Annotated in this window: 230 protein-coding genes and 3 pseudogenes (2 of these 233 running past the window's edge); 114 read left to right on the forward strand and 119 right to left on the reverse strand. The window is 71.0% G+C overall.

The window, feature by feature from the left end:
* From BJK06_RS19050 to BJK06_RS10835, 11 genes are all read left to right on the forward strand, one after another.
* Positions 1-413: the final stretch of a hypothetical protein gene (locus tag BJK06_RS19050; RefSeq protein WP_070417890.1), read on the forward strand. The gene continues 919 nt to the left of window position 1, outside the view; only the last 413 of its 1,332 coding nucleotides appear in the window; the start codon falls outside the window, past its left edge; it ends in the stop codon at positions 411-413.
* Entirely contained in the window at positions 356-1,096 is a 741-nt protein-coding gene (locus BJK06_RS10790; RefSeq protein WP_070417891.1) for a hypothetical protein, read from the forward strand. Before BJK06_RS19050 ends, BJK06_RS10790 begins: the two co-directional genes overlap by 58 nt.
* 1 nt (position 1,097) lies before the next feature.
* A complete protein-coding gene (locus BJK06_RS10795) occupies positions 1,098-2,099 on the forward strand; it encodes an HAD-IIA family hydrolase (protein WP_070417892.1) in 1,002 nt (333 codons plus the stop codon).
* 10 nt (positions 2,100-2,109) lie between these two features.
* Positions 2,110-2,319, forward strand: coding sequence for a hypothetical protein (locus BJK06_RS10800; protein WP_139199341.1), 210 nt, complete (start codon positions 2,110-2,112; stop codon positions 2,317-2,319).
* Entirely contained in the window at positions 2,312-3,157 is an 846-nt protein-coding gene (locus BJK06_RS10805; RefSeq protein ID WP_258027620.1) for a TlyA family RNA methyltransferase, read from the forward strand. The genes BJK06_RS10800 and BJK06_RS10805 overlap by 8 nt, the downstream gene beginning before the upstream one ends.
* A complete protein-coding gene (locus tag BJK06_RS10810) occupies positions 3,154-4,080 on the forward strand; it encodes an NAD kinase (protein ID WP_070417894.1) in 927 nt (308 codons plus the stop codon). Before BJK06_RS10805 ends, BJK06_RS10810 begins: the two co-directional genes overlap by 4 nt.
* Positions 4,077-5,771, forward strand: coding sequence for a DNA repair protein RecN (gene recN, locus BJK06_RS10815; protein ID WP_070417895.1), 1,695 nt, complete (start codon positions 4,077-4,079; stop codon positions 5,769-5,771). The genes BJK06_RS10810 and recN overlap by 4 nt, the downstream gene beginning before the upstream one ends.
* 173 nt (positions 5,772-5,944) lie before the next feature.
* Positions 5,945-7,660: a CTP synthase gene (locus BJK06_RS10820; protein ID WP_070417896.1), complete on the forward strand. Its 1,716-nt coding sequence runs from the start codon at positions 5,945-5,947 to the stop codon at positions 7,658-7,660.
* 67 nt (positions 7,661-7,727) lie between these two features.
* A complete protein-coding gene (locus BJK06_RS10825; RefSeq protein WP_070417897.1) occupies positions 7,728-8,303 on the forward strand; it encodes an NUDIX hydrolase in 576 nt (191 codons plus the stop codon).
* Entirely contained in the window at positions 8,300-8,881 is a 582-nt protein-coding gene (locus tag BJK06_RS10830) for a DUF1349 domain-containing protein (protein ID WP_070417898.1), read from the forward strand. The genes BJK06_RS10825 and BJK06_RS10830 overlap by 4 nt, the downstream gene beginning before the upstream one ends.
* 32 nt (positions 8,882-8,913) lie before the next feature.
* Positions 8,914-9,927 carry a site-specific tyrosine recombinase XerD gene (locus BJK06_RS10835; protein WP_070419383.1) on the forward strand — a complete coding sequence of 338 codons (1,014 nt, stop codon included), beginning with the start codon at positions 8,914-8,916 and terminating at the stop codon, positions 9,925-9,927.
* Between the two features lie 51 nt (positions 9,928-9,978).
* On the opposite strand, the gene BJK06_RS10840 is transcribed toward BJK06_RS10835, so the two are convergent.
* Positions 9,979-10,458, reverse strand: a complete 480-nt coding sequence (locus BJK06_RS10840) for a DUF2510 domain-containing protein (protein WP_181015089.1) — start codon at positions 10,456-10,458, stop codon at positions 9,979-9,981.
* A 91-nt stretch (positions 10,459-10,549) separates the two neighbouring features.
* Between BJK06_RS10840 and BJK06_RS10845 the strand changes: the two genes are divergently transcribed.
* On the forward strand, positions 10,550-11,068 hold the full coding sequence (locus BJK06_RS10845; protein WP_070417900.1) for an ASCH domain-containing protein: 519 nt from the start codon (positions 10,550-10,552) through the stop codon (positions 11,066-11,068).
* Between the two features lie 7 nt (positions 11,069-11,075).
* Here the strand turns inward: BJK06_RS10845 and BJK06_RS10850 are convergent, their stop codons facing one another.
* Positions 11,076-12,107 carry an LLM class flavin-dependent oxidoreductase gene (locus tag BJK06_RS10850; RefSeq protein WP_374930682.1) on the reverse strand — a complete coding sequence of 344 codons (1,032 nt, stop codon included), beginning with the start codon at positions 12,105-12,107 and terminating at the stop codon, positions 11,076-11,078.
* 56 nt (positions 12,108-12,163) lie between these two features.
* Here BJK06_RS10850 and BJK06_RS10855 point away from each other — a divergent pair, with 56 nt between their 5' ends.
* A complete protein-coding gene (locus BJK06_RS10855; RefSeq protein WP_070417902.1) occupies positions 12,164-12,496 on the forward strand; it encodes a TraR/DksA C4-type zinc finger protein in 333 nt (110 codons plus the stop codon).
* 130 nt (positions 12,497-12,626) lie between these two features.
* Complete coding sequence (locus BJK06_RS10860) at positions 12,627-13,070, forward strand: TIGR02611 family protein (protein ID WP_070417903.1); 444 nt, start codon at positions 12,627-12,629, stop codon at positions 13,068-13,070.
* A gap of 18 nt (positions 13,071-13,088) precedes the next feature.
* Here the strand turns inward: BJK06_RS10860 and BJK06_RS10865 are convergent, their stop codons facing one another.
* Positions 13,089-14,345: an MFS transporter gene (locus BJK06_RS10865; protein ID WP_070417904.1), complete on the reverse strand. Its 1,257-nt coding sequence runs from the start codon at positions 14,343-14,345 to the stop codon at positions 13,089-13,091.
* Positions 14,346-14,456: 111 nt separating this feature from the next.
* Between BJK06_RS10865 and BJK06_RS10870 the strand changes: the two genes are divergently transcribed.
* Entirely contained in the window at positions 14,457-14,831 is a 375-nt protein-coding gene (locus BJK06_RS10870; RefSeq protein WP_070417905.1) for a helix-turn-helix transcriptional regulator, read from the forward strand.
* On the forward strand, positions 14,828-16,501 hold the full coding sequence (locus BJK06_RS10875) for a methyltransferase (protein ID WP_083295192.1): 1,674 nt from the start codon (positions 14,828-14,830) through the stop codon (positions 16,499-16,501). The genes BJK06_RS10870 and BJK06_RS10875 overlap by 4 nt, the downstream gene beginning before the upstream one ends.
* Positions 16,502-16,504: 3 nt before the next feature.
* Here BJK06_RS10875 and BJK06_RS10880 read toward each other — a convergent pair whose 3' ends face one another.
* A complete protein-coding gene (locus BJK06_RS10880) occupies positions 16,505-17,368 on the reverse strand; it encodes an NAD(P)-dependent oxidoreductase (RefSeq protein ID WP_070419385.1) in 864 nt (287 codons plus the stop codon).
* Between the two features lie 103 nt (positions 17,369-17,471).
* Positions 17,472-18,062, reverse strand: a complete 591-nt coding sequence (locus BJK06_RS10885) for a TetR/AcrR family transcriptional regulator (protein WP_083295193.1) — start codon at positions 18,060-18,062, stop codon at positions 17,472-17,474.
* Positions 18,063-18,195: 133 nt separating this feature from the next.
* Between BJK06_RS10885 and BJK06_RS10890 the strand changes: the two genes are divergently transcribed.
* Positions 18,196-19,464, forward strand: coding sequence for an MFS transporter (locus tag BJK06_RS10890; RefSeq protein WP_258027621.1), 1,269 nt, complete (start codon positions 18,196-18,198; stop codon positions 19,462-19,464).
* A 46-nt stretch (positions 19,465-19,510) separates the two neighbouring features.
* Positions 19,511-21,970, forward strand: a complete 2,460-nt coding sequence (locus tag BJK06_RS10895; RefSeq protein WP_258027622.1) for a glycoside hydrolase family 3 protein — start codon at positions 19,511-19,513, stop codon at positions 21,968-21,970.
* 420 nt (positions 21,971-22,390) lie between these two features.
* Here BJK06_RS10895 and BJK06_RS10900 read toward each other — a convergent pair whose 3' ends face one another.
* Positions 22,391-23,407: an LLM class flavin-dependent oxidoreductase gene (locus BJK06_RS10900; RefSeq protein WP_070417906.1), complete on the reverse strand. Its 1,017-nt coding sequence runs from the start codon at positions 23,405-23,407 to the stop codon at positions 22,391-22,393.
* Between the two features lie 110 nt (positions 23,408-23,517).
* On the opposite strand from BJK06_RS10900, the gene BJK06_RS10905 reads away from it, so the two are divergent.
* The gene (locus BJK06_RS10905; RefSeq protein ID WP_070417907.1) at positions 23,518-26,115 is read left to right on the forward strand and encodes an RNA helicase; all 2,598 of its coding nucleotides are present in this window, start codon (positions 23,518-23,520) and stop codon (positions 26,113-26,115) included.
* Between the two features lie 5 nt (positions 26,116-26,120).
* Complete coding sequence (locus BJK06_RS10910) at positions 26,121-26,693, forward strand: N-acetyltransferase (RefSeq protein ID WP_258027623.1); 573 nt, start codon at positions 26,121-26,123, stop codon at positions 26,691-26,693.
* 3 nt (positions 26,694-26,696) lie between these two features.
* Here the strand turns inward: BJK06_RS10910 and BJK06_RS10915 are convergent, their stop codons facing one another.
* Positions 26,697-27,218 (reverse strand): ribonuclease H, encoded by a 522-nt coding sequence (locus tag BJK06_RS10915; protein ID WP_070417909.1) that lies wholly within the window; start codon positions 27,216-27,218, stop codon positions 26,697-26,699.
* 63 nt (positions 27,219-27,281) lie between these two features.
* Positions 27,282-28,109 (reverse strand): hypothetical protein, encoded by an 828-nt coding sequence (locus BJK06_RS10920; RefSeq protein ID WP_156794834.1) that lies wholly within the window; start codon positions 28,107-28,109, stop codon positions 27,282-27,284.
* A 203-nt stretch (positions 28,110-28,312) separates the two neighbouring features.
* On the opposite strand from BJK06_RS10920, the gene BJK06_RS10925 reads away from it, so the two are divergent.
* The 3 genes from BJK06_RS10925 to BJK06_RS10935 are packed head-to-tail and all read left to right on the forward strand — an operon-like array spanning position 28,313 to position 29,153.
* The gene (locus BJK06_RS10925) at positions 28,313-28,651 is read left to right on the forward strand and encodes a hypothetical protein (protein WP_070417911.1); all 339 of its coding nucleotides are present in this window, start codon (positions 28,313-28,315) and stop codon (positions 28,649-28,651) included.
* 47 nt (positions 28,652-28,698) lie between these two features.
* Positions 28,699-28,935, forward strand: a complete 237-nt coding sequence (locus tag BJK06_RS10930; protein ID WP_156794835.1) for a hypothetical protein — start codon at positions 28,699-28,701, stop codon at positions 28,933-28,935.
* Entirely contained in the window at positions 28,932-29,153 is a 222-nt protein-coding gene (locus BJK06_RS10935) for a hypothetical protein (protein ID WP_070417913.1), read from the forward strand. Before BJK06_RS10930 ends, BJK06_RS10935 begins: the two co-directional genes overlap by 4 nt.
* Positions 29,154-29,158: 5 nt before the next feature.
* Here the strand turns inward: BJK06_RS10935 and BJK06_RS10940 are convergent, their stop codons facing one another.
* Entirely contained in the window at positions 29,159-29,977 is an 819-nt protein-coding gene (locus BJK06_RS10940) for an aldo/keto reductase (RefSeq protein ID WP_070417914.1), read from the reverse strand.
* A gap of 122 nt (positions 29,978-30,099) precedes the next feature.
* Positions 30,100-31,305 carry an MFS transporter gene (locus BJK06_RS10945; protein WP_070417915.1) on the reverse strand — a complete coding sequence of 402 codons (1,206 nt, stop codon included), beginning with the start codon at positions 31,303-31,305 and terminating at the stop codon, positions 30,100-30,102.
* 356 nt (positions 31,306-31,661) lie between these two features.
* On the opposite strand from BJK06_RS10945, the gene nrdH reads away from it, so the two are divergent.
* From nrdH to nrdF, 4 genes are all read left to right on the forward strand, one after another.
* Positions 31,662-31,895 (forward strand): glutaredoxin-like protein NrdH, encoded by a 234-nt coding sequence (nrdH, locus tag BJK06_RS10950; protein ID WP_022904483.1) that lies wholly within the window; start codon positions 31,662-31,664, stop codon positions 31,893-31,895.
* Between the two features lie 108 nt (positions 31,896-32,003).
* Positions 32,004-32,420, forward strand: coding sequence for a class Ib ribonucleoside-diphosphate reductase assembly flavoprotein NrdI (nrdI, locus tag BJK06_RS10955; RefSeq protein ID WP_022906556.1), 417 nt, complete (start codon positions 32,004-32,006; stop codon positions 32,418-32,420).
* A gap of 17 nt (positions 32,421-32,437) precedes the next feature.
* Complete coding sequence (gene nrdE / locus BJK06_RS10960; RefSeq protein ID WP_083295195.1) at positions 32,438-34,543, forward strand: class 1b ribonucleoside-diphosphate reductase subunit alpha; 2,106 nt, start codon at positions 32,438-32,440, stop codon at positions 34,541-34,543.
* A gap of 91 nt (positions 34,544-34,634) precedes the next feature.
* Positions 34,635-35,609 (forward strand): class 1b ribonucleoside-diphosphate reductase subunit beta, encoded by a 975-nt coding sequence (nrdF, locus tag BJK06_RS10965; protein ID WP_070417917.1) that lies wholly within the window; start codon positions 34,635-34,637, stop codon positions 35,607-35,609.
* Between the two features lie 544 nt (positions 35,610-36,153).
* Here the strand turns inward: nrdF and BJK06_RS10970 are convergent.
* The 7 genes from BJK06_RS10970 to BJK06_RS11000 all read right to left on the reverse strand — a co-directional run bounded on the left by BJK06_RS10970 (position 36,154) and on the right by BJK06_RS11000 (position 42,893).
* Positions 36,154-36,597, reverse strand: a complete 444-nt coding sequence (locus BJK06_RS10970; RefSeq protein ID WP_070417918.1) for a hypothetical protein — start codon at positions 36,595-36,597, stop codon at positions 36,154-36,156.
* Between the two features lie 26 nt (positions 36,598-36,623).
* Entirely contained in the window at positions 36,624-37,379 is a 756-nt protein-coding gene (locus BJK06_RS10975; protein WP_070417919.1) for an SDR family oxidoreductase, read from the reverse strand.
* A gap of 105 nt (positions 37,380-37,484) precedes the next feature.
* The gene (locus tag BJK06_RS10980; RefSeq protein WP_219810636.1) at positions 37,485-38,264 is read right to left on the reverse strand and encodes an SDR family oxidoreductase; all 780 of its coding nucleotides are present in this window, start codon (positions 38,262-38,264) and stop codon (positions 37,485-37,487) included.
* 29 nt (positions 38,265-38,293) lie between these two features.
* Positions 38,294-39,241 (reverse strand): RNA polymerase sigma factor SigJ, encoded by a 948-nt coding sequence (sigJ, locus tag BJK06_RS10985; protein ID WP_070417921.1) that lies wholly within the window; start codon positions 39,239-39,241, stop codon positions 38,294-38,296.
* Positions 39,242-39,358: 117 nt separating this feature from the next.
* Positions 39,359-39,799 (reverse strand): carboxymuconolactone decarboxylase family protein, encoded by a 441-nt coding sequence (locus BJK06_RS10990; RefSeq protein WP_070417922.1) that lies wholly within the window; start codon positions 39,797-39,799, stop codon positions 39,359-39,361.
* 129 nt (positions 39,800-39,928) lie between these two features.
* Positions 39,929-41,512: a cytochrome b N-terminal domain-containing protein gene (locus BJK06_RS10995; RefSeq protein WP_070417923.1), complete on the reverse strand. Its 1,584-nt coding sequence runs from the start codon at positions 41,510-41,512 to the stop codon at positions 39,929-39,931.
* A 37-nt stretch (positions 41,513-41,549) separates the two neighbouring features.
* On the reverse strand, positions 41,550-42,893 hold the full coding sequence (locus BJK06_RS11000) for an NAD(P)/FAD-dependent oxidoreductase (RefSeq protein ID WP_070417924.1): 1,344 nt from the start codon (positions 42,891-42,893) through the stop codon (positions 41,550-41,552).
* A 144-nt stretch (positions 42,894-43,037) separates the two neighbouring features.
* Between BJK06_RS11000 and BJK06_RS11005 the strand changes: the two genes are divergently transcribed.
* Positions 43,038-43,814 (forward strand): arylamine N-acetyltransferase, encoded by a 777-nt coding sequence (locus tag BJK06_RS11005; protein ID WP_070417925.1) that lies wholly within the window; start codon positions 43,038-43,040, stop codon positions 43,812-43,814.
* A gap of 17 nt (positions 43,815-43,831) precedes the next feature.
* Here the strand turns inward: BJK06_RS11005 and BJK06_RS11010 are convergent, their stop codons facing one another.
* The 4 genes from BJK06_RS11010 to BJK06_RS11025 form a co-directional block, all read right to left on the reverse strand.
* Complete coding sequence (locus BJK06_RS11010) at positions 43,832-44,278, reverse strand: GNAT family N-acetyltransferase (protein WP_070417926.1); 447 nt, start codon at positions 44,276-44,278, stop codon at positions 43,832-43,834.
* A gap of 33 nt (positions 44,279-44,311) precedes the next feature.
* Positions 44,312-45,292 (reverse strand): aldo/keto reductase, encoded by a 981-nt coding sequence (locus BJK06_RS11015; protein ID WP_070417927.1) that lies wholly within the window; start codon positions 45,290-45,292, stop codon positions 44,312-44,314.
* Positions 45,270-45,710, reverse strand: coding sequence for a MerR family transcriptional regulator (locus tag BJK06_RS11020; RefSeq protein ID WP_070417928.1), 441 nt, complete (start codon positions 45,708-45,710; stop codon positions 45,270-45,272). The genes BJK06_RS11015 and BJK06_RS11020 overlap by 23 nt, the downstream gene beginning before the upstream one ends.
* A 74-nt stretch (positions 45,711-45,784) precedes the next feature.
* Positions 45,785-46,348, reverse strand: coding sequence for a TetR/AcrR family transcriptional regulator (locus tag BJK06_RS11025; protein WP_070419389.1), 564 nt, complete (start codon positions 46,346-46,348; stop codon positions 45,785-45,787).
* Between the two features lie 90 nt (positions 46,349-46,438).
* Here BJK06_RS11025 and BJK06_RS11030 point away from each other — a divergent pair, with 90 nt between their 5' ends.
* Positions 46,439-47,458 (forward strand): aldehyde reductase, encoded by a 1,020-nt coding sequence (locus BJK06_RS11030; protein ID WP_070417929.1) that lies wholly within the window; start codon positions 46,439-46,441, stop codon positions 47,456-47,458.
* Between the two features lie 179 nt (positions 47,459-47,637).
* A complete protein-coding gene (locus BJK06_RS11035) occupies positions 47,638-48,375 on the forward strand; it encodes an SDR family oxidoreductase (RefSeq protein ID WP_070417930.1) in 738 nt (245 codons plus the stop codon).
* Positions 48,376-48,508: 133 nt separating this feature from the next.
* On the opposite strand, the gene BJK06_RS11040 is transcribed toward BJK06_RS11035, so the two are convergent.
* Complete coding sequence (locus tag BJK06_RS11040) at positions 48,509-49,492, reverse strand: aldo/keto reductase (protein WP_070417931.1); 984 nt, start codon at positions 49,490-49,492, stop codon at positions 48,509-48,511.
* Positions 49,493-49,581: 89 nt separating this feature from the next.
* Here BJK06_RS11040 and BJK06_RS11045 point away from each other — a divergent pair, with 89 nt between their 5' ends.
* Positions 49,582-49,986, forward strand: coding sequence for a MerR family transcriptional regulator (locus tag BJK06_RS11045; RefSeq protein WP_070417932.1), 405 nt, complete (start codon positions 49,582-49,584; stop codon positions 49,984-49,986).
* 48 nt (positions 49,987-50,034) lie between these two features.
* Here BJK06_RS11045 and BJK06_RS11050 read toward each other — a convergent pair whose 3' ends face one another.
* On the reverse strand, positions 50,035-50,286 hold the full coding sequence (locus BJK06_RS11050) for a hypothetical protein (protein WP_070417933.1): 252 nt from the start codon (positions 50,284-50,286) through the stop codon (positions 50,035-50,037).
* Positions 50,287-50,556: 270 nt separating this feature from the next.
* On the opposite strand from BJK06_RS11050, the gene BJK06_RS11055 reads away from it, so the two are divergent.
* Positions 50,557-50,883 carry a hypothetical protein gene (locus BJK06_RS11055; RefSeq protein ID WP_070417934.1) on the forward strand — a complete coding sequence of 109 codons (327 nt, stop codon included), beginning with the start codon at positions 50,557-50,559 and terminating at the stop codon, positions 50,881-50,883.
* Positions 50,884-51,030: 147 nt separating this feature from the next.
* On the opposite strand, the gene BJK06_RS11060 is transcribed toward BJK06_RS11055, so the two are convergent.
* Positions 51,031-52,014: an aldo/keto reductase gene (locus tag BJK06_RS11060; RefSeq protein WP_070417935.1), complete on the reverse strand. Its 984-nt coding sequence runs from the start codon at positions 52,012-52,014 to the stop codon at positions 51,031-51,033.
* An 89-nt stretch (positions 52,015-52,103) separates the two neighbouring features.
* Here BJK06_RS11060 and BJK06_RS11065 point away from each other — a divergent pair, with 89 nt between their 5' ends.
* Positions 52,104-52,523, forward strand: coding sequence for a MerR family transcriptional regulator (locus BJK06_RS11065; protein WP_070419390.1), 420 nt, complete (start codon positions 52,104-52,106; stop codon positions 52,521-52,523).
* Between the two features lie 126 nt (positions 52,524-52,649).
* Here the strand turns inward: BJK06_RS11065 and BJK06_RS18605 are convergent, their stop codons facing one another.
* From BJK06_RS18605 to BJK06_RS11115, 11 genes are all read right to left on the reverse strand, one after another.
* Positions 52,650-52,850 carry a hypothetical protein gene (locus tag BJK06_RS18605; RefSeq protein ID WP_156794836.1) on the reverse strand — a complete coding sequence of 67 codons (201 nt, stop codon included), beginning with the start codon at positions 52,848-52,850 and terminating at the stop codon, positions 52,650-52,652.
* A gap of 158 nt (positions 52,851-53,008) precedes the next feature.
* A complete protein-coding gene (locus BJK06_RS18250; RefSeq protein ID WP_083295199.1) occupies positions 53,009-53,593 on the reverse strand; it encodes a recombinase family protein in 585 nt (194 codons plus the stop codon).
* Positions 53,594-53,729: 136 nt separating this feature from the next.
* Positions 53,730-54,587: an aldo/keto reductase gene (locus tag BJK06_RS11075; protein WP_070417937.1), complete on the reverse strand. Its 858-nt coding sequence runs from the start codon at positions 54,585-54,587 to the stop codon at positions 53,730-53,732.
* Positions 54,584-55,018 (reverse strand): cupin domain-containing protein, encoded by a 435-nt coding sequence (locus tag BJK06_RS11080; protein ID WP_070417938.1) that lies wholly within the window; start codon positions 55,016-55,018, stop codon positions 54,584-54,586. The genes BJK06_RS11075 and BJK06_RS11080 overlap by 4 nt, the downstream gene beginning before the upstream one ends.
* 319 nt (positions 55,019-55,337) lie before the next feature.
* Positions 55,338-56,360 carry a zinc-dependent alcohol dehydrogenase family protein gene (locus tag BJK06_RS11085; RefSeq protein ID WP_070417939.1) on the reverse strand — a complete coding sequence of 341 codons (1,023 nt, stop codon included), beginning with the start codon at positions 56,358-56,360 and terminating at the stop codon, positions 55,338-55,340.
* A gap of 67 nt (positions 56,361-56,427) precedes the next feature.
* A complete protein-coding gene (locus tag BJK06_RS18610; protein ID WP_070417940.1) occupies positions 56,428-56,634 on the reverse strand; it encodes a hypothetical protein in 207 nt (68 codons plus the stop codon).
* Positions 56,631-57,551, reverse strand: coding sequence for a helix-turn-helix transcriptional regulator (locus BJK06_RS11095; RefSeq protein WP_070419391.1), 921 nt, complete (start codon positions 57,549-57,551; stop codon positions 56,631-56,633). The genes BJK06_RS18610 and BJK06_RS11095 overlap by 4 nt, the downstream gene beginning before the upstream one ends.
* Positions 57,552-57,613: 62 nt before the next feature.
* Positions 57,614-58,567, reverse strand: coding sequence for a S1C family serine protease (locus tag BJK06_RS11100; protein WP_083295200.1), 954 nt, complete (start codon positions 58,565-58,567; stop codon positions 57,614-57,616).
* Between the two features lie 20 nt (positions 58,568-58,587).
* The gene (locus BJK06_RS11105; RefSeq protein WP_070417941.1) at positions 58,588-59,583 is read right to left on the reverse strand and encodes a VWA domain-containing protein; all 996 of its coding nucleotides are present in this window, start codon (positions 59,581-59,583) and stop codon (positions 58,588-58,590) included.
* Positions 59,580-60,506 (reverse strand): DUF58 domain-containing protein, encoded by a 927-nt coding sequence (locus BJK06_RS11110; RefSeq protein ID WP_070417942.1) that lies wholly within the window; start codon positions 60,504-60,506, stop codon positions 59,580-59,582. Before BJK06_RS11110 ends, BJK06_RS11105 begins: the two co-directional genes overlap by 4 nt.
* Positions 60,503-61,609, reverse strand: a complete 1,107-nt coding sequence (locus tag BJK06_RS11115) for a MoxR family ATPase (protein ID WP_083295201.1) — start codon at positions 61,607-61,609, stop codon at positions 60,503-60,505. Before BJK06_RS11115 ends, BJK06_RS11110 begins: the two co-directional genes overlap by 4 nt.
* Before the next feature lie 115 nt (positions 61,610-61,724).
* Here BJK06_RS11115 and BJK06_RS11120 point away from each other — a divergent pair, with 115 nt between their 5' ends.
* The 3 genes from BJK06_RS11120 to BJK06_RS11130 all read left to right on the forward strand — a co-directional run bounded on the left by BJK06_RS11120 (position 61,725) and on the right by BJK06_RS11130 (position 64,461).
* Positions 61,725-62,447, forward strand: a complete 723-nt coding sequence (locus BJK06_RS11120) for a response regulator transcription factor (RefSeq protein ID WP_070417943.1) — start codon at positions 61,725-61,727, stop codon at positions 62,445-62,447.
* A gap of 62 nt (positions 62,448-62,509) precedes the next feature.
* On the forward strand, positions 62,510-63,733 hold the full coding sequence (locus tag BJK06_RS11125) for a cell wall metabolism sensor histidine kinase WalK (RefSeq protein WP_070419393.1): 1,224 nt from the start codon (positions 62,510-62,512) through the stop codon (positions 63,731-63,733).
* A complete protein-coding gene (locus tag BJK06_RS11130) occupies positions 63,730-64,461 on the forward strand; it encodes an SDR family NAD(P)-dependent oxidoreductase (RefSeq protein ID WP_070417944.1) in 732 nt (243 codons plus the stop codon). The genes BJK06_RS11125 and BJK06_RS11130 overlap by 4 nt, the downstream gene beginning before the upstream one ends.
* 78 nt (positions 64,462-64,539) lie before the next feature.
* Here the strand turns inward: BJK06_RS11130 and BJK06_RS11135 are convergent, their stop codons facing one another.
* The 5 genes from BJK06_RS11135 to BJK06_RS11155 form a co-directional block, all read right to left on the reverse strand.
* A complete protein-coding gene (locus tag BJK06_RS11135) occupies positions 64,540-65,427 on the reverse strand; it encodes an aldo/keto reductase (RefSeq protein ID WP_070417945.1) in 888 nt (295 codons plus the stop codon).
* Positions 65,428-65,444: 17 nt separating this feature from the next.
* Positions 65,445-66,332: a helix-turn-helix domain-containing protein gene (locus BJK06_RS11140; protein WP_070417946.1), complete on the reverse strand. Its 888-nt coding sequence runs from the start codon at positions 66,330-66,332 to the stop codon at positions 65,445-65,447.
* A 1-nt stretch (position 66,333) separates the two neighbouring features.
* The gene (locus BJK06_RS11145) at positions 66,334-67,182 is read right to left on the reverse strand and encodes an aldo/keto reductase (RefSeq protein ID WP_070419394.1); all 849 of its coding nucleotides are present in this window, start codon (positions 67,180-67,182) and stop codon (positions 66,334-66,336) included.
* Positions 67,183-67,309: 127 nt separating this feature from the next.
* On the reverse strand, positions 67,310-67,861 hold the full coding sequence (locus BJK06_RS11150; RefSeq protein WP_070417947.1) for a cyclophilin-like fold protein: 552 nt from the start codon (positions 67,859-67,861) through the stop codon (positions 67,310-67,312).
* Between the two features lie 60 nt (positions 67,862-67,921).
* Positions 67,922-69,124 (reverse strand): MFS transporter, encoded by a 1,203-nt coding sequence (locus BJK06_RS11155; protein ID WP_070417948.1) that lies wholly within the window; start codon positions 69,122-69,124, stop codon positions 67,922-67,924.
* A 117-nt stretch (positions 69,125-69,241) separates the two neighbouring features.
* On the opposite strand from BJK06_RS11155, the gene BJK06_RS11160 reads away from it, so the two are divergent.
* From BJK06_RS11160 to BJK06_RS11175, 4 genes are all read left to right on the forward strand, one after another.
* Complete coding sequence (locus BJK06_RS11160; RefSeq protein WP_070417949.1) at positions 69,242-70,132, forward strand: helix-turn-helix transcriptional regulator; 891 nt, start codon at positions 69,242-69,244, stop codon at positions 70,130-70,132.
* Between the two features lie 104 nt (positions 70,133-70,236).
* On the forward strand, positions 70,237-71,001 hold the full coding sequence (locus BJK06_RS11165) for a carboxymuconolactone decarboxylase family protein (protein WP_070417950.1): 765 nt from the start codon (positions 70,237-70,239) through the stop codon (positions 70,999-71,001).
* A 60-nt stretch (positions 71,002-71,061) separates the two neighbouring features.
* On the forward strand, positions 71,062-72,048 hold the full coding sequence (locus tag BJK06_RS11170) for an aldo/keto reductase (protein WP_070417951.1): 987 nt from the start codon (positions 71,062-71,064) through the stop codon (positions 72,046-72,048).
* Between the two features lie 48 nt (positions 72,049-72,096).
* The gene (locus BJK06_RS11175; RefSeq protein WP_070417952.1) at positions 72,097-73,044 is read left to right on the forward strand and encodes an alcohol dehydrogenase catalytic domain-containing protein; all 948 of its coding nucleotides are present in this window, start codon (positions 72,097-72,099) and stop codon (positions 73,042-73,044) included.
* A 435-nt stretch (positions 73,045-73,479) separates the two neighbouring features.
* Here the strand turns inward: BJK06_RS11175 and BJK06_RS11180 are convergent, their stop codons facing one another.
* Positions 73,480-74,337: a helix-turn-helix transcriptional regulator gene (locus tag BJK06_RS11180; RefSeq protein WP_070417953.1), complete on the reverse strand. Its 858-nt coding sequence runs from the start codon at positions 74,335-74,337 to the stop codon at positions 73,480-73,482.
* Between the two features lie 86 nt (positions 74,338-74,423).
* Here BJK06_RS11180 and BJK06_RS11185 point away from each other — a divergent pair, with 86 nt between their 5' ends.
* The 8 genes and pseudogenes from BJK06_RS11185 to BJK06_RS18255 form a co-directional block, all read left to right on the forward strand.
* Positions 74,424-75,209: an SDR family NAD(P)-dependent oxidoreductase gene (locus BJK06_RS11185; RefSeq protein ID WP_070417954.1), complete on the forward strand. Its 786-nt coding sequence runs from the start codon at positions 74,424-74,426 to the stop codon at positions 75,207-75,209.
* Between the two features lie 16 nt (positions 75,210-75,225).
* Positions 75,226-76,029: an SDR family oxidoreductase gene (locus BJK06_RS11190; RefSeq protein WP_070417955.1), complete on the forward strand. Its 804-nt coding sequence runs from the start codon at positions 75,226-75,228 to the stop codon at positions 76,027-76,029.
* A gap of 373 nt (positions 76,030-76,402) precedes the next feature.
* On the forward strand, positions 76,403-76,609 hold the full coding sequence (locus tag BJK06_RS11195; RefSeq protein WP_070417956.1) for a hypothetical protein: 207 nt from the start codon (positions 76,403-76,405) through the stop codon (positions 76,607-76,609).
* A gap of 2 nt (positions 76,610-76,611) precedes the next feature.
* Positions 76,612-77,049 carry a hypothetical protein gene (locus BJK06_RS11200; protein ID WP_070417957.1) on the forward strand — a complete coding sequence of 146 codons (438 nt, stop codon included), beginning with the start codon at positions 76,612-76,614 and terminating at the stop codon, positions 77,047-77,049.
* An 83-nt stretch (positions 77,050-77,132) separates the two neighbouring features.
* Complete coding sequence (locus BJK06_RS11205; RefSeq protein WP_070417958.1) at positions 77,133-77,384, forward strand: hypothetical protein; 252 nt, start codon at positions 77,133-77,135, stop codon at positions 77,382-77,384.
* Positions 77,385-77,434: 50 nt separating this feature from the next.
* The gene (locus tag BJK06_RS11210; RefSeq protein ID WP_070417959.1) at positions 77,435-77,914 is read left to right on the forward strand and encodes a hypothetical protein; all 480 of its coding nucleotides are present in this window, start codon (positions 77,435-77,437) and stop codon (positions 77,912-77,914) included.
* A gap of 473 nt (positions 77,915-78,387) precedes the next feature.
* Positions 78,388-78,801, forward strand: a complete 414-nt coding sequence (locus BJK06_RS11215) for a hypothetical protein (protein ID WP_070417960.1) — start codon at positions 78,388-78,390, stop codon at positions 78,799-78,801.
* A gap of 42 nt (positions 78,802-78,843) precedes the next feature.
* Positions 78,844-78,966, forward strand: a pseudogene (locus tag BJK06_RS18255) (helix-turn-helix domain-containing protein); the annotation flags it as partial.
* A 156-nt stretch (positions 78,967-79,122) separates the two neighbouring features.
* Here BJK06_RS18255 and BJK06_RS11220 read toward each other — a convergent pair.
* Entirely contained in the window at positions 79,123-79,548 is a 426-nt protein-coding gene (locus BJK06_RS11220) for a hypothetical protein (protein ID WP_070417961.1), read from the reverse strand.
* Positions 79,549-79,668: 120 nt separating this feature from the next.
* Here BJK06_RS11220 and BJK06_RS11225 point away from each other — a divergent pair, with 120 nt between their 5' ends.
* A complete protein-coding gene (locus BJK06_RS11225; protein ID WP_070417962.1) occupies positions 79,669-80,055 on the forward strand; it encodes a hypothetical protein in 387 nt (128 codons plus the stop codon).
* A gap of 62 nt (positions 80,056-80,117) precedes the next feature.
* Here the strand turns inward: BJK06_RS11225 and BJK06_RS11230 are convergent, their stop codons facing one another.
* Positions 80,118-80,459 (reverse strand): SdpI family protein, encoded by a 342-nt coding sequence (locus BJK06_RS11230; protein ID WP_070417963.1) that lies wholly within the window; start codon positions 80,457-80,459, stop codon positions 80,118-80,120.
* 96 nt (positions 80,460-80,555) lie between these two features.
* On the opposite strand from BJK06_RS11230, the gene BJK06_RS11235 reads away from it, so the two are divergent.
* Both BJK06_RS11235 and BJK06_RS11240 read left to right on the forward strand, forming a co-directional pair.
* Positions 80,556-80,849, forward strand: coding sequence for a PLDc N-terminal domain-containing protein (locus BJK06_RS11235; protein WP_070417964.1), 294 nt, complete (start codon positions 80,556-80,558; stop codon positions 80,847-80,849).
* A complete protein-coding gene (locus BJK06_RS11240; protein ID WP_083295203.1) occupies positions 80,833-81,678 on the forward strand; it encodes a serine hydrolase in 846 nt (281 codons plus the stop codon). Before BJK06_RS11235 ends, BJK06_RS11240 begins: the two co-directional genes overlap by 17 nt.
* Before the next feature lie 90 nt (positions 81,679-81,768).
* Here the strand turns inward: BJK06_RS11240 and BJK06_RS11245 are convergent, their stop codons facing one another.
* The 8 genes from BJK06_RS11245 to BJK06_RS11275 all read right to left on the reverse strand — a co-directional run bounded on the left by BJK06_RS11245 (position 81,769) and on the right by BJK06_RS11275 (position 88,047).
* On the reverse strand, positions 81,769-82,734 hold the full coding sequence (locus BJK06_RS11245; RefSeq protein ID WP_083295204.1) for a CPBP family intramembrane glutamic endopeptidase: 966 nt from the start codon (positions 82,732-82,734) through the stop codon (positions 81,769-81,771).
* Entirely contained in the window at positions 82,731-83,159 is a 429-nt protein-coding gene (locus tag BJK06_RS19170) for a DUF1648 domain-containing protein (RefSeq protein ID WP_156794837.1), read from the reverse strand. The genes BJK06_RS11245 and BJK06_RS19170 overlap by 4 nt, the downstream gene beginning before the upstream one ends.
* Complete coding sequence (locus tag BJK06_RS11250) at positions 83,156-84,118, reverse strand: sporulation-delaying protein SdpB family protein (protein WP_070417966.1); 963 nt, start codon at positions 84,116-84,118, stop codon at positions 83,156-83,158. Before BJK06_RS11250 ends, BJK06_RS19170 begins: the two co-directional genes overlap by 4 nt.
* Complete coding sequence (locus BJK06_RS11255; protein ID WP_083295205.1) at positions 84,109-84,663, reverse strand: SdpA family antimicrobial peptide system protein; 555 nt, start codon at positions 84,661-84,663, stop codon at positions 84,109-84,111. The genes BJK06_RS11250 and BJK06_RS11255 overlap by 10 nt, the downstream gene beginning before the upstream one ends.
* Entirely contained in the window at positions 84,663-85,208 is a 546-nt protein-coding gene (locus BJK06_RS11260; protein ID WP_070417968.1) for a hypothetical protein, read from the reverse strand. Before BJK06_RS11260 ends, BJK06_RS11255 begins: the two co-directional genes overlap by 1 nt.
* A 27-nt stretch (positions 85,209-85,235) precedes the next feature.
* On the reverse strand, positions 85,236-85,790 hold the full coding sequence (locus tag BJK06_RS11265; RefSeq protein ID WP_156794838.1) for a hypothetical protein: 555 nt from the start codon (positions 85,788-85,790) through the stop codon (positions 85,236-85,238).
* Positions 85,791-86,017: 227 nt separating this feature from the next.
* Positions 86,018-87,067 carry a methionine synthase gene (locus tag BJK06_RS11270; protein ID WP_070417970.1) on the reverse strand — a complete coding sequence of 350 codons (1,050 nt, stop codon included), beginning with the start codon at positions 87,065-87,067 and terminating at the stop codon, positions 86,018-86,020.
* 20 nt (positions 87,068-87,087) lie between these two features.
* Positions 87,088-88,047 (reverse strand): putative oxygenase MesX, encoded by a 960-nt coding sequence (locus BJK06_RS11275; protein ID WP_070417971.1) that lies wholly within the window; start codon positions 88,045-88,047, stop codon positions 87,088-87,090.
* A 75-nt stretch (positions 88,048-88,122) separates the two neighbouring features.
* Here BJK06_RS11275 and BJK06_RS11280 point away from each other — a divergent pair, with 75 nt between their 5' ends.
* From BJK06_RS11280 to BJK06_RS11300, 5 genes are all read left to right on the forward strand, one after another.
* Positions 88,123-89,067: a LysR family transcriptional regulator gene (locus tag BJK06_RS11280; protein ID WP_070417972.1), complete on the forward strand. Its 945-nt coding sequence runs from the start codon at positions 88,123-88,125 to the stop codon at positions 89,065-89,067.
* Between the two features lie 133 nt (positions 89,068-89,200).
* Positions 89,201-91,102 carry an ABC transporter ATP-binding protein gene (locus tag BJK06_RS11285; protein WP_070417973.1) on the forward strand — a complete coding sequence of 634 codons (1,902 nt, stop codon included), beginning with the start codon at positions 89,201-89,203 and terminating at the stop codon, positions 91,100-91,102.
* 75 nt (positions 91,103-91,177) lie between these two features.
* The gene (locus tag BJK06_RS11290; protein WP_229085493.1) at positions 91,178-91,750 is read left to right on the forward strand and encodes a DUF2510 domain-containing protein; all 573 of its coding nucleotides are present in this window, start codon (positions 91,178-91,180) and stop codon (positions 91,748-91,750) included.
* A 23-nt stretch (positions 91,751-91,773) separates the two neighbouring features.
* On the forward strand, positions 91,774-92,265 hold the full coding sequence (locus BJK06_RS11295) for a GNAT family N-acetyltransferase (RefSeq protein WP_070417974.1): 492 nt from the start codon (positions 91,774-91,776) through the stop codon (positions 92,263-92,265).
* A 112-nt stretch (positions 92,266-92,377) separates the two neighbouring features.
* On the forward strand, positions 92,378-93,499 hold the full coding sequence (locus BJK06_RS11300; protein ID WP_070417975.1) for a GDSL-type esterase/lipase family protein: 1,122 nt from the start codon (positions 92,378-92,380) through the stop codon (positions 93,497-93,499).
* Between the two features lie 59 nt (positions 93,500-93,558).
* Here BJK06_RS11300 and BJK06_RS11305 read toward each other — a convergent pair whose 3' ends face one another.
* A complete protein-coding gene (locus BJK06_RS11305; RefSeq protein WP_070417976.1) occupies positions 93,559-95,031 on the reverse strand; it encodes a glycoside hydrolase family 32 protein in 1,473 nt (490 codons plus the stop codon).
* Positions 95,028-96,098 (reverse strand): LacI family DNA-binding transcriptional regulator, encoded by a 1,071-nt coding sequence (locus BJK06_RS11310; protein ID WP_070417977.1) that lies wholly within the window; start codon positions 96,096-96,098, stop codon positions 95,028-95,030. The genes BJK06_RS11305 and BJK06_RS11310 overlap by 4 nt, the downstream gene beginning before the upstream one ends.
* Positions 96,099-96,235: 137 nt before the next feature.
* On the opposite strand from BJK06_RS11310, the gene BJK06_RS11315 reads away from it, so the two are divergent.
* From BJK06_RS11315 to BJK06_RS11345, 7 genes are all read left to right on the forward strand, one after another.
* The gene (locus BJK06_RS11315) at positions 96,236-97,642 is read left to right on the forward strand and encodes a sugar ABC transporter substrate-binding protein (protein ID WP_070417978.1); all 1,407 of its coding nucleotides are present in this window, start codon (positions 96,236-96,238) and stop codon (positions 97,640-97,642) included.
* Entirely contained in the window at positions 97,642-98,589 is a 948-nt protein-coding gene (locus tag BJK06_RS11320) for a carbohydrate ABC transporter permease (RefSeq protein WP_070417979.1), read from the forward strand. The genes BJK06_RS11315 and BJK06_RS11320 overlap by 1 nt, the downstream gene beginning before the upstream one ends.
* Positions 98,586-99,494: a carbohydrate ABC transporter permease gene (locus tag BJK06_RS11325; RefSeq protein ID WP_083295207.1), complete on the forward strand. Its 909-nt coding sequence runs from the start codon at positions 98,586-98,588 to the stop codon at positions 99,492-99,494. Before BJK06_RS11320 ends, BJK06_RS11325 begins: the two co-directional genes overlap by 4 nt.
* Positions 99,491-100,966: a glycoside hydrolase family 32 protein gene (locus BJK06_RS11330; protein WP_070417980.1), complete on the forward strand. Its 1,476-nt coding sequence runs from the start codon at positions 99,491-99,493 to the stop codon at positions 100,964-100,966. Before BJK06_RS11325 ends, BJK06_RS11330 begins: the two co-directional genes overlap by 4 nt.
* 52 nt (positions 100,967-101,018) lie before the next feature.
* Positions 101,019-101,948: a carbohydrate kinase gene (locus BJK06_RS11335; RefSeq protein WP_070419398.1), complete on the forward strand. Its 930-nt coding sequence runs from the start codon at positions 101,019-101,021 to the stop codon at positions 101,946-101,948.
* 63 nt (positions 101,949-102,011) lie between these two features.
* Positions 102,012-102,224, forward strand: a complete 213-nt coding sequence (gene tatA / locus BJK06_RS19130; RefSeq protein WP_070417981.1) for a twin-arginine translocase TatA/TatE family subunit — start codon at positions 102,012-102,014, stop codon at positions 102,222-102,224.
* A gap of 31 nt (positions 102,225-102,255) precedes the next feature.
* Positions 102,256-102,558, forward strand: a complete 303-nt coding sequence (locus tag BJK06_RS11345) for a hypothetical protein (protein WP_070417982.1) — start codon at positions 102,256-102,258, stop codon at positions 102,556-102,558.
* Positions 102,559-102,636: 78 nt separating this feature from the next.
* Here the strand turns inward: BJK06_RS11345 and BJK06_RS11350 are convergent, their stop codons facing one another.
* Positions 102,637-103,137, reverse strand: a complete 501-nt coding sequence (locus BJK06_RS11350; protein WP_070417983.1) for a hypothetical protein — start codon at positions 103,135-103,137, stop codon at positions 102,637-102,639.
* Between the two features lie 333 nt (positions 103,138-103,470).
* Here BJK06_RS11350 and BJK06_RS11355 point away from each other — a divergent pair, with 333 nt between their 5' ends.
* The 5 genes from BJK06_RS11355 to BJK06_RS11375 all read left to right on the forward strand — a co-directional run bounded on the left by BJK06_RS11355 (position 103,471) and on the right by BJK06_RS11375 (position 110,035).
* Positions 103,471-104,532 (forward strand): LacI family DNA-binding transcriptional regulator, encoded by a 1,062-nt coding sequence (locus tag BJK06_RS11355; RefSeq protein WP_219810637.1) that lies wholly within the window; start codon positions 103,471-103,473, stop codon positions 104,530-104,532.
* A gap of 105 nt (positions 104,533-104,637) precedes the next feature.
* Positions 104,638-106,029, forward strand: coding sequence for an ABC transporter substrate-binding protein (locus tag BJK06_RS11360; protein WP_219810638.1), 1,392 nt, complete (start codon positions 104,638-104,640; stop codon positions 106,027-106,029).
* A gap of 11 nt (positions 106,030-106,040) precedes the next feature.
* Positions 106,041-106,985 carry a carbohydrate ABC transporter permease gene (locus tag BJK06_RS11365; RefSeq protein ID WP_229085480.1) on the forward strand — a complete coding sequence of 315 codons (945 nt, stop codon included), beginning with the start codon at positions 106,041-106,043 and terminating at the stop codon, positions 106,983-106,985.
* Complete coding sequence (locus tag BJK06_RS11370) at positions 106,982-107,890, forward strand: carbohydrate ABC transporter permease (RefSeq protein ID WP_070417984.1); 909 nt, start codon at positions 106,982-106,984, stop codon at positions 107,888-107,890. Before BJK06_RS11365 ends, BJK06_RS11370 begins: the two co-directional genes overlap by 4 nt.
* Before the next feature lie 3 nt (positions 107,891-107,893).
* Positions 107,894-110,035 carry a beta-galactosidase gene (locus tag BJK06_RS11375; RefSeq protein WP_258027625.1) on the forward strand — a complete coding sequence of 714 codons (2,142 nt, stop codon included), beginning with the start codon at positions 107,894-107,896 and terminating at the stop codon, positions 110,033-110,035.
* Positions 110,036-110,098: 63 nt separating this feature from the next.
* On the opposite strand, the gene BJK06_RS11380 is transcribed toward BJK06_RS11375, so the two are convergent.
* Positions 110,099-110,620, reverse strand: coding sequence for an RNA polymerase sigma factor (locus tag BJK06_RS11380; RefSeq protein WP_156794840.1), 522 nt, complete (start codon positions 110,618-110,620; stop codon positions 110,099-110,101).
* A 381-nt stretch (positions 110,621-111,001) separates the two neighbouring features.
* Between BJK06_RS11380 and hisD the strand changes: the two genes are divergently transcribed.
* From hisD to BJK06_RS18620, 3 genes are all read left to right on the forward strand, one after another.
* Positions 111,002-112,342: a histidinol dehydrogenase gene (hisD, locus tag BJK06_RS11385; protein ID WP_070417987.1), complete on the forward strand. Its 1,341-nt coding sequence runs from the start codon at positions 111,002-111,004 to the stop codon at positions 112,340-112,342.
* A gap of 65 nt (positions 112,343-112,407) precedes the next feature.
* Complete coding sequence (locus tag BJK06_RS11390; RefSeq protein WP_070417988.1) at positions 112,408-113,946, forward strand: APC family permease; 1,539 nt, start codon at positions 112,408-112,410, stop codon at positions 113,944-113,946.
* Positions 113,943-114,773 carry a nitrilase-related carbon-nitrogen hydrolase gene (locus tag BJK06_RS18620; RefSeq protein WP_070417989.1) on the forward strand — a complete coding sequence of 277 codons (831 nt, stop codon included), beginning with the start codon at positions 113,943-113,945 and terminating at the stop codon, positions 114,771-114,773. Before BJK06_RS11390 ends, BJK06_RS18620 begins: the two co-directional genes overlap by 4 nt.
* A gap of 9 nt (positions 114,774-114,782) precedes the next feature.
* Here BJK06_RS18620 and BJK06_RS18625 read toward each other — a convergent pair whose 3' ends face one another.
* Entirely contained in the window at positions 114,783-115,676 is an 894-nt protein-coding gene (locus tag BJK06_RS18625) for a LysR family transcriptional regulator (protein ID WP_070417990.1), read from the reverse strand.
* Positions 115,677-115,717: 41 nt separating this feature from the next.
* On the reverse strand, positions 115,718-115,846 hold the full coding sequence (locus BJK06_RS19060; protein WP_308447478.1) for an SDR family oxidoreductase: 129 nt from the start codon (positions 115,844-115,846) through the stop codon (positions 115,718-115,720).
* A 34-nt stretch (positions 115,847-115,880) separates the two neighbouring features.
* Here BJK06_RS19060 and BJK06_RS11405 point away from each other — a divergent pair, with 34 nt between their 5' ends.
* Positions 115,881-116,411 carry a GNAT family N-acetyltransferase gene (locus tag BJK06_RS11405; protein WP_070417991.1) on the forward strand — a complete coding sequence of 177 codons (531 nt, stop codon included), beginning with the start codon at positions 115,881-115,883 and terminating at the stop codon, positions 116,409-116,411.
* A gap of 63 nt (positions 116,412-116,474) precedes the next feature.
* Here BJK06_RS11405 and BJK06_RS11410 read toward each other — a convergent pair whose 3' ends face one another.
* Genes BJK06_RS11410 through BJK06_RS11420 form a run of 3 tightly spaced genes read right to left on the reverse strand, consistent with a single transcriptional unit; the run spans position 116,475 to position 119,681 of the window.
* Positions 116,475-117,548 (reverse strand): low specificity L-threonine aldolase, encoded by a 1,074-nt coding sequence (locus tag BJK06_RS11410; protein ID WP_070417992.1) that lies wholly within the window; start codon positions 117,546-117,548, stop codon positions 116,475-116,477.
* Positions 117,549-117,552: 4 nt separating this feature from the next.
* Positions 117,553-118,236, reverse strand: a complete 684-nt coding sequence (locus BJK06_RS11415; RefSeq protein WP_070417993.1) for an SDR family oxidoreductase — start codon at positions 118,234-118,236, stop codon at positions 117,553-117,555.
* Positions 118,233-119,681, reverse strand: a complete 1,449-nt coding sequence (locus BJK06_RS11420) for a DUF6421 family protein (RefSeq protein WP_070417994.1) — start codon at positions 119,679-119,681, stop codon at positions 118,233-118,235. The genes BJK06_RS11415 and BJK06_RS11420 overlap by 4 nt, the downstream gene beginning before the upstream one ends.
* Positions 119,682-119,899: 218 nt before the next feature.
* On the opposite strand from BJK06_RS11420, the gene BJK06_RS11425 reads away from it, so the two are divergent.
* Complete coding sequence (locus BJK06_RS11425) at positions 119,900-120,409, forward strand: GNAT family N-acetyltransferase (RefSeq protein WP_219810641.1); 510 nt, start codon at positions 119,900-119,902, stop codon at positions 120,407-120,409.
* Between the two features lie 169 nt (positions 120,410-120,578).
* Here BJK06_RS11425 and BJK06_RS11430 read toward each other — a convergent pair whose 3' ends face one another.
* Positions 120,579-120,812, reverse strand: a complete 234-nt coding sequence (locus BJK06_RS11430) for a PLDc N-terminal domain-containing protein (protein ID WP_022907408.1) — start codon at positions 120,810-120,812, stop codon at positions 120,579-120,581.
* Positions 120,813-121,033: 221 nt separating this feature from the next.
* Between BJK06_RS11430 and BJK06_RS11435 the strand changes: the two genes are divergently transcribed.
* Genes BJK06_RS11435 through BJK06_RS11445 form a run of 4 tightly spaced genes read left to right on the forward strand, consistent with a single transcriptional unit; the run spans position 121,034 to position 123,434 of the window.
* Positions 121,034-121,564: a WxL domain-containing protein gene (locus BJK06_RS11435; RefSeq protein ID WP_070417995.1), complete on the forward strand. Its 531-nt coding sequence runs from the start codon at positions 121,034-121,036 to the stop codon at positions 121,562-121,564.
* Complete coding sequence (locus BJK06_RS11440; RefSeq protein WP_070417996.1) at positions 121,561-122,613, forward strand: hypothetical protein; 1,053 nt, start codon at positions 121,561-121,563, stop codon at positions 122,611-122,613. Before BJK06_RS11435 ends, BJK06_RS11440 begins: the two co-directional genes overlap by 4 nt.
* Positions 122,600-122,755: a hypothetical protein gene (locus tag BJK06_RS18630; RefSeq protein WP_156794841.1), complete on the forward strand. Its 156-nt coding sequence runs from the start codon at positions 122,600-122,602 to the stop codon at positions 122,753-122,755. The genes BJK06_RS11440 and BJK06_RS18630 overlap by 14 nt, the downstream gene beginning before the upstream one ends.
* Before the next feature lie 40 nt (positions 122,756-122,795).
* Positions 122,796-123,434 carry a TetR/AcrR family transcriptional regulator gene (locus tag BJK06_RS11445; protein WP_070417997.1) on the forward strand — a complete coding sequence of 213 codons (639 nt, stop codon included), beginning with the start codon at positions 122,796-122,798 and terminating at the stop codon, positions 123,432-123,434.
* Between the two features lie 57 nt (positions 123,435-123,491).
* Here the strand turns inward: BJK06_RS11445 and BJK06_RS11450 are convergent, their stop codons facing one another.
* The 3 genes from BJK06_RS11450 to BJK06_RS11460 all read right to left on the reverse strand — a co-directional run bounded on the left by BJK06_RS11450 (position 123,492) and on the right by BJK06_RS11460 (position 126,291).
* Complete coding sequence (locus tag BJK06_RS11450; RefSeq protein WP_070417998.1) at positions 123,492-123,926, reverse strand: hypothetical protein; 435 nt, start codon at positions 123,924-123,926, stop codon at positions 123,492-123,494.
* Positions 123,927-124,006: 80 nt separating this feature from the next.
* Entirely contained in the window at positions 124,007-125,635 is a 1,629-nt protein-coding gene (locus tag BJK06_RS11455) for a phospholipase D-like domain-containing protein (protein WP_139199334.1), read from the reverse strand.
* 26 nt (positions 125,636-125,661) lie between these two features.
* A complete protein-coding gene (locus BJK06_RS11460) occupies positions 125,662-126,291 on the reverse strand; it encodes a CoA pyrophosphatase (RefSeq protein ID WP_083295441.1) in 630 nt (209 codons plus the stop codon).
* Positions 126,292-126,500: 209 nt separating this feature from the next.
* Between BJK06_RS11460 and BJK06_RS18850 the strand changes: the two genes are divergently transcribed.
* Both BJK06_RS18850 and BJK06_RS11465 read left to right on the forward strand, forming a co-directional pair.
* Positions 126,501-126,668, forward strand: a complete 168-nt coding sequence (locus tag BJK06_RS18850) for a hypothetical protein (RefSeq protein WP_175473708.1) — start codon at positions 126,501-126,503, stop codon at positions 126,666-126,668.
* Positions 126,669-126,738: 70 nt separating this feature from the next.
* Complete coding sequence (locus BJK06_RS11465; RefSeq protein ID WP_139199333.1) at positions 126,739-127,119, forward strand: hypothetical protein; 381 nt, start codon at positions 126,739-126,741, stop codon at positions 127,117-127,119.
* Between the two features lie 41 nt (positions 127,120-127,160).
* On the opposite strand, the gene BJK06_RS11470 is transcribed toward BJK06_RS11465, so the two are convergent.
* Positions 127,161-127,745 (reverse strand): TetR/AcrR family transcriptional regulator, encoded by a 585-nt coding sequence (locus BJK06_RS11470; protein WP_254790859.1) that lies wholly within the window; start codon positions 127,743-127,745, stop codon positions 127,161-127,163.
* Positions 127,746-127,904: 159 nt separating this feature from the next.
* On the opposite strand from BJK06_RS11470, the gene BJK06_RS11475 reads away from it, so the two are divergent.
* The 3 genes from BJK06_RS11475 (at position 127,905) to BJK06_RS11485 (ending at position 131,352) form a co-directional block, all read left to right on the forward strand.
* The gene (locus BJK06_RS11475; RefSeq protein WP_070418002.1) at positions 127,905-129,269 is read left to right on the forward strand and encodes an MFS transporter; all 1,365 of its coding nucleotides are present in this window, start codon (positions 127,905-127,907) and stop codon (positions 129,267-129,269) included.
* A gap of 107 nt (positions 129,270-129,376) precedes the next feature.
* Complete coding sequence (locus BJK06_RS11480; protein WP_070418003.1) at positions 129,377-130,198, forward strand: sugar phosphate isomerase/epimerase; 822 nt, start codon at positions 129,377-129,379, stop codon at positions 130,196-130,198.
* Positions 130,195-131,352, forward strand: a complete 1,158-nt coding sequence (locus tag BJK06_RS11485) for a Gfo/Idh/MocA family protein (protein WP_070419404.1) — start codon at positions 130,195-130,197, stop codon at positions 131,350-131,352. Before BJK06_RS11480 ends, BJK06_RS11485 begins: the two co-directional genes overlap by 4 nt.
* Before the next feature lie 82 nt (positions 131,353-131,434).
* Here the strand turns inward: BJK06_RS11485 and BJK06_RS11490 are convergent, their stop codons facing one another.
* Positions 131,435-132,157, reverse strand: coding sequence for an SDR family oxidoreductase (locus tag BJK06_RS11490; RefSeq protein ID WP_070418004.1), 723 nt, complete (start codon positions 132,155-132,157; stop codon positions 131,435-131,437).
* 95 nt (positions 132,158-132,252) lie between these two features.
* Here BJK06_RS11490 and BJK06_RS11495 point away from each other — a divergent pair, with 95 nt between their 5' ends.
* Entirely contained in the window at positions 132,253-133,119 is an 867-nt protein-coding gene (locus tag BJK06_RS11495; protein ID WP_070418005.1) for a LysR family transcriptional regulator, read from the forward strand.
* A 47-nt stretch (positions 133,120-133,166) separates the two neighbouring features.
* Here BJK06_RS11495 and BJK06_RS19065 read toward each other — a convergent pair.
* The 3 genes and pseudogenes from BJK06_RS19065 to BJK06_RS11505 all read right to left on the reverse strand — a co-directional run.
* Positions 133,167-133,280, reverse strand: a pseudogene (locus tag BJK06_RS19065) (DivIVA domain-containing protein); the annotation flags it as partial.
* 78 nt (positions 133,281-133,358) lie between these two features.
* Positions 133,359-133,421, reverse strand: a pseudogene (locus tag BJK06_RS19070) (hypothetical protein); the annotation flags it as partial.
* A gap of 57 nt (positions 133,422-133,478) precedes the next feature.
* Entirely contained in the window at positions 133,479-134,816 is a 1,338-nt protein-coding gene (locus tag BJK06_RS11505; RefSeq protein WP_070418007.1) for an NAD(P)/FAD-dependent oxidoreductase, read from the reverse strand.
* A gap of 147 nt (positions 134,817-134,963) precedes the next feature.
* On the opposite strand from BJK06_RS11505, the gene BJK06_RS11510 reads away from it, so the two are divergent.
* Positions 134,964-136,679: an APC family permease gene (locus BJK06_RS11510; RefSeq protein ID WP_083295442.1), complete on the forward strand. Its 1,716-nt coding sequence runs from the start codon at positions 134,964-134,966 to the stop codon at positions 136,677-136,679.
* Positions 136,680-136,739: 60 nt separating this feature from the next.
* Here the strand turns inward: BJK06_RS11510 and BJK06_RS11515 are convergent, their stop codons facing one another.
* Together BJK06_RS11515 and BJK06_RS11520 are read right to left on the reverse strand one after the other, a co-directional pair.
* Complete coding sequence (locus BJK06_RS11515) at positions 136,740-137,384, reverse strand: hypothetical protein (protein WP_070418008.1); 645 nt, start codon at positions 137,382-137,384, stop codon at positions 136,740-136,742.
* Positions 137,385-137,417: 33 nt separating this feature from the next.
* Positions 137,418-137,768, reverse strand: coding sequence for a hypothetical protein (locus BJK06_RS11520; protein WP_070418009.1), 351 nt, complete (start codon positions 137,766-137,768; stop codon positions 137,418-137,420).
* Between the two features lie 143 nt (positions 137,769-137,911).
* Here BJK06_RS11520 and BJK06_RS19135 point away from each other — a divergent pair, with 143 nt between their 5' ends.
* Complete coding sequence (locus BJK06_RS19135; protein WP_156794842.1) at positions 137,912-138,496, forward strand: LppP/LprE family lipoprotein; 585 nt, start codon at positions 137,912-137,914, stop codon at positions 138,494-138,496.
* Between the two features lie 63 nt (positions 138,497-138,559).
* Positions 138,560-139,624 (forward strand): YeiH family protein, encoded by a 1,065-nt coding sequence (locus tag BJK06_RS11530; protein ID WP_070419406.1) that lies wholly within the window; start codon positions 138,560-138,562, stop codon positions 139,622-139,624.
* 12 nt (positions 139,625-139,636) lie between these two features.
* Here the strand turns inward: BJK06_RS11530 and BJK06_RS11535 are convergent, their stop codons facing one another.
* The 10 genes from BJK06_RS11535 to BJK06_RS11580 form a co-directional block, all read right to left on the reverse strand.
* Positions 139,637-140,470 (reverse strand): GntR family transcriptional regulator, encoded by an 834-nt coding sequence (locus BJK06_RS11535; RefSeq protein WP_070418011.1) that lies wholly within the window; start codon positions 140,468-140,470, stop codon positions 139,637-139,639.
* Positions 140,467-141,087, reverse strand: a complete 621-nt coding sequence (locus BJK06_RS11540; RefSeq protein WP_070418012.1) for a TetR-like C-terminal domain-containing protein — start codon at positions 141,085-141,087, stop codon at positions 140,467-140,469. The genes BJK06_RS11535 and BJK06_RS11540 overlap by 4 nt, the downstream gene beginning before the upstream one ends.
* A complete protein-coding gene (locus BJK06_RS11545; RefSeq protein WP_070418013.1) occupies positions 141,084-141,707 on the reverse strand; it encodes an isochorismatase family protein in 624 nt (207 codons plus the stop codon). Before BJK06_RS11545 ends, BJK06_RS11540 begins: the two co-directional genes overlap by 4 nt.
* A 112-nt stretch (positions 141,708-141,819) precedes the next feature.
* On the reverse strand, positions 141,820-143,277 hold the full coding sequence (locus BJK06_RS11550; protein WP_070418014.1) for an MFS transporter: 1,458 nt from the start codon (positions 143,275-143,277) through the stop codon (positions 141,820-141,822).
* Between the two features lie 43 nt (positions 143,278-143,320).
* A complete protein-coding gene (locus BJK06_RS11555) occupies positions 143,321-144,973 on the reverse strand; it encodes an amidase (protein WP_070418015.1) in 1,653 nt (550 codons plus the stop codon).
* Positions 144,970-145,878: a carbon-nitrogen hydrolase family protein gene (locus BJK06_RS11560; RefSeq protein WP_070418016.1), complete on the reverse strand. Its 909-nt coding sequence runs from the start codon at positions 145,876-145,878 to the stop codon at positions 144,970-144,972. The genes BJK06_RS11555 and BJK06_RS11560 overlap by 4 nt, the downstream gene beginning before the upstream one ends.
* Positions 145,875-146,987 (reverse strand): pyrimidine utilization protein A, encoded by a 1,113-nt coding sequence (gene rutA, locus BJK06_RS11565; protein WP_070418017.1) that lies wholly within the window; start codon positions 146,985-146,987, stop codon positions 145,875-145,877. Before rutA ends, BJK06_RS11560 begins: the two co-directional genes overlap by 4 nt.
* A 31-nt stretch (positions 146,988-147,018) precedes the next feature.
* Positions 147,019-148,056, reverse strand: a complete 1,038-nt coding sequence (locus BJK06_RS11570) for an ABC transporter permease (RefSeq protein WP_070418018.1) — start codon at positions 148,054-148,056, stop codon at positions 147,019-147,021.
* Positions 148,056-149,687 carry a sugar ABC transporter ATP-binding protein gene (locus tag BJK06_RS11575; RefSeq protein ID WP_070418019.1) on the reverse strand — a complete coding sequence of 544 codons (1,632 nt, stop codon included), beginning with the start codon at positions 149,685-149,687 and terminating at the stop codon, positions 148,056-148,058. Before BJK06_RS11575 ends, BJK06_RS11570 begins: the two co-directional genes overlap by 1 nt.
* Positions 149,684-150,865, reverse strand: a complete 1,182-nt coding sequence (locus BJK06_RS11580) for a sugar ABC transporter substrate-binding protein (protein ID WP_070418020.1) — start codon at positions 150,863-150,865, stop codon at positions 149,684-149,686. The genes BJK06_RS11575 and BJK06_RS11580 overlap by 4 nt, the downstream gene beginning before the upstream one ends.
* A 641-nt stretch (positions 150,866-151,506) precedes the next feature.
* Here BJK06_RS11580 and BJK06_RS11585 point away from each other — a divergent pair.
* On the forward strand, positions 151,507-152,022 hold the full coding sequence (locus BJK06_RS11585; protein ID WP_070418021.1) for an NADPH-dependent FMN reductase: 516 nt from the start codon (positions 151,507-151,509) through the stop codon (positions 152,020-152,022).
* Positions 152,019-152,522 carry a flavin reductase family protein gene (locus BJK06_RS11590; RefSeq protein ID WP_070418022.1) on the forward strand — a complete coding sequence of 168 codons (504 nt, stop codon included), beginning with the start codon at positions 152,019-152,021 and terminating at the stop codon, positions 152,520-152,522. The genes BJK06_RS11585 and BJK06_RS11590 overlap by 4 nt, the downstream gene beginning before the upstream one ends.
* A gap of 84 nt (positions 152,523-152,606) precedes the next feature.
* On the opposite strand, the gene BJK06_RS11595 is transcribed toward BJK06_RS11590, so the two are convergent.
* The 4 genes from BJK06_RS11595 to BJK06_RS11610 form a co-directional block, all read right to left on the reverse strand.
* On the reverse strand, positions 152,607-153,683 hold the full coding sequence (locus BJK06_RS11595) for an ABC transporter permease (RefSeq protein ID WP_070418023.1): 1,077 nt from the start codon (positions 153,681-153,683) through the stop codon (positions 152,607-152,609).
* Positions 153,680-154,561: an ABC transporter ATP-binding protein gene (locus BJK06_RS11600; protein WP_070418024.1), complete on the reverse strand. Its 882-nt coding sequence runs from the start codon at positions 154,559-154,561 to the stop codon at positions 153,680-153,682. The genes BJK06_RS11595 and BJK06_RS11600 overlap by 4 nt, the downstream gene beginning before the upstream one ends.
* Positions 154,562-154,698: 137 nt before the next feature.
* Positions 154,699-155,379 carry a response regulator transcription factor gene (locus BJK06_RS11605; RefSeq protein ID WP_070418025.1) on the reverse strand — a complete coding sequence of 227 codons (681 nt, stop codon included), beginning with the start codon at positions 155,377-155,379 and terminating at the stop codon, positions 154,699-154,701.
* The gene (locus BJK06_RS11610) at positions 155,361-156,626 is read right to left on the reverse strand and encodes a sensor histidine kinase (RefSeq protein WP_070418026.1); all 1,266 of its coding nucleotides are present in this window, start codon (positions 156,624-156,626) and stop codon (positions 155,361-155,363) included. Before BJK06_RS11610 ends, BJK06_RS11605 begins: the two co-directional genes overlap by 19 nt.
* Before the next feature lie 64 nt (positions 156,627-156,690).
* Here BJK06_RS11610 and BJK06_RS11615 point away from each other — a divergent pair, with 64 nt between their 5' ends.
* A complete protein-coding gene (locus BJK06_RS11615) occupies positions 156,691-157,029 on the forward strand; it encodes a YciI family protein (RefSeq protein ID WP_070418027.1) in 339 nt (112 codons plus the stop codon).
* Here BJK06_RS11615 and BJK06_RS11620 read toward each other — a convergent pair.
* Positions 156,935-158,146: an MFS transporter gene (locus BJK06_RS11620; RefSeq protein ID WP_070418028.1), complete on the reverse strand. Its 1,212-nt coding sequence runs from the start codon at positions 158,144-158,146 to the stop codon at positions 156,935-156,937. The genes BJK06_RS11615 and BJK06_RS11620 overlap by 95 nt on opposite strands.
* Positions 158,147-158,199: 53 nt before the next feature.
* On the opposite strand from BJK06_RS11620, the gene BJK06_RS11625 reads away from it, so the two are divergent.
* Both BJK06_RS11625 and BJK06_RS11630 read left to right on the forward strand, forming a co-directional pair.
* Positions 158,200-158,790 carry a TetR/AcrR family transcriptional regulator gene (locus tag BJK06_RS11625; protein ID WP_070418029.1) on the forward strand — a complete coding sequence of 197 codons (591 nt, stop codon included), beginning with the start codon at positions 158,200-158,202 and terminating at the stop codon, positions 158,788-158,790.
* A gap of 117 nt (positions 158,791-158,907) precedes the next feature.
* Positions 158,908-159,801, forward strand: coding sequence for an alpha/beta hydrolase family protein (locus BJK06_RS11630; protein WP_070418030.1), 894 nt, complete (start codon positions 158,908-158,910; stop codon positions 159,799-159,801).
* A gap of 212 nt (positions 159,802-160,013) precedes the next feature.
* Here the strand turns inward: BJK06_RS11630 and BJK06_RS11635 are convergent, their stop codons facing one another.
* Positions 160,014-160,496 carry a RimK/LysX family protein gene (locus BJK06_RS11635; RefSeq protein ID WP_070418031.1) on the reverse strand — a complete coding sequence of 161 codons (483 nt, stop codon included), beginning with the start codon at positions 160,494-160,496 and terminating at the stop codon, positions 160,014-160,016.
* A gap of 64 nt (positions 160,497-160,560) precedes the next feature.
* Here BJK06_RS11635 and rimK point away from each other — a divergent pair, with 64 nt between their 5' ends.
* The 4 genes from rimK to BJK06_RS11655 all read left to right on the forward strand — a co-directional run bounded on the left by rimK (position 160,561) and on the right by BJK06_RS11655 (position 166,611).
* Entirely contained in the window at positions 160,561-161,754 is a 1,194-nt protein-coding gene (gene rimK / locus BJK06_RS11640) for a 30S ribosomal protein S6--L-glutamate ligase (RefSeq protein ID WP_070418032.1), read from the forward strand.
* A gap of 89 nt (positions 161,755-161,843) precedes the next feature.
* Positions 161,844-162,917, forward strand: coding sequence for a 3-oxoacyl-ACP synthase III (locus tag BJK06_RS11645; RefSeq protein ID WP_070419407.1), 1,074 nt, complete (start codon positions 161,844-161,846; stop codon positions 162,915-162,917).
* Complete coding sequence (locus tag BJK06_RS11650; protein WP_070418033.1) at positions 162,914-165,628, forward strand: alpha/beta fold hydrolase; 2,715 nt, start codon at positions 162,914-162,916, stop codon at positions 165,626-165,628. The genes BJK06_RS11645 and BJK06_RS11650 overlap by 4 nt, the downstream gene beginning before the upstream one ends.
* Positions 165,625-166,611, forward strand: a complete 987-nt coding sequence (locus BJK06_RS11655) for an NAD(P)-dependent oxidoreductase (RefSeq protein WP_070419409.1) — start codon at positions 165,625-165,627, stop codon at positions 166,609-166,611. The genes BJK06_RS11650 and BJK06_RS11655 overlap by 4 nt, the downstream gene beginning before the upstream one ends.
* On the opposite strand, the gene BJK06_RS19085 is transcribed toward BJK06_RS11655, so the two are convergent.
* From BJK06_RS19085 to BJK06_RS11710, 11 genes are all read right to left on the reverse strand, one after another.
* Complete coding sequence (locus BJK06_RS19085; protein ID WP_258027626.1) at positions 166,587-167,234, reverse strand: gamma-glutamylcyclotransferase family protein; 648 nt, start codon at positions 167,232-167,234, stop codon at positions 166,587-166,589. The genes BJK06_RS11655 and BJK06_RS19085 overlap by 25 nt on opposite strands.
* A gap of 75 nt (positions 167,235-167,309) precedes the next feature.
* Positions 167,310-167,495, reverse strand: coding sequence for a hypothetical protein (locus BJK06_RS11665; RefSeq protein ID WP_070418034.1), 186 nt, complete (start codon positions 167,493-167,495; stop codon positions 167,310-167,312).
* Between the two features lie 38 nt (positions 167,496-167,533).
* A complete protein-coding gene (locus tag BJK06_RS11670; RefSeq protein WP_070418035.1) occupies positions 167,534-167,950 on the reverse strand; it encodes an MFS transporter permease in 417 nt (138 codons plus the stop codon).
* Positions 167,947-169,050 (reverse strand): Asp23/Gls24 family envelope stress response protein, encoded by a 1,104-nt coding sequence (locus tag BJK06_RS11675; protein ID WP_070418036.1) that lies wholly within the window; start codon positions 169,048-169,050, stop codon positions 167,947-167,949. The genes BJK06_RS11670 and BJK06_RS11675 overlap by 4 nt, the downstream gene beginning before the upstream one ends.
* A gap of 75 nt (positions 169,051-169,125) precedes the next feature.
* A complete protein-coding gene (locus tag BJK06_RS11680) occupies positions 169,126-169,299 on the reverse strand; it encodes a CsbD family protein (RefSeq protein WP_070418037.1) in 174 nt (57 codons plus the stop codon).
* A gap of 87 nt (positions 169,300-169,386) precedes the next feature.
* The gene (locus BJK06_RS18635) at positions 169,387-169,950 is read right to left on the reverse strand and encodes an ABC transporter permease (RefSeq protein ID WP_070418038.1); all 564 of its coding nucleotides are present in this window, start codon (positions 169,948-169,950) and stop codon (positions 169,387-169,389) included.
* A complete protein-coding gene (locus BJK06_RS11690; protein ID WP_070418039.1) occupies positions 169,947-170,522 on the reverse strand; it encodes a DUF6286 domain-containing protein in 576 nt (191 codons plus the stop codon). The genes BJK06_RS18635 and BJK06_RS11690 overlap by 4 nt, the downstream gene beginning before the upstream one ends.
* Positions 170,523-170,531: 9 nt before the next feature.
* Positions 170,532-170,846 (reverse strand): hypothetical protein, encoded by a 315-nt coding sequence (locus BJK06_RS11695; RefSeq protein ID WP_070418040.1) that lies wholly within the window; start codon positions 170,844-170,846, stop codon positions 170,532-170,534.
* A complete protein-coding gene (locus BJK06_RS11700) occupies positions 170,843-171,034 on the reverse strand; it encodes a DUF2273 domain-containing protein (protein ID WP_070418041.1) in 192 nt (63 codons plus the stop codon). The genes BJK06_RS11695 and BJK06_RS11700 overlap by 4 nt, the downstream gene beginning before the upstream one ends.
* Positions 171,031-171,501 carry an Asp23/Gls24 family envelope stress response protein gene (locus tag BJK06_RS11705; protein ID WP_070418042.1) on the reverse strand — a complete coding sequence of 157 codons (471 nt, stop codon included), beginning with the start codon at positions 171,499-171,501 and terminating at the stop codon, positions 171,031-171,033. The genes BJK06_RS11700 and BJK06_RS11705 overlap by 4 nt, the downstream gene beginning before the upstream one ends.
* 160 nt (positions 171,502-171,661) lie before the next feature.
* Positions 171,662-172,849, reverse strand: a complete 1,188-nt coding sequence (locus tag BJK06_RS11710; RefSeq protein ID WP_070418043.1) for an AraC family transcriptional regulator — start codon at positions 172,847-172,849, stop codon at positions 171,662-171,664.
* A gap of 66 nt (positions 172,850-172,915) precedes the next feature.
* Between BJK06_RS11710 and BJK06_RS11715 the strand changes: the two genes are divergently transcribed.
* The 5 genes from BJK06_RS11715 (at position 172,916) to pgi (ending at position 179,327) form a co-directional block, all read left to right on the forward strand.
* Positions 172,916-173,221, forward strand: coding sequence for a metal-sensitive transcriptional regulator (locus tag BJK06_RS11715; RefSeq protein ID WP_156794843.1), 306 nt, complete (start codon positions 172,916-172,918; stop codon positions 173,219-173,221).
* 11 nt (positions 173,222-173,232) lie between these two features.
* The gene (locus BJK06_RS11720; protein WP_070418044.1) at positions 173,233-173,451 is read left to right on the forward strand and encodes a heavy-metal-associated domain-containing protein; all 219 of its coding nucleotides are present in this window, start codon (positions 173,233-173,235) and stop codon (positions 173,449-173,451) included.
* Complete coding sequence (locus tag BJK06_RS11725) at positions 173,448-175,670, forward strand: cation-translocating P-type ATPase (RefSeq protein WP_070418045.1); 2,223 nt, start codon at positions 173,448-173,450, stop codon at positions 175,668-175,670. Before BJK06_RS11720 ends, BJK06_RS11725 begins: the two co-directional genes overlap by 4 nt.
* A gap of 791 nt (positions 175,671-176,461) precedes the next feature.
* Entirely contained in the window at positions 176,462-177,472 is a 1,011-nt protein-coding gene (locus BJK06_RS11730; RefSeq protein WP_070418046.1) for a nitronate monooxygenase, read from the forward strand.
* Between the two features lie 145 nt (positions 177,473-177,617).
* Positions 177,618-179,327, forward strand: coding sequence for a glucose-6-phosphate isomerase (gene pgi, locus BJK06_RS11735; protein ID WP_070418047.1), 1,710 nt, complete (start codon positions 177,618-177,620; stop codon positions 179,325-179,327).
* Between the two features lie 165 nt (positions 179,328-179,492).
* Here pgi and BJK06_RS11740 read toward each other — a convergent pair whose 3' ends face one another.
* Positions 179,493-180,050, reverse strand: a complete 558-nt coding sequence (locus BJK06_RS11740) for a DUF937 domain-containing protein (protein ID WP_070418048.1) — start codon at positions 180,048-180,050, stop codon at positions 179,493-179,495.
* A 137-nt stretch (positions 180,051-180,187) separates the two neighbouring features.
* On the opposite strand from BJK06_RS11740, the gene BJK06_RS11745 reads away from it, so the two are divergent.
* Complete coding sequence (locus BJK06_RS11745; protein ID WP_070418049.1) at positions 180,188-180,715, forward strand: hypothetical protein; 528 nt, start codon at positions 180,188-180,190, stop codon at positions 180,713-180,715.
* A gap of 129 nt (positions 180,716-180,844) precedes the next feature.
* Positions 180,845-182,302: a sugar porter family MFS transporter gene (locus tag BJK06_RS11750; protein ID WP_070418050.1), complete on the forward strand. Its 1,458-nt coding sequence runs from the start codon at positions 180,845-180,847 to the stop codon at positions 182,300-182,302.
* Positions 182,303-182,374: 72 nt separating this feature from the next.
* Here BJK06_RS11750 and BJK06_RS11755 read toward each other — a convergent pair whose 3' ends face one another.
* The 4 genes from BJK06_RS11755 to BJK06_RS11770 all read right to left on the reverse strand — a co-directional run bounded on the left by BJK06_RS11755 (position 182,375) and on the right by BJK06_RS11770 (position 186,167).
* Positions 182,375-183,349: a zinc-binding dehydrogenase gene (locus tag BJK06_RS11755; protein ID WP_070419411.1), complete on the reverse strand. Its 975-nt coding sequence runs from the start codon at positions 183,347-183,349 to the stop codon at positions 182,375-182,377.
* A 24-nt stretch (positions 183,350-183,373) separates the two neighbouring features.
* On the reverse strand, positions 183,374-183,796 hold the full coding sequence (locus BJK06_RS11760; protein ID WP_070418051.1) for an organic hydroperoxide resistance protein: 423 nt from the start codon (positions 183,794-183,796) through the stop codon (positions 183,374-183,376).
* Positions 183,797-183,817: 21 nt separating this feature from the next.
* A complete protein-coding gene (locus tag BJK06_RS11765; RefSeq protein ID WP_175473692.1) occupies positions 183,818-184,273 on the reverse strand; it encodes a MarR family winged helix-turn-helix transcriptional regulator in 456 nt (151 codons plus the stop codon).
* 265 nt (positions 184,274-184,538) lie between these two features.
* A complete protein-coding gene (locus BJK06_RS11770) occupies positions 184,539-186,167 on the reverse strand; it encodes a DHA2 family efflux MFS transporter permease subunit (protein ID WP_070418052.1) in 1,629 nt (542 codons plus the stop codon).
* 140 nt (positions 186,168-186,307) lie between these two features.
* On the opposite strand from BJK06_RS11770, the gene mvk reads away from it, so the two are divergent.
* Genes mvk through BJK06_RS11795 form a run of 5 tightly spaced genes read left to right on the forward strand, consistent with a single transcriptional unit; the run spans position 186,308 to position 191,606 of the window.
* A complete protein-coding gene (gene mvk / locus BJK06_RS11775; RefSeq protein ID WP_083295215.1) occupies positions 186,308-187,297 on the forward strand; it encodes a mevalonate kinase in 990 nt (329 codons plus the stop codon).
* The gene (gene mvaD / locus BJK06_RS11780; protein WP_070418053.1) at positions 187,297-188,316 is read left to right on the forward strand and encodes a diphosphomevalonate decarboxylase; all 1,020 of its coding nucleotides are present in this window, start codon (positions 187,297-187,299) and stop codon (positions 188,314-188,316) included. Before mvk ends, mvaD begins: the two co-directional genes overlap by 1 nt.
* The gene (locus BJK06_RS11785) at positions 188,313-189,395 is read left to right on the forward strand and encodes a phosphomevalonate kinase (RefSeq protein WP_070418054.1); all 1,083 of its coding nucleotides are present in this window, start codon (positions 188,313-188,315) and stop codon (positions 189,393-189,395) included. The genes mvaD and BJK06_RS11785 overlap by 4 nt, the downstream gene beginning before the upstream one ends.
* A complete protein-coding gene (locus BJK06_RS11790; RefSeq protein WP_070418055.1) occupies positions 189,388-190,452 on the forward strand; it encodes a hydroxymethylglutaryl-CoA reductase in 1,065 nt (354 codons plus the stop codon). The genes BJK06_RS11785 and BJK06_RS11790 overlap by 8 nt, the downstream gene beginning before the upstream one ends.
* Positions 190,449-191,606: a hydroxymethylglutaryl-CoA synthase gene (locus BJK06_RS11795; RefSeq protein ID WP_070418056.1), complete on the forward strand. Its 1,158-nt coding sequence runs from the start codon at positions 190,449-190,451 to the stop codon at positions 191,604-191,606. Before BJK06_RS11790 ends, BJK06_RS11795 begins: the two co-directional genes overlap by 4 nt.
* Positions 191,607-191,689: 83 nt before the next feature.
* On the opposite strand, the gene BJK06_RS11800 is transcribed toward BJK06_RS11795, so the two are convergent.
* Together BJK06_RS11800 and BJK06_RS11805 are read right to left on the reverse strand one after the other, a co-directional pair.
* Positions 191,690-192,676 (reverse strand): SRPBCC family protein, encoded by a 987-nt coding sequence (locus tag BJK06_RS11800; RefSeq protein WP_070418057.1) that lies wholly within the window; start codon positions 192,674-192,676, stop codon positions 191,690-191,692.
* Positions 192,676-193,050, reverse strand: coding sequence for a helix-turn-helix transcriptional regulator (locus BJK06_RS11805; protein WP_070418058.1), 375 nt, complete (start codon positions 193,048-193,050; stop codon positions 192,676-192,678). Before BJK06_RS11805 ends, BJK06_RS11800 begins: the two co-directional genes overlap by 1 nt.
* A 59-nt stretch (positions 193,051-193,109) precedes the next feature.
* Here BJK06_RS11805 and BJK06_RS11810 point away from each other — a divergent pair, with 59 nt between their 5' ends.
* Positions 193,110-193,496, forward strand: a complete 387-nt coding sequence (locus BJK06_RS11810) for an ATP-dependent DNA ligase (protein ID WP_070418059.1) — start codon at positions 193,110-193,112, stop codon at positions 193,494-193,496.
* Between the two features lie 255 nt (positions 193,497-193,751).
* On the opposite strand, the gene BJK06_RS11815 is transcribed toward BJK06_RS11810, so the two are convergent.
* From BJK06_RS11815 to BJK06_RS11860, 10 genes are all read right to left on the reverse strand, one after another.
* On the reverse strand, positions 193,752-195,536 hold the full coding sequence (locus BJK06_RS11815) for a sulfite reductase subunit alpha (RefSeq protein WP_070418060.1): 1,785 nt from the start codon (positions 195,534-195,536) through the stop codon (positions 193,752-193,754).
* Entirely contained in the window at positions 195,533-201,103 is a 5,571-nt protein-coding gene (locus BJK06_RS11820; RefSeq protein ID WP_070418061.1) for a glutamate synthase-related protein, read from the reverse strand. The genes BJK06_RS11815 and BJK06_RS11820 overlap by 4 nt, the downstream gene beginning before the upstream one ends.
* 357 nt (positions 201,104-201,460) lie before the next feature.
* Positions 201,461-202,744 (reverse strand): bifunctional glycosyltransferase family 2/GtrA family protein, encoded by a 1,284-nt coding sequence (locus tag BJK06_RS11825; protein WP_070418062.1) that lies wholly within the window; start codon positions 202,742-202,744, stop codon positions 201,461-201,463.
* Between the two features lie 205 nt (positions 202,745-202,949).
* Entirely contained in the window at positions 202,950-203,219 is a 270-nt protein-coding gene (locus tag BJK06_RS11830) for a hypothetical protein (protein ID WP_156794844.1), read from the reverse strand.
* Positions 203,220-203,342: 123 nt separating this feature from the next.
* On the reverse strand, positions 203,343-204,791 hold the full coding sequence (locus BJK06_RS11835) for a glycosyltransferase family 39 protein (protein WP_156794845.1): 1,449 nt from the start codon (positions 204,789-204,791) through the stop codon (positions 203,343-203,345).
* 45 nt (positions 204,792-204,836) lie between these two features.
* The gene (locus BJK06_RS11840) at positions 204,837-206,369 is read right to left on the reverse strand and encodes a cell wall metabolism sensor histidine kinase WalK (RefSeq protein WP_083295216.1); all 1,533 of its coding nucleotides are present in this window, start codon (positions 206,367-206,369) and stop codon (positions 204,837-204,839) included.
* The gene (locus BJK06_RS11845; RefSeq protein WP_083295444.1) at positions 206,366-207,088 is read right to left on the reverse strand and encodes a response regulator transcription factor; all 723 of its coding nucleotides are present in this window, start codon (positions 207,086-207,088) and stop codon (positions 206,366-206,368) included. Before BJK06_RS11845 ends, BJK06_RS11840 begins: the two co-directional genes overlap by 4 nt.
* Positions 207,089-207,123: 35 nt before the next feature.
* Positions 207,124-209,286 (reverse strand): glycosyltransferase family 39 protein, encoded by a 2,163-nt coding sequence (locus BJK06_RS11850; protein ID WP_258027627.1) that lies wholly within the window; start codon positions 209,284-209,286, stop codon positions 207,124-207,126.
* Between the two features lie 98 nt (positions 209,287-209,384).
* A complete protein-coding gene (locus tag BJK06_RS11855) occupies positions 209,385-210,212 on the reverse strand; it encodes a fructosamine kinase family protein (RefSeq protein WP_070418065.1) in 828 nt (275 codons plus the stop codon).
* 34 nt (positions 210,213-210,246) lie between these two features.
* The gene (locus tag BJK06_RS11860) at positions 210,247-211,095 is read right to left on the reverse strand and encodes a LysR family transcriptional regulator (RefSeq protein WP_070418066.1); all 849 of its coding nucleotides are present in this window, start codon (positions 211,093-211,095) and stop codon (positions 210,247-210,249) included.
* Between the two features lie 70 nt (positions 211,096-211,165).
* Here BJK06_RS11860 and BJK06_RS11865 point away from each other — a divergent pair, with 70 nt between their 5' ends.
* The 4 genes from BJK06_RS11865 to BJK06_RS11880 all read left to right on the forward strand — a co-directional run bounded on the left by BJK06_RS11865 (position 211,166) and on the right by BJK06_RS11880 (position 215,514).
* The gene (locus BJK06_RS11865; protein WP_083295217.1) at positions 211,166-212,071 is read left to right on the forward strand and encodes a DMT family transporter; all 906 of its coding nucleotides are present in this window, start codon (positions 211,166-211,168) and stop codon (positions 212,069-212,071) included.
* Positions 212,072-212,158: 87 nt separating this feature from the next.
* Complete coding sequence (locus tag BJK06_RS11870) at positions 212,159-213,724, forward strand: long-chain fatty acid--CoA ligase (protein WP_070418068.1); 1,566 nt, start codon at positions 212,159-212,161, stop codon at positions 213,722-213,724.
* A gap of 19 nt (positions 213,725-213,743) precedes the next feature.
* On the forward strand, positions 213,744-214,604 hold the full coding sequence (locus BJK06_RS11875; RefSeq protein ID WP_258027628.1) for an N-acetyltransferase: 861 nt from the start codon (positions 213,744-213,746) through the stop codon (positions 214,602-214,604).
* 40 nt (positions 214,605-214,644) lie between these two features.
* A complete protein-coding gene (locus BJK06_RS11880; RefSeq protein ID WP_070418069.1) occupies positions 214,645-215,514 on the forward strand; it encodes a UbiA family prenyltransferase in 870 nt (289 codons plus the stop codon).
* A 28-nt stretch (positions 215,515-215,542) separates the two neighbouring features.
* Here the strand turns inward: BJK06_RS11880 and BJK06_RS11885 are convergent, their stop codons facing one another.
* Complete coding sequence (locus BJK06_RS11885; protein WP_070418070.1) at positions 215,543-216,709, reverse strand: NAD(P)/FAD-dependent oxidoreductase; 1,167 nt, start codon at positions 216,707-216,709, stop codon at positions 215,543-215,545.
* A 108-nt stretch (positions 216,710-216,817) separates the two neighbouring features.
* On the opposite strand from BJK06_RS11885, the gene BJK06_RS11890 reads away from it, so the two are divergent.
* A complete protein-coding gene (locus BJK06_RS11890; protein ID WP_070418071.1) occupies positions 216,818-217,570 on the forward strand; it encodes a DUF4184 family protein in 753 nt (250 codons plus the stop codon).
* A gap of 156 nt (positions 217,571-217,726) precedes the next feature.
* Here the strand turns inward: BJK06_RS11890 and BJK06_RS11895 are convergent, their stop codons facing one another.
* The gene (locus BJK06_RS11895; RefSeq protein ID WP_070418072.1) at positions 217,727-218,938 is read right to left on the reverse strand and encodes an acyltransferase; all 1,212 of its coding nucleotides are present in this window, start codon (positions 218,936-218,938) and stop codon (positions 217,727-217,729) included.
* 92 nt (positions 218,939-219,030) lie between these two features.
* On the reverse strand, positions 219,031-219,603 hold the full coding sequence (locus BJK06_RS11900) for a TetR/AcrR family transcriptional regulator (protein ID WP_070418073.1): 573 nt from the start codon (positions 219,601-219,603) through the stop codon (positions 219,031-219,033).
* 95 nt (positions 219,604-219,698) lie between these two features.
* Between BJK06_RS11900 and BJK06_RS11905 the strand changes: the two genes are divergently transcribed.
* Entirely contained in the window at positions 219,699-220,604 is a 906-nt protein-coding gene (locus BJK06_RS11905) for an SDR family oxidoreductase (protein WP_070418074.1), read from the forward strand.
* Between the two features lie 196 nt (positions 220,605-220,800).
* On the opposite strand, the gene BJK06_RS11910 is transcribed toward BJK06_RS11905, so the two are convergent.
* Positions 220,801-221,473, reverse strand: the 3' portion of a protein-coding gene (locus BJK06_RS11910) for an NAD(P)/FAD-dependent oxidoreductase (protein ID WP_229086779.1). The gene runs 662 nt beyond the window's last position; the window shows 673 of its 1,335 coding nt (coding positions 663-1,335); the start codon falls outside the window, past its right edge; it ends in the stop codon at positions 220,801-220,803.

Consider the following 221,473-nt stretch of genomic DNA (forward strand, 5'->3'; position numbering starts at 1 on the left):
CCGACCGCGTCGTGTTGGTGACCGCCCGTTCCGCTCGGACCGTCCCGCCCGTGACGGCGACCGACCCCGTCGTGACGGGGACCGTTCGTTCCGCGGCGGCCAGGACCGTGACCGCGGCGGCCGCGACGATCGTCAGCGCTTCGGCGACGGCAGCCGTCACGCCGGTGCGCGGTTCGGCGAGGCCTCGCGGGACGACTGGGAGGACCGCGACCCCTACGGCACCAAGTCGATCCGCCCCCGCCACGAGGACCCGGAGATCCCCGAGGACATCCAGGCACGCGATCTCGACAAGGTCGCCCGGGCGGAGCTCAAGACGCTCAGCAAGGACAACGCCGACTGGGTCGCCCGTCACCTCGTGGCCGCGGCACTCCTGGTCGACGAGGACCCCGAGACCGCGAACCAGCACGCACTGAGCGCGGCTCGTCGAGCCGGCCGGGTCGGCGTCGTCCGTGAGACGGCGGCCATCACGGCGTACCGCCTCGGTGACTTCGCGACGGCGCTGCGAGAGCTCCGGACCTACCGACGCATCTCCGGCCGGAACGACCAGCTGCCGATGATGGTCGACTGCGAGCGTGGGCTCGGCCGTCCCGAGCGGGCGCTCGAACTCGGCCGGTCGGTCGACCGCGCGGCGCTGGACACGGCCGTGCAGGTCGAGCTCGCCATCGCCATGTCCGGTGCGCGCCTCGACCTCGGGAATCCCACAGCCGCACTCGGCGAGCTGGAGATTCCACAGCTCGACCCGTCCACTGCCTACAGCTGGTCCCCGGCGCTCTACAGTGCTTACGCGGCCACGCTCGAGGAGCTCGGCCGTCAGGACGAGGCCGACGAGTGGTGGGCCCGTGTCGATCGTGCGGCAGCGGCCCTGGCCGAGGTCGCGGACGAGAACGCTTGGGAGACAGTTGATGTGGTCGAGGAAACGCTCGAAGTCGAAGGACCCGCAGACGAGCTCGCCGGAGCCGTCGACGACGAGCCCGACGCCGAGCTCGCCGACGAGCCCCTCGGTGACGAGCCCGACGACGACGAGCCGGCCGGAGACGAGCCCGGCGAGATCGACGACGACAACCCCTCCGACGTCGACGGGTCCGCAGCCGACTGACGTGCCGAAGCCGCCGACGGACGGTGTGGACGTCGTCCTCACCGACCTCGACGGCGTCGTGTACCGCGGCCGCAACGCGATCCCGCATGCGGTCGAGGCGCTGACCCGCGCCTCGCTGACCGCCCGCGTCGGCTACATCACGAACAACGCATCGCGCCGACCGGTCGACGTCGCGGAGCACCTCGAGCGGTACGGGCTCGAAGTGTCCGAGGACGACGTGGTGACCTCGTCGCAGGCGGGCGTCCGGCTGCTCGAGACGCTCGTCCCCGCGGGTGCGACGGTGCTCGTCACGGGTGGTCTGGGGCTGACGAGCATCGTCGAGGCAGCGGGCTTCACCGTGACGTCCAGCGCCGAGGATTCGCCGGCCGCGGTCATCCAGGGGTTCTCCCCGGACCTCGGGTGGACGCACCTCGCCGAGGCGTCCTTCGCCCTGGCCGACCCGGACGTGCCGTGGGTCGCGACGAACATGGACTGGTCGATCCCGGTCGAGCGCGGCATCGCGCCCGGCAACGGCACGCTCGTGTCCGCCGTGCACCAGGCCGTCGGTCGGATGCCCGTGGTCGCCGGCAAGCCCGAGCGGCCGATCTTCGACGCAGCCCTCGCGCGCTTCGGTGGTGAGCACCCGTTGTTCATCGGCGACCGCCTCGACACGGACATCAAGGGCGCGAACGACGCCGGGATCCCCAGCGTCCTCGTCCTCACCGGGATCGACAAGGCCAAGCAGGTGCTCGCGGCCGACCAGCGTTCGCGTCCCACGTACATCCTCGGCGACCTCCGTGGCCTGTCCGAGCCCTACCCGGTGACCATCCGGCGGGAAGACCCGGACGGTACCCGCTACGCCACGGTCGGTGCCGTCACGGTGGCGATGCGCGGCCACGTCGTGCGGGTGCTCGACGGCGGCGACGCGATCGACCTTCTCCGCGCCGGGACCGCCCTCATCTGGGAGTCTGGGCTCGCGATCTACGGGCTCGACGTCGACCCGAAGCTGTACGGCGGCGAGTAGCGTGACCGAGGTGTCGAACGACGAGCGGGACCCCGAGCGTGACGCCCGCCCGGGCGATCCGGACCAGGTGCGGACGGACGACCATGCCGTGACGGACGACTTCGGGCAGCGCACCGCCGCGGCCGAATCGCTGCCGCTGGCCGAGCGCGCCGATGCGTTCTCCGCGCTGCACGACGAACTGCGCACCCGTCTCGAGAGCGGCGGCAGCACGAGTGCCTGACGAGCACGGCAACGGCGACGAGACACTGCAGGACGAACGGCCCGTCCGGCTCGATGCCCTCCTCGCTTCCCGCGGGCTCGCGAAGTCCCGCACGGCAGCGTCGAAACTGATCCAGGACGGCCGCGTGACCGTCGCCGGCACCGCGATCGTCAAGCCGTCGGCGCCGGTGCGGCCATCGGCCCCGATCCACGTCGCGGGTTCGGACGAATGGGTGTCGCGTGCTGCGCTGAAGCTGCTCGGCGCGCTCGACACGTTCGGCGTCGATCCGTCGGACCGTGTCGCGCTCGACGTCGGTGCGAGCACCGGAGGGTTCACCCAGGTGCTCCTGAGCCGCGGCGCACGACGCGTGGTGGCGCTCGACGTCGGGCACGGGCAGCTCGACCCCCTGGTGGCGCTCGACTCCCGTGTCGCCGTCGTCGAGGGTACGAACGCGCGCAACCTCACGGCCGAGTCCTACCTCGCGCTCGACCCCGCCGCGGCCGAGACGAGCCTCGTGGTGGGGGACCTGTCGTTCATCTCGCTCCGGCTCGTCCTTCCGGCGCTGGTCGAGTCCGTCCCCGCCGACGACTTCGTCCTGCTCGTGAAGCCGCAGTTCGAGGTCGGCCGCGGTGGTGTCCGTGAGGGCATCGTCCGTGACCCGGCGCTCCGGAACGACGCGCTCATGAACGTCCTCTGGGCAGCGTGGGACCTCGGTCTGGGCACCTCGGGGCTCGCGGCGTCGCCGATCGTCGGCACGCACGGCAACCACGAGTACCTGGCGCGTTTCCAGCGGGATGTCGGTACCAATCCGACAGAATGGATCGTCCGGGCGACCGAACTGACGGAAGGGACGGCATGAGCGACGACCGGCACATCCTCCTGGTGTCCCACACGGGCCGCCGCGACTCGATCGACGCTGCGGTCGAGGTCTGCGACCTCCTGCACGCCGCCGGTCTCGTCCCGGTCATGCCGTTCGACGAGTACGCCGACATCCGCCGCGCCGAAGCCTCGGTCGGGCAGGTCGACATCCTCGGCGTCGACGTCCAGGCCGACCAGCTCGAGATCGTCATCGTGCTCGGTGGCGACGGCACGATCCTCCGCGCGGCCGAGCTCGTGCGCGGGACGGGCGCCCCGATCGTCGGCGTCAACCTCGGACACGTCGGGTTCCTCGCCGAGAGCGAGCGGGACGGGCTCCGGGCGACCGTCGAACGAGCCCTGTCCGGCGAGTACCACGTCGAGGAACGCGTCACCCTGCAGGTGGACGTCGTCGTCGGCAACGAGGTCGTCTACTCGTCCTGGGCGCTGAACGAGGCGACCATCGAGAAGGCCTCCCGGGAACGCATGCTCGAGGTCGTGACCGAGGTCGACGGCCGCCCGCTGTCGTCGTTCGGCTGCGACGGTGTGGTCGTGTCGACCCCGACCGGCTCCACGGCCTACTCGTTCTCCGGGGGCGGGCCGATCGTCTGGCCCGACGTCGACGCGCTCCTCATGGTGCCGCTGAGTGCCCACGCCCTCTTCGCGCGGCCGATCGTGGTCGGCCCGGACTGCACCCTCGCGATCGAGGTGCTGCGTCGCACGAGCGGTGTCGGCGTCCTGTGGTGCGACGGTCGACGCACGCACGACCTCCCTCCGGGTGCCCGTGTCGAGGTCCGGCGCTCGCCGGACCCGGTGCGTGTGGCCCGCCTCAAGGACGCCCCGTTCACCGATCGGCTCGTGGCGAAGTTCCAGCTCCCGGTCGCCGGGTGGCGCGGCCCGCAGCAGGACGACGAGGACACCCTGTGATCGAGGAGATCTCCATCTCCGACCTCGGGGTCATCGGCGAGACCACCCTCGAGCTCGGCCCCGGCTTCACCGTGGTGACCGGTGAGACCGGTGCGGGCAAGACGATGATCGTGACCGCGCTCGGGCTGCTCCTCGGCGCCCGTGCCGACGCGGGGTCCGTCCGCCGCGGCGCGTCGACCGCCGTGGTCGAGGGGCACTGGCACGTGCCCGAGCACGACGCCGTCGCCGAACGTGTCGAGGACGCCGGTGGCACCGTCGAGGACGGCGAGCTCATCCTGACGCGCACGGTCTCCGCCGAAGGTCGCAGCCGCGCGACCGTCGGCGGCCGCAGCGCTCCCGTCGCGGTGCTCGGCGAGCTCGCGGACCAGCTGGTCACCGTGCACGGACAGTCGGACCAGATCCGGCTGACCTCGGCGACCGCGCAGCGTGCCGCACTCGACGGCTTCGGCGGTCCGGCGCTCGAGAAGGTCCTCGCGGCGTACGTGCGGGCCTACGACACCTGGCAGCAGCACACCGGCGAGCTCGAGACCCTCACCCGTGACCGTGACGACCGGGTGGCCGAGGCCGAACGCATCCGCGCGGCGTGCGACGAGATCGAAGCGGCGGATCCGCAGCCCGGCGAAGACGTCGAGCTGGCCGACCGTGCCGAGCGCTTGGGGAACCTCGAAGAACTCCGGCTGTCCGCGGGCCTCGCGCACGAAGCCCTCTCGAGCGAGTCGCTGGACGGCGTGCAGGACGTCGTGGGCCTCGTCGAGTCCGCTCGCCGGGCGATCGAGCGGGTCGCGGCGTCCGACGCCGAACTGCAGCCCGTGCTCGAGCAGCTCACGGAGCTCGGCATCCAGGCGTCCGAGGCCTCTGCGAGCCTGTCGAGCTACCTCGGCTCGCTCGAACCCGACGCCGGCCACGACCTCGAACTCATCAACGAGCGGCGTGCCCTGCTCGCCGGCCTCACGCGCAAGTACGGCGAGACCGTCGACGACGTGATCGCCTACGGGCAGCGCGCGAGTGATCGGCTGCTCGAACTGGACGGCGACGACGACCGCATCGTGGCGCTGCAGCAGGCGGTCGAGCAGGACGAGCAGACGCTCGCCGGCGCCGCCGCGGCCCTGACGACGGCACGGACCAAGGCGGCGAAGGACCTCGCCAAGCGCGTCACCGCCGAGCTGAAGTCCCTCGCGATGGCCGGGGCGACCCTCGTGGTCGAGGTCTCGGACGCCGGCGACTACCGGAGCCACGGCCGCGACCAGGTGTCGATCCTGCTGCAGCCGCACTCCGGCACCGACCCCCGGCCGATCGGCAAGGGCGCGTCCGGTGGCGAGCTCTCCCGCGTCATGCTGGCGATCGAGGTGGTCATGGCGGGCAGCACGACGGTGCCGACGTTCGTCTTCGACGAGGTCGACGCCGGTGTCGGCGGTGCGGCGGCCATCGAGATCGGTCGTCGTCTGGCGAAGCTCGCGGAACGCACGCAGGTCATCGTCGTGACGCACCTGGCGCAGGTGGCGGCGTTCGCGAACAACCACCTCAACGTCGTCAAGGACGCCAGTGGGGCAGTCACGTCGTCGAGCGTCCGTCGCCTCGAGGGCGAGGACCGTCTGCAGGAGATGGCGCGGCTCCTCTCCGGGCTCGGGGACAGCGCCAGCGGCATGGAGCACGCGCGCGAGCTGCTCGACGTCGCCGGCCAGCAGGCCTGATCGCGTCGCCGCACGCCGATCCAGGAGGCGCGGCTCGCGCCCGCCTCGCACCGGGCGGCGGACCCGGCCGCACGGCGCGACCACGGCCCGGAGACCCGGCCACACGCCCGACGCAACGCCCACGGCGAACCGAGGTCGCGCCTCCTGGCAGTTCTGACGTACGATGGAATCCCGTGGCGGACACTCTCAGCGGCGGAACCAATTCTTCGAACGCGACCCCGAAGGTGACGAAGCAGATCTTCGTGACCGGCGGGGTCGTCTCGTCCCTCGGCAAGGGCCTGACGGCGGCCAGCCTCGGCAACCTCCTCACGGCTCGCGGCCTCAAGGTCGTCATGCAGAAGCTCGACCCGTACCTCAACGTGGACCCGGGCACCATGAACCCGTTCCAGCACGGCGAGGTCTTCGTGACCGACGACGGCGCGGAGACGGACCTCGACATCGGGCACTACGAGCGCTTCCTCGACATCAACCTGTCGCAGTCCGCGAACGTCACGACCGGCCAGGTCTACTCGACGGTGATCGCGAAGGAGCGTCGGGGCGAGTACCTCGGCGACACCGTGCAGGTCATCCCGCACATCACCGACGAGATCAAGCGCCGGATGCGCGAGCAGGCGCAGAACGACCCGCAGCCCGACGTCATCATCACCGAGGTCGGCGGCACGGTCGGCGACATCGAGTCCCAGCCCTTCATCGAGTCGGCGCGGCAGGTCCGCCACGAGCTCGGCCGCAACAACGTGTTCTTCGTGCACGTGTCGCTCGTCCCGTTCATGAACGCCTCGGGTGAGCAGAAGACGAAGCCGACGCAGCACTCGGTGGCCGCACTCCGCTCGATCGGCATCCAGCCGGACGCGCTGGTCCTGCGGAGCGACCGTCCGGTGTCGGATTCGAACAAGAAGAAGATCGCGCTCATGTGCGACGTCGACGAGGACGCCGTGGTGAACGCGGTCGACGTGCCGTCGATCTACGACCTCCCGACGCTGCTGAACAACCAGGGCCTCGACCAGGTCATCGTCGACGCGCTCGGGCTCGCGGCGGGTCCGGTCGACTGGACTTCGTGGACCCCGGTCCTGCGTGCCGTGCACGAGCCGAAGAAGGACGTCACGATCGCCCTGGTCGGCAAGTACATCGACCTGCCGGACGCGTACCTGTCGGTCACCGAGGCGCTCCGTGCGGGTGGCTTCGCGCACGACGCGAAGGTCACGCTGAAGTGGGTCGTGTCCGACGACTGCACCACGCCCGAGGGTGCGGCGAAGCAGCTCGGCGACGTCGACGGCATCTGCATCCCCGGCGGGTTCGGCGTGCGCGGCATCGAGGGCAAGCTCGGCGCACTGCGGTTCGCGCGTGAGCAGGGCATCCCGACGCTCGGCCTGTGCCTCGGCCTGCAGTGCATGGTCATCGAGTACGCCCGGCACGAGGTCGGTCTGACCGACGCGTCGAGCACCGAGTTCGACCCGGAGACCTCGACGCCGGTCATCGCGACCATGGCGGAGCAGGTGGACATCATCGCGGGCGGCGACCTCGGCGGGACCATGCGCCTCGGCCTCTACCCGGCGACGTTCACCGAGGGGTCGCTCGCGGCGTCGCTGTACGGGGCTCCCGAGGCGTCCGAGCGGCACCGTCACCGCTACGAGGTGAACAACAAGTACCGCGAGCAGATCGCGGACGCCGGCCTGGTGTTCTCGGGCACGTCGCCCGACGGCACGCTGGTGGAGTACGTCGAGCTGCCGCGCGAGGTGCACCCGTTCTACATCGCCACGCAGGCGCACCCCGAGCTGCGCTCGCGTCCGACGGACGCGCACCCGCTGTTCGCGGGGCTCGTCGGTGCCGCGATCGAGCGGCACGAGGCGTCGAGCCTCTTCGACCCGCAGGAAGAGGAGCAGGTCGCGTAACGCGAGTGGTCTCTGACTGGAGGCGCGGTGCCAGCTGGCACCGCGCCTCCAGTGCCAGGATGGTCGCGTGACTGACGCACCCATCGCTGACGAACCCGCCTCGTTCGAGGTCACCGAGTCCACCGTCGTGTACGAGGGCGCCGTCTGGGACGTGCGCCGCGACAGCATCGCGTACCACGACGAGACGATGGTCCGGGAGTACATCGACCACACCGGTGCCGTCGCGGTCTACGCCGAGGACGACGAGGGCCGCGTGCTCGTCATCCAGCAGTACCGGCACCCGGTGCGGATGCGCGACTGGGAGCTGCCGGCGGGGCTGCTCGACATGGCGGGCGAGGACCACCTGACCGCGGCGCAGCGCGAGCTGGCGGAGGAGGCCGACCTCGAGGCCGACGACTGGGAGCCCCTCGTCACCTACAACACCTCGTCGGGCGGCAGCGACGAGTTCCTGCAGATCTACCGCGCCCGTGGGGTGCGCGCGACCGCGACGGCGTTCGACCGCGAAGCCGAAGAGGCCGACATCGTGAAGCGGTGGGTGCCCCGGGCCGAGCTGGTGGAGGCGATCCTCGACGGTCGGCTGCACAACTCCGGGCTCGTCGTGGCCGTGCTCGCGGTGGACGCGCTCGAGCGGGGTGCCGCATGAGCCTCGCGGCGCTGCTCGACCAGGGGCAGTGGACGCACGAGCCCGCCGCGGCCATGCTCGACGGCAAGGTCCTGCGGGTGACGGCTGTCGAGGGCAGTGACGCCTGGCGCACCACCTCGTACGGGTTCGTGCACGACTCCGAGCACGCGCTGCTCCGCCCGGTCGACGGGGCGTTCTCGGTCGAGGTGTCGTTCGTGCTCGACTACACGGAGCAGTTCGACCAGGCGGGGGTGTTCCTGCGGGTCGACGAGCGGAACTGGATCAAGGCCGGCGTCGAGTTCGCCGACGGGACGCCCCAGGTCGGAGCCGTCGTCACGCGCGATGCGTCGGACTGGTCGGTGGCCCCCGTGCCGGAGTGGACCGGTCGGGTCGTCACGGTCCGGGCCAGCCGCGACGGCGATGCCGTGACGATCCGGGCGTGGGCGGACGACGAGCCGCCGCGGCTCGTGCGGGTGGCGTACCTCGACCCCGACGCCCACGTGTCGGCGGGGCTGCTCTGCGCGGCACCGTCCCGCGCGGGACTGACCGTCGCCTTCACCGGGTTCCGCGTGGGGGAGCCGGACGGGTCGCTGCACTGACGCTCCCCGAGCGGCGCTAGCCTCGTGGAGTGATCCCGTTCGAGCGTGCCACGGAGACGTACCTGCGGCACATCGCGATCGAGCGGGGCCTCTCGCAGCACACGCTGTCGGCCTACCGGCGGGACCTGCTGACGTTCGCGGAATGGCTCGCGTCCGCTCCGATCGTGGAGTCGGACGGCGCCGACCGTGCCGGGGGACCGGCCGTGCTCGACGACGTCGGGAGGATCGCGCGCGCGGACCTCGCGGGGTTCGTCGAGCACCTCGCGACCCGAACGTCCGGGCCGCTCGCGCCGAGGTCGGTGGCACGCATGCTCAGCTCGGTGCGGTCGTTCACCGCGTTCGCCGCCGGCGAGGGGTGGCTCCAGCTCGACCCCGGCGCATCCGTGCGGCCCCCGAAGGCTCCGATGCGACTGCCGAAGGCGATCTCCGTGCACGACATGGAGCGGTTGCTCGGGGCCGCGTCCGCCGGGTCGCCCGACGGTGTCGCCGACGACCTCGTGGGGCTGCGGGACCGGGCGTTGCTCGAACTCCTCTACGCCACGGGAGCGCGCATCTCGGAGGCCGTCGGGCTCTCGGTCGACGACGTGACGACGCTGTCGGACGGCTCCGGTGACCTCGACGACGGGCTGTCCGTCGTCAAGGTCACCGGCAAGGGCAACAAGCAGCGGGTGGTGCCGCTCGGCAGTTTCGCGCGGGCGGCGATCGACGCGTACCTCGTGCGGGCGCGGCCGGTGTTCGCGGCACGGGGAGCGTCGACGCCGGCACTGTTCCTCGGCGCCCGGGGCGCACGGCTGTCACGGCAGAGTGCGTGGCTCGTGATCCAGGCGGCAGCGGAGCGTGCGGAGCTCTCCGAGCACGTGTCGCCGCACACGTTCCGGCACTCGTTCGCGACGCACCTGCTCGAGGGGGGAGCGGACGTGCGGGTCGTGCAGGAGCTGCTCGGGCACGCGAGCGTGGCGACGACGCAGATCTACACGATGGTGACGGCGGACATGCTGCGGGACGTGTACCAGACGGCGCACCCGCGGGCGCGGCGTACTTCGTGAGCAGGAACGGTCGGGTCGCCTGAGGGCACCCGACCGTTCCTGCTCACGAAGTCAGAACACGTGGAACTGCGCGGACGCCGCCACGGCAGCCGTCGCCACCGCGAGGACCAGGGCGCTCGCCGAAGCACTCCGCGCCAGCACCCGCCAGCCCCCGGTCGCTCCGGGCCACACGACGCCGAGCAGCCCCGCCACGATCGCCGCCGCGCTGCTCGCTCCCCAGGGGTTCACCACCACGGAGGCCACCGCGAGCAGCACCGCCAGGGTCGAGAACGCACTGAACCGGTGGACCCCGGAGCCCCCGGACGCCCAGGAACGCGTCCGGATCGCCGCCGGCTGCACCGAGAAGGACGGTCCGACGGGTGCGACGACCACCGGGACGATCGGCTCGGTCCGGCTCGGCAGCACCCGTGTCGCCGCTCCCCAGGCGCGCCCGTCCCACCAGCGCAGGCGGCTCGCGTCCTGCGGATCGGGGAACCAGCCGGCGGCCGGCAGCGTCACGGGGTGCTCCTCGGGGTGCGTGGGAAGGTGCACGTCGACGCTACGGGAATGCGGGAAGCGGCCACAGTCCCAGCCCGGGTGTCGGCAGGAAGGGGGACCACCCGCGTGCAGTAGCGTCGAGCGGGTGACCTCGACGTTCGACGACTTCTGGCGTGACCGGCGCGACGAGCGACCGGAGTTGCCGACGGCCCTGCCGGAGGCGTGGTCGTTCGGCGCGACGCCGGCGCAGGCGGACGATCTGCTCGACCTCGTGCTGCGCGGGGTGAAGGACGGGACGGCGTCGTCGTTCTGGGACTACGAGGCGTCCGGGGACCGCGTGCCGGAGGTCGGGGACATCGGCATCGTCACGGACTCCGCCGGGGCACCGCGGGCCGTCGTCGAGACGACGAGCGTCCGGATCGCCCCCTTCGACGAGGTCGATGCGGACCACGCCCGGGCCGAGGGGGAGGGCGACCGGACGCTCGCGCACTGGCGTCGGGTGCACGAGGCGTACTGGCGCGCGCACTCGGAGGACCCGCGCGGGTTCGATCCGCGGATGCCGGTCGTGTGCGAACGCTTCCGGCTCGTCTGGCCCGCACCGGCGACGACCCCGCCCGCACCGGCGACGACCCGGCCGGCACCGGACCCGACCGCCGTCGCCTGACCGCCCGTCAGGCCGGGACGGGCGCCGCGTCCACCTCGCGCATGACGTCCTTCACCGAGGCGAGCAGCCGGGCGTTGAACTCGACGCCGAGCTGGTTCGGCACCGTGACGAGCACGGTGTCGGCAGCCCGCACGGCCTGGTCCGCCGCGAGTTCGGCCACCAGGTCCTCCGGGGATCCGATGTACGACCGGCCGAACCGTGCGAGCCCGCCGTCGAGGTGCCCGACCTGGTCCTGGCCCTCGACCTGTGCCCGGACACCGAAGTAGTGCCGCGACTCGTCGTCGATGATCGGGATGATGCTGCGGGACACCGAGACCCGAGGGGTCCGCTCCCAGCCGGACTCGGCCCAGACCCGACGGAAGCGTTCGATCTGCTCGGCCTGGAGCTCGTCGAACGGCACACCGGTGTCCTCGGTCAGCAGGGTCGACGACATGAGGTTCATGCCCTGCTCGGCCGTCCACTCCGCGGTCGCCCGGGTGCCGGCGCCCCACCAGATGCGGTCGCCGAGCGAGTCGGAGAGCGGCGAGATCGGCAGGGACCCGACCGAGCCGGTCATCTGCGGGTTCGCGTTCGCCATCGGTTCTCCGGCGATCGCCCGTCGGAACACCGACGTGTGCGCACGGGCCATGTCCCCGCCGTTCTCGTCGGAGGCGTCCGGCACGTAGCCGAACTGCTGGTAACCGGCGAGGGCGGTCTCGGGTGAGCCCCGGGAGACGCCGAGCTGCAGCCGACCGCCGGAGATGAGGTCGGTCGCAGCCGCCTCCTCCGCCATGTACAGCGGGTTCTCGTAGCGCATGTCGATGACGCCGGTGCCGATCTCGATGCGGCTGGTCTTCGCTGCGATCGCGGAGAGCGACGGGAAGGGCGCCGCCTGCTGGGGCGCGAAGTGGTGGACGCGGAAGTACGCGCCGTCGACGCCCGCCTCCTCGGCGGCGACCGCGAGGTCGATCGCCTGGACCAGGGCCTCACGACCGCTGCGCACCTTCGACCCCGGCACGTCGCGCCAGTGTCCGAACGACAGGAACCCGATCTTCGTCATGTCGATACGAACGCATCCGACAGCACGGCCATTCCGGGCCGACTACGGTGTCCGGCATGGACGACCCTCGCCAGGCACTGGTCGCGCAGCGGGCACGCAACGAGCGGCTCCTCGCGGACGTCGAGCGGAGCATGCGGGACGTCAGCGACGCCCGGCAGGACGCCAACTCCGACGACGAGCACGACCCCGAGGGCGCGACCCTCGCCTGGGAGCGCGGCTCGCTCGGCGCCGTGCGGGACGACGCCCGTGAGCGGATCCGGTTGGTGGACGCCGCGCTCGCGCGGCTCGACGCCGGGACCTACGGCCGCTGTGCGGTCGGTGGGGAACCGATCCCGGAGGCGCGCCTCGCCGCGGTCCCGTGGGCCGCGACGTGCGTGGCGCACGCCTGACGCGCCTCCTGGCCCGCACCGTCTGACGGGAGGCGCGGGTCGGCCCCGCCACGCGCCTCCCGTCACGGACGCACCGCACGTCCACCGCGCGCGCCGCGGTTTCCCAGCCGCGCGCCCTACATTGCGGCACATGGAAGGCGACCCGAACGACCGGACCGACGCGGTCGAACGTGCCGAGACGCCGCACCGGCGGTTCCAGTGGTTCCACGACGTCCGCGCCTGGATCCACGCGCGTCCCCACCTGCACCTCTTCTACAAGGTGCTCGTCGGGATCGTCGGCGGGCTCGTCGTCGTGATCGGGCTGATCCTCGTGCCGCTGCCCGGGCCGGGGTGGCTGGTGGTCTTCATCGGGCTGACGATCCTCGCGAGCGAGTTCCACTTCTTCCACCGGATCATCACGTGGCTCCGTGCCCAGCTGCACCGCTTCTGGGACTGGGCGAAGGCGCACGGGCCGCAGTGGCTCCGGAACGCCGCCGACCGCGGCAAGGCGGACGTCGACGCGGCGCACACCGGTGCTGCCCGGACGGTCGGGGTGCGCGGGCGCGGCGCGAAGCGGGCGCGGCCCGGGCACTGAACCGCGCGCGTGTCGCGCCTACTCGGCGGGGGACACCCGGACCGAGCCGGTGCAGGTGCGCTCGAGCACCTCGGTGGCCTGCTCCTCGACGGCGGCGGCGTCCCGCGACACGAGCTGCAGCACGAGGGCGACGACCGCGGCGAGGACGATGAACGCCCCGTACCCGGCGATGACCGGCACGAGCCCGACGGTCGGCTCGAGCAGCCCTCCGACGACGGCCGGCACGCCGAACGCCAGGTAGCTCACGACGTAGATCGTGGAGAGCAGCCCTGCACGGTGCGTCGGTGCCGCAGTGGCGAGCAGCATCCGAAGCGGTGCCTGGAACCCGGCGCCGAAGCCCACACCGGCGATCGCACTGCCCACGACGAGGCCGGGCAGGGAGTGCGCCATCACGAACGCCACCGTGACGATCGGTCCGAGCACGAGGGCGACCAGGCCGATCAGGACCGCACGACGGGCGTCCATCCGCTGCGTCGCGAGGCCGGTCAGCGCGCCGACCCCGGTGACGACGGCGATCAGGGCACCGGCGGCGAAGTGGTTCGTGATGCCGAAGACCGCGCCGAGCGCCGAGGGGACGAGCGACAGGAACATCCCGCCGAGGGCCCAGCTCGCGATGAGCGATCCGGCGACGCTGCGGAACAGCCGCCGCGAGGACCGGGGCACGCTGATCCGGGGGACGAGGGAGCGGAGGGCACCCGGTCGCGGGGTGACCCGCTCGGGGACGACGACGAGTGCGATCACCATGAGGACGAGCAGCGCGCCGAAGAGCAGGTACACGAGCTGCTCCGGCGCGGGACCCCACTGCACGAGGGCGCCGCTCGACATGGCACCGGTCGCGAGGGCGATCGGCGGGATGACACCGTTCAGCACCCCGGCGAGGGTGGGGAAGCGCTCGAGCGAGTTGTCGATGAGCGCCGCTCCGAGGGCGCCGATGAGCAGTCCGACGGAGACGCCCTGCACGATGCGGTCCACGATCAGGGCGCCGACACCGTCCGCGACCGCGAAGAGCCCGAGGGACAGTGCGACGCCGAGGCCGCCGACGACGAGCACGGGCTTGCGGCCGACGTGGTCGGACAGGCGCCCGGCGACGAGCAGGCTGGCCAGCAGCCCCGCGACGTAGATGGCGAACACGCCGGTGAGCATGAGCGGGGTGAGGTGCCACTCCGCGGCGTACACGGGGTAGATCGGCGAGGGGACCGCCGACGAGGCGACGGACACGAGGAGCATCGCCGCGAGGATCCAGAACCCGGCGACCGAGCGAGCTGACTGCGCCATGTGCGCCACCTTCCGTTGCGAGCGGGACAGTACGAAGAGAGTCGTACAGTATCGAGTCGTGCTGTACGACGCAAGTCGTACTACGAGCGGAACGGTGGTAGCGTCCCGTCCATGCCCGCGACCGTGGATGCTCCCGAACACCTGCCGCAGCCGACCGTGGCCGAGATGGACCTGCCGGTCGTGATGGACGCCCTGAGCGACCCGATCCGGCTCGCGATCCTGCACCGCTACCTCGTCGACGCCGCCGGTGGCATCCGCAGCTGCGGCTGGGTCGGCATCGACCGGCCGAAGTCCACGCTGACCCACCACTTCCGCGTCCTGCGCGAGGCCGGGCTCCTCGAGCAGCACCAGGAGGGGCTCACCCGGTCGAGCCGCGTCCGCATCGAGGACGTCGAGCAGCGGTTCCCCGGGCTCCTCGACCTCGTGTTCGCGTGGGAGGTCCCCGCGGCCCTCATGCGCACGGACCTCGCCGAGGGCGCCGCGTGAACGCCGCCGCCGACTCCGCCGACTTCGCCGCGTCCACCGGGACCCCGCACACGCTCCCGACGATCGGCGCCGACGCCGCCGTCACCGACGCGCTGCGCCAGGACCTGACCGACGCCGGGTTCACGGTCGAGCGGGTCGACGCCCTGTGGGGCGCCGAGGCCGCCGCGTCGCTCCACCGCGGTTCGCGCGTCGCAGCGCTCCGGGCGCTCGCCGCCCGCGACACGACACCGCTCGGCACCCTCGCGACGCTCTTCGTGCTCGGGCTCCCGGTCCGCCGCGGCGATGCGGACGCCGCGTTCCCGTCCGCCGGCGTGCAGTCCGTCGAAGCGAGCGGTCTGGTCCGTGTCGACGCCGACTCCGTCGCTCCCGCCGTGGACCTCCGCCCCTACGCCTTCGTCGACGACCTCGGTGCCGGCAGCTGGTGGATCGTCTCGGACCTCGGCGAACTCGCACTCGGTACGGCCCTCGGCGAGGAGCACGTCCTCGGCATCGGCGGTGCCACCACGACGCTCTCCGGCCTGCAGGTCCCCGTGCCCGTCCGTCGCGTGCTCGACCTCGGCACCGGCTGCGGCATCCAGGCGATGCACGCCCGACGCTTCGCCGACGAGGTCGTCGCCACCGACATCTCGCGCCGGGCCCTCGACATCGCCCGGTTCAACGCGCAGCTCAACGGCATCGACGGCATCGAGTTCCGCTTCGGCTCCCTGTTCGAGCCGGTCGCGGGAGAGCGCTTCGACCGCATCGTCTCGAACCCGCCGTTCGTCATCACGCCCCGCAGCGAGGGCGTCCCCGCCTACGAGTACCGCGACGGCGGCATGGTCGGCGACGCCCTCGTCGAGACCGTCCTGACCGGACTCGGCGAGCACCTCGAACCCGGCGGGACCGCGCAGCTGCTCGGCAACTGGGAGTACCACTGGGGCACGGACGGCCTCGACCGCGTGCGGTCCTGGTTCGAGCGCGCCGACACCGACGGACTCGGGCTCGACGCCTGGGTCATCGAGCGGGAACGGCAGGACCCGACCGCCTACGCCGAGACGTGGATCCGGGACGGCGGGACGAAGCCCGGGACGCCCGAGTTCGACCGGCTGGTCGGCGCGTGGCTGGACGACTTCGCCGACCGTCGGGTGACCGGCGTCGGCTTCGGGTACGTCGTGGTCCGGAAGCCCCGGCCGGGGCCCACGCGGGCCGGTTCCGGCGCGTCGCGGAGCCTGCGGAGCGACGTGGCGGCCGAGCCCGTGGGGAGAGGCGCGGTGCACCTCCGCCGCTTCGAGCGCGTCCCCGAGACGCTCGGCTCCAACCCCGCGGGTCTCGGCGCGACGGTGGCGCGGGTCCTCGACGCGGCCGCGTGGCTCGCCGCGCACGACGACGTCGCGCTCGCCGCCGCCCACCTCGCGGTCGCCGGCGACGTCACCGAGGAGCGCTTCTACTGGCCGGGCAACGACGACCCGACCGTGATGACGCTCGTGCAGGGCGGCGGACTCGGACGCCGTGTGGACGCCGACACCGCGCTCGCCGCGTTCGTCGGGGCCTGCGACGGGGAGCTGTCGGTGGCGGCGATCGTCGGCGCCCTCGCGCAGATCACCGGGGTGGACGAGCAGGTGCTCGCCGCCGACCTGCTGCCGGCGGCGCGCGACCTGGTGCTCGACGGCCTGCTCGTCCCGGCCGCCTGACGATCAGGCGCGGTGGTCGCGCCAGCTGTGCTCGGGGGCGTAGCCGAGCAGCTCGCGGGCCTTCTCCGACGAGAGCAGCGAGCTGACGCCGTCGATGTCCGCGCGGCGCTCGATGTCCGGCACGTAGCGCTCGACGAGCTCGATCGTCGGGGTGTCCATGACGGTGTCCGGGCTCGCGATCACGAACGCCTCGAACCCGGTGAGCTCGGCCTCGAGGGCCTTGCGCACGGCCTGGGCGCCGTCGCGGGAGTCGATGTACGACCAGAGGTTGAACGTCTTCGCCTCGGGGGTGGCGTCCCACGGGAACGCCGGGTAGTCGGTCTCGTCCATCACGTTCGAGAACCGCAGGCCGATCATCTTCAGCTCCGGGTCCCAGCGGGTGAAGTGGCGGGCCATCTCCTCCTCCACCGCCTTGCCGAGCGAGTACGACGACTGCGGGCGCACCGCGAACTCCTCGTCCACGGGCAGGTACGGCGGGTGGTGCTCACCCATCGGGATGCCGAGCAGGGTCTCGCTCGACGCCCACACCAGGTTCTTGATCTTCGCGGCACGAGCGGCGTGGAAGACGTTGATCGACGACGTCACGTTGTTCGTGATGAGCGCGACGTCCGGCACCTGCCCGGGAGCGGGGACCGCGGCGAGGTGCACCACGGCGTCGACGTGGTCGTACCGGTCGTCGACGCCGAGCAGGACGTTGAGCACCTGGCCGTGGTCGGTGAGGTCGGTGCGGACGAACTGCACCCGTTCGGGCTTGTCGGGGAAGGGCACACGGTCGACCAGGACCACGTCGTACCCGTGCGCATCGAGGTCGCGGACCACCGCTCGCCCGAGCTTCCCACTGCCGCCGGTCACCACTACACGCGTCATCGCGTCACTCCACATCGTCGTCGGGTCGCCCTCGCGGGCTGGCTCCATCCTGCCCGGCGCGACCTGACCCGACCAGGCCCTGTCCGTACCCCGTTGCCCGGGGTCAGGCGGTGGGGGCGACCTGGGCGATCGCGAGCCGTGCGACGAGCTCGACGTGCTGCGCCATGTCGCGCGACGGGTCGAACAGCCACTGGATCTGCATGCCGTCCGAGACCGCGAGCAGCACGCTCGTCAGTTCCTCGACGTCGACGTCCACGCGGAGTCGTCCGTCCTCCTGCATGGCGCGGAAGTCGGACGACAGGTCGCGGCGGCTGCGCTCGTAGCGCTCGCGGAAGTACTCGTGCGCCGGGTGCTCCGGGTCGGTCGCGGCCGCGGCGGAGAGGTTGACGAACATCTGCACGAGGCCGGGGACCTCGGCGTTGTGCCGCACGATCGCGGCGAGCAGCGCTGCCGGGTCCGGGGCGTGCCAGTCGTGCTGCAGGTCGATCTCGTCGCGGCGCCGCAGGATCTCGACCCAGAGCTCGTCCTTCGAGTCGAAGTAGTGCAGCAACCCGGCCTGCGTCAGCCCGACGGCATCGGCGATGTCCTTGATGCTCGTGCGACGGAAGCCCTGCGACGCGACGAGGTCGAGCGCCGTCGTGAGGATCTCCTCGCGCTTCGCGATGCCCTTCGCGTACGAACCCCGTCGTGCCATGGCAGGACTGTACCGCTCTCGGCGACCGCCCAGAAAACCTAGCCCTGGTTGGTTTTGGTGTTACGGTGGCACGAGCCGCCGACGAAGGCGTGCGAGTCGCCGACGCAGGCGGCGTCCCCGAGAAGAGGTTGCAGTGGCCAACGATGCCCTGACCGTCAACGACACCCCGACCGCCGTCGCCCCCACGCGCGGCCGGGGGAATCCGCTCATGTACACGCTCGGCATGCCGATCGCGATGCTCGGCCTGTACATCGCGCTGCTGCCGCCGGTGCTCGTCGCCATGGCGCTGAAGGTCGCCGAGATCGCGCCGGACGACCAGGCGGGCGTGCTCGGCCTGGCACTCGGTGTGGGCGCGTTCGCCGCGATGGTCGCCAACCCCCTTGCCGGTCGCTTCAGCGATCGGACTGCCGGGAGGCTCGGCATGCGTCGTCCGTGGATCATCGGTGGCACCGTGGTCGGCTTCGCGGGCCTCGTGGTCGTCGCAACGACCACCTCGACCGTCGTGCTGGTCCTCGCGTGGGGCGTCACGCAGATCGCCTACAACGCCACGATCGCGGCGCTGACCGCCGTCATGCCGGACCACGTCACGCGCTCCCAGCGCGGCCGGGTCGCGGCGCTGCTCGGGCTCTCCCAGAACCTCGCGCTCGTCGGCGGCACGTTCCTCGTGCAGCTCTTCTCGACCTCGGCGACGCAGATGATCATCCCCGGCGCGATCGGGTCGATCGTCGTCGTGCTCTACGCGCTCGTGTTCCGCGACCGCGTGCTCACCAACCGGCCGACGTCGAAGCTCAGCGTCGGGCAGGTCTTCGGGTCGTTCGTGTTCAACCCGGTGAAGCACCCGGACCTCGGCTGGGCCTGGCTGACCCGCTTCCTCATGGTCGCCGCGCAGTACACCGCGGTGAGCTACCTGACCTACTTCCTGCGCGACGACATCGGCGTCGAGTCCGACCACGTCGCGAACGCGGTGTTCCAGGGCACGCTGTGGAACGTCGTGGGGATCGTCCTCACGTCGCTCGTCGCCGGGTGGCTGTCCGACAAGCTCGGCCGCCGCAAGCTCTTCGTCGCCGTTGCCGGTGTCGTCGGCGTGGTGGGACTCGTGCTCATCGCGCTCGCGCCGTCGCTCGGCATGGTGCTCGTCGGGGAGTTCGTGATGGGCGCCGGCATGGGTGTCTTCTACGCCGTCGACCTCGCCCTCATCACCGACGTGCTCCCCTCCGACGAGGACAACGCGAAGGACCTCGGCGTGGTGAACATCGCGCAGGCCCTGCCGCAGTCGATCGTCCCCGCCTCCGCCCCCGGCGTGATCGCCCTCACCGGCGGGTACAGCGGCTTCTTCATCACCGGCGCCGTCGTCGGACTGCTCGGCATCGCCTCGGTGTCCCGCATCCGCGGCGTGCGCTGACCACCTGTTCTGGCTCTGAACGAAAGGACCGACCACCGTGACTACCGTGGACGACGTGACCACTGCCTCCAGTACGGCCGAGCGCATCGAGGCGCTCGTCGGCCAGCTGACCACCGACGAGAAGGTGCAGCTCCTGACGGGGCGCGACTTCTGGACCACCTGGCCGATCGAGAAGATCGGGCTGCGCCGCATCCTCATGTCGGACGGCCCGTCCGGCGTCCGCGGTGAGGTCTGGGACGAGCGCGACCCGTCGCTGAACCTGCCGTCCGCGACGGCGCTGAGCGCCTCGTGGGACCGCGCGATCGCGAAGCGCTACGGCGCCGCAGCGGCCGTCGAGGCCCGCCGCAAGGGCGTCGACGTCGTCCTCGGCCCGACCATCAACCTGCACCGCTCGCCCCTCGGCGGCCGGCACTTCGAGGCGTTCAGCGAGGACCCGGTGCTCACCGGCGACCTGGCGGCGTCGTACGTCGAGGGCGTGCAGGAGAACGGCGTCGCCGCGACCCCGAAGCACTACATCGCGAACGACTACGAGACCGACCGCTTCACCGCGTCGACCGAGGTCTCCGACCGTGCCCTGCGGGAGCTCTACCTGCTCGCGTTCGAGAAGGCCGTGACCGAGGCGCACGCCTGGGCGATCATGTCGTCGTACAACTCGATCAACGGCGTCACCGCGTCCGAGAACGAGCTGCTCGAGACCCCGCTGAACTCCGAGTGGGGCTTCGACGGCATCGTCGTCTCCGACTGGACCGGTGTCCGCTCGGTCGACTCGGCGAAGGCGTCCCAGGACGTCGCGATGCCCGGGCCGAACCAGTGGTGGAGCGAGGGGCCGCTGCTCGCCGCCGTGCAGTCCGGCGACGTGCCGATCGAGGCGATCGACCGGAAGGTCCGCCGCATCCTCATCCTCGCCGCCCGCGTCGGCGCACTCGAGGGCTTCGAGCCCGTGGCCGCCCAGCCCGTGCACGTCGAGGACGGCGTCGCGTTCGTCCGCGAGGCCGAGGCCGAGGGCACCGTCCTCGTCCGCAACACGGGCGTGCTGCCGCTCGACGCGCCCGCCGTCTCCCGCATCGCCGTGATCGGCCACAACGCCGACCAGGCCCGCACGCAGGGCGGTGGCTCGGCCACGGTCGTGCCGTCGCAGGTCGTCTCGCCGCTCGACGGGATCCGTTCGGCCTTCCCGGGTGCCACGGTGGACTACGCGATCGGTGCCGTCGTGCAGGAGGGCATCGCGGAGTTCCCGCTGTCCACCATCACCAACCCCGGCACCGGCGAGCCCGGCGCCCGGGTCGCGTTCGTGCGCGACGGGACCGAGCTGTACGTCGAGGACCGCCGTGCCACCGCGCTGTTCTGGTTCGGCGGCGACGCCCCCACGCGCGAGGCCGACCGGCTCGACATCACCACGACCTACACCGCGCCGTCCACCGGCACGGTCCGGATCGGCATCGGTGCAGCGGGCCGCTCGCGCATGTGGATCGACGGCGAGCTCGTGCTCGACGAGGACGTCCCGTTCGAGGGCGACCAGCTCGGCGCCGCGTTCCTCAACCCGCCGGCACGCTCGGTGCCCGTGTCGGTGACGGCCGGCCAGGACGTCGCGATCCGCATCGAGTACGACGTCATCCAGGACGAGACCCTCGGCGGCGTGCTCGCGTACCAGTTCGGCACCGAGCCGTCCGACGAGGACCCGTCGGTGCTCATCGATGCCGCAGTCGAGGCTGCCCGCACGGCAGACGTCGCCGTGGTGGTCGTCGGCACGAACTCGAAGGTCGAGTCCGAGGGGTACGACCGCTCGTCGCTCGCGCTGCCCGGGCACCAGGACGACCTGGTGCGTGCGGTCGTGGCGGCGAACCCGAACACGGTCGTCGTCGTGAACGCCGGCTCGCCGGTCGAGATGCCGTGGCGGAACGACGTCGCCGCGGTCCTGCTCACGTGGTTCGGCGGACAGGAGTACGGCAACGCGCTCGCCGACGTCCTCACCGGCGCTCGCGAGCCGGGCGGCCGTCTGCCCACCACCTGGCCGGTCGCGATGGCGGACGTGCCCGTGCTGGACGTCACCCCGGTCGACGGCAAGGTGTCCTACGACGAGGGCGTGCACATCGGCTACCGGGCTTGGCTCCGCGCGGGCACCGAGCCGGCCTACCCGTTCGGCCACGGACTCGGCTACACGACCTGGACGATCGACGGCGTCACCGCGACGCCGACCGTCCGCGAGGGCGACGCGGTCATCGTCACCGCGACCGTCGCGAACACGGGCGACCGGGCCGGCAAGCACGTCGTGCAGGTCTACGCCTCGCGGGAGTCCTCGGCGGTCGACCGTCCGGTCCGCTGGCTCGTCGGCTTCGCGCCCGTGCGGCTCGACGCGGGGGAGTCCACCGAGGTCTCGATCGAGGTCCCGGCCCGGGCGTTCGCGCACTGGGACGGTGCATGGGCCCACGAGTCCGGCACCTTCACGCTGCACGTCGGCGCATCGGTGTCGGACGAATCCGGCACCGTGACGGTCCAATCCGCGTGAAGTCGTCCGGTTTCCGCGCTGACGCCGTGATCATTCAGTAACATCGATCTGCGCCAGGCGGCTGGTTACCGTCGGCGCGCGCACCGAGAACTGGGTCGCCATGCGTGCGACACGGTCTCCTGATCCGGCCGATGGAGCCCTGGTGGCCCTGGTGCGTCCAGAATGCGTCCCCGCGTCCGCGCGGGGGCGCATTCGCTTGTACGGGGCAGGTGCCAACCGGTTGACTTCCGCCAGTCTGGGAGAAACCAGTGAACGAACGTCACTTTTTCGGTCCACGAACCGCAATCCGGTGTGACAAACCACTCGGTAGGTGGAACGATGGGTGCACCATCCCGTGCGGATCAGGGACGAGATGGTCATCCGGCCGGGCTCCCGGGGAGCCTCACCACCACCTGGTGCGGGCCCGCCGGATGCCCTGCATCACCGGGCTCGGACGGCCGGTGCGACGTTCTCGGCGACGATGCGCAGGATCCGCTCGTGCGACGCGGCGTCACCGTTCGCGGGCAGGGTGATCACGAGTTCGTCGGTCGACCGCACGGCCGGGTCGGCGAGCAGCGCGTCGACGATGGCCGACGGCTCGCCGGAGACGACCTTGCTGAAGCGGAACGGCGGGTTCCCGGAGAGCGGGCGCCCCTCGTCGTCCATGCCGCTCGCGTACCCGGTGAGGAACTCCTCGTGCACGGCGCGGTCGTGGTCGTCGAGCAGCGGGACCACGATCCGGCCGACGGCGACCTTCGGGGTGCGGTCGGGGTGCAGCTGGGCGAAGCGCTCGCGGTACGCGGCGATCTGGTCCGCCTGCGCCTCGGCGAACGGCGCACCGGTGTCCTCGGTGTTCAGGGTCGAACAGTGCAGCAGCAGACCCTTCTCGGCCGTCCGCACCGCGGTGCCCATGCTGCCGCCGCCCCACCACACGCGGTCGCGGAGTCCGGGGCTGAGGGGCTGCAGCGTGAGGTCGGCGTCGGCCGGGATGCTCTCGTAGCCCGTGCCGGCGGTGCCGAGCGGCTCGCCCTGCAGCACCTCGAGCAGGCGGGACGCGCGCGCCTCGGCCTCGTCGCGGAAGCTGCGGTCGGACGCGCCGAACACCGGGTCGAGGATCGGGCCGTAGCCCGCGATGCCGGTCGAGATGCCGAGCTGCACGCGGCCGTCGCTGAGGAGGTCGACCGTGCTGGCGTCCTCGGCGAGGCGGATCGGGTCCTCGTAGCGCATGCCGAGGACCGCGGTGCCGAAGCCGATCGTGCTGGTGCGCTGGGCGGCGGCCGCGAAGAAGGTCATCGGGCTGGTCAGGAACGGCTCGAAGTGGCGGCCCCGGACCCACCCGGTGCCGTAGCCGAGCGACTCGGCGGTCTCGAAGAGGCGCAGGCCGTCCTCGAGGGCAGCGGCGGCGCCGGCCGTGCCGCCGTGGTTCGGGACGAAGGAGAGGAAGCCGAGTTCGCGCACGACGTGAGTCTATGCGGACGCATCCATGCGTGGTCCAGGAGGCGCGGTGCCGGCCCGCACCGCGCCTCCAGTCCGTCTCGTCGTCACCACCCACCTGGGAGGATGGTGCCATGACCGACGTCACCACCCAGCCCCCGCTCGTCGCCGCCCTGCCGGCGGCGGTCGACGGTGTCGTCGACCCGGACGCCGTGTACGAGGCGTTCGCGGCCTGGGCGGCCGAGGGCGGGCGCCCGCTCTACCCGGCGCAGGACGAAGCCGTGATCGAGCTCGTCTCCGGCGCCAACGTCGTGCTCTCGACGCCCACCGGCACCGGCAAGTCACTCGTGGCCGCGGGTGCGCACTTCGCCGCGCTCGCCGAGGGCAAGCGGAGCTACTACACGGCGCCGATCAAGGCACTCGTCTCCGAGAAGTTCTTCCAGCTCGTCGAGCTGTTCGGCGCCCAGAACGTCGGCATGGTCACGGGCGACTCGAGCGTCAACGCCGATGCCCCGATCGTGTGCTGCACGGCGGAGATCCTCGCGAACCTCGCGCTCCGGCAGGGACCGGACGCCGACGTCGACGTCGTCGTGATGGACGAGTTCCACTACTACGGCGACCCCGACCGCGGATGGGCGTGGCAGGTGCCGCTGCTCGTCCTCGAACGGGCGCAGTTCCTGCTCATGTCCGCGACGCTCGGCGACGTCACGACCATCGCGGACGACCTCTCGCGCCGGACCGGACGGCCGACCGCGCGGGTCACCGGGGTCTCGCGTCCGGTGCCGCTCGAGTACGAGTACGTGATGACGCCCGTGCAGGAGACGGTCGAACGGCTGCTCGAGGAGGGCAAGGCGCCGGTCTACATCGTCCACTTCGCCCAGGCCGCCGCACTCGAACGGGCGCAGGCGCTCATGTCGGCGCGCGTCGCGTCACGCGAACGCCGAGACCAGATCGCCGAGGCCATCGCCGGGTTCCGCTTCAGCGCCGGGTTCGGGCAGACCCTGTCCCGACTCATCCGGGCGGGCATCGGCGTCCACCACGCCGGCATGCTGCCGAAGTACCGACGGCTCGTCGAGCAGCTCGCCCAGCGCGGGCTGTTGCCGGTGATCTGCGGCACCGACACGCTCGGCGTCGGCATCAACGTGCCGATCCGCTCGGTGCTGCTCACCGGGCTGACGAAGTTCGACGGCACGAAGATGCGGCAGCTGTCCGCTCGCGAGTTCCACCAGATCGCCGGTCGTGCCGGTCGTGCCGGGTACGACACCGAGGGCGACGTCGTGGCCGAGGCGCCGGAGCACGACATCGAGAACGCCCGGGCGGTCGCGAAGGCCGGTGACGACCCGAAGAAGAAGAACAAGATCAAGCGGAAGAAGGCGCCGGACGGCTTCGTGTCGTGGGGCCAGGCGTCGTTCGAGCGGCTCATCGCGGCCGAGCCCGAGCCGATGGTCTCGCGGATGCGGATCACGCACGCGATGGTGCTCTCCGTCGTCGCGCGCGGCGGTTCGGCGTTCGAGTCCGTCCGGTCGCTGGTCTTCGACAACCACGAACCCCGGTCGCGGCAGCTCGCGATGGCCCGGCGGGCACTGACCATCGCACGGACGCTCATCAACGCGCGGGTGATCGAGAAGGTCGACGGGGAGTACCGGCTGACCGTCGACATCGCGCCGAACTTCGCGCTCAACCAGCCGCTCTCGCCGTTCGCGCTCGCGGCGTTCGAGCTGCTCGATCCTTCGTCTCCCAGCTACGCGCTCGACATGGTGTCCATCGTCGAGGCCACCCTCGACGACCCGCGGGCGATCCTCTCGCAGCAGCAGTTCAAGGAGCGCGGCGAGGCCGTCGCCCGGATGAAGCAGGAGGGGATCGAGTACGACGAGCGGATGGAGCTGCTCGAGGAGGTCACGTGGCCCAAGCCGCTGGACGAGCTGCTGACGGCCGCCTACGAGGCCTACGCCGCCGAGCAGCCGTGGGTCCTCGACTTCGCGCTCTCGCCCAAGGCCGTCGTGCGTGACATGTACGAGCGGGCGATGACCTTCGGCGACTTCGTGCGGTTCTACCAGCTCACCCGCTCCGAGGGGCTCGTGCTCCGGTACCTCTCCGACGCGTACCGGACGATGCGGCAGACGATCGCCGACGAGCAGCGCACCCCCGAGCTCGACGACCTGATCGAGTGGCTCGGCGAGGTCGTCAAGCAGACCGACTCCTCGCTCGTCGACGAGTGGGAGGCCCTGCTGAACGGTGACGTCCTGCTCGCGTCGGAGGAACACGAGGAGATCGCGCCGCCGCAGCCCTCGCGGCTCACCGGGAACCCGCGGGCGTTCCGGGTGCTCGTGCGCAACGCCCTGTTCCAGCGGGTGCTGCTCGCCGCCGCCGACGACGTCGCCGGACTCGCGGCGCTGGACGGTGCGGCGGGCTTCGGCGAGGACGCGTGGGACGCCGTGCTCGAGGAGTACTACGAGGCGCACGACGAGATCGGGACGGGTGCCGACGCCCGGTCCATGCAGTACCTGGTGCTCGACGAGGCCGGGGCCACCGGGGTGTCCGGGGCGGCGGGCGCGTCGGGCTCGGCACGCGTCTGGCGTGCGCGGCAGATCTTCGCCGATCCCGCCGGTGACAAGGACTTCGGGTTCTCCGCCACGATCGACCTCGACGCGTCGGACGAGGCGGGCGAGGCCGTGGTGCGGGTCACCGAGATCGGGCGCTTCGACGGCTGGTCGGACGTGGACGTCGACTGATGTCGGTGGTGCGCGAGCTCGGCGGCTCCTCGGCCGACGGTGACGTCGCCGCGCTGCAGGACCTGCTCGAGTCGGTGCCGGACTACGCGTTGCGGATCACCGGGTACCCGCCGGGGCCGTCCGACGGGCTGAGCGCGCTGCTGTCGGTGCCGGACGGGTTCGATCCGGCGGGGAAGGTCGGGCTCGGGCTGTGGGAGGGGGAGCGGCTGGTGGCGTTCGCGGACGTGCTGCTCGGGTACCCGTCGCCCTCCGTCGCGTACATCGGGCTGCTGGTCGTCCGAGGGGGCGAGCAGGGTCGGGGGCTCGGGCGGGCGATGCACGACGCGGTCGTCGAGCGGGTCAGGGCGGCGTCCGGGCGCTCGGGCGTGGGGCGCTCGGGCGTGGAGCGCTCGCGCCTGGAGCGTTTGCGTGTGGAGCGCTTGCGCCTCGGGATCGTCGCGTCGAACGCGTCGGTGGCGGAGCCGTTCTGGCGGGCGCTCGGGTACGAGCCGACGGGGGAGGAGAAGCCGTACCGGTACGACCACCTCGTCAGCACGGTCGCGCTCTGGGAGCGGCCGCTCTCGGACCGGCCGCTCTGACGGTCAGAACAGGGTCGCGGGCGGGGTCGCCTCGGGCAGCGCGGCCGGCTCGGTGACCTCGACCCCGGGCCACCCCGGCCCGTGCGGCACCTCGGTGCCCTGCTGGTAAGCGGTCGCAGCACCGCGGGCGCGGACGTCCGCCGCCTCGTTCATCTCGTGCCCGACGTGGCCGCGGACCCACTCGAACGTGACCTTGCGGCCCTGCAGCTCGGCGTCGAGCTCCTTGATGATCTCGACGTTCAGCACGGGCTTGCCGTCGGCCTTCCGCCAGCCCTTCCGCTTCCAGCCCGCCAGCCACTCGGTGCACGCCTTGATCGCGTACTGGCTGTCGCAGAGGATGTGCAGCGGCTCGCCGGTGTCCTTCGTGGCGCGGAGCAGCTGGAGGACGGCTGTCAGCTCGCCCTGGTTGTTCGTGGCGTTCGGCCACCCGCCGGCGGCCCAGCGGTCGTCATCGACGTACCAGGCCCAGCCGGCCGGGCCGGGGTTGCCGAGGGCTGAGCCGTCTGCTGCGGCGACGATCGTCACGGTGGGACCTCCTGCGTGTGGCGAGTGCTGGTCAACCGTAACGGACCGGACCGACCCCCGGCGTCAGCGGTTCGCGGGGGAGATGTTGAGGGTGGCGTCCTCGTTGAGCCACTTGTCGCCGCGGAGCTCGAGGTAGGGGTTCATCCACTCGAACTGCGCCGGGGTGACGCCGAAGCGCTTCGACACCGTGGTGAGGTCGTCCCCGTGCGACACCATGTACCAGGTGGGCGTGCCGTCGACGTCCTTCACGTACCCGTACGCCCCCGGGCGGGCCTTCCCCACGGTGACGTGAAGGTCCGGGTAGGGGTTCGGGATCTTCCACGTCAGCGTGCCGACCGCGAGCACGGAGCCGACCCACGGACGGTCCGCGTCGCTGGTGCCGTCGCCGGACGACATCGGCACCAGGACGGCGCTCGCGAGGTAGTCGGGCCGTGCGCCGGCGTCGAGCGTGTACGAGTCGGGCGGTCCGGACGCGCGGTCCCACTGCACGAACCCACGGGCGACCGCGTCGTAGCCGTCCTGGAACCCGGCGACGCGGTGGCGGAACTGGATCGACATCGGCTGCGGGTTCGTCGTCCGGTAGTCCGAGAGGTGCACCGTGAACACGCCGTCGGCATCGGCGGTGACCCGCACGTGGATCGACGTGTCCCCGGTCTTCGACACGACGTCGGTCTCGGCGGCGACGGTCCCGGCGGGGAGGACCTGCTCGGGGGTGGGGGAGGCGGAGGGCGTCGGTCGCTCGGTGGCGTCCGGTCCCTGCACGGCCAGCCGGGTCGGACTCGGCACCGGATCGGGTCCGCTGAACACCGAGCAGCCGGTCAGTCCGATGGCTGCGACCGCCGACAGCAGCACCACCGCAGTCGTCCGTCCCCTGGTCACCGCTCGGCGCATGATCCCCCTCGTCCCCGGCCGGCGTCGGATCTCGCCTGGCCCGCGGCGATCGTAGCGTGGGGTCGGGGCGTGTTCCGGGCCCGTGACCGGATCGGTACCGATGCTGCGGGATCGAGCGGTCGCCCTCGGGCGGACCACCGGTCGGGTGCGTCGATCGGACTGCCGGGGACGTCGCTCGGGCAGCGAGGCCTACGGTCGGCGCCATGAGCGACAGCATCCCCGACGTCCCGGGCCCCGAGGACTCCGACGACCGCGCACGCACCGACGCCCTGCGCGAGGCCGCACACCACGAGGGCGCGGACGGCGTCGGCGAGCGTGAGCAGCGCGCGGCCGACACCTCGTACAGCCCGTCGAGCGAGCGGGAGACCGAGGCCTCGCAGACGTCGCAGCGTGATCGCGCCGACCTCGAGGCGGACGGCATCGACCCGTCGAGGATCGTCGCCGCTCCGGGCACGGGTGGTGCCGACGACGCGGGAGACGTGGAGCCGGAGCCCGGCGACCTGCACCTGCCGTGGCAGTCCGAGGAGGACCGTCGGGGCTGAGGTTCCGGGGTACGGATCGCCCAGCCCGCCGGCGTAGCGTCCCGCGCATGCCGGTTCCGTGGATGGAGCGCACTGGTCGGACCCCAGGCGGGGTCGTCGGTGCGTGGTTCAACGTCGTCGTCTGTGCGGCGCTCGTCATCGGATTGCCGCTGAGCGTGCTGAGCCGTGGGCACGACCTCGCGCACATCGTCTTCGCGATCGTCCTGACGGCGATCGCGGTCACCCTGGAGGTCTTGTTCGTCCGGAACCTCCGGCAGCAGATCGAGCGGAGGCGGGGGCGGTGACCGGGGCGACCTGGTTCGGCATCGGCGCGGTCGTCGCGGCGCTGTGGGGTGTCACGATCGCGGTGTTCAACCGGTGGGCGCAGTCCATCGGTGGCGATGAGCTCATGAACGGGAGGCCACTCACCCCGCGGTTCGTCCGGGTGATCGGCATCTTCCTCGCAGTCGTGGGGACAGGGATCGCCGTGGTCGCCTTCAGTGGGCTGCTCCCGACCGGCTGAGCGCGTCAGGACACCGAGTCCGGGTGGGACCCCGTGCGCTGCCCCGACTCGAGCGACGCGATCGCCGCCAGGTCGTCGTCGCTCAGCACGAACCCGTCGACGTCGAGGTTCGACCGGATCCGCGACGGCGTCACCGACTTCGGCAGCACCACCACCCCCTGCTGCACGTTCCACCGCACGAGCACCTGCGCCACGCTCACCCCGTGGGCGTCCGCGATGCCGGTGAGCACCGGCTCGTCGATGAGTCGCCCGCGTCCGAGCGGTGACCAGGCCTCGGTCACGATCCCGTGCTGTGCGTGGAATGCCGTGAGCTCACGCTGCGGCAGCCACGGGTGCCGTTCGACCTGGTTCACCGCCGGGACCTCGCCCGTCTCGTCGATGAGTCGTTCGAGGTGGGGCGCCTGGAAGTTCGACACCCCGACGCTGCGCGCGCGCCCCGACTTGCGCAGCTCGACGAGGGCGCGCCAGGTGTCGACGTAGCGGTCGTTCGCCGCGGCCGGCCAGTGGATCAGGTAGAGGTCGACGGTGTCGAGCCCGAGTCGCTCGAGGCTCGCGTCGAACGCCCGCAGGGTCGCGTCGCGCCCCTGGTGGTCGTTCCACACCTTGGTCGTCACGAAGACGTCGTCACGGTCGAGCCCGGAGGCGCGGATCGCCTTCCCGACGCCGGTCTCGTTGCCGTACATCTCGGCGGTGTCGACGTGCCGGTAGCCGGCGTCGAGCGCGAGACCGACCGCCGTCTCGGCCTCGGTGTCGTCGACCTTGTAGACGCCGAAGCCGATGGCGGGGATCGATGCGCCGTCGCGGAGGGGGACTGAGGTGACCATGCACCCATCCTGCCGATCGTGGCGGGGGTGCGCCGCGCCTCCAGGCCGGGCGTCGCGCCACGTCATCGACGTGACACCCGTCGATCGACGCACGGGACGTCGAAACACGCGTGTTTCGCGACCTAGGTGGGGATGTTGACCGGCTCGGTGTCGGGGATGGGGCTCGCGTCGCGACCACGCAGGTCGGGCAGCCAGCGCCGCGTGACGAGCGGCAGGACGACGCCGACCGCGGCCATCACGGCACCGACCATCATCCCGCCGGTCGCTCCCTGGCTGTCGATGAGGAAGCCGGCGACCGCGGAACCGCCCGCTGCACCGATGAGCTGGCCGGTGCCCATCCAGCCGTAGGCCTCGGCCGTGTCGGAGAACTTCACCGTCGCCGAGACCGAGCCGAACATGACCGCGAGGGCCGGAGCGATGCCGGCGCCGGCGATGACCAGGGCGAGGCAGAGCCACCAGAAGTTCGTGCCGCCGACGGCCAGGGCGAGTCCGACGAACACGATCGACATGCGCGTCCACAGGGTGTTGCGCGAGATCGGCAGGTGGCCCAGCGTGAGGCCGCCGATGAGCGACCCGACCGCGAACACGGCGAGGACGATGCCGGCGTTCGGGCTGCCCTCGCCGAAGACGCTCGTGACGCTCGCCTCGACCGCGGCGCACGCCCCGATGAGGAGGAGGCCGGTGAGGGTGGCGACGACGACCGACGGCCGCTTCAGGACGACGCCGAACGCGCGCTTCGACCGCGGGATGCGGACCCGGCCGAGCTCCGGTGACGCGATGAACCACGTGCCGCCGACCACCAGGAACACCATCGCGACGACGATCGCCTGGACCGTGCCGATCTGCGTCGCGACGAACGTCGTGATGACCGGGCCGGCGACCCAGATGAGCTCCTGCGCGCTCGCGTCGAGGGAGAAGAGGGGCGTGAGCTGCGACGAGGTCACCATCTTGGGGTAGATGGTGCGCACCGCCGGCTGCACGGGCGGGACGGCGAGGCCGCCCAGGAACCCGACGACCACGTAGGCCCACAGCGGCATGACGAAGAACGCGATGACGGCCATGCTCACGAGCGCGACGAGGCTCGTCAGGATGAGCACCGGCCGCATGCCCCAGCTGCCCATCCAGCGGCTGGTGAGCGGACCCGCGATCGCCTGCCCGATGCTCGTGGTCGCGAGCACGAGACCGGCGGCGCCGTACGAGTCGAAGACGTGCTCGACGTGCAGCAGGTAGGCCAGCGACAGCATGCCGAAGGGGAACCGTGCGGTGAGCTGCGCGGCGATGACGCGACCCACGCCGGGAGTCTTGAGGAGGGGGCCGTACGTGCTCACGAGACGAGTGTACGGACCGGACGGACGGCCCTGTCACCCGTCCGGGGGAGGTGTGGACGGCGAGCTGACCGCGACACGCCGACACGCTGATTCCACACATGTGGATCGATGCTGTCCACGGGTGTGGGGAAGTGTCGGTGGTCCGCTGGAGAATGGCGGAATCACGGGCCTCTCCGAGCTGTTCACACTGTGGAGGAGCTTGTGGAGAACTACACGGCTGTAACACTTCCTCTTGTGGTCGGTGACTCCGCCAGCCACTAGATGTAGTGTGGAGGCATCGCAGCGGCCCCTCCCGGAACCTGCTGCACACAGGCATCAAGACAACCACCACAGCAACAGCAGAACCAGGGGAGATCATGGCCGTCACCGTCTACACCAAGCCGTCCTGCGTCCAGTGCACCGCGACGTACCGCGCGCTCGACAACAAGGGCATCCAGTACGAAGTGCACGACGTCTCCACCGACGAAGCCGCGCTCGAGCACGTCAAGAGCCTCGGCTACCTGCAGGCGCCCGTCGTCGTCACGGACGACGACCACTGGTCGGGCTTCCGTCCCGACAAGATCGCGACGCTCAGCGCCGAACTCGCGTAGTTCGACCCACGTCCGCGGGTGGTGACCCGAGCTCGTTCAGGAGGCTCGGATCACCACCGCAGGACACCCACGGTCCGTCTGTCCGCACCTTCTCATCGGAGGGGCACCATGAGCCGACTGGTCTACTTCTCGAGCGTGTCCGGGTACACCGCACGCTTCGTCGAGAAGCTCGGCCGTGACGCGGACCGGATCCCGCTCTACCCGAACGACCCGTTCCTCCACGTGGACGAGCCGTACGTGTTGGTGCTGCCCACCTACGGTGGCGGCAACGGGCAGGGAGCGGTCCCCAAGCAGGTCATCAAGTTCCTCAACGACGAACGCAACCGCTCGCTCATCCGCGGTGTGATCGTCGGGGGCAACACGAACTTCGGCGAGGCCTACGGTCTCGCGGGGGACGTCATCGCACGCAAGTGCAACGTCCCCGTCCTCTACAGATTCGAACTCTTCGGGACTCCTGACGACGTGTCAGCGGTCAACACAGGATTGGATGCATTTTGGACGCAGCAGTTGCAGACGTCGATCTGACGTCGCCGCAGACGGGGATGGACTACCACTCCCTCAACGCGATGCTCAACCTCTACGACGCGGACGGGAACATCCAGTTCGACAAGGACCGTGAAGCCGCGAAGCAGTTCTTCCTGCAGCACGTCAACCAGAACACCGTCTTCTTCCACAACCTGAAGGAGCGGCTCGACTACCTGGTCGAGAACGAGTACTACGAGCGCGAGACGATCGACATGTACTCGCTGGACTTCATCCAGAAGCTCAACGACCTGGCGTACTCGAAGAAGTTCCGGTTCCAGACGTTCCTCGGTGCGTTCAAGTACTACACGAGCTACACGCTCAAGACGTTCGACGGCAAGCGCTACCTCGAGCGCTTCGAGGACCGCGTCGTGATGACCGCCCTCGGCCTCGCACAGGGCAACGAGCAGCTCGCGATCGACCTCGTCGAGGAGATCATCGCCGGCCGCTTCCAGCCCGCGACCCCGACGTTCCTCAACACCGCGAAGGCCCAGCGCGGCGAGCTCGTCTCCTGCTTCCTCCTCCGCATCGAGGACAACATGGAGTCGATCTCGCGCGGCATCAACTCCTCGCTGCAGCTCTCGAAGCGCGGCGGCGGCGTGGCCCTGCTCCTCTCCAACATCCGCGAGGCCGGCGCCCCGATCAAGCAGATCGAGAACCAGTCCTCGGGCATCATCCCCGTGATGAAGCTGCTGGAAGACTCCTTCTCCTACGCGAACCAGCTCGGTGCGCGTCAGGGTGCCGGCGCGGTCTACCTCAGCGCCCACCACCCGGACATCATGCGGTTCCTCGACACCAAGCGTGAGAACGCCGACGAGAAGATCCGTATCAAGACGCTGTCCCTCGGTGTCGTCGTGCCGGACATCACGTTCGAGCTCGCGAAGAACAACGAGGACATGTACCTCTTCTCGCCGTACGACGTCGAGAAGGTCTACGGCATCCCGTTCGGCGACGTCCCGATCTCCGAGAAGTACCGCGAGATGGTCGACGACTCGCGCATCAAGAAGACGAAGATCAAGGCGCGTGACTTCTTCACCACGATCGCCGAGATCCAGTTCGAGTCGGGCTACCCGTACATCGTGTTCGAGGACACGGTGAACAAGGCCAACCCGATCAAGGGTCGGATCAACATGTCCAACCTGTGCTCGGAGATCCTGCAGGTCAACACCCCGACGACGTTCAACGAGGACCTCTCGTACAACGAGATCGGCAAGGACATCTCCTGCAACCTCGGCTCGCTGAACATCGCGCTGACGATGGACTCGCCGGACTTCGGTCGCACCATCGAGACCGCCATCCGCGGCCTCACCTCGGTGTCGCAGATGTCGCACATCACGTCGGTCCGCTCCGTCGAGGACGGCAACGACAAGTCGCACGCCATCGGCCTCGGCCAGATGAACCTGCACGGCTACCTCGCTCGTGAGCGCGTGTACTACGGCTCCGAAGAGGGCATCGACTTCACGAACATCTACTTCTACACGGTGCTGTTCCACGCCCTTCGTGCGTCGAACAAGATCGCGATCGAGACCGGCGAGACCTTCGACGGCTTCCGCGACTCGAAGTACGCGTCGGGCGAGTTCTTCGACAAGTACACCGACCAGGCGTGGACCCCCGCCACGGCTCGCGTCGCCTCGCTCTTCGACAACGCGAACATCACGATCCCGACGCAGGACGACTGGAAGGCGCTGAAGGCGTCCATCCAGGAGCACGGCATCTACAACCAGAACCTGCAGGCCGTCCCGCCGACCGGTTCGATCTCGTACATCAACCACTCGACGTCGTCGATCCACCCGATCGCGTCGAAGATCGAGATCCGCAAGGAAGGCAAGCTCGGTCGCGTCTACTACCCGGCGCCGTTCATGACGAACGACAACCTGGACTACTACCAGGACGCGTACGAGATCGGTGCCGAGAAGATCATCGACACGTACGCCGCGGCGACGCAGCACGTGGACCAGGGCCTGTCCCTGACGCTGTTCTTCAAGGACACCGCCACCACGCGCGACATCAACAAGGCGCAGATCTACGCATGGCGCAAGGGCATCAAGACGATCTACTACATCCGTCTCCGCCAGCTCGCGCTCGAGGGCACCGAGGTCGAGGGCTGCGTCAGCTGCATGCTGTAGAGCCTGCCGCTCTGCATTCTGGAGGCGCGGTGCCAGCCCGCACCGCGCCTCCAGTCCCGTAATCATCACCATCTCTTGAAGGAAACGTGCGTTGGTCGAGAAGCTGAAGCTCATTGATCGGGTCCAGGCCATCAACTGGAACCGCATCCAGGACGACAAGGACGTCGAGGTCTGGAACCGCCTCGTCAACAACTTCTGGCTGCCCGAGAAGGTGCCGCTGTCGAACGACGTGCAGTCGTGGAACACGCTGACGCCGGCCGAGCAGAAGCTGACCATGCGCGTCTTCACGGGCCTGACGCTCCTGGACACCATCCAGGGCACCGTCGGCGCCGTGTCGCTCATCCCCGACGCGATCACCCCGCACGAAGAAGCCGTCTACACGAACATCGCGTTCATGGAGTCGGTGCACGCCAAGAGCTACTCGTCGATCTTCTCGACCCTCGCGTCGACGCCCGAGATCGACGAAGCCTTCCGCTGGTCCGAGGAGAACCCGAACCTGCAGAAGAAGGCCCAGATCGTCATGGACTACTACCAGGGCGACCAGCCGCTGAAGCGCAAGGTCGCTTCGACGCTGCTCGAGTCGTTCCTGTTCTACTCCGGGTTCTACCTGCCGATGCACTGGTCGTCGCGGGCGAAACTGACGAACACCGCCGACCTCATCCGCCTGATCATCCGTGACGAAGCCGTTCACGGGTACTACATCGGGTACAAGTACCAGAAGGGGCTCGAGCAGCTCACGCAGCCCGAGCGTGACGAGTTGAAGGACTACACGTTCTCGCTCCTGTTCGAGCTGTACGAGAACGAGGTGCAGTACACGCAGGACCTCTACGACGAGGTCGGGCTGACCGAGGACGTCAAGAAGTTCCTGCACTATAACGCCAACAAGGCGCTGATGAACCTGGGCTACGAGCCGATGTTCCCGAAGAACATCACGGACGTGAACCCGGCCATCCTGTCCGCCCTGTCGCCGAACGCTGACGAGAACCACGACTTCTTCTCGGGGTCGGGGTCGTCGTACGTGATCGGCAAGGCTGTGAACACTGAGGACGAGGACTGGGACTTCTGAGTCTGGTCTGAATCGTGGGGGCGCCCCGTTGGCTTCGGCTGGCGGGGCGTTCTTCGTTCGCGAGCACGGTCGCGCATCCGGCCGGATAGGGGGCGCTCATCGAGATTCGTTCCGGACGAGCTATGTGAGACGTGAAGGCCGTGGAGCGCGTGCCGCGGGAGGCGGTGTCCGATGGAGGATCGGTTATCGAGACGGCTTCAGGCGTGACATTTTTGAAGGAGAGCGCGGCCCCCATCGGGGTCCCGGTGGGAGCCGCGTGCCGGTCGGTGCGTCATTCCGGTGTGTAGACGTAGAACTGGTCGCCGGGCGCTCCTTCGACGGCGGGAGTCGCAGCGACCCAGTTCCGTCTGCTGGTGGTGCTCAACACCTCGCTAGGAATCTTCTGGCTCGGCTTCCGGATCTGGATGTGGCGTTTCGGACTCCGCAAGTCGAAGGGCGACCGGTAGCGGATCAGTCAGAGAAGTGAGATGTCCGTAGGCATCTGGCCCGCGGTCTCGCCAGTTGAGCTTTCGGGCGATCCTGGGTCTCCGTGACCGGCGCTGTCTCAGTTGCGTGAAGTTCCGTGTCGCTCCGGTATGGCGATCGCAATTCCGAGAAGCGCTGCGACCGCCAGGACTATTAGCTGAGCCACGGCATCCTGAGCGGTCATGTGTCCGAGGTGCGTCGCGTGGTATGCGAAGTGGAGCACGCCAAAGCTGCCCCACGCGATGCCGAGGACGCGGTATAGGGGCTGTGATCGCCAGAACAACGCTGCGATGCTGCCGGCGCCGAGGGCGAGGTACTGCGCCCCGTGGTCGCGGATGAGGTGCTCGTTGAACGGCCCGTCCTGGGAGATCCACTCGCCGAGCAGCGAGGGGAAGTGGTCGTAGAACTCTCGCGGCAGCACGTAGGCCCAGATGCCGACAGCGACGGCGACGATGATCGTGCCCACGAGGCCGACGGTCTGCAGGGGGCCGATGCGGTCTCGCGAGGGTCGTTCGTGCTCCAATGGAGTCTCCTTGCTCGTCGGGTTGTTCAGCTGCGGTGGTCTGCGGAGCGGAGCCACTGGTCGAACGTCGTGCCGGTCACGCGCTGTGGCTCGGCCCCGCCTCGCAGGGCACCGGAAGCGAGGCCCCTGCCGTACGCGCCTGGGAGACGGACGTCGAGAACGCGGCGCCGGACGTTGTCGTGTTCGTACATCCGTCGGATCATCTCGGCGAGGGTGTCCTCCTCCGGGCCGACCAGATCGGGACCTCGACCCGCGGGGGCGGATTCGGCGACGCGGACGAGGTGCTCCGCGACGTCCCGTGCTGCGACGGGCCGAGACAGGGTGCGCGGCACTACTGTGACCGGTCCGATGGAGGTCTGTGCTGCGACCTGTTCCGAGAATTCGTGGAACTGCGCGGTCCGAGCCACGGTGTGCGGGACGTTCGAGGCGCGGACGAGACGTTCCTGCGCGAGCTTGCCGGCGTAGTAGGACGTGTCGATTCCGTCGATACCGACGATCGACAGGACGACGTGGTGCGCTGTGCCGACTCGTGTCTCCGCCGCGAGGAGGTTCGAGGTAGCGGTCGAGAAGAAAGCTCTGGCCGCTTTGGTGGAGAGCGTCGTGGTGTTGAGCACATCGATGACCGCGTCAGCGTCTTCGATCGAACCGGCGATACCGACATTGCCGAGCACGTCGACGCCGTGCTGTTTCGAGAGGACGACGACGTCGTGCCCTCGTTCAAGTGCTGCATGGACGACGTGGCGTCCGACGGTGCCGGTGCCGCCGGCGATCGCGATCTTCATGTGGTCTCCCGGTTCGGCGCGTCAAGCCGCGCTCTTGCTCACACTGACGAGGTCGGGGCGCAGAGTGTGAGGGCGCGCTTCAGTTGGAGTGGGGGCGAGCGCTGGCTACGGCTGCGTCGTGGGCACGTCGACGGGGTAGCGGCGGGTGCCGGTGCGGTGTGCGCCGAGCGGTACGAGGGAGTCGGGAGCGTCGGCGCCGAGCGCAACGCCGGGCGCTGTCGCGACCTGACGGCTGTCCGCGGCTGCCGAGAGGGTTGCGCGGAGGATTTCGTCGAGCCGGTAGCGGTCTGGTCCGGCGAGGTCGACGGTGTCGTTCACGGGCTGCCTGGTTGCGGTCTCGGCCAGGAGGTCCACGACGTCGTCGACGTCGACAGGCTGGAGCAGCATGCCAGGTGCGCGGACGACGCCGTCGTCTGTGAGCCAGTCGGCGATCGTGGGGATGAAGTCGTGGAACTGCGTTGCGCGGACGATGGTGAAGGGTATGCCGCCGTCACGGACCGCTTCTTCCTGGGCGACCTTGCCGACGTAGTAGCCGTTGGCGAGTGCGCGGTCCGCGCCGACGACCGAGAGCAGCACGTGATGGCGGACGCCGGTGGTGTGCTCGGCCGCGAGGACCCGTTCGGTGGATCCGCGGAAGAAGGCGGTTGCGGCTGCAGGATCCATGTCGACGGTGTTCAGCACGTCGACGACGACGTCGACGTCGGCCATGGCGATGCCGAGGCCGGCCCCGGTGACGGCGTCGACTCCGTTCGTGCGTGATGCGACGATGGTGTCGTGTCCGAGCTCGTTGAGGCGGAGCGTGAGGCGGGTGCCGACGTGGCCGTTGCCGCCGAGGATGAGGATCTTCATTTGTGTCCCTTTCCGGGGGCTTCTGCCGCCGCCCATGTGACGACGCTGGGCGGCAGGGTGTGAGGTCAGCTGATGGACCAGGAGGTCAGTTTCTCCGGGTTGACCTGCATCCACACGTCGGTGATGCGCCCGTCACGCACCTTGACGTTGACGATGGCGAGCAGCTGATCCCCCTCCATGGCGGCGAGCGCGACACCGTCACCGGTCAACTGTTCGCGGAATGCGAGGGAGGGCCGCTTGCGAGCGGTGCCGAGCATGAACCGAGCGACGTTGGAGACACCGAGGACCGCGCGTCGAGCGGCGTTGACGACGCCTCCGCCGTCGGAGCGGAGTGTGACTGAGGGGTCTAGGAGCGCCGTCAGCGCGGCGAGATCTCCGCTGCTAATCGCGGCCGCGAAGGCGAGCATGACGTCATCGTGCTGCTTCCGGTTGCGTGGGTGCATGTCGTGATCTCGCACGCGGCGTCGGGCTGACGTCGCGAGCTGCCGGACGGCTGTGGAGGTTCGACCGACGATGATGGCAATCTCGTCGAACGGCACGGCGAATACGTCGTGCAGGACGAACGCGACGCGCTCCGCCGGTGTCATGCTCTCCATGACGATCAGCAGCGCCGTGCTGACCTCGTCGTCGAGCGTCACGCGGTCCAATGGGTCGGCGGTTGCTGTCCGGTCGCTGGCGCTGCCGGTGAAGAGGTTGGCAGGTACCGGTTCGGGGAGCCATTCCCCGACGTATCGCTCACGGCGTGCCCGTGCGGACCCGAGGACATCGAGGCACACCCTGCTCATCACCCGCGTGAGCCACCCCTGTGGGTTCGTGATCGCGGCTCGTTCGGCATCCGTCATTCGGTACCAGCGGACGTAGGTTTCCTGCACTGCGTCCTCGGCTTCGGCGAGGGTGCCGAGCATGCGGTAGCCGATCGAGATCAACCGTCGGCGTTCGTCGAAGACGTCTGGGAGCTGCTCGCTGGCGCGGGCAGCGTCCGTTCCGGGCTTCTGTGGCTCGCTGTCGGTCATCGTCGCTCCTGTTCGTGCTGTGATCATCATGACGACGGCGGGTGCCGGAATGTGAGGCGATACGGCGGGGAAGGCCGGGGCGAAGGAGTTGCACCCGGCCTTCCTCTTGGTGTCAGGTCAGGGGGCTACCGGGTAGTGGCTGGTGATCGCGACCCGGTTCCAGGCGTTGATGACGATCGCAACCCAGGTGATAGCGGATACCTGCTCGTCGGATAGCGGTGCCACCTCCGGCCGGCGCGTCACGTGCTGGTCGCCGATGCCGGTGATCTGCTCCGCGATCAGGAGCGCGGCCTGCTCCTCGGGGGAGAAGTACTGCGATTCCCACCAGGCCGCGACGACGGCAAGCCGATCGGCGGTCTCGCCGGCGGCGATGGCGTCGCGGACGTGCATCCGGAGGCAGAACGCGCACCCGTTCAGCTGCGAGGCGCGGATCTTCACCAGCTCCACGAGCTTCTTGTCCAGTCCCGCGTCGGCGGCATCGTGTTCGGCCTGGCCCGTCAAAGCCATGAGCGTTTCGTAGTTCTTCGGCGCGTGCTTGCCGATGTTCACGTGCTGCATCCTTGTGCTCCTTTGATTGTCGAACGACGCCGCACAGCGACGCCCCGAGATCCGTCGCTGTGCGGGTGTCTGTTGCTGTGACGACGTGCGTCTACTCGGTGTGAGGTTGTGCTGGGGAAGTGAGCATCGTCATGCTTTGACGACCGGAGCTTGCGTGGCGTCACCGGCGGCGACAGGCGCGGCGTGTTCTGCATCGACTGGGGGTAGCGGCGCGAGGCGGTCCGTGAAGAAGAAGTGGTTCAACTGAGTACGGATTCGCATCGCGGTGGTGGTGCGGCCGTCTGCTCTGGGCTGCAGGATGACCGGTTCGGGCCGTTCGGCGGCGAGGATGCGCCATTGCTCTTCGGCGCTGATCGATGCGTGGACTTCGATGTGGTCGCCGTCGGGGAGTCGGACGATGCGTCCCGTTTCGTAGCCGTGGAGGAGCGCTTCGCGATCCTTGCGCTGGAGTGCGAGCGCGGTCCGGCGGGCGAGCGCGAATGCGATGAGCGGTCCGACGATCAGCAGCGTCTGCTCGGTGTGGATGACGGTCTCGAGTGCCAGTTGGAATTGGTGCGCGAGAACGTCCGCGCTGCCGGCTGCCCAGAGGATGCCGTAGAAGGTCATGCCGGCAGCGCCGATGGCCGTGCGTGTCGGGGTGTCGCGTGGTCGCTGCACCAGGTGGTGATCGCGCGCGTCGGCCGCGACCCACTGCTCGAGGAATGGGTACAGCAGTACGAGGACCATGAAGGCGCCGATCGCGAGCAACGGGACGACGACGGCGAGTGTCACGGTTCGTCCGAGGATGACGATCTCCCATCCGGGTGGCACGAGGCGAAGGGCACCGTCAAGGAAGGCCGTGTACCAGTCCGGTTGCGACCCCGCGGTTGCGTTGCCGGGGTCGGACGGGCCGTACTCCCACACCGGATTGATCGTCACCGTCGTCGCGATGACGACCAGGATCCCCACCACAATGATGAAGAAGCCGCCGAGCCGGATCAGCCCGTTGGGCCAGAGCGCCACCCCCGTCGTCGTCGCTTCCGACCTGCCGGGAGCGGGGAACTGAGCTGGTGGTTCCGCGAGGGCGACGACGGCTTGGACAGTGAGCAGCAGGGCCATGGCGATCGGGACGACGCCGAAGTGGATGACGGCGAGTGTCTCGATGATTCGGCCGGGGAACGGGCCCCCGAATAGGAGCCCGGCGACGTCCGTTCCGATCAGTGGGATGCCAAGAGCGACGCCTTCGACGATGCGGAGTCCGCTGCCGGAGAGCATGTCGTCCGGTAGCCCGTAACCGCTCCATCCGCCGGCGAGGGCGACGACGTACAGGAGGAACAGCAGAACCCAGCGCGTGCGGCGCGGCTTGCGGAACCCGCCGGTGAAGAAGGTGACGAGCATCTGCATGATGATCGTCGCCGGGAGGAGCTGCATCGACCAGTGGTGCAGTTGGCGCAGCAGCATACCGCCATGCACGTCGAAGGCCAGCCGCAGCTCCGACGCGTACGCCGCGGAGACACTGTGACCGTCGAGGGGTGCGTACAACCCGTGGTAGACGACTTCTTCGGTGGACGCATTGAACAGGAACCCCATGACGAATCCTGTGCCGAGATAGACCATTGCGATCGCTGCGGTCGCGACGCCGAACAAGCTGGTCCAATGCAGCGGTACCGGGCGGTGCCGCATCCAGATGAGGGCCGCGGCGGACAGCCGTCCGAGCGTGGTGTCCGCGACCACGGCCGCTAGGGACCGGCGGGATGGTCGGGTTCGACGATCAACGGGCATCGGTCGCTCCCGGGACGGTGTCGGGGACACCACCGGTCACGAACGCTCGGCGAGGCTCGGTGATGGAGCCGAGGGAGGCGATGTCGCGGCCCGCGAAGACAGCGCTGATCCAGACCAGAAGGACACGGAACTTCCGCTCCCATGTCGGAACGGCGAGCACGTGGTAACCGCGGTGCATGACCCACGCGGGAAAGCCCGTGATGACGATGCGCTTGTACTGGAAGATCCCGTGTCCGAGGCCAAGAGTCGCGACGACACCCAGGTTGTGGTGCACGTAGTCACGGGGTGCTTCGCCGCGGAGCGTTGCGACGAGGTTCTTCGCGAGCCGCTTGCCCTGTCGGACGGCGTGCTGAGCGTTCGGGACCGTGAGTGCCCCCGGCTTCGGGGCGGCAAGGTCCGGTACGGCTGCGTCATCGCCCGCGGCCCATGCGTCCGGAACGATCCCGTCGTCGCCCTCCACGCGCAGGTCTGCACGAACGCGGACCGACCCGCGGGCGGTCAGTGGCAGGTCAGTATGGCGCTCCACGACGGGGTTCGCTGCGTTACCGGCAACCCAGACGATGAGGCCGGAGTCGTACTCCTCGCCGGTCGAGAGGACCACGCGGCCGCCGACGGCGGAGAGCATCTGCGTGTTCAGGTGAACGTGACCGCCTCGTCGTTCGAGGTGTCGGACGACCCACCTGCCGGGTTCGTCGGTGACCTCGGGCAGGATCCGTCCCTGCGCTTCGACGAGGTGGAACGAGATGTCGGCCATGCTCAGCTCCGGGTACGACTTCAGCAGCGCGGTCGCGAGGGCGAGGGTTTCGCCGAAGCCTTCCACGCCGGAGAAGCCACCTCCAACGAACGTCACGGTGAGCAGCTTCTGCCGCTCGGGCCCCGGGGGGAGGACCGAGGCGCGGTCGAAGGCGGTGAGGATGTGGTCGCGGATCGCGACGGCTTCCTCGACCTGCTTCATCCCGATTGCTTCATCGACGAGCCCGGGGATGGGGAACTTCCGCGTGACTGCCCCGGCGGTCACGACGATGGTGTCGTATCGCACCGGGAACGGCTCGCCGTCCTTCGGTGTCACGGTGACGGTCCGGGCGGCGTGATCGATGTTCGTTACCGCGCCGGCGATCAGTCGGGTCCTGCGGAGGTGGCTACGGAGGGAAACGGCGACGTGGCGCGCTTCGACGGAGCCGGCAGTCACCTCGGGGAGGAACGGCTGGTACGTCATGTAGGGACGTGGATCGATGACGGTGACGCGCGCTTCGCCGCGGCGGAGCTTCTTCTCCAGCTTCCACGCGGTGTAGAACCCGGCGTACCCGCCGCCGACGATGACGATGTCCTTCACGGTGCGACCTTCTTCCTGTCCAGTCAAAGGTCTGACGGCGCAGCTCACGCTTATGTGAGTCATCACCGGAATCGCCGCTCGGCCATCACGCTCACCGTGCTGGCGTCGTCACAGAGGGGAGACCATCAGACAGGAGCGAACCCGATGGACACGCCCACAACGGTCGTCGACGACTACCTCCACAGGCTCGCCATTGACTACGTCCCCTTCGCGGACCTCAGGAGCCTCCAGACACTGCACCGCACACACCTCGCGACGGTTCCGCTCGAGGAACTCGGCGGATGCGAGGACGCAGCCGGCTCCTTGCCCGGGCTCCTCGACCGCATCACCCAGCAGCGGCGCGGTGCACCCGCGACGCAACTGAACCTGGCGTTCGCGATGCTGCTGGTCGGCCTCGGCTTCACCGTCACCCCGCTCACCGTCACCCCGAACCGACTCCCCAGCGCCCGCGGGATTCCCCGATTGGCTCTCACCGTGCGCCTCGGGGCGGACCCGTACCTGGTAGATGTGTCCGGAGCCGGCGCCGACGAACCACTGCGCCTCCAGGACAGGCAACAGCAGAGAGGTTCGATCGACGGCTTTGAGATCCACATGCTCAATGGCGAGCTCGGCGTCCGAGGATCGGACGGTCCTCGCTACACGGTGGCATCCGCTCGAGGTCTTGACGACACCCTCCGCTTCGACGCTCTTGTCCGTTCCGACACGCTCGGCCGGCGGGTTGGCGCCGATGCACCTGTCTTCTCAATTCGTCGGCAACGCGGACGGACGACCCTCATCGGCGATCACCTCATCGAGACGAACGGGACGGCGCGCACGGATGTGCTGCTCGCGCCGGGCCAAGCCCCGCAAGCGATACGCGAGCGATTCGGTGTCGTGCCCTCCGCTCGGGAAGAGCGGTGTTTGTGCGGTCGATCTCGTTGACTCGGCGTGCTGCTTGATCAGCTGGTGAGGCTGCGTTCGAAAAGGCGGTACGCACCGTCCGATCCGATGTGGCGAAACCCGTGGGACGTGTAGAGCCGTTCAGCGCGAGTATTCGACTCGTGGACGCCGAGCGCGGCCGTCGGTGCACCGCCAGCGGTCGCTGCACTGACGAACCCTTCCAAGAGGCGGCCGCCGACACCGGCGCCCCGCCGCTCGGGCACCACGTGCACGGCGACGAGTGTCGCGACGGCGGGCTGCAGTTGCCAGACGGCCAAACCGGTGACCATGCCATCCGCGTCCGTGATCGCGCCGCTGGTGGGCAAGCAATCGATCCACAGCTCGAGATTCCGGTCCAAAGCATTCGTCCATCCGGCGACACTGTCCGGCTCAACCTCCTGCATGTACGCCCGTTCCAGACGGAACAGCAGCGGGAGATCCTCGGGACGGATTGTGCGGTAGCTCATGGGCCGATCATGCCGTTCGGGAGAATGTTCACGTCAGCGGTCGATGCCGATTGGCGCGTCGACACCGTCCCGTGAACCGATGACGTCCTCGGCCGGGATCGCGTCGACGAGCGCGCTTCGCTGTGCGTCGGTGAGCCGAATACCTGCGGCTGCCGCGTTCTCGTCGAGGCGGGAGCGGCGACGTGTTCCAGGGATGGGTACAGCGCCCTCGGCGAGGAGCCACGCGAGGGCCACCTGCGCGGTCGTCGCACCGATCTCGCTGGCTACCCGCTCGACGCGTGCGACGAGCCGCCGGTTTGCAGCGAACGCTGCGGGCTGGAAGCGCGGGAGACCTCGCCGGGCGTCGTCCGGCGCCAGATCGTCCAGGCTGCGGACGCCCTCGGTGAGGACCCCGCGTCCGAGCGGGGAGAAGGCCACGAAGCCGATGCCGAGTTCGTCAGCGGTCGCCTTCTCCTCGTTGTGCAGCACGTCCCGGGAGAACAGGGAGAACTCCGATTGCACTGCAGCAATCGGGTGAACGCTGTGAGCGCGGCGGAGCGTGGACGCGGCGACTTCTGAGAGGCCGATGTGTCGCACCTTCCCCGCTGCGACCAGGTCCGCCATCGCACCGACGCTGTCCTCGATCGGTACCGCAGGGTCGGCGCGGTGGAGGTAGTACAGATCGATGGTGTCCATGCCAAGGTGCCGGAGGGACCGGTCGCAGGCGCGTCGGATGTACTCGGGGCTGCCGTTGCGGCCGTGGACGGTGCCGTCGTCGTCGGTCTCCGCTGATGCCTTCGTCGCGATCGTGATCTCGTCGCGACGAGACCCCAGGGCGCGGCCGATCAGCTGCTCGTTCGTGAACGGTCCGTACGCCTCGGCGGTGTCGATGAACGTGACACCGATCTCGACCGCGTGCTGCAGCGTCGCGATCGACTCCTGCTCATCGCTCGGGCCGTAGAAGGCGTTCATGCCCATCGCGCCGAGACCGATCGTGGAGACGGTCAGTCCGTCACCGAGCTGTCGTGTCTGCATTTGCAGGGGTTCCTTTCTCGACGATCGCCCGGTAGGTGGCAATTTTCTGTTCGATCGCGGCGAGGTGCCGCTGCGTCCGTGCGAGGTCTTCGAGGACGTGCTGCCGGTGGTCCTCGAAGAACCGGAGCCGGTCCTCTTCCGTGCCGGGCCGTCGACTGAGTTCAGCGATCCCGCGGATGTCGGCGATCGACATGCCGGTCTCGCGCAGCATCACCAACCCGCCGACCCAGTCGAGGTCGGGTTGGTGGTACCGGCGCTGCCCGGACGGTGTCCGCGGCGTCGGGTCGAGCATCAGGCCAGCCCGGTCGTAGTACCGCAGGGTCTCCATCGGGAGACCCAGCGCGGCCGCGGCCTGCCCGATGCTCAGCCCGTCCGGTGGGACGGCTGCATCGACTTCGGGGAGGGGAACTTCGCGCATGGCCTCATGCTCACACCCGGAGTGCGCTCCAGGTCAAGCGCTCGTCACGGTCCGCCCGCTCACCGGCGGACGACCTACGCCACCACAGCGGCGACGACGAGATCCAGTACACGATCACGCTGCCGGCGGTCCGTGCCGCTCGTCTCCGAAGCCACCGCTGTCCCTGCCACCAACAGCAGCACGTCGTCCGAGGCCACACCGTCACGCAGCCGTTCGGCTCGTTCCAGCGCAGCCAGCAGCACCTGCAGCGCATCGTTCAGACGGCCGCGGCTGTGCTCAAACGGCTGGGCGCCGCCCGCAATCGCAGCCGTCAACGCCGAGCTCAGACCGGCTTTCGTAGCCAAGTAGTCGACAAACCGGTCCAACCACTCACGAAGGGCAGTCGCCGGTTCCTCGTTCGCTGCGAGGTGCGCAGCAGCATCGCAGACAGCGTCGAGCTCATTCCGGTACACAGCTTCGACCAGGGCGATGCGCGAGGGGAAGTGCCGGTAGACGGTCCCGACACCGACGCCCGCCGCGGCTGCGATCGCGGTGAACGGCACGTCCGCGCCTTGCATGGATACCAACTGCACTGCTGCATCGAGCACGCGCGCCCGGTTGCGCACGGCATCCGCGCGAAGGCCGTTCCGATCGCTCATCCCCACCCCTTCCAAACGGAACGCTTTCCGTTTACGCTGTTCCGGAACGCGTTCCGCTTACCACTGTACTTCCACGAGAACGGATCGAACATGACGACCAACCCAGACGCCACCGTGCTGGTCACCGGCGCGAACGGCTACCTCGGCGCGCACATCACCGCGGCGCTACTCGACCAGGGCTACAGCGTTCGCGCCACCGTCCGCAGCGCAGCCCGAGGAGCGGCGCTGCGCGAGGATCTCGACCGTGCAGGGGTGCTGTCTGCCGACAGGCTCGATCTCGCGTACGCCGACTTGAGCTCCGACAACGGTTGGACCGAGGCCATGTCCGGGGCGCGGTACGTGATGCACGTCGCTTCTCCCTTCCCCGGCGACACCCCGCAGCACGAGGATGACGTGATCGTGCCGGCACGAGACGGAGCACTCCGCGTCCTCGCGGCTGCTCGCGATGCCAGCGTTGAGCGAGTCGTGATGACGTCCTCGTTCGCAGCCGTCGGGTACTCACACAAAGCTGTTCCGAGCTTCACTGAAAGCGACTGGACCAACCCCGAGGATGACCTGCAGCCCTACATCAAGTCGAAGGTCGTCGCCGAGCGAGCCGCGTGGGACTTCGTTGCTCAGCAAGGGGAGGGGCTGGAGCTCTCGGTCGTGAACCCCGTGGGCATCTTTGGCCCGACGCTGAGCACGAAGCTGTCGACGTCAGTCGCGTTCATCAAGGCGATGCTTGACGGTTCGATGGAGAGCCTGCCGGCACAGTCGTTCGGCGTTGTTGATGTGCGCGACGCTGCTGTGCTCCACCTTGCAGCGATGACGCGCTCAGAAGGGGCGGGGGAGCGGTTCCTGGCAGTCGCGGACGGACCATCCGTGAGCTTCCGCGATGTCGCTGTCCTGCTCCACGAGGAGCTCGGCTCCCTCGCCTCACACGTTCCATTGACCGAAGCAGCCGCCAGCAGCGACGGATCGGACAGCTCGGTTGCGCCCGTCATCAGCAACACCAAAGCCAAGAACGTCCTCGGCTGGGAGCCGCGCCCCGTGCGCGAGACGCTGCTCGACACTGCGATGTCCCTCGTGGAACTCGGCCTCGTCGGCAAGGACGAGCCAAGTCGTCGATGACGCTCACGCGGTCCTAGAAGGGCGCCTGCCGTAACTCGATGTGGCGGGCTCGCACTGGTCTCACGCGGTGGCGGTGCCAGGACCGTCAGCGGCGCGAGGCATTTGGTCGCCTCACAAGTCGGTGCTGTCCGTCGTCAAGCCCTCGGCGAGATCTCGTCAAAGACAGAAGAAGGGTGAACATGAGGGTCTTCATCGCGGGCGGTCGTGGCCAGGTGGGAGCGGAAGTCGCTGGGGTGCTGAAGGAGGAGGGCGTTGAGGTAGTCATCGGCAGTCGCGCCAATGGCGTGGACGCGACGACGGGCGACGGGCTGGACGCCGCGCTGGTCGGAGTGGACACGATCGTGAACACGCTCAACATCGCGCGCTTCGACGACGAGGCGACGGCGTTCTTCGAGACGACGACCCGGAACCTGGTGCGTGCCGGGAACCGGGCAGGGGTTCGGCATCATGTCCTGCTGTCGATCGTCGGTGTCGGTGAGGAGGACGGACCGGACAACGGGTACTGGCGCGGCAAGGTCGCCCAGGAGCGGTTGTTGAAGTCAGCAACGGTACCCGCGACGATCGTCCGTACGACCCAGTTCCACTCCTGGGTCCCGGTGCTGGCAGACCAGCACACCGTCGACGGACGGGTGATCGCGGAGCGCTCACTCATCCAGCCAGTCGACCTCTCCGAGGTTGTGGACCTCCTCGCGACGACCGCGCACGACCCGGAACCGTCTGATCGTGAGATCGACCTGGCTGGACCGGAGCGCTACTTCTTCGACGAACTTCTTCGCGGAACGCTGGCCGCAGCAGGCGACGATCGTGAAGTCGTGACCGTCCCGCGCACCGGGCCGATTGACCTGATGGTTCCGCGCGGCCGGCATCAAGTCGGGAACAAGAAGTACCCAGTCCCCAACATCCCACTCGCTCACTGAGGGCAAATCGCGACCTGGCTTACTCTCGTCCGGAAGCGGAGCACTGGATGCTGCACGTCCGGTGAAGGATCGGATATCGGACGCGATGGACGCCCCGTTGGACCTGCTGGTGCTGCGGGGCGTTCCGTTCAGCTCAGCCGCGGTCGCGTGCCATTCCTGCTTCGGTGTTGCGAGTACCGACTGCGACGCCGTGCGGGGATGCAGCTTCGATCCGGGCGAGGTCGCTCGTGGTGAGGACGACGTCGGCGGCGGCGACGTTTTCCTCGATCCTGTACGCCTTCGTGGTGCCGGGGATCGGGACGGTGCCGACCTGCATCAGCCACGCGAGCGCCAGCTGCGCGGTCGTGACTCCCTTCTCGTCAGCGATGACCTTCAGTGCCGAAACGACGCGGAGGTTCGCGTTGATCGCCTCGTCTGAGAACCGGGGGAGGTTTCGCCGTGCGTCGCCCTCGGGGAGGTCGTCCTTGCGGGTGAGGGTGCCGGAGAGGAACCCGCGGCCCAGCGGCGAGAAGGACACGAACCCGATGCCGAGCTCGCGGGCAGTGTCGAGGACGCCGTTGTGTTCGGCGTCGCGCTCGAACAGGCTGTACTCGGACTGGATCGCCGTGATCGGGAACGTCGCGTGCGCACGGCGCAGGGTCTCGGCCGAGGTCTCGGAGACCCCGATGTAGCGCGCTTTTCCGGCGGTCACGGCTTCAGCCATCGCGCCGATGGTGTCCTCGATCGGGACGGTCGGGTCTGCCCGGTGCAGGTACCAGAGGTCGACGTGGTCGGTGCCGAGGTGGCTGAGGGACCGGTCGATCGCGCGGCGTGCATGTCCCGGGGAGCCGTCGAGGCCGATTGGTGTGCCGTCGTCGGTGAAGTCCGTGGCGAACTTCGAAGCGATGACTACTTGTTCCCGGTCGGCACCGAGGACCCGGCCGAGCAGTTTCTCGTTCTCGAACGGTCCGTACGCTTCTGCGGTGTCGAACAGGGTGATCCCGAGGTCGAGGGCTCGTCGGATGGTCTCGACGGAGCCGGTCTCGGTGGCGCCGCCGTAGAAGGCACTCATGCCCATGCACCCGAGACCGAGGGCGGACGTGACGAGGCCCTGGGAGCCGAGAGGGATCTGCTGCATGCGTGTTCTCCGTTCGTCGCCGGGATCACCCGGACGATGACGACCCTCCACCCTGGTGCGCACACCATGTCAGGTGGGAGACTCGACCCATGCTGCTCCCGGAGGTCCACGTCGATGAGCCGGTCACGATCAGCGCTGCGGCAGAGTTGCTCGGCATCACCGTCGACACGATCCGTTACTACGAGAAGGAAGGCATCGCGCCGGCTCCTGATCGTGGGCAGCACGGGTGGCGCCGTTACGACACGGCTGCGCTGAGCTGGCTCGCCGGGACGGTGATGCTCCGCGGGACCGGGATGAGCGTGCAGGAGATGCGCGAGTACGCGTCCGCGTACAGGGCTGGCGCTGATGATGTCGCACGGCTCGCGCTCCTCGAGCAGCATCATGCGACCGTCCTCGCTCGGCAGGCGGAGGTGCAGCTGCACCTCGCGGCGCTGGAACGGAAGATCGAGGCGTACCGCGAGACCATTGCCGCGACCGGCCGATCGGCGGCATGACCTCTGCCCGGTCGACCATCGGCTCCCGGACGCGGCATAGACGTGGAATCAGTGGGCAGCGGTGTCGGCTTCGGCTGTCGGAGCTCGCCCGTGCTCCTGCTTGCGGGCGTAGTAGGCGGCACTGAGTTGGACGATGGCGAGAACTGACCACGTGATCGCCATGAACGTGTGGAATCCGGACGGGTCGACGATGGCCAGAACGATCCAAATCACAGCCAGAGCGGCCCAGGTCCACGCAAGCCACGGGAGGGGCTTCCCAACGATTCGTTCGAGGATGCTGCGCCGCTTCATCTCGGTCATGTACGTGACCCTATGGGATGGGTTCTAGCTGTCAGACGATGTCCGGTAGCCGATCGGCTATTGAGACGCCTATCAGAGACCCGTCGTCGAGCTTCGATAGTGCCGCGCAACTTTTCGAAGCTCGAACTCACTTCTTGGCACGCGCCGATCTGCCGATAGCCCACCCTCGTCACTTCCACACCTCAGCTGACCTGGGCCCGTAAGGGAGCGGTCAACCCCCTACGCGACACCAGCAGACGTGTTTACGTTGAGGTCTGCCTAGGAGGGCGCTTGCTCGTCACAAAAATTCGTATCGACGGTCAGATATTTTTTCTCGATCCCGGCCAAGACGTTGACGCCCTCAAGGCGGCAATCCAGGATGCAGCTCGAACGGCGCCGACGTTCGTCGAGTTCGACACAGTCGGCCATGGGCTTGTCTCCGTGCTCGTCACCCCGACCGCGCCCGCGCGCTTCGAAACTGTCAATCGCTCCGACGACGAGTACGAGAGCATGGTCGAGCACCCAGAACCTGTCGATATAGAGCTGCTTGCCCTCGACACGTACATGGACCCGCATATCCCCGAGTCAAGACCAGGGCGCCCTAACGCACAGGACTGAGACCTGCGTCTGATCCGGTGCTGACGCACCGGCCACGACAGGTGGCACGGCCGCATCCCTAGCCGTTGGTGCACCAGCAGCTGATCGGCTATCGGACGCGAAAGTCCCTCCGCTGCCGAGCTGGTGCTGCGGGGCGTTCCGTTCGGGTCAGCCGCGGTCGCGGGCCATGCCTGCTTCGGTGTTGCGGGTTCCGACGGCCACGCCGTGAGGCGAGGCCGCTGCGATGCGTTCGAGATCGCCGGTCGTGAGGACGACGTCGACAGCGGCGGCGTTCTCCTCGACCCGGGACGGCTTCGTGGTCCCGGGGATCGGGACGGTGCCAGCCTGAACCAGCCACGCGAGCGCGAGCTGCGCAGTCGTGACGCCTTTCTCGTCAGCGATGACCTTGAGGGCGTCGACGACGCGGAGGTTCGCATCGATCGCCTCGTCGGAGAACCGGGGCAGGTTCCGCCGGGCGTCCCCCTCGGGGAGGTCGTCCTTGCGGGTGACGGTGCCGGAGAGGAACCCGCGGCCGAGCGGCGAGAAGGGCACGAACCCGATCCCGAGCTCTGAAGCGGTGGCGAGGACGCCGTTGTGCTCGGCGTCGCGCTCGAAGAGGCTGTACTCGGACTGGATCGCCGTGATCGGGAACGTCGCGTGCGCCCGGCGCAGGGTCTCGGCTGACGTCTCGGAGACGCCGATGTAGCGGGCCTTACCAGCGGTCACGGCTTCAGCCATCGCGCCGACGGTGTCCTCGATCGGGACGTTCGGGTCCGCCCGGTGGAGGTACCAGAGGTCGACGTGGTCGGTGCCGAGGTGGCTGAGAGACCGGTCGATGGCCCGTCGTGCGTGCTCTGGGGAGCCGTCGAGACCGATTGGCTGGCCGTCGTCGGTGAAGTCGGTGGCGAACTTCGACGCCACCACTACACGGTCTCGATCGGAGCCGAGCACCTGGCCGAGGAGCTTCTCGTTCTCGAACGGCCCATATGCCTCCGCGGTGTCGAAGAGGGTGATGCCGAGGTCGAGCGCGCGACGGATGGTCGCGGCGGAGCCGGCTTCGGTCGCACCGCCGTAGAACGCGCTCATGCCCATGCATCCGAGCCCGAGTGCGGACGTGACGAGGCCTTGGGAGCCGAGAGGGATCTTCTGCATGCGTGTTCTCCGTTCGTCACCGGGATGACCCGGACGATGACGACCTTCCACCCTGGTGTGCGCACCATGTCAAGTGGGAGACTCGGATCATGCTGCTTCCCGAGGTCCACGTCCGCGAGCCGATTACGATCAGCGCTGCGGCGAAGCTGCTCGGCATCACGGTCGACACGATCCGCTACTACGAGAAGGAAGGCATCGCACCAGCACCAGCACGAAGCTCGGACGGGTGGCGACGCTACGACACGTCGGCACTGAGCTGGCTCGCTGGAACGGTGATGCTTCGCGGCACGGGAATGAACGTCCAGGAAATGCGCGAGTATGCGGCCGCGTACCGGGCCGGCGCTGACGACACCGAACGGCTCGCGCTCCTCGAAGAGCACCACGCTGTCGTTCTTCAGCGGCAGACAGAGCTTCAGCGACACCTGGCCGCGTTGGAACGGAAGATCGACGCATATCGCCAGACCATCGCCGCGAGAGGTGCGAGCGGGAAGGCTCGATCGGCCGCCTGATGACGCTGTCCGTTTGCCCATCGCCTATTGGGCCGTATGACGATGGTCGTCCGATACGTGGATGCGACGTCGACGTTAGAGCTGACCGGCCCTGAGCAGCAGCCGGATGCTCCCGGCCGCTTCGACTCAATCACGATCTCGAGCTCGGCCAATCAGTGCGTCGACCCATAAGCCCACGCCGCCGGCGAGAAGGAAAATGCCGAGGATCCATGTCGGGAAGCCGTGTGTCGTGGTCACGGTCCGCATCGGCGTCAGTAGGCACACCAGACCCAGCACGAGGAAGGCGGTTGCGACGCTCGCCGGACGCCAGAACTTGGGCTTCCTCATGAGACGAACATAGCCAGCATCAGACGGCGAGGTCTTGATTACAGCCCGTCCGATAGCCGGTCGTGCTTGCTCGAAGCCCCAAGCGGGACCCTCGATGGTTTTGATCCCGGGTGGGGCTCCGCTCTCGGACGCCCGCGTCTGAGAGCGGAGCTGAGGATTTAGCGGTTGGGGTGCGCTTGTCGGTTGACGCAGCGGTAGACGGTTGCGCGTCCGATGCCGAACAGCTCGGCGAGTTCGGCGACCGAGTGCGTGCCAGCTTCGTGGACCTCGAGGAGGTGGCGTTGTTGCGCGGGGCTGAGTTTGGGTTGCCGGCCGCGGAGGTGGCCTTTCGCTTTCGCGATCTGCATTCCTTCGCGCGTTCGGGCGCGGATGAGGTCGGACTCGAACTCGGCCACCATCGCGAGGACGTTGAACAGCAGCCGGCCAATGGGGTCGTTCGGGTCGTGGACGGAGCCGCCGATGTTGAGCTTGACGTTCTTGGCGGTGAGTTCGTCGACGATGTCCTTCGCGTCGCGGAGGCTTCGTGCGAGCCGGTCGAGCTTGGCGATGACGAGTGTGTCCCCGTCACGACAGGAAGCAAGCGCTTCGCGCAGCCCCGGTCGTGATCTGTTCGTGCCAGTCAGGCCATGATCGGTGTGGATGTTGGGCGGGAGGACTCCAAGCCGTTCCAGCGCGACGCGTTGAGCGGTGAGGTCCTGTTCGTAGGTTGAGACGCGGGCGTACCCGATGAGTAGAGCGTTCATGGCGCGAGGATCCGCCGACTTCCCGAGTCCGCCTCGTCTCGCACCGCGATCGCTCAACGGACGGCAGCTGCGGCCTCCGGGAACGCACGTGTCTCGCACGAATGACTGTCGGCGCGGGGCACGCGGGAGCGAATGGCTAGCTGCCGCTGTAAACGGGGAATTCGCTGGAGTCGCCGTAGTCGCGTTCGTGCAGCTGCTGCAACACGGCCATGTCCTCGTCGGAGATGATGAAGTCGACCTCGGCGTTCGAGCGCATATGCTCAACGTTTGCGGTCTTCGGCAGGGCGACGGTGCCGAGCTGCACGACGTAGCGGACGCACAGCTGCGCGACAGACACGTCGTACTTGCCGGCCATCGCCTTCAGGTCGGCGTTGTCGAGGATCTCGCCGTGCGCGATGGGCGAATACGCCTCGACATGGATGCCCTTGTCCGCGCAGAACGTGAGCAGATCTGTGGGAGTGTTCCCGGCGTGGACGAGGAGCTGGTTCACGTGTGGGGTGATGGTGCCGCCGTCGAGGATGTTCTGCACGTCCTGTTCGAGGAAGTTCGAGACACCGATCGCGCGGATCTTGCCGGCCTGGTGTGCCTCTTCGAGGGCTCGCCATGCGGCGCGGTTGCCCTCGGCGTAGTTGCCGCCGCGGAAGTCGTCCCACGGCTGGGGTGCGTGGATGAGCATCAGGTCGATGTAGCCGATGTCGAGCTTCGCCAGGGACTCGTCGATTGCCTTGACGGCGGCGGCGTGGTCCTTGATCTCGGCGGCGAGCTTGGAGGACACGAACAGGTCCTCGCGGGCGCCGCCGGAGGCGCGGACGCCCTTGCCGACGCCGTGCTCGTTGCCGTATGCCTGCGCGGTGTCAATGTTGCGGTAGCCGACGCCGATGGCGTCGCGGACAGCCTGCTCGGCCTCGTCGTCGTCCATCATCCAGGTACCGAGACCGATCTTTGGGATCTCGACGCCGTTGGAGAGGGTGTAGGTGTCGGTGAGAGTGCTCATGCTGCGTTTCCGTTCTTCGGCAGGGCGTCGTACACCTCGTCGGTGACGGGCTCGAGCCATTCATTGCTGACGTCCTCGCCGGGCGTGATGAACGCCAGGTGCGAGAACCAGGAATCGCCCTTCGCGCCGTGCCAGTGCTTGGTGCCGGCGGGCACGCGAACGGCTGTGCCAGGGGTGAGGCTGATCGGCTCGGAGCCTTCTGCCTGATACCAGCCGGACCCAGCGGTGCAGATCAGTACCTGGTCGCCGCCGCCGTTGGTGCCGTGGTGGATGTGCCAGTTGTTGCGGCAGGCAGGCTCGAAGGTGATGTTGTTCACTGGAACGCCGCCATCGACGACGGGCGCGTTGAAGCTCTGCCCCGTGAAGTACTGCGCGAACGCGTCGTTCGGATCGCCGGTCGGGAAAGGTTGCTCGAAGCTGACTTCAGTCACGGGGTGCTCCGTTTCTTGTGGTGATGCGATTCAGTTCTTGTTGGCGGGGCGCTCTAGTCGGCGGGGTCGCGTAGGAGGACCTCGATGGTGGCGGGCTCGGGCCAGCGGCGATCACGGAAGGGAGATGGGGCCTGCACCAGGTCTCGACGACCGTCAAGAGTCCCCCATCGAATCCGTGCAGACCGCTGGTGTTGCCGTAGGAGAGCTCACGGCCTCAGGGAAGCGGCAAGCCCACTCCACACCCTTTCCTCGTCCGGCCAACGCGCGGAACGGGCCATCTGACGACGCAACGTTTGTCCGGCTGTCTTCATCGGAGGACTCATGGGCGCAACAGGGCCTTGATCGCGCGGCGCTCGTCCATCGCCCGGTAGCCCTCCGCTGCCTGTTCGAGCGGGAGGTCGAGGTCGAACACCTTGCCGGGGTCGATCCGGTTCGTCCAGATGAGGTCGATCAGTTCCGGGAGGTACTGCCGCACCGGGGCAGCACCGCCGTGGACGTGGACGCCGGCGCCGAAGAGCGCGTCACCGGCGATCTCGACGTCGTGCGAGACGCCGACGAACCCGACGTGGCCGCCCGGCCGCGTGGCGTCGATCGCCTGCATCATCGACTCCTGCGTGCCCACTGCCTCGACGACCGAGTGGGCACCCAGGCCGTCGGTGAGCTCCTTGATGCGTGCCACCCCCGCGTCACCGCGTTCCTCGACGACGTCCGTGGCGCCGAACTCGCGGGCGAGCGCCTGACGGGACGCGTGACGCGACATCGCGATGATCCGCTCCGCGCCCATCTGCTTCGCGGCGAGGACGGCGAGCAGGCCGACGGCACCGTCGCCGACCACCGCGACGGTCTTCCCCGGGCCGGCCTCGGCCGCGACGGCGGCGAACCAGCCGGTGCCGAGGACGTCGGACGCCGCGAGGAGCGACGGGATCTTGTCCGCGGCCGGGTACTCCGGCGTCGCGACGAGCGTGCCGTCCGCGAGCGGGATCCGCGCGTACTCCGCCTGGGTGCCGATCGTGCCCATCAGCACGCGGTGCACGCAGTAGGACTGGTAGCCCGACCGGCAGATCTCGCACGTGTTGTCCGAGGCCCAGAACGACCCGACGACGAAGTCGCCGACCGCGACCGAGTGGACGTCGTCGCCGATCTCCTCGACGACGCCGACGTACTCGTGCCCCATCGGCGTCTGCTCGGTGACGGCGTCGGTGCCGCGGTACGGCCAGAGGTCCGACCCGCACACGCAGGCGGCGACGACCTTGATCACGGCGTCGGTGGGCTGTTCGATGGTCGGCCGGGGACGGTCGACGACCTCGACCGTGCCGGGTGCGGTGATGACTGCTCCTCGCATGGGAGTGCTCCTTCTCGTCGTCCCGACGGCGTGCTCGCCATCGGTGGTCCGGGTGGTCCGGGCGGGATCAGCGGCGGAATAGGTCCGCGATGCCGCCGGGGTTCGGGGCGAGCCGGACGGCGGCCTCGGCGCGGACGCGACGTTCACGCTCGTGGTCGCGGGTGAGGTCGGTGATCTCGGCAGTCGTCTGCCACCACATCAGGATCCGCCCGCGCAGGGTCGGTCGCCGGTGGGTCGGGGAACTCGCCGTCGGCGCGCTGCTGGTGCCGTTCACCGGGTCCCCCGCTGGGTGGCGCCGTCGACCCGGGTCGGGTCCGACGACCCGGCCCGCACCGACTGCAGTTCCTGGGTCGCGGTCCAGCTCGCCAGGAGCCGGAGCGATTCCTCGCTGGGCGAACCGGGCTCGGCCGAGTACGCCAGGAAGTTCAGCCCCTGGTCGCTCATCGGCTCCATGGCCTCGTAGACCATGTGCAGGTCGCCGACGACCGGGTGGGTGAAGAACTTGTTGCCGTTCGCGTGGTGCCGGACGTCGTGGGCGCCCCAGCGCGTCCGGAACTCGTCGCTCTTCGTGGAGAGTTCGCCGATCAGGTCCTGCAGGGCACGGTCGTCCGGGTTCCGCCCGGCCTCGGTCCGGAGGATCCCGACGTTGATGTCGGCCGCCGCGGACCAGTTCCGGTAGAACGCCTCCGACAGGTCGCGGTGGAGGTAGGTGAAGCGAGCGAGGTTCACCGGGCGCTCCGGCAGGGCGTACAGGTCCCAGTAGAGGCCCCGGAACAGCTGGTTCTCGGCGAGGACGTCGAGTCGGCCGTTCCGGATGAACGCCGGGCCGGCCGTGAAGCCGTCGAGCACCCACTGCATGCCCGGGCGGACGGTCGCGGCCGGGGTCCGGCTGCTCCGCCGGATCGGCGACGCGCTCGCGACGCGAGCCAGGTCGAACAGGTGCGCGCGCTCGGCGTCGTCCAGCAGCAGGGCATCGGCGATCGCCGTGAGCACCGACTCCGACGCCCCGACGAGGTTGCCCCGCTCGAGCTTCGCGTAGTACTCGACGCTCACGCCGGCGAGCATCGCGACCTCGGTGCGCCGGAGCCCCGGCACGCGGCGGTTCGTCCCTCCGGGCAGTTCGACCTGCTCCGGAGAGACCTTCGCGCGACGTGAGGTCAGGAAGTCCTTGACCTCGTCCTTGTTCTGCATGCCGTCCACGCTACGACCGGCGCCGGACCCGGAGGACGCTCTGCTGGTACACCCTTCCCCGGTCACCCCCGGATGATGTCCGCAGCGATCCGGGCGGCGTCGTCGATCGGCACCGCGAACCCGATGCCGATGTTCCCGGAGCCCTGGCCGACGGTCGCGATCGAGCTGTTCACGCCGACGACGCGTCCGCCGGCGTCGACCAGCGGGCCGCCGGAATTGCCCGGGTTGATCGAGGCGTCGGTCTGCACGAGGCGCTGCGCGTCCGCCGCCGTCGCGCGGTCCACCGCGCTGACGATGCCGGACGTGACCGTGCCGTTCAGGCCGAGGGGCGATCCGACGGCGATCACCTGCTGCCCGATCCGCAGGTCGGCGCTGGTCCCGAGCACGGCCGGGCCCGGGAGACCGGAGGCCTCGATCACCGCGATGTCGCTCTGCTCGTCGCTCCCGACGACACGTCCGCCCACGGAGGTGCCGTCCGGCAGGACCAGGCGGACCCACGACGAGCCGTCGACGACGTGGTGGTTCGTCAGCACGTGTCCGGATGCGTCGATGACGAAGCCGGATCCGCTCCCGGCCGCGGTCCGGACCTGGACGACACTCTGCAGGATGGAGCGCGCGGCGGTCTCGACGTCCGTGGTCGGAGCCCCCGGACCGCCTCGCTGCTGCTGCTGCAGGACGGTCGGCGCGTCCGTCCGGTCCGGCACCACGAGGAGGGCCCCGGTCACGCCGGCGGTGCCGCCGAGCACCACCGCCACGACGAGCGTGGCGACGGCGGCGGCCCGGCCTGGTCGGCGCGGTCGCCGCTCGGGCGTCGGCCAGACGGGTACCGGCGCGGACGGGCCCACGGGGGTGCTCCCGTCGGGGACGGCGGACGGGAGGCGCGGTGCGGGCTGCGGGGGCGCCTCCCGTCCGGCGCCGGGTCGCGTTCCGGCCACGGTCGCCGGGCTCGGCGCCGCTCCGGTCGTCCACTCCTGGGGGCCGGCCGGTCGGCCGACACCGTTCGCGCGTGCGTCCATGGTGGTGGGTTCCTTGTCGGTCAGGGGAGGCGGGAGGACCAGCGCAGCGAGAACGCGCCGGCGACGAGGGCGAGGAGCATGCCGAGCAGGGCGGCGTAGGGCGTGACGTCGACGGGTTCGACGTGCCAGCCGATCGACGAACCGATGTCCTGGTAGACCTCGCGCAGCTCGCCGGTGCTGGCCGCGCGGTAGAAGCGGCCGTCGGTCTCGTCCGCGAGCTGGCGGAGACTCGACTCGTCGACGGGGACGGGCTGTCGCCCTCCCCACAGGTTCGCCTCACCGTCAGCGGTGCCGTACGCGATCGTGGACACGGGCATCCCGGCGGCGCGGGCGGCCTCGGCGGCGGCGGACGGCTCCCGACCGGTGGTGTTCGCGCCGTCGGAGAGGAGCACGAGGCGAGCCGGGATCGTCTCCTTGTCGGTGGCGCCCCGGCCGGGGGTGGGCGACGGCGTCGTCCCGCTGCTCGCGTCGTCGCTCAGGCGGTCGACCTCACCGACGGCCTCGAAGACGGCTTCACCGATGGCGGTCCCGCCACCGCCGTCGCCCATCGCGGCGATGGCCTCGCGCACGGCGTCGTGGTCCTCCGTGGCACGGGCGATGACCTGGGCGCCACCGGCGAAGCTGATCGCCCCGACGTTGAAGCCGTAGGGCATCTCGTCGACGAAGTCCTCAGCCGCCGCCTTCGCGGCTTCCAGCCGGTTCGGTCGGACGTCGTCGGCCTGCATGGACCCCGAGGAGTCGATCGCGACGATCACGGTCGCCCGCTCGTACGGGACACGGACGTCGATCACGGGTTGCGCTGCGGCGAGGCCGAGGCTGGCGAGCCCGAGCAGCACGAGCGCCGCCGGGAGGTGCCGTCGCCACCGCGGCCGCTCCGGGACGAGCTTGTCGAGCATCGGCAGGGTGGCGAACCGCACGGCGTACCGCTGCCGGCGCCGTTGGACGAGCACGTAGGCGACGGCCAGCGCGGCGACGGGGACCAGGGCGAGGAGCAGCCAGGGGGTGGTGAGGGTCATTGGTTCCTCCCGGTGGAACGGGACGGTGCACGGTGTCGACGGTGCACGAAGCGGGTGAGGACGCGGACGAGGTCGTCGTCGGTCCGGAGCACGAGGTGGTCGGCACCGCTGGCGCGGACGGCGGCAGCGGTCGCGGCGCGGTGGGTAGCGGCACCCTCGGCGTAGGCCTTGCGGAGCCGACGGTCGGACGTCGACACGTCGCGCTGCACCCCGGACTCGGGGTCGACGAACACGACGTCGCCGACGTCGGGGAGCTCGAGTTCCCGCGGGTCGACGACCTCGATGACGACGACGTCGTTCCGGGCGGCGAGCTTCCGGAGCGGCTGCTCCCAGCCGAACGGCCCGGTCACGTCGCCGTCGGGGTCGAGCAGGTCGGACACGACCACGCGCAGCCCACGGCGGGGGGCCTGCGTGGAGAGGCGGGTGAGCGCGCCGGCGAGGTCGGCCACCGGGACGCCATCACGGTCGCCGGACGGCGCACGGAGCACCCGGCGTGCCGCGAGCCGCCCGGGACCCGGGGGGATCCACCGCACGGTCTCGGTGCCCAGCAGACCGATGCCGACCCGGTCCCCGCCACCCTGCGTGACGAGTCCGATCGCGGCGGCGGCCCATGCGGCGACGTCGGCCTTCTCGAGTTCGGTCGTCCCGAACGCCATGCTCGGCGAGCGGTCGACGAGCACCCAGGTCTCGAGGGCGTGCTCGGCACGGGTGAGCCACACGTACGGTTCGCCCGCGCGGGCGCTGGCGTTCCAGTCGATGCGACGGACGTCGTGTCCCGGCTGGTAGCGCACGAGTTCCTCGGGGTCGCTGCCGGAGCCGAGCGCGAGCCCGGGGTGGTCGCCCTGGACGACACCGTCGATGCGTCGGCGGACGGTGAGCTCCAGGCGGCGGAGGGCGGCGTCGGTCGTCGGCGCCGGACTCATCGGCGGCCGTCGTGCTCGGCGCCCTGGCCGGTGGGAGCGGCCGCGGTGGGGGGCTGCGCAGCTGGGGGGTACTGCGCGCCGTCACCCACCGCGACCGCGTTCGGGTCCTCGGCCGACGCGATGCGGGGCTGCGGGACGACCTGCAGCACCGCCTCGACGGCGGTCCGGGGATCGACGCCGTCGGCGACGGCGTCGAAGGTCAGCACCAGGCGGTGCGCGAGGACGTCGGACGCGACGTCCGCGACGTCACACGGGAGGACGTAGTCGCGACCGCGGATGAGGGCGAGCGCCCGTGCAGCGGCGACGAGGCCGAGGGACCCACGGGCACTGACGCCGTACTCGAGCACGCCGTCGAGGGTGTGGATCCCGTAGCGGTGCGGGTGCCTGGTCGCCATCACCAGCTGCACCGCGTACAGCGCGACGGCGTGGTGCACGAAGACCTGCTCGGCCTCGGCCTGCAGGCGGACGACCTCCTGCACGGTCAGGATCGGCTGCACCGTGGGACGGCCGGCGCTCATCCGCTGCACGATCGTGAGTTCCTCGAGCTCGTCGGCGTGGTCGACGTCGACCTTCAGGAGGAAGCGGTCGCGCTGGGCCTCGGGCAGCTGGTAGACGCCGTCGTTCTCGATCGGGTTCTGGGTCGCGAGGACCAGGAACGGGTCCGGCAGCCGGTGGGTCCGACCGCCGATGGACACCTGCTGCTCGGCCATCGCCTCGAGGAGCGCCGACTGCACCTTCGCCGGAGCGCGGTTGATCTCGTCCGCGAGCACCAGGTTCGCGAAGACCGGTCCCCGCTCGACGTCGAACGTCTCGGTCGAGGGTCGCCAGACGCGGGTGCCGACGATGTCCGACGGCATGAGGTCCGGCGTGAACTGGAGTCGGACGAAGTCGCCGCCGACGACGGTGGCGAGGGTGCGGACGGCGAGGGTCTTCGCGACTCCGGGGACTCCCTCGAGGAGGACGTGCCCGCGGGCGAGCAGTCCGATCATCATCCGTTCGACCATCGCGTCCTGGCCGACGACGACGTGCTTGACCTCGAACAGTGCCCGTTCGAGGACGGCCGCTGCGGAGGGGTACGGGGCTGCGTGTGCTGCTTCGGTCATGCGACGAGTCCACCCGGCAGGGGCGAAAACGAGCGGAAGCCCGAGCGAAACCGGACCGAAAGGGGTGTCCTGACGGTACCTGTCCCAGCGCGGGCGGCACGGTTACCGTGCTCCCATGCGGGTGCTGCTGGTGGAGGACGAGGCGGGTCTCGTCAGCGCGCTCCGCGTCGCGCTGCAACGCGAGGGCTACGCCGTCGACACCGCGGGCCGGGTGGCCGAGGCGCAGGAGAAGCTCGCCGTCACCACCTACGACATCGTGCTGCTCGACGTGAACCTCCCCGACGGGGACGGGTTCGAGCTCGCGGCGTCGATCCGGTCGCGCGGTGCGACACCGACGCGGATCCTGATGCTCACGGCACGCGGACAGCTGCGTGACCGGGTCCGCGGACTCGACCTCGGCGCCGACGACTACCTCGTGAAGCCCTTCGCGCTCGTCGAGTTGACGGCACGGATGCGCGCGCTCACCCGGCGGGACGGAGACCCCTCCGCCGCGGTGCTCGTCGACGGTCCGATCCTCCTCGACACCGCACGGCAGCTCGCCCGCCGTGGCGACCGGGAACTCTCCCTGACGCTCAAGGAGTTCGGGGTGCTGCGGTACCTGCTCCGTCGCATCGGGTACGTCGTGTCCGCCGAGGAGCTCCTCGAGCACGTCTGGGACGAGAACGCCGACCCCTTCACGCAGACCGTCCGGGTCACGGTCGGCACCCTGCGCCGGAAACTCTCGGTGGACGGTGAGGAAGCGGCGATCGAGACCGTCGTCGGCCGTGGCTACCGGCTGCGGGAGCTGGCCGACGAACCAGCGCTCTTCGGGACGACCGCGGACGAGGTGACCACGTGAGCGCACTGGACCGTGTCCGACGGGAGCTAACGGGCGGGGCCGCACCGCGCCTCCCGGCCTGGATGCGCACCGTCCGGATGCGGCTGACGCTGACGTACAGCGCGGTGCTGTTCGGCATCAGCGCGCTCGCGCTGACCGCGGTCTACGTGGCGCTGTCGAAGACCGTGTCCGCGGAACCGTTGAACCCCGTGACCGTGAAGAAGTTCTACACGGCGGCCGACGGGACGATCGTGTACAAGCCGGGCGAACAGTTCCAGGTCGCGGACCTCGCCAGTGTGCAGCGAGCGGTGAACTACGCGTCGCTGCAGACCCTGCAGCAGGCCTCGATCGTCGCGATCGCCGTGATGTTCGTCCTGAGCCTCGGGATCGGCTGGTGGGTCGCCGGCCGGGCGCTCCGACCGATCGGGGCGATCACCCGCGCGACACAGGAGATCACCGCGACCGACCTGACCAGACGGATCGACGCGAGCGGTCCGCGCGACGAGCTGCGCACCCTCGCCGACACGGTCGACGGCATGCTCGACCGACTCGACCGGGCCTTCCGCGCCGAGCGGATGCTGGTCGAGGACGTCTCCCACGAGCTCCGGAACCCCGTCGCGGTCGTGCAGTCGAACGTGGAGGCGGTACTCGCCTCCGACGACGTCACCCCGGCCGAACGTCGTGCCGCGTCCGAGGTCGTGCTGCAGTCCACCCGCCGGATGACCCGACTGCTCGAGGACCTGCTCGCCACCGCTCGGACCCGCTCCGAGGCGTTCACCGACCGGGACGTCGACCTCGCCGCCCTCGGACGCTCCGTCGCCGCCGAGTACCGGGTGCTCGCCGCGCAGCGGGACCTCACCGTCACCGAGCGCATGCACGGCGGACCGGTGGTCTTCGCGGATCCGGACGCCCTCGCGCGGGCCGTCGGCAACCTGCTGTCCAACGCCGTCCGGCTCGCACCGGTCGGATCGGACGTCACCGCCGCGGTCGGCAGCGTCCGCGGCTGGGCGTGGGTCGCCGTCGCCGACGAGGGGCCCGGGATCCCCGAGGACGAGCGGGCTCGAGTGTTCGACCGCTTCCACCGCGGCGACCCCGACCGGGCCGGGCACGGCTCCGGGCTCGGCCTCGCCATCGCACGGCAGATCGTCGAGAGCCACGAGGGTCGGATCCGGCTCGAGCCGCACGCTGCGGGCGGTTCCGCGTTCGTCCTGTGGTTGCCCGAGCGGGCGGTCGAGGGCGCCCCCGAGCGGACCGCGGAACCGCCGTCGGGCAGTCCGCTCGTCGGCCCTGGGAGGATGGGCGCATGACTAGGATCCTCGTCACCGGCTCGACCGACGGGCTCGGCAGGGCGACGGCGGCGTCCCTCCTCGACGCCGGCCACGACGTCGTCGTCCACGCCCGCTCGTCGACGCGTGCCCGAGCAGTGGCCGACCTCGTCGACCGTGGCGCCGCGCTGGTCGTGTGCGACCTCGCCGACCGGGACGAGGTGGTGGCCACCGCGACCTCCCTCGACGGCGGACCGGCGATCGACGCCGTCGTGCACAACGCCGGCGTCCTCTCCGGGCCATCCGTGGTGCCCGTCAACGTGGTGGCGCCGTACCTGTTCACCGCGCTGCTCGGCACGCCGACCCGCCACGTGTACCTCAGCAGTGGCATGCACCGCGGTGGGCACCCGGACCTGGACGGCATCGAGTGGGCCGGACGGACCGCGTCGCGGAGCTACTCCGACAGCAAGCTCCTCGTGACGCAGCTCGCCGCCGCGGTCGCCGAGCATTGGCCGGACGTCTGCTCGAACGCCGTCGACCCGGGCTGGGTGGCGACCAAGATGGGCGGTGCCGGTGCACCCGACGACTTCGACCTCGGCCACGAGACGCAGGAGTGGCTCGCCACCGCGCCGGATGCGGGCACGTCCGGCGGGTACTGGTTCCACCGGCAGCAGCAGGAGCCGCACCCGGCCGTCCGGGATCGGCGGCTCCAGCGTGGCCTGGTGGACGCACTCGCTGCGGCGACCGGGGTCCGGCTCCCCGAGCGGTGACCGCCCGGGGCCACGGGGTCCGGTGGGGCGCCTGGTCCGGTCAGGGGCTCCCGGGTCCGGTCAGGCGCCCGGGTCCGGTCAGGCGTCGGGGATGGTCACGTCCCACGTCGAGGGGTCGACCTCGTCCGGGTCCGGGCCGCCACGCACCCCGCGGTCGAGGGCGTCGATCGCCCGGAGCTCGTCGTCGCTCAGCACGAAGCCGCTGATGTCGAGGTTCTGCGCGATCCGAGCCGGGTTCGTCGACTTCGGGATCGCGGAGCGCCCCTGCTGCACGTGCCACCGGAGCATCAGCTGCGCCGGGGTGACCCCGTGCTCGTCGGCGAGCCGACCGATCGTCTCGTCCTCGAGCACGCTCCGACGGCCCTCTCCCCAGCCGGGGTAGAAGGTGATGCCGCCGATGGGTGACCAGGCCTGCGTCAGGATGCCCCGCTCGGCGTTCGCCTCCTGCACCGCCCGCTGGGTGAAGTACGGGTGCAGCTCGACCTGGTTGAGCGCCGGCACCACCTCGGTGCGTTCGGCGAGGGCAGCGAGGTGGTGCGGCATGAAGTTGCTCACACCGATTGCCCTGACGCGCCCCTCGGCGAGCAGCGACTCGAGCGCCCGGTAGGCGTCCACCGTCCGCTCGAAGTGCTGCGGCATCGGCTGGTGCAGGATCAGGACGTCGATGACGTCGACCCCGAGCTTCGCGGCACTCGTGTCGAAGGCGTGCCGGGTCTCGTCGAAGCCGTAGTCGGACACCCAGACCTTGGTCTCGAGCACGACCTCCTCGCGGTCGAGGCCGGAACGACGCACCGCCTCACCGACCTCGCGCTCGTTGCCGTACCCGGCGGCGGTGTCGATGTGCCGGTAGCCAGCGGCGAGGGCTGTCTGGACGGCGGTCGTCGTCTCCTCCGGTTCGCTCTGGAAGACGCCGAAGCCGATAGTGGGCAGCTGGACGCCGTTGTTGAGGGTGAGGGTGTCGTTCACAGGGGTCTCCGTTCGGATCAGTGGTCGTCGGTGGCGGCGGCTGCGCTCGTCGCCGCGGCGGGCAAAGCGGACAGGGCGCCGAGGATCGCGAGCCGCTCGGCCGTCGGGGAGTTCGGCTCGACGGTGTAGACGAGCATCGTCGAGCCCGGATCGGTGGTGAGCTCGAACGACTCGTACCCGAACACCAGCTCGCCGACGTCGGGGTGGCGGTAGTGCTTGGCACCGCGCAGGAACCGGATGACGTCGTGGGTCGCCCAGAGCGTCCGGAACCGTTCGCTCCGGGTCGACAACGCTCCGATGAGTCGCTGGAGCTCGTCGTCGTGCGGATCGCGACCTGCCGCCTGGTGCAGCAGCGCGACGACGTTCCGCGCGGCCTGGTCGGCGTCCACGAAGAACTCCGCCGCCCGGGGATCGAGGAACTGGAACCGAGCGCTGTTGAACGGCGCCTCGGCCGTGCGCGGATCCGGCATGCCGTACAGCGCGGCACCGAGTCGGTTCGCGCCGATGACGTCGAGTCGGCGGTTCTGCACGATCGCGGGTGTCGACAGGGCGTCGAGGACCGCCTGCGTGCCGGCGTCGACGGTCACGCGGGTCGACGGACGGCGACGCCGGCGCGCGGGCCCCGAGGTGCCCGCCGCGAGGTGCAGCAGGTGCTCGGTCTCGGTGTCGTCCAGGTGCAGGGCACGGGCGATGGCCTCGAGGACCTCGCGGGACGCACCCTTCGCGTTCCCTCGTTCGAGCTGCGCGTAGTAGTCGGTGCTCACGCCCGCGAGGTGCGCGACCTCCTCGCGTCGGAGGCCCGGGACGCGGCGGCGACCACCGAACGGCTGGACGCCCGCTGCGTCCGGGGTGATCCGGGCGCGACGGGACCGGAGGAACCCGCTGATCTCTGCTCCCGCGGACATGTCAGGCGGGATCGATCGTCAGGTCGATGACCTCGGGCGTCACGATCGCCGGGTCGACGGCTCCGCGCTGCCCGGTGTCCAGCGCCGCGATGGCATGCAGGTCGCCGTCGGTCAGCGCGAAGTCGAACACGTCCAGGTTCTCGACGATGCGCGCGGGCGTGACCGACTTCGGGATGGCGCTCCGGCCCTGCTGCAGGTGCCACCGGAGGATCACCTGCGCCGGGGTCTTCCCGTGCGCCGCTGCGATCTCGGCGATGACCTCGTTCCGCAGCGGCGGCACGGCGCCGTTCTCACCGGCCCACCCGTAGACACCGCCGATCGGCGACCAGGCCTGCGTCACGATCCCGGCCTCGCGGTCGGCCGCGACGAGACCCGGCTGCTGGAAGTTGGGGTGCAGTTCGATCTGATTCACCGCCGGCACGACGTCGGTCTCCGCCGCGAGGGCCCGGAGGTCGTCCTCGGACGAGTTCGCCACGCCGATCGCGCGCACCCGTCCATCGGCCAGGAGGCGCTCCGCAGCCCGGTACGCGCTGACCGTCCGCGCACGGTCGGCTGGCCACGGCCAGTGCAGCAGGTACAGGTCTACCTGGTCGACGCCGAGCTTCGCGGCGCTCGTGTCGAAGGCGCGCAGGGCGCTGTCGAACCCGTAGTCGGTCATCCAGAGCTTCGTGGTGAGGAACACGTCCTCGCGGGGCACGCCGGACTCGCGGAGTCCGCGGCCCACCTCCCGCTCGTTGCCGTAGGCGGCCGCGGTGTCGATGAGTCGGTACCCGGCCCGGAGTGCCGTCGTCACCGCCGCCACCGCCTCGTCGCCGGTGCTCTGCAGGACGCCGAGGCCCAGCGCGGGCATCTCGACGCCGTTGTTCAGCCGGATGCTGGTGCGCGTCACGTCGCACTCCTTTCTCGTATGGTCCAGCCTGCGCCCCGGAACGGCCCCGTGCGAGGCGGTGTCGGACCGTGGACTGCCGGCCCACCCCTCACTGGACGACAGTGACCTCGACGCGCCCCTCGAGCCCGGCCAGCTCCTGCGGGGTCGCGTCGTAGGTCCCGAGGTGGATCGTGTCGTCCGAGTACTCGATCCCCGAGGCGTCGTAGTAGAACCCGAGGTTGCCCCACGGGACGTAGTAGATGAGGTCGCCGTCCTCCGGATCGGACCCCGGGGATCCCTCGGTCGTCAGGGGGGTCGGCGGGTCGCCGATCTTCTCGCGGCGGCTCAGGTCACGCAGGGTGGTCGTGAAGGGGACCTGGGCGACGAGGGCGCGTGCCGTCGGGTTGTCGCCGTCGATTCGGACGTCGACCGTGGTGGACCCGCGGATGAACCGCAGTGTCGTCCGCCCGTCAGCGGGCTCGGCACCGTCGGCGCCGCCGCTGGATCCGGTGGTGGCCGTGGCGGAGGGCGTACTCGGTGCGTCGGCTCCGGTGCCCTCGCTGCCGGGCGAGCCCGACGACCGGGCGGGATCGGCGCTCGTGCAGGCCGTCAGGGCGAGGACGCCGAGCAGCGGCAGGGCGAGTCGGACGGAGGCGTGCATGCGGAGTCCCTTCGGTGGTGGTGGGCGGGCGGTGGCGGCCGGACGAGCTGGGCCGGCGGGTCAGGTCGCCGGGCGGAACGCCGTCCGCCGACCGACCACGGTGAGCAGCAGTGCCACGGCACCGAGGACCACGAGCACCGCCATCGGCGCGAAGCCGCCGCCCACCGCAAGGACGCCCGCGCCGACGATCCCCGCCGCGAAGATGGCGACGTTGAACGCGACGGGCAGGAAGGAGTTGGCGACGTCCGCGTCGGGACCACCCGCGATGGTGAGGGCGGACTGCATCTGGGCGGGCGCGCCTCCGAAGGCGATGCCCCACAGCGCGACCGCTGCAAAGACCGCGACGTCGGAGCCGTGGGCTAGGAGCAGCACGAGACCGGCGACCACGAACACGGCGACCGTGCCGTGCAGGAGCAGACGCGGGTACCGGTCGAGCAGCGCTCCGGTGATCGCGATGCCGGCGATCGACGCGACACCGAAGGTGACGAGGACCACGTCGACGCTCGCGCCCGTCCCGGCGGCACGCAGGAACGGCGCGATGTAGGTGTACGCGGTGCTGTGCCCGAGCATCCAGAAGGCGATCACGGCGAGGACAATGCCGACGCCGGGGATGCGGATCACGGCGCGGAGCGGCTTCCGCTCGTCCGGCGCCTGACCGGGCAGGTTCGGGACCACCAGCACGACGAGGACGATGACGGCGGCGGCGATCACGCTCAGGCCGCCGAACGCCCAACGCCAGTCGAACGTCGTCCCCAGCCACGAACCGAGCGGCGTGCCGAACGCGATCCCGACGGGGGCGCCGGTGGAGACGATCGCGAGGGAGCGGCCGGCGGACTCGGACGGACTGATGCGTCGACCGTACGAGGCGAGCATCCCCCAGAGCACGCCCGAGAACGCGCCGGTGAGGAACCGCATCGCGAGGGACAGTGCCACCGAGTCGGAGAACGCGGTGACCGTGTTGGTCAGGAGCAGTCCCGCGACGGCCACGAGCAGCAGCGGCTTCCGGTCGAACCCGCGGGTCAGGGTGATCGCGGGCACCGTGACGACCACGGTGCCGAGGGCGTACGCGCTGACGAGGAGACCGACGGTCCCCTCGGACGTCGACAGACCCGACGCGATCTCCGGGAGGAGTCCTGCGGGCATCGTCTCCGCACCGATCAGGACGAACCCGGTCGCCGCGAGCACGAGCAGGGCTGCCAGGGGGAAGCGGGTCGGCTGCTGGGCCGGTCGCCGGGGTACCGGGATGGTGCCGGTCGTGGTCATGGTGTCCTCTCACTCGGTCCGTCAGCAACCCTGCCCCCGTCCGGCCGCCGTCGGAAGCGCTGGGACGTGCCCTGACGAGGCACGTCCCAGCAGGGTCCGCTGACGTAGCGTCGGGGCATGGACAGCAAGCAGGAGGCGTCGGAGTTCCTGTCCTCTCGACGTGCGAAGGTCACCCCGGAGCTGGTCGGCCTGCCCGCCGGCTCGAACCGCCGCGTGCCCGGGCTCAAGCGCGCCGAAGTGGCGTTCCTCGCCGACATGAGCTCCGAGTACTACGCGCGGATCGAGCGCGGCAACCTCGTCGGCGTCTCCGAGCCGGTCCTCGCCGGGATCGCTAGGGCACTCCTGCTTGACGACGCCGAGCGGGAACACCTCTTCAACCTCGCCCGGGCCGCGGGAGCGTCACCGGTGCGTGCCGCTCGGTCGAAGCGGCCGGACACGCAACCCCGGGTCGGACTCCAACGCACCCTCGACGCGATCGAGCGCGCACCAGCGATCGTCCGGAACGGCCGTATGGACCTCGTGGCGGCGAACGCCATGGGGTGGGCGCTGTACTCGGAGGTCGAGCCGGTCGACGGACGGCACCCGAACTTCGCCCGCTTCACGTTCCTCGAACAGGATCGGGCCGAACGCTTCTACCCGGACTGGGAGGGCGCTGCCGACATCGCCGTGGCGATCCTCCGCATCGAGGCGGGCCGTGACCCGCACGACCGCGAACTGCAGGACCTGGTCGGCGAGCTCTCCACCCGGAGCGTCGCGTTCCGCACCAGGTGGGGGCGGCACGACGTCCGGAACCACTCCGAAGGCGTCAAGCGCTTCCGGCACCCCGTCGTCGGTGAGCTCAGCCTGACCTACGAGACCGCCGACCTCAGCATCGATCGCCGTCTGAACCTCTGCATCTACACCGCGGAGCCCGGCTCGGACACCGCGCAGTCGCTCGGGCTGCTCGGCTCGTGGTGGGCCACCCAGCGGCAGGCGACGGGCGTCGACATCGGCGGGGCGCAGGCCTGACACGTACCGATGAGGGGTGGTCCCGCAGAGCATCCCTCGGCCGTTCGCCCGCGCCTACCGTCGCAGTGGCCGCCCATGCAGCCACCGTCGGAAGGATGCACACCATGACCACCAGTGACCGAGCCCGGCAGGAGCTCGCACAGCTCTTCCCGGACGGGCCGTCCTCACTCGCGACCACGGACCCGGAGTACCTGTCGCTCTACCAGGACTTCGCGTTCGACGAGGTGCTCGCCCGCACGTCGCTCTCCCGAGTCGACCGACTCACCGTCCAGCTCGGCGCGATCATCGCCGTGGGCGGGCAGACCGAGTTCCGGGCGATGGCCACCGCCGCACTGAACGGCGGGGTCAGCGCGATCGTCGCCAAGGAGGTCGTGTACCAGGCGACCGCGTACGTCGGCATGGCCAGGGCGATCGACTTCCTCGTCGTCCTCAACGAACTCCTCACCGACCGCGGTGTCGCGCTCCCCCTCGAGGGGCAGTCGACCACGACGCCTGCGGACCGGCTCGAGGCCGGCCGTGCGGCGCAGAGCGCGATCGTCGGCACCGCTGCCGTCGACCGGATGTACGAGCAGGCTCCGGCCGACGCCGTGCACTTCCAGGAGTTCCTCTCCGCCAACTGCTTCGGCGACCACTACACGCGCACCGGCCTCGACGTGCAGCGCCGTGAGCTGCTGACCTTCGCGATCCTGGTCGGCCTCGGCGGCGCCGACGCACAGGTCGCCGGCCACGTGGCGATGAACCTGCACGTCGGCAACACCCGCCAGCACCTGCTCGACGTCCTCACCGTCCTGGTGCCGTACGTCGGGTACCCCCGGACGCTCAACGGCCTCGGCGCGGTGAACGACGGCGCGCCCGCCGACCACGACTGAGTCCCGGAACGCGCTGGACGCCCACCCCCTTCCCTTCTCATCCTCGACAGGAGCACCACCATGCACACTCGACACCTCGGACAAGGACTGGAAGTGTCCGCGCTCGGACTCGGAGCGATGGGCATGTCCCAGGGCTACGGACCGAATCCCGGCGATCGTGACGAGATGATCGACGTCCTCCGCGGCGCCGTCGACATCGGCGTGACCTTCTTCGACACGGCGGAGGTGTACGGCCCCTACGCGAACGAGGAACTCGTCGGCGAGGCACTGGAGACGGTGCGCGACCAGGTCGTCACCGCGACGAAGTTCGGCTGGGACATCCGGGACGGGGCGAGTGTCGGCCTGAACAGCCGGCCGGAGCAGATCCGCGCGGTCGCCGACGCGTCGCTCGCACGGCTGCGGACCGAGACGATCGACCTCTTCTACCAGCACCGAGTCGACCCGGACGTCCCGATCGAGGACGTCGCCGGGGCGGTCGGCGAACTGGTCGCCGCAGGCAAGGTGCGGCACTTCGGTCTCTCCGAAGCCTCCGCCGGCACCATCCGACGTGCGCACGCGACCTTCCCGGTGACCGCCGTCCAGAGCGAGTACTCGCTCTGGACGCGGGACCCCGAGGAGGAGGTCCTCCCCACCCTCCGCGAGCTCGGGATCGGGTTCGTCCCCTTCAGCCCGTTGGGCAAGGGCTTCTTCACCGGCACGGTCGGCACGGACACCGCCTTCGCCGACGGCGACATCCGAGGGAAGATCCCCCGGTTCGACCCGGAGAACCGCTCGGCCAACCAGGTCCTGGTCGACCACGTGGCCGAACTGGCCGGACGACGCGGCGTGACCCCGGGGCAGATCGCGCTCGCCTGGCTCCTCGCGCAGGAGCCGTCGATCGTGCCGATCCCCGGGACCCGGAGGCTGTCCCGGGTCCTCGAGAACGCCGCTGCGACCGCGGTGGCGCTCTCCGCGGACGACGTCGCCGACCTCGACGCCCTCACCCGGCGGCTCGGGGTCCAGGGGAACCGCTACAACGACGTGCACATGGGCTACGTCGGCCGCTGAGCCCGGACCGGCTCCCACACTCGACCGCACTGCACCAGGAGGAGAACCATGCGCGTGATCGGACTCGAACGTTTCGGTGGCCCGGAGGTACTCGAGTCCATCGAGCTCCCCGACCCCCGTCCGGCCTCCGGTGAGGTACGCGTCCGCGTGCGGGCAGCCGCCGTGAACCCCGTCGACACCATCATTCGTTCCGGCCACTTCGCAGGCAACGACGACCTCGACGCCGGTCCCGTCGTGCCCGGCACCGACATCGTCGGCACGATCGACGAGATCGGTCCGGATCAACCTGCCGGCACCGACTTCACCGTCGGTGACGACGTGATCGCGTTCGTCGCTCCGCACGGGGCCCACGGCGGGTACAGCGAACTCGTGACGGTTCCGGCGCTGTCCGCCGCCCGGAGGCCAGCGACCATGGCGGTCGAACACGCAGCGTCGTTCCTCTCGAACGCGCTGACCGCTGCCGTCGCCCTCGAGGCACTCGCGCTCCGACCCGGCGACACGCTCGCCGTGACCGGCGCAACAGGAGCCGTGGGCGGGTACCTCGTGGAGCTCGCTGCCCGGCAACGGGTGACGGTCGTCGCGGCAGCAGCCGCGGACGAGGTCGACCTCGTCCGCGGCTTCGGCGCTGCACACGTCCTCCATCGGGACGGCGACTTCGTCGACGGGGTCCTGGCGTTCACGGACGGGCGCGGAGTCGACGCACTCGCAGACCCCGCGGTCCTCACCGATCGCGTGGTCGGGGCCGTCCGGGACGGCGGACAGATCGCCTTCTTCCTCCCGAACGACAGCCACCCCGGCCGGGGCATCACCGTCTTCCGGTCCTACGTGATGCACTCGACGGCTCGGCACGACCTCATCACCGAACTCGTCGAGCTCGCGGCGTCGGGAGCGATCACGACCCGGGTCGCAGGCGTCGTCCCGGCGGCAGAAGCTGCGTCGGCCCATGCTCGGCACGAACAAGGAGGCACTCGGGGGCGCTTCATCCTCGCGTTCTGATCGTTCTCGATCCATAGGCCCGTTCCGCCCGATCATCGGGCGCGAACGCCCGGATGGCCTGTACCGCGGTCTCGTGGGAGCAAGGGCGGGACAGGGTGAGCGTTTTTGTCGCCGACATCGGCGGCCACGAGAGATGCTCTCGCTCGGGCAGGCAGCCACGAACAACGCCGACGGCCTTCTCGACGAGATTGTGCCCGGCGACTAGCTACGCACTGTCCGTTAGACGATCCCCTTACGGAACGACTGGGATCACATCGGCGCACGCCCGATCGCTGGACGAGATGGGTACGAGATCTCTCGAGTGGATGTCAGTTTTCGAGGTCAACAAGCATCTCGCTTGTTGCGCCGCCACCGCGTATCGAGATCATCGCGCGCGCACACTTCTGGGTCGGGTCGTGCCGTTAACTTCAGCAGCACTTGCGATGGGTTCGTTCTTCAGAGGTCACGCCGGGCGGTGAGTGGCTCGGAGCCGATGACCTCCAGCAAGGCGAGGTTCTCGGCGTCGCGTGAGCCTGCCGGCGCGGTGTAGAGCACGAGGTGCTGGTCGCGTTCGGTGATGGCGAGGGAGTCGCAGTTGACGGTGATCGCCCCCACCGGTGTACGGCGAAACGTCTTCCGCAGGGGTGGCGGCGTCTGGACGTCGTGCCGTTTCCAGAGCCGTGCGAACTCGGCGCTGCCGGTCTGGAGGTCGTCGATGAGTTCCGCGACGATGGGGTCTGAGGGGTACATGGCGTGAGCGTTGCGGAGCTGCGTGACGACGCCCTCCTGGAATTCGATCTCGTCCGAGATTCCGTAGATCGTCTCCGGTGGTTGCTCTGCGGCGAGGAAGGTCTTCCTCGCGAGGTTGCGGTCGCGCGGCGGCAACAACGAGAAGTCCTCCATGAGGGCTGCTGCGAGATCGTTCCACGCGAGCACCTCGAAGGTGGCGGACAAGACGATGCCGGCGGTATGCGGGAGTCGTTCGAGGAGCGCGAGAACGCTCGGTCGAACGTCGCGACGGTGCAAGCCCGACGGGGTCGGAGCGGTGCCGGCGAGCCGGTGCAGGTGGTCGGACTCCTCGGACGTAAGACGGAGAGCACCTGCGATACCACCGAGGACGACGTCCGAGGGTCGAGGAGCGCGGCCCTGTTCGAGACGGGCGTAGTACTCGGTGGAGATGTGCGCGAGAACGGCGATCTCCTCCCGGCGCAGTCCCGGTGTTCTGCGGCGTGGTCCCGACGGTAATCCGACGTCCTCCGGCCGAAGACGCTCTCGGCGACTTCGGAGGAACGCTGCGAGCTCACCCTTGTCCATGCTCCCAAGTGTGCGCCTGAGCCGGCGATGGATCCTCGTACCGTTTGTGCCTGGATGCGGATTCTGCGGGCGGCGACGGTGTTCGTATGACACACACCAACGAATCCACACCGGTCGGCCTGCTGACCGGCAAAGTCATCTTCATCACCGGAGCCAGCCGTGGCATCGGCGCCACAGCGGCTCGCCTCTTCGCTGGCGAGGGTGCCGCTGTCGTGCTGGCGGCCCGCAACACGAAAGCGCTCGGCTCGATCGTCGACGAGATCCGCGGTCAGGGCGGCACGGCTGATGCCGTTGCCATGGACCTCGCTGACCGGGCGAGTATCCGCGCCGCCGTGGACTACGTCGAGGAGCTCCACGGACGCCTCGACGGCGCCTTCAACAACGGCGGCGTGAACCAGCAGAACGTCGGTCCCCTCGACACCACTTCCGACGACGACATCGACGAGCAGTTCGCGGTGAACTTCCGTGCTCACTGGGTCGCGATGGTCGCCGAAGCAGCCCTCATGCGGAAGTCCGGAGGAGGTGCGATCGTCAACACCTCCAGCATCGGCAGCCGCCGCGCGGTTCCGCCCCTGCCCGCCTACGGGGCGATGAAGCGAGCACTGAACAGCATCACCGAGACCGCGGCGGTGACCTGGGCCGGGGAAGGCATCCGCGTCAACGGGATCACGCCAGGTGGAACCGCAACGGAGATGATGGACGAGTGGGAGACGAAGACGCCGGGCATCATCGACGCGAATAACGCAGCTAGCCCCATCGGCCGCATGGCGACCGCCCTCGAAGTCGCCGAAGTCGCCGGTTTCCTCCTGAGCGACCGCGCCTCGGCCGTGACGGGCGCCATCGTGCCCGTCGACGGCGGCGCCGGCGCCTGAGGCAGGGGGAACGCACATGACCGACACAACCACCGACAACGGCTCGACCCGCGGTAGCGGACCCTCTTGGACGGACCTCAGCAGCCAGGTCGCGGTCGTCACCGGGGCCAGCCGAGGGATCGGGCAAGCGATTGCCATCCGACTCGGCCTCCTCGGCGCCAGCGTCGTCGTGAACTACTCACGCGACGCAGCAGGAGCAGCAGACACCGTCGCCGCCATCACGGCAGCCGGCTCCAACGCCGTGGCCGTCCAGGCCGACGTGTCAGATCCGACGCAGGTCGAATCGCTGTTCAACTCAGCGCGAGCGCAGTTCGGAGGTGTCGACGTCGTCGTGGCGAACGCCGGTATCGATGAAACCGGCGGACCGATCGTCGACGTCACCGAAGCGGACTACGACCTGATGTTCGGCGTCAACGCCAAGGGTGCGTTCTTCACGCTCCAGCAGGCAGCACGCACCGTGAACCGGGGCGGAACGATCCTCTACATCGGATCGAGTTCCGCACTGCGACCCATCGCAGGGTTCGGGCTCTACGCGTCCAGCAAGCTGGTCGGCGGGTACCTCACCGGGGTGCTTGCTCAGGAGGTCGGGGGGCGTGGCGTGACCGTCAACACCATCATCGCCAGCGCGACGGACGGCGCCGGGTACTTCGCCGCCGCGTCCGATGATGACCCGCTCCGCACGCAGGTGCAGACCGCCAGCCCCCTCGGATCAAGGATGGGCTCGGTCGATGACGTAGCCGACGCGGTCGAGTTCTTCGTCGGCCCGCTCGCACGCTGGGTCAGCGGCGGTGAACTCCTCGTCAGCGGCGGACAGAACTAAAGGCGGCACAGCTGATCACGACCCCGCTCGAGCGTCATGCCCGAGCGGGGTCTCCAACACTCGATTCCTGATCGTCCTCAGCCGTCGCTCGAGAGGCCCCCGAGTGCCATCCCTATGCCTGTTGTGCAGATGACCTCGAGCATCTGAATCCTCACGGTCGTCTGCACAGGTGCCTCGACGTCGCGATCAGTTGTGCAGGCGATCATGAGACACGACAGGCTTGTGAGCAGCTTCGTTCGGTGTCGTCGTTTTCGCACCGATCCGTGTCGTGATCACGTCCGATAGCCGATCGGCTACCGAGACAATCGCTCTATGGCTGCGAATTGCCAAGGAAGGCACACCGCCGCGTGTGCGACGGAAGTAGCGTCAGCGCATGGCTGACCGGTGGAATGAGATCTATGTGGGCGGCGTGCTCCTGGACGACGTGGTGTCGGGAGACGTCAGCGCCCTCGAGCAACAGTTGCGGGAGGCGATCGAAAACGGTGACGAGTGGGTGAGCGTCACTACAGGCCCCACAACCCACTACAACCTCCATGTCAGTCCCGCTACTGACATCGTGGTCCGATACCGACAGGGCTAGACATGAGCGCAGATACCGACGTGATCGTCTTCTACCCAAGCCTCGGGCACGCGGGCGACGGCGACTTGAACCTCCGGTTCCCCATCGAATACGGCGATGAAATCCGAGCACTTCTGGACGAGCAGGGGATCGACCACGGCGGAATCCTCGAACACTCCGCGGGTCATGAGCTCGCGATCGAGGCCGTGCACGTCCTCACGAACGCGGGATCCCTAGCCAGCCTGGCGCTGGTCTTCAAGGCGTTCTTCCACCGGCACGATGGGAAGAAGGTGGTCACAAAAGACGGAGAGGAGATCTCCGGGTACTCGCGGAAGCAAGTCGAGGAGATGCTGGAGACGTTGCGCAAGGATCAGGAGTTGAGGGATGCCGAGACCCGGCGCGTGCTTGGCCGTCCACCTGTCGACGACGTCGCCGAAGATCGGACCAGTTCAGGGAGCTAAGAGACTGCAGGAATGATTGTCTCCAACCCTAACCGGCAACGGATCGGCTATCGCGACAGCATGCGCGGCCGTAGACTGCCCGCATGGATGACATTCTCTCGCTTATCAACAAGCTCCCAGGCGTCGAAGAGGCGTGGGAGGAGCGGCGCTTCACGGTCTACCGGAAACGCCGTGCTTTGTCGGTCACCGTTTCTGATCAGGGTCCTGTCGGTGGCTCGCATCGGTACTCCGCCACTGCAGAGGCGAACGACGACCCGACGGCGGTCAGCCACGGTAACGCTGAGGCGACCATCGAGGACGCCCTCGACGCCGTGCACTGGTGGGAATTCGACTGAACGCAGCACACTTCCTCTCGTTGCTGGGTGAGTTGTGGTGCCGAGGGGACATGCTGAAGGACATGAAGGAACGCAGGCTCCGAAAGGAACTCAACAGGAATCGCCTCCTGGTTGAGGCCCTTGCCCGCGAGGTCGACCTGCGCCGAACATTCGTGGCGGAGCGGCACACAGCCATGACCACTAAAGCATCCATCTTGGTTGCGTCAGCGAGCCTGATGACCGCCCTGCAGTCCGCTGGACTACATGGCGACCTGATCGGGTGGGCGATCGGCTTGTCTGCGGCAGCTGCGGTCTTCGGCGTAGGAGTTCTTGTCCCGCGGATCGGTCGAGAGCCCGGTTTGGTCTCCATGGAGGAAAACTTCTGGGAAGACGGCGAAGTGGCCGCCATCCGCAACATGACAGCGGACAAAAACCGGGTATTAGAGCAAGACGAGCGGGCGCTGTTCTGGCGAGCAGGAGTCGTGATGCTAGGTTTCGCTTCGCTGGCTGCATCGCTTGTGATCGCCGCAATAGCGTTCGCTTCTCAGTGAACCACCACGATTGGATTTGTTTTGGCAGACAAGAGTCCCAAGAAGCCACCGCCCGTTAAGCCGCCGAGTCAGACGCAGAGGGTCATCAAAAACAACCCCTCGACGTTCGGCAACAACCCTCCGCCGCAGCGTCCTGCGCCGAAGCAGGACAAGAGCTGATCGATCAGGGTTCGAGCGTTGCTTGCGCTGCGCTGCAGTTCGGGCACCAGTCGACGTCGTCTACTGAGCAGTCCCACCCGTACGATCTCGCATGCCCTCGAGTGCCGTCGTAGCTGACAGCGTTGGGGCCGATCAGGGCGAGTTTTCGCTGCACTGCCCGACTCGGTGTCTGGCCGTTTTGGGCGCAGGGGAAGCAATCTGAGGCGTAGCAGATCGCCCACCCAACGGGGCACGGTGCTTCCGAGATGCTTTGCAGCTTGGTTCATGCAGTGCGCAACACCCGACGAGGGTCAGCCCCTCGTACGCTCAGTCTCATGGCTTCGACTCAGACTCCCACGCAGCAGCGCAACAGCTTCTCCGAAGGTTTCGCGTTCGGTTTGATCCTCAACGGACGTTGGTCGTTGGTCTACGACAAAAGCGTCATCGACCTCGCTGTCGCCGGCGCCTTCCGTGACTGGCCCTACGCAGCCACCTTTCCGCAGGTCCGGACAGACTTGCGCGGCCTTGATGGCGTGCATGCGATGACGCGAGTGGATGAGAGCAAGCGGACTTTTGCCTTCTACTGGGACAGGTCCGGTCCCGAGATGCAGATTGTCAGCCGCGATCCTGACTGGTCAGAGGAAGTTCCTGACGACGTGTCCTACGCCGTGGGGGTCATCAATGACTTCGTGCCACGTGCGGGGTGGCAGGACCTGGCCGCTTCATTCCTCACCCGCGTCGAGCGGTAGTACAGCGCAGCTGCAGCAGTCCCGACCGGTGGGCGGCCGCCTCGGTTGTCCGCGGATCAGGTCCGAACTGCCCGACGGCTGTATGAGCAGCAGGACATGACCGTCGCGCAGATCGGCGACGTTCTTGGGGTCAGCCGCACCACGGTGTGCCGAGCCCTCCGATGAGAGAGCGAACCGGTGGCCGGTCGACGAGGCAAGACGTCCGGATGACGATGGTCTGTTGAGGCGCCGGCCGACGCTCGACTCAAGACTTCCTAGGGCACAGCGGCGGGACTCGCCGAGGAGTGCTGCGAGAAAGCGAATGTCCGCGCTGTGGCACCATCACGCCGGCGGCGTCGTGCCTGCACCCTCGGTGTCATCCGCGCCGGCAGGCCCTGTCCCGGCCTGATCGAGGTTCTCGTTCGGGTCGCCCATGTCTCCGGTTGCCGCGCCGGCTGCGGACAACCCGAAGTGCTTGCGGACTGCGTTCGCCTCGGCGAGGGACAGGGTGTGTTCGGGGCCGAGGGAGGGTGCGGCCTGGATCGCATTCTTGGTGTACCCGACGTGCAGATCCGTGCCGTCGAGGGTGGCGTCTTCGACCGGGACGAGCGTTTGGTGCCTCCCGAGCAGCCCCGTCGCGACGCTGACGTAGGCAGCACTGCCGTCCTCGTCGGAGGGGAACACCTGCGTCACCTTGCCGACCGTCGCACCGTCGCGATCACGAACGGTCGCGCTTTCCACCTGATGGATGAGGCCCTTTGAGATCATGGGCGTAGTCAACGCCGTCCGCCTGGCGCTTCGCGGCGACGCGGTCAGGCGTGTGCCACGCTGCATTTGGTACGCATCAAGATCACCTCTGTCGCCAACGAGCACGTGGAGTAGCCCGCCTTGGTCCTCACGAGGACGAACGGGGCCGTCATCACCGTTCTGAACGACACGTTCCGCCCGATCGATGACCAGACCTGGCGTGCAGGCCCGCAGGAAGTCATCGATGAGTACAGCGACTCCTACCTGCAAGCCGGCGACACGGCCGAGAAGATGAGCGTCGAGTTCCGTCGTCTCGAAGACGACGGTGAGTACCGCTTCTTCGTCGTGGGCCGAGATCACGATCTCACCGAGCCAGTCACCGAGACCATCGACGTACAGGCTGCACACGAGCCGCGGCATCCGGCAGAGCTCTTCACAGCCGACCATGCAGCACCGGTGTTCGTGCACTACGTCGAGCACCAGACCGTCCCCGAGGGCTACACGCTCCGCGTCAGCGCCGACATGTGAGGCCAGGAGCCGCCGTCGCGTCAGCGCATGTCGCCCGCGTTCCTCGGCGAACGAGGTCGTGATCAGCGATGGGGGAAGAATCTTCGGACGGCACGGTGCGCCACCGGGATCGACAGGAGTGCGCCGCCGACGAGTACTCCTGCGGCCACGAGGACGGAGACCGGACTGCGGAGCGGGGCGAGACCCATGCTGATCAGGCACCAGGTCACGGTGATCGTCCCGCTGATGATGGTGGGACGCAGCGCTGCACGATGAGCGATGCGCCATGCATCGTCGCTGGACATCGTGATCCGCGTGCGGACGCCGGCGAGATCGTTCCGAGCCAGCGATCCGCTCGCGGCTCTCCAGGTCAGCCAGGTGACGAGAACCGCAGCACCGACCTCGAGAGACAGCGCGAAGACCATTGCTCCATCCATAGCTGTGAAGCTAGTGTCTTGACATGTCAACGGCAACGTTTCATTTGTCGATGAGTGTTGTCAGCGGGATGGGGAGTCTGCGAGATGTTCAACCTGACCACGGCCGGGAGCGTGAACCCGCTTCTGCCGACGGTGCTGGACGGCGCGATGATGAGCGTCGCCATCGTCGGATTGGTGCTTGCTCTCGCAGCTCTCGTGTCGCTGCTCGCAGCCTCGTCACCGACGGGGTGGCCCGTGCTCGCCTGGGCCGTCCTGGTCCTGTTCGTGCCCTTCGTCGGTCCGGTCTCGTGGTTCGCTGCGAGGCGCCGCGAACGGCTGCTGCGGTTCCGAGACCTCGACCACACGTCGGGGGAAGGCCCTCATGCGGACCCCACATGAGGCATCCGGGCTCTGGCGCGCGAGTCTTCGCGTGGCGGACGGCTGGAGAACTGTGCGCGAGCCCCGCGGGCCGTACGCCACCGCTTCGATGCTCGAGTGGGGGAGCATCACGAAGGGGCTCGTCGGGACGACCGCGTGGCTCACACTCGAGGTCGACCGACCGGTCGCGTGCTACCTGCCAGGGGTGGCCGACGACGAGATGACCGTGGCGGACCTCGTCCGCCACACCTCGGGGCTACCGCGGCTTCCGGCGACGATGCGTGACAGCCTCTTCGGCGACCCGTACCGAAAGGCCGTCGGCGAGCCTCTGGATCTCGATACGGCAGTGCCGGGTACGCCACGAGGCCACTTCGTGTACTCGAACCTCGGCTACGCACTCCTCGGTGCCGTGCTCGAGGGGGTGCACGGCGACTGGTTCGCCGCCGTGCACCAGCACGTCCTCGAGCCGGCTGGGATCTGTTCCGCGACGCTTGTGCCTGCTCGGGCAGAACGTGTGGTGCCGAAGCTCTTCGGTCAAGCGGTCAGGCCGTGGGCGCTCGGGGAGTCGTCGTTCGCGGCCGCAGGCGGCGTCTGGTCAACGTTCGAGGACCTCTGTCGCTATGCCGAATGGGCGCTCGAGCCTGGCGCTCCGCCCTCCCGCACGGTGAGCTGGCAGCGGCAAGGGGCATCGACCTGGATCAACGGCGAGGTGCGAGCGGCAGGCGCGGTCATCGCCAACGCCGCAGGAATCACCGCGGTGGTCCATGCGCTCGCGAAGGCTCCGCATGCGGCCGATGCGATCGCCACGGCGCTGATCGAGCGGGAGGTGCGAGAGAAGTGCGACGGCTGATGCGGCGGTGATCCGGTGAGCCCCCTGCCTTCCGAGCGGACCCTCATGGGCCCATCTGCTCGGCTACTGGGACGCCTCGGTGTTGCGGATCTAGTGGCTGCCCCGTTCTGAGTCGCGTCGCTGCCGAAGTCGAGTTGCCCGTAATGCGCCGGTCACGATCAGGACCGTCATGACGATCCACCCGGTGATCGCGAGCGGCCCGACAAGGCGTTGGTCGAACGGCGGAAAGAGGATCGACTGGTACGTGGCGAAGCTGTTGAGCGCCGCGTGTGCGAGGACGCAGGGCAGAAGCGATCCGCTCGCAAGCCGGAGCCACCCGATCAGCACGCCGGCACCGACGCAGCCGATGGTCATCATGATGATCCCGAGCGGGTCACGTTGCTCGTAGTTCAGGCCGAGCAGGATCGCGGGGGCGTGCCAGAGACCCCAGATCGCCCCGCTCAGGCTGAGGGCCCACCCGGTTCCGAGCGGCAGCAGTTTCGGGAGGAGCCAGCCGCGCCAACCGATTTCCTCGCCCGTCGCAGCGATCGCCGTGATCGCTATCCCGATGGGGAGGTTCACCAGTTGGACCAGCGCAAGGAGCGCCATCGGCATCGGCGGCTGCTCGCCCGTGACTCGAATGATGAGCTCTCTCGCCACGGACCGCTCAGGATCGAGCTGCACCCACCCGAGCAGCAGGCCGAGACCCCAGCTGCCCAGAACCAGCACCGCAGCTCCGGCGATGCCAGCGCCAGCGAATCGCCAGCCCTGACGGGTGAAGAATCCTGTCAGCCCGAGCTCCGCCAGGAGCGCTTTCCCGCGATGACGCTGGAGCATGACTGCGACCAGCAGCGCTGCGAGGCCCGGTGTGAACATCATCGCCACGGTCGCGATGTAGGCGCCTGGGCTTCCGACGGGATCCGAGAGATCCGCGCTCGTCTGAACCGCTGGCCAGAGCAGCACCCACGCTGCACCGTACGCCAGGCACACGAACACGCTGACAGCACCCCATCGGGTGCCCCGCGGCCTGCCTGCCGTGGTCTCCCTGTGGTCCTTTCGCGCCGTGATCTGCCTCATGGTGCCTCCTTGTCGATGCGAAGTAGCCAGTACGGAACGACTGCCCACGCCGGGCCTGCCAGGAGTGCCCACCACGCTGCTGGTGCCACGATCGAGGCCGCGACTCCCGCGATCATCAGCCAGCTGATCGCCACAGTGGCGATGAACCCAGCAGTTACCGCGCAGGCGATCCGACCCTTCCGTCGATCTCGCGCGAAGGCCGATCCGACCGCCGCGACAAGAAAGAGGGTCTGCACGGCAGCGAGAAGGCTCACCGTCCCCAACGGGGTCCCGTATCCGCCTGGGCTGCCGTCCGGACCGAAGGTCGTAGCGATCCGATCGGGGAGTCGGTTCCACCACGCTCTCGTGACTGCGATCTCGATGAAGACGGGGACGGCCGCGGCGAGGGAGCCAAGAGACGCGCTACGCACGTGCTGCGCGCTCACCGGACCCCAGCGCCATTCACGCTAGGGCTGTGCACGGTGGCGTGGTGCCTTCTGCCGAGGCGGGACCAGAACTGGTGCGTCTGCTCATGCGGGGTGTACGGCATCGCGGCGATGCCGACGATCGCAATCATGATCAGTCCGAAGCTCCAGAGCCCGATCGTGATGATGATCGCCCCGTGCAGCACCACGCACAGGACCAAGGCAATCGAACGACTTCGCGGGCCACCCAGAATCAGCACACCGATCGCGATCTCCGCTATCACCGCACCCCAGGTCACGCCCACCGTCACAGCGGGCAGCGTCGTCGCAGCTTGTAGGACAGGAGCAAGCGGTCCGCTCGCCCCGAAGTACGGGTCTCGAAGGACGTAGTACTCGGCTGTGCCGTTGACCCACTCGGGTGCAAACAGCTTGGCGATCGCGGCGTTGAAGTAGATCGCCGTGACCTGCACTCGCATGACCATGAGACCTCCGAGCGCCACTTGTCGGCGCCAGCTCGCGACGGTCCGCGGCGGACCGAGCAGCCAGCGACGTCGGTCGGCGAAACTGACGGCGACAAGGAGCAGGGTGCACACCGCGGCCGCTTGGTCGCCCCCGTCGGGGAGCGAGATCGACCCAGCGATCGAGAACGCAACCCACGCGTGAAGGATCGCCATCACGGTCGGCGCAACCCCAGCCGCAACCCCGATGAGGATCAAGACCATGGCGGATGTGACGAGCGCATCGGGCAAGGATTGTCCAAGGCAGTATGTCGAAGCGTTTCGAAGCCCATCACAAACCGGTCCGGCTCCGCTTCCCACCAGAGTCTGCATCAACGCGTCGTACGGCGTTGCCACGAGGATCGTGAGTTGAGCCAGCACGAGCGTCCCGCGAAAGCCGCTGAAGCGGAGCGTCTGAAGGTCCAACCCGCGGAGAGTGTGCCGCAGTCGGGGAGCGCTCACCTCAGCGACGATCAGTTGCACGACACCTCCACACGTGCAGCCTGCAGCACCCGGAAATTCGGGAGATCGAAGCTACGGAACTCGAACGGAGTCGCCTTCTCCTGAGCGAGGAGGAGATCTCCGCAGAGAGTCTTCCGCTTCGCCCCATTCCTCAGAGCCTGCGGTCGCTCTTCGGCTGCCTGCCGGATGCACTTCTGAGATGCAGACTTGTCCACGCAGTTCTTCCAGTTCGCCACCTGCTGATGCAGCGCTGCTAGCTCAGGACCCTGCGCACGCTGCGCGCGCGAGACGCCGAACATGTTCGCTTCTTTGCCTTGCGGCAGCGAAAGCGCCGATTCGCTTGTCTGCGTGCGGTAGGCGACGTACTGCCGACCCTTGGACGACGCAGTGAAGAACTCCCAGCGCTGTGGCGCTATCGCCAGCACAGCATCTCGGGCCGCCACGGCGACAGGTTCACGACTCGACAACGCGTGTGGAGATAACGACTGCACGATGGTGAGCGCCGTCCAACTCATCAGCACCACGACCGTCGTGGCGAACGGCCAGAGCGCTCGTTCCGAACCCATCACCGCAGGGCGAGAGTTAGCTCCGAGGCAAAGGCAGCACTCGAATCGCGGTTTCCTGACTTCGGCCACAACTTCACCTTCACGGAAACAGCCGCCCAGACCAGGACGCCGACTGCGAGGACGACGAGGCACTTGCCGTCGCCGGTGATGGTGGCAGAGTCCGAGGTGGCGATGAGCTTGGTCGCGGTTTCAAATGCGTGCAGCGCATCGAGCACCCGGTACGGGTCGCCGCTCTGCAGTGGGACGGTGATGTTGTCGTGGAACTGTGGGTAGGCATTCTGGTACTCCGTGGTTACGGCGGAGATCTGTGCAGCTGTCAGCTCCTGCTCGCCGCTCGGTACGTACTTGACAAGCTCTGGGTGCTCAGCGATGACCCGCCCCTGCCCGGTGAACAGCTCGATCACGTTCCGATCGGAGAGCGGGGCTCGCTCGGCGGCGAGGTGATGCGTCGTTGGTGTTGCTGCCTGGGCTGGCAGCGCCGGCACTGTGATTGCAGCGGAAACGGTGACCATCACGGCCGCAGCCGCGATCATGATCTTCGACATCGAAGGTTTTTCCTCTCGAGGTTCTTGTCAGTTGGTCGACGGCAGGGCAGCCGCCAGTTCTGCCGCGAACTGTTCTTCGGTCACGGCGGAGCCGGATCGGCCAGCAACCCAGACGAGGACGCTGAACCAGAGCGTGGCCGCGACCGCGACGGCGATCAGCAGGGCGCACTTGCCGTCGCCGGTGATGGCGGCAGGCTGTGAGGTGGCGATGCGCTCGGTCGCGGTTTGGAAGGCATGCAGCGCGTCGAGGACCCGGTACGGGTCGCCGCTCTGGAGCGGGATGGTGATGTTGTCGTGGAACTGTGAGTAGGCGTTCTGGTACTCCGCGGTCACGGCGGTGATTTGCGCAGCTGTCAGCTTCTGCTCGCCGCTTGGTACGTACTTCGCTAGTTCAGGGTGTTCGGCGATGATCCGCCCCTGCCCGGTGAACAGCTCGATCACGTTTCGATCAGAAAGCGGAGCCCGTTCCACTCTGACGTGTTGCGACGTTGGTGTTGCTGCCTGGGCAGGCGGCGCCGGCACCGTGGTTGCAGCGGAAACGGTGACCATAGCGGCCGCAGCCGCAATCATGAACTTCGACATCGAAGCCCCCTTCTGACGCAGCCCCTCCGCGCCGAAGACAACGTACACATACCGAAGTGTGATGCACAACATATCGATGTAGCCCTGGCCTCGTACCAACGCAACCTGTCAGCCGGACGACAGTCGCGCCTCCAGGCCGGATCGAGAGCCGCGCCCCCGCGGCGGACGCAACACGAACGGCGGCTCTCCGCCTTCCGGAAGAGAGCCGCCGTTTCGCCTCGCAGTGGTCAGCGCGCGGAGGGGACCTCCGCGCCGACGAGCTCGGCCCGCACGATGTCCGCACCAGCGGACAGCGCACTCAGCTTCCCCAGCGCCGCACCCCGCGCCAGCGGCGCCATCCCACAGTTCGAGCTGGGGATGAGCTTGTCCGCATCCACGAACTCGAGCGCCCGCCGCAGCACCTCCGCGACCTCGTCCGGGGTCTCGACGACCTCGGTCGCGACGTCGATCGCCCCGAGCATGACCTTCTTCCCCCGGATGAGCTCCACGAGGTCGAGCGGCACGTGCGAGTGGATGCACTCAAGGGAGACGATGTCGATCGACGACTGCTGCAGGAGCGGGAACGACTGCTCGTACTGCCGCCACTCCGCCCCGAGCGTCTCCTTCCACTTGTTGTTCGCCTCGATGCCGTACCCGTAGCAGATGTGCACGGCGGTCTCGGCGTGGAGGCCCTCGGTGGCGCGTTCGAGCGCGGCGACGCCCCAGTCCTGCACCTCGTCGTGGAAGACGGTGAAGGCGGGCTCGTCGAACTGGATGATGTCGACGCCGGCAGCCTCGAGCTCCCGGGCTTCCTGGTTGAGGATCGTGGCGAACTCCCACGCCAGCTTCTCGCGAGACTTGTAGTGCTGGTCGGAGAGCGTGTCGATCATGGTCATCGGCCCGGGCAGCGCCCACTTGATCGGCCGGTCGGTCTGCGCGCGGAGGAACCGGGCGTCGTCGACGAACACCGGCGCGGGGCGACTCACTGCGCCGACGACCGTGGGGACGGCAGCGTCGTAGCGATCGCGGATCCGGACGGTCTCCTTGCGCTCCTGGTCGATGCCGTCGAGGTGCTCGATGAACGTCGTGACGAAGTGCTGGCGGGTCTGCTCGCCGTCGCTGACGATGTCGATCCCGCGGTGCTCCTGCTCGTGCACGGCGGATCGGAGCGCGTCCTGCTTGCCCTCGGTCAGGGCGGCCCCGTCGAGCTGCCAGGGGGACCAGAGGCGCTCGGGCTCGGCGAGCCAGGAGGGCTTCGGCAGGCTGCCGACGATCGCGGTGGGGAGGAGAGAACTCATGGAGGTGACGGTCCAGACGGTCAGCGGGCGGGAACGGGCTCGGCAGCGAACTGCGAGAGGAGCGCGTGGTGCGGCGTCACGAGGTGCTCCTCGGTCCACCGGCCCTGGGTGATCCCGAGGCGGCTGCGCTCCTCACGGTCGTAGGTGACCGGGGTGGGCGTGAAGTCGGTGTGGTCGAGGGAGGGGCGGTACGTGCTGCCGGCCGGGGTGTTCGCGGCGTAGATCTCCGGCCGGTAGATCTTCTGGAACGTCTCCATGGTGGCGATCGTGCCGATGAGCTGGAGGTCCGTGTAGTCCGTGGTGACATCGCCGCGTGAGTAGAACGCGAGCGGGGCCGACGCTCCGGCGGGCTGGAAGTACCGGACCCGCATGCCCATCCGGCCGAAGTAGTCGTCGGTGAGCGAGGAGTGCTCGTGCTCGTACTCGGCGCCGAGGACCGGGTGGACGTACCCGGTCCGGCGGTAGGTCTGGCTCGTCGAGACGCTGATGCAGACGACGGGCTCGGCACTGAAGCCGTCGTGGAACGCCGAAGACGAAAGGAACCGCTGGAAGAGGGCCCCGTGCAGCACACCGAAGTCGGACGGCAGGCCCGGCGACGACGGCAGCAGCACCGAGAAGTCGTAGTCGCGCAGGTACGACGAGAAGTTGTTGCCGAGGATGCCGTGGTGGTGCTCGCCGGTGAGCTGGTCGACGATCGTGACGTCGAGCATCTCGAGCAGCGGGAACTCGGCGTCCGATCCACCGTCGGAGAACTGCAGTGCGGCCGAGACGATGTCGAGCTGCAGGCGGTAGCGATCACCGGCAGCCGAGAGCTCGTTCGCGCGCCCGTCGATCATCGCCAGCGCGGCACGGAGGTTCTCCTGCCGGCGCTCGCCGCGCGCCAGGTTGGCGAAGTTCGTGGTCAGCCGGGAGCTGTCCGACGGGGAGTAGTCCTCGTCGAACCGGGTCCGGGTGATGCTGAAGGTGATCTCGCTCGCCATGATGCATCGATCATGGCGGGATACTGAGGCCATCAGGTAATACCGAGACACTATGCGGCGGTATAGCCTCGGCCTATGGCCCGGGTCTCGAACGACATCACCCTGCAGCAGCTCCGGTACTTCATCGAGGTCGCGACCGAGGGCTCGATGAGCGCCGCGGCCGATCTGCTCTACGTGTCGCAGCCGACCATGTCCGCGGCGATGAAGGACCTCGAGACACGGATCGGTCGCCCGCTCTTCACCCGTTCGGCCCGGGGCGTCGTGCTCACCGTCGACGGCGTCGAGTTCCTCGGGTACGCCCGGCAGGTCGTCGAGCAGGTCTCCCTGCTCGAGCAGCGGTACGTCGGGCGGCAGGCGTCGCGTCGGTTGCTCGGGGTGTCGGCGCAGCACTACTCGTTCGCCGTCGAGGCCTTCGTCCGGATGGTCGAAGCGGCGGCCGCGGACGAGTACGAGTTCTCGCTCCGCGAGACGCGCACCTGGGACATCATCGAGGACGTCCGCACGCTGCGGAGCGAGGTCGGCATCCTCTACCGCAACGACTTCAACAAGCAGGTCCTCGGGAAGCTGCTGCGGGACGCCGGCGTCGTGTTCACGCCGCTGTTCGTCGCCCAGCCGCACATCTTCGTGTCGCGGCGGAACCCGATCGCGTCGCGGGAGCGCGCGACCCTCGAGGACCTCGCCGACCTGCCCCGACTCACGTTCGACCAGGGCGCGAACAACTCCTTCTACCTGGCCGAGGAGATCCTGTCGACGATGTCGAGCAAGCGGGAGATCCGGGTCTCGGACCGGGCGACGATCTTCAACCTCATGATCGGCCTCGGCGGGTACACGATCTCGACGGGCCTCATCAGCGACGACCTCGACCCCGAGATCGTCGCCATCCCGCTCGACGTCGACGAACGCATCGAGATCGGGTGGATCGCCCACGCCTCGGTTCCCCTCACCGTCCAGGCGCAGGCGTACCTGGACGAGTTGCGAGCGGTGGTCACGAGTTACGGCGTCGAACCGCTCGCGCGGTGACCAGCCTGGAGGCGCGACCCGCCTCCGTCAGGCGGGCCGCGCCTCCAGGCTCCCGCGACCGGCGCGGGGCGCGACGGACCGCCGTATCCTGGCTGCCGGCCCGCGTCGACTCCGCGGCGCGGAGGGAACTGCCATGAGCATGGAAGGCGCGGCCTGGAGCTCGCTCTACAAGATCTCCACCGCCAAGGACGGCAGGAACGGGTTCTCCCGCGAGTCGCTCCGGCGCATCATGACGTTCGCGACGCCGTACCGTGCCAAGCTCGTGGTCTTCATCGCGCTCTCGATCGTCGGCGCGTTCCTCGCGGTCGCGACTCCGGTGCTCGCCGGCCAGGTGGTCGACGTCATCGCCGCTCGTGGCGCGGTCGGCACGATCGTCTGGCTCGCGGTGGTCATCGCCGTCGTCGCCGTGGCCGACGCTGCCTCGTCGCTCGCGACCCGGTGGTACTCCGCCCGCATCGGTGAAGGGGTGATCCTCGACCTGCGGACCGCGGTGTTCGACCACGTGCAGAAGATGCCGATCGCCTTCTTCACCCGGACCCGGACGGGCGCGCTCGTCAGCCGCCTCAACAACGACGTGATCGGAGCGCAGCAGGCCTTCAGCGGCACGCTGTCCGGCGTGGTCACGAACCTCGTGGCGCTCGTCCTCACCCTCGCCGTGATGCTCAGCACGTCGTGGCTCGTGACGGTGATCGCGGTGCTCATGCTGCCGCTCTTCCTGGTGCCGGCTCGCCGCATGGGTGGTCGACTCGCGGCCCTGCGTCGCGAAGCCGCCGACCACAACTCGGCGATGAGCACGCAGATGACCGAGCGCTTCTCCGCACCCGGAGCCACCCTCGTGAAGCTCTTCGGTCGGCCGGAGGAGGAGCCCGAGGAGTTCCGCGTCCGTGCGGCGCGCGTCCGGGACATCGGCGTGCGCACCGCGATGCTGCAGTTCGTCTTCGTCACCGCCCTGACGCTCGTCGCGGCCCTCGCCCTCGCGCTCGTCTACGGCCTCGGCGGGGTCCTCGCGCTCGGCGGCCAGCTGAACACGGGTGACGTGGTCACGCTCGCGCTCCTCCTCACCCGGCTGTACGTGCCGCTGACCAGCCTCGCGAACGCCCGTGTCGAGATCATGAGCGCGGTCGTCAGCTTCGAGCGGGTGTTCGAGGTCCTCGACCTCGAGCCGCTCATCCAGGAGAACCCCGGCGCCGTGGCCGTGCCGGACGGTCCGGTCGCGGTGGAGTTCGACGACGTCCGGTTCGCCTACCCCTCGGCGGACCGGGTGTCGCTGGCCTCGCTCGAGGAGGTCTCCACGCTCGACACCCGCGGCGGGGACGAAGTGCTGCACGGCATCTCGTTCCGGATCGAGCCCGGACAGACCGTCGCGCTCGTCGGGACCTCGGGCGCGGGCAAGTCCACGATCGCGCAGCTGCTCTCGCGGCTCTACGACGTCGACCAGGGCGCCGTCCGGCTCGCCGGCGAAGACGTCCGCGACGTGACCTTCGAGTCCCTCCGGCACACGATGGGCATGGTGACCCAGGACGGGCACCTGTTCCACGAGACCATCCGCTCGAACCTGCGGCTCGCGCGGCCGGACGCCTCTGACGACGAGGTGTGGGACGCGGTCCGCCGCGCGCGCCTCGAGACGCTGATCCGGTCCCTGCCGGACCAGCTCGACACGATGGTGGGGGAGCGCGGCTACCGGCTGTCCGGCGGGGAGCGACAGCGGATGACGATCGCGAGGCTCCTGCTCGCCCAGCCGCGGGTGGTCATCCTCGACGAGGCCACGGCGGCCCTCGACTCCACCTCGGAGGCTGCGGTGCAGGCTGCGCTCAGCGAGGCGCTCGAAGGACGCACGGCGATGGTGATCGCGCACCGACTCTCCACCATCCGGAGTGCGGACCAGATCCTCGTCGTCGAGGACGGCTCGATCGTGGAGCGCGGGACGCACGAGGAGCTGCTCGCGGCGGGCGGCCGGTACGAGGAACTGCACCGGACGCAGTTCGCGGTGCAGAAGGACGTCGCTCCGGACGAGGTGGGTCCGGCGAGGGCGTAGGTGCACTCGGCCGCCGTGCTGCACTACGGTCGGGTCGGGGGTCCGATGCTCCCGCCGACCCCCGAGGAGCGCACCGTGTCGTCACCGACGCCGCCAGGCTGGTACCCCGACCCGTCCGGTCAACACGCCACCCGGTGGTGGGACGGCACCCAGTGGACCGTGCAGGTCGGCCCGCCGCCCGCGCAGCTGCCCCGCCAGCGGCTGCCCGAGCACGTGCCGACGGACACCGTGTTCGTCTGGGTCCTCGCGCTGCTCCCGCTGCTCTCCCTCCCCGTCACCTTCCTCTACGAGCCGCAGGTCCGGTACGGCGTCGGTCCGGGAGGCGTCCGGACGGTGGACCCGACCTCCATCTACACCGCCGGGTACTTCCTGCTGCAGGCGTTCTCCGTGCTCCTGTACGCCGCGAACGTCGTGCTCGCGTTCTTCGACCACCGGGTCCTCGGTCGCCGGGGTGTCATCCGGCCGTTCTCGTGGCCGTGGGCGTTCCTGTCGCCGATCGTCTACGTCATCGGCCGGTACGTCGTCGTCCGCAAGGTCGCACCGGGACGGCCCATGTGGCCGCTGTGGATCAGCATCGCCGTCGTCGTCATCGGCATCATCGTCGGGATCGGTCGGGCCGTCGCGGTGTTCCAGCAGCTGCTCCCGTAGTCGTCACCGGACGAGGACGAGTCGTGCCCTGCACACGAGCGACGAGCGACGACCTGGACGAGTTGCGGACGTTCCTGCTCGAGGCCGACCTGACGGTCGCCGGCCTCGACTCGCCGGCCGTGCGGGTCTGGCTCGAACGCGGACCCGAGGGCGGGATCACCGGCAGCACCGGATTCGAGCTCAGCGCGGACGGCGCGCACGCCCTGATCCGGAGCGTCGCGGTGTCCGGCTCGATGCGGGCGTCCGGGGCCGGTACGCGGCTCGCGCGCTTCGCGCTGGCTGAAGCGGCTCGAGCGGGCGCGGGTCGAGCGTGGTTGTTCTCGCGGCGGTCGGGGCCCTTCTGGCAGAAGCTCGGCTTCACTCCCGCAGACCGCGACGTGCTCGCTTCCGTCCTGCCCGGGACGCAACAGGTGCGCCTCTTCACGTCGACCGGGCAGCTCGGACGCGAGGTCGCGTGGTCACGCGAGCTCGTCAGTGGTGACGTCTCGTTCCGGGTCCGCGAGCGGGGCGCGTAGCATTGCCCGACCCGGCGCTCGGTCGCGGTCCACACCCCAACGCACGGGAGGCAACGTGAACGGCCCACTGCGGAGCACTGTTCGTGGACGGCGTCGAGGGGGAGCCCGGGTCGTGGCCGGTGTGGCCGTCGCACTCCTGGCGATCGTCGTGTCGGGGTGCTCCACGCAGACGGCCCCGAAGGCCGCCGATCCCCTCGCCACCTGGAACGCGGCCGTGGCCGACCGGGCCGACGAACCCGCGAACTGGGTCGCCCTGGGGGACTCGATCACCGAGGGGCAGGGCGCCTCCGCCCGCTCCACCCGGTGGATGGACCTCACGCTCGACGGGCTCCGCACGGAGCACCCGACGGACGGTGTCACCGGTGGCGCCGGGTACCTCCCGGCACAGTTCGCCGTGTACGGCCCGGACTCGACATGGGGTGACTGGGCGACCGCGAGCACGGGGTCGAGCCAGTTCGACGCCACCGCACCCGACCTCGGCTACCGATCGGTCGCGATGCAGGCAGGCGCTTCGCGGACCTACGCCTTCGCGGGCACCGGGATCGACATCTGGTGGGCGCGCTACCCCGGGTCCGGCGACTTCACCTACAGCGTCGACGGAGCCGCACCGGAGACCGTCGCCACGACGGGGAACGCAAGCACGGGCACGACGACGACGGTGGACGGGTTGTCGAGCGGGGAGCACACGGTGACCGTCACCGCTGTCTCGCCGTTCTCCCTGCTGGGGTTCACGATCTTCGACGGCGACCGGGGCAAGGGCATCCACCGTTACGACTCCGCCCACTCCGGAGCGACGATCGCGACCTTCACCGAGGACCAGGAGGGCTTCCTGACAGCGATGCGTCGTGCTGCTCCGGACCTCGTCACGATCACGCTGGGTGGCAACGACGCGTCGAAGCTCACCCCCGAGGAACTCGGGACGCAGTACGTGGCGTTCCTGAAGGCCCTCGCGGCGCTCCCCACGAAGCCCTCGCTGCTCGTGATCGGTGAGTTCGACCCGGCCTCGAGCATGACGGACGGCATGGCGAGCCCGTGGTCGACCTACCTCGCCGAGATCGAGAACGCCGCAGCCAAGGGTGGCGCCGCCTTCGTCGGCATGGCGGACACGTTCCCGCAGGCCGACCACTCCGGCACGGGGATCTACTCGACGGACGGCATCCACCCGAACGACTCCGGCCAACGGCGGATCGCGAAGCTCGTGCTCGCCACCCTGGCTGCGCACGAGGACGACTGACGGACTGGAGGCGCGGTGCCAGCTGGCACCGCGCCTCCAGTCCGTCAGTGCGGAGCCCGTCAGCGTGTGCTGACGGTGACCCGGGTCAGCGCGAACGCGCCGTCCTGCGCGAAGAGCGCGAGACGCCCGGACGGGCGGTCGTAGAGGCGCGTGCTCAACGCGACGGAACCGTCGACGACGGCGACGCAGAGGTCGCCGTCGAGGTGCACGTCGATGCGGTGCGGGCCGGGAGCGAGGGGAACCGGGCGCTCGAGCTCGACCGCGTGCGGGACGTCACCGAGGATCTGCCACTGCTCACCGCCGGTCGTACCGCGCGGCCACCGATCGAGGACGAGTCGGGAGCGGTCCGGTTCGAGGCGGAGCGCGTAGCCGGCTTCCGCGTCGTCGCTCGTGCGCAGGAGCACACCGAACGACCGGGTGTCCGGGGCGACGTCGAGCTCGATCGTGACGAGTGCCTCGGCGGGGAGTTCCGGCCCGGTCCAGGATGCGAAGCGGCTCGATGCGCCGTCTCCGACGACCGGTGCTGCGCCGTTCACGGGTGTGAAGACATCGGTGACGTCGACCTCGTTCGCGTACGCCGCTCGGAGCGTCCGGGGGAGGTCGAAGCGCAACGATCCGTCCGGTCGCTGGTGCGCCTGGAGGGTCGCCATGGTGCCGGCCCACTGCCACGCCCCGGCGTCGCGCTCGCCCTCCTTCGTGGCGATCCACCCGACGAAGAAGCGGTCCTCGCCGAGGGCGACGGTCTTCGCGGCGTAGAACGCGCGGCCGTCGACGGTGTCGTCGGCGGGCGCGAGCCACGGTCCGTCGGGCGACGTCGCGACGCGGTAGCGCGTGCAGAACGCGTCGGAGAACTCGGAGTACACGAGGTACCACCAGTCGCCCCACCGGAAGACGTCCGGGCACTCGTGGGCGATGAACCGGTGCGGCGCCCAGATCGGGTCGGCGTCGCGCCAGGTGACGAGGTCGTCCGACTCGAGGCGGGCGACGAGACCGGAGCGGCGGTGGGGCTCGTCCGGGCGGCGGGTCGCGAGGAGCATCTGCCAGGGGCGCTCGGGCGACGGGCGGAAGACGAACGGGTCGCGCCAGTCCTCGGGCGCGTAGCCGGGGAGCGCTGGCAGGTCCCACTCGGGGTGCTTCGTCCAGCGCGTGAGGTCTCCGTCGGAGGTCGCGTGGCAGACGACCTGGACGTCCTTCCGGCCGAGGTCGGTGTCGGTGGTGATGTGCGGGTTGTGGCCGGTGGAGAACAGGTGCAGGAGCCCGGAGCCGTCGCGGACGACGCTGCCCGTGTAGCAGTCGAAGTCGCTGGCGTCGGGTCCGCCCGAGGGCAGCACGACGCCGTGGTCCTCGAAGGTCACGAAGTCCGTCGTCGAGACCGCGCCCCAGGGCATGCCCGTCGGACGGTCGACGGGTGCCGCGTCCGGCCGTTCGTCGAGCAGGTAGTACAGCCAGGCCCGGTCGTCGGCCGCGAACGGGATGACGTCGCCCACGAAGCCGTTCGGCGGGCGGAAGTGGGTGCTCGGTTCGGCGGTCACTCGGACTCCTGCGGATCGGTTGCCGGGGCTGGGGCGTCCCGTGGCGTTGCGAGGGAGCTTCGCGGGACGTACTCGCAGGGCACGAGGTGGCGCCCGGGATCGTGCGTCTCGGCGAGCAGGAGCGTGCCGGCGTCGAAGCCCATCTGCTGGTGGGGGAGCGCGACCGTGGTCAGCGGCGGGTGCATCTGGTCGGCGAGGTCAGGCTGGTCGTCGAAGCCGACGATGCTGACGTCCTCCGGGCAGCGGAGCCCGAGGGACTGCGCCGCCATCAGTGCGCCGACAGCCATGCGGTCGTTCCCGCACACGAGGGCGGTCGGCGGGTCGTCGGCGAGGAACTCCATCGCGAGGTCGTAGCCGGAGCCCACCTGGTAGGTGCCGTACCGGACGGGGACGGCGTCTGCTCGGAGCCCGGCTTCGGCCGCGGCCTCGTCGAACCCGCGCTTGCGCTCGCGGCAGGCGTAGTCGTCCTCCGGACCGCCGAGGAACGCGACGTCGGTGTGCCCGGCGGCGAACACGGCAGCGGCGACGTCGTGGCCACCCTGGAACTCGTCGGCCAGCACGGTGACGGCCGGGGCGCCGTCCGGCGGGAAGCAGTTCACGAAGACCGTCGGCACGCCCTCGACGCCCGACACCGGCGTGACGTCCTCGGGGCCGGGGGCGGCGTAGATCAGGCCGGCGACGCCCTGCTGCACGAGGTTCGCGACGGCCGCCGTGCCGCCGTCGGACGTCTGCGCGGTCTCGACGACGAAGCAGACGTACCCGGCCTCCTGCACGGCCTGCTGCACACCGAGCACGATGTGACCGGCGTAGGGCTGGGAGACGAGCCGGTCCGCGATGACCCCCACCGTGTAGGACCGGTTCGACCGCAGGGACTGCGCGGCACGGTTCGGCTGGAAGTTGAGCGCCTTCGCCGACTCGAGCACACGGGCCCGGGTGTCCGCGGCGATCGAGACGTCTCGCCGGTCGTTCAGCACGAACGAGACGGTCGGCTGCGAGACGCCGGCATGCCGCGCGACGTCCTTCATCGTGACGCGGTGCGACGGTTCCGTCTGCTTTCGGCTCGCCATCTGTCCTCCTTCGACATGCTCATCATGGCAGAAGCAAATACGTATTGCCTCATGTGGACGACGTGTGTACAGTCAGCGAGCAAATACGTATTGGCTCCGACTCGACGGGGCCACGATCGCTCAGAGAGGAGCGACCCATGGCGAACGGATTCAGCACTCCGATCGACCGACGCACGCTGTTCAAGTTCGGTGGTGCCGGACTCGCACTGGCCGGCATCGGATCGCTCGCGGCGTGCTCCACCTCCGGCAGCGGCGGTGGCGCGACGGGCACGATCAAGATGCTCTACTTCGGGGAGCAGAGCGCGGCGACCGCACTCCAGAAGGCCATCGAGCCGAAGATCCGGCAGCTCGACAAGACGGCGAAGCTGCAGGTCACGGCCATCAACGGCACCGACTGGAACGACTTCCTGGCGAAGGTGCTCACGCAGATCGCTTCCGGGGACGTGCCCGACATCGTCAGTGTCGCGACCGAGGGGCAGCAGCTGCTCGCCTCGAAGAACCTGCTGACGCCGCTCGACGACCTCGTCACCAAGAACCTGTCCGGGCTGTCGACGTACTTCAGGGGCATCCACCCCTCGCTGGTCGAGTCGACGATGTACCAGGGGCACCTCTACACGCTGCCCGACAGCTTCAACGCCGGCAGTATGTTCTACTCGACGTCGCTGTTCGACAAGGCGGGGCTCTCGCGTCCGGCTGCGAACTGGTCGATGGACGACTTCCACTCGTCGGCGGAGAGCCTGGCCAAGGTCGGCGGCAGCACCTACGCGTTCGACTGGGTCGTGCGGCTCTGGGGCAGCTGGACCTCGTTCCTCTACGCGAACGACGGCAACCTCCTCGAGGAGGGGCGCTACTCCGGCGGCGACTGGCTCTGGGGCAGCAAGGCGTTCGACGGCAACGCCGTGGGCGTGAGCGGCCGCAAGGGCGGCTGGAAGTGGGGCGACCCGACGGCGAACTCCGACGCTGCGGTCGAGGCGCTGCAGTACGTGATCGACCTGCAGAAGTCGGGGGCGTCCCCGTCGCCCGATGTCGGCGGTGGCGGCACGCTGCAGGGCCTCTTCGCGTCCGGGCGCATCGGCATGACGATCGGTGGTGGGTTCTGGGCGGGTGGTCTCCACAACGCGGGCATGAAGGACGGCAGCTTCGACGTCGTGGAGTTCCCGACGTGGAAGAGCAACAAGTCGCTCTTCGGTGCCGGCGGGTACGGCATCTTCGACTCGTCGAAGCAGAAGGACCTGGCGTTCGAGGTCATCAAGCTGATGGTGCAGCCGGAGAGCTTCGACGCGCTCTGGCCCGGCAACGTCACGACACCGGCGCAGAAGTCGCTGCTGACGGCCGATCGGTACAAGACCACGGGGCCGGAGCACTGGTCGGTGTTCTACGACCAGCTCGACAACTCGGTGCCGATCTCCGCACCGCCCTACTACAACGCGCTCGCGACTGCCCTCAACCAGCGCACCACCCAGGCGATCTCGTCCGGCAACGCGAAGAAGGCGCTCGACGGCCTGCAGGCCGACATCGAGAAGGCCGCCGCGCAGGCGTCGTGATGACCGCGACGACAGGATTCCGCTCCCGGCGGGCTGCCGAGGTCGCAGCCCGCCGGCCGGCGGCCAAGCGCGTCCGGCGCCGTGAAGCCTCGTTCGGCTACGCGATGATCGGACTGGCGGTGGTCTTCGTCGCCGTCTTCACCTTCATCCCGATCCTCGCGTCGCTCGGGCTCTCCTTCACGTCGTGGGACGTGATCAGCAGCCCGAAGTTCGTCGGCCTGGACAACTACGTGCGGCTGTTCACCGACGGTCCGGTCCTGGCCTCGTTCGGGGTGACCGTCGTGCTCGCGGTCTGCATCGTCGCGTTGCAGATCTCGCTCGGCATGCTGTTGGCGGTGCTGGCGAACAACCGGAAGCGCAACGCCACGCGCGTGTTCTTCCGGACGTCGTTCTACCTGCCGCTGCTCGCGTCGTCCGCGGCGGTGTCGATCTTCATGGGCTACATCTTCGACACCAAGTTCGGGCTCATCAACTACTACCTGAACGAGATCGGGCTCCCGGGCGCGCACTGGCTCAACGACCCGTTCTGGGCGAAGGTCACGGTCGTGCTCGTGGTGGTCTGGCAGCAGGTGGGCTTCACGTTCGTCCTGTTCGTGGCCGCCCTGATGTCCGTGCCGGTCGACGTCCAGGAAGCCGCAGCGATCGACGGAGCCGGGCCGTGGCGCACCCTCTTCCGGATCAAGATCCCGTTGATCAGCCCGACGATCCTCTTCGCCACCGTGATCGCGATGATCAACGCGATGCAACTGTTCGACCAGCCGTTCATCATGACGAAGGGCGGGCCGGGCACCGCGACGACGACCGCGACCATCTCCCTCTACCAGGCCGGCTTCCAGAACCTGCAGTTCGGGTTCGCCTCCGCCATCGCGATCCTGTTGCTCGTCATCATCGGCATCATCACCGGGATCCAGTTCATCGCCGCACGAAAGCTGGTGTTCTACCAATGACGACCACCGACGTCATCAACCCGCTCCACGCGCCGGAGACCGTCGCCCAGCCGAGCGTCGCCCACATCGTCCGTCGCCGCCGACCGGTGGCGAAGGTCGGCAGCGTCATCGGGCTGGTCATCCTGATCATCGCCGCGGTGTTCGCGCTCGGGCCGCTGCTCTGGACCCTGACCACCTCGCTCCGCACCCCGGCCGAGTCGTTCGACAACCCGCCGCAGTGGATCCCGCTCTCGTGGGACTTCAGCAACTACGCGGCCGTGTTCAACCAGATCCCGATCGGCCAGTTCTTCGTGAACAGCGTGCTCGTCACACTGCTCATCGTGGTCGGCCAGACCATCACCTGCACGCTCTCGGGCTACGCGTTCGCGATGATCAGCTTCCCGGGGAAGAACACGATCTTCGGGATCTTCCTCGCCACCATGATGGTGCCGATCCAGACGATCATCATCCCGGTGTTCGTCATCCTGAAGGACATGGGACTGACCGGCTCCATCGCCTCGCTCATCGTCCCGGCCCTCGGCAGCGCGTTCGGCACCTTCCTGATGCGGCAGTACTTCATGCAGATGCCGAAGGAGCTCGGTGAGGCGGCGCGCATCGACGGAGCGACGCAGTTCGGCGTCTTCTGGCACGTGTACTCGCGGATGGCCAGCCCGGCGATCGCGACGCTCGCGATCCTGAACTTCTCCGGGTTCTGGGCCGAGTACTACCGGCCGCTGATCTTCCTGAACCAGCAGGACACGTTCACGCTCCCGCTCGGGCTGGTCGGCCTGCAGGGCAACCTCGGCACCGGCTCGATCTCGGTCGTGCTCGCCGGCGTGGTCCTGACGATGATCCCGAGCGTGCTGCTGTTCATCGTCGCCCAGCGGTACTTCATCGAGGGCGTCACGGCGGGGTCGTCACGATGACCGACACGCCCGTGACCGAGGCGCCTTCGGCAGTGGCCCCGCCGGCCGACGCCCGCGCCGTCCCCACCCCGTCCCAGGAAGCAGCACCGACCGTGATCGCACCAGCCGACCACCACCTCCCGCAGTTCCACGTCCGCCTTCCCCGCGGCTACGTCAACGACCCGAACGGCCCGATCGACATCGGCGGGCAGGCCCACCTGTACTTCCAGTCCCGGCCGCGCGTCGACCTCGACGTCCCGGTGGAGTGGGGGCACGTGACGAGCGACGACCTGGTGCACTGGACGCTCCACCGTCCGGCGATCGTGCCGGTCCCGGGCGGTGCCGACTCCGGTGGTGCCTGGTCGGGCAACACCGTCCTGCACGACGGGGTCGTCCGCGCCTACTACTCCGGCAAGGTCGACCACAGCCCCTTCCAGTCGGTGCTGCTCGCCGAGTCCACCGACGGCGGAGCCACCTTCGGAGCCCCCGTGCAGGTCGTCGCGGACCCCGGAGCAGAGGAATCGATCACGATGTTCCGCGACCCGTTCGTGTGGTCCGACGGAGACGGGTGGTCGATGGCCGTCGGCGCCGCGGACGCCGACCAGGTGGCGTCCGTCCGGCACTACCGCTCGACCGACGGTGTCGACTGGGCGTTCGTCGGCGACCTCGTCGCCATGCCGCGCGCGACGGTGCACGGCATCGACACCGGCGAGGGCTGGGAGTGCCCGCAGATCATCACGATCGACGGCGCCGACGTGGCGATCGTCGCGTCCTGGTCCCACGCGGAGGGGCCCGGCGACGTGCTCGCGGTACCCCTGACCGGTGACCCGCGGCCCTCCCGGATCGACGACGGGCAGCACTTCTACGCGGCCTCGGTGATGCGGACGGGGTCGTGGGGCCCGGTGCTGTTCGGGTGGATCACCGAGGGCCGGACCCAGGAGTGGACCGAGCAGGCCGGCTGGTCGGGAGCGATCTCCCTGCCGCGCCGCGCGTGGGTCGCGGACGGACGGCTCCTGACCGAGCCCCACCCGGCTCTCGATGCGCTGCGCGTCGGTTCGGCGACGGACGGCCGCGCGGAGACGATCGGCGCCCAGGCAGAGATCGTGCTCCAGGACCCGGTGACCGGCCGCATCCGGGTCCGGTTCTCCGACGCCGAGTTCCTCGACATCGTCGTCGACACCGAGGCGGACACGCTCACCGTCGACCGGTCCTGCGCCAGCACCGACCAGCGCGCGGACCGGCGCCCAGCCGAGATCCGTCGTCCGTTCGACGCCGCGGCGGACCGCCCCGCGGTGCGCGTGCTGCTCGACGGTTCCGTGGTCGAGGTCTTCACCAGCGCCGGACGCTCCGTCACGACGCGGGTCTACCCGGTGCAGGCACCGCCGTGGACCGTCGAGGCCCCGGAGGGCGCGTCGTGGTGGCCGCTCGAGTGCTCGGTCACGTCGGTGGCGTCCGCTCCGCGGGCGGTCGTCGCCGGCGCCGGGACTGCCTGATGTCGCTGCGGTACGGCCCCGTCGCCGGTCCGGGGAGGACACGGACGTGTCGATGATCACCGTCGCCGGCGAAGCGCTGGTCGACGTCGTCGGTCAGGGCCGCGAGGTCCCCGGCGGCGGGCCCGCGAACGTTGCGCTCGGCCTGGGGCGGCTCGGCGCCGAGGTCGAGTTCGCGACCTGGCTCGGTGCGGACGAGCGAGGACGGCACATCGCGCAGCACCTCGAGGCCTCGGGCGTGCAGCTCGTCGCCGGCGGCTTCGGCGCTGCACGGACGTCATCCGCGACGGTGCTGCTCGGTGCGGACGGGCAGCCCAGCTACGCGTTCGACATCGAGTGGGACCTCCCGCGCCTCCAGCGGACACCGGAGTGGTTGCACGTCGGATCGATCGCCGCGTTCCTCCAGCCGGGGGCAGAGAAGGTGCTCGCTGCGGCCGAACGGACCACGGCCGCCGGTGGGATCGTCTCGCTCGACCCGAACGTCCGCCCCGCCTTGCTCGGCACCCGGTCCGCAGCACGCGCCCGGTTCGAGGAGCTGGCGGCCCTGGCGACCGTGGTGAAGCTCTCCGACGAGGACGCGGCATGGCTCTGGCCCGGGCGTGACACCGACGCGGTGCTCGACGCGGTCATCGGGCTCGGGGCAGAGCTCGCCGTCGTCACCGCCGGGGCATCGGGATCCATCCTGTCCACGGCCTCGGAGCGGGTGACGGTGCCGGGGGAGCGCGCGGCCGTCATCGACACGGTGGGCGCGGGGGACACCTACACCGCGGCGCTCCTCTGGCAGTTGACCTGCTCGCGGCCGTGGCCGGCCGACTCGTCGTCGACGGGCAGCGACTCGTCGCTGGGGCACCTCGACGGCACCGCGCTGGAGGAGCTGGGTCGGACGTGCTCCATCGCCGCGGCGATCACGGTCGGACGGCGCGGGGCCGACCTGCCGACCATCGACGACGTCCGGCTGGCCTCCGGCCCGAAGGCCGTCCGGTGACCGCGTCGACCGTGCGGACCCACCGACCCTCGTCCACCACCCGAACCCTCGAAGGAGAACACCATGCTCGGCAACCTCACCGGCATCCACCTGCTCGTCATCCTCGGCATCGTCATCCTGCTCTTCGGCGCCACCAAGCTCCCCGCCCTGGCGAAGGGTCTCGGGCAGTCGCTCACGATCTTCCGCCGCGAGGTCCGCGACACTGAGCCGCACGGCACCCCGACCGGCGACCCCGCTCCCGTCGCGACGTCGACCACGACGACGCCCGTCGAGTGACGACACCGCCTCGAGCTGAGCGGAGCGCACGGTGGACGCCGAGAAGCTGATCGTCATCGGGATCGTCGCCGCGGTCTTCGTCGGACCGCACCGCCTCGTCGGTCTCGCGCAGCAGCTGGCCGGGTTCGTCCGACAGCTCCGTCACTGGGCGGAATCCACGAAGGCCCAGGTCGAGGAGGAGATCGGCGTCGAGATCGACTGGTCCGAGCTCGACCCGCGTCGGTACGACCCGCGCCGGATCATCCGTGATGCGTTGACGCACCCGACGTCAGCGAGCGAGTCGGGGGAGCGGGCGTCAGCGGCGACGGCTGTCACCCATGAGACTCAGCAGTGATGCCCCGCGCCGCTCCGCGGAGCGCGTGAGTTCCCCGACCACGCGATCCGCGGTCGGAGCGTCTGATGCACGAACGCCTCAACGGACAGCAGCGCTCGACCAGAGCCCGCGCGCGAGTCCCCACGCCCGGCGGACGACCGGGTGCAGTTCCGTGGCTGCCGCGACGAGCAGCGTGCAGGCCTGCGTGATCAGGAACACCACGAGCGCAACCGACGCGAACGCGGTGACGATCCACGCGGTGGCCAGCACCAGGAGCAGCATCCCGAGCAGGCGGACGGCACGGGGTTCCACGGGCTGCCGCGCGGAGAGGGCCCCAGCTGCGACGAAGGCGAGCGGGACGAGTGCCTGCAGGACGAGCGCGACGGGGAACCACAGCTGACTGCTGGTCGCCGGGGACAGTGTCGCCACGAAGCCGACGACGCCGGCGGCGACGAGGATGCGCACGGCATCGCGGGTGAACGCTCCACCAGCGGCAGCCATCGACCCTGCTGCCACCGACGTCGCGGCCAGGACGGGCACGGCGATCGCACCGAGGACGTGGTGCCCGGTGAAGCCCAGCAGATTGTCGATCGCGAGCAACGCCGCGCAGCAGACTCCGGCAGCGAGGGCGACGGATGGTCTCGTTCGCGACCCTTTCATCGCTCGATGCCGTCGATCGGTTGCGAAGAGTCGCCGGTCCCTCCGTGCGCAGTCAACGATCGCCGCTCGTCTGCGCTCAAGTTCATCCTCCCCGAATCATCGCCACGGGCGCGGCGACGAAGCCCAGAATGCTGCACATCAGCGAACGGTACGACCTCACGGGTGCGAGCAATACGGGGAAGATGACCCTTGACTACGTAGACAACCCCGTGGTTACCTGTCTCCCACACCCGATCCCCCTCGGGCCCGAGGCTGCAGCGAAGGAGCTGGCACATGAGCGACACCGCCCCCGTCCGCCGCCTGCGCCCCGCCTCGATGACCGACGTCGCTGCCCTCGCCGGCGTCTCCCAGAAGACCGTCTCCCGCGTGGTGAACGACGAGCCCCACGTCACCGAGGCCGTCCGCGCCAAGGTCGAGGCCGCGATCTCCGAGCTCGGTTTCCGCCCGAACGCCGCCGCCCGCTCCCTCAAGTCCCAGCGCTCTCGCCGCGTCGGCCTCATCACCATCGGCACGAACCTGTACGGCCCGACGGCGATGCTCACCGGCGTCGAGCAGGCCTGCCGCACGAACGGCTACAGCCTCGCCGTGGTCCGAACGGTGACCGCGACCGCCGAGGAGCTCCAACCCGCGGTGGACTCCCTCATCGGCCAGGACGTCGAGGCGATCGTCTTCTCCGAGCCGGTCGACAACCAGATGGACCAGCTCCGCATGCCCTCGGGCGTGACCGTCCTGACGCTCGGGCCGCCCGACGTCGCCGACCGTGAGAACACCCTCGCGGTCGGCCTCGACGAGACCGGTGCCGCCTTCGCTGCGACCGACCACCTGCTGGCCCTCGGTCATGAGACCGTGTGGCACATCGCCGGCCCCGGGAACTGGACCTCGAGCCAGCGCCGGGAGACCGGTTGGCGCGCGGCCCTGCAGGATGCGGGCGTCGCCGAGCACGAACCGGTCGAGGGGGACTGGTCGCCGCAGAGCGGCCACGACGCGATGCGCGCGCTCCTCACCCGACCCGACGTGACCGCGGTGTTCGTGGCGAACGACCAGATGGCGATCGGCGCGATGTCCGCGATCCAGCAGGCGGGCCTGTCCGTCCCGGGCGACATCAGCATCGTCGGCTTCGACGACATGCCGATCGCGGCGTTCCTGCCGGTGCCCCTCACCACCATCCGCCAGGACTTCGACGAGGCCACCCGTCTCGCGATGCACCGCCTGTTCCGGACGCTCGACGGCCACCCGCCGGCCGAGCGGCACCGGATGCTCCCCGGCCAGCTCATCACGCGCGCCACCAGCGCGCCGCCGTCACCGGGACGGCGTCACCTCCGCCCCGCCGACTGAACACCGGACGGGAGGCGCGGCTTGCCGCCGTCCCGTGAGTGAGCGCTCACGCGCGCTCGCCTCCACACCCGCACCCACCTCGACGACGACGTCAGGAGACGACACGTGACCCCAGTACCACCGCGACCCGGCACGACCGCCGCAGCCGCGCCTCCCGACCGGAACGCGAGCCGGGGACCCAGCCGACGCGACCTGCTCCGGTGGGGCGCCGCTGCTGGCGGAGCCTTCGCGCTCAGCGGCCTGCTGGCCGCCTGCTCACCGCAGTCGACCGCAGCCGTCCGCTCCGGACGCGCCGACCTGGCGTTCTGGACGCACGACCCCGGCTACGAGAAGTTCTTCACCCAGGCGCTGCCGGTCGCCGACCGGGAGTCCGACTTCCGGTTCGCGCTCGACATCACCACGATCGCGGCGGCCGACATCCCGACGAAGCTCATCGCCCAGGCGGTCGCGGGCACGGGCACACCGGACGTCGCGGGACTCGAGATCGGAGCGTTCTGCCGGATGCTCCGCGGCGACATCGCGAAGGAGCTGCTGAGCGACCTGTCGCCGTCGGTGGCCGCGCAGCAGGACGACCTGATCGCCGCACGACTGACGCCGTTCTCGAAGGACGGACACCTCTACGCGCTCGACTCGGACACCCCGCTCTGCGTGTACTACCACCGTGCCGACCGGTTCGAGGCCCTCGGCATCCCCGACGACCTGACGACGTGGGAGGAGTACATGGACCTCGGGGCGAAGCTCAACAAGAGCAAGGGCGTCTCGCTGCACGCGGTCGCGGTCACCGACCCGGGCGGCACGCTGCAGAGCTACCAGATCCTGCTGCTCCAGCGCGGCGGCGACCTGTACGACGAGGACGGCGGCATCGCCATCCAGACCCCGGAGGCCGAGCGCACCCTGCAGTTCCTCGTCGACGGCGTGCAGTCCGGAGCGATCGCCACGGTCGCGGACATGTACGGGCCGAGCCTGCAGTCCGGGCTGAAGGGCGGCACGATCCTGGCGGTCGACATGCCCTCCTGGTACGCCAGCTACGGCATCAAGCCGAACGTCCCCGAGCAGAAGGGGAAGTGGCGCGTCCGGAACCTGCCCCGGTTCGCCGGTGGCGGCAGCACGACGAGCGTCGGCGGCGGGACCGGGTTCGCGGTGCTCCGCGACAAGCCCCTCACGAAGGCGGGGATCGACCTCGTGCTCGCGGCGTACCTCGACCCGGACCAGCAGGTGAAGCGGTACCAGGACCTCGGGTACCTGCCGACGCTGCGCTCGGTCTACGACGACCCGCGCCTCGCCGCGATGAGCGACCCGTACTTCGGCGGGCAGCAGCTGTTCGGCGTCTACAAGTCCGTCGTCGACGACGTCCCGTCGCAGCACCAGAGCGCCGACGCAGCGATCCTGCAGACCGTCCTGAGCGGCTACATCATCAAGGCCTACAAGGGCCAGATCTCCCCGAAGCAGGCGCTCGACGCCGCTGCGGCCGACTTCCGCGGCCAGACCCGCGCCTGAGGAGGACGACGTTGTCCACATCCACCGCCACCGGCATCCCGGTGTCCGCCACCACGGCCGATCCGCCGGCCCGACGACGACGGCTCAACACGAACGGCGGCAGCGCGCCGTACCTGTTCATCGCGCCGTTCTACGTGTTGTACGGCCTCTTCATGATCGTGCCGGTGCTCGCCGCCGTGTACCTGTCGCTCACGGAGTGGGTCGGTCTCGGTGCCCCGAACTGGATCGGGCTGTCGAACTACGCGAACCTGTTCCGCGACACCAGCTTCGGCACCGCCCTGGTGAACTCGCTGATCTACACGCTCATCGCCGTGTTCGTCATCGTGCCGGTCTCCCTGCTCGTCGCGCAGGCGCTCAACGCCAAGGGGCTGCGCGCCCGTGACCTGTTCCGCGTGACGTTCTTCATCCCGATGGTGCTGTCACCGATCGTCATCGCGCTCATCTACAGCCTGGTGTTCGACACGAACTACGGGCTGCTCAACGCCTCGCTCAAGGCGCTGTTCGGGCTGCCGAACACCGACTGGCTCGGGGACCCGACGCTCGCGAAGGTCGCGATCGGGTTCGTGCTCCTCTGGCGCACGGTCGGGTACCTGACGATCTTCTTCCTCGCGGCGCTCCAGAACGTGTCGCCGGAGCAGTACGAGGCCGCGTCGCTCGACGGTGCCGGCACGTTCCGGAAGTTCACGAACGTGACCCTGCCGGAGATCCGACCGGTCACGAGCTTCGTCGTCGTCACGTCGTTCATCAGCGCCGCGCAGCTCTTCGACGAGCCGTACCTGCTGACGAAGGGCGGCCCGGGCGAAGCGACCCTGTCCGTCGCCATGTTCATCTACCGCGCCGCGTTCGAGCGACAGCAGTTCGGGTACGCGGCCGCGGCCGGGGTCGTGCTGTTCGTCATCGTCTTCGGCGTCAGCCAGATCCTCAACCGCGCACTCGCCATCGGGAGGGACGCATGACCGCCACCACCGACCGCCCGACCACCCGGGCCGTCACGACCGCCGGAGGTCGGGCTCCCCGCTCCGGCCCGCCCCGCACGCGCGGGTGGGTCGCCCGCCGTGGGCTGCTCTACGCGACCCTCATCGCCCTGCTGCTCGTGTTCGTCTTCCCGCTGCTCTGGGCCCTGTCCGGATCGTTCAAGCGACGCGGCGACATCTTCGCGACACCGCCGTCGCTGATCCCGAACCCGGCGACCGGCGAGAACTACTCCAACCTGCTGTCGACCCAGCCGTTCTGGGCGTGGTTCGGCATCAGTGTCGGGACCGCGCTCATCGCCACCGTCGTGTCCGTCTTCGTCTGCGCGATGGCGGGCTACGGGTTCGCGAAGTTCCGGTTCCGGGGCAAGCGGGTGCTGTTCGCGGTGATGTTCTCGTCGCTGTCCGTGCCGTTCGCGGTGATCCTCGTGCCGCTCTTCATCCTGGTGGTGAAGTCGGGGCTCACGAACCCGTGGTTCTCGCTCGTCGTGCCGTGGGTGGCGCCGGCGTTCGGCATCTTCATGATGCAGCAGTTCATCGTCCAGGCGATCCCGGACGAGATCATCGAGGCCGCCCGCATCGACGGCAACTCGGAGTTCGGCACGTTCCGTCGTGTCGTGCTCCCGTTGCTCCGGCCGTCCCTCGGCGCACTCGCCGTGTGGAGCTTCCTGCAGAGCTACAACTCGTTCCAGTGGCCGCTGGTCCTGTTGTCCGACTCGAACCAGTACACCCTGCCGCTCGGCCTCAACGCGATCTTCGCCTCGGAGAACCGCTCGTACGACCTCGTGCTCGCCGGCGCCGTGCTCGCGAGCGTGCCGACCATCCTCGTGTTCCTGCTCCTCCGCAAGCAGTTGCTCGACGGCCTGACGGCCGGCGCCGTGAAGGGCTGAGACATGACCCGCGACCAAGCACCCTCGAACGGAGTACCCCGCACCATGCAGCACGACCGCGTCCTCTTCGGCGCCGCTTACTACCACGAGTACCAGCCCACACCCCGGCTCGACGAGGACATGCGCCTCATGCAGGAGGCCGGGTTCTCGGTCATCCGCGTCGGCGAGTCCGTCTGGAGCACCTGGGAGCCGGAGAACGGCCGGTTCGACCTCGAGTGGCTCGCCCCGGTGCTGGACGCCGCGCACGAGCACGGCATCCGGGTGGTCCTCGGCACGCCGACCTACGCGGTGCCGATGTGGCTCGCCCGCATCGTGCCGGAGATCAACGTCCGGCGACGGACCGGCGGCGAGGCGATGGGCTGGGGGGCTCGCCAGGAGATCGACTACGCCCACCCCGCGTTCCTGTTCCACGCCGAGCGGGTCATCCGGAAGATCGTCGCCCGGTACGCCGACCACCCGGCCGTGATCGGGTACCAGGTCGACAACGAGCCGGGCAACGAGCTCATCGCGAACCCCGAGGTGTTCCAGCGGTTCGTCGACCACCTGCGGCACACCTACGGGAGCGTCGAGCGGCTCAACGAGGAGTGGGGGCTGACCTACTGGTCGCACCGGCTCTCGACCTGGGCGGACCTGTGGACCCCGGACGGCAACGCGCAGCCGCAGTACGACCTCGCGTGGCGTCGGTTCCAGGCCTCGATCACGACGGACTTCATCGCCTGGCAGGCATCGGTCGTGCGGGAGTACTCCCGTGCGGACCAGTTCGTCACGACGTGCATCGCCTACGAGCGGCCCACCGTCGAGGACGAGGTGCTCACCCGTTCCCTCGACGTCACGGCCGGCAACCCCTACTACCGGATGCAGGACGCGCTCGAGCTCCCGAGCACCGACGAGCCGGCCCAGTTCTGGACGTCGTCCGGCGCCTGGTCGATCGTCGCGTCGGGTGACCGGATGTACGGGTCGAAGCAGGCGCCGTTCCTCGTCACCGAGACGAACGCGCAGGCCATCGGCTTCTCGTGGATGAACGAGCCGGCGTACGAGGGGCAGTGGCGCCAGGCCGCGTGGGCGCTCGTGTCCCGTGGCGCCTCGATGATCGAGTACTGGCACTGGCACACGCTGCACTACGGGGTGGAGACGTACTGGGGCGGGGTGCTCCCGCACTCCCAGCAGCCTGGGCGGACGTACGAGGAGATCGCCCGGATCGGTGCCGAGTTCGCGCGCGCCGGGGACCGGGTCGCCGGACTCCGGCCGCACGCCGACGTCGCGCTGCTCTTCTCGAACGAGTCGAAGTGGGCGTTGAACGAACACCCGGCGCTCGGCGACGGCATGGAGCCCGACCGCCGATCGTGGCAGACGGTCTACGACGCCTTCGCCCGCGGGGTGTTCGACGCCGGGCTCCAGGCGAACACGGTGCACCCGTCGCAGGTGTTCGACCGCGACCCGGCGTCCTTCGCCGCCGAGCGCCCGGTCCTCGTCGCCGCGGCGTTCACCATCGCCACCGATGCGCAGCTGCACTGGCTCGCCGCCTACGCCGAGGCCGGCGGCCACCTCGTGGTCGGCATCCGCACCGGCTACGAGGACGAGGAGGCGCGTGCCCGGCTCGAGCGCAAGCCCGCCTTCCTCGACGTCGCGGCGGGCGTCCACTACGACGAGTTCAGCAACCTCGGTCGCCGCATCCCGGTGTCCGCCGGGGCCGCCGCGACGGACCACGGGTTCTCCGTGCCGGTCGGGGCCACGGCGACCCGGTGGGCGGACGGCCTGCTCGTCGACGACGCCGACGTGCTCGTCGGGTACGACCACCCGCACCACGGCCGGTTCGCCGCGGTCACCACCCGTGCGCACGGTGCCGGACGGGTGACCTACGTCGGGACCGTCCCGGACCCGGCGCTCGCCGCGGCGCTCGTCGACTGGGCGGCTCCAGGGGCGGACGGAGCACCCGGCTGGCGTCCCCAGACCGACACGCAGTCGGTGCAGAGTTCGGTCAACGGACGCGGGGAGACCGTGCACGTGGTCCACAACTGGTCGTGGACGCCGAGCGCCTTCCGGGTGCCGGTCGCGGCGGAGGACGTCCTCGACGGCACGGCGCTCGCCGCCGGGTCCGAGCTGTCGCTCGGGGCGTGGGACGTGCGGGTGCTGGCCGTCCGGTAGGCGACCACTGCGGGACGGGAGGCGCGGTGCCAGCTGGCACCGCGCCTCCCGTCCACCGTCAGGTCACCGCCACGCCGCCAGCTCACGTGAGAGCGTCGCCCGCGCCCGGACGAGCATCCCGCGCACCGTCGAGACCGGCAGGCCGAGCGCATCGGCGACCTCCCGGTAGGACAGCTGCTCGACGTGCCGCAGCTCCCAGCACCGGCGCTGCGTCGCGGGCATGGTCGTGAGCACCGCCGTCGCAGCCTGCGCGAGGGACGCACGCTCGGTGACACCGGTCGGGGCGTGGTCGTCCGCTGCGGGCGTCGACTCGTCGAGCCGTCCGGTGACCCGCGCGGCGGCCCCGCTGAACCGGTCGTAGCTCCGCCGCCGAGCAGTGGTCACGAGCCAGCCGCCGATCGCCGCCGCATCGACGATCGACCCCAGGTTCGTCCACGCCGCGAGGAACGTCTCCTGCACGACGTCGTCGGCGTCCGCGTGGGAGTGCAGGACGCGCATGGCGGTGGCGTGCACGAGCGGCGTGTGCCGTCGCACGATCGATGCGAAGTCCGCGGGGTGCGGTGGTGCTGCGGTGGGGGCGCGCATGAGCACGGTGGGCTCCGATCCTCGGGTGGATGCGTCCAGGGGATTCGGAATCGGGTCACGCCGAGAGGGTCGTGGTGCTTACCCCAGATCGTGGGGGACCGGGCCTGGTGCGAGGCCGCCCGACCAGCGCCGGATGGCGTCCTCGTCGAGCGCGGTGATCCCGTGGTGCACCGGGAGGGTGACGTGGAGTGCGATCTTCGCGTCGTCGGGTGCCAGCCGGTCCGCGAAGGGGAAGAGGTCGGTCTCGTGACCGTCGGACGCGCATCAGCAGGGACCGACAGCACGAGGCACGACCGCGTCGTGGGTCCCATCGTGTTTCCCGATGGACCTCGGCTGCCATTCGGGCTACCTCCCCGCCCCACCCGTGGCCAGGGTGGACCCATGCAGCTCTCCTCCCGCTTCACCACCCGCAACGCCGACCGCTTCCGCTTCGTCAAGGCGCCCGGCCTCGACACCCCGCCCGCGCAGCGCGACCCCGCGGTCATCGAGACGGTGAGCCGCATGCTCTCGGAGATCGAACGCGGTGGCATGGACGCGATCGCCCGGTACGCCCGGGAACTCGACCGGCAGGACGCACTCCTCGAGCTGTCCGCTGCCGAGATCGCGGCGAGCGGTGACCGCCTCGCGCCGGACCTGCGTGAGGCGATCGAGCTCGGCTCGGCGCGGACCAAGCAGTTCGCGGCGATGCAGCGGGAGCACCTCACGGACTTCGAGGCGGAGCTCGCCGACGGCCTCGTCGTTGGCCAGCGCTACGTCCCGGTCGGCAGCGTCGGCGCGTACCTGCCCGCCGGGCGCTTCCCGCTGACCGCGAGCGCGTTCATGACGGTCGGGGTGGCCAAGGTCGCTGGTGTCCCGTCGGTCGTCGCGTGCACGCCGCCGCAGCCGGACGGTGGCGCGAACGACGCGGTCACGTACGCGGCGCACCTGTCCGGAGTCGACCGGCTGTTCGTCCTCGGCGGGGTGCAGGCGCTCGCGGCGATGGCGTTCGGTCTGCTCGACACGGACCTCGACCCGGTCGACATGCTCGTCGGCGCAGGCAACGCGTACGTGGCCGAGGCGAAGCGCCAGCTCTTCGGGACGGTCGCGATCGACCTGCTCGCCGGTCCCAGCGAGGTGGCGGTCATCGCAGACGACTCGGCGGACGCGGAGATCGTCGCCGCGGACCTGCTCGGGCAGGCCGAACACGGGCCGAACTCCCCGGCGGCCCTCGTCACGACGTCCGAGCGGCTCGCGCACGAGGTCGTGGCCGCCGTCGAGCGGCAGCTCCCCGCACTGTCCACGAACGCGATCTGCGGGCCCGCCTGGCGCGACCACGGTTCGGTCGTGCTCGTCCCGACGCGCGAGGACGCCGTGCTCGTGATGGACGAGCTGGCTCCGGAACACCTCGAGGTCCAGACCACCGACGACGAGTGGTACCACGACCACCTCACCAACTACGGCTCGCTGTTCCTCGGGCACTGGAGCACCGTCGCCTACTCGGACAAGGGCATGGCCGGCACGAACCACACCCTGCCGACCGCCGGGGGAGCGAAGCACAGCGCGGGACTCTCGGTGTCGCGCTACCTCAAGCCGCTCACCTACCAGCGCATCGCCCGCGAGGCCACCCCGTCGGTCGCGCACGCCGTCGACGTCATCTCGGCGAGCGAGGGCATGAGCGCGCACCGCGCCACCGCCACCATGCGCCTCGACACGTACGCACCCGTCGCAGCGAGCAACGACTGACCCCTGCATCACCCCCGTACCTCCCACCCCACCCGACCCGAACACCGACCGCATCGGAGCCAGCGATGACCACCGAGCACCACTCCAGCCCAGTCTCCTCGAGCCCCGGCGCCGCCGGCCCCGGCCTGAAACGGGAGCTCAAGGTCGCCGACGCCGCGGCGTTCTCCGTCGGCCTCATCGGACCCGTCGGGGTCATGGCCCTCCTCGGGGCGGGTGCCGCGGGCATCCTCGGGCGCGGCGCCACCTGGGCCTTCGTGTTCGCGCTCGTCGCGGTGTCCCTCGTCGCGTACGGGTTCGTGAAGCTGTCGCGGAACATCGCGCACACGGGCTCCGTCTACGCCACGGTGGGCCTCACGCTCGGCGCGCGAGCAGGGTTCGTCGCCGGCTGGGCGCTGTTCTTCGGCTACGTGACGATCGGTGCCGGGTCCGGCATCGAGATCAGCCTGTTCGTCACGCAGCTGTTGAACGACGTCGGGCTGGACGTCGCGCCGGACTGGATCTGGGTGACGATCGTGGCGCTCGCCGTCGTCGTGCTGCTCGGACGTCGCCCGGTCCACGTCATCACGCGGTCGTTGCTCTACGCCGAGCTGATCGGTGCCGTGCTCGTCACCGTCCTCAACGTCGTCGTGCTCGTCCGGCTCGGGGTCGGCGCGGCGCCCGCCGGTCGGCACCTCAGCTGGGACTTCCTCGCCCTGCCGAGCGGCACCGACGTCGGTCTGATCGCGGGCGCCGCGGTGTTCGGGTTCCTCGCGTTCGCCGGCTTCGAGGGCGCGGCGACCCTGGGCGAGGAGACGAGCAACCCGAAGCGGGACATCCCGAAGGCCCTGAAGATCGCGATCGTCGTCGTCGGCGCGTTCTACCTGCTGTCGATCGTCGCGCAGTCGCTCGGCTACGGCACCTCGGCAGCCGGGGTGAAGCAGTTCGCCGGCTCGGCGGCCCCTTACGGCGACCTGGCCCGCACGTACGTCGGCAGCTGGCTCGCCGACCTGCTCACCCTCGCCGCCGTGGTCAGCCTGTTCGCCATCTTCCTCGGCACCCTGTCCGGAGCGTCGCGCGTCCTCTTCGCCCTGTCCCGCGACACCGGCATCGCCCGGCCGGTTGCGAAGCTGTCGCCGCAGGGATCGCCGGTCAACGCCCTGAGCGTCGTCGCGGTCGTCGTCCTGCTCGTCGTGGTCGGGGAACGGCTCTCGGGCGCAGCGGTGCTCGACGCGACGTACTGGGCGCTCACCGTCGGGACCATCGCACTGCTCGTCGCCTACGTCCTCGCCACCGTCGGGGCCGTCCGGTTCCTCTTCTTCTCGCGCCGGACCGACACCCCGAGGTGGCAGATCGTCGTGCCGGTCCTGGCGCTCGCCCTGGTGCTCTACACGATCTACAAGAACGCCGTCGGGCTCGAGGCGCCGTACAGCTGGTTCCCGTACATCGTCGCGGCGTGGCTCCTCGTCGGGCTCGCGATCACGTTCCGGACGGGGCTGGTCGAACGGGTTCGGGTCGCCCTGGCAGCGTCGACCGGGGACGGCCGGGAGGCACCTTCCGCAGTCGCCGACGGCACCGCACCGCCGCAGCGACCCGCGTCCCGTGACGACGAGGACGTGGTCGCGTGACCCGCGTCGCCGCGGTGCAGCTCGCGCCCGTCGTCGGTGACCTCGCGGCGAACGCTGCGACGGTGGGGGCGGCGCTCGCCGCAGTCCCGGACGACGTGGACGTCGTGGTCCTCCCGGAACTCGCGACGAGCGGCTACGTGTTCCGCGATGCCGCCGAGGCCCGTTCTGCAGCCGTCGCCGCGTCGGACGCGACCGTGACGGACTGGGCGACCACTGCCTCCCGGCTCTCCGGCGGCGCCGGTGGCGTCGTCGTGGGCGGCTTCGCCGAACTCGGCGACGACGGTGTCGTGCACAACTCCGCCGCGGTCGTCGACCCGTCCGGAGTGATCGGCGTCTACCGGAAGGTCCACCTGTGGGACGGCGAGAAGGAGTGCTTCACGCCGGGGTCGCGGCCGCCGCTCGTCGTGGACACCCGGCACGGGCGCATCGGCGTGGCCATCTGCTTCGACATGGAGTTCCCGGAGTGGACCAGGCTCGCGGCGCTCGACGGTGCGGACGTGCTCGCGGTGCCGACGAACTGGCCGTACGTCGAGCGCCCCGCGGGGGAGCGTGCCCCCGAGGTGCAGATCGCCATGGCCGCCGCGCGGGTGAACCGGATGGCGATCGTGTGCGCCGACCGGTGCGGCACCGAGCGCGGGGTCGACTGGAACGAGGGGACCTCGATCGTCGATGCCGACGGATGGGTGCGAGCCGCGACGGGACCGGGCCCCGGCACGGTGGTCGTCGACCTCGACCTCGTCGCCACCCGGGACAAGACCCTCACGCCGCGCGCGGACCTGTTCGGTGACCGACGGCCGGACCTCTACGGACCGCTCACCGGCCGGTGACGACGCCGGTCACCCCTCGGTGAGGAGCTCGCGGGCCAGACGGGCGAGCTCCGCGGTGGCCGCCGACAGGATCGACCCGTCCCGTTCGACGAGCGCGACGGTGTCGTGGACCGGCTCGGCGAACGGCGTCCAGTGCAGCCCGAGGCCCGCGGCGGACACCTCGGCGACCGCCCGCGCGATGAACGTGTCGCCCACTCCCGACGCGACGAGGGCGAGCGCGGTCTCGACCTGCTCGACCTCGACGTGCGGCTCGAGGGACACCCCGGCGAGTCGGGCACGTTCGGCGAACTGCCGTCGGGTGGGGTCGCGCCAGCCGTAGTGCGCGTCGTACAGGACGAGGCGACGAGCGGCCATGGCCTCGATCGTCATCGGCTGCTCGGCGACCGACGGGTCCCGGCTGACGAAGACGACCTCGTCACGGCGGAGCGGCGTCACCCGGAGCCCGTCGGTGTCGATCGGCAGGACGACGAGCCCTGCTTCGAGACCGCCCGAGGCCACCTCGTTCGCGACCTCGACCGAGTTCAGCCCGATGACCCGGAGCCGCACGGCCGGGTGCGCGGCGTGGAATCGGGTGAGGAGCTCATCGAGCGCGTAGTACTTCGCGTTGCGGAGCAGTCCGAACGACGCCGTCCCGCCGACCAGTGACGTCACCGCGCGGAGCGCCCGGTCCGCCGAGTCGGCCTCGGCGATGATCCGCTCCGCCATCGGCAGCAGCACCGCGCCGGCGTCCGTCAGGGTCAGGCGCCGCCGGCCCCGGACGAACAGTGCGGTGTCGTACGCGCCCTCGAGCCGGCGGACGAACTCGGAGACCGACGACTGCGAGCGGAGCAGAGCCGCCGCGGCCGCCGTGAACGAGCCGAGGTGGGCGACGGCGACGAAGACGCGCAGCTGCACCAGGGTCACGGCGGCAGCCTACTGGTGTCGTCGTCGGCGGGCGGCGGTGGTCAGGCGATCGTGCTGCCGCCGTCGACGAGGAGCTCGCTGCCCGTCATGCCGGAGCTCTGGTCGGACGCGAGGAAGAGGACGGTGGCGGCGACCTCCTCGGGGAACGCCCGCCGGCTGTTCGGTCTCACGGGCTGAGCACCCCGTCGCCGGTACGCTGCGGACATGCCGGGGGACTTCACGATCCGAACCACGACCGAGCGCGACTGGGAGCAGGTGCGCGCCCTCCGCATCGAGAACGCCACGGACGATCCGATCTCCTACGGGGCGACGCTCGAGTACACGCTCGCGATGACCGAGGACGACTGGCGGCTCCGCGCGAGGCGTGGCGAGGGGACTGAGTCGACGAGCGTGGTGGCGGTCGACGGGACGGGCCGTTGGATCGGGATGATGAGCGGCCAGGTCGGTGACGCGTACGGCAACGATCCCGTGCTCACCGGCGTGTACGTCACGCCGTCGTCCCGCGGTCGGGCGAACGGCGTCGCGGATGCACTGCTCGACCACGTGGTCGGGTGGGCAGCGGGGCACGGGGAACGGCTCCGTCTCGAGGTGTACGAGCAGGCGGTGCCGGCTGGTCGCTTCTACGAACGTCGCGGGTTCCGGGCGAGCGGTCGCTCCCGCGACTTCCGACTGCTGGGGCAGGGGCGGGACGCCCCGTCGCTGCGCCTGGTCGAGTTGGTGCGGACCGTCACGTGACCGGCTGACGGACGGGAGGCGCGGTGCGACCCCGCCCCGCGCCTCCCGTCCGCTGTGCGGTCGTCAAACGGCGGCGAGCTCCCGCGTCAGCGCCGCCACGAACGCGTCGATGTCCTGCTCCGAGGTGTCGAACGAGCACATCCACCGCACCTCGTTCCGGCTGGCGTCCCAGTCGTAGAACCGGAAGTGCTCGCGCAGCCGATCGGCCACGCCGGCCGGCAGCGTCGCGAAGACCCCGTTCGCCTGGGTCTCCTGGCTGAACCCGACGCCGCGGATGCTGCCGTCGGCGATCCCCGCCTCGAGGGCGCCGCGGAGTCGCTGCGCCATGGCGTTGGCGTGCCCGGCCGACCGGAGGTAGAGGTCGTCGCTGAGCAGGGCGATGAGCTGTGCCGAGACGAAGCGCATCTTCGACGAGAGCTGCATGTTGAGCTTGCGGAGGTAGTGCAGGCCCTCCGATGCCTCGGGGTTCAGGACGACGATCGCCTCGCCGTAGAGCATCCCGTTCTTCGTCCCGCCGAAGCTCAGCACGTCGACGCCGGCGTCGGTGGTGAAGTCGCGCAGGGGGAGCCCGAGGCTCGCGGCCGCGTTCGAGATGCGGGCGCCGTCCATGTGCAGCGTCATGCCGAGCGGGTGGATGTGGTCCGCGATCGCGCGGACCTCGTCCACCGAGTAGGCGGTGCCGAGCTCGGTGGTCTGGGTGATCGAGACGACGAGCGGCTGGGCGCGGTGCTCGTCGCCCCAGCCCCAGGCCTCCTTGTCGATGAGCTCGGGGGTGAGCTTGCCGTCCGGCGTCTCGACGGGCAGGAGCTTGATCCCGCCCACGCGCTCGGGGGCGCCGGCCTCGTCGGTGTGGATGTGCGCGGTCGAGGTGCACACGACGGCGCCCCAGCGGGGGAGCATCGACTGCAGTCCGACGACGTTCGCGCCGGTGCCGTTGAACACCGGGAACGCCTGCGCCTGCGACCCGAAGTGCTCCCCGACGACCTCGTTGAGCCGTGCGGTGTACACGTCTTCGCCGTAGGCGATCTGGTGGCCGTCGTTGGCCGCGGTGATCGCCGCGAGGATCTCGGGGTGGATGCCGGCGTAGTTGTCCGAGGCGAAGCCCCGCAGGTCCAGGTCGTGGAGTCGAAGGGTCACGCGTTCATCCTAGGTTCGGGGCGTCGCCCGCCGAGAGCGGGATGCGGGTGCCGTTCACGGCTGCGGGGTCGGCCGACCAGAGCCGCACGACCTCGTCGCCGAGTCGCGCCTCGAGGCCGGCGAGTGCGCGCACGACGAACACGACCGCGGCGGCGGTGTCGGGCGCGTCCGTGCCGAACCCCTGGGCGACGGCGCGGACCCAGGCGTCCGAGGCGGCCTTCGCGGCGGCGTAGTTCGCGGCACCGGCGGTGGGCGAGTCGACGGTGGTGGAGGAGACGAAGGCCAGGCGTCCGGCGGGCGAGGCGACGAGGTCGCCGAAGAACTCCCGCGTCGTGTTCCGGAGCGTCCGGAAGGCCCGGTCGAAGAAGTCCCAGTTGTCGTCCGACTGGCCGGCGATGCTGCCGCCGCCACGCCAGCCACCGACCAGGTGGACGAGTCCGTCGATCGGCCCGAGGTCCGCGTGGATCCGTGACGCCAGCGCGGCGACGTCCGCACGCGACGAGAGGTCGCACGTGTGGGTGGTGACGCCCGGAACGGCGGTACTGAGAGCCTCCAGGCCCGCCGCCCTCGTGCCGACCGCGACCACCGTCGCACCGGCGGTGACCAGCGACCGCGCGACGGCCTCGCCGCTGGTGCTGGTCGCGCCCGCGACCAGCACCACGCGACCGGTGAGCGACCCATCGCTCACGCCGCGACCTCCGTCGTCCCGGTGATCCCGGCCGTCGACGCGATGACCGGCGCCATCTTCTTGTTGAGCGCCTCGTAGAACATCGACAGCGGGAACTCGTCGTCCATGACCGCGTCGGTGTAGCCCTTCGGCGGTCCGGCGAGCGTCTCGGTGGGGAGTCCGCGCGCCCAGGCCGAGGCCGGGTGCGGCGTGAGCGTCCGGGTGAGCATCTCGTACGCGGCGAGCCAGTGCGCCGCCTTCGGCCGGTCGATCGAGCGCCGGTACAGCTCGTTGATCTCGTCGCTGAGGGCGATGATGACGTCCGGGACGGCCTCCCAGTCGATGGTGAGCTGCGTGTCCGTCCAGTGCAGGACGTCGTGCTGGTGCATCCACGCGAAGAGCAGCTGGCCGCCGAGGCCGTCGTAGTTGCGGACACGGCTGCCGGTGATCGCGAAGCGGAAGATGCGGTCGAACACGACGGCGTACTGCACGAGGCGCGCGTGGTCACGGATGGCGCGCTGCGCGTCCTGGAGGCTCGCATCCGGCAGTGCCGAGAGGGTGCGTTCCAGACGCACGGACTCGCGGAACGCGGTGAGGTCGCAGCGCAGCTCCTCGAGCGAGTAGAGGAAGAACGGCATCCGCTGCTTGATCATGAACGGGTCGAACGGCAGGTCTCCGCGCATGTGCGACCGGTCGTGGATGATGTCCCACATCACGAAGACCTGCTCGGTGAGCTCCTGGTCGTCGAGCATCGCGCGCGCGTCGTCAGGAAGGTCGAGCTTGGTGATCTCGGCGGCCGCGCGGACGACCCGGCGGTAGCGGGCGGCCTCGCGGTCCTGGAAGATCGCGCCCCACGTGAACGTCGGCAGCTCGCGCATCGCCACGGTCTCGGGGAAGAGCACGGCCGAGTTCGTGTCGTACCCGGGGGTGAAGTCGACGAACCGCAGCGCGACGAAGAGCGCGTTGCCGTAGTCGCCGGCCTCGAGCTCGGCGATGAACTCGGGCCAGATGACCTCGACCAGGACGGCTTCGACGAACCGCGAGGAGCTGCCGTTCTGCGTCACCATCGGGAACACGACGAGGTGGCCGAGCCCGTCGACGCGGTGCTGTTGCGGCTGGAACGTGTTCAGGGAGTCGAGGAAGTCGGGGACGCCGAACCCCTCGTCGCGCCACCGGGCGAAGTCGTGCTGCACGGCCTCGAGGAAAGCCGCGTCGTGCGGGAAGTGCGGTGCGAGCTCGGCGATGGCCGGGACGATCGTCGCGACGTGCTCGGTCGCGGCAGCGTGGTCGGCAGGCTCGGGCACGGAGCCGTCCTGCACCTGGACGGTCTGCAGCGCGGTGACGGCGTCCTGCAGCCGGAGCCAGGCCGGGTGGGCGGCGACCTCGCGCACGGACAGGCGGTCCTCGACGACCTCGGGTTCTCCGACGATGGCGTCCTTCGAGAACTCCTGGACGAACTGCGACATGTCGTACCTCCCGTCGTTGGGCTGGCTGCGGGTGCGCTGGTGCATCGAGCCTAGGGAAGATCGGGGGGCGCAAAGTTGCCCATCTGCGGCGGAAACGTGCGCGTCTGGCGGCCCCGCGCTCCGAACTGATCGCACCGCGCAAGGTTCCTCCGTTGCAGGGCTGGACTGCGCTCGACATCGCTTCACCGGTACGGTCGCAGTGAGCTTCAGGGAGGACCGTGGACGAACCGATCAGCGACGGGTCGAGCGTCGACATCGAGGTCGTCCACCCCGGTGACCCGGTGGCCGACGGGATCGTGCGGACGTACCTCGCCGAGGTCGCGTCGCGCTGGTACGGACGCCCGGCGACCGAGGAGGAGGTCGACCAGGCGCTGCGCGACGAGCCGTACGACGGGCTGCAGGGTGCGTCCGGGGTGTTCCTCGTCGCCGTCGAGCAGGGTCGAGCGATCGCGTGCGCCGGAGCGCGGTTCGGTGCCGGTGTCGGTCTCGGTGTCGCCGAACTCACGAAGGTCTTCACCCTGCCCGAGGCGCGTGGACGGGGCACGGCGGCCCGACTCGTGCGCGAGCTCGAGGCGGCGTGCCGTCGCCGCGGGATCGGCGTGCTCCGGCTGGACACCCGTGCCGAACTCGCCGAGGCCTGTGCGCTCTACGAGCGGCTCGGCTTCGAGCGCGTGCCCGCCTTCACCGACGACCCCTACTCGGACCGGTGGTACGCGAAGCGGCTCTGAACCGCAGCGACCGTGGGTCGGGAGGCGCGGGTCGGCGCCGCACCGCGCCTCCTGGTCGGGCCGTGGTCGCGTCCACGACTGCCGGGCCGACGACCGGACCCGGCTGGGTCAGCGCCGCCGCCCCGCGCGGCGCATCGGGACGTGGCCCCACCAGCCGAGGCCGTCGGCGTCAGGCGCTCGGGCCGCTCGTCCGGTTCAACCGGTCGGCCGCACGCCCGAGGAGCCAGTTCACGGCCCACCCGACCACGCCGATGACCGGCACCGCGACGATCACGACGGTCCAGACGATCTTCACGAGGTCGCTCCGACGTCGGTCCCGCCACACCTGCACCAGCGCCAGTACGTCCAGCGCCAGCACGACCAGCAGGACCAGCACGTGTGCGCCGCCCAGGTTCTCGAGCACGTCGTTCTCCCCTCGTCCGCCGCGGCGCAGGGATGCGCCGCGCGGCGGTCCAACGATAGGAGGGCGCGGCGGGTGGTTCGTCAGTCCAGCGGTTGACATCGGTGATCGATGGTCCCGGTGCCGGCCACGACACCCGCATCCGAGGGGTAGACGTCACGTGTTGCTCAAAATACGATCGTCTACTGAGTGCAGATCACCTGCGCGCCGATCGAAGGAGCCCCATGTACCGGACACGTACCGCCCTCGCCAGCACCGCCGTCGCTGGCCTCGCCGTCGCGGCCATGATCAGCGTCGCGACCCCTGCGGCCGCCGACAGCCAGACCACGGCGGTCGCCGCAGTCGAAGCCGGAGCACTGTCGATCTCGGCGCCCACCGCACTCACCCTCGGGTCGGCGGCACCGGGGACGACGGGTTCCGCGACCCTCGAGGGCGTCGTCGTGACCGACGATCGCGCCGGGACCGATGGGTGGGTCGCATCCGTGACGGTCACCGACTTCTCGTCGGCCAGCGTGGACCGCCAGCTGCCGGCGTCCGCGCTGACCTACGCTCCCGGACAGGCCGTCGTGACGGGGACGGCCACCCTGACGCCGTCGACGGTCACCGGCAGCACGACGGCCGCGGCGGTGCAGACCGCGGCTGCCGTCTCGGGGAACAACACCGCGACCTGGGACGCGACGGTCGGTCTCGCCGTGCCCGCGGACGCCCTGGCCGCCGATGACTACACGGCGACGATCACACACTCGGTGGCGTGACTCGACGAGCTGCGCACAGCCTCCTCCTCGTCGTTGCGGCGAGCATCGTGTGGTCCGTCCTCGTGGCCCCGGCCGGGGTCGCCGCAGCGGGGACGGGATCGAGCCCGGAACCGGGGATCGGCGTGCAACTGCTCCCCGGGGCCGAGGCCACGGACCGGTCACCCACCAGTCGGTACATCCGGGACACGCTGCGGCCCGGGCAGACGGTCGAGCGGACGATCCGTGTGACCAACGCTTCGGACACGGAGCGGGCGGTGTCGATGACCACGACCGCGGCCGGGATCACGGACGGAGCGTTCCGGATCGACACCGCACCGCGGAGCGAGCTGACCGACTGGATCGGGCTGGACCCGGCGTCCGTCGACGTTCCGGCGAGGTCGTCCGCTCTGGTCCGGGTCCGCATCGCCGTCCCTCCGGACGCGACCGGCGGGGAGCGGTACGCGGTCGTCTGGGCAGCCACCGCCTCCGAGCGGCCGGACGGGACCGGCCTCCGGATGGTCAGCCGGGTCGGGGTGCGGTCGTACGTGGCCGTCAGCGGGCCGGCCGCGCTCCGCACGGCGTTCCGGGTGTCGGAGCCGCGCGTCGGACCGAGTGGGGACGAGCGGACCGTGCTCGCGGACGTCCGCAACACCGGCGAGCGCGCGGTCGACCTCACCGGCACGCTCGTGCTCGCGGACGGACCGGCAGGGGCCGTGCTCCCGTCGATCACCGGGGACCGGCCGCGGACCCTCGCCCCGGGTCAGCGGGCCGCGTTGACCTTCACGGTACCGGCCGCGGTGGCGCCCGGCACCTGGCTCGCACGGATCGCCGTCACCGACGGCGTCACCACCGAACGGACCGCGGGGAGCATCGCCCTGCCGAGCGCCTCGCCGAGGGCCGCCACGCGCATCGACCGGGCGTCCGGATCCCATCCGTCCGTGGGGCTCGTCCCCGTCCTGCTCGTCCTGCTCGTCCTCGCCTCGGCGACGGTGACGGCCCTCGCGCTCCGGCGCCGCCGCTCGACGACCGCTCCGACTCCACCGGAAGGAACCCCGCATGTCCCTCACTGACCAGATCCCGAGCCTCGACGCCCCGGCGCAGCTCCACCTCGAGACGTTCCTCACACTCCGCGAGGGGGAACCCATCCGCGTGCTCTGCGACTGCGGGTTCGGGCGCGACCACCGCACGGAACGGGGTGTGCCCGTGGAGTGACCGACGGGCGGGCGGCCCCGCGCCCACCTAGGATCGTCGGGTGAACCAGCGCCAGGAACAGCGAGCTCGGACCCGGCAGCGGATCATCGAGGCCGCGGCGCAGGAGTTCGCCCGGAACGGCTACGCAGGGACGTCCTTCTCGTCGATCGCGGCGTCGATGGGGAAGCCCAAGTCCTCGATCGGGTACGAGGCGTTCCCCTCGAAGCAGGCCCTCGCGAACGCGGTGGTCGAACAGCACCTCGACCGGCTCGAGGCCCTGCTCGACCGGGTCGAGCGCGCGACGCGCCCCGGTCTCGACGCGCTGCTCATCGCGATGCGCGCAGGCCTGCACCTGGACCGAACGAGTCCGATCGCGAGCGGAGCCCTGCGGCTCATCATCGAACAGAGCGGCGAGCAGCGGTCGAGCCGGGTCGAGCACACCCTGGACTTCGTGCGGCGGAACGTGCGGGCCGCGATCGAGGACGGCGACGTCCCGGCGACGGTCGACGCGGGCGTGCTGGCACGTCGGCTGCTGACCGGCGCGCTCGGCGCGCACGCGGCGAACCTCTTCCGACTCTCCGGCACGCCGGTCGATCAGAGCGTGCAGACGAGTTGGGAGATCGTGCTCCGCGACGCGGGAGCCTCACCCGAGCGCATCCGGACACTCGGGGCGTACCCGCTCGACGCGATCCTGGCCTGAGCGGTCGCGCCGCAGCGGGCCACCGGACGGCTGGGCGGCGCGTCGACGCCGGGGTCGCTAGAACAGGTTACCCCCGCTGGCGACCTGGATCGCGACGAGGGCTCCGGCGAAGACCACCAGCACGCCGACCAGTGTCGCGAGTGCGACGGGCCACCCCGTCCGGCGTCGGGCACGGCGCGCGGTCGAACCGACGACCCCCGCGACGAGGACGACGAGCGTGAGGACGAGGTGCCAGTTGCGCACGGCCGCGCCGGGGTCGTCAGCGCTGCTGCACCCCGGCGACGGTTGCGCGCACCCGGCGAACGCGAGCTGGCCGATGAGGACGACGAACCACGCCGCCGGGCTCACGAGGACGGCCGCGCCGAGCAGCAGGACGGTGGCGACGAGGTCGACGGAGCCGGGGCCGCGGGGTGGCGGCGCTTGCTCGGCTCGCGGCGGGCGCAGCACCAGGTCGTCGCCGGGATCGTCCCACCAGTCCTCGCGTGCCCCCATGCACCCAGCGTAGGTGGGAGCGGTGGACGCGAGTGGACGGCGGACGGGAGGCGCGGGTCGGGCCCGCACCGCGCCTCCCGTCAGAAGCGGGTCGAGCCGCGCAACCGGCGCGGCCGGCCGTCGGGGTCCACGGCGAGGCGCGCGGCGGGACGCGCCCACAGACGCTGCAGCGCGGAGACCGGCTCCGGCTCGTGCTGGCGGATGCGTCCAGGGGGCCGCGGGCCGGGCTGCCCGTCCTCGTGCCAGTGGTCGAGCGCACGTGCCGTGGAGCGCCAGAGGGCGAGCAGGTCCGCGCCGGACCCGGTGAACCGCTCGTCGTCGGGCGTCGTCGCGAGGTGCTCCGCGCAGAGCTCGTGGCGGAGGTCACGGGCGAGGGACCGGCCGTCGTCCGAGGTGTCCACGACGGCGCACGTGAGTTCGCTGTCGGACGTCCACGAGCGGCGGTTGAAGTTGTCCGAGCCGATCGTGAACCATTCGTCGTCGACGATGCAGACCTTGGCGTGGATGTAGATCGGGCGGCCGTCCTCGTGCTCGAGGTCGAAGGCGCCGACACGGTCGGGTGCGGTGCGGCGGAGCGTCCGGAGCGCCTCGATCTGGCCGAACCGGCTCGGGGGACCGCCCAGCGGCCCGTCCGAGTTCGGGTACCGCGGCACGAGGACGACGACACGGAGCTCCCGGTTGCGTTCGAGGGCCTCGGCGATGCCGGTCGCGACCTCGCGGGACCAGAGGTACTGGTCCTCGATGTAGAGCAGCGATCGTGCTCGGGCGAAGGCCTTGCCGTACGCACGGGCGATGCTCCGCTCACCCAGGGGCGCGAACGGGAACGGCGGGCGCTTCACCCCGTACGTGCGGAGGAGCTGCACGGCGTGGTGCCCGGCCGGTGGTGGTGGCGCCGTGCGTTCGGGCAGGGGCTCGGGGCGCCGCGGCATGTGGACGAGGCGTTGCAGCAGCATCCGGTACGGCAGGCTGCGGTCGAGGGGGAGCGGGTCGTCCCAGCGCTCGGCGAAGACCGCGAGCACGTCCGCGACGACCGGCCCGCGGAGCTCCATCGACGCGTCGTGCCAGGCCGGGCGCTCCCCGTAGCGGGCGTCGATCGAGACGGGCTGCGGGTCGCCCTCGTGCGCGGCGTCGTCGCGACGGCTGTGGCAGAGGTCGATCCCGCCGACGAACGCGACGTCGCGGGAGGGGTCGTCGCGGTGCTGGATGACGAAGAACTTCTGGTGGTGCGAGCCGAACACCCGGACGCGCTGGTCGAGCAGCACCTGGCCGCCGGCGTCGTTGATCTTCCGGCCGAGCAGCTCGTTCGACCGGGCGCTGATCGACGCCGAGACGCGCTCGCCGTGGGACCGCCAGATGAGCCCGCGCACCTCGATGCCCGCTCGTGCACGGTCGGCCAGCAGGTCCCCGATCGTCGGGCCGTCCGGCAGCAGCCGCTCGTCGGCGTCGCCGCGCCAGTCGGTGAACCACACGCGGTCACCGGGGCGGAGGGCGGTCAGTTCCGCGTGGATGCGGTCGAAGTAGGCGGCGCCGTGCACGAGCGGCCGGACGTGGTTGCCCTCAGACCACGGTGCCGCATCGGCGCCGGTGTCCCCCTCGGCGTCGGGCCGGTTCCGGTCCGTGTCGTCGTCGGGGTGTCCCGCGTGCACGCCGGTGGCGAGGTTGCCTCGCTCGTCGCGGGAGAGGAACCAATCAGCTGGACCGGTACGCACAGTCGAACAGTACGGGACGGCGCCGTTCAGGGGCGCGAGCCCGGCAGGGGGATCTCGCGGCGCTCGTCCCACGGCTCGGCCCAGCCGAGGCGGTCGAACAGGGCGTCGAGGAGCATCGCGGTGAAGCCCCAGACGACGTGCTGCGCGGGGCCGGAGTCGATCGTGAACGCCGGACCGCGCCACTCCTGGCCGCCGCGGCGGATCACCGTCACGCCGCGGTGGGCGGGGTCGAGCAGGTCGGCCACCGGCGCCCGGAACACCGCGGCGGACTCGGCCTGGTCGACGACCCGGACGGGCGAGGACTCGCGCCACCACCCGAGCACCGGCGTGACGAGGTGCCGCGAGAACGCGAGCGGCACCGGGGCGATCGTGCCGAGGACGTCCACGCCCGCGGTGTCGATGCCGGTCTCCTCGCGGGCTTCACGGAGTGCCGCGGCGGTCGCGTCCGTGTCACCGGGGTCGACCCGGCCGCCGGGGAACGCGATCTCGCCGGGGTGGGCGCGGAGCGTGGTGGCCCGTGCGAGGAGCAGGACGTCGAGGTCCCGCGAGACGTCGGTGCCGGCGGCTCCCACGGCGGGGCGGTCGCTCGGGACGTCGTCGAGTTCGCCGAACAGGATGAGGACGGCCGCGTTGCGGGAGGCACTGGCCACCGGCATGCCCGTGACGAGCGGGGCGGCACCGGGACCGACGAGCGCGGAGAGCTGCTGACGCGCCGGGTTCACGTCGTCAGCCTAGGTGCTGCGCTCCGAGGCGGAACATCCGGAAGGTGCGCCCCCGGGGGATCTCCGAGGCACGACCCGTACGTTCCGAGTCAGCACCACCGGGACCACGGCGGTCCCGAACCGACACTGCACGGGAGCAGACCATGAGCGACACCGACGGCACCGCACCGAAGAACGACCCCGAGGGCACCCCGAAGCCGGACGGCCTCGGCGAGGACGGCACGATCCCCAACGAGCCCGACGGTCTCGCCGCCGGACACGTGGGCGACGACTCGCACTTCAACCCGGAGGAGGACGACGGCACGGAGTGAGCGAGACGCCGGTGGCCGGCCGGCGGGTGACCTGGGACCATGGAGCATGGGGAACCGCCGGAGGATGCTCGTGACCGCCACGATCGGGGTCGGGCTGGCCCTGGCGCTCGCCGGGTGCTCGTCGCCCGGGTCCGTCTGCGCCGACTCCGGGCAGGGCAACACGGTGAACGTCGTCGTGCCCGACCACCTCGCGACCGCCGTCGAGTCGGTCGCCGTGTGCGTCGGTGCCGCCTGCACGCCCGAGCAGGAGTCGGCGACGTCCGAGGTCGACGGCGCGACCTGGACGGTCCCGGTCGAGCAGACGCAGGACGAACGCGGCCGCGTGGCGCTCTTCGACGCCGACGGTACGCGGCTCGACGAGCGCGGCGTCGAACTGGCCTGGACGGACTACGGCTTCGGCGCACCCCTGCAGTGCCGGGGGAGCGGTGTCGCCGAGGTCTGGCTCGACTGACGGCCCGAAGCGCAGGCCGCACCCGACTGTGAGCTCGGAGGCTAGAGCACCCGCTCCAACAACCGCAGCGTCCCCGCGATGTCCACGTCGCGGTCGAGCAACCACTGCACCTGCAACCCGTCGAACGCCGCGATGATGAGCGACGCGACCTGGTCGAGGTCCGCATCGCTGTGCCGACCTGTGGCGACGAGCTCGTCGCGCAGTTGCTGTGCCAGATCGGCCCGCGCGGTGGCGAACCGCGCCGCGAAGTACGACCGCGCGGTCTCGTTCCCCGCCTCCACCGAGGCACCGAGCAGCGTCGTGTAGAGCGTCACCAGGGCCGGCTCGCTGACGTTCCGGTGGGCGACGAACTCGAGCCGGGGGAACACGCCGCCGGTGTCGCCCAACGCCCGGTTCGACGCGTCGTCACGCTCCCGCAGCACCTCGACGAGCAGGGCCTCGCGCGACGAGAAGTAGTGCCGGAGTGCGGCGTGCGAGATGCCGATCGCCTCGCCGATGGCCCGGAGCGAGGTCCCGTCGATGCCGCGGGAGGCGACGACCTCGAGCGTCTGGTCGAGGATCTCCTGCCGGCGCTGCACGCCCTTGGCGTAGGGCCCGCGGCTGCCGGTTCCATCGTTGGAGGTCACTCGGACCAACCTACCGGCAGCCATGAGTCGCCGAAGTGCTGGCGCAAAGTACCGAAACAAAAACTTCCGGTCGGAGGTTTTGGGTGCTACTGTCCCGATCACCTAGTAGCACTAGGGATTCAGCGGGCCCCGAAGCCCCCTATGACTCGAGGAGGAGTCATGTCGACACCGACGTCGAAGGAAGAACCCACACGCGGCATCGCCGGAACCGCATCCCCCGCGGTCACCGCCGCCGCCGGCGCCACCGCCACGGACGCAGCGGCGTCCCGAGCGTTCTCGGTCGAGGGCATCACGCAGTCCGTCAGCACGATGCGGGTGGGCCGCGGCTACCTCTGGGGCCTCAGCTTCGCCCAGTTCGGCCTCTTCGTCGCCCTGCTCACGCCGGTCTTCGTGAGCATGTCGATCAAGGCGACCGAGCTCAACCCGTCGAACCCCGAGACGATCGTCGGTTCGGTCCTGCCGTTCGGCGCGATCGGTGCCCTGCTCGCGAACCCGCTCTTCGGCGCGATCTCGGACCGCACCCGCACCCGCTGGGGTCGTCGTCGGCCGTGGATGGTCGGCGGCGTCATCGTCTTCGTCGGTGCACTCGCCTGGCTCGCCTTCTCACCGAACGTCCTGCAGCTCACCCTGGCGTGGGTCCTCGCGCAGGTCACCGCCAACGCGGTCCTCGCCACCCTGACCGCGAGCTTCGCCGACAACGTGCCGGAGTTCCAGCGCGGCAAGGCCTCGAGCGTCATCGCGCTCGCGCAGAACACCGCGATCCTCGCCGGTCTGTACCTGGCCGTCTACCTGGTCGGCAACCTGCCGATGCTCTTCATCGTCCCGGGCATCATCGCGATCATCGCGATCCTCGTCTACTCGTTCGTGGCCCGCGACGAGCTGCCCACGACGCCGATCAAGCCGTTCAGCTGGGTCAACCTGATCAGCTCGTTCTGGACCAATCCGATCAAGCACCGCGACTTCGGGCTCGCCTGGTGGGGGCGCTTCCTCATCACCTTCGGCACGTTCATGTTCACGACCTACCGCCTGCTGTACATGGAGGACCGCATCGGCCTCCCGCAGAAGGAGGCCGTCGGCATCGTCGCGTTCGGTGTGCTCCTCTACACCGTCGCCCTGCTGGTCAGCGCCGCGCTCTCCGGGTGGGTGTCCGACCGCATCGGCCGCCGCAAGGTCTTCGTGTGGAGTTCCACGGCCCTCACCGCCGTCGGCCTGGTGATCCTGGCGCACGTGGACACGGTCGGCGGGTTCTACTTCGCCGAGATCGTGATGGGCTTCGCCTTCGGCATCTACTCCGCCATCGACACCGCGCTCATCGTCGACGTGCTGCCCGACCCGGAGCGCCCCGGCAAGGACCTCGGCGTGATCAACATCGCGAACGCGCTGCCGCAGTCGCTCGCCCCGGCCGTCGGTCTCTTCCTCCTCGGCGTCGGGGGCGGTCAGAACTACACGCTCATGCTCTGGGGCGCGGGTGTCGCGGTGATCCTCGGCGCACTCGTGATCTTCCCCATCAAGTCGGTCCGGTAGACGGCGCACCAGCGCACGGTCCTGGAGGCGCGACCCGACTCACGAAGGCGAGTCGCGCCTCCAGGCGGTCACCGCACACACCGCAAGCCTCCCTGAAAGGACCAGCCATGGCACCCGCCATCTCCCTGCAGCTCTACACGGTGAACGCCGCGCTGGAGCCCGACCTCGACGGCGGCGTCCGCCGCCTCGCCGACATCGGCTTCGACACGGTCGAGGCGTTCGCGTTCGTCGACCGAGCAGCGCAGCTCAAGGAAGCGTTCGACGCCCACGGCATCACCGCGAAGACCGGCCACGCGTTCCTCGTCGAGGAGACCATCCCGCTGCCCGACGGCACCGTGATGACCGCTCCGTCGCACGCCGAGACGTTCGCCGCGGCGAAGGAGCTCGGCCTCGAGATCGTCATCGACCCGTTCGTCGGCCCCGACCACTGGACCACCCGCGAGGGCGTCGAGCGGGTCGCGGCCCGACTCAACGCCGCCGCTGCCGAGGCGGCCGGGCACGGCCTCCGTGTCGGCTACCACAACCACGACCACGAGCTCCGACCGCAGATCGACGGCCGGCCCGCACTGCAGGTGCTCGCCTCGCTGCTCGACCCGGGCGTGGTGCTCGAGCTCGACCTGTACTGGGCCTCCGCCGCGGGCATCGACCTCGTGCCGTTCATCGAGGAGCTCGGTGACCGCATCGTCGCCGTGCACGTCAAGGACGGCCCCATGCGCGACGACATCTCCACCGCGACGATCCCCACCGACCAGACCCCGGCCGGCCAGGGCGACGTCCGGCTCGCCGAGGCGCTGCGTGCCGCGACGGCTCTCGAGTACGCCGTGATCGAGTTCGACGGGTTCGCGGGGGACGTCTTCGACGGGGTCGCCCAGTCGTACGAGTGGCTCGCAGCGCAGCTCGCACCGAGCGGATCGGCGGTGTCCGCATGACCCGCACGGGCAAGGTCGGCATCGGCTTCATCGGCGCCGGCATGATCAGCGAGCAGTACCTCGCGAACCTCACGACCTTCCCCGACGTCGAGGTCGTCCGGATCGGCGACATCGACACGGAGCGTGCTGCGGCGTCGGCGGCGAAGTGGGGCGTCGCGGCCTCCGGCGACGGTGCGTCGGTCCTCGCCGACCCCGACGTCGAGATCGTCATCAACCTGACGCTCCCGGCCACGCACGTGGCGGTGTCCACGGACGCCCTCCGCGCGGGCAAGCACGTGTGGAGCGAGAAGCCGATCGGGGTCGACCGCGAGTCCGCTGCGGGCCTGGTCGCCCTCGCCGACGAGCTCGGGCTCAAGCTCGGCATCGCGCCCGACACCGTGCTCGGCCCGGGGTGGCAGACCGCCAAGCGGGCGATCGAGGCCGGCGCGATCGGCACGCCGCTCACCGCGGTCACGAGCATGCAGTGGCAGGGGCCGGACGTCTTCCACCCGAACGCGTCGTTCCTCTACGCCAAGGGCGCCGGCCCGCTGTTCGACATCGGCCCGTACTACTTCACGGCGCTCGTGCACCTGCTCGGGCCGATCGACTCCGTCGTCGCGACCGGGTCGCGGTCCCGCGAGACCCGGGAGCTGGTCGTCGGGCCGAACGCGGGCCAGTCGTTCCCCGTCGAGGTGCCCACCCACGTGTCCGTCCTGTCGTCGTTCGAGCAGGGTGGCAACGCGCAGTCGTTGCTGTCGTTCGACACCCCGCTGTTCCGGCACGGCGTCTTCGAGGTCAACGGCACCGAGGGCACGATCGTCCTGCCCGACCCGAACACCTTCGGCGGCGGGCACCCGGTCCGGATCGCCCGACCGATCCCCGTCGGCGCCTCATGGCCGTTCGAACAGGAGTGGGAGACGCTCCTCGACGAGGAGCCGACGGTCGGCCGGGGCCTCGGTGTGCTCGACATGGCGCGGGCCATCCGCGGCGGCGGTTCGCACATCGCGACCGGTGCCGTCGGCTACCACGTGCTCGACGCGATGGTCTCGGTGGAGGAGTCCATCGAGCGGCGGTCGTTCGTCGAGGTCGAGTCCACCGTCGGGGCGATCGCGTCCCTGCCGGAGGACTTCGACCCGTTCGCTGCCACGCTGGAGACGGCGCCGGCTGGCGTCTGACGGCCGGGTCACACCAGCCAGGAGGCCCTGCTCACGTCCGCCGCGTGCGGAACGTGCGCAGGGCCTCCCGTCGTGTCCGTGGTCACCAGGGGACGACGCCCGCGTCCTCGAAGAAGCCACCCCGCGGGCCGTCGTCCGGCAGCGTCGCGAGCCGCACCGCGGTCGCCGCGCCCTGCGCGGCCGTGCGGTCGCCGCTGAAGCCGTTGAAGTCCGTCGCGACGAGCCCCGGGCACGCGGCGTTGACGACGACCGGGGTGTCCGCGAACGCCCTCGCGTACTGGGTCGTGATGCCGTTGAGGAACGTCTTCGACGGGGCGTACGCAGCCATCACCGGACCCGGCTGGCGGCCGAGGGAGCCCATGCTGCTCGACGCGTTCACGATGCGCGGCGCGGGGGAGCGGCGCAGCAGCGGCAGCATCGCGTTCGTCACGCGGACGACGCCGTAGACGTTGACGTCGACGACCTGCCGGACGACGTCGAGGTCGAGCGTCGTCGGGTCCTGCGTCCACGTCACCGGGTCGAACGGTCCAGAGATCCCGGCGTTGTTCACGAGGACGTCGAGTCGGCCGAAGCGCTCCTCGACCTCTGCTGCGGCATCCGCCACGCTCTCGTCACTCGTCACGTCGAGCCGGACCCCGTGGGCGTCGACCCCGCTCGCCCGCAGTCGTTCCACCGCTTCCTCGCGACCGGTGTCGCTCCGTGCGCCGACGAGCACGCGCATCCCCGTCGCACCCAGCTGCTCGGCGATCGCGTACCCGATGCCCTTGTTCGCGCCGGTCACCAGCGCGGTCGTCTTGTCGTCCATGTGCTCGATCGTCCGTCCGGGGTGGTTCCCGCGTCCAACACCGATCGGGTGGGTGGTGATACTCGCCGGGTATCGGTCGGCGTAGGCTGCCGGTCGTGGACGATGTCGAGACGCGCGAGCTCCGGTACTTCGTCGCCGTCGCCGAGGAACTCCACTTCGGCCGCGCGGCGCTCCGGCTCGGGATGGCGCAGCCGCCGTTGTCGCGGGCGATCCGGCAGCTCGAGGAGCGGATCGGCGTCCGGCTCTTCGACCGTGACCGTCGTGGCGTGACCCTGACCGACGCGGGGTCGGCGCTCCTCCGCGAAGCCCCGGCCGCCCTCGACGCCGTGCGCGCGGCCGTCCGGCGGACCCGACGCGCGGGGGCACCGGAGCAGCGGCTGGTCCTCGCGACGAAGGCCGGGTCGTCGCACGAGTTCCTGCAGGCGCTGCTCGACGCGGCCCCCGAGGACGTGCCGGTCGACGTGGTGCTCTGCGAGATCGGTGAGCAGGCGGGACTCCTCCTCGACGGCACGGCGGACGTCGCGGTGATGCACCGGCCGTTCGACGACTTCGCCGGGATCGAGTCGGTCGACCTGTACTCCGAGCCGCAGGTCGCGATCGTCCCCGCGTCCCACCCGCTCGCCGACCGCCGGTCCCTCACGATGGCCGAGGTGTCGTCGGTCCCCGACCTGCCGATGGCGCGGTGGCCCCTCGCCGACTGGACCTACCCGCCGGGACCGGGGCCGGAGGTGCACTCGCAGTCGCAGCTGGCGCAGCTCGTCGCGCTCGGTCGGACGCTGCTCGTGATCCCGCGCTCGAGCCGGGCCTGGCAGTGGCCCGAGCACGTCGCGGTGCCGGTGCTCGACGCGCCCCTCGCGACGACGGTGCTCGGGTGGCCGGTCGGGCGGGAGACGCCGGCGGTCGCGCGGCTCGTGGCGACCGGGCTGCGGATCGGGGAGGCCGCGGGCGCGGTCAGCGCCTGACGGGGCCGGTCAGCGCCTGACGGGTCCGGTCAGCGGCGCGTCGCGTGCTGCCGCAGCGCGACCACCACGCGGTCGAGGAAGTCGTCGACCTCGTCCTGGCGGTAGCCCTCGCGGAACTTGGTCGGCTGGAAGCGCGCCAGTGTGACGTCCTCGGGCGTCAGCGGGTCGACCGGACGTCCGGCCTCGTACCCGGCCAGGGTCGCGCGGACCCGGTCGAGGAAGTCGTCGACCTCGCGCTGGTCGTACCCTTCGCGCCACTTCGTCGGTGCGAACTTCGCGTTCGCCACATCGCTCGCGAGCATGCTCTCCCCCTCGTGCCGGACCCCTCGTGCCGGCGTGTTCGACGATCCTCGCACAGGTCACCCGGCGGGTGTGTCCGTCCAGACCCGGTCGATCGGCACCTCGTGGCCGAGCACCGCGACCGCCGCACGGTGCCCCGAGTACAGCGCGCCGGCCACCGTCGCCGGGTCGTCGGTCCACGTCGCCTCGCCCGCCAGGTGCACGCGCCCCGCGATCGGCACCGCGAGGTCGTCGTGGTCGCTCGTCGTCGACCCCGGCAGCATGTGCGCGTACGAGCCCCGGGCGAACGGGTCGTCCTGCCACGCCGTCACCAGCACCGACGTCGGCGTCCCCACGGCGTCGCCGTACAGTCGCCGGAGCTGCTCGAGCACCGAGTCCTCGACCCGCTCCTCGCTCCAGCCCCGGATCGCCCGCGCTGCCGGACCGGCCGCGAAGGTGAGCAGCGTCGGCACCCCGTCGAGCCGCGTCAGGTCGTACCAGGAGTGCCACCACCGTCCGGCCGGACCGAGCTGCCGGACCGCGTAGACGTCGGCGTCCCAGAACCGCTCCGGGAACCGCAGGACGACCTTCTCGAAGGCGTTCATCCGCAGCCGTCCGAGTGCCTGCCGGTGCCGTGCGGGCAGCGGTGGCTCGATCACGAGGTCGCCGGCCTGCAGCACCCCGACGGGCACCGTGACGACGGCGGCCTCGGCGTGGAACGGGCCGCGGCTGCTCGTGACCACCACCCCGCCGTCCCCGTGGTCGATGCGCTCGACGACGTGCTCGAGCCGGACGTCGAGTCCCGCGGCGAGGTGTGCGGGCAGGGCGTCGTAGCCGTCCGGGAACACCACCTCGTCGCCCGCGATCGTGTCGTCGTCGAGCCCGTGCGCGGCGAGCTCGTCGCTCGGGACCCCGTACTGCTCCTCGCTCCGGTGCTCGAGGTGCTCGCTGACCCGTTCCGCCCGCTCGGCGTTCCAGCCCTGCGCCGCGACGGCCCGGGCGACCACGTCGCGGTAGCAGTCGAGCGGCGCCGATCGCTCGACCTCGTCGGCCAGGGCGCGGTCGACCGTGCGCACGTCGTCGGCGAAGCGGGCGGCTGCACCGGCCTCGAGCCGACGACCGTCGGGCCCGTGGTACGCGATCGGCCGGCTGTCGACCTGGTACCCGCCGACGGTGAACTCGACCGTGCGGATGCCGAACGCGGCGACGGCGTCGGCCACGGGGTTGTCCTCGACGCCGTGGATCCACGAGGCGCCGAGGTCCGTCACGTGCCCGTCGGTCCGGTCGGTGTGGACCCGACCGCCGATCCGGTCCCGGGCCTCGAGCACGACGACCCGGCGCCCGGCCCCGGCGAGCACCCGTGCGGCCGCGAGCCCCGCCACGCCCGCACCGATCACGACGACGTCGGCGTCCTCCATGCTGGTGCTCCTCTCGGGACTGGATCAAGATTGACACAGCCAGGTGCGGAAATCGTTGCTGAGGTCTAGTTTCAGTGCTCGTATCCACAGAGTCGTGGAGCGACGGCGACGGTTTCCGTCGGTCGCCATCGAGAGAGCGTGGTGGTCATGCGAGACGAACGGGTCGTGACGGTGTCGACCGAGACCGTCGGCACGGAGAAGGGACTGCGACCGGGGGCCATCGGCCTGGTCGGCAGCGTTGTCATGGGCATCTCGTCCACGGCGCCCGCCTACAGCCTGGCCGCGAGCCTCGGGTTGGTCGTGGCCAGTGGGGGAGCGCTCCTCGCCGGGGTGAAGGCCCCGGCGATCATGCTGCTCGCGTTCATCCCGATGTGGATGATCGCCGTGGCCTACCAGGAGCTCAACCGCGAGGACCCCGACTGCGGCACGACGTTCACCTGGGCGACCCGGGCGTTCGGTTCCGTGACGGGGTGGCTCGGCGGGTGGGGGATCATCGCCGCGGACGTCATCGTGATGGCGAACCTCGCCCAGATCGCCGGCTCGTACGGGTACTCGTTCGTCGGCGTCCTGACGAACGACCCGGCGATCAGCGCCCTCGGGAACAGCACGCTCTGGTCGACCGTCGCCGGGGTGGCCTGGATCGCCGTGATGACCTTCATCTGCTACGTCGGCGTCGAGGTGTCGGCCCGGCTGCAGTACGTCCTGCTCGGCATCGAGGTGCTCGTGCTTGTGATGTTCGCTGCCGTCGCGCTCGTGCGGGTCGGCACCGGCAACGGCGTCGAGGGTTCGATCACACCGTCGCTGTCGTGGCTGTGGCCGAGCGGCATGGACTTCGGCTCGGTCATCGCCCCCGCCATGCTCACGGCGATCTTCATCTACTGGGGCTGGGACACCGCCGTCTCGCTCAACGAGGAGACGAAGGACCCCGAGAAGACCCCCGGTCGCGCAGCCGTCATCAGCACGGTCCTGCTCCTCGTCATCTACGCCCTCGTGTCGATCGCGGCGATCGCGTTCGCCGGCGTCGGGACGAAGGGCATCGGCCTCGGAGCGCAGGGCAACGCGGACGACGTGTTCTCGGCGATCGGCCCGGCGCTCTTCGGCAACTCGTTCCTCGGGCACGCCGCGATGGCCCTGCTGTCGTTCTCGATCCTCACCTCGGCGTCCGCCTCGACGCAGACCACGATCATGCCGACCGCCCGGACCTCGCTCTCGATGGCGGTCTACAAGGCCCTGCCGTCGCACTTCGCCCGGATCCACCGGCGCTTCCTCACCCCGACCTGGTCGACCATCGGGATGGGCATCGCGTCGATCGGCTTCTACGTGCTGTTCACCGTCATCTCGACGAACCTGCTCACGGCCCTGATCGGTTCCGTCGGCCTGATGATCGCGTTCTACTACGGGCTGACCGGCTTCGCGTGCGTCTGGGTCTACCGACGGACGCTCTTCAGCACCGTGCGGAACTTCGTGATGCGGGGGCTCGTCCCGTTGCTCGGCGGCCTGACGCTCGGGGTGACGTTCGTCTACGGACTCGTGCAGTTCGCCCAGCCCGACTGGCTGCAGGGCGACGACGGGAAGGACGTCACGATCCTCGGCATCGGAGCGGTCGCCGTGGTGGGTGTCGGCGCGATCCTCATCGGTGTCGTGCTGATGGTCGTCTGGTGGGTGCGGTCCCCGGACTTCTTCCGGGGGCGGACGCTCACGAGCACGAGCAACATCCTCGTCCTCGACGGCCCGGCTGGCGTCCCGGAGCCGACCGTCATCGCGCCCGACTTCTCGAACCTGCCGACGGGCAGCATCGCGGTCGACGAGGAGACCGGCAAGCGGTTCCGGCGGACGCGGTCGCGTCGCCGCGACGACGACTGATCTCGCGCACCGGCGGCGGACGGGAGGCGCGGGGCGGGCCCGCACCGTGCCTCCCGTCCGTCAGCCCACCAGCTCGCGCCGCAGCGACCGCAGCACCGGCAGGAGCGTCTCCAGACCGCCGGGACCCACCTCGAACGGGCGGCCGAGGGCCGTCCGCGGCGGCAGGACGAGCTCGCCTCCACCGACGAGGTCGAACCAGAGCGCGTAGTCGACGCGGGAGCCGCGTGCGTCCTTCGTCGCGAGGTCGATCGTCCGGATCCGCGACCAGGGCAGATCGATCACCGGCGCCTCCCGGTCCGGCGTCCATCCGTGCATGCCGGCACGATCGAGCGTCCACACCTCGGGACGGGGACGCGGGAGGTCCTCGGAGGTCCGGATGCCCTTCGTCAGCACCGGCAGGAAGAACGCGGGTTCGCGACCGCTCGCGCGGATGCGGGCGAGTGTCCGTCGGTCACGACGTCCGCTCCACCAGGTGCCGACCGACATCACGATGCCGACGACGATCAGGAACAGCTCGACCAGGACGACGCTGCCGACGCGGCTGCTCCGTTCCCTCTGCTCGACGAAGGCCGGCGAGCCGAACTCCGCGACGATGAGTGCCGGCGCACCCAGCACCAGGATCGCCGCTGCCAGGTGGATCGGCCACTGCCGCGGCGCGGTCCCGTCACGGAGCCGTCGCACCCACCCGTCCGTCACGTCCTGCACGGTCCCATCCTGCTCGGACGTCGGTCGGTGCGGTCAGTGCCGGTGGGACCGCCGCCGGCCGAGGATCGCGTCGATCACCCGCGAGAACCGCGGACGCCGCGCCACCGGCTTCGTCTCGATGGAGCGGGTCGGAGCGCGGAGCGCGAGATCGTGCAGCATGTTCCGCTTCGAGCCGTCCCAGTTCGCGAACAGGTACGCGCCCCCGAGGAACGACAGACTCCGCACCGGCGTGCGCTTCCACGAGTCGGCCGCGACGTAGTACCCGGCGTGACCGGCGTGGATGTGCTTGATCACGGTGTCGACGTCGATGACGCTGGTGGTCGTCACGACGGCGGTGATGCCCGTTCGGTCACGGGCGACGTACTCGATGAGGTGTTCAGACACGAGGGCTCTTGGTCGGGTCGGGGCCCGTCGAGGTCGGGGAACGCGACACGACGAGGCATGGCCGGAATCGTCGTTGCTTCCGAAACCAAGAATACGCCGAGAACTCTGTGCAGGGCGAGGAGGAACCTGTCCGGATGCGCACCGTGAACACCACCGGGGGGATCCTGTTCGCCGCCGTCCTGGCCGTTGCCCTGACCGGGTGCAGTGGCGGGACGACCGCCGGCCCCACCGCCACCGCCACCCGCACCGTGACCGCCACGCCGACTGCTGTCGCCGAGAGCCCGACCCCGACGTCGACTCCGACCCCCACGCCGACGTGCGGCCCGTCGAGCGGTGCCGAGGCCGCCGCCCAGCCGATCGCCGACCTGCCCCTGCCGGCCGGGCTCGAGGACGCGAAGTGGGACGCCGCACGGGCCGACACGTCCGGGTACGAGGCGTGCGCCCCGCTGTCCTGGGTCACGGTGAGCCTGGACCTCGCGACCGGCAGCTCGCCCGTCGCGATCCTGCTCTTCCACGACGGCCGGTACCTCGGCACGGCCACGAAGGAGCAGTACGGCTTCGTCCCGGACATCAGCCGGACCGACCCGTCGACGATCGCGGTGGCCTACCGCTACGCGAAGCCGGACGAGTCGACGGCGGACGCGAGCGGTCGGGCGGATGCGACGTTCCGGTGGGACGACGCTGCCGGGCGCGTGGTGATGACGGGGCAGGTGCCGCCGGCCGGCTGAGCCGCGACGCCGCGACGCCGCACGCCGGCTGCCGTTCGCCGTGGGCCTGGCATGCTGGACGCCATGCCGTTCCTCCGCACCGCCTGGCCGGGCGTCGCGCTCGCCCTCGTGATCGGGCTCGCCGCCACCGTCGTCGGCCGCGAGGTCCCGGTCGTCGGTGGCCCGGTCCCCGCGGTCGTGCTCGGCGCCCTGGTCGGGTGGCTCGTCCGCCGACGACGACACCACGACGGCACCGGCGCGGGCTCGGGCGGCGATCTCGGCCTGCTGCAGCCCGGCGTGAAGTTCGCCTCGAGCCGGATCCTGCAGTTCGCCGTCGTCCTGCTCGGCGCCCAGCTCTCGATCGCCGAGGTGCTCCGCATCGGCGGCGAGACGCTGCCCGTGATGCTGACGACCCTCGTCGTGTGCCTCGTCGCAGCCTGGGGGATCGGTCGGCTGCTCCGGGTCTCGAGTGCCCTCCGCACGCTCATCGGCGTCGGGACGGGGATCTGCGGTGCCTCGGCGATCGCGGCCGTCACGCCCGTGATCGGCGCGGTCAGCGCCGACGTCGCCTACGCGATGTCGACGATCTTCCTGTGCAACATCGCCGCCGTCTTCGTCTTCCCCATCGTCGGTCACGCACTGGGGCTCTCGCAGCACGCGTTCGGCGTCTTCGCCGGCACCGCGGTGAACGACACCTCGTCGGTGGTCGCCACCGCGACCGTCTACGGTCGCCAGGCGACCGACACGGCGGTGGTCGTGAAGCTGGTCCGGACGCTCATGATCATCCCGATCGTCGTGGGGCTGGCCGGCCTGGAGGCGCGGCGCACCTCCCGCGCGCAGCCCACCACCGACGACGGGTCTGGCCGCGCCGGGGGCGTCCGCGTGTTCCGGTTGGTCCCGTGGTTCCTGATCGGGTTCCTCGTGGTCGTGCTCCTCCGCACCCTCGGGGTCCTGCCGGCCGCAGCGGCCCCGGGGTTCTCCACCGCCGCGACGTTCCTCATCACGGTGGCGCTCGCCGCGATCGGGGTCTCGACGGACTTCGGCGCGCTCCGGCGGGCGGGGTTCCGACCGATGCTGCTCGGGATCGCGCTGTGGGTGCTCGTGGCGGGGACGAGCCTCGGCGCGCAGGCGGTGTTCGGGCTCCTCTGACGGCGTCGAGGCTCACACGATGCGGGAGTCGATCACCGCCCGGTCGCCCCGGTACCGCGAGAACCCGTACTCCACCGGGGTCCCGTCGGCCAGGCACATCAGCCGCTCGATGTGGAAGATCGCCTGCCCCGGATCGATGTCGAGCAGGTCCGCGCTCCACTGGTCGGCGTTCACCGTGCTGAGCAGCAGTCGACGAGCGACCGGCCGCTGCCCGACCCGCCGCACGAGCACGTCCGGCACGTACTCGGTGAGCGGCTCCGACACGAGGTCCGGGAACCGCTCCTGCGGCACCCAGCTCGTCCGCACCCGGCTCGGCTCCCCGTCGAACGAGATGAGGCTCTCGACGAAGTACGCGGCGCTGCCGTCCATCTCGAGGTTCCGCCGGACGGTCTCGGGCGCCGGCACGAGCTGGACGCACAGGTGCACGATGCTCAGCCGCGGGGAGTCGAACACGCTGCCGCCGGTGTTCTCGCCGTAGATCGTGACCTCCTCGGTGGTCCGGGCGAGGCTCACCGAGGCCACCGGACGCACGCCGAACGTGCCCGACCGCGGTGCCCGGGTGAGCAGGCGCTGTTCCTTGAGGAGCGTCAGCGCCGCGCGCAGGACGTTCCGCGTCGTGCCGTACAGGTCGAGGAGCTCCCACTCGTACGGCAGCGGTCCGGTGAACCGACCGGCGACGATGTCCGCGCGGATGAGGTCGGACACCTGCCGGGCGGCGTCCGAGCGTCGGTTGAAGCCGATCCAGTGCCCGGGCGTGACGTCGCCGATGGCCATGTCCGTCCACGGCGGGACCGGACGACGTCCCGCGGTGCCGTCCAGTCGGTCGTCGGGTGCGACGTCGGTCACGAGACCACCCCCACGGTCGTGGTGTCGCCGGTCCACCCGGCCCACCGGAGGAACTCCCGTGCGAGGCGCACCGGGTAGTCGGGTGCCTGGATGTCGATGGACACGAACACCCGGCGGTAGAAGGTCGGACCGCCGAGCAGGTCGACGGCGATCCCGAGGTCGACGTCGGGCCGCAGGTCGCCGGCGTCCATCGCCCGCTGGAGCATCGCGTTCACCCGGACCCGTCGGTCGAGGTGCCACGCGGCGACCGCCTCGGCCACCCGGGGCTCGTGCGAGGCGAGCTCCACGATGAGCGGCAGCGCCCGGCCGACCGGGGTCGCGACGAGCGCGTGCACCCAGCCGCGGGTGAGCCCGAGGACGCCCTCGTCGATCGGGGCGTCGAGGATCGTCGGGATCGACTCCTCCATCAGGCGGATGACGGTCTCGGTGAGGAGCACGTCGCGACTGGACCAGCGCCGGTAGATCGTCGCCGCCCCCACCCCGGCGGCGTCGGCGACCGCCCGGATCGTGAAGGCACGGGGGTCGCCCTCGGCGAGGATCGCGATGCACGCCGTGTACACGGCCTCGTCGACCGCGGCGTTGCGGGGCCGTCCGCGGACCGGGGCCTCGGTGCTCACGCGGCGCTCCAGAGCGCGAGCACCCGGTCGATGCCCCACACCTCGCCGATCTTCGCCTGGATGTCGAACAGGTTCGCCTCGTGCACGCTCGGCTGCCGGTCGCCGACGGCCTCGCGCACGACGATCGGCACGAAGCCGTGCTGCATGGCGTCCGTCGCGGTGGCCCGGATGCACCCGCTCGTCGAGAGTCCGGCGATGAAGAGCGTGTCGACTCCTCGTGCGACGAGGTCGGCGGCCAGCGAGGTCCCGAAGAACGCGCTCGGGTACTGCTTCGGCACGAGGGTGTCCCCGTCGACCGGCGCGAGCCCCTCGATGAACGCGCCGGTGGACGTGCCGGGGAGGTACGCCGCGAGGGCCGGCACCTTCCGGAAGAACACCCCCGCGTTGGAGCCGTCGGCCGACAGCGCCATCGTCGTGACGGCGACGTGCACGCCGGCCGCCCGGGCCGCGGCCGTGAGCTCGCGCATCCGCTCGACGGGTTCCTCGACGCCGGCGTACAGCCCGCACGCCGGGTCGACGTAGGCGTTCACCGGGTCGACGACGACGAGCGCCGCCCGTCGGCCCGGTTCGAGCGCACCGGTGTAGCCGGCCGAGACGTAGTCGTCGTGGTCGTCGGTCATGCGGTCCTGCTTCCGTCGTGGGGCTGGCTGGTGGGGGCCTGGAGGCGCGGCGCGACCCCGGCACGTCGGCCGGCGGTCGGCCCGTGCGCGCGGTCGGTGCCGGTCGTGGCGGTCATGCGCTCGTTCCCGGCTCGGGCACCGGGCCGGACGTGTCCGGTCGGAGCGGTGCCTGGCGGTCCGGGGGGCCGAACGGACCGAACGCGACGATGAGCGCGCCGACGACCGCACACCCGGCGAACGTGAGCGCGGCGGTGCGCACGCCGTCGACGAAGGCCTGGACGTCGGTCGCCGGCAGGCCGAGCAAGCTGCCGTCGTACGCCGCGGCCTGCTGCGCGGCGGAGAGCCCGCTCGTGGCGATCGCCAGACCGAGCGCCGTGGAGAACAGGAAGCCCGCGTTCTGCAGCGCCGACCGGATGGCGTTCGCGATGCCCCGACGGTGCTCCGGGACACGGGTCATCAGGGCCGAGGTGCTCGGCGTCATGAACACCCCGGTGCCGACCCCGACGGCACCGAGTCCGACGGCCGTCACGGCGTAGGCACCGTCGTCGGCGAGCGACCCCGCGAGCACCGCCGCCCCGACCGCGATGAGCAGCATGCCGATGGTGGAGAGCGTGCGCGCGGGCACCCGGCGGGCGAGGACCCCGGCGCTCGCCGCGGCCACGGTCGTGCCGATCGGGGTGGGGAGCACCCAGAGCGCGGCCTCGACGGCGTCCTTGCCCGAGACGGCCTGGAACGACAGCGACGCCAGGAGCACGAGGGCGTAGCTCGACAGCGCGCAGAGGCCGGCGGCCGAGAAGAGCGTGATGGTCGCCCGGTCGCGGAAGATCGCCGGGTCGACGAGCGGGTGCGGGACCCGGCGCTGGGTCCACACGAACACCGCTCCGAGCAGCACCGCGCCGGAGGCCATCGCGACGACGGGGACGGCGGCCCAGCCCGCGGAACCGCCGACCGACACGGCGCCGACCAGCAACCCGACCGCGGCCACGGAGAGCACCGAGCCCGGGACGTCGAGGCGTTCGCCGGAGCGCGGCCGGGCGGTGCGGGGGATGAGTCGCAGCGACCAGACGAGCCCCGCGAGCGAGATCGGGACCCCGGCGAGGAAGATCCACCGCCAGCCGAACGACTCCGCGACGAGGCCGCCGACGACCGGACCGATGACCTGTCCGACGGCGGCGACGGTGGCGTTCAGCCCGAGGCCGAGCGACAGGATCGACTCCGGGAACACGTCGGTGAGGAGCGCCGTGGTGTTCGTGACGATGGCCGCGGCACCGACGCCCTGCACGAGTCGGGCGGCGAGCAGGACGGCGGCGTCCGGTGCTGCACCGCACGCGAGCGAGGCGAGGAGGAAGACGAGGATGCCGGCGATGTACAGACGGCGACGCCCGACGAGGTCCGCGATCCGGCCGAAGACGAGGATGAGCGTCGTCGTGGTGAGCATGTAGCTGAGCAGGACCCAGCTCGACTGCAAGGCGGAGGCGTCGAGGTCGCGGCTGACGTCGGGGAGCGCGACGAGCAGGGCGCTCGAGGAGATGAAGACGAGGACGACGCTCAGGCTCGACGCGCAGAGCACCTGCCACGCGCGTCGGCGGGCGCCGTCCTCGTCCGTGGTGCGGTTACTGATCGGTCGACCCTCTCGTGGCGGATGCCGGCGGCACCCGGTGGTGGTGGTCGGTGACCTCCTGGAACGCGGCTGCGGCGGACAGGACGAGTCGGTCGTCCCACGGGCGTGCGACGAGCTGCACGCCGACCGGCAGACCGTCCGGCGCGGTCCCGGCGGGCATCATGAGCGCCGGGAAGCCGACGTAGTCGAAGACCCGGGTGTTCCGGGGGATCACGTCGTGCAGGTTGTACGGCACGCCGTCGACCGTCATGGTGAGGTCGTCGAGTCGGGGCGCCGTGGCACCGATCCCCGGCGTGAGGACGACGTCGACCCCGGCCTCGTCCATCCGTGCGACCATCGCGGCCTGCACGAGCGGACGGCGTCGGAGGGACCGGAGGTAGTCCGCGGCCGTCGGCGTGAACGCGACGTCGAACCGCGCACGGGTGCCGGCGTCGAACAGGTCGGCGGTGGCGGCGTTGGCCTCCTGGTTGGCCGCGAGTTCGCCGTAGAAGACGGTCCAGCACTCGGCGTCGATCGCCTCGAGGTCGTCGAACTCGATCGGCACGATCTCGGCCCCGAGTGCCGCGAACCGGTCGACCGCGGCCGCGTGCGCGTCGAGCACCGCACGGTCCACCCGCTCGGTGAACCAGACCCGGGGCACGCCGATGCGCATCCCCGCGATCCGTCCCGGTGCCGCCTCGACGAGCGGGACCGCGGTGTGCGTCGTGGGGTCCTGCCCGTCGCCACCGGCGATCACGGCGAGCACGAGCGCGAGGTCCTCGGCGGTGCGGGCCATCGGTCCGACGTGGTCGAGCGTCCACGACAGGCTCGCGACGCCCGTGCGCGGGACGAGGCCGTACGTCGGCTTGATGCCGGTCGTCCCGCACAGCGCCGACGGCACCCGGATCGATCCGCCGGTGTCCGACCCGAGCGCGAGCGGGACGATGCGTGCGGCGAGGGCGGAACCGGAGCCGGTCGACGACCCGCCCGTCCAGCGCTCGGGGTCCCACGGGTTCCGCACGGCGCCGTACCGGGCGTTGTGCGGGCCGCCGCAGGCGAACTCGGTCGTCGCCGCCGTGAACACCGGGATCGCCCCGGCCGCACGGAGCCGGGCGACCACGGTGGCGTCGGCGGGGGCCACGCGGTCACCGGTCTGCAGCGAGCCGCTCGTGACGACCGTGCCGGCGACGTCGATGATGTCCTTCACCGCGAACGGCACGCCCTCGAGCGCACGGGCCTCGCCCGCGGCCCAGCGCCGGGTCGACTCGACCGCTGCCTGCTCGGCGCCGTCGACCAGGCGGAGGACGGCGTCGGACCACACGTCGTCGCTCGTCCAGTGCGGGGCGAGGGCTCCGACGACGGCGGTGGGGGTGGTGGAACCGTCGCGGTAGGCCGCGAGCAGCTCGGTGACGCTCGCCGCTGCGGGGTCGGACGCCGTCGCGGCGGTGGACACCGTGGACGCCGGACCGGGGGCGACCGGTGCTGCCGGCGTCGGTGCCGCGTCGATCGCGGCCGCGAGGAGCCGGGTGAACAGCGCCTGGCTGTGCCCGGGCTCCGCCGGCAGGGACGACGGGGCGGCCGGGAGCGGGTTCGCACGGCTGTCGTGCAGCGCCTGCTCCAGCTGGGGCGCGATCGTCCCGCGCACGACGGCGAACACGTCCGTCACGCCGGCACCGCCGCGGCGTGGGCGTCCGCGAGGTACCGGAACACCCCGGGCTGCCGGTCGCGCCCGAGCGGGAAGTCCTCCCGCACCGCGGCCACCTCGGCGACGTCGAGCGTCGCCCGGACGATGGGTCCGGCCTCGTGCGCCGGGGCGGAGACCACGAGCTCGCCGCGGGGCGACACGACCGACGAGCGGCCGAAGTAGCTCACGGTCTTGCCGTCCACGGTCTCCTCGCCGCCGCGGTTCGGGGCGACGACCCAGGTCTGCGTCTCGAGGGCGCGCACCTGCAGCTCCTGCGTGAAGAGCGTCTCGCGGAACCCCATCGAGGAGACGAGCACGAGCATCACCTCGGCGCCGGCCGCACGCGATGCGAGCCAGTACTCGGGGAAGCTCCGGTCGTAGCAGATGAGCATGCCGAACCGGGTGCCGAGCGCGTCCAACACGACCGGCCCCGACCCCGGCGCGAAGTAGTGCTTCTCGTCGACGTCGGAGATCGCGTTCGTCGGGATCGACGTCTTCCGGTACGCCGGCACGCGGTCGCCGTGCACGTCGGTGCCGTGGACGAGGGAGCCGTCGGCGTCGATGAGCACCGCGCTGTTGTACTGCGCGTCGCCGGCGTCCTCGTAGAGGCCGAAGACGACCGCCGTGCCGAGTCGCCGCGCGGCCTCGGCGAACCGTGCCGTCGCCGGACCGGGGACGGGCTGCGCCCAAGCCTTGCGGCTGTCGTTCCGGACGCCGCAGAAGTAGGGTGTCGTGGTGAGCTCGGGGAAGACGACGAGGTCGGCGCCCTCGGCGGCCTGCTCGAACAGCGCGATGAGGCCGTCGAGCGCGGCGTCGCCGTCGGCGGGGATCTGCCCGGCCTGGACGACCGCAACCTCGAGGGTCGGCGCCGTGCTGCCGGCCGTCATGCGGTGACCGCGCTCGGGGTGACGGCGGGCGCCGACGACACGACGCCCTCGCGGGTGCGCATGAGCGGCTGGATGCGGGTGCCGAAGTCGTCCATGCCCTGCAGGAAGTCGTCGAACACGAGCATGATGCCCTTCGTGCCCGCGACGTCGGCGGCCTCGTCGAGCATCGCCGCGACGTGCTCGTAGGAGCCGACGAGCGTGCCCATGTTCATGTTCACGGCACCCTCCGGCAGCGAGATCCGCTTCGCCGTGTTGCCGTCCTCGCCGTTCGTGTCGGTGAGCGCCTGCCCGGTCATCCAGGCGATGGCCTCGACGTCCACGCCGTCGCTGTAGCGCTGCCACTTCTCCTGCGCGGCCTCGTCGGTCTCGTCGGCGATGACCATGAACAGCACGTAGGAGCCGACGTCGCGTCCGGTCTTCTCCCGCGCGGCGAGGAGCGCCTCGTTCTGCTCGGCGTACGCGGTCGGGGTGTTCACGCCGACGCCCATCGAGAAGTTGTAGTCCGAGTACTCCGCCGCGAACGCCATGCCCTGCGAGGACTGCCCGGCCGAGACGATCGGGATGTGCGACGTCGGCTTCGGCAGCATCCGGCAGTCGTCCATCTGGAAGTACTCGCCCTGGAAGTTGCTGACGCCGTCCTCCCACAGCTCCTTCATGACCTGCATGTACTCGGTCTGGTAGGCATACCGACGCTTGAAGTGCACCTCGTCGCCCGGCCAGAGCCCCATCTGGTCGTACTCCGCCTTCTGCCACCCGGCGACGAGGTTCAGCCCGAAGCGGCCGTGCGAGATCGAGTCGACCGTGGCGGCCATGCGTGCGGCGATCGCCGGCGGGATCGTGAGGACGGCCGTGGTGGCGAACAGGCGGATGCGCTCCGTCCGGGCAGCGAGGCCGGCCATCAGGGTGAAGGACTCGAGGTTCTCGTCCCAGAACCCGCTCGGGCCGCCGAAGCCGCGCAGCTTGATCATCGACAGGGCGAAGTCGAAGCCGTACGACTCGGCCTTCTGCACGATCTCGAGGTTGAGGTCGAACGAGGGCTTGTACTGCGGCGAGGTGGTGGAGATGAGCCAGCCGTTGCTGCCGATCGGGATGAAGACTCCGATGTCCATGGGGGACTCGCTTTCTGTGTGTGGAGGAGGGTCAGGACTGCTTGGCGGCGGCCTTGGCGGCGCTCGCGACGGAGTGCCGTCGGATCGTCTGGGAGACCGCGACGGCGACGATGAGCGCACCGCCGTAGAAGAGCTGCTGGACGAAGTTGTCGGCGCCGAGCATCTGGAGCCCGACGACGCCGGAGAACAGGAAGTAGACGGCGATGAAGGTGCCGATGGCGTTGAAGCGCCCGGGGATGATCGCGGTGGCCCCGAGGTAGCAGGCGGCGAACGCGGGGAGCAGGAACGACTGCCCGCTCGAGGGGTCCGCCCCGCCGAGCGTGCCGGCGTAGACGACCCCGGCCACCGCGGCGGTGAGGCCCGCGCCGACGAACGCTCCGACGCGGAGCCGGCGGACGTTCAGGCCGGAGAGCTCGGCGACGGTGCGACCGGTGCCCACGAACAGGAGCCGTCGACCGACCGGGGTGGCGCTCAGGACGATGAGGACGACCACGGTGGCGATCAGGCCGTAGACGAACGCCAGGGGCAGCCCGGCGAGCCCGCGCCACCCGACGGTCGCCTGGACGAGCGCCGGGTCGATGCCGGTCACCGACGAGGACGCGCTCATCCACTGGATGATCCCGATCATGAACGTCGAGGTGCCGAGCGTCACGATGAACGAGTCGATCCGGAACGCGACCGTGAGCAGGCCGTTCACCAGGCCGACGACCACGCCGATCGCCAGGCCGACCAGGATCGCCGGCAGCAGCGGGATGTCCATCTTGGCGTTGAGGACGGCGATCGTCATGGCGGAGAGCGACATCGTCGAGGCGCCGGACAGGTCGAACTCACCCGCGGTCAGGGGGAACAGGAAGCCGAGCGCCAGGATGAGCAGTACGGACTGGGACCCGAGGATGTTCTGCAGGTTCCCCAGGGTCGGGTAGGTGTCGGGGAGCGCGATGCTGAACGCGATCACGATGACGAGCCAGGCGCCGAGCAGTGCGTAGCGCTCGGTGTGCCCCCACGAGAAGCGCGGGCGGGTGGGGCGGACGATCGACGTCTCGAGGGCGGGTTCGGCGGTGGTGGACATCAGGCGGTCTCCTTGACGGGGGAGGAGTCGGGGGAGGAGGGAGCGGGATCGACGAGGCTGGCGACGACGGCCGCCGCGATGACGTCGCGGTCGATCCGGTCGCCGGTGAGCACGTCGTGGACGCGGCCGTGGGCGAGGACCACGACCCGGTCGCACATCTGGGCGAGCTGCTCGTAGTCGGTCGAGGCGCAGACGATCGAGACGCCCTGGTCGGCGGTCCGGCGGAGCATCGAGAAGATCGCCGCACGAGCGCCGACGTCGATGCCCTGCGTCGGCTCCTGGAGCAGCACGAGCCGTGGGTCGTCCTGCATCCACTTCGCGAGGACGGCCTTCTGCTGGTTGCCGCCGGAGAGCGTGCCGAAGAGCGCGGAGGGGTCGGCGGGACGGACGTCCCAGTCGCGGACGAGGCCCTCGACGTACGACCGCTCCCGTGCCGGCGAGAGCCCGAGCAGTCCGCGGAGCTTCCCGAGGACGGGCAGGGTCACGTTCTGCTCGACGGACAGGGTCAGGGCACCGCCCTCGCGCTTGCGGTCGGCGGGGACGTAGACGACCCCGCGGGCGATCGAGGTCGCCGGGCTGGTGGCGCCGAGGTCGACCGTGGCGTCCCGGACCGTGAGGGTCCCGGTCGCCGCCCGGGCGCCGTACAGGCCTGGAAGCACGTCCTCGACGCCCGAGCCGGCGAGCCCGGTGATGCCGACGACCTCGCCGTCCGCGACGTCGAACGAGAGCCCGTCGACGACACCGGCCCGGAGGTCCCGGACCGTCACGACCGCGTCGCCCGTGGTGGCGGGGCGGGCACTGCGTGCGGCCGCGCCGTCGAGCCCGCGTCCGACGATGAGCGAGACGAGCTCGTCCGCGGTCGTGGTCGCGGTGTCCCGGTGCGCCTGGACCCGACCGGCCCGGAGGACCGTGACGCGGTCGGCGTGCTCGAGGACCTCGGACATGTCGTGCGACACGAGGAGGGCCGACGTGCGGCCGTCGGACACGAGGTCCTTGACGACGCGGAAGAGCAGGTCCGCGTCCTCCTTCGGCAGGAACACCGTCGGTTCGTCGAGGACGATGAGCGCCCGGTCGTCACCCAGTTCGGCGACGGCCCGCAGGATCGCGACGAGCGCCTTCTGCGTGTCGGTCAGCTCCTCGATCCGGGCCCGCGGGTCGATGTCCACGCCGTAGCGGGCGAAGAGCTCCGCGGCCGCCCGGTGCTCGGCGCCCCAGCGGACGAACGGACCACGGCCGGCGACGACGGTGGCGAGCCGGAGGTTCTCGGTCACCCCGAGCGACGGCACGAGGGCCAGGTCCTGGTGCACGAAGCTGATGCCGACGCGGCGGAAGTACCCGGGAGGCACCGGCAGCGGGAGCCGGGAGCCGCGGACCTCGATCGTCGCTCCCGGGTCCGGCGCGTAGGTGCCGGACAGGATCTTGATGAGGGTCGACTTGCCGGAACCGTTCTCGCCGAGCAGCGCGTGCACCTGGCCCGGACGGACCTCGAGTTCGACGTCGTCGAGCGCGGTCAGTCCGCCGAACCGCTTGGTGAGCCCGCTGATCCGCAGGACCGGCGCGGTGGTCGCACCGGCCTCGACGACCGCAGCGGACGCTGCGGGGCTGCGCCGTGCCTCCCGGGTGGCGCTCACTTCGCCGGACCCCAGATCTCCTCGTACCCGGTCTTGTACGCGTCGCCGTAGCCCTTGCTCGGCGCGGGCGGGGTACCCGCCTCGTCGACGTTGTCCTTCGTGAACACCTTGAGCGGGGTCTGCTCGTCGCCGTCCTCGATGATCGGGGTGTCGGTCAGGACGCGACCGGCCTGGTCGAGCGTGGCGTAGGCGAGCCACTCCATGTTCTCGCCGATGTCCATCGTCATGACGTTGCCCTCCTGCAGGATCTTCATCACCGCGGGCGTCCCGTTGTACGAGGACGTGAAGACCTGGCCGGTCTTGCCGGCCGCCGTCACCCCGGCCTCGACGAAGAGGGCCATCGAGTCGTACACGGGCAGGACGTAGTCGAGGTTCGGGTCGGACTGGATCGCGGACTGGACGGTCGACGAGATCTTCGTCGCCCAGTCGGCGACCGGCACGTTCGTCACCTTCACCTTGCAGCCCGAGCAGTACTCGTCGAACTCCTCCTGCATGGCCTTGACGATGCCGTCCGACGGCGGGACCTCGGACGAGGTGATGATGAGCACGTCACCCGCGCCCTTCGTCTCCTTGATGGCCCAGTCGGCGTTGAGCTTCGCGGCCTCGTGGAAGGGCGCGGTCACCTGGGCGGCGACGAGGTCCTGCAGCTGGTCGGGGAGCGCCTCCCCCGTCTGGTACGTGTGGCTGATGAGCACCGGGATGCCGGCGGCCTTCGCACGCTTGAGCGCCGGGACGATGAGCTCGCCGTTGACGCCCTGCGCGAGGACGATGATGTCGGCCTTCCGGCTGATCGCCTGGTCGATGCCGGCGGACTGCTCGGTCGGCGTGCCCTGGTTCGTGTACTCGATCCACTTCGCGCCGTACTCCTCGGCGAGCTGCTGCCCCGCCTCGTCGACGGACACGATGAACGGCACGGCGGACGAGTTCGGGATGTTGAAGATCGTCTTGCCCGCGATCTTCGACATGTCGAACGGCTTGCCCTCGAAGGTGAACTCCGGGTCGACGCTCGCCGCCGTGATCTGGCTGGTGGCGTGCTCGACCCCGGCGGAGTCGTCGGACGAGTCGGTCGAGGCCGTCGAGGTGGCGGAGCAGGCGGACAGGAACAGCACACCGCTGAGTGCGGCGGCCAGGAGCGCGGGACGTGCGAGCCGCGTTCGGGTGGGTGCGGGGGACGACATCGGTCGAGGACCTCCAGGACGTGGTGCGGGGACGGGTGACGGGTGCGGGTGCTGCCGGTGCTGCGGGTACGCCGAACACCCCGCGGCGCGAGGTGGGCGTGACGACGAGGGGCGTCGGTCACTTCGGGGTGTGGGAGAGCGCTCCGCCGGGGGCGATGCGTCGGGGATGACGGGGCCGCTCCGGTGGGGCTGATGCGAATGTAACGGGCTGCGGGCCGCCAGCGGGTGCCCGGCGGTAACGGTCCTGTTAGGCGTTTGTTTCGCCGGTGTTAGGCCACCGGCGCCACGGCGTCGACGAGCCGCCGTGCCGCGCCGTTCCGGGGCGGGCGATCCCGCCGCCCCACCCCGGAGCGGTGCGGATCCGCGCGTCCGTGCGGCGGCGCCGCCCGGGCGAAACACCCCGGAAGCAATCGCGCCGACTTCCGGTAACGCGTCTCTCACAAGTCGGCGGTCGGCCGAGCGGACCCCGCTGGCGGAATGCGACGGACCCGTCCGGAGCGGCGCCCGCTGACCAGGGCATTCCCCGCCGTGGCATCCGGCGCCCCCTGGCGTAACCCACCCGATACGGGCGCGCCACGGAGGCGAAACGAACGGCGGATGGACTGCAGTCGCACACCGTCCCCGACCGCAGGAGCAGATCGATGATCACCACCGTCGTCGCCGGCAACCCCAAGCCGGCATCGCGGACGCTCGACGCGGCCACGGTCGTGCTCGAACGCCTCACCGGTCGGGCACCCGACCACGTCGTCGACGTGATCGACCTCGGCCCGGGTCTGCTCGGCTGGGGCGACGACGCGGTGTCGGAAGCGGTGCGCACCGTCGCCGCGTCCGACCTCGTCGTCGTCGCCTCGCCCACGTTCAAGGCGACCTACACCGGCGTCCTCAAGCTCTTCCTCGACCAGTTCGCCACCGGGGACGGCCTCGCCGGTGTCGTCGCCGTCCCGCTCATGCTCGGCGCCGGCCCCGCGCACGCCCTCGCCCCCGAGGTCTTCCTCAAGCCCGTGCTCGTCGAGCTCGGTGCGACCGTCCCGGCTCCGGCCCTGTACCTCAACGACAAGCAGTACTCCGAGCCCGCATCGACCGAGGTCTGGCTCGCCCGGTGGCGCGACGTCGTCCTCGGCGCGACCGCGAGCCTCCAGGAAGGAACCCGCTCATGATCAGCCCCTACTCGCCCGAGGCCCCCGACCTCGGTGCCCTCCGTCAGGCGTTCTCCGGCTTCCCCTGCGGGGTCGCGGCGCTCGCCGCCGTCGTCGACGACGAGCCCACGGTGCTCGTCGCCTCGTCCTTCACCGTGGGGGTGTCGCAGGACCCGCCGCTCGTGATGTTCGCGGTGCAGCACACGTCGTCGACGTGGCCGGTGCTGCGTGCGGCCGGCACGATCGGGGTCTCGATCCTCGGCGAGGGGCACGCGCAGGTCACCCGGCAGCTCGCGTCGAAGGACAAGTCGGTCCGGTTCGTCGGTGTCGACACGACGGTGTCCGAGTCGGGGTCGGTCTTCCTCGAGGGCGCTCCGATCTGGCTCGAGTGCGCCGTCGAGCACACCTACCCGGCGGGTGACCACGACATCGTCGTGCTGCGGGTCCTCGGACTCATGTCGGACTTCGCGCACAGCCCGCTGGTCTGGCACCGGTCCGCCTTCGCGACGCTCAGCGCCTGAGCGCGCTGACGCAGGGACGGGAGGCGCGGTGCGGGTGAGCAGATCCGCTCACCCGCACCGCGCCTCCCGTCCGGTCCTGCGGCGTCAGCCGCGCAGTGCCTCCGTCAGCTTCACCCGGCTGCCGGTGCGCAGCAGCGCGTTCTCGTAGATCCGGGCGCCGACGACCACGACGAGCACGACCGAGACCGCCACGATGACGAGGGACAGGATCGGCTCCCACCACTCGGCGGTCCCGAGGAAGATCCGCATCGGCATCCCGATCGGCGCGCTGAACGGCACGTAGGACATCACGCCGAGGATCGTCGGGTTGTTGTACGCGACGATGATGAGGATGTACGGGATCATCACGAGCATCATCACGGGGGTGGTGACGCTGCCGACGTCCTCCTGACGGGAGACGAGCACCGCGGCCGCCGCGAACAGCGAGGCGATGAGCACGAAGCCGATCGCGAAGAACCCGACGAACCAGAGCATGCTCGGGCCGAGCACCGTGAACATGTTGTCCTGCCCGGTGACCGCGAGCGTCACCGCCGCCGCGATCGCCACCGCGACGATCTGCGCGAACGCCATCACGCTGTTGCCGAGGACCTTGCCGGCCAGGAGCGCCCGGGCCGGGATCGCCGCCATCAGGATCTCGACGACGCGGGTGGACTTCTCCTCGACGACGCTCTGCGCGATCGACTGACCGAAGGTCACGGCGGACGCGAAGTACACGACGCCGAAGGCCAGCGCCACGATGTAGATCAGGCCGCCGGGGATCGCGTTCGGGTCGAGCAGCTCGATGCGGGGGGAGACGCTCAGCGCCTGGACGACGTCGGTCGGGGCGTCGTCGAGCCCCACGACCTTGTAGCCGAGCGGGTCGTCGGACGGCAGGACCGCCGCGTCGACGTCACCGTTCTCGACGAGTCGTTCGGCGGCGGCAGCGGTCGGCGCCTCGGTGACGTCGAGCCCCTTGCTCGTCGGCAGGCTGACCCCGTCGACGACCGCGACCGGGGTAGTGTCGCCCGCCGTGGCCTTGCCGACGATGCCGCCGACGACGATCGACGCGACGACCATGAGGATGAGGATGCAGGCGGACACGACGAACGCCTTGCTGCGGACGCGGGCCTGGATCTCGCGCGCGGCGACGAGCCGCACGGACTGGACGAACGAGCCGTTCATCGGACGACCTCCCGGAAGACCTCGCTGAGCCGCGGGACACGCGGCGAGAACGACCCGACGGTGCCGTGCTGGACGGCCCGCTGCAGGACGCGCTGCGCGGTGGCGTCGTCGGCCTCGAACACGGCGTAGCCGCCGTCGAACTCGCGGACGGTGACGCCCGGTTCGTCGCGGAGCCAGGCGACGTCACCGTCGACGAGGAGCTCCCACGCGGCGGGGCCGGCCTGCTTCCGCAGTTCGTCCTGCGGACCGGCGGCGCGGATCGTGCCCCCGGCGATCACCACGACGTCGTCGCAGAGCCGCTCGACGACGTCCAGCTGGTGGCTCGAGAACAGCACGGGCACGCCGCCCGCCGCTGCCTCGCGCAGGACGGCGAGCACGACGTCGACGGCCATCGGGTCGAGGCCGGAGAACGGCTCGTCGAGCACGAGGACCTCGGGGTCGTGGGCGAGCGCGGCGGCGACCTGCACGCGCTGCTGGTTGCCGAGGGACAGCTTCTCGACGGCGTCGGTGGCGTGCGGCGCCAGGCCGAGCCGGTCGAGCAGGTCGGTGGTGCGGCTCGCCGCGGTGCGCTTGTCGACGCCGTGCAGCCGGGCGAAGTACGTGATCTGCTCGGCGACCGGCATCTTCGGGTAGAGCCCGCGCTCCTCCGGCATGTAGCCGAAGCGGCGACGGTCGGCCGGGCCGATCGTGGTGCCGTCGATGGACACGGTGCCGGCGTCGGCCTGGAGCACGCCGAGCAGGATCCGCATCGTGGTGGTCTTGCCGGCGCCGTTGCCGCCGACGAACCCGGTCAGGCGTCCGTCGCCGACCGTGAACGTCACGTCGTCGAGCACGCGGCGGTCGCCGTACTGCTTGGTCACCCCGTCGATGGTGAGCATGTCGTTCCCCTCTCGCGGCGGTTCACTCCGCCTGCGTCGACGCTATTGCGCGGGGTGCGACGGGCGCCTCCGGCTGGCGACGGGGATCGGGGCACTGCGGGCTCCGCCGCGTGGGGGAGCGCGGGTCGGACGGGGGTCTAGGCGGGGGTTCCGGCCACGCCGTGCTCGAAGGCCCAGACGACCGCCTGGATGCGGTCGCGCAGACCGAGCTTCTGGAGGACGTTCGACACGTGGGTCTTCACGGTCGCCTCACCGACCCACAGCTCCGTCGCGATCTCGGCGTTGCTCAGCCCGCGGGCGAGCAGCCGGAGGACCTCGGTCTCACGCTCGGTCAGCCCTGCCGTGACGACCGCCTCGTCGCCGTCCGGTGCCGCGGGCGCCCCGGAACCGGCGGTCGCGCGGCTGATCACCCGGCGGGTCACGTCCGGGGCGAGCAGCGCGTCGCCGGCCGCCACGGTGCGGACGGCGTCGATCAGCCGCTCGGGGGAGGCGTTCTTCAGCAGGAACCCGCTCGCCCCGGCCTCGAGCGCCTGGAAGAGGGCGTCGTCGTGGTCGAAGGTCGTCAGGACGAGCACGGCCGGGGGCTCCGGGAGCGCGGCGATCCGGCGCGCCGCCTCGAGCCCGTCGACGTTCGGCATCTGGACGTCGAGGCACACCACGTCCGGTCGGAGCACCCGCACGGCCTCGACCGCCTCCGCGCCGTCAGCGGCCTCGCCGACGACCCGGAACCCCGGCTCGGACTCGAGGATGACGCGGAACCCGGCCCGGACGAGGTCCTGGTCGTCCGCGAGCACGATGGTCAGGTCGTCGGCAGCCATGCTCGCACCAGCCAGCCTCCCCGGGCGCGCGGCCCGATCTCGATCCGTCCGCCCACCGCGGCGACGCGTTCGCGCATCCCCACGTGGCCGAGTCCGCTGCCCGCGGTGTTCCGCGGTGCCCGGTCGCCGTGGCCGTCGTCGGTGACCTCGACCTCGACGCCGTCGTCGAGGTACCGCACCCGGACGTCCGCCCGGGCCGTCGGGCCGGCGTGCTTGAGGACGTTCGTCACGGCCTCTTGCGCGATCCGGTACGCGACCGCCGAGACCGTGGGCGGGACGTCGCGGACGCTGCCGACCACGACGTACTCGGTCGGGTGCCCCGCGGTCCGGGCCGAGTCGGCGAGCTCGCCGATCCGGCCGAGCCCCTCGGTGCTCGGAGCGGCGCGGACGTCGTCGCCGCCGTCCTCGTCGGCGCGCAGGGTGCCGAGCATCCGGCGGAGCTCCTCGACGGCGGTCCGGGCGCTCTGCTCGACCACGCCGAGCGACGCCGTCGCCTGCTCGGGGTCGTGGCCGATCACGCGTCGAGCCGCGCCGGCCTGCACCCCCATGAGTGACACGTGGTGCGCCACGACGTCGTGGAGTTCGCGGGCGATGCGCACGCGCTCGATCGTCACCGCCTGGGCAGCGCTCCGCTCGCGTTCGGCGGCGAGCTCGGCGGTGCGGAGGTCGAGCTCGTGCTTCGCCACCGCCGACGCCCAGGCCCGGTTGCCGGCGTACCAGGCAGCGCCGAAGTAGATGACGTTGATCACGATGTTGAGCAGCGAGAGCGCGATGTACGGCGGGATGAGGCCGCCGTCGTCGTTCGGCAGCGCGTTCGGCACCGCCCAACCGAAGGCGATCGCGACGAACAGCCAGGCGAACATGCCGCCGATGACCACCCAGCGCACGAGCTCGGCGCGCACACGGTCCGAGCACCACGCACCGACCGTGTACAGGGCGATGAACAGCGTGAAGTTCACGAGGAAGACCTCGGGCACGTGCAGGATCTGCGTCGCCGCGAAGGCCAGCGCCGAGACGACCGCCATCGTCATCGGCCAGCGGCGGCGGAACGCGACCGGTGCGGCGTTCGCCACGACGAGCAGTGCCGAGACCCACCACGCTGCCTGGTCGTCGCCGTAGGTCCCGGCCGACCCGTAGAGCATCGTCGTGATCGCCAGTCCGGCGCCGAGGACGAGTGCGAGGAGGGCGTCCTGGCGGAACTCGCGGCGCCCCACCGGCAGCCGTGACCACTCCGCGGTCGTCCCCATGGTCACCACGGTAGCGGGTGCGGTGGTCGGAGTAGCCTGCCGCCAACCGAACAGGGGAGGCACCATGCAGTTCCTCGTCAACGTCATCGACGACGGGCAGGCCGAGGCCGCCGGTCGGACCGAGTCCGCGACACGGACCGAGGCGGACGCGGTCGACGCGCTCAACGAGCGGCTCGGCGACGCCGTCGTCTTCGCGGCCGGGGTGTCCGCGCCGTCGGACGCCGTGGTGGTCGACGCCCGTCGCGCCGAGCCGACCACGACCCCGGGGCTCGTCGGGGACCCGGCCGAGTTCGTCGCCGGGTTCTGGGTCATGGACCTGCCGGACGCCGAGACCGCGCTGCGGGTCGCGCAGGAGGCGTCGGTGGCGTGCAACCGGAAGATCGAGCTGCGCCCGCTGCTCTGACCCGCGCACCGAGCACGGCACAGGCGGCCGTCACGAGCGCCCCGGCCCCGAACGTGCCGAGCGACCCCAGCGGTTCGACGACCGCTCCGGCCGCCGCGGCACCGCCGGCCTGGCCGAGGACGAGCGCCACGAAGAGCACCGAGGTGCCGGCCGAGGACCGCTCCGGATCGACCTCGGTGGTCCACGCGATCAGGGCGCCGGTCGCCGCCGTGTACCCCCAGCCGAACACGGCGCACGCGACGAGCGCCACGGGCGTCCACTGCGGCACCGTGCCGAGCGCCAGCACACCGAGGGCGACGGCGGCGGTGGTGAGCGTCCACTGCGTCCGGGCACGCAGCCGACTCGTCCACCGGGCGGTCGCCACGACGGCGGCACCGCCCGCGCCGAGCGCGATCCACGCGGACACCGAGACGGCGACCGGTGCGCCGGCGTCGACGAGCACCGAGCGGCCGTAGGTCCACACGACCGCCGACCCTGCGCCGAAGAGCAGGGCGAGCACGAGGACCGCACGGTGCGCCGTCCACCACACGCGGTCCGGGGCCGGTGCTCGCTTCGTGGGGGTCTGCCCGGCCGTCGCCGTCCGGCGGGACGACCACGAGGACGCGAGCAGGACCACCCCGACGACCAGCGCCGCGATCCCGGACCACGTCCAAGCGGTCCGCCAGTCGGGCAGGAGCACGAGCGCGAGCACGCCCGCGGCGACGAGGCCGGGGCCCGTCCCGGCGTTCACCACGGCCTGCGCCCGGCCCTGTGCCGGCTGCGGCACGAGGGTCGTCACGAGACTGACGAGTGCGGGCGAGGCCAGTCCCGCGCCCGCCGAACCGACGACCGACGCGATCGCGAACGCCGTGGGGTCGCCGGCCGCGGCCATGCCGAGTGCACCACCGCCTGCGACGACGGCGGCGACCGCCACGAGGACCCGGGGCACGCGGCCGGCACAGCGGTACCCGACCACGGCGCCGACGCAGTACATCGCCGAGGCTCCGGACGAGACCCACCCCGCAGCGTCGGCGCGCAGCCCGAGGTCCCGCTGGACGTCGGGCAGGAACAGCCCGTACGCCAGCCGGACCAGGCCGTACGTCGCGGCGATGAGGCCGAGGCCGCTCCCCAGGAACACCGACTGTCGTAACGAAAACGATCGTTTCACTTTTGAGAGCCTAGGGTGCTCTCATGGCGATGCGTCCAGGAACCGAGCAGAAGCTGCTCGACGCCGCGGAGGAGCTCTTCTTCACCCGGGGCATCGCCGCGACGCCGATCGACGCCGTCCTCGAGCGCGCGGGGATCTCGAGCGCCACGCTCTACCGCGGGTACGCCAGCAAGGAGTCGCTCGTCGCCGCGGCACTGGCCCGTCGACACGACGACTGGCTCGCCACCTGGGACCGGGCCGTCGACGCCGCCGAGGACGACCGCGGCCGACTGCTCGCGGTGTTCGACGCCCTCGACGCGTACCGCTCCACGCCGTCGGGGTCGCGGTGGTGCGCGTTCCTCGGCACGGCAGCCGAGTACGTCGACGCCCCGTCCGACGTCCGCGCGGTCCTCGACCGCGAGACGGACACCCTGCGGCGACGCCTGACCGAGTCGGCCGAGCCCGTGGTCGGCGCACACGCCGGGGCGCTCGCCGAGCAGCTGCTGCTCCTCGTCTCGGGGTACCTCGCGATGCGCCTCCGCGAACCGGGCCTCGGGACCGCTACCGCGCGTGCCGTCGCCGACGCGCTCCTCGGGTCGGCGGAGCGACCGGTTCCTGCGCGACTTCACACCTGACGTCCGCGTGTACCCGAGGTGCTCCGGTACCCGACTCGGTAGCTTGCCCGGTGTGCAGCGGATCTCCTCGACCCTCGTGACGACGCGTGTGACCGCGGACGGCATCGTCCCCCTCGCATGAGCAGCTCGCGCGCGGCCCGGATCACCCGCCGCTCCCTCCTCGCCGGCGGCGCCGCGGTCGTCGTGGCCGGTGCCGCTGCCGAGGCCGTGAACCTCCGGCTGCTCCCCGGCCGCTCGACGATGTACCGCGTGCTCGGCCTCGACGGACCGGCGGGCACCGTCCCCGACGTCACGCCGGTGCCGACGGTGTCCGGGTCGTTCACGTCGCGCGCTCGGAAGGGGGTCGAGGTCGGTTGGACGATCGCCGCGCCGCAGTCCGACCGGCCCCTGCCGATCGTGGTCGCCCTGCACGGCTACGGCGACGACCACGCGGACTTCTTCGGCTCCCACCTCGGCTACGACCGGTTCCTCGCCGCGCACGTCGCCGCGGGCGGAGCGCCGTTCGCGATCGCCGCGGTCGACGGCGGCAACCGCTACTGGCACCGGCGCGCGGACGGCGACGACCCTGCCGCGATGGTCGTCGACGAGTTCCTGCCGCTGCTCGCCCGCCGCGGGTTCGACACCGCACGGCTCGCGTTCACCGGCTACTCGATGGGCGGCTACGGCGCGCTCCACCTCGGCGGCGTGCTCGGCTCGGCGCGGGTGCGTGCGGTCTCCGCGATCAGCCCCGCGCTGTGGCGGTCGGCGGGGGAGACGGCGCGGGGCGCGTTCGACGACCCCGCGGACTTCGCCGCGAACACGGTGCTCGGCCGACAGCCCTCCCTCGACGGCGTCGCGGTCCGCGTCGACTGCGGCACCGGCGACGGGTTCGAACCCGCCGTGCGTGCGTACGTCGACGGCTTCGCGACCGCACCGGCCGGCGGGTTCGAGCCGGGCGGGCACACCACCGCCTACTGGCGGCGGCTCGCGCCGCAGCAGCTGCGGTTCCTGGGCCGGCACCTGCAGGCCTGACCCGCGCCGACGGCGGCCTGGAGGCGCGGGGCGGCCCCGCACCGTCCCTCCAGTCCGTCGGCTGGTCGAGCCCACGGCCGTTCCCGGCTCCGTCGCTGACCGTTCCGGTTCACGATCCCCGGGATCTGCGAACCGGAACGGTCACGGCGCGGACGACTTCAGCGGATCCCGCGCAGGCCGCGCACCGCGTCGGCGGCGAGCTCGGCGAGCCGTCAGGCGCGACCGCGGTTGCGGCGGCGGATCTCCTTCGGCGCCCGGCCGGCCATGAACGAGCGAGCTGGGTCGACGAGGAAGCCCTGGCGCAGTGCCTCGCGGCCGACGAGCATCCGGAAGCCCATCTGGTCGCGGTTGCTCAGCGTGACCTCGGCCTCGAAGACACGCCCGGCGAGGGACATCTCGGTGAGGACCACGATGCGCTCCTGGGTGTGCCCGGTGGAGCTCCGGACGATGCGCCGGTCGTGCACGTCGCACTCGATCGTGACGGCGTCGGCGTCGGTGTCCTGCCAGGGGTGCACCGAGAAGCGGACCCGGTCGCCGGGGAGTTCCTCGAGGTCGAACGCGTGCAGCGCTGAGCTGCGCGCACCGGTGTCGAGCTTCACCTTGATCCACGGGATGCCGAGGCTCGGCAGGGCCGCCCACTCCCGCCAGCCGGCGACCACGAGACCGCCGTTCGGGGACTTCGGTACTCGGGCCATGTGCCCATCCTGTCGCATGCTTGGATGGAGCGTCGCCGTCGATACCAACCCCGGAGCCTCCCCGATGAAACTCGCCATCCTGTCGCGTGCGCCGCACGCGTACTCGACGGAGCGCCTCCGGGCCGCCGCGATCGACCGCGGGCACGAGGTGAAGGTGCTCAACACGCTCCGGTTCGCGATCGACCTGACCGGCGACGACCCCGACCTGCAGTACCGCGGCAAGCTCCTGTCCGACTACGACGCCGTGCTGCCGCGCATCGGGAACTCGATCACCTACTACGGCACCGCAGTGGTCCGGCAGTTCGAGCAGATGGACGTCTACACGCCGAACACGGCCAACGGGATCACGAACTCGCGCGACAAGCTGCGGGCGAACCAGATCCTCTCGCGGCACGACATCGGCATGCCCGCGACGACGTTCGTGAACGGCCGCGCCGACGTCCGCGGGGCGATCGAGCGCGTCGGCGGAGCGCCCGTCGTGATCAAGCTGCTCGAGGGCACGCAGGGCATCGGCGTGATCCTCGCTCCCGAGGCGAAGGTCGCCGAGTCGATCGTCGAGACCCTGCACTCCACGAAGCAGAACGTGCTCATCCAGAGCTTCATCTCCGAGAGCCGCGGCAAGGACATCCGCGCGCTCGTCGTCGGTGACCGGGTGGTCGCGGCGATGCGGCGGAGCGCCTCCGGCGACGAGTTCCGGTCGAACGTGCACCGCGGCGGGACGGTCGAGAAGGTCACGCTGACGCCCGAGTACGAAGAGGCCGCCGTCCGCTCGGCGCAGATCATGGGCCTGCGGGTCGCCGGCGTCGACATGCTCGAGGGCAACGACGGGCCGCTCGTGATGGAGGTCAACTCCTCCCCGGGGCTCGAGGGCATCGAGCGTGCCACCGGCCTCGACATCGCCGGCGCGATCATCGACTTCATCGCGAACCAGGTGGCCTTCCCCGAGATCGACGTCCGGCAGCGGCTCTCGGTCTCGACCGGTTACGGCGTCGCCGAGCTGCTCGTGCACACGAACGCCGACCTCGTCGGGAAGACCATCAAGGAGTCCGGTCTCTGGGACCGCGACATCACCGTCCTGACGCTGCATCGCGGCTCGGGCGTCATCCCGAACCCGCGCAGCGGCGTGGCCCTCGAGCCCGGCGACCGCCTGCTCTGCTTCGGCAAGCTCGAGGAGATGCGCTCGATGATCCCCGAGCGCCGGAAGCGCCGTGCGAAGGTCCGCAAGCTGCCCAAGGAGCCGCGTCAGCCCGAGGCGTGAGGCACATCCGGAGTGCACTGTCCCCCGCCTGTCAGCGCATCCGGATCGCGTACCCAGGCCAGATGCGGAAGTATGTGTCGGTGACGATCATGACGGAACGGCCGGTCGACCAGGCGACGAGCACCGAAACGGAGCGGCCCGGCAACGCCACGGCCAAGCACGACAACGTCGCGCTGCTCTCCGTCGCGACGACCGTGGCGGAACGCGTGACCACCTCGGCCGACATCGAGGAGAAGCTCCGAGGGGTGCTGCGACGCCTGCGCCTGCCGATGGGGCTCCTCGAGCGCGTGGCCGGGGTCAAGGAACGCCGGAACTGGGGCGAGGGCCAGTCCTTCCAGGACGCCGCCATCGACGCCGGACGCCGCGCCATGGCCGAGGCGGGCATCCGCCCCGAGGACGTCGGCCTGCTCATCAACACGTCGGTGACGCGCCCGCACCTCGAGCCGTCGGTCGCCGTGCGCCTGCACCACGGGCTCGGCCTGCCGTCGTCCGCGATCAACTTCGACATCGCGAACGCCTGCCTCGGGTTCGTCAACGCGATGAGCGTCGCCGCGGGCATGATCGACTCCGGCCAGATCAAGTACGCGCTCGTGGTGGACGGCGAGGACGCCGACCAGGTGCAGCTCAACACCATCGAGCGCCTGAACCAGGGCGGCCGCAACCGCAAGGACTTCATGAGCGAGTTCGCCAGCCTGACGCTCGGGTCCGGCGCCGCCGCGGCCGTGCTCGGCCCGGCGGACATGCACCCGGGCGGCCACCGGATCGTCGGCGGCGTCACCCGCGCGGCGACGCAGTGGTACGACCTCTGCGTCGGCAGCGTCGACGGCATGTTCACCGACGCGAAGATGCTCCTCAAGGGCGGCATGGAACTCGTCGTCGCCGCCTGGAACGAGGCACGCTCCCACTTCGACTGGGCCGACATGGACCGCTACGTGCTCCACCAGGTCTCCGACGTGCACACGAACGCCTTCGTCGAGGCCATCGGCGTCCCGCGCGACAAGGTCCCGACGACGTACGAGCGCTTCGGCAACGTCGGTCCGGCGTCGATCCCGATCACCCTCGCGGACGAGGTCGCCCGCGGTGCCATCCGCCCCGGCGACCGGGTGTTCCTCGGCGGTGTCGGCTCCGGCATCAACACGGCGATGATGGAACTGCGCTGGTGAGGTCCGGCCTCCCGCGCGTCGCCGCTGCCACGGCTCCGGCGACGCCCCCGCCGCCCCTGCCCGGACTCGACCCCGCCTGGTCGCGCATCGTCACGGTCCCCGCCGCTGCGGATCCAGGAGGCACGGCTCGCCCCGAGCGGTCGTGGCACCTCCTCGACACGGCCGGCGCCCTGGCCGCGCTCGGTGTGGAACCCGTCGGCACGCTGCTGTGCGTGCACGGCAACCCGACCTGGTCGTACCTGTGGCGGTCGGTGCTCCGCACCTCGCTCGACGTCGCCGCCGCCGGTGGTCCGGCGTGGCGGGTCGTCGCGGTCGACCAGCTCGACATGGGCTTCTCGGAGCGCACCGGCGTGCAGCACGGGCTCGCGGACCGCGTGCGGGACCTCGGCGCGCTGACCGACGAACTCGGGCTGTCCGGCCCGGTGGTCACCCTCGGGCACGACTGGGGCGGTGTCGTCTCCCTCGGCTGGGCGGTCGACCACCCGGACCTCGTGGTGGCCGTCACGACGTGCAACACCGCGGTGCACCAGCCCGACGACGCCCCGATCCCCGCACCGCTGCGGCTCGCGCTCCGTCCGGAGATCCTCGGCCGTGCCACGGTGCTGACGCCGGCGTTCCTCGAGACGACGCTCGCGATCGCCCACCCGCGGCTCGACCGTGCCACCGCCGATGCGTACCGCGCGCCCTACCGCGGGGCGGCCCGTCGCGGGGGCGTCGGCGGGTTCGTGGCCGACATCCCCGTCGACGCGACGCACCCGAGCGCACCCGAGCTCGACCGGATCGCTGCCGGCGTCGCCGCGCTCGAGGTCCCCGCCCTCGTGATGTGGGGGCCGCGCGACCCGGTGTTCCTGGAGCGCTACCTCGACGACCTCGCGGAGCGGCTGCCGCACGCGGACGTCCACCGCTTCGAGGGCGCCGGGCACCTGCTGCCGGACGACGCCGACGTCGCCGGGACGGTCGTCGAGTGGCTCGGTGACCACCTGCCGGACGGTCGCGTGCCCGTGGGGGCCGAGCCGTCCCTCCTGGCCCGCACCCATGACGACGCCGACGTGCGCCGCCCGCTCTGGGCCGCACTCGACGAGCTGCGCGACAGCGACGAGGCCGCGCTCGTCGAGATGGCCGCCGCCGGCGGTCCCCGGACCATCTCGTGGCGGTTGCTCGCCCGTCGGGTCGACGAGATCGCGGCCGGACTGGTCGACCTCGGCGTCCGCGCCGGTGACCGTGTCTCGCTCCTCGTCACCCCCGGCGCGGACCTGACCGCCGTCCTGTACGCCAGCGTGCGCATCGGGGCGGTCGTCGTCGTGGCCGATGCCGGGCTCGGCCTGCGCGGCCTGACCCGTGCGGTGCGCGGTGCCCGTCCCGACTGGATCATCGGCGCGCTGCCCGGCCTCGGGGCCGCCCGCGCGCTCGGCTGGCCCGGTCGACGCATCGCGACGGTGTCGTTGCCGGCGCCTGCTCGTCGGGCGCTCCGGGTCGAGCACACGCTCGTCGAGGTCGCACGACGCGGAGCGCAGCGCCTCGCACGGGGCACCGCGCTGCCCGGTGCGCCGTCGTCCGAGGCGCCGGCCGCGGTCCTCTTCACGTCCGGGTCGACGGGGCCGGCCAAGGGCGTCGTGTACACGCACGGGCAGCTCGGCGCGGTCCGCGACACCCTCGCGGCGCAGTACGACATCGGCGTCGGCACCGGCCTCGTCGCCGGGTTCGCCCCGTTCGCGCTCCTCGGTCCCGCGCTCGGCGCCCGGTCGGTCGCACCCGACATGGACGTCACCGCGCCCCGGACCCTGACCGCTCGGGCGGTCGCCGACTCGGTCACCGCGGCGGACGCCACCGTCGTGTTCCTGTCACCCGCGGCCGTCGCGAACGTCGTGGCGACCGCCGGTGCACTCACGGCAGCGGACCGTGCGGCGCTCGGTCGCGTGCGGCTGTTCCTGTCGGCCGGTGCACCGGTGTCGGCCGAGCTGCTGACCGCGGCCACCGAGCTCATGCCGAACGCGAGCGCCCACACGCCCTACGGGATGACCGAGGGGCTGCTGATGACCGACGTCGACCTCGACGGCGTGCGCGCCGCAGCCGCCGACGCCCCGGACGAGGACGGCATCTGCGTGGGCCGACCCGCCACCGGCGTCCGCGTGCGGATCGCCCCGCTCGACGACTCCGGCGAGCCGTCCGGAGCGCTCACCGAGGACCCGGGCGTCACGGGCGAGATCGTCGTCGCGGCGCCGCACGTCCGCGAGCGGTACGACCGGCTCTGGCGCCAGAACCGGGTGTCGCGGCTCGGTGTGGCGGACCCGCGCGGGCACCGCACGGGCGACGTCGGCCACCTCGACGATGCCGGTCGGCTCTGGGTCGAGGGACGCCTGCAGCACGTGCTCACCACGGCGGACGGGGTCGTCACGCCCGTCGGTCCCGAGCAGCGGATCGAGCGCGTCCCCGGTGTCGGTCGTGCCGGGCTCGCCGGCATCGGGCCCCGCGGCACGCAGCAGGCCGTCGCCGTCGTGGAGACGACCGGTGGGCGCCGCACCCTTCGGCCGACGCTCGCCGAACCCGACCTCGCCCGGGCCGTCCGGGCTGCCGCGGGGATCCCCGTCGCCGCGGTGCTGACGGTGCCCGAGCTCCCGACCGACATCCGGCACAACTCGAAGGTCGACCGTGCACGGCTGTCCCGGTGGGCGGCCTCGGTGCTGTCCGGTGGACGGATGGTCCGGCCGTGAGGGTCCTCGTCACCGGTGCGAGCGGGTTCCTCGGGCAGGCGACCGCCGCGGCCGTGCGTGGTGCGGGGCACGAGGTCCGGACGTTCCAGCGACGGCCCTCCGGGGTCGAGGGAGTGTCGGACGTGCTCGGCAGCATGACCGACCCCGCAGCCGTGGCCCGGGCCGTCGACGGCATCGAGGCGGTCGTCCACCTCGCCGCCAAGGTCTCGCTCGCCGGCGACCCGGACGACTTCGTCCGCGTGAACGTCGACGGCACCCGGACGCTCCTCGACGCTGCACGTGGCGCCGGGGTCGAGCGGTTCGTGTTCGTCTCCTCGCCCTCGGTCGCGCACACCGGGTCGTCCCTCGTCGGCGCGGACGCCGGACCCGCCGAGCCCGCGCGGGCCCGCGGCGACTACGCCCGGACGAAGGCCGCGGCCGAGCTGCTCGCACTCGCCGCGGACGCCCCCGGGTTCGCCGTCGTCGCCGTCCGCCCGCACCTCGTGTGGGGGCCCGGTGACACGCAGCTCGTCGGCCGGATCGTCGACCGTGCCCGCACGGGGCGCCTGCCGCTGCTCGACTCCGGCGCCGCGCTCATCGACACGCTCTACGTCGACAACGCCGCGTCCGCGATGGTCGCCGCGCTCGACCACGCCGCCGACGACGGGGTGCACGGCACCGCGTACGTCGTGACGAACGGGGAGCCCCGGCCCGTCGGGGACCTGCTCGCCGGGATCTGCACTGCGTCCGGGGTCCCGGCGCCGCGGGTGCACGTGCCGGCCGGGGTGGCCCGGTTCGCAGGGTCACTCGTCGAGGCGGTCTGGCGTGTGCGTCCGGGCGAGGACGAGCCGCCGATGACCCGGTTCCTCGCCGAGCAGCTGTCGACGGCGCACTGGTTCGACCAGCGGCGCACCCGTCGTGACCTGCAGTGGACGCCCGCGGTGTCGATCGACGAGGGGCTCGGCCGGCTCGCTGCCGCTCAGGCTTCGTCGGCGGCGACGTAGACCCAGGCCGTCGCGCCCGACCCGAGGGTCACCTCGACGCGTTGGTGGTCGGCGACCTCGTGGTCGTCGACGGCCCGCATCTGCCACTCGTGGCCGAGCGTGAGGGACGCGCCCTCGACACGGTCCTCCGGGGTGCCCCGGCGCAGGATCGGGTGCCGGTCCGAGCCGCTCGTCCGGATCACGCGGGGGTCGGTGATCGTCACCCAGTCGAGCCGCCAGCCGGGGAGCGAGTCCTCCGTGGTCGGCACCGGCCCGCCGAACAGGGTCTCCTGCACCTCGGGCTGCCGGAGGGTGCCGTACGAGAAGACGAGGTTCACACCGACGTTCGGCGCCGGGCGACGTGGACGTCGGGGAGCGATCGACGGCGCGGACGTCCACACGATCGCTCCCGCGAGCCCGGTCAGGCCGAGGTGGAGCAGTCCGACGACGCCGAGCACACTGCCCCAGATGATGCCCGAGTCGTCGCCGGTGCAGCGGTACTCCGGCCAGGTCTCGTCCGCGCCGAGACATCCGTACCGGTTCGAGAGCCCGACGACCAGGCCGACGAGACCGACGACGATGCAGAGCAGCGCGAACGCGCCGAGACCGATGACCCACCGCTGGGCAGGGGAGAGACGACGCACGGAGCGACCGTAGCGGACGGGAGGCGCGGTGCACGTGACCCAGATCGGGTCACGTGCACCGCGCCTCCGGTGGTGTCAGTGCTTGGTCGCCTTGGCGATCTTCTTGCCGAGCTTCTTGCGTGCCTTCCGCGAACGCGGGTCGTTCCACAGCTCGCGCGCGGTCTGGGTCTTCGACTTCTTGTTCACGGGGCGGGTGGCGCGCGCGCCGAACCAGAACCCGATGAAGACGATCGCGCCGATGAGGATGATGCGGTTGCGCATGGGGACTCCTTCGATGGTGGTGCGGGCGGCCGAGGACCTCAGCCGGTGAAGCGGTTCCAGAGCTCCGTGACGATGGGCCACACGTCGCCGGCGCGGTCGGCCGAACCGACGGCCACCAGGACGACCGGGACCGCGGTCACGGCGATGCTGACCAGGACGGCGAGCACGACGGCGATCGTCGCCGTGGTGGTGTGCCGTCGGGTGAACGCCAGGAGCAGCAACCCGAGGACCACGACGGCTCCGAGCAGCGCCACGATCGTCACCCGGACGAACGGGAACGGGACGAGTCCGGCGGTGGTGGCGGTGACCCCGCCGAGGAACCCGACGAGGGGGAGGAACGCACCGAGCAACGTCCCGAGGACCAGAACGACGCCGATGCCGCTCGCGATCCAGACGCCGCGGGGGCGGGGCCGCCGGACCTTCGTCCGGCGGTTGCCCGACCACGCGGTGGTCACGAGCGGTCCTGGCGGTGCCGACCGGCCTGCGCGTCGGTGTCCGACCCTGCCGGTGCGTCGTCAACGGCCGCCTGTGCGGCTGCGTCGGCCGACTCGGCCGCTGCTGCGGCTGCGTCCTCCGCGGCGTCGGCAGCGTCCTCCGCTGCCTCGGCAGCCGCAGCTGCACGATCCGCGGGCGCCGCGGACTCGGTGGCAGCAGGTTCGGTCACGGTGTCGACGACGGCGTCACGTGCGCCGGCCGCGGCGTCCTTCGCCGAGTCGGCGGCGTCCGCTGCCAACTCGGAGGACCGGACGAGCGCCTCCGCTGCCGCGTCCCGGACGTTGCCGGTGGTCTCGGCTGCGCTGTCGACGGCGCGCTTCGTGGCGTCGGCGGTCACGTCGGCCGCACGGCGGGTGGCGTCGGCCGTGGCATCGGCCGCCTTGCCGGCCTGCTCGACGGTGGCCTCCGCGGCGTCGCGGGTGGCGTCGGCGGCCTGTCGAGCGACGTCGGCCGTCGCCTCGGCGGTGCGCTTCGTCACGTCGGCCGTGGCGGACGCGGCGCGCTTCGTGGCGTCCGCGGTGGCCGTCGCGGCCTCCTTGAGCGCCTCACCGGTGGCGTCGGTGGCTCGCTTGGTGGCGGTGGCGGTGGCGGTGGCGGCCTGCTTGACCGCATCGCCGGTGGCCTCTGCCGCCCGGCCGAGCGGCGACTGCTCGTCGTCGAACGGGCCGTGCACGTCCAGCACGCGGACGTCGACGGACGTCGGGACGTCGGAGACCTGGCGCGTGGCCGCGGTCACCTGCTTGCGGACCTCGTCCGCGACGGCGATCACCGGGTGCGGGTAGCTGACGACGACGGAGACCCGCACGCCCAGCGCGCCGTCCTCGTCGTCGACCTGCACCCCAGCGGTGCCGGCGCTGCGGCCGAGCTGCTGCCGGAACTGGTCGGCGGCGCGGGCGGCGATCCCGCCGAGGTGGTGCACGCCGGGGACGCCCAGTGCGGTCTCCGCCGCGGTCCGGGCCACGATCGCCACGGTGCTCGCGTCGTCTGGGAGCGGCTGCGTGAGCTCCGCGGGCAGGGCCACCTCGGTGACCTGTGTGTGCGAATTCGGGTCGTGCTGCATGGTTCCTCCTCGTTCGGTCCGCCGGAACGCGTCGGGGCACTCGACAGGCGAGTGCCCCGACACGGTTCGTGCGTCCTACTTCTTGAAGACGTCCTTGACGTCCTCGCCGGTCTGCTTGACGCTCGCGGCGGCCTGGTCCTTCTGGCCCTCGGCGACCTTCGAGTCGTCGTTCGTGGCCTTGCCGACCGCTTCCTTCGCCTTGCCGGCGAGGTCCTGAGCAGCGTTCTTGATCTTGTCGTCGAGTCCCATGACGGGTCCTTTCTTCGGTCGGGCGCGTGCCCGATGGGTGGTGGTCTGGTGGGCCGGGAGGCCCGGGTCACGTCCGGCTGACGGCTGTCAGTGGACGCGGGTGGGTTTGGCGAGGGTGGAGCGGGTGCCGCCGGTGAGGTGGACGAGGACGGGGATCTGCCGGCCGAGGGTGCGGTCCAGGACGGTGATGGCGTGGTCGACGGCGGTGAGGACGGTGACGGCGTCACCACCACGGCGGACCGCGACGCGGATGCGTGCGGCGCGTTGCCGTCGGACGAGGTACGTGTCGACGCGGGCGCTGATGACGTCGCGGACGCCGTCGAGTTCGTGGTCGACGACGTCGCGGACGAGAGCGACGTTGACGGTGACCTGGTCGTCGCCGGAGCGTTCCCGGACGGCGACGGACGTGCCGCCCCCACCACGGGTGAACACCCACACCAACGCCAGCACGATCACCACGGCGCAGGCCGCGACGATGATCCACAGCGACGACGCCGGCACGGTCAGGTTCCGGGGCAGCTGGATGGTGCCGGAGATCGCGTCGCGGACGGCGGGCAGGACGCCCGCGCCGATGGTGATGCCGACGATGACCGCGACGAGGCCGAGGATGAACAGGATGATCCGGTTCAGGGTCCGGTTGCTCTTGGTCATGCGAGGGTTCCCTTCTCCTCGACCGTGACGCTGACGCGTCGGCCGAAGCGTTCGTCGAGCCCGGACAGGCGGTCCCGGACGGCGTCGCGGATGACGGTGTCGTCGACGGGGATCCCGCTGACGGGCACCACACGGACCGTGGTGGAGCGTCCGCGGGCGGTCGCGGAGGCGTTGCCCTCCGGGACCCCGGCGGCCATCCCGGCGGCGTTCGCGGCGGTGGAGGCGAGGATGCGGGTGTCGATGACGACGGCACCACGGTCGTGGTCGATGACGGAGCGGTGCTGCCGGCCGGGCTTCAGGGCCAGGACGATCAGGACCACACCGAGGACCAGCAGGACCACGGCGATGACCTCCGCGATCGTGACGAACGCGGCGTCCGGGCGGAGCGCGGCGTCGACGACGGTCTGCGGGTCGGCGAGCAGCGGGGGCCGGCCGATGGCGGCGAGGACCGCTTCGGTGCCGATCCACGCAGCGACCAGGGCGAGCACCACGAGCGACACCGCCACGGCGGTCGAGCGGGAGCGGTGCACGCTCCGGCGACGGATGCGTCGTTCGACGGAACCGTTGCTCATGATGGCCTCCTAAGCGATCCGGGACTGGTGCTCGCGCACGATCCCGGTGAGTTCGATGTGGGCACTACCGACGCGGCGGCCGGTGAGTTCCCCGACCCGGCCCTTGACCTCGTCCGCGACCCGGGCGGTGCGGGTGACGATGTCGTCGCCCGCGGCGATGGGGCCGGTGATGTCGAGCGCGAGCGCGCCGGCGGTGTCGCCGAGACCGACGCGCACCCGCTTGGCGGGGGCGCCGAGCCGTTCGGCTGCGACGGCCCGCGCCAGCGAGGTCAGTGCGCGAGCGGTGATCTCGACGCGGCCCGGGACGTCCGGGCCGGCGTTCACCGGGAGCTCCGGCGTCCGGTCAGCACGTCGGCGAGGGCACCCCGGTCGATGCGGCCGGTGACGAGGGCGGCCACGAGAGCCCCGACGGCGCCGAACACGACCACGAGCACGAAGCCCCAGAACCCGAACTGCAACGCCACGACGGCGAGGATCGCCCCGATGAGGGCTCCGATCAGTGTGTTGCTCATGCGACTCGCGCTTCCTTCTTCTCGTCGTCCTTGTCGTCGTCGTCACCCGGGATGAACACGTCCTGCACGGTCACGTTCACCTCGGCGACCTCCATGCCCACGATCTGCTCCAGCGCACGAGCGACACCGGCGCGGACACCGTCAGCGACCTGCTGCAGGGCGACGGGGTACTCCGCGACGATCACGATGTCCGCGGCGACCTGCTTCTCGCCGACCTCGACCTTGACGCCCTGCCCGAAGTCACGCTGCCCGATCGCGTCACGGATCGCACCGATCGCACGCGCGGCACCGTTGCCGAGGGAGTGCACCCCGTTCACCTCACGCGCAGCGATCCCGGCGACCTTCGACACGACGGTGTCGTCGATCGTGGTCTTGCCGGTGACGCCGCCGGTGTGGGTGCCCGTGTTCCGAGCGACCCCCGAAGCCGTCGCAGCCGAAGCAGTCGTGGTGGTCGTGGTGTCAGCCATGTTCGTTCCTTCCGTTGACCCGCCGGGCGTTCCCAGCGGTTGCTGTTCACGGATGAGACGGGGCCCACCAGACGTTCGTCACACGGAGGTGATCGGATTCAGGAACTTTTCAGAGACACCGCCGGATGCCTGTGTTTCCGTACCCCGGCTGGTGGGACGTTCAGCGGACTGCGCTGATTCCGTCCGTCTGGTTGCGTCCTGCAGCACCACGGATCGACCGCACGGCCGCCATCGGGGACTCGCCCCGTTCCTCCAGGAAGAGCTGCTGGAGCCGGCGCGGACGCACGCCCGCCGCGTCGGCGATCGCCTGCAGCGTCACCGGTTCGTCGGGGTGCGACTCGATGAACTCGACGGCCCGGCGGAGCCGCCAGGAGGCGCGGCCCGGCTTGGCGGCGCGCGACGAGCGGAGCGTCGTGGCCGGGTCCTCGCCGTACCGGTCGCGGTACGCGCCGGCGAGGCGGCCGTGGTTCGTGAAGCCCCAGCGTCGGGCGATCTCGGTGACGCTCTCGTCGCCGTCCGAGTGCAGGAGCTCGCGTCGGACGCGGTCGAGCCGGTGGTCGCGGAGGAACCGGTGCGGGGTCGAGTCGAGCGTCCGCGCGAAGACGTCCTGCAGCCCCCGCTGGCTGAGCCCGCACGCGGCGGCGATCTCGGGGACCGAGGGGCGTTCGGCGGCGTGCTCCTCGATGAACCGCACCGCGTCCCGCAGACGGTTCGCCACCGGGACGTCCGATCCGCGGTTCCGGATCGGGAAGGTGTCGAGGACGACGACGGCGAGCCGCCGGTTGAGGGCCGTCCGCATCGGTCCGAGCACGCGGTCGTCGACGAGCATCGGGCCGATCTCGCGGACGAGGTGGCGGAGGGGTTCCTGGCGCGCGACGGCCTCGTCCTGCTGCTCGAACAGGAGCGGCCCGTCGGGGAGGGCGAAGCCGAGGTCCCGCCCGACCGTGCGGAGGAACCGGTCGGCGATGTGCACGCCGTTGTAGACCGTGCCCGTGGACTCGAAGCGGTAGGCCTCGGACGCCGAGGCGATGTACGGGCTCCCGGGCTCCACCACGCGTGAGCGGTCCGCGAAGTGCATCTCGAGCTGGCCCCTGGTGAGCCAGAACACGACGTGGTCGTCCCGCGGGCCGATGACGCCACCGCGCTTCCCGCCCTCGGCGCGCATCGTGCGGAGCGTCAGGTCGTCGTCGCCCACGACCGTGTACTCGTAGCGGGCGTCCTCGGTCGCGAACGTGTCGGAGGCGAAGTCCGAGCCGTGGTACTCGGCCTCGAAGATGTCGGAGTAGTCCGAGCCGTCGGCGTCCGCGAACCGCAGCCTGCGGAAGCCGTTCGTCGCCGCCTCGGTCATGGGCGCATCCTGCCATGGTTGCGCGTTCGGCGTCAGGGAATACCCTAGGGGGGTACCGTATTGACCATGACGGAGGCCAGCATGCACGAACACGTCGGCTACATCGGCGACAAGGACGACCTGCTCAAGCGACTCCACCGAGCCGAGGGCCAGGTCCGCGGCATCGCCCGCATGGTCGAGGACGAGACGTACTGCATCGACGTCCTCACCCAGATCTCCGCAGCGAACCGGGCGCTCGAGCGTGTCGCCCTGTCGCTGCTCGAGGACCACCTCAAGCACTGCGTCGCCGAGGCCGTCGCCGAGGGCGGCGAGGCCGCCGACGCCAAGGTCCGCGAAGCCAGCGAGGCCATCGCCCGACTCGTCCGCTCCTGAAGGGAACCACCATGAACACCGAACTGCTGCTCGTCGAGGGAATGACCTGCGACCACTGCGTGATGAGCGTCACCGAGGAGCTCACCGAGCTCGACGGCGTGTCCGACGTCCGGGTGCGACTCGTCCCCGGCGGTGCGTCCGAGGTCACGGTGACGTCCGACGCCCCGGTGCCGTCCGACGCGCTCCGCGCCGCGGTCACCGAGGCCGGCTACGAGGTCGTGCGGTCGTGACGGACGGCGCGGTCGAACTCGACATCACGGGGATGACGTGCGCCTCGTGCGCGAACCGCATCGAACGGAAGCTCGGCAAGCTCCCCGGTGTCACGGCGACCGTGAACTACGCGACCGAGAAGGCCACGGTCTCCGGCAGCTCGGACACCGGCGCGCTCATCGCGGCCGTGGAGTCGGCGGGGTACGGGGCGTCCGTGCCCGCCCCGCCCGCACCGGACGGCTCCTCCGCTCCGCGCGAGGACGATGCGTCCGCGGCGCTCCGGCAGCGCCTGGTCGTCTCGGCCGTCCTCGCCGTCCCCGTGGTCGTCCTGTCGATGGTGCCCGTGCTGCAGTTCCCGAACTGGCAGTGGCTGGCCCTCGCACTCGCCGCTCCCGTGGCCGTGTGGGGCGCCCTGCCCTTCCACCGTGCTGCGTGGGTGAACGCCCGGCACGGTGCCGCGACGATGGACACCCTCGTGAGCGTCGGCGTCCTCGCGGCGTTCGGGTGGTCGCTGTACGCGCTGTTCCTCGGTGACGCCGGGATGCCCGGCATGCACATGACCTTCTCGTGGTTCGCCACCGACTCCGAGGCGAGCGACCTGTACCTCGAGGTCGCGTCCGCCGTGACCGTGTTCATCCTCGCCGGGCGGTACATGGAGGCCCGCGCGAAGCAGCAGTCCGGGGCCGCGCTCCGTGCACTGCTCGAACTCGGGGCGAAGGACGCGACGGTGCTCCGCGGGGGATCCGAGTCCCGCGTGCCCGCCGCCTCGCTCGTCGTCGGCGACGTGGTCGTCGTGCGGCCGGGGGAGCGGATCCCGAGCGACGGCACCGTGCGCGAGGGCTCGTCGGCCGTCGACCTCAGCATGCTCACCGGCGAGTCCGTGCCGGTCGAGGTCCGCCCGGGCGACGACGTCACCGGCGCCACGATCAACGTCGGCGGGCGGCTCGTCGTCACGATCACCCGGGTCGGAGCCGACACCGAACTCGCCCGCATGGGCCGTCTCATCGAGGACGCGCAGACCGGGAAGGCTGAGGTCCAGCGCCTCGCCGACCGGGTGTCCGGCGTCTTCGTCCCGATCGTCATCGGGCTCGCGGTGCTGGCCTTCGTCGGGTGGCTCGTCCTCGGCGGCTCTCTGACGGCGGCCTTCACCGCGGCGGTGGCCACGCTCATCATCGCCTGCCCCTGCGCGCTCGGACTCGCGACCCCGACCGCGTTGCTCGTCGGGACCGGCCGGGGATCGCAGCTCGGGATCCTCATCGGCGGTCCGCAGGTCCTCGAACAGACCCGTGGCGTCGACACGATCGTCCTCGACAAGACCGGCACCGTCACCACGGGGTCGATGGCCCTCCGCTCGGTCACCGGCACGCCGGACACCGACGACGCGGCGGTCCTCCGTCTCGCCGCCGCGGTCGAGGACGGCTCCGAGCACCCGGTCGCGCGCGCGATCGTCACGGCCGCACGGGCCCGCGGACTCGACGTCGCCGGTGCGACGCAGTTCACCGCGACGCCCGGCGCCGGCGTCCAGGCGGTCGTCGACGGCGAGGTCGTCCTCGTCGGGACCGTCGCCTGGCTCGAGGCGTCGTGGGCGATCACGGTGCCCGACGCCGTGGCGCAGACGGCCCGGGACGCCGAGGCGGACGGCGGCACGGCGGTCGTCGTCGCGACGGACGGCCGCGCGCTCGGCGTGGTCGTCGTCGCGGACACGGTCAAGCCCGAGGCTGCCGACGCCGTCCGGCGCTTCGTGGTGCTCGGCCTGCACCCGGTACTGCTCACCGGCGACAACGAGGGCGCTGCCCGAGCCGTCGCCACCGCGGTCGGCATCGACGAGGTGCACGCCCGCGCCACCCCGACGTCGAAGCTCGAGACCGTCCGTCGCCTGCAGGCCGAGGGGCGCAGCGTGGCGATGGTCGGCGACGGCGTGAACGACGCCGCAGCCCTGGCCGCTGCCGACCTCGGCATCGCGATGGGGGCCGGCACGGACGCGGCGATCGCAGCGAGCGACATCACGGTGGTCAGCGGCCGCCTGACGGTCGTGGCCGAGGCGATCCGGCTGTCCCGGGCCACCCTGCGCACGATCAAGGGGAACCTGTTCTGGGCGTTCGCGTACAACGTGGCGGCGATCCCGCTCGCGATGGCGGGGCTGCTCAACCCGGTGCTCGCGGGTGCCGCGATGGCGTTCTCGTCGGTCTTCGTCGTGACGAACAGCCTGCGCCTGCGCCGCTTCACCCCGCTGCCCTGACCACCGCGCCGCGGGTCCCGCGCGGGGCCCGCGGCTCGGTCTACCATGAACCTGCCCGCCCCCGCTGGGGGATGTGGAAGTAGAAGCCGGGATCCCCGCCCTTTGACGGGACCCGGCTTTCGCGCTGTTCGGAGCTCGATGCGGATGAGTTCGACCGCGTTCGCGAGTGCCTGCAGCCATCGGTCGTCCCCGGTGTGCGCGTCGCCCACCGCGCCGACGATCTGGTCGGCGATCCACAGCATGGGCTCGTCGAGTGGATTGCCGTGGTCGACGCGCATGCCCCTCGGCAGGCCGCCACGACCGCGCAGCGCATCGATGGTGCGGCGGTCACGTTGCATCAACGAGGGTGTGCGTGCCTCCAGCGTCGTGTGGATCACGTGGTGCCGTTCGCAGAGCTCCCACGCCAGCCGCTCGAGACACAGCGCGCGGGCTCGTTCCTGTCGCTTCGGGTCCATCGGCGTCCCGACCACCACCACGTGCTGGACGTCGAACCCCCTGATGACGGAGATCACGCGCCGCCGGTGTGGTCCGTCGATGTCCCGCCAGTGCAACTTCCGGCGTGTGTTCTGGAGTGGCCGCAGGGCGTCACGGTGTGCTTCGCTCGCTCCAGGAGCGGCGACGACGCCGCCGAGGAAGTACGCGGGGGGTTCGGCGTTCGCGACGCGGGCACTCTCATCGATCCAGGCGTGCAGCTCCATGTCACTCCCCGGCATCCGGCCACGATTGCACGGCTGGACCGGGTGGACGACTTCGCCGGTATTTCGCCGATGCGGTTCGGGCAGGATGGGGGCATGGTGCAGCTACCAGGAGTCCTCGGAGCCGCCGGGCCCGTGCACATCGCGCCCATGGCCGGGGGACCGAGCACCCCGGCGCTCGTCACGGCCGCGGCACGGGCGGGCTCGTTCGCCCAGCTCGCAGCCGGGTACCGGACGCCGGAGTCCCTCGCCGCCGAGGTCGCGTCGGTCCGCGCATCCGGGACCACGGCGTTCGGTGTGAACCTCTTCGTGCCGAACCCGGTACCGATCAGTGACGCCGAGTATGACCGCTACCGGCGACTCCTCGCGCACGAGCCCGGCGCCGTCCCGGTCCCGAAGCGCGAGGACGACGACGCGTGGGAGGACAAGGTCGCCCTGCTGCTCCGAGACCCCGTGCCCGTGGTCTCGTTCACGTTCGGGCTGCCCGACGCCGCGACCGTGCAGGCGTTCCGGCGGCGGGGCACGGTCACGGTGCAGTCGGTGACGGACCCCGACGAGGCGCGGGCGGCCGAGGACCACGGCGTCGACGCTCTCGTCGTGCAGGGCGTCGCCGCCGGCGGGCACTCGGCGGTGCTCGACCCTGCACGGGTGCTCCACGACCGGCCCCTGCCCGACCTCGTGCGCGCCGTGGTGGCGGCCACCTCGTTGCCCGTCGTGACTGCCGGTGGGATCGGCACGTCGGGTGACGTCACCGCTGCGCTCGCCGCCGGTGCCAGCGCCACCGCCGTCGGCACCTTCGTCCTCCGGACCGACGAGGCCGGCACGAGCTACACCCACCGGAACGCGCTCGGCGATCCCGCGTTCCGGGAGACCGCGCTCACGCGGGCGTTCACGGGCCGACCGGCGCGGGCCCTCGTGAACGACTTCGTCCGCGCCCACACCGACGCGCCCCTCGGCTACCCGGCCCTGCACCACCTCACCAAGCCGATCCGCGGTGCGGCCGCGGATGCCCGCGCCCCCGAGCGGCTCCACCTGTGGGCGGGACGCGCCTGGCGCGCCGCACCGACAGGCGCCGTCGCGGACGCACTCGCCACGCTGGTTCGGTGACGCGCGCAGCGAACGCACCCCGTGCCTCCCGTCCGGCGGTGCGCGCCACCCGTCGGACGGCGCTACGCTCGAAGACGGTCCGCGACGCAGCGCTGCGGTGACCCGCGGGCTTGTACGTCTTGAAGGTGATCCCAGGAGGACCCAAGTGACCGAATCCGCTCCCGTCGACCCCACATCGACCGACGGCTGGAAGAAGCTCGCCGGCATCGCCGACGGCTTCACCCCGGACCTGCGAGGGTGGTTCGACACCGACCCCGGTCGTGCCGAGCGCTACACGTTCCAGGCCGCCGACCTGACCGTGGACCTGTCGAAGGGCCTCGTCACCGACGAGATCCTCCAGGACCTGCTGCAGGTCGCGAAGGACACCGGCGTCGCCGAGCGCTTCCAGGCGATGCTCGCCGGTGAGCACATCAACGCCACCGAGGACCGCGCCGTCCTGCACACCGCCCTCCGCCGCCCGAAGGGTGCCTCGCCGGCGCTCGTCGTCGACGGCCAGGACGTCGACGCCGACGTGCACGCCACGCTCGACAAGGTCTACGCCTTCGCCACGAAGGTCCGCGACGGGTCTTGGACCGGTGTCACCGGCAAGCGCATCGAGACCGTCGTGAACATCGGCATCGGTGGCTCGGACCTCGGCCCGGTCATGGTCTACGAAGCCCTGAAGCCGTACGTGCAGCCCGGGCTCGAGGCGCGCTTCGTCTCGAACATCGACCCCGCGGACATCTACGAGAAGACCGCCGACCTCGACCCCGAGACCACGCTCTTCATCGTCGCGTCGAAGACCTTCGGCACGCTCGAGACCCTGACGAACGCCCGCCTCGCGCGGCAGTGGCTCTGGGAGCGGCTCGGCCTCACCGACGCCTCCGACGACGAGAAGTCGAACGCCGTCGCGAAGCACTTCGTGGCCGTCTCGACCGCGCTCGACAAGGTCGCCGCGTTCGGCATCGACCCGGAGAACGCCTTCGGCTTCTGGGACTGGGTGGGCGGCCGCTACTCGGTCGACTCCGCCATCGGCACGAGCGTCGTCATCGCCATCGGCCCGGAGAACTGGGAGCAGTTCCTCGCGGGCTTCCACGCCATCGACGAGCACGTCCGCACGACGCCGCTCGAGCAGAACGTCCCCGTCCTGATGGGCCTGCTCAACGTCTGGTACTCGAACTTCCTCGGCGCGCAGAGCCACGCGGTCCTGCCGTACACGCAGTACCTGCACCGCTTCGCCGCGTACCTGCAGCAGCTCACCATGGAGTCGAACGGCAAGCGCGTCCGCTGGGACGGCTCGCCCGTCACCACCGAGACCGGCGAGGTCTTCTGGGGCGAGCCGGGCACGAACGGCCAGCACGCGTTCTACCAGCTCATCCACCAGGGCACGCGACTCATCCCGACGGACTTCATCACGGTCGCGAAGCCCGCTCGTCCGCTCAAGGACGAGACCGGCGACGGCGGGGCCGTACAGCCCGGGCAGGACGTGCACGCGCTGTTCCTCGCGAACTTCTTCGCGCAGACGAAGGCGCTCGCGTTCGGCAAGACCGCGGACGAGGTCCGCGCCGAGGGCACCACGGACGAGGCCATCGTCTCCGCCCGCACGTTCACGGGCAACAAGCCGTCGACGTCGATCCTCGCGCCGGAGCTCACCCCGAGCGTCCTCGGCCAGCTCATCGCGCTGTACGAGCACATCGTGTTCACCGAAGGCACCATCTGGGGCATCGACTCGTTCGACCAGTGGGGCGTCGAGCTCGGCAAGCAGCTGGCGCTGCAGATCGCCCCGGCGGTCGACGGCGACCAGGCTGCGCTGGACGCGCAGGACTCCTCGACGAAGGCGCTCATCGCCAAGTACCTGGAACTGCGCGGCGAGTAACGCACGCACCTGACTGACGGGAGGCGCGGTGCCGGCTGGCACCGCGCCTCCCGTCCGTCTGCTGGTCGCCCTGCGGCCGGCGGCCGTTTCGCGCTCACCGACAGTCCACGCGCCGCCGGGACCGTGAAGTGTCGGTGGGCACGAAAGTCCGGCCGGCCGGCCGCGCTACTTCTTGCCGCCGCCGAGCAGGCCGCCCAGGCTGCCGAGGATGCCGCCGACGTCGAGGCCGCCGCCCTTGCCGCCGCCCGCCCCGCCGGCCGCACCGGAGCCGCCGCCGAGGAAGCCCCCGAGCAGCCCGCCGATGTCGAACCCGCCACCGCCCGACTGCGTCGTCGCCTTCTGGTTCCCGAGCTTGCTCAGCACGATCGGCGCGACGAGCGGGAGCACCTTGCCGATGATCCCGCCGAGGTCCACGCCGCCGCCGGTGCTGCCGAGCGCCGCCGCCACGTCCTGCTGCTTGCCGCCGAAGACGTTGGCGACGATCTTGTTGCCGTCCTCCTCGTCGACGTCGTCGATCGTGCTGGGGTCCGGCTTCGCGGCGTGCTTGTCGAGGGCCTTGTCGAGCGAGGCCGCGCCACCGTTCTCCACGTTCTTCTGCAGCCCACCGACGAGCGCCGGGACCGCCTGGCTCACGGCGTTCCTCGCGGTCGCCTCGTCGATGCCGAGCTTCTTCGCGATGTCGCCGATCGGGATCGCCCCGAGGAGGTCGTCGAGTCCTGCCATGGTCGTCCACTTCCGTTCGTGGTCGTCGGCTGACCGTGCGGGAGCGCACGAGGTGCCGCTGCTGGCTGGAGGCTATCCGGAACCCGTGCGCGCGGTTCGTGTGCGGCGCTGTCGGCCGCACGGGTTACCGTCGGAGCATGGAGCGTTCGGAGATCCTCGCCGCGGCGGCTGCCGCGCACGCCGCCCGCATCGCCGAAGCCGGCGGTGACGACGCCGCCGCCCGCGAACGGGCCGAACTCGTCCGGAAGCGGGCGGACGGGCTCGTCGACCGGATCGAGCGGAGCGAAGCCGCGGACGACGCCGCGCGTGACGCCGACCGTCGGCGGGCGGGAGAGGCCGACCGTGCCGCCTCCCGGACCGAGGGCTCGCTCTCGGACTGGCACCGGATGGGCACGCGGCGCGGGGTCACGCCCGACGAACAGGTCCGCACGGCGTGGACGGTCACGGGCGTGCCGGAACCGGGTGACGCGCGGGCACTGGCGAACATCCTGCTGTCGACCGCGGGGCACGCCGGACGCGTCGCCGACGCCGCACGGAAGAACCCACGACTCTCGGGTGCCGCGAGCGCCGCGGCGCGACGGACGGTCCGGCGCTACACGGACCACGGTGCGGACATGGCGTCGTTGGGGGACGTGCTGGACGAGCCGGCCGACGACGACGAATGATCGCTGACCAGGACTTTCGTGGAGCGATCCAATCGTCATGTTGTCTTCATGACCGATTGACAGGACATGGATTCGGGTTACGATCCTTCCAAGCGATGCAGCCTGATCACTGACGAAGGAGTCACCCGCATGGTCGACATCAAACCGACAGCCCCGAGCGTCCCGCTCCCGCCGGTCGGACAGGGTCCGCACGTCCGCCGCCTCGGCGTCCTCGCGCTCGTCGCCACGTTCGGCGGCCTGCTCTTCGGCTACGACACCGGCGTGATCAACGGCGCGCTCCTGCCGATGAAGCAGGAGCTCGGCCTGACGAACCTCACCGAGGGCGTCGTCACGAGCTCGCTCCTCTTCGGTGCCGCGATCGGCGCCATGCTCGGCGGTCGGATCGCGGACGGCTGGGGTCGCCGCAAGACGATCATCCTGCTCGCGGTCACGTTCTTCGTCGGCACCCTGATCTGCGTCTTCGCGCCGGTGTTCGGCGTGATGGTCGTCGGTCGTGTCCTGCTCGGTCTGGCGGTCGGCGGTGCGTCCACGGTCGTCCCGGTGTTCCTCGCCGAACTCGCCCCGTACGAGATCCGCGGGTCGCTCTCCGGCCGCAACGAGCTCATGATCGTGATCGGGCAGCTGGCCGCCTTCGTCGTGAACGCGATCATCGGCAACCTCTGGGGTGAGGGCAACGGCGTCTGGCGCGTCATGCTCGCCGTCTGCGCGCTGCCCGCGATCGCGCTGTTCGTCGGCATGCTGCGCGTCCCCGAATCACCGCGCTGGCTCGCGTCGAAGGGCCGCAACGACGAGGCGCTCGAGGTCCTCGGCCAGATCCGCTCGAAGGAACGTGCCGAGGCCGAGCTCGAGGACATCAAGCGCTCGAACGAGTTCGAGTCGAAGGTCCAGCAGCAGAGCGGCTGGCGCACCCTGCTCGGCAACAAGTGGCTGATCCGCATCGTGCTCATCGGCGCCGGCATCGGTGTCGCCCAGCAGCTCACCGGCATCAACTCGATCATGTACTACGGCCAGACCGTGCTCATCGAGTCCGGCTTCCAGCAGTCGGCGGCACTCATCGCGAACATCGCCCCCGGGATCATCGCCGTCATCGGTGGCGTGATCGCGATCTACAACATGGAGAAGATCAACCGGCGCACGACGCTCATCCTGGGCTACTCGCTGACGACGGTCTGCCACTTCCTCATCGGCATCGCGTCGATGACGCTCGTCGAGGGCAACCCGGCCCGCCCGTGGGTCATCCTGTTCCTCGTCGTCGCGTTCGTGGGTTCGATGCAGACGTTCCTCAACATCGCCACGTGGGTGATCCTGTCCGAGATCTTCCCGACGCAGATCCGTGCGCTCGGCATGGGCATCGCGGTGTTCTGCCTCTGGATCGCGAACGCGTTCCTCGGGCTGTACTTCCCGACCATCGTCGCCGCGACCGGCATCACCGGGACCTTCTTCGGTTTCGCGATCGTCGGCGTGCTCGCCCTGCTCTTCATCTGGAAGTTCGTCCCGGAGAGCCGCGGTCGCACCCTCGAAGAGGTGGAGGAGGGCGTCACCACCGGCAACATCTTCACGGTCCCCGCGAAGCAGGCACGGCGGTAGACAGACCACCACAACGGACTGGAGGCGCGGTGCCAGCTGGCACCGCGCCTCCAGTCCGTTGTGCTGTCGCGTCTACGGGCGCAGGAGCACCTTGCCGACGCGGCCGGCGGTGTCCGAGGCACGGACCGCGTCGCGGACGTCCTCGAAGGCGAACGTCTCCGCGACGGGGAGCGTCAGCGAACCGTCGAGCACGCGGGTGATGAGCTCGCCGAAGAGCTGCCCCTTCGTCTCAGCAGGCATCGTCTTGCTGACGACGCTGCCCCAGAACCCCTTCACCGTGAGCTGGCCGAAGATGACCTTGCCGGACGGGATCTCGAGCGTGGGGGAGGCCATCGCGCCGAACACGACGAGGGTGGCGTTCTCGCCGAGCACGCTCGCGATGTCGCCGGCGGCCTTGCCGCCGACGGACTCGACGCCCGCGACGATCGGCGCGCCGCCGGTGATCGCGGCGACCTGGTCCTTCCAGTCGTCCGCGTCGGTGGCGACGATGCGCTCGATGCCCTGCTCGCGGAGCTCCTCGACGCCGGCGGCGCGGCGCACGAGCCCGATGACGTTGATGCCACGCGCGGCGCCGAGCTGGGCGACCATGCGGCCGACCGCACCGTTCGCGGCGTTCTGGATCAGCCAGTCGCCCTCGTGCAGGTCGAGCGAGTGCAGCAGGCTGATCGCGCTGAACGGCATCGAGACGAGCTGGGCCGCGGCCTCGTCGGGCATCGCGTCGGGCACCGGGACGAGCCCGGCGGCGTTCGCGGTGTAGTACTCGGCCCAGACGCCGAACGCCCCGCCGGCGACGCGCTGGCCGACCTGCAGGTTCGTGACGCCCTCGCCGAGGGCCTCGACCACGCCGAGCGCCTCGGTGCCGGAGGCCGCTGGCAGGTCGGGCTTGAAGCCGTACGTGCCGCGGACGGTCCAGAGGTCGTGGTTGTGGATGGGGGAGAGGACCGTGCGGACGAGGACCTCGCCGGCGCCGGGGGTGGGGACCGGGCGCTCCTGCACGCCGAGGACCTCGGCCGGCTCGGCGAAGGTCTCGTGGACGACGGCGCGCATGGTGGTGGGGGTGGTGCTCATGGACTAGTCCTCCGAGACGGTGATGGTGACGTCGATGTTGCCGCGGGTCGCGTTCGAGTACGGGCAGACCTGGTGCGCGGCGTCCGCGAGGGCCTGTGCCTGGTCGTGCTCGAGCCCGGGCAGGACGACCTCGAGCAGCACGGCCAGCTGGTAGCCGCCCTCGCCGTTCGGGCCGATCTGCACGCGGCCGCCGACGGAGGAGTCGGTGATCTTCACCTTCTGGCTGCGGGCGACACCCTGCAGTGCCGAGTGGAAGCACGCGGCGTACCCGGCGGCGAAGAGCTGCTCGGGGTTGGTGCCGGCGCCGGAGCCACCCATCTCCTTCGGGATCGCGAGGTCGAGCGCGAACGAGCCGTCGCTGGTGGCGACGCGGCCGTCGCGGCCGGCGCCGGTGGAGAGGGCCTCGGCGGTGTAGAGGGCTTCCATGGTGTTCCTTCCTTCGTGGGGTCAGTGGTCCGCGGCGGCGCGGTTCGGCGTCGCAGCGGCGTGCATGGTCTCGGTCAGCCGGTGCAGCGTCGCGATGAGTTCCGTCGCGGCGTGCTCGTCGGGCAGGCCCATCCCGGCGGCGATCGTCGACGGGATGTGGGCCAGTTCGCCGCGGATCGAGCGGCCGCGGTCGCCGAGGGTGATCGTGACGACCCGCTCGTCGGTGCTGCGACGTTCGCGACGGACGAGGTCCGACTGCTCCATGCGGCGCAGGAGCGGTGAGAGGGTGCCGGAGTCGAGCTGCAGGTGGTCGCCGAGACCGGAGACGGTCTGGTCGCCCTCGATCCACAGCGTCACGAGGACGAGGTACTGCGGGTAGGTGAGTCCCCACGGTTCCAGCAGGGTCCGGTACGCCTGCGTGGTCGCACGGCTCGCCGCGTAGAGGGAGAAGCACACCATCTCGTCGGTCACGGGCATGTCACAAGCATCGCACGCAACTCAGTTGTGCACAACCGTATCGGGGACACCTGTTGCCGATCTGTCTCGGTCACGCCCCGGTCGACCGCCCGTCGTCACCGCCGTCCCGACCGCGGCGAGGACGACGCCGATGCCAACGACCTGCGCGGACGAGAGCGTCTCCCCGGCGCGTCTGGCCGAGTGAGCGCCCCGCGTCGCCCCCGGCGCGGGGTTCGGTGCGGCGGACGGGAGGCGCGGGGCGGGGCCGACCCGCGCCTCCCGTCCGTCAGTCGGTCGCGTCGGCGGTCGTCGGGGCGGCGTCCGATCCGGCCTCCTCGGTGTCCTCGGGGCGGCTGCGCAGGCGCAGGGTCGCCGCGAGGCCGAGCACCAGGAAGCCCGCGGCCGACCAGGCGGCCGCGCGCGTGCCGTCACTGAACGCCTCGGCCGCAGCGGCTCCTGCCGTCGGACTCTGCTCGGTGAGTGCCGCGATCGACCCGCCGGAGGACGCGACCACGGCATCGGCGATCTGCGACGCGGCCGCGCTCGAGGACCCGGCGTCCTCGAGCCGGTGCTGCAGCAGCGTGCCGGTCGACGTGAACAGCACCGTGCCGAGCGCCGCGATGCCGAGTGCCGACCCGATCTGCCGGGCGGTGCTCTGGGCGCCGGAGGCCTCGCCGCTGCGCTCGACCGGGACGTCCCGCAGCACGACGCTCGTGAGCTGCGCGGTCGCGAGCCCGACACCGAACCCGTAGACGAACAGGCACGGCACGATCGCCCACCACGGCGTCGACGAGGTCACGACGAAGCCGATCGCCGCGACGCCGACGATCTCCGCGGCGATGCCGATCCGGACGATCCGCAGCGCGCCGATCCGCTGGCCGGCCGTCGCCGCGAACCCGCTCCCGACGAACGACCCGATGGCCAGGGCGAGCAGGACGAATCCGGTCTGCAGCGCCGAGTACCCGAGCACGTTCTGCAGCCAGATCGGCAGGGACAGGATGATGCCGAACTCGCCGAGGGACACGATGAGTGCCGCGATCGACCCGTTCCGGAACGACCCGATCGTGAAGAGGTCGAGCGCGATGAGCGTGGAGCGGCCCGCGCGCTGTCGCCGCCTCGTCCAGAGGACGAACGCCACGCCCGCGACGACGCAGAGCGCGAACGCGTAGGGGATCGGGGAGAGCGGTCCGGGCCAGGTCCAGTCGCCGACCGTCAGCCGGGTGGCGTTCGACCACCAGCCGTACGTGCGTCCCTCGATGAGGCCGAACACGAGCGAGGCGCTCGTCACGACGCTGAGGACGGCGCCGACGACGTCGATCCGGCCGGCGTGCACGGTGTCGCGGGACTCGCGGACGGTCAGGGATGCGCCGACGACGATCGCGATGCCGAGCGGCACGTTGATGCCGAACGCCCACCGCCACGAGAAGTCCGTCGTCAGCCAGCCGCCGAGGAGTGGGCCCACCGCGACCATGCCGCCGATCGTGGAGCCCCAGACGGCGAAGGCGATCCCGCGCTCGCGGCCGGTGAAGGTGGCGTTCACGAGCGAGAGGGTCGTCGGCAGCACCATCGCGCCGCCGACGCCCTGCACGATGCGGGCGAGCACGAGCAGGTCGCCCGTCGGGGCCAGTGCGGCGAGGACCGAGGCGAGCGCGAACACCGTGACGCCCACGATCAGCAGGCGCCGCCGGCCGAAGCGGTCGGCGAGCGAGCCGAACACGAGCAGGAGCGCCGCGAAGACCAGGGTGTAGCTCTCCTGCACCCACTGCACCAGGGTGGAACCGATGTCGAGGTCGGCCACGATGCTCGGGATCGCGACGTTCACGATGGTCGAATCGACGATGATGAGCGAGACGGCGATGCTGATGACGACGAGTCCGGCCCAGCGTCGGCGGTCGGGGGTGTGGTGGGTGCTCACGGGGCGGCTCCTCGGGTAGTCAGCATGCTGACTATCACCGTACGCCCGGAACGGCGACCTCGTGGAGCGCGCTCACGGGCGGGGTACGGACACCGTCGAGCGCGTGCATGGCCGGGACGGTTAGGCTGACGTGACCCACGATGACCACCAACGACCTCGACAACTCAGCGACCACTGGAGCCGGCCCCACCCGCCGCACCGGTAGGGCGTCGTCCCACGGCAAGACGATCCTGATCGGGGAGCACGCCGTGGTCTACGGCGCACCCGCGCTCGTCCTGCCGGTCATCGACGCCGTGGTGGTCGCGACGGTCACGCCGATCGACGACGCCGAGGGGCACCACCTCGAGTCGACCGTGCACACCGGCCCGCTCGACCTCGCCCCCGCTGCCGTGATGCCGACCGTCACCGCGGTGACCGCAACGCTGCGGCACTTCGGCGTGGCGGACCGCCGCTTCCACGTGCGCGTCGACAGCGAGGTCCCCACCGCTCGCGGCATGGGATCGAGCGCGGCGGTGGCAGCCGCGGTGACCGCGGCGGTCGCGGACGCACTCGGCGAGACGCTCGACGCCGAGGCGCACCACGGACTCATCCAGGAGTGCGAGCGGGTCGCCCACGGCCGACCGTCCGGACTCGACGCCCGCGGGGTCGTCGCCGACGCACCGGTCTGGTTCGAGGGCGGCCGCATCGAGCCGGTCGAGCTCGGCGCCCGGTTCGCCTTCGTGGTCGCCGACACCGGGGTCCCCGGCCACACGCGCGAGGCGGTGTCCGCCGTCCGTGCCCGTCACGACGCCGACCCGGACGGCACCGGCGCCGTGATCGACCGGATCGGCGCACTCGCCCGACGCGCGCGGGCGACGCTCGTGGACGGCGACGCACAGGCGCTCGGTGCCACGATGGACGCCGCGCACGAGCTGCTCAGCGACCTCGACGTGTCGAGCGACGACCTGGACCGGCTCGTCGGCGCCGCGCGTGCGGCCGACGCCCTCGGCGCGAAGCTCACGGGCGGGGGCCGCGGCGGGTGCGTCATCGCCCTCGCCACGGACGTCGACCACGCGGACCGCATCGCGGCCGCACTGCGCGGCGCGGGTGCCGCAGCCACCTGGACCACCACGATCGGAGACCGCGCCTGATGACCGCCACCGCCGTCGCGCACCCCAACATCGCCCTCGTCAAGTACTGGGGCAAGGCGGACGCCTCCCTCGCCCTGCCGGCGACCGGCAGCGTCTCGATGGGACTCGACGTGTTCCCGACGACGACGTCGGTGACCGTCGGGGTCACGGCGGACGACACCCTCACCCTCAACGGCTCGGCCTCGACCGACGGGGCGCTCGTGCGGGTCACGCAGTTCCTCGACCTCGTGCGCGAGCTCGCCGGGTCCTCGGCGCGGGCGTCGGTGGTGTCCGAGAACACCGTGCCGACCGGAGCCGGACTGGCCTCGAGCGCCTCGGGGTTCGCGGCGCTCGCGACCGCGGCCGCGGCGGCGTACGGTCTCGACCTCTCCGCGCGCGACCTGTCCCGGCTCGCCCGACGCGGCTCCGGTTCGGCCACACGGTCGATCCCCGGTGGCGTGGCGGTCTGGCACGCCGGCGACGACGAGGGCTCCTACGCCGAGCCGATCCCCGCGCCGCCGATGGCCATGGTCGTCGTGACGATCGACGCCGGCCCGAAGGCGATCGGCTCGCGCGAGGCGATGCGACGCACCATCGCGACGTCGCCGTTCTACCCCGCCTGGGTCACCTCGACCACCGAGACCGTCGGGGACATGCTCACCGCCTGCGCCGCGGGGGACTTCACCCGCATCGGCGAGCTGACCGAGAGCAACGCCCTCCGCATGCACGCCACGATCGAGGGCGCCTTCCCGCCCATCCGCTACCTCAACGCCCGCAGCGTCGCCGTGTTCGACGCCGTGGCCGAACTCCGTGCCGCCGGGGTCGAGGCGTACGCCACCGCCGACGCCGGCCCGAACGTCGTCGTGCTCACGAAGCCCGAGGACCGGGGCGCCGTCGCGTCCGCGCTCGCGGGCTTCGGCGACGTGATCGAGTCCGGTACCGGACCAGGCGCGCGCCTGCTCGGCTCCGAAGTCCCTGCGACGCAGGACCCGGAGGCACCCGCGCCGGGTGTCGTCCGACCAGAGGAGTCCGCCGAGTGATCGAGTTCCGTGCCCACGGCAAGCTGTTCGTCGCGGGCGAGTACGCCGTCGTCGAGCCGGGCCAGCCGTCCGTCATCATCGCCCTCGACCGCGCCATCACCGCGCGCGTGCGCGAGGGCCACGGCGCCGGCAGCGTGCACTCCGAGGAGTACGGACACCTCCCGCTCACCTGGACCCGCGCCGAGGACGGCATCGCACTCGACACCGAGCACCACCCGTACGACTACGTGATGGCGACGATCGACCTCGTCGAGAAGCTCCGCGCCGAGCAGGGCATCGCACCGCGGTTCCACGACCTCCGCATCCACAGCCAGCTCGACGACGCGAGCGGCCGGAAGTTCGGGCTCGGGTCCTCCGCGGCGGTGACCGTCGCCACGGTGGGGGCCCTCGACCGCTTCTACGGACTCGGGCTCTCGCAGCGGAAGCGCTTCCAGGTCGCCCTGCTCGCCACGATCCGGGTGAACCCGCGCGCATCCGGCGGGGACCTCGCCGCGAGCACCTTCGGCGGCTGGCTCCGCTACAGCGCGCCGGACCGCGAGCGGCTCGCGGCGCAGCTCGACACCCGCACCGTGACCGAGATCCTCGGCGACGCGGACGCGTGGGAGGGCTTCGACGTCCAGCGGCTGCCCGCCCCCGAGAACCTCGAGCTGCTCGTCGGCTGGACCGGTTCGCCGGCCTCGACCACGAAGCTCGTCGGTGTCGTCCGTCGGCACCGCAACGGCGGCTACCAGGCGTTCCTCGACGAGAGTCGCACCTGCGTCGACGACCTCACCGTCGGCCTCCAGACCGGCGACGCCGAGCGCACCCTCGGGGCACTCCGGCGCGCCCGTGGGCTGCTCCAGCGCCTCGGCACGTCGGTCGGCTCGCAGATCGAGACCGAGCGACTCGCGACCCTGTGCGACGTCGTCGAAGCCGCGGGCGGGGCGGCCAAGCCGTCCGGTGCCGGCGGCGGCGACTGCGGCATCGCGCTCGTCCCGGCGGACACCGACCTCGCCGGCATCCACCGCGCCTGGGAGGCGCACGACATCAGACACCTCAGCGTCGCGGTGCAAGCGCCCGAAGGGAGCGTCGATGACTGACCTGCTGACCCCGATCCCCACGAAGTGGGTGGGGCCGATCCGCATCAGCGGCAACGCGGTGGAGGGCGAGCACGAGGTGCCGCTCGCCACGTACGAGTCGCCGCTCTGGCCGTCCGTCGGCCGCGGTGCCCGCATCTCGCGCATGGTCGAGGGCGGCATCGTCGCGACCGTCGTGGACGAGCGCATGACCCGTTCGGTCGTCGTCCGTGCCGACAGCGCGGCTGCGGCACACCTCGCGACCGGGCGCATCCTCGCCCGGCAGGACGAGCTCGAGCAGATCGTCGCCGGCCAGAGCCGCTTCGCGAAGCTCATCGAGGTGCACCCGGAGATCGTCGGGGACCTGCTGTTCCTGCGCTTCGCGTTCACCACCGGCGACGCCTCCGGGCACAACATGGTCACGCAGGCGGCGGACAAGCTCCTGCCGGCGATCCTCGCGTGGGAGCCGGGCCTGCGGTACGTCAGCGTCTCGGGCAACTTCTGCACCGACAAGAAGGCCACCGCGGTGAACGGCATCCGCGGACGCGGCCGGAACACCGTCGCCGAGATCGTCATCCCGGGCGAGGTCGTCGAGAAGCGGCTCCGGTCGAGCGCGGCACGCATCGCCGAGCTCAACGTCGCGAAGAACCTCGTCGGGTCGACCATCGCCGGGGCCATCCGCTCCGCGAACGCCCACTACGCGAACATGCTCCTCGGCTTCTACCTGGCTACCGGGCAGGACGCGGCGAACATCGTCGAGGGGTCCCAGGGCATCACGAGCGCCGAGGACCGCGACGGCGACCTGTACTTCGCCACCTCGCTCCCGCACCTCATCGTCGGCACGGTCGGCAACGGCAAGGGCGGGGACCTGCCCGTCGTCGAGGACGCCCTCGTGCGCCTCGGCTGCCGCGAGGACCGCGAGCCCGGTGCGAATGCCCGCCGGCTCGCCGCCCTCTGCGCCGCGACCGTCCTGTGCGGGGAGCTCTCCCTGCTCGCCGCGCAGACCAACCCGGGCGAGCTGATGGCCGCCCACGTCGCGATGGAACGTCGCGGCGCGAAGCCCGCCGGAGGTGCAGCGTGACCCGCATCGGCATCCACGACCTCGCCGTCGCGACCGGGCACCACGTGCTCGAGCTCGACGACCTCGCCGAGCGCCTCGGGGTGGACCCGGCGAAGTACCACGTCGGCATCGGACAGGACGCGTTCAGCGTGCCCGCTCCCGACGAGGACATCGTCACGATGGGCGCCGCCGCTGCGAAGGAGCTCATCGACCGGCACGGTGCCGACGGCATCCGCACGGTGCTCTTCGCCACCGAGTCCGGCGTGGACCAGTCGAAGGCCGCCGGGGTGTTCGTGCACGGCCTGCTCGGGCTGCCGCAGAACGTCCGCGTCGTCGAGCTGAAGCAAGCCTGCTACGGCGGGACCGCTGCCGTCCAGCTCGCCCTCGGCATCGTCGCGCGTGCTCCGCGGGAGCGCGTGCTCGTCATCGCCGCCGACGTCGCGCGCTACGACGTCGACACCGCCGCCGAGCCGACGCAGGGTGCCGGCGCCGCCGCGATCCTGATCGCCGCCGACCCCGACCTCATCGAGATCGAGCCGGCCGCGGGTGTCTTCACCGCCGACGTCGACGACTTCTGGCGGCCGAACGACCGCTCCACCGCACTCGTCGACGGCCGCCTGTCCGTGAGCGCCTACGTCGACGCGTTCGTCGGGGCGTGGGACGACCTCGCGGCGCAGGGCGGCCCGGCGTACGAGGACATCGTGCGCTTCGTCCACCACCAGCCGTTCACGAAGATGGCGCTCAAGGCGCACCGGAAGCTCACGCAGCACGTCGGGGTGCCCTTCGACGAGTCCGAGCTCGCCCTCGGGTTCACGTACAACAAGCAGACCGGCAACACCTACACGGCGTCGCTCTGGATCGGGCTGGCCGCACTGCTCGACCTCGACGACGACCTCGCCGGGGAGCGCATCGGCCTGTTCAGCTACGGGTCCGGCAGCGTCGGGGAGCTCATCACCGGCATCGTGCAGCCGGCGTACCGCGAGCACCGCCGTGTGGGTCGGGTCCGCGAGCTCCTCGCCGCCCGGGTGCCGCTCTCGGTCGACGCCTACCGCGAGCTGCACGCCGCGGGTGCCGCGACGAGCGAGGACGTCGAGCGTCCGCGGGTCACGGCTGCGCCGTACCGCTTCGCCGGCGTCCGCGGCGGCGCACGCCGCTACGAGGCGACGCGTCCCTGACGTGAGCGCGCGTCCCTGACGCGACCGACTGACGGACGGGAGGCGCGGTGCCGGCCGGCACCGCGCCTCCCGTCCGTCACGACTCACGCCGCTGCGGACACGACCTCGCGTTCCAGACGCTGGTAGCTCGTCTCCATGCCGTCCGTCATGCCGGTCGCGAGGATCATGTCCCGCTGCTCCCGGTCGGGGTAGGTGATGCGGAGCGTCATGAGCGTGACGCCGTCGGCCTCGTCGAACTGCAGGTCGTTGACGTTGGCCGGGAACGGCGCACCGGTCATCCGTTCGGTCGTGACCATGCGGCGTTCCGGCTCGATGACGAGGTTCTCGCCCTCGAACCCGAACGCCTCGCCCTCGGTGTCCCCGACGGGCGCCCAGGCCTGCCGGAACGAGCCGCCGACGACCAGGTCGTTCTCGCACACCGTCATCTCCCACCCGTCCGGGCCGAGCAGCCATCGGCGCATCAGCTCCGGCTCCGTGTGCGCACGCCAGAGCAGGTGCCGCGGCGCCGCGAACGCGCGGGTGATGACCACGTGGGTGTCGTCCACGATCTCGGTGACCGTGCCCCGGCCGAGGGCGTACTCGCGGAGGTCGGCCAGCACCGTGTCGAGCTGCCCGAACGCCTGCTCGTAGCCGTCGAGCATGCCCATCTCGAGCATGGCGTCGAGGTCGGCGGAGGACGCGAACGACGTCAGCACCGTCACCCGTGACCCGCTGTCGACGGTGTCGAACGACAGCACGGTCTCGCTCGCGGGCAGCGAGTCGTCGACCGTGCCCTCGGCGTCGGAGAACAGGTCGCGGAAGGCGATCCGGCGGGGCTCGTCGACCTCGGACACCTGCCAGAGTGCGTGGAACCGTTCGTTCTCGGGCGAGGTCATCCGGTAGTGGGCGACGCCGCCGGGACGGAGGTCGAACGACGTGAACGTGGCGGGGAACCCGGGCGGGCCCCAGAAGCGTTCGAGCTGCCGGGGATCCGCGAACGCTGCCCAGAGGCGTTCGACGGGGACGGGGAACTCGGCCACGAGGGTCATGGTGAGCTCCTCGGGGTCGGTGTGGACGGACGTGGTCGGCATCAGTGGCTCCCTTGCGTTCGGTCGTCGCCGCGCGGCGCGCGGTCTGCTCCCAGCAGTGCGTCGAGCCGGTCGATCCGGCCGCGCCAGAGGTCCGCGTAGCCGTCGAGCAGCCCACGGACGCGATCGATCTGTCCCGGCTCGGCGCGCACGATGCGGGTGCGGCCCCGGGGTTCCTTGGTCACGAGTCCTGCTCCTTCGAGGACGGCGACGTGCTTCTGGACGGCGGCGAAGGACATCGCGTAGGCGTCCGCGAGCGCGCTCACGGACGCCTCGCCGACCAGGGTGCGACGGACGATGTCGCGTCTGGTCGCATCGGCCAGGGCGTGGAAGACCCGGTCGACCTCGGCATCGCTCAGTTCGGTTCGTGCAACCATTTGGTTGTACGTTACGACGGTCCTGCCCGCCGCACAACCCCCGCGGTGTACAAGGACGCATGGGTCAGCTCATCTACGACGGAGAGCCGCTCGACCTCCGGATCGACGACCGAGCGCTCACACACCTGCAGATCGTCATCGTGAACATGCTCCGGCGGGAGCACCGGTTCGCGTTCTCGTGGAAGGACGACGCCGTCCACGGCAACGGGCGCAGCACCATCTGGATGCACCCGAACGTGAGCCTGCACTTCAAGTTCTCCGGCAGCCGGGTGCCCCGGATCAACCGCAGCTGGCTCGAGGACCTCTACGCCGCCGCCACCTCGGGCTCCGGTCTCGTGCTCACGCCGGAGCCCTCGGACACGAGCACGGCGGACGACTCGGCGTGGTCCCGTGCGGTGGTGCCCGGCGACGCGGACGACGACTCCGGCACCGACGACGCTGGATAGCACACAGCCCGTGAACGGTCAACGGGTCGCGCACGTCCGTGCAGTCTGAGTACGGTGGGCGTACCGCGCGAGTGATCGACTCCGGCCCAGGGAGCCGGTGACGGTGGCTCCGCGGTCGGAGGGGGGAACCACGCGACGCGCGAGGAGTCCCGGATCAGGGGCCTCCCGGCCCACAGCGCCCCCTCGCCGTCGCCCCGGTCGCGGATTCGGGTTCCGCACCGGGGCGACGGGCGTGGCACCGGCCGCGCGCGCCGCTCAGTACACGTCGCGGACGTAGCGCTTGCCGCGCCGCATGTCGGCGAGGTACGCCTGCGCGTCGTCCTCGCCCTTGCCCCGCTGGCTCCCGATGACGGCCAGGAGCGCCTGCTCGACGTCCTTCGCCATCCGTGAGGCGTCACCGCACACGTAGAGGTGCCCGCCGTCCTCGAGCCACGAGTAGAGCTCCGGGGCCTGTTCGAGCATCCGGGTCTGCACGTAGACCTTCTCGGCCTGGTCGCGCGAGAACGCCAGGTCGAGGCGATCCAGGACGCCCTGCTCCTGCAGCTCGGTGAGTTCGTCCTCGTAGACGAAGTCGGTGTCGCGGTGCTGGTCGCCGAAGAACAGCCAGTTCCGTCCCGTCGCCCCGGAGACCGCACGCTCGTGCAGGAACCCGCGGAACGGTGCGATGCCGGTCCCCGGGCCGACCATGATCATCGGCGCGGACGGGTCGGCGGGGACCCCGAACGACGCGTTCGGCTGCAGGTACACGTCCACGGTGCCGTCGGGGGCGACCCGGTCGGCGAGGAACGTCGACGCGACGCCGGCGTACATGCGGTGCGGGTCCCCGTACCGGACGGACGCGATCGTCAGGTGGATGCGGTCCGGGTGCGCGAGCGGGCTCGACGAGATCGAGTACTGGCGCGCCTGCAGCGGTCGGAGGTTCGGCAGGAGTTCGTCGAGTCCGGGTGCCGCGGGTCCGGCGTCGCGGAGCAGGTCGAGGACGTCGCGACCCCACAGCCAGCGGTCGAGCTCGTGCTTGTCACCGTGCGAGACGACGGCGGCGAGCTCGGACGACGGTGCGCGCTGGACGAGGTCCGCGATGAGGTCCTTCGAGGGCGTCCGGATCTCACGGTCGGTCCGCAGGACCTCGGTGACCGGGCGGCCGTCGAGCGTCTCGGAGCCGTTCGCGCCGACCTGCTCGAGCAGCTCGCCGACGAACACCTCGTCGTTGACCGGCACGACCGCGAGCGCGTCGCCCGCCGAGTACTCGATCCCGGAGTCGCCGAGGTCGAACTCGTAGTGCCGGATCTCCTTCGCGCTGCGCGGCGAGGAGAGCAGCCGGTTCTCGACCAGCATCGACGGGTACGGGTTGCGCTTGTTCCACTGGGCACCGGGCCTGGAGGCACGGCTCGCGCCCGCCCCGCCGGCCGCGGTCGTCGCACCGGTCGCCGCCACCGCCGTGGTCGCGCCGGGCTGCACGCCCGCCTCCGCCGCCAGACGGTCGAGCACCGCCGCCGTCCAGAGCGCGGCCGGGTCCTCGTAGTCCACGTCGCAGTCGACGCGGTCGTGGATGCGGGTGGCGCCGAGCTGCTCGAACCGGGTGTCGAGGAGCTTGCCGGCCTGGCAGAACTCGTCGTAGCTCGTGTCGCCGAGCCCGAGGACCGCGTAGTGCAGTCCCTCGAGCCGCGGCACGGTGGTCGCCTGGATCGCGTCCCAGAACAGTCCGGCGTTGTCGGGCATCTCGCCCTCGCCGTACGTCGAGGTGACCACGAGCACGTGCGACATCCCGGCGAGCTGCTCCGGCGTGACGGCGTCGAGCGCGGTGGCACGACCGCCGAGCCCGCGGGCCTTCGCGCCGGCGACCAGCTCGTCGGCGAGGAACTCCGCGTTGCCGGTCTGCGTGCCGAACAGCACGTCGATCGTCGTCGTCGGGGCGCCGCCGGAGGCCCGCTTGCCCGCGGCCGCGATGCCGGCGATGAACCCGGCGAGCCAGGACTCCTGGGCCTGCGAGAACGGTGCGTCGACCGGGATCAGCGATCCGGTCGGGGGGAGCAGGCTCACGCGGACACCGCCTCGGTCGGCGCCTGCGGTGCACGGCGGGCGATGTCCTCGAGCGCCGCGTTCGCGAGCAGCTCGTCGAAGCGGGCCTCGCGGACGCGGCCGTCGTTCTTGGCGTTCTGGTGCATGATCCACCCGGTGGTGCCCGGCGCGTCCATGCTGCGGTTGTTCCGCTGCGTGAGCGCGCGCTTGTAGTCGTCGAGGCGCTTGATCGCGATGAGGGTCGCGAGCTCGTCGTCCGCGAAGCGGTCCAGCGTGCCGCGCAGGTACTTCACGACGCGCTGCTTGACGAAGAAGTCCTCGGTGAGGATGAGGTTCTTGACCGCCTCGGTCACCCGGGGGTCGTTCGGGCCCGCCGCACCGGGGACCCGCTCGAGCGCGAGGTCCTGGGCGACGCCGAGCACCGTGTACGAGGACAGGAGCGAGAACATGTCGTCGCCCTGGTCGCCGAGCGACGGCGCACGGCCACCGAGGACGGCGCGCTGGTCGCGGTAGTCGACCTTGAACGCGCGGAGCTTGTCCGTCGCGATCGAGGTCGCCAGCTCGTCGAGCAACTCGTTCCGGCTCGCCGCGGCGAGGATCTCGCCGGCGTCCTGGGTGAGCAGGAGCGCCCGGGGCATGCCGACGAAGACGTGCTGGCGGGTGGTCTCCCACTCGGCGAGCAGACGCTCGGCCAGCGCCGAGCCCGTCGCCTCGAGGTGCCACTCGAGCAGCAGGCGCGCCGCTGCCTCGTGGAAGGCCCCGCGCTCGGTGTCGGTGACCGGGAACACGAGGAGCGAGTCGGTGCTCGCGCGCTCGGTGACCTCGCCGGAGGGGTCGTACTGGTACAGGAACCCGCCGGACATGCCGTTGCCGAGGCCCTTGCCGAAGGTGCCGAGGTTGAACACGGCACCGCCCGTCATGTACTCGCAGCCGAAGTCCCCGACGCCCTCGACCACGGCCGTCGCGCCGGAGTTGCGCACGGCGAACCGGTCGCCGGCCTCGCCCTCGACGAAGGTGCGGCCGCCGGTCGCCCCGAACAGCGCGAAGTTGCCGACGAGGACGTTGCCGCCCTGTCCGGCACTGCCGCCACCGGGGGCGCGGACGATGATCCGGCCACCGCTCTGGCTCTTGCCGACGCCGTCGTTCGCGGTGCCGGTGTGCTCGAGCACGATGCCGTCGTTGTTGAACACGCCGTACGACTGCCCGGCCGACCCGAGCGTGCGGATCGTGACCGCGCCGTCGACGAGCCGGCGGCGTCCGCGGTCGTCCGTGGTGATCGCCGGGTGCCCGGACAGGTCGGTGTCGCGCAGCTCGTGGTTGAGCAGGCGCTCCACGTCGATGCCGAGCTGACCGCCGACGGACTTGTCGCTGTTGCCGAGCAGCACGCCGTGCACGAGCACGTGCGCCTGCTCGTGGTCGACGAGGGCCGTGCGGACCCGCTCGAGCAGCGCGTCGTCGGTGTGGAAGTCCTTCTCGAGGTACTCCGGGTCCTCGACGACCTTCTCGGGGACCTGCGCGAGGAGCGCTCGGACGTCGAGGCGCCCGACGCTCGCCGGGTGGTCGAGGAGCTGCAGCAGGTCGGTGCGACCGCGGGCCTCGCGCAGGGAGCGCAGGCCGAGGCGGGCGAGGATCTGCCGCACGTCGTGGGCGATGTTGAGCAGGTACTGCGCGAGCGCACGGGGGTCGCCCTCGAACGCCTCGGCGTTCGTGGTGAGACCAGCCGGGCACTTCACGTTGCAGTTCTTCGCCATCACGCAGCCGAGCATCATGAGCGCGGTCGTGCCGAACTCGAAGCTGTCGCCGCCGAGCAGCGCGCTCGTGACCACGTCGGAACCGGTCTGGTGCGCGCCCGAGCAGCGGAGCGTGACCTTCTGGCGGAGGCCGTTCGCGACGAGCGCCTGGTGGACCTCGGCGACGCCGATCTCCGCCGAGCGGCCGGCGTACTTCAGGCTCGTGACGGCCGCGGCGCCCGTACCACCGGTGTTGCCCGCGACGTTGATGACGTCCGCGCCGGCCTTGGCGACGCCGACCGCGATGGTGCCGATGCCCTCGGAGGACACGAGCTTCACGATCACCCGGACGCGGGCGGCCTTGCAGTCGTGGATGAGCTGCGCGAGGTCCTCGATCGAGTACGTGTCGTGGTGCGGCGGCGGCGAGATGAGCTCGACGCCGGGGGTGCCACCACGGGCCGCGGCGATGTCCACCGTGACCTTCGGCGCGGGCAGCTGGCCGCCCTCGCCCGGCTTCGCGCCCTGGCCGATCTTGATCTCGAGCTCCTCGAGCATCGGGTCGGCGAGGTAGCCCGCCCAGATGCCGAACCGTCCCGAGGCGAACTGCTTGATGCGCGAGCCGCGGATCGTGCCGTAGCGGGAGTGGTGCTCGCCGCCCTCACCGCTGTTCGACATGCCGCCGACCATGTTCGTGCCGTGCGCCACCGCCTCGTGCGCGGTGGCGACGAGCGCGCCGTGGCTCATCGCGCCGGACGCCAGGGTCCGGGTGATCTCGTGCGCCGGCTGGACCTCGTCGAGCGCGACGCTCGCCGGGGCGTGGTCGAGCAGTGCGAGCAGCTCGACGGCGGAGCCGGTGGCGCGGAGCGTCACCTGGGTGTCGTCGACGGAGTCGACGTCGACCTGGCCGGGGTGCAGCAGCGCGAGGCCGTCCGCGAGGGCCGCGTGGCGCAGTGCACCCGTGGTCCCCGTCGACGTGAGCTCGAGGCGGAAGCGAGCCGTGCCTCCTGGAAGGTCCCCGTCGTCGGTCGGACGCGAGCCGGAGAGCCCGCGCACCGTGACGCTCGCGTTGCCGGTGGTCGAGAAGCGGCCGAGCTCGCGGGCGAAGTCCTCTGCCGTGTCGATGCCGGTGACGTCCGCGGGCAGCGCGAGGACGTCGCGGAGGGCCGCGGGACGGCGCGAGCGCTCGTCGTGCGTCGTCTGCAGGAACGTGACGTAGCCCGGGGTGATCCGGTGCGCGTCGATCTCGGCGTCGCTGAGCCGGTCGTAGCCCGTGTTCCGGTAGGCGGTGTCGGTGATGCCGAACGCGTCGTCGAGCTGGCCGAGCGTGAGGAGCCGCAGCGCCTCGGAGTCGCCGGAGCGCTCGAAGGCCGGACGCTCCTCGGTCATGCCGCCGAAGCCGCGTACGCTCGCGACGCCGAACGAGTGCCCGGCACCGTCCGAGCGCTCCTTGAAGAGGCCGAGCATGGGCACCTGGCCCTCGGACTCGACCGTGCGGGCGCGCTCGTGCCAGTCCGTCGCCGCCTGCGCGATGCGGGCGAACCCGACGCCGCCGACCGGGGCCTGCATGTGCGGGAAGACCCGGGCGAGCAGGTCGTCGCGGGTGTCGAGGTAGTTCGGCTCGAAGAACTCGCCGCCGATGTAGCTCTCGGCCGTGCAGAGCCCGACGCGGCCCATCGTCTTCGCGAGGGCCTTCTCGGCCGCCTTCCGGAAGTGCTTGAGGGCGAGGTCGGTCGCGGTCAGTTCGCCGGCCGGGGCGGGCGCTGCGGGGTACTTCTCCTCCGCACGGAGACGTGCGGAGAGGCTGTACACCGCTGCGGCGCCGAAGCCGAGCGCCGTCGCAACGTGGTGTGACGATGGCAGCTGACCGGACTCGGCGACGACGGAGATCCGCAGCCGCAGGCCGGTCTCGATGAGCCGTTGGTTGACGGCGGCGACGGCGAGGATGACGGGGAGGGGCGCGTGCGTCGACGACACGTTGCGGTCGGTGAGCACGGCGATGCCGCCGGTGCGCTCGGCGAAGGCGGCGACGGCGTCGGCGAGGTGCTCGGTCGCGGTGCGGACCGCGTCGGCGTTCGCCTGCTCGTCGCCGAGCACCGGCACGTAGAGCATGTCGAAGCGCTCGAGCGGCACGATGTCCTGCTCGCGCAGCCGAACCATGTCGAGGTGCCCGAGGATCGGGGACTCCACGACGAGCTGCCGCGTCGCCGAACCCGTCCCGTCGGGCTTCGCGCCGAGGGCGACGCGCATCGACATGCCGTCGGCCTCGCGGATCGAGTCGAGCGGCGGGTTCGTCACCTGGGCGAAGCGCTGCGAGAAGTACTTCGCCATGCCGCCCTCGGTGTCGCTCAGGGCGTTGATGGCGTTGCCGTAGCCCATCGCCGAGATCCGCTCCGAGCCGTTCTGCAGCATCGGGTCGAGCATGAACCGGAAGCTCTCCTGGTTCAGCGAGTACGCCACGTAGCGGCCCGCGAGCGACAGGTCGCCCTCGTAGCCGAGCGTGGTCGTCGTGCGCTGGTACTCCGGCGCCGGCACGTCGTCCAGGTTGACGCGGGCGGCGTCGAGGAGCGTCCCGTACGGCTTCCGCGCGGCGAGCATCTCGAGCACCTCGCGCGTGCGCATGAGCGTGCCGGTGCGGTGGTCGACGACGAGCATGCCGCCCGCCTCGATGCGGCCGCGGTGCACGACGTCCTCCGGCTCGAACTCGACCTGACCGGCCTCGGACGACACCATCAGGTACTCGGCGGTCTGCACCGAGCGCAGCGGGCGCAGGCCCAGTCGGTCGAGCCGGGCGCCGACCACGTCGCCGTCGCTGAAGATCACGGCGGCCGGGCCGTCGTTCTTCTCCTCGTAGAGCGAGAAGAACTCGAGCATGTCCCGCACCGCCGGGGTCAGCGTGCGGTCGTTCTCCCACGCCGGGGGCATGAGCGAGACCACGGCCTCGACGATCTCGAGGCCGTCGTCGAACACCCGGCTCTGCAGGGTCTGGTCGAGGCGGCTCGAGTCGGACTGGCCGGGCGGGCGGACGATGCTGCGGGTCCGTGCACGGGCGAGGGCCTCGTCGGACAGCCGGTTCTTCCGGTCGGTGTTCAGCTCGCCGTTGTGCGCCATCAGACGGAACGGCTGCGCCATCGTCGGGTGCGGCTCGGTGTTCGTCGAGAACCGGGTGTGGAAGTAGAGCGTCCGGACCGAGTGGCGCGGGTCACGCAGGTCGGTGAAGTAGCCGATGACCTCACCGGAGTTCAGCCGCCCCTTGAGGATCTGGGTCCGGGCGCTCAGCGACAGCGGGTACAGGGCGGCGTGCTCGGCGCGGTCGGCGGCGGCCTGGCCGTACGACACCGCCTCGATCGCGAGGAGGGCGCGGTTGGCGGCGGCGTCGACCTCGGCGCGGGTCCACGCCTCGGGGGCACGGAAGACCCACTGCACGATCGGCAGCTGGTACTGCTCGGCCTCGGGACGGGCGACGGAGTGGTCCACCGGGACGTCACGGACGAGCAGGAGCTCGAAGCCCTGCTGCTCGATGGCGTCCGTGACGGTCTGCTGCGCACGGGCGCGCTCGGCGTCCGCAGCCTTGCCCGCGCCGCTCGGCACGAAGCAGTTCGCGACGCCGAAGTGGCCGGCGCGGAGCTCCTCGCCGGTGATCGCGCTGAAGAACTCCACCGACAGGTCGATGCTCACGCCCGCGCCGTCACCGACACCCTCGGCGGACTTGCCGCCGCGGTGGGGGATGGCGCACAGCGCTTCGTCGCCCTTGCGGATGACGTCGTGGCTCGGCGTCCCGTCGAGTCGGGTGATGAAACCGACGCCGCAGTCGCTCGATTCGCGGGCAGGGTCGTAGAGACCGAAGGAGGAGGGGTTCACGTGTGCAGGTCCAGTGGGGCGTTGCCGGCAGCGGACGGCCAGGCTGCATCAGTGGAGCGCTCGCCGCGGGCAGACCGATGGTGGCAGTCGGGCCCTGTGGGGTTGTGGTGCGGTGAGGCGATGCTACGGCGCGGTATACCGCCCGCGCAACACCGCGGGGCCGGGGTGCGCGGCGCGGGCGCGGCGGGGGTGTGCGGCGCGGGTGCGGCCGGGGTGTGGCGCGGCGTGCGGCGCGGGTGCGGCCGGGGTGCGGCGCGGTTCGCCTCCGCACAACGAAAGTCACTCCGCGCCGCGGATCCCCGTGGCGCGGAGTGACTTCGGTTGTGCGAACACGCGGCCGCGGCCCGGCCAGCGGCGTCAGGCGGCGTGGCGCTCGTCGACCGCGATCGGCTCGGTCGCCGCCGTGCTCGCGTCCGCCGCCGGGGTCGTGCCCGGGCGGATGAGCTCCGGACGACGCCGGGACCGGAACACCCACGCCTTGAACAGGACGAAGCGGACCAGCGTCGCCACGAGGTTCGCGGCCGTGAGCACCACGATCTCCGCACCGTGCGACGATCCCGGTGCCGCCGAGTGCAGGATCACCAGCGACCCGGACGTGATCGCCCACGCGATCCCGAACACCACCAGCCCCTGCACGTGGTGCCGCCCTGCGCCGGCACGTCCCCGCACCCCGAACGTGAAGCGTCGGTTGAGTGCCGTGTTGCCGATCGCGGTGACCAGGAGCGCCAGGAAGTCCGCCGTCTGGGCGCCGATCGCCGGGCGGAACAGGGCGTAGAGCACGGCGAACGCGATCGTCGACAGCACCCCGATCGCCCCGAATCGCAGCACCTGCCCGACGATCCCGACGTGCGGCGGCGTGAACGGACGGCGGCCGATGGCGTCGTACACCGCACCGATCGGCACCCGTCCGGTCGCGAGCCCGCGGGAGACCCGCCACATCCCCTTGAGGTCCTCGGTCGCGGTCGAGGCGATGTGCACCGACGAGTTCACGTCGTCCACCCAGTCGACCGGGACCTCGTGGATCCGCAGTCCGGCGTGCTCGGCCAGCACGAGCAACTCGGTGTCGAAGAACCACGCGTCGTCCTCGCACAGGGGCAGGACGTGTTCCGCGGCCTGCCGGGTGATCGCCTTGAAGCCGCACTGCGCGTCCGAGAAGGACACCCCCATCGTGGTGCGGAGCAGCAGGTTGTACGAGCGGGAGATGAACTCGCGCTTCCCGCCGCGCACCACGCGTGACGAGCCCGCCAACCGGGTGCCGATCGCCACGTCCGAGTGCCCGGACAGCAGCGGGGCGACGAGGGGTTCGAGCGCGGCGAGGTCGGTGGAGAGGTCCTCGTCGACGTAGACCAGCACGGTGGCCGGCGACGCTGCCCAGACGGCCTTGAGCGCACGGCCCCGGCCTTTCTCCGGCAGGTGCACCGCGTGCACGTCCGGCAGCATCGCGGCGAGGTCGTCGGCGATGCGTGCGGTGTCGTCGGTCGAGGCGTTGTCCGCGATCGTGATGCGCCAGGTGTTCCGGAGCGACTTCCGGCAGAAGGTGTGCAAGCGGCGGACGTGGGCGGCGAGCGTGTCCTGCTCGTTGTAGCAGGGGACGACGATGTCGATGTCGAGGGTGTGGTTCGTCTCCGTCATACCGCACATGCTCGGGACCGGGCATACGGGGACCGCAGCAGCCCGCTGTGCCGCGTCTAAGAACGCGCGTGCGGCCACCGTGCGCAGTCCGACGACGACTGCGCACGGTGGACCACGAGCAGTCGTCGTCAGAGCGCGCACCCGTGGCCGGACAGCACGGAGCGGACAGCGCGCACCGTGGCCGGGCAGCACGGAGCGAACAGCGCGCACCGGGTCAGCGCGCGAACAGCACCTGCACGGCCGCGATGACCACGAGCACCGCGATGGGGACGCCCGCGATCCAGACCCCGGCGCGCACCTGCGTCCGCCGGATCGTGGCCGGCGCGTGCGACGTCCGGGCGAACTCGGTCGCCGCGACGAGCTCCGGGGCCGCGGCCGGCGGCGCGGGCTCGGGCTGGGGCCGGTCGTCCTCGAACGCGGGCACCTCGACCACGAGGTCGTCGGCGCGCGGCCGCTCCGGCAGTCGTGCGAAGTCGTTCGGCATGCGGACCCCCGTCCGTTCCCGTCCAGTGTGCCACGGCACCGACGGCACCGACGGCACCGACGGCACCGACGGCACCGACGGCTTCCGCGCCAGCCGCGCGCCCACCGGCGGCCGAGCTGCGGGTCAGCCCTGGACGGTGAGCGCTCCCGACTGCAGGACGACCCGCCCGTCCTTCGGCAGCCACACCTGGAGTCCGCCGACCTCAGCGACCGAGAACCGCGACCGCTCGGAGTCGAACAGCTGCGTCACGGCCCCGGACGGCGGGAAGCGTCGGTCGTTCCCGACCACGATCGCGACGTACGGCCCCTGGTCGGCCCGGGTGGTGCCGCGCTCGGCGACGTACGGCACGAAGAGCCCCGGGGTCGCCGACACGAACAGGATCTTGCCGTCCGGCACGTGCTGTTCCTCGAGGTAGTCCCCGAGCAGCGCGATGCCCGTCGGGTGCTGGCGTGCGATGTCCTGGCTGAGCCGGACGGACGGCACGACGAGCGAGACGACCAGCACGAGCGACAGCGCCGTCGCGACCGGGACCGCCCGCCGCACCGGCACACGCGGCAGTCGCGCCAGCCCGATCGCGGCCAGGACCAGCAGGAACGGCATCCACGCCGAGTAGTACGTGGGCAGCGCGATCTTCGCGACGACCACGTAGAAGCCCACGAGCAACGCCAGGGCGATGCCGACGTACGCGACGAGCCGGTCGGCCCGGATCGCCAGCGCTGCGACGACCCCGACGGCGAGGACGACGATCAGCAGCACCCCCGTGCCGGCCTCCATGAAGTGCAGGTTCGCCCACCACGGGGCGAACCGGTAGACGGTGCCGCCGATGGTGATCGGGTGGCCGGTGGTGTTCTGCCCCTCCTGGAACTCGATCATGTACCGGATCGCGGACCGGATGCCCATCGGCACGTACGACACGACGAACACCAGCCCGAACGCGGCCGCCCACATCGCGCCGCCGACGAGCAGTCGACGCCATGCCCGGAACAGCACGGGCAGCAGCAGGAACACCGGCAGCAGCACCACGGTGGAGACCTTCGACGTCACCGACAGGGCCATCAGTGCACCGGACACCGGCGCGAGCCACCACCGGTCGCCGCGCATCCACACCCACGCCGTGGCCACCGCGAGCACGGCGAACGCGGTCATCACCGGGTCGAGCAGTGCCAGACGGTCGACACGCGGACCGGCACCACCGCGCGGCGTCAGCCACCAGAGGGCGGCGGCGAGCAGGGCGCCCCAGTAGCCGATCTCGCGCCGCAGCCACCAGTCCAGCGCGACGCCGACGCCGAAGGTCAGCAGGGCGACGAGCACCCGTGGACCGATCGGACCCTGCCCGGCGACGAGCTGCGCGAGACCGAACAGGTACTTCGCGGTCGGGGGGTGCTCGCGGTTGAACGAGAAGTCGCCGTGCACGTACTGCCACCCGGCGCGGAGGTAGATGTCCTCGTCGCCGGTGATGTTGGGCCCGCCGATGTTCCAGAAGCACTGGTAGAGGGCCCAGAGCAGGACCACGGCCGCCACTCCTGCCCGGATGCGGAGGTCACCGGCGAGTGCGGACAGTCGTGAGGGCACCGTCCGAACCTAGTTGCTCGGCCGCTCCCGAGCGAACCAGCCCGGTCAGCCGGCGTCCGGTGTCCGACCCGGCAGATCGACCGTGAACGCCGTCCGTCCCGCCTCCGAGGCGACTCGGACGAGCCCGTCGTGCGCGGACACGACGGCCCGGACGATCGCCAGCCCGAGGCCGCTCGTGCCGTGCTCGCGGGACCGGGACGCCTCGCCCCGGGTGAACCGGTCGAACAGCGTCGGGAGCACCTCGGCGGGGATGACCGGTCCGTCGTTCGCGACCACGAGACGCACGACGTCGCCGGTCCGCTGCAGGGAGACCACCACGGACGTGCCCTCCGGCGTGTGCGTCCGCGCGTTCGCCAGCAGGTTCGTCACGACCCGCCGCAGTTGCGTCGCGTCCGCGGACACCACGAGCGGGTGGTCGTCCAGCACCTGCAGCGTCCACCGGTGCCCGGGTGCGGTCGCGCGAGCGTCCATCGTCGCCTCGACGACGATCGACGTCAGGTCGACCGGCTCGCGCGCCGGTGCCGGGCCGGACGCCAGGGCGACGGCGTCGAGCCGAGCGAGCAGGAGCAGTTCCTCCACGAGGTCGCCCATCCGCACCGCCTCGCGCCCGATCCGGTCGACGTTGCGGCGGACCGCGTCGGCGTCGTCCGACGACGCCGAGAGCTCGGCGTACGCCCGCACGGTCGCGATCGGGGTCCGCAGCTCGTGCGACGCGTCGGCGACGAACGTCCGCATGCCCGTCTCGGCCTCGCGTCGGACCGTGAGCGCCCGGGCGACGTGTCCGAGGAGGCGGTTGAGCGCGGTGCCGACCTGCTCGACCTCGCGGTTCGCCGCGAGGTCCCCGGCCGAGACCCGCACCGGGATGTCCGTGTCCCCGCGCTCCAGGTCGAGCTCGGTGACGTCGGACGCCACGGCCGCCACCCGTTCGAGCGGGCGGAGCGATCGCCGGACGAGCAGGGTCAGCGCCCAGGCCGCGACGAGCAGACCGATGACCGTCACGACACCGATGACGAGCAGGAGGCGGGCGATGGCGGCGTCGAGGTCGCCGAGCGGCAGCGCGGTCACGAAGACGTCGCCGTCGTCGCCGACGGCCTGCGCCCGGTAGGTGCCGAGCTTCCCCAGGTCGACCGTCACGGGGTCGCCGTCGCTGGCGATGCGCGACAGGGTCGCCTCCTGCGCCGACGACAGCCCGTGCTGCCGGCCGCTGCTGTCCGTGTACCCGCCGAGGACGGTCGCGCCGTCCCGCAGGATCGCGACGACGGTGCCGGCGGACTGTCCGGGAGCGCCGATGAACGCGTTGTCCGGGTCCGAGCCGGAGCCGGTCGACGGGGGCGGTGGCCGTTCGCCGTCCGGTCCGCCGACGGTCCGCTCGGCAGCGGTCGCGAGTTCCGCGTCGAGCCGGTCGACCAGGTACCCGCGGAACGCGACGACCGTCACCGCTCCGAAGACGACGTTGGTCGCGACGAGCAGGAGCGCCACGGCCGCCACGATCCGCCACCGCAGCGACGGCACGCGCCGCCGACGGTCGGTGCCGTTCCGGGCCCGGGAGGCGCGGCTCGCCGTCCGCGGTCGGCTCACGTCGTCGGCCGGAGCACGTACCCAGCTCCGCGGACGGTCTGCAGCATCGGCTCGCGTCCGGCGTCGAGCTTCTTGCGCAGGTACGACACGTACATGTCCACGAGGTTGGACGACGTGCCGAAGTCCATCCCCCAGACGTTCGCCAGGAGTTGCTCCCGGGAGAGCACGCGGTTGGCGTTCCGCGCGAGGTGCCGCAGCAGCTCGTACTCGGTCGGGGTGAGGTCGATCGGTTCACCGGCGCGCGTGACCGTCCTGGCGTCCTCGTCGAGCCGGAGGTCGCCGACACTCGTCCCGGCCGGACTCCCGACGGCCGCGACCCGGGGCGACGTCCGGGCCAGGATCCGCGCCCGGACGAGCAGCTCGTCGATGCCGAAGGGCTTGGTCAGGTAGTCGTCGCCGCCGCCCGTGAGTCCGGCGAGCCGGTCCTCGGGGGCGTCCCGCGCCGTGAGGAACAGCACCCGCACGTCGTCCCGGGCGTCCCGGAGTCGTTCGAGCACCTCGAACCCGTCGATGTCCGGGAGCATCACGTCGAGGACGACCACGTCGGGTCGGAAGTCCCGGGCGGCGAACAGCACGTCACGCCCGCGGTGCACGGCCCGCACCTCCCAGCCGTCACCCGCGAACGCGAGGGCGACGGCGTCCGCGAGGGCGTGCTCGTCGTCGACGACGAGGGCGCGGACGGGCGAGCCGTCGGTGCGCTGCAGCGGTTGCCCGGTCACGCCCGCGAGCCTATCCACCGCGCCCTCGTCGTCGATCACTTCGTGCTGCTCAGGTCGTAGACGGTCTGGCCGCCGACGGTCGTGGACTCGTAGTTCGCGGCGACCCACTCCTGGATGGCCGACGCCGTGGACGAACCGCCGCCCATCCCGCCGCCACCGGAGCCGGAGGAGACGTAGTACCCGATGTCCCCGTCGGCGACGTACGCCTTGAACTGGGCGAGCGTCGGCGCCGGGTCGCTCGACCACCCGCCGATCGCCATCACGGCGGTGTCGGTGTCGAGTTCGAGCTGTGCGGCCGACTGCGAGCCGTTGACGGCCGCGGCCCACTTCGCGTCGGACGCCTCGAGGAGCTTCTGCAACGCCGACGAGGTCGTCGACCCGCCACCGCCCATGCCGCTCGGGGCGCCGTCGGTCGAGCCCTCGGTGGTGCCGTCGGTCGTCCCGCTCGAGCCCTCGGTGGTCCCGGAGGCGCCACCGGGCGCCGTCCCGTCGGCACCCTCCGGCGCCTCGCCGGTCATGCCCTCCGGCGGGGTCCCGCCTGGACCCTGCTGGGAGCCGTCGTCGGAGGTGGAGCCGCCGCTCTCGGAACCGGAGGTCGACCCGCCGGGTCCACCCGCGCCTCCTGGCATGCCACCCGTGCCACCGCCGCCCATGCCGCCGGAGCTGCTGCCCGCCGGACCGACGCTCGGGATCGAACCGGAGTGCGCGACGGTCGTCGTGGCGAGGGCGTAGGCCGTGGTGCCGCTGAGCCCGAACAGGGTGCCGGCGAGGACGCCGATCGTGACGAGCCTGCGGAGCGACGGCACACTGCCCATCACGACGAGCGCTGCCGACAGCAGGCCGCCGGCCAGCATCACCCAGCGGAGCCAGGGCAGCCACGTCGGGTTCTCGTTGAGCAGGCACCAGCCCCAGAAGGCCGTGACGCCGATCATGGCGGCGAGGCCGATGCGGCCGGTGAAGCGCTCGCGGGCGTGCCAGAGCAGCGCGCCGCCGGTGCCGACGAGTCCGGCGATCGCCGGGGCCAGCGCGACCGTGTAGTACGGGTGGATCGTGCCGGACATGTACGAGAAGACGAGTCCGGTGACGAGCAGCCAGCCACCCCAGAGCACGAGTCCGGCGCGGGCCGGGTCGGCCAGGTGACGGCGGCCGACGACGACCAGGCCGACGATCAGCGCGATGAGTGCGGCGGGCAGGAGCCACGAGATCTCGAGGCCCATCTCGGACGAGAACAGCCGGTTCAGACCCGTCGAGCCGCCGAACGAACCGCCCGCGGTGCCGCCGGTCATGCCGCCGCCTCCGCCGCCGTTGCCCGAGCCGCCGAAGATCCGACCGAGGCCGTTGTAGCCGAACACGAGGTCGAGCACGGTGTTGTTCGTCGAGCCGCCGATGTAGGGGCGGGACTCGGCGGGCCACAGCCACACGGCGACCACCCACCAGCCGGCGGCGACGACGAGGGACCCGGCGGCGATGAGCAGGCCGGCGACGCGCCGGCCCCAGGTGGTGCGAGCGGCGAACAGGTACACGAGGCCGAACGCCGGCAGGACGAGCAGCCCCTGCAGCATCTTCGTCAGGAAGGCGAACCCGAGGGCGACCCCGGCGAGGGCGATCCACTTCCAGCTGCCCCTCGGGAGCGCCCGCACGGTGCAGTACGCGCCGGCGGTCATGAGGAGGACGAGCAGCGCGTCCGGGTTGTCGAACCGGAACATCAGCGCGGCGGCCGGGGTCGCCGCGACGACGAAGCCCGCGAGCAGCGCGCCGACGTTCGCCGTGGTGGCCCCGAGCCGGGCGAGCGTGCGGCGGACCGTGCCCCACACGAGCGCGACGGACCCGACGGCCATGAGGGCCTGGGGGAGCAGGAGGCTGAAGCTCGAGAAGCCGAACAGCCGGGCGGACAGCACCATCACCCACAGCGAGGCCGGGGGCTTGTCCACCGTGATGAAGTTCGACGAGTCGAGGGAGCCGAAGAAGAACGCCTCCCACGACTTCGTGCCGGCCTGCACGGCGGCGGCGTAGAAGCTGTTCGCGTACCCGGAGACGCTGAGGTCCCAGAGGTACACCACGGCGGTCACGGCGAGGAGCGCCCAGAACGCGGGCCGGAGCCAGCGGGCGTCCTCGCGCTCGCCGAGGAACAGGCGGGCGACGGGCTTGCGGCGCCGATCCCGCGCGTCGGTGCGCGCGGTCTCGCGTCGATCGGTCACGGGTATCGGGTACGTGGTCATGGCAGTGAGGATTCCGGGCGTTCCCCGACTGTCACCCTGCGTCGGCTATGCGCGCCCTAAGACGCGCGGCGCGCAGTTCACGCGTACCGCTGCGCCGCGCGCAGCGCCGCCCCCGTGTACGAGCCGCCGAACAGGAACACGTGCAGGAGCAGCGGCGCGAGCTGGTGCAGCTCGACCCGCTCCTGCCACCCGGCGGCGAGCGGGGACTCGGCGTCGTAGGCGGCGAGCACGGCCTCGAGCCGGGGGAGTCCGAAGAGCCCGAGGAGCGCCAGGTCCGTCTCGGCGTGCCCGCCGTGCGCGATGGGGTCGATGAGCACCGCTCCCGTGGGCGTCGTCCCGTCGACCGGGTCCGCGTCCGTCGGCCAGAGCACGTTGCCCGCCCAGAGGTCGCCGTGCAGCCTCGCCGGCCGGTCCCCGACGAGCTCCGGCTGCGGTGACCCGAGCGTCCCGTCCTGGACCCGGTCGGCGACCCGGTCGAACACGGCTGCCTGGGCGTGGTCGAACCCGCCGGCGTCGACGATGCGGCGGACGAAGTCGCGGATCCGGTACTCCGCGAAGAACTCGCCCCAGGTCGCGGGCGCGTGCGCGGCGTCGACGAACGGCGTGCGGGAGCGTCCCATCCGCAGGGGCGTGCCCGTCGGCCAGCCGGAGGGCGGCGCGCCCCAGTGCTCGGCGCCCGCGGCGTGGGTGTGCGCCAGGGACCGCCCGAACCGCTCGGCCTGCCGTGTCGACGGCGAACCGTCCGGGATCAGCTCGAGGTCGAGGACCGTCGGGCGGGGTCGACCGAGCACGCGGGCGATCCGGGTGCCGCCGTCGGGTTCGGCCTCGGCGAGCCAGTCCAGACCGGCTGCCTCGGCGGCGGCCTCGTCGGGGGAGGCGAAGGTCTTCACGTGCGTCTCGGCCATCGCCCCATCCTGCCGCTGTCGCCTCCGTACCGGGTCAGACCGCGTCGACGAGCGCCCTCGCCAGCGGGTGCCACTCGCGGGACGTCGGTCCGCTCAGCACGAGCGTCCGTGAGAGCCGCCGGGCCATCGGCACCATGACGAGGTCCGGCGGCAGCATCACCCGCCCGAGCGTCGGCACGATGGACACGCCCTCGCCCCGCTCGATCATCCCGAACATGGTGCTCATCTCCCGCACCCGGTGGGCGTACCGGAACGGCTGCCCGTCGAGTTCGTGCAGCCGCTGGATCTGGTGCTCGCACCCGCCACCGCCCGCGACGAGGCCGTCCTCGTGCAGGTCGTCGAGCGTCAGCGCGGGGAGGTCGGCGAGCGGGTGGTCGCGGCGGACCACCGCGGCCATCTCGTCCTGCGCGACGACCACACCGCCCGGTGGCACCGGCGTCGGGTCGACGAGCACGGCGGCGTCGACCGTGCCGGCCTCGAGCCACTCGGGCATCTCGTCGTCGTCTCCCTCGTAGACCTGCACGTCGACGTCCGGCAGCGTGACCGCCCACAGCTCGCGGAGCCGCGGCAGCAGGCCCTGGCAGACGGTGGGGACGGCGGCGAGGCGCACGGTGCCGCGCGCCGTGGCGGGCCGGACCACTGCCTCCAGGGCCTCGACGGAGGCGAGCACGCTGCGGGCGTGGGCCAGCAGACGGTCGCCGAGGGGCGTCGTGACGGCGGCCGCCCCGCGCCGGACCACCGGACCGCCCACCTCGCGCTCGAGTCCTGCGAGGGCGTGCGACACGGCGGACTGCCCGACGCCGAGCACGGACGCCGCGCCCGTGAAGGAGCCGGCGTCGACGGTGGCGACGAACGCGCGCAGCTGGGGTACCGAGACGGTCATGCGTCTTCCTCATCCGTTCATGAGCGACATGCGTTTGCCGCATGCGCCGACGATGTCGACACTAGGCGACATGAACGCGGTCCTCTACCTCCTCGTGGCACTGACCTGGGGCTCGAGCTTCCTGTTCGCGAAGATCGGGCTCGACGGGCTCGCACCGCAGCAGGTCGCCACGGTGCGCACGGTCCTCGGCGCGCTCACGCTCGTCGCGGTCCTGCTCGCGACCCGCCGGCGCTGGCCGCGGGAGCCACGGGTCTGGGGACACCTGCTCGTGGTGTCGGTGTTCCTCAACGCGGTGCCGTCGTCGCTCATGGCGTGGGCGGAGCAGACCGTGCCGTCCGGTCTCGCGAGCATCTACAACGCGACGACGCCGATCATGACGTTGGCGGCCCTCGCGGTGCTCGTGCCGTCCGAGCGGCTCCGCGGACGGCAGGTCGCGGGCATCGTGCTCGGGATCGTCGGCGTCCTGGTGCTGGTCGGTCCGTGGAACGTCATCGGGGACCCGGGGGTCCTGGCGAGCGTGCCGGGGCAGGTCGCGCTGCTCGGGATGACCGCGTGCTACGGCATCGGCCTGGCGTACCTGCGGCGGGTGGCGGTCGGCAGCGCGTACGACCCGGTCACGCTCGCGACGGTGCAGCTGACGCTGGCCTCCGGACTGCTCCTGCTGGTCGCGCCCGTCATCGCCACGGGTCCGGTACGGCTGGACTGGAGGATCGTGGGGGCGATGGTCGCGCTCGGTTGCGTGGGCACGGGGCTGGCCTACGCCTGGAACACGCGGCTGGTGCAGGCGTGGGGAGCGGGTCGCGCCTCGACGGTCACCTACCTGACGCCCGTCGTCGGGGTGGTGCTCGGCGTGCTGGTCCTCGGCGAGCACGTCCGGTGGAACGAGCCGGTCGGGGGACTCGTGGTGCTGCTCGGCATCGCGCTGGCGTCGGGCGTGGTGGGCCGGCGGCGTCTGGGCGTGCGGGCTCCCGCCTGAACGGGGGCCGGATCCGAGAGCGACCGCGGCCGTAGGATCAGGCCGAGAAGTCGTCCACGGAGTCGTCGACGGAGACGGAGACCGGTCATGACCGCCACCCACCACACCAGCGCCACCGCCTCGGTCGCAGCGATCCTCGCCGAGTCCGCAGCGCGGTACCCGGACGACGTCGCCGTCATCGTCGGCGACCGGCACACCACCTACGCCGAGCTCTGGAGCCAGACGCTCGCGTACGCCGGTGCGCTGCGGGCCCGCGGCGTGGGACCGGGCGACCGTGTGGCGATGCTCGTCCCGAACGTCGAGGACTTCCCGCGGGTCTACTACGCGACCCTCGCGCTCGGAGCCGTGGCGGTCCCCGTGCACGCGCTGCTCAAACGACGCGAGATCGAGTACGTCCTGCGCGACAGCGGCGCCGCGCTGCTCGTCTGCGCCGCACCGCTGCTCGGCGAGGGCGCGGCCGGTGCCGAGCTCGCCGAGGTCGACGTGGTGACGGTGCTCGCCCCGGCCGACTCCCCGGACCGACTCGAAGCGCTCGCGCAGCAGGCGGAACCGCTCGACACCTACGTCCCCCGGCACCCGTTCGACACCGCGACGATCCTCTACACGAGCGGCACCACCGGCAAGCCCAAGGGTGCGGAGGGGTCGCACTTCTCGCTGCTCGAACAGGTCAACACGAACCTGATGACGACGTTCGACATGCACCGCGGGGACGTCCTGCTCGGCGCCCTGCCGCTCTTCCACACCTTCGGGCAGACCTGCACGATGAACACCGGCTTCCGGGTCGGCGCGACGATCGTCATGCTGCCGAAGTTCGACGGCGACACAGCGCTCGCCGCGATGGTCGAGCACGGGTGCGGCATCTTCATGGGCGTCCCGACGATGTACATGGCGCTGCTCGACGCGGCGACCCGCTCCGATGCCCGTCCGACTCTGCGGTACGCGATCTCCGGCGGCGCCTCGCTGCCCCTGGCGGTCCTCGAGCGGTTCCAGGACGTCTACGACGCGCCGATCCACGAGGGCTACGGCCTCACCGAGACCTCGCCGGTCGCGACCTTCAACCACGTCGGTCGGCCGCCACGCCCCGGCACGATCGGCACCCCGGTGTGGGGCGTCGACGTCGAGATCGCCGACCCGGAGCAGCACGACGCGATCGTGATGCTGCCCCACGGCGAGATCGGCGAGCTCGTCATCCGCGGGCACAACCTCATGAACGGGTACCTCGACCGTCCCGAGGACACCGCCGCCGCGATCGTCGACGGGTGGTTCCGGACGGGCGACCTCGGGACGAAGGACGACGACGGCTACCTGACGATCGTCGACCGGACGAAGGACATGATCATCCGCAACGGCTACAACGTGTACCCGCGGCAGGTGGAGGAGGTCCTCGCGACCCACCCCGACGTCACGATGGCCGCGGTGTTCGGCGTGCCGCACGAGCTGCACGGGCAGGAGATCGAGGCGGCCGTGGTGCTCCGTGCCGAGGCGACGGCGACGCCGCAGGAGCTGATCGACTTCGTCGCCGCCGAGATCGCCGCCTACAAGTACCCCCGGGCGGTGCACGTCCTCGACGCGCTGCCCCTCGGCCCGAGCGGCAAGGTGCTCAAGCGCGAGCTCGTCGACCGGTTCGGCGCGGAGGTCCCGGCGGCCGGGTGACGTGGACGTGGACACCGTCGTGCGGTCACCATCGCCGGCCGACCTCGCTCGGGGCCTGGCGGCGCTGCGGTCGTGGCAGCGCGACGACGCACTCGTGCAGCTCCACCCCGGCGACCTCGGGTGGGCGTGGCGCCACGGGGCCGACGCGGTCGCGCGTGCGGTGCGCCTCTGGGAGGTCGACGGGCAGATCGTCGCCTTCGGCTTCCTCGACGGACCGACCACGCTCCGCATGACGGTGGCGCCCGAGCGCTGGACGGACCCGGACCTCGCGCGCGCCCTGGCGGCCGACGCCTCCGACCCCGGCACCGGCGTGCTCCCGAGCGGCCCTGCGTCGATCGAGGTACCGGACGGCACCGCCCTGCGCGGAGCGCTGCACGCTGCGGGATGGGGCGACGGCGAGTCCTGGACGCCGCTGTCCCTCGACCTGGCCGCGCCGGTCGGAGCACGCGGGTCGTCGCTGCACGTCGAGATCGTGCACGGTGCGGACACGTCCGACTTCACGGCGGTCCACCGCTCGGCCTGGGACAACGGGTCGTTCACCGACGAGCGCTGGAGGGCGATGTCCGCCGGTGCACCGTTCGCGGAGGCTCGCTGTCTGCTCGGCAGGGACGACGCCGGGGAGCCGGTCGCCGGGATCACGGTCTGGCCGGCGGGCCGCGGCCGTCCCGGACTCATCGAGCCGCTCGGCGTCCACGCCGCCCACCGCGGTGCGGGACACGGGACCGCGATCTGCGTCGCCGGTGCGGCGATGCTCCGCGAGGCGGGAGCGTCGATCGCGTGGGTCTGCACCCCGAGCGACCTCGGCAGCGCCGTCGCGACCTACCGGGCGGCCGGCTTCACGAGGCTCCCGGAACGGCTCGACTGCGTCCGGCAGGCCTGAGGCGAGTGACTCGGCGGGTGCCGCACGTACGCTGGCACCTGTGACCCGGCCACGCCGACCCTCGACCGCACGGTTGCTGTTCGCGTCGTCGCACCCGGGGCCCACCGTCACCGTGACCGTGCTCGCGACGGTCATCGCCGTGGCGGTCGGGCACGCGTGGTGGACGGTCGTCCTCGTCGCCCTGACCGTCGTCGCCGGGCAGCTCTCGATCGGGCTCGCGAACGACTGGATCGACGCCGATCGCGACCGGGCCGTCGGCAGGTCGGACAAGCCCGTGGCGCAGGGGTCGATCGCCGTCGGCACCGTCCGTGGCGCGGCGTTCGGCACCGCCCTGGCGTCCGTCGTCCTGTCGGTGTTGCTCGGGCCGGTCGCCGCCGTCGCGCACCTCGTGCTCGTGGCCGCGGGGTGGGCGTACGACGCGGGGCTCAAGCGCACGGTCTGGTCCGTCGTGCCGTTCGTGGTCGCATTCGGGCTGCTCCCGGTCGTGGCGGTCTCGGCCGGGCCGGACGGCGACTGGCCGGCGTGGTGGGCGATCGCGACGGGGGCGGTGTTCGGCGTCGCGATCCACTGCACGAACGTGTTGCCGGACCTGGTCGACGACGCGGCCACCGGGGTCCGGGGGTTCCCGCACCGACTCGGGCTCCGGGGCGCGGGCGTCACGGCGTTCGGGTCGCTCGTCGTGGCGGCGCTGCTCGTGCTCGGTGGTCAGGTGCTCGGGGACGATCCGGTCCGGGGCGCGGGGGTGGTGCTCGCGGTGCTCGGGACCGTGGTGGTCGTCGCGCTCGCCGGGGTCGGGGTGCGGCTCGTGCTGGCCGGGCGGGCATCGCGGGTGCTGTTCCGGCTCGTCATCGCGTCGTCGCTCGTGCTCGTCGTCGAGCTCGGCCTCGCCGGCGCCCGCCTGGTCGCCTGACCCGCCGCCCGCGCGCCCCCGCGACCCGTCACGCCCACCGCATCGCGTACACACCGGCCAGCGCATCCGCGGTCGGGAGGGACAGGACCGTCCGGAGCAGCGCCTCCCGTCCGGCCGCCCCCACCCTGCCGAGCGGACGGCCGAACGGACGTCCGAGCGCCATGTTCACCTCCGCCTGCCGCGCCGCCCGCCGCGCGACCGCCTGCTGCCGCCGCGCGTACTCCGGCCACGGGCCGGCGCTGCACGAGGCGACCGCCTCCGCGAGGAGCGGCGCGAGCTCGGCCGCGTCGAGCCACCCGAGGTTCATGCCCTGCCCGCCGATCGGGCTGATCTCGTGCGCCGCGTCCCCGGCGAGGACGACACGGCCGACGCCGACCCGCTCGGCCTCCCGGCGTCGGACACCGAACCCGCTGCGCATGCTGCAGGACGTCGGGTCCGGCCGGGCACCGGTGCGTGCCGCCACGATCGCCGCGAGGTCCGCCGCACTCGGCGACGGATCGTCCGAGGACGCCAGGAGCACGACGTACCGACGACGGTCGCCGGGCAACGGGAAGGACTCGACCACGCCGGCCGGTCCGACGTCGACGAGCGCGTCCGTCCGGGCAGCGGGGTCCTCGACGTCGGCGAAGTCCCCCATCGCGTAGCGGTCCGGGTAGTCACGACCGGTGGTGGCGATGCCGAGCAGGTCCCGCACGGTGCTCCGCGAGCCGTCCGCTCCGATGACGAACCGGGCCCGCACGGTCACCGCGCCGTCGGGGCCGGTCCCGACCGCGTCGACGTGGTCCGGGTGCCGCTCGAGCGCCGAGAGCACCGTGCCGGTCCGGAGCGCGTCCGGCGCTGCCGCGGCGAGCCGTTCCCGCAGCAGGGTCTCGGTCCGGTGCTGGTCGAGCGTCGCGACGTACGGGTGCGTGGCCGACGCGTGGTCGAACGTCAGGGCGCCGAGCTCCCGGCCACGGCTGCGCGCGACCCCTCGGCGGACCCGGACGGCCTCCGCGAGGACCGGCCCGTCCAGCCCGATCGCCGCGAACGCGTCGAGGGACGGCGGGTGGATCCCGATCGCGCGAGAGCCCGTCGGCGCACCCTCGCGCCGTTCCCACACCACGACCTCGAGCCCGCGGGCCGCGAGGAGCGCCGCGGCGAAGAGGCCGACGGGCCCACCGCCGACGACGAGGACGTCGACGCGCTCCGTGGTCACGGCCCGAGCCTACGGACGGTCGGCGCAGCGCCCACCCAGCCGATCGGCGCCCCGGGGTCATCCGCTCGACCGAAGCGCTCCACCGGGGCCGTCCGCGATGCTGGGGTCGTGCCCTTCACCGTCAGCCACGCGGTCGTCGCCCTGGCCGCCCGCCGCACCCCGCTGCCCGTCGCGGCGGTCGCCGTCGGAGCCATGGCGCCGGACGCCGTCCTGTTCGCGCCGTTCCTGCCGCCCTACGTCGTGGCGCACTCGTGGGTGGGCGTCGTGACGATCGACCTGGTGGTCGCGCTGGTCGTCCTCCTGGCCTGGTGGTACCTGGTGCGGCCGGCGTGGGCGGCGGCCGTGCCGGGCGTCCGCGAGCGGCTGCCGGCGAGCTGGTCGTCCCCTCCGCGTGCCGGGGACCGGCCGGCCCGCCGGGCGGTCGCGGTCGTCGTCGCCTGTCTCGTCGGGAGCGTGACGCACGTCGTGTGGGACGCGTTCTCGCACCAGGCCGGGTGGGCAGTGCAGGCGATCCCGTTCCTCCGCGAGGGCCCGGCGGCCTACCCGGTCTGGGCCGGCGTGCAGGACGGTTCGAGCGTGCTCGGGTTGCTCGGGCTCGTCGTCGCGGCCGTGGTGTGGTGGCGACGGAACACGCCGCGTCGGATGCCACCGGTCGCTCGGCCGGAGGCCGCGGTCGTGGTGGCCGCGGGCGCGATCGTCGTCCTCGCCGTGCTCGGGATCGCCGGTCGGGTGCTCCTCGGCGGCGGTGGCGTCGCCGGGATCGTCACCGAGCTCGCCTTCCGGTTGCCGGTGGTCGTCGCGCTGGTGCTCGTGGTCGGCGCCGTCGGACTGCTGGTCGGACGCAGCCGTCGCACCCGCTGACGCGGACCCCGGAGGCGCGGTGCAGCCGCCGTCGGTCGTGTCGCGTCCGGCAGGCCGCGGGTCGGGAGGCGCGGTGCACGCGCCGTCGGTCGTGTCGCGTCCGGCAGACCGCGGGTCGGGAGGCGCGGTGCGGGGCCGACCCGCGCCTCCCGTCCGTCAAGCGGTCGCGTCCGCCGTCTCGCGCGCGGACCGGTCCGCGGCGACCAGCCGCCGGGCCTCACGGAAGCGCTTCCGCAGCCGCTCGACCGGCACCTCGACCGCGTAGGCCGCCCCGACCGCGACCAGCAGGGCCGCCCCCACGAGCCACACCGTGCCCCACGCCCCGATCGCGAACGTGCCGAGCAGCGCGATGACCACGGGGTGCCAGAGGTACGCCGAGTACGACACGCGACGACCGAACCACGACACCGGCGTCCACGCGAGCGCGGCCGACAGCGGGGACCGCACCGACACCAGCCCACCGATGAGCATCGCCGAGATCAGCCCGGTCACCGGGAGCACGACGCCGAACGACCAGGCGTGCTGCGTCCAGTCATCGTCGATCCAGAACTGCACCGCGGCGAGCAGCCCGATGCCGAGCCAGGTGCCGACGTGTCCGGCGATCCCGGACGCCCACCTCCGGAAGCGCTCGTCGTCGAGGAGCAGTGCGAGCAGGCACCCGGTCGCCAGCGGCACGACGCCGAGCACGGGGGAGAAGTACACGTCCGGGGTCGCGCCGCTGTTCGGCGTCCGGTAGCTCAGCCACGACGCCGCTGCGGCACCGACGATCACGACGCCGAGCCCGGTCATCAGCCAGCGCCGACGCGACCGCAGTGCGAACAGGAGCACGAGGACGGGCGGCCAGACGAGGTAGAACTGCTCCTCCATCGACAGGCTCCACGTGTGCGCGAAGACGCCCTGCGTGGTGTCCCAGTACGAGCGGAAGAGGTTGCCGGTGTAGCTCAGCGCGATGAACGCCGCCTCGCCGGGGGAGAACGAGGCGCCCTTGTAGTCGCCGACCCAGTTCCACAGCGCGAGGCCGACGATGACGAGCGCGAGCAGTGCCGGGTAGAGGCGGAGGAGTCGCTTCGTCCAGAACGAGCCGAGCCGGATGCGCCCGGTGCGGCGGTGCTCGCCGAGGAGCAGCGTCGAGATGAGGAACCCGGAGAGCACGAAGAACACCGTCACGCCGATGAACCCGCCCTCGAACTGCGGCACGTGCAGGTGGTAGAGGATCACGATGAGGATCGCGACCGTCCGGAGCCCGTCGAGCGCCGGAGCACGGTTCGTGAGCGGCGGCGGGGGCGTCGGTCGTGCGTGCCTGCCGTCGGTGTCGGCCGGAGCGGATGTCGTGCGGGTCCGCTCCGGCGAGGTCGTGGTGATGGCCACGGACGCCTCCTGCGCGATGCTGTCGATGGGGCCACGGGCCGTCGGGCCGTGACCGGATCGTTACATGATGCTCGCGGAAGGTAAGAGCCGTCTCAACGACCGGGGTGCACCAGGGTCGTCAGGGCGTCGAGCCGTTCGTGGGCGATCGTGGCGAACGGGCGGTCCTCGTCGTCGGCGATCCACTGCGCGAACGACAGGTGGAACACGGTGACGGCGGTCTCGGCGGCGATGGTCGCGGCGGGCTCCGGGACGCCGCGGTCGCGCAGGACCTCACCCAGTCGGACCTTCAGGGTCGCGAGCTTCCCGAGCTCCCGTTCGCCGAGTGCGGGGTTGCCGTCGATGATGCCCTGGCGTGCGCGCGACCACGGGCGGCGCTCGTCGGGGAAGAACGCGCCGCTGGCGTCGAGCGCGAGCCGGACGAGGTCGAAGGGCGGGGTGCCGGCCGGTGCGGCCTCGATCGGGGTGGTGAACATGCCGAGGAAGTCGTCCTGCCCGGCGAACAGCACTTCACGCTTGTCGGCGAAGTGTCGGAAGAAGGTGCGCTCGGTGACCTCGGCCGCGGCGGCGATCTCGGCGACCGTCGTCTCGTCGTACCCCTGCTCCGCGAAGAGCTGCAGGGCAGTGGCCTGCAGTCGCTCACGGGTCCCGGGTTGCCATCGCGCCATGTCCGCAGTCTACTGATGACAGCGACTGACATCGAGTGCTACGGTGACGTCAGTTCATGACATCACCGCCGTGGACACCTGCGAAGGGAAAGCACATGCACGTGTTCGTCACCGGGGCCTCCGGATGGATCGGCTCCCACACCGTCGACGAGCTCCTCGCCGCCGGACACACCGTCACCGGCCTCGCCCGCTCCGACTCGTCGGCCGCCGCGCTCGAGGCGAAGGACGTCGCCGTCGTCCGCGGTGACCTCGACGACCTCGACGCCATCCGCCGCGGGGCCGCCGCGTCCGAGGGGGTCCTGCACCTCGCGAACAAGCACGACTGGGCGAACCCGGCCGCCACGAATGCCAGCGAACGCGCCGCGGTCGAGACCATCGGCGAGGCGCTCGTCGGCACCGACCGGCCGTTCGTCGTCGCCTCGGGCGTCGCCGGACTCGCACAGGGGCGCCCCTCGACCGAGGCGGACCCCAACCCGTTCGTCGGCCCGGACAGCATGCGCGGCGGCAGCGAGAACCGCGGGTTCGACTTCGTCGACCAGGGCGTGCGCACCATCGCGGCCCGCTTCAGCCCGACCACGCACGGCACCGGCGACCACGGGTTCATCGCCGCGATCGTCGGCGCCGCACAGCGCACCGGCGTCTCCGGCTACATCGGCGAGGGCACGAACAGCTGGGCCGCCGTGCACGTCACCGATGCCGCTCGGCTCGTCCGGCTCGGCCTCGAGCACGCACCCGCGGGCACGAAGCTGCACGCCGTCGCCGAGACCGCGATCCCGACCCGGGCGATCGCCGAGGCCATCGGCGACGCACTCGGGCTGCCGGTGACCTCGATCGATCCCCAGGACGCGCTGTCGCACTTCGGGTTCATCGGCCAGTTCTTCGGCATGGAAATGTCGGCGACGTCCGAGGCCACGCGCGAGCTCCTCGGCTGGGAGCCCACCGGGCCGGGGCTGCTCGAGGACATCGCCGCCGGCGCCTACTCCGACGTGCGGGTGGCGTAGCGCGACCCACCACCGGCCTGGAGGCGCGTGGCGGCCCCGCCCCGCGCCTCCAGGCCGTCCCCGGTCCGGACCACCGCGCCCTTGGTGAGCAGAAATGGTCGGGTCCCGTCTCCGGACCCGACCATTTCTGCTCACCAAGTGCGCGCGCGGGGCGCGGGGGCGCGCCCGCGGGGCGCGCGGCGCGCCGCGGGCGCGCCTACTCCGCCTTCTGCATCTGCCAGGGCTCGGGCTCGCGGTCGCCGTTCGGCCGCACGGGCCGGACGTCGCCGACGATCGGGATCGCCCGCTTCCGCATGAACCAGAGGTACCGCACGAAGAAGTGCGACAGCGTCGACAGCCGGTTGCCGTTGCCGAGCAGCGACGCGATGTGCACGGCCACCCACGCCGCCCAGGCCACGGGTCCGACCATCGTGATGCCGCCACGGAGCTGGGCCACCGCGGCGTTCGTGCCGATCGTCGCCATCGTGCCCTTGTCGAAGTACTTGAAGTGCTCGGTCGGCTTGCCCGCCATGAGCCGCACGATCTGCCGCGCCGAGTGACGACCACCCTGCAGCGCCGGCTGGGCGAGCTGCGCGAGGGCGTCGTCCTGCGCGGCGATGTCACCGGCGGAGAAGATCCGCTCGACGCCCTTCACGCTGAGGTCGTCGTTCACCTGGATGCGTCCGCCGTGGGTCTGCGGCATGCCCCAGCCGGAGACCTCCTTGTGCGCGGCCACACCGGTCGCCCAGATGACCTGCGACGCCGGGATGAACTCGCCCTCGGCCGTCATCACACCGTCGGGCTTGACCTCGGAGACGCCGGTGTTGAGGCGCAGGACGACACCGCGCTTGCGGAGGACCTTGGCCGCGTAGCGACGCAGCCGCGGGGCG

It is taken from the genome of Curtobacterium sp. BH-2-1-1, from assembly GCF_001806325.1.
In the GTDB taxonomy this organism is placed as follows: domain Bacteria; phylum Actinomycetota; class Actinomycetes; order Actinomycetales; family Microbacteriaceae; genus Curtobacterium.

Bases quoted from the DNA above. Each gene is read 5' to 3' on its own strand.
- BJK06_RS10810 (WP_070417894.1), top strand. From the start codon at position 3,154: ATGAGCGACGACCGGCACATCCTCCTGGTGTCCCACACGGGCCGCCGC.
- BJK06_RS10830 (WP_070417898.1), top strand. From the start codon at position 8,300: ATGAGCCTCGCGGCGCTGCTCGACCAGGGGCAGTGGACGCACGAGCCC.
- BJK06_RS10850 (WP_374930682.1), bottom strand. From the start codon at position 12,107: ATGACGAAGATCGGGTTCCTGTCGTTCGGACACTGGCGCGACGTGCCG.
- BJK06_RS10855 (WP_070417902.1), top strand. From the start codon at position 12,164: ATGGACGACCCTCGCCAGGCACTGGTCGCGCAGCGGGCACGCAACGAG.
- BJK06_RS10860 (WP_070417903.1), top strand. From the start codon at position 12,627: ATGGAAGGCGACCCGAACGACCGGACCGACGCGGTCGAACGTGCCGAG.
- BJK06_RS10865 (WP_070417904.1), bottom strand. From the start codon at position 14,345: ATGGCGCAGTCAGCTCGCTCGGTCGCCGGGTTCTGGATCCTCGCGGCG.
- BJK06_RS10870 (WP_070417905.1), top strand. From the start codon at position 14,457: ATGCCCGCGACCGTGGATGCTCCCGAACACCTGCCGCAGCCGACCGTG.
- BJK06_RS10880 (WP_070419385.1), bottom strand. From the start codon at position 17,368: ATGACGCGTGTAGTGGTGACCGGCGGCAGTGGGAAGCTCGGGCGAGCG.
- BJK06_RS10885 (WP_083295193.1), bottom strand. From the start codon at position 18,062: ATGGCACGACGGGGTTCGTACGCGAAGGGCATCGCGAAGCGCGAGGAG.
- BJK06_RS10905 (WP_070417907.1), top strand. From the start codon at position 23,518: ATGACCGACGTCACCACCCAGCCCCCGCTCGTCGCCGCCCTGCCGGCG.
- BJK06_RS10920 (WP_156794834.1), bottom strand. From the start codon at position 28,109: ATGCGCCGAGCGGTGACCAGGGGACGGACGACTGCGGTGGTGCTGCTG.
- BJK06_RS10925 (WP_070417911.1), top strand. From the start codon at position 28,313: ATGAGCGACAGCATCCCCGACGTCCCGGGCCCCGAGGACTCCGACGAC.
- BJK06_RS10930 (WP_156794835.1), top strand. From the start codon at position 28,699: ATGCCGGTTCCGTGGATGGAGCGCACTGGTCGGACCCCAGGCGGGGTC.
- BJK06_RS10940 (WP_070417914.1), bottom strand. From the start codon at position 29,977: ATGGTCACCTCAGTCCCCCTCCGCGACGGCGCATCGATCCCCGCCATC.
- nrdH (WP_022904483.1), top strand. From the start codon at position 31,662: ATGGCCGTCACCGTCTACACCAAGCCGTCCTGCGTCCAGTGCACCGCG.
- nrdI (WP_022906556.1), top strand. From the start codon at position 32,004: ATGAGCCGACTGGTCTACTTCTCGAGCGTGTCCGGGTACACCGCACGC.
- nrdE (WP_083295195.1), top strand. From the start codon at position 32,438: ATGGACTACCACTCCCTCAACGCGATGCTCAACCTCTACGACGCGGAC.
- BJK06_RS10975 (WP_070417919.1), bottom strand. From the start codon at position 37,379: ATGAAGATCGCGATCGCCGGCGGCACCGGCACCGTCGGACGCCACGTC.
- BJK06_RS10980 (WP_219810636.1), bottom strand. From the start codon at position 38,264: ATGGGCGGCGGCAGAAGCCCCCGGAAAGGGACACAAATGAAGATCCTC.
- sigJ (WP_070417921.1), bottom strand. From the start codon at position 39,241: ATGACCGACAGCGAGCCACAGAAGCCCGGAACGGACGCTGCCCGCGCC.
- BJK06_RS10990 (WP_070417922.1), bottom strand. From the start codon at position 39,799: ATGCAGCACGTGAACATCGGCAAGCACGCGCCGAAGAACTACGAAACG.
- BJK06_RS11005 (WP_070417925.1), top strand. From the start codon at position 43,038: ATGGACACGCCCACAACGGTCGTCGACGACTACCTCCACAGGCTCGCC.
- BJK06_RS11010 (WP_070417926.1), bottom strand. From the start codon at position 44,278: ATGAGCTACCGCACAATCCGTCCCGAGGATCTCCCGCTGCTGTTCCGT.
- BJK06_RS11015 (WP_070417927.1), bottom strand. From the start codon at position 45,292: ATGCAGACACGACAGCTCGGTGACGGACTGACCGTCTCCACGATCGGT.
- BJK06_RS11020 (WP_070417928.1), bottom strand. From the start codon at position 45,710: ATGCGCGAAGTTCCCCTCCCCGAAGTCGATGCAGCCGTCCCACCGGAC.
- BJK06_RS11025 (WP_070419389.1), bottom strand. From the start codon at position 46,348: ATGAGCGATCGGAACGGCCTTCGCGCGGATGCCGTGCGCAACCGGGCG.
- BJK06_RS11030 (WP_070417929.1), top strand. From the start codon at position 46,439: ATGACGACCAACCCAGACGCCACCGTGCTGGTCACCGGCGCGAACGGC.
- BJK06_RS11035 (WP_070417930.1), top strand. From the start codon at position 47,638: ATGAGGGTCTTCATCGCGGGCGGTCGTGGCCAGGTGGGAGCGGAAGTC.
- BJK06_RS11040 (WP_070417931.1), bottom strand. From the start codon at position 49,492: ATGCAGCAGATCCCTCTCGGCTCCCAGGGCCTCGTCACGTCCGCCCTC.
- BJK06_RS11045 (WP_070417932.1), top strand. From the start codon at position 49,582: ATGCTGCTCCCGGAGGTCCACGTCGATGAGCCGGTCACGATCAGCGCT.
- BJK06_RS11050 (WP_070417933.1), bottom strand. From the start codon at position 50,286: ATGACCGAGATGAAGCGGCGCAGCATCCTCGAACGAATCGTTGGGAAG.
- BJK06_RS11060 (WP_070417935.1), bottom strand. From the start codon at position 52,014: ATGCAGAAGATCCCTCTCGGCTCCCAAGGCCTCGTCACGTCCGCACTC.
- BJK06_RS11065 (WP_070419390.1), top strand. From the start codon at position 52,104: ATGCTGCTTCCCGAGGTCCACGTCCGCGAGCCGATTACGATCAGCGCT.
- BJK06_RS18605 (WP_156794836.1), bottom strand. From the start codon at position 52,850: ATGAGGAAGCCCAAGTTCTGGCGTCCGGCGAGCGTCGCAACCGCCTTC.
- BJK06_RS18250 (WP_083295199.1), bottom strand. From the start codon at position 53,593: ATGAACGCTCTACTCATCGGGTACGCCCGCGTCTCAACCTACGAACAG.
- BJK06_RS11075 (WP_070417937.1), bottom strand. From the start codon at position 54,587: ATGAGCACTCTCACCGACACCTACACCCTCTCCAACGGCGTCGAGATC.
- BJK06_RS11085 (WP_070417939.1), bottom strand. From the start codon at position 56,360: ATGCGAGGAGCAGTCATCACCGCACCCGGCACGGTCGAGGTCGTCGAC.
- BJK06_RS11095 (WP_070419391.1), bottom strand. From the start codon at position 57,551: ATGCAGAACAAGGACGAGGTCAAGGACTTCCTGACCTCACGTCGCGCG.
- BJK06_RS11100 (WP_083295200.1), bottom strand. From the start codon at position 58,567: ATGGACGCACGCGCGAACGGTGTCGGCCGACCGGCCGGCCCCCAGGAG.
- BJK06_RS11105 (WP_070417941.1), bottom strand. From the start codon at position 59,583: ATGACCCTCACCACCCCCTGGCTGCTCCTCGCCCTGGTCCCCGTCGCC.
- BJK06_RS11110 (WP_070417942.1), bottom strand. From the start codon at position 60,506: ATGAGTCCGGCGCCGACGACCGACGCCGCCCTCCGCCGCCTGGAGCTC.
- BJK06_RS11115 (WP_083295201.1), bottom strand. From the start codon at position 61,609: ATGACCGAAGCAGCACACGCAGCCCCGTACCCCTCCGCAGCGGCCGTC.
- BJK06_RS11120 (WP_070417943.1), top strand. From the start codon at position 61,725: ATGCGGGTGCTGCTGGTGGAGGACGAGGCGGGTCTCGTCAGCGCGCTC.
- BJK06_RS11125 (WP_070419393.1), top strand. From the start codon at position 62,510: ATGCGCACCGTCCGGATGCGGCTGACGCTGACGTACAGCGCGGTGCTG.
- BJK06_RS11130 (WP_070417944.1), top strand. From the start codon at position 63,730: ATGACTAGGATCCTCGTCACCGGCTCGACCGACGGGCTCGGCAGGGCG.
- BJK06_RS11140 (WP_070417946.1), bottom strand. From the start codon at position 66,332: ATGTCCGCGGGAGCAGAGATCAGCGGGTTCCTCCGGTCCCGTCGCGCC.
- BJK06_RS11145 (WP_070419394.1), bottom strand. From the start codon at position 67,182: ATGCCCGCGCTGGGCCTCGGCGTCCTGCAGAGCACCGGCGACGAGGCG.
- BJK06_RS11150 (WP_070417947.1), bottom strand. From the start codon at position 67,861: ATGCACGCCTCCGTCCGACTCGCCCTGCCGCTGCTCGGCGTCCTCGCC.
- BJK06_RS11155 (WP_070417948.1), bottom strand. From the start codon at position 69,124: ATGACCACGACCGGCACCATCCCGGTACCCCGGCGACCGGCCCAGCAG.
- BJK06_RS11160 (WP_070417949.1), top strand. From the start codon at position 69,242: ATGGACAGCAAGCAGGAGGCGTCGGAGTTCCTGTCCTCTCGACGTGCG.
- BJK06_RS11165 (WP_070417950.1), top strand. From the start codon at position 70,237: ATGACCACCAGTGACCGAGCCCGGCAGGAGCTCGCACAGCTCTTCCCG.
- BJK06_RS11170 (WP_070417951.1), top strand. From the start codon at position 71,062: ATGCACACTCGACACCTCGGACAAGGACTGGAAGTGTCCGCGCTCGGA.
- BJK06_RS11175 (WP_070417952.1), top strand. From the start codon at position 72,097: ATGCGCGTGATCGGACTCGAACGTTTCGGTGGCCCGGAGGTACTCGAG.
- BJK06_RS11180 (WP_070417953.1), bottom strand. From the start codon at position 74,337: ATGGACAAGGGTGAGCTCGCAGCGTTCCTCCGAAGTCGCCGAGAGCGT.
- BJK06_RS11185 (WP_070417954.1), top strand. From the start codon at position 74,424: ATGACACACACCAACGAATCCACACCGGTCGGCCTGCTGACCGGCAAA.
- BJK06_RS11190 (WP_070417955.1), top strand. From the start codon at position 75,226: ATGACCGACACAACCACCGACAACGGCTCGACCCGCGGTAGCGGACCC.
- BJK06_RS11195 (WP_070417956.1), top strand. From the start codon at position 76,403: ATGGCTGACCGGTGGAATGAGATCTATGTGGGCGGCGTGCTCCTGGAC.
- BJK06_RS11200 (WP_070417957.1), top strand. From the start codon at position 76,612: ATGAGCGCAGATACCGACGTGATCGTCTTCTACCCAAGCCTCGGGCAC.
- BJK06_RS11205 (WP_070417958.1), top strand. From the start codon at position 77,133: ATGGATGACATTCTCTCGCTTATCAACAAGCTCCCAGGCGTCGAAGAG.
- BJK06_RS11210 (WP_070417959.1), top strand. From the start codon at position 77,435: ATGCTGAAGGACATGAAGGAACGCAGGCTCCGAAAGGAACTCAACAGG.
- BJK06_RS11215 (WP_070417960.1), top strand. From the start codon at position 78,388: ATGGCTTCGACTCAGACTCCCACGCAGCAGCGCAACAGCTTCTCCGAA.
- BJK06_RS11220 (WP_070417961.1), bottom strand. From the start codon at position 79,548: ATGATCTCAAAGGGCCTCATCCATCAGGTGGAAAGCGCGACCGTTCGT.
- BJK06_RS11230 (WP_070417963.1), bottom strand. From the start codon at position 80,459: ATGGTCTTCGCGCTGTCTCTCGAGGTCGGTGCTGCGGTTCTCGTCACC.
- BJK06_RS11235 (WP_070417964.1), top strand. From the start codon at position 80,556: ATGTTCAACCTGACCACGGCCGGGAGCGTGAACCCGCTTCTGCCGACG.
- BJK06_RS11240 (WP_083295203.1), top strand. From the start codon at position 80,833: ATGCGGACCCCACATGAGGCATCCGGGCTCTGGCGCGCGAGTCTTCGC.
- BJK06_RS11245 (WP_083295204.1), bottom strand. From the start codon at position 82,734: ATGAGGCAGATCACGGCGCGAAAGGACCACAGGGAGACCACGGCAGGC.
- BJK06_RS11255 (WP_083295205.1), bottom strand. From the start codon at position 84,663: ATGGGTTCGGAACGAGCGCTCTGGCCGTTCGCCACGACGGTCGTGGTG.
- BJK06_RS11260 (WP_070417968.1), bottom strand. From the start codon at position 85,208: ATGTCGAAGATCATGATCGCGGCTGCGGCCGTGATGGTCACCGTTTCC.
- BJK06_RS11265 (WP_156794838.1), bottom strand. From the start codon at position 85,790: ATGTCGAAGTTCATGATTGCGGCTGCGGCCGCTATGGTCACCGTTTCC.
- BJK06_RS11270 (WP_070417970.1), bottom strand. From the start codon at position 87,067: ATGAGTTCTCTCCTCCCCACCGCGATCGTCGGCAGCCTGCCGAAGCCC.
- BJK06_RS11275 (WP_070417971.1), bottom strand. From the start codon at position 88,047: ATGGCGAGCGAGATCACCTTCAGCATCACCCGGACCCGGTTCGACGAG.
- BJK06_RS11280 (WP_070417972.1), top strand. From the start codon at position 88,123: ATGGCCCGGGTCTCGAACGACATCACCCTGCAGCAGCTCCGGTACTTC.
- BJK06_RS11285 (WP_070417973.1), top strand. From the start codon at position 89,201: ATGAGCATGGAAGGCGCGGCCTGGAGCTCGCTCTACAAGATCTCCACC.
- BJK06_RS11310 (WP_070417977.1), bottom strand. From the start codon at position 96,098: ATGGCGAGCCGAAAGCAGACGGAACCGTCGCACCGCGTCACGATGAAG.
- BJK06_RS11315 (WP_070417978.1), top strand. From the start codon at position 96,236: ATGGCGAACGGATTCAGCACTCCGATCGACCGACGCACGCTGTTCAAG.
- BJK06_RS11320 (WP_070417979.1), top strand. From the start codon at position 97,642: ATGACCGCGACGACAGGATTCCGCTCCCGGCGGGCTGCCGAGGTCGCA.
- BJK06_RS11325 (WP_083295207.1), top strand. From the start codon at position 98,586: ATGACGACCACCGACGTCATCAACCCGCTCCACGCGCCGGAGACCGTC.
- BJK06_RS11330 (WP_070417980.1), top strand. From the start codon at position 99,491: ATGACCGACACGCCCGTGACCGAGGCGCCTTCGGCAGTGGCCCCGCCG.
- BJK06_RS11335 (WP_070419398.1), top strand. From the start codon at position 101,019: ATGATCACCGTCGCCGGCGAAGCGCTGGTCGACGTCGTCGGTCAGGGC.
- tatA (WP_070417981.1), top strand. From the start codon at position 102,012: ATGCTCGGCAACCTCACCGGCATCCACCTGCTCGTCATCCTCGGCATC.
- BJK06_RS11355 (WP_219810637.1), top strand. From the start codon at position 103,471: ATGAGCGACACCGCCCCCGTCCGCCGCCTGCGCCCCGCCTCGATGACC.
- BJK06_RS11370 (WP_070417984.1), top strand. From the start codon at position 106,982: ATGACCGCCACCACCGACCGCCCGACCACCCGGGCCGTCACGACCGCC.
- BJK06_RS11375 (WP_258027625.1), top strand. From the start codon at position 107,894: ATGACCCGCGACCAAGCACCCTCGAACGGAGTACCCCGCACCATGCAG.
- BJK06_RS11380 (WP_156794840.1), bottom strand. From the start codon at position 110,620: ATGCGCGCCCCCACCGCAGCACCACCGCACCCCGCGGACTTCGCATCG.
- hisD (WP_070417987.1), top strand. From the start codon at position 111,002: ATGCAGCTCTCCTCCCGCTTCACCACCCGCAACGCCGACCGCTTCCGC.
- BJK06_RS11390 (WP_070417988.1), top strand. From the start codon at position 112,408: ATGACCACCGAGCACCACTCCAGCCCAGTCTCCTCGAGCCCCGGCGCC.
- BJK06_RS11405 (WP_070417991.1), top strand. From the start codon at position 115,881: ATGCCGGGGGACTTCACGATCCGAACCACGACCGAGCGCGACTGGGAG.
- BJK06_RS11420 (WP_070417994.1), bottom strand. From the start codon at position 119,681: ATGTCGCAGTTCGTCCAGGAGTTCTCGAAGGACGCCATCGTCGGAGAA.
- BJK06_RS11435 (WP_070417995.1), top strand. From the start codon at position 121,034: ATGTACCGGACACGTACCGCCCTCGCCAGCACCGCCGTCGCTGGCCTC.
- BJK06_RS18630 (WP_156794841.1), top strand. From the start codon at position 122,600: ATGTCCCTCACTGACCAGATCCCGAGCCTCGACGCCCCGGCGCAGCTC.
- BJK06_RS11450 (WP_070417998.1), bottom strand. From the start codon at position 123,926: ATGGGGGCACGCGAGGACTGGTGGGACGATCCCGGCGACGACCTGGTG.
- BJK06_RS11460 (WP_083295441.1), bottom strand. From the start codon at position 126,291: ATGCCGGTGGCCAGTGCCTCCCGCAACGCGGCCGTCCTCATCCTGTTC.
- BJK06_RS18850 (WP_175473708.1), top strand. From the start codon at position 126,501: ATGAGCGACACCGACGGCACCGCACCGAAGAACGACCCCGAGGGCACC.
- BJK06_RS11475 (WP_070418002.1), top strand. From the start codon at position 127,905: ATGTCGACACCGACGTCGAAGGAAGAACCCACACGCGGCATCGCCGGA.
- BJK06_RS11480 (WP_070418003.1), top strand. From the start codon at position 129,377: ATGGCACCCGCCATCTCCCTGCAGCTCTACACGGTGAACGCCGCGCTG.
- BJK06_RS11485 (WP_070419404.1), top strand. From the start codon at position 130,195: ATGACCCGCACGGGCAAGGTCGGCATCGGCTTCATCGGCGCCGGCATG.
- BJK06_RS11490 (WP_070418004.1), bottom strand. From the start codon at position 132,157: ATGGACGACAAGACGACCGCGCTGGTGACCGGCGCGAACAAGGGCATC.
- BJK06_RS11505 (WP_070418007.1), bottom strand. From the start codon at position 134,816: ATGGAGGACGCCGACGTCGTCGTGATCGGTGCGGGCGTGGCGGGGCTC.
- BJK06_RS11510 (WP_083295442.1), top strand. From the start codon at position 134,964: ATGCGAGACGAACGGGTCGTGACGGTGTCGACCGAGACCGTCGGCACG.
- BJK06_RS11530 (WP_070419406.1), top strand. From the start codon at position 138,560: ATGCCGTTCCTCCGCACCGCCTGGCCGGGCGTCGCGCTCGCCCTCGTG.
- BJK06_RS11545 (WP_070418013.1), bottom strand. From the start codon at position 141,707: ATGACCGACGACCACGACGACTACGTCTCGGCCGGCTACACCGGTGCG.
- BJK06_RS11560 (WP_070418016.1), bottom strand. From the start codon at position 145,878: ATGACGGCCGGCAGCACGGCGCCGACCCTCGAGGTTGCGGTCGTCCAG.
- rutA (WP_070418017.1), bottom strand. From the start codon at position 146,987: ATGGACATCGGAGTCTTCATCCCGATCGGCAGCAACGGCTGGCTCATC.
- BJK06_RS11570 (WP_070418018.1), bottom strand. From the start codon at position 148,056: ATGTCCACCACCGCCGAACCCGCCCTCGAGACGTCGATCGTCCGCCCC.
- BJK06_RS11580 (WP_070418020.1), bottom strand. From the start codon at position 150,865: ATGTCGTCCCCCGCACCCACCCGAACGCGGCTCGCACGTCCCGCGCTC.
- BJK06_RS11585 (WP_070418021.1), top strand. From the start codon at position 151,507: ATGATCACCACCGTCGTCGCCGGCAACCCCAAGCCGGCATCGCGGACG.
- BJK06_RS11590 (WP_070418022.1), top strand. From the start codon at position 152,019: ATGATCAGCCCCTACTCGCCCGAGGCCCCCGACCTCGGTGCCCTCCGT.
- BJK06_RS11595 (WP_070418023.1), bottom strand. From the start codon at position 153,683: ATGAACGGCTCGTTCGTCCAGTCCGTGCGGCTCGTCGCCGCGCGCGAG.
- BJK06_RS11600 (WP_070418024.1), bottom strand. From the start codon at position 154,561: ATGCTCACCATCGACGGGGTGACCAAGCAGTACGGCGACCGCCGCGTG.
- BJK06_RS11605 (WP_070418025.1), bottom strand. From the start codon at position 155,379: ATGGCTGCCGACGACCTGACCATCGTGCTCGCGGACGACCAGGACCTC.
- BJK06_RS11610 (WP_070418026.1), bottom strand. From the start codon at position 156,626: ATGGGGACGACCGCGGAGTGGTCACGGCTGCCGGTGGGGCGCCGCGAG.
- BJK06_RS11615 (WP_070418027.1), top strand. From the start codon at position 156,691: ATGCAGTTCCTCGTCAACGTCATCGACGACGGGCAGGCCGAGGCCGCC.
- BJK06_RS11625 (WP_070418029.1), top strand. From the start codon at position 158,200: ATGGCGATGCGTCCAGGAACCGAGCAGAAGCTGCTCGACGCCGCGGAG.
- BJK06_RS11630 (WP_070418030.1), top strand. From the start codon at position 158,908: ATGAGCAGCTCGCGCGCGGCCCGGATCACCCGCCGCTCCCTCCTCGCC.
- BJK06_RS11635 (WP_070418031.1), bottom strand. From the start codon at position 160,496: ATGGCCCGAGTACCGAAGTCCCCGAACGGCGGTCTCGTGGTCGCCGGC.
- rimK (WP_070418032.1), top strand. From the start codon at position 160,561: ATGAAACTCGCCATCCTGTCGCGTGCGCCGCACGCGTACTCGACGGAG.
- BJK06_RS11645 (WP_070419407.1), top strand. From the start codon at position 161,844: ATGACGGAACGGCCGGTCGACCAGGCGACGAGCACCGAAACGGAGCGG.
- BJK06_RS11665 (WP_070418034.1), bottom strand. From the start codon at position 167,495: ATGCGCAACCGCATCATCCTCATCGGCGCGATCGTCTTCATCGGGTTC.
- BJK06_RS11675 (WP_070418036.1), bottom strand. From the start codon at position 169,050: ATGCAGCACGACCCGAATTCGCACACACAGGTCACCGAGGTGGCCCTG.
- BJK06_RS11680 (WP_070418037.1), bottom strand. From the start codon at position 169,299: ATGGGACTCGACGACAAGATCAAGAACGCTGCTCAGGACCTCGCCGGC.
- BJK06_RS18635 (WP_070418038.1), bottom strand. From the start codon at position 169,950: ATGACCAAGAGCAACCGGACCCTGAACCGGATCATCCTGTTCATCCTC.
- BJK06_RS11690 (WP_070418039.1), bottom strand. From the start codon at position 170,522: ATGAGCAACGGTTCCGTCGAACGACGCATCCGTCGCCGGAGCGTGCAC.
- BJK06_RS11700 (WP_070418041.1), bottom strand. From the start codon at position 171,034: ATGAGCAACACACTGATCGGAGCCCTCATCGGGGCGATCCTCGCCGTC.
- BJK06_RS11705 (WP_070418042.1), bottom strand. From the start codon at position 171,501: ATGGCTGACACCACGACCACCACGACTGCTTCGGCTGCGACGGCTTCG.
- BJK06_RS11710 (WP_070418043.1), bottom strand. From the start codon at position 172,849: ATGACCGAGGCGGCGACGAACGGCTTCCGCAGGCTGCGGTTCGCGGAC.
- BJK06_RS11715 (WP_156794843.1), top strand. From the start codon at position 172,916: ATGACGGAGGCCAGCATGCACGAACACGTCGGCTACATCGGCGACAAG.
- BJK06_RS11720 (WP_070418044.1), top strand. From the start codon at position 173,233: ATGAACACCGAACTGCTGCTCGTCGAGGGAATGACCTGCGACCACTGC.
- BJK06_RS11730 (WP_070418046.1), top strand. From the start codon at position 176,462: ATGGTGCAGCTACCAGGAGTCCTCGGAGCCGCCGGGCCCGTGCACATC.
- BJK06_RS11740 (WP_070418048.1), bottom strand. From the start codon at position 180,050: ATGGCAGGACTCGACGACCTCCTCGGGGCGATCCCGATCGGCGACATC.
- BJK06_RS11745 (WP_070418049.1), top strand. From the start codon at position 180,188: ATGGAGCGTTCGGAGATCCTCGCCGCGGCGGCTGCCGCGCACGCCGCC.
- BJK06_RS11750 (WP_070418050.1), top strand. From the start codon at position 180,845: ATGGTCGACATCAAACCGACAGCCCCGAGCGTCCCGCTCCCGCCGGTC.
- BJK06_RS11755 (WP_070419411.1), bottom strand. From the start codon at position 183,349: ATGCGCGCCGTCGTCCACGAGACCTTCGCCGAGCCGGCCGAGGTCCTC.
- BJK06_RS11760 (WP_070418051.1), bottom strand. From the start codon at position 183,796: ATGGAAGCCCTCTACACCGCCGAGGCCCTCTCCACCGGCGCCGGCCGC.
- BJK06_RS11765 (WP_175473692.1), bottom strand. From the start codon at position 184,273: ATGCCCGTGACCGACGAGATGGTGTGCTTCTCCCTCTACGCGGCGAGC.
- mvk (WP_083295215.1), top strand. From the start codon at position 186,308: ATGACCACCAACGACCTCGACAACTCAGCGACCACTGGAGCCGGCCCC.
- mvaD (WP_070418053.1), top strand. From the start codon at position 187,297: ATGACCGCCACCGCCGTCGCGCACCCCAACATCGCCCTCGTCAAGTAC.
- BJK06_RS11790 (WP_070418055.1), top strand. From the start codon at position 189,388: ATGACTGACCTGCTGACCCCGATCCCCACGAAGTGGGTGGGGCCGATC.
- BJK06_RS11800 (WP_070418057.1), bottom strand. From the start codon at position 192,676: ATGCCGACCACGTCCGTCCACACCGACCCCGAGGAGCTCACCATGACC.
- BJK06_RS11805 (WP_070418058.1), bottom strand. From the start codon at position 193,050: ATGGTTGCACGAACCGAACTGAGCGATGCCGAGGTCGACCGGGTCTTC.
- BJK06_RS11810 (WP_070418059.1), top strand. From the start codon at position 193,110: ATGGGTCAGCTCATCTACGACGGAGAGCCGCTCGACCTCCGGATCGAC.
- BJK06_RS11825 (WP_070418062.1), bottom strand. From the start codon at position 202,744: ATGTGCGGTATGACGGAGACGAACCACACCCTCGACATCGACATCGTC.
- BJK06_RS11830 (WP_156794844.1), bottom strand. From the start codon at position 203,219: ATGCCGAACGACTTCGCACGACTGCCGGAGCGGCCGCGCGCCGACGAC.
- BJK06_RS11855 (WP_070418065.1), bottom strand. From the start codon at position 210,212: ATGGCCGAGACGCACGTGAAGACCTTCGCCTCCCCCGACGAGGCCGCC.
- BJK06_RS11860 (WP_070418066.1), bottom strand. From the start codon at position 211,095: ATGACCGTCTCGGTACCCCAGCTGCGCGCGTTCGTCGCCACCGTCGAC.
- BJK06_RS11865 (WP_083295217.1), top strand. From the start codon at position 211,166: ATGAACGCGGTCCTCTACCTCCTCGTGGCACTGACCTGGGGCTCGAGC.
- BJK06_RS11870 (WP_070418068.1), top strand. From the start codon at position 212,159: ATGACCGCCACCCACCACACCAGCGCCACCGCCTCGGTCGCAGCGATC.
- BJK06_RS11900 (WP_070418073.1), bottom strand. From the start codon at position 219,603: ATGGCGCGATGGCAACCCGGGACCCGTGAGCGACTGCAGGCCACTGCC.
- BJK06_RS11905 (WP_070418074.1), top strand. From the start codon at position 219,699: ATGCACGTGTTCGTCACCGGGGCCTCCGGATGGATCGGCTCCCACACC.